This is a genomic window from Streptomyces sp. NBC_00654 (assembly GCF_026341775.1).
In the GTDB taxonomy this organism is placed as follows: domain Bacteria; phylum Actinomycetota; class Actinomycetes; order Streptomycetales; family Streptomycetaceae; genus Streptomyces.
Genome location: NZ_JAPEOB010000001.1, coordinates 3,156,717 through 3,387,402 on the forward strand (window position 1 = coordinate 3,156,717; position 230,686 = coordinate 3,387,402).

The following is a 230,686-nucleotide window of genomic DNA, read 5'->3' on the forward strand; positions in this document are numbered from 1 at the left end:
TCGGCCGAGAGATCGGCCAGTCGACCCTGGCCCGGGTGCGCAAGGAGGCGCCCCGGATCAAGCGGGGCGGGCTCTACCCCTTCATCCGGGCCTTCGCCACCGTCGTCGAACGCGATGTGGTGGTCTCCGCCGTCATCGGTGACATGTTCGCCGGACGCACCGCCGTCTACGCCGACCTCGTGGCCTACGACGAGGTCGCCCATCACTCCGGGCCGCACAGCCGCGACGCGGACAAGGTCCTCGCACGGCTCGACCGCTCCCTCGCCCTGATCACCAAGGTCGCCGAGCACACCCCGCGCACCTACCGGATCGTGCTGCTGTCCGACCACGGCCAGAGCCCGGGGGAGACCTTCGCCGGAATGTACGGGCTGACCCTCAAGGACCTGGTACGGGCGGGCTGCGGGCTGCCCGTACCGCGCCGGGCGCAGCGCACCCGCAGCGCCTCGGAGGCGCGCGACGCGGTCCGGATCGCGCTGCACCGCCCCGTGAAGGAGAAGGAGGCCGAACACCCGGCCAAGCTCTCCGACCCGATCGTGCTCGCCTCCGGAAACCTCGGCCTGCTCTCCTTCCCGGACATCCTCGGCCGCGCCTCGCGCGAACAGCTCGACCGCCGCCACCCCGCGCTGCTCAGCACGCTCGCCAACCACCCGGGGATCGGATTCCTCCTCGTCCGGAGTGAGGAACACGGCTCGGTGGTGCTGGGCCGGGGCGGGGCCGTGGTCCCGGTGCGGGAACTGAAGGACGGCACGGGCCCGCTGGCCGGGTTCGGCCCGGGTGCGGCGGACGCGGTGCGGCGCACCGACACCTTCCGGAACGTCGCGGACGTCATGGTCAACTCGATGTATGACCCCGACACCGGCTTCGTGCACGCCTTCGAGGAGCAGATCGGTTCGCACGGCGGGCTCGGGGGCGAGCAGTCGCGCCCCTTCCTGCTGTGGCCGCGCGCCCTGACGGACCCGTTCGACATCGTCGCCGCGGAGGGCGCGGAGGGTGGCAGCCGGGCGTCCGGGACCGAGTTGGCCGGAGCCGAGACCGTGCACCGGGTGCTGGCCCGCTGGCTGAGCGAACTCTCGGGGCCGCAGGTGCCGGTGAGCCCGGAGGGGTTCGCCGGAGCGGAGCGGGCGGACGAGCCGTTCCCCGCCGGCCCCGTACCGGACACCCCCGTACCGGACACCGATGAGGCGGTGCCGGGCAGTCCGGGCTGAGCTGTCCGCGGGGCGTTGTCAGTGGTGGGCGGCAGGATGGTGGTCATGACGAACTCAGCTGTTGTGCTCGCCGATGCCACCGCCTACGCCGCCGCCGTCGAACAGGCGTCGCAGGCCGCCGCCGCGTATTACGCCACGGGTGAGAGCCCGCTCGACGACGACGCGTACGACCGGCTGGCACGCGGGATCGCCGCATATGAGGATGCGCACCCGGAGGAGGCGCTGGCGGCCTCGCCGACGGGCAAGGTCGCGGGTGGCGCGGCCGTCGGGGACGTACCGCACACGGTCCCCATGCTGTCGCTGGACAACGTCTTCTCCGCCGAGCAGTTCGCCACCTGGACCGCCTCCCTGGAGCGGCGGATCGGCAGACCGGTGGCCGCCTGGAGCGTGGAGCCCAAGCTCGACGGCCTCGCCGTCGCCGCCCGTTACCAGCAGGGCAGGCTCGACCGGCTGATCACCCGGGGCGACGGCACCGCGGGCGAGGACGTGTCGCACGCCGTGGGTACGATCCTCGGCCTCCCCGAGCGGCTCGGCGAAGCGGTCACCATAGAGGTGCGCGGCGAGATCCTCATGACGGACGAGCAGTTCGAACAGGCCAACGCCACGCGTACGGAACACGGCGGTGCCCCCTTCGCCAATCCGCGCAACGGGGCGGCGGGCACCCTGCGCGCCAAGGACCGGCCCTACCGGGTCGAGATGACCTTCTTCGCCTACGGTGCGCTCGCGCTGCCCGATTCCGGGGAGCTGACCGAGACCCTGGCCGAACTGCCGCACAGCGAGGTCCTGTCGTACGTCGCCGGGCTCGGCGTGCACACGGCGGCGGACACGGACGTGGCGCCGCGCACGGTCACCACCGTCGAGGAGGTGCAGTCGCGAGTGGCCGGGATCGGCGCCCTGCGGGCCTCGTTGCCGTTCGGGATCGACGGCATCGTGATCAAGGCGGACCTCGCCGCCGACCAGCGCGAGGCCGGTTCCGGGACCAGGGCTCCGCGCTGGGCCATCGCGTACAAGCTCCCCGCCGTGGAGAAGGTCACCCGTCTGCTGGCCGTCGAGTGGAACGTGGGCCGCACCGGCATCATCGCGCCGCGCGCAGTGCTGGAACCGGTCGAGATCGACGGGTCGACCGTCAGCTACGCGACCCTGCACAACCCCGCCGACATCACCCGCCGCGACCTGCGCCTCGGGGACCAGGTGATGGTCTACAAGGCGGGCGACATCATTCCGCGCATCGAGGCGCCCGTCGCGCATCTGCGGACCGGCGACGAGCAGAAGATCGAATTCCCCGAGAGCTGCCCGCAGTGCGGTTCCGGGATCGACACGAGCGAGCAGCGCTGGCGCTGCACCCGGGGACGTGACTGCCGGCTGGTCGCCTCCGTGTCGTACGCCGCGGGCCGCGACCAGCTCGACATCGAGGGGCTGGGCGCCACCCGGGTCGTCCAACTCGTCGACGCGGGCCTCGTCAGCGACTTCGCGGACCTGTTCATGCTGGAGCGGGAGCAACTGCTGACCCTGGAGCGGATGGGCGAGACGTCCACCGACAATCTGCTGGCCGCCATCGAGACCGCCCGGAGCCGCCCGCTGTCCCGCGTCTTCTGCGCCCTGGGAGTACGGGGCACGGGGCGCTCCATGTCCCGCCGGATCGCCCGCCACTTCGCGACCATGGACCGGATCGTCGCCGCCGACACCGAGACGCTTCAGCTGGTCGACGGCATCGGCAAGGAGAAGGCCACCGGTGTGGTCGCGGAGCTGGCCGAGCTGGCCCCGCTGATCGACAAGCTGGTCAGGGCGGGGGTCAACATGACGGAGCCCGGCGCCACGCCGCCGCCGGAGCCCGGGGCGGAGCAGGACGCTGGAGCGGACGCGGAGCCGGGGACCCCGCCCGGTGACGGGCCCTCGGGCCTGCCCCTGGACGGGATGACAGTGGTGGTCACCGGTGCCATGACCGGCACCCTGGAGAAGCTGTCCCGCAACCAGATGAACGAGCTCATCGAGCGGGCCGGCGGCAAGTCCTCCTCCAGCGTCTCCAAGCGCACGAGCCTGCTGGTCGCCGGGGAGAAGGCCGGATCGAAGCGGAGCAAGGCGAAGGACCTGGGCGTCCGGATCGCGGCACCGGAGGAGTTCGCGGAACTGATCGCCGCGTTCCTGGAGCAGGAGGCCTGATCAGGGAACCTTTGATTGGGCAAGGAAGTGGCTTTCCTTGCCGCGGTATTGCATAGTGAGGGCTCGGTCATGCCTCGCTATCAGCGGGTCACATAGGTATGCGGACGGCTGTGGTGGCAGGCCGGGGGTGAGGAGCGATGCGTTCTCTGCGCGACGGACAGCGCTTCGTCCGGCCCGTCCACCGGGAAGGCCCGGCGATCCGGGCCCACCGGGAGCACCCCGGGTGCCCGGCACCCGGCGACCGGCCGCTCGCCCGGCGGGGCCTCGCGGTCGACCTCGGCAGCTCCCGGACCCGCGTCTGGGTTCCCGGACACGGCCTCGTGCCGGACCCGGTCCCGGACGACGCCTCCGGGCGGCCCGTCCGGCGCGGCCGCATCGTCGACCCCGAGTCCTGCGGCCGGCTGCTCGGCCGGATCGCCGACGCGGCCCTCGGCCCGGACCGCAGCGACAGCGTGATCGTCCTGAGCCATCCGGTCCTCGCCGGAGCCGGACACCGCACCGAGGCACACCGGCTGCTCGCCGCGCTCGGCCCGACGAGAGTCCTCGTGCTGAACAGCGCCCGCGCCGCCGCCGCGTACGCCGGACCGCAGGACAGCGGGCCGCTGCTCGTCGTCGACATGGGCGCCGAACTGACCGAGGTGACGCTGCTGGTGAACGGCATGGTCGCCGACGCCCGGCAGGCCGAGACCGGACTCAGCGACCTGGATCCGGCGACCCTGCCGGCGGCGCTCGTCCGCACCGTGCTGGACATGATCATGTCCATGTGGCGGCAGGACCGGCACGGCACCGTCCTCGGCGCCCTGCGCAAGGGACCGGTGCTGGCCGGCGGCGGCGCGCTGCGCCCTGACATCACCGACCGGCTCGCCCTCCGTCTCGGGGTACGGCTCCGTCTCGCCGACGACCCGTCGACCACGGTCGTACGGGGCGCCGGACTGATCCTCAGCTCGGTCCTCCGGCACGCCGCCACGCCGGCCGCCCTGCCCGGTCCCCCGAGGTGACCCCCCTCCCGGGGCCGCCCCGGGGCAGCGCACCCCCGCAGGGACGGCAGGACGCAACCGCACGCCGCGCGCGGCACACCCTGGCCCTGCTGCTCCTCGCCGTCCTCACCCTGATCGGCGGCGTGCCCGCGGCCGCCGGAGCGGCGCTCCCCGCCCGTGCCTTCTCCGGGCCGGCGCACGTCGCCGCCCACGCACCCGGCGCGTCCGCCCCCGCCCAGCACACCGACCGCACCGCGCATATCCGGCAGATCCACGACCTTCGCCGGGCCCGGCCGGCCGCGGCGCACGGACACGACGTCCGTACGGCGGTGGCCACCGGCCCGGACAGCCGCCGCACCCGCACCGCGGCGCTCACCGCCGACGACCGCCCCCGGGCAGCGGCCACAGCCGCCCCGCATCCCCGGGCGGGCGTCCTCCGGGCCCAGGCGCCCAGCCATTCGCCTCCGCCCTGCCACAGCGTTCTGCCACCGCACGCGCCGGTCCTGCCCGCTCCGGGCACCCGCACGGTGTGCTTCAGCCACGCCGCCTTCCGGCTACCCGACGGAAGTCCGGCCACGCTCCCCGGCGTACGGGGTCCTCCCGGGACGGCGGCCGGTCCGACGACCGGTCACCGGTCCTGTCCCACAGACCTGCCGTCCCGTCCTCGCTGAGGTGAGGGCGCAGGACGCCCCACCGGAGGATTACCCATGTCTCGCGCCACCGCGGTGCGAGCGGTACTGGCTGCCGCCGTACTGCTCGTCTCCGTGTTCATCACGCTGACCATGTCACCCAGACTCGGCCTCGATCTCCAGGGCGGCACCCGCATGGTGCTCCAGGCCAAGGACTCCGGCACCACCAAAGCGGACCGGGAGAGCACCGACCGCACCCTGGAAGTGCTGCGGCAGCGCATCGACTCCCTCGGCGTCTCCGAACCGACCCTGACCCGTTCCGGCGAGGACCGGATCATCGTCGAACTCCCCGACGTACAGGACCCGCGTCAGGCCGCCGAGGTGATCGGCAAGACCGCCCAGCTGACCTTCCACGCCGTACAGGGACCGGGCGCCGCACCGGCCGCGGAAGCCCCGGACACGGAAACCCCGGACGGGAAGGACACCCCCGACGGAGAACCCCTGACACTCTCCGACGAGCAGGGCCGTTCCCTGGCGCTGGGCCCCGAGCGGCTCTCCGGCGCGGGGGTCAAGGACGCCACCGCCGCCTTCGACGCCCAGGGCGGCGCCGGATGGACCGTGTCGCTCGACTTCGAGAAGGACGCGGGCCGGGACTGGACGCGGCTGACGGGCGAGGCCGCCTGCCACCCCGCCCAGGACGAGCGGCGCCGGGTCGCCATCGTCCTGGACCAGAAGGTGATCTCCTCGCCGCAGGTCGACCCGTCGGTCGGCTGCAACGTCGGGCTCCCGTCCGGGAACACACAGATCACGGGCTCCTTCAGCGCCGACGAGGCCCGTGACCTGGCCCTGCTCATCAAGGGCGGCGCTCTGCCCGTACCCGTCGAGATCGTCGAACAGCGGACCGTCGGCCCGACCCTCGGCGCCGCGGCCATCGAGGCGAGCGCCAAGGCGGCGCTGATCGGAGCCGCCGCCACCGCGCTGTTCATCACCTGCGTCTACCGGCTCTTCGGAGCCCTCGCCGCCGTGGCCCTCGCCGCCTACGGGGTGATCTCGTACGCCGCCCTGGTCGCGCTCGGCGTCACCCTCACCCTCCCCGGACTCGCCGGGTTCGTCCTCGCCATCGGGATGGCCGTCGACGCGAACGTCCTGGTCTTCGAACGCGCCCGGGAGGAGTGCGTGCTACGGCCGAACCGTTCCCTGCGGTCCGCGCTCACCGCCGGATTCCGCAACGCCTGGAGCGCGGTCGCCGATTCCAATGTGACCACGCTGATCGCCGCGGGGCTCCTCTTCTTCCTCGGCTCGGGCCCGGTCAAGGGTTTCGGCGTCACCCTGGCCATCGGGGTGCTCGCCTCGATGTTCTCCGCGCTCGTCATCGCCCGCGCGCTCACCGAGGTCGCGGCGGGTTCCCGGTTCGTCAGCGCCTACCGGGGAGTCAACGGCATCGCCCGCCCCGGCCGGGTACGGACCTGGCTGACCCGCCGTGATCCGCGGCTGTTCCGCTCGCCCCGCCGCTGGCTGCTGTTCTCGACGGCGCTGGTCGCCGTCGCCGTGCTCGGCATCACGGTGCGCGGCGTCAACCTCGGCGTCGAGTTCACCGGCGGCCGGCTCATCGAGTACTCCACCAGCCGTCCCGTCGACGTGGACACGGCCCGAGACACACTGGCCGCCGCGGGCTTCGGCGACGCCGAGGTCACCACCGCGGGCGCGGGCGACCTCTCCGTACGCACCGGGAAGCTCGACAACGACGGGGAACACGCGCTGCGCACCGCCCTGGCCGCCGAGGGCGGCGAGACCACCAAGGTGCGCGACGAACTGATCGGGCCCAGCCTCGGCGACGAGCTGCGGCGCAACGCCCTGATCGCCCTCGCCGTCGCCGTGTTCGTCCAACTCGCCTATCTGGCGGTCCGGTTCCGCTGGACGTTCGCCGTGGCCTCGGTCGGCGCGCTCGTCCACGATGTGATCGTGCTGGTCGGTGCCTTCGCCTGGCTGGGGCGTCCGGTCGACGGCATCTTCCTGGCCGCCCTGCTCACCGTCATCGGCTACTCGGTCAACGACTCGGTGGTGGTCTTCGACCGGGTGCGGGAGCTGTGGGCCAGAAGTCCGCGCGCACCGCTGGCCACCGTCGCAGAACGGGCGGTCCTGCAGACCGTTCCCCGAACCGTGAACACCGGTATGGGCGCCCTGTTCATCCTGGCCGCGCTCGCCGTACTGGGCGGCGACTCGCTCGCCGACTTCGCGCTCGCCCTCCTCATCGGCGTCTGCGTGGGGACGTACTCCTCGGTGCTCACCGCCGTGCCGGGCGCGATCCTGCTGGAGAGGAGCAGCAAGGCGCCGCCGCCGGTCCGGTCCAAGGGCGGCCGTCGGACCGCGCCGGCCAAGCGCCGCGACCCGCTGGACAACGGAGCCAGGGTCTGACCCCCGCGCCGCCCCCGCCGCAACGCGGGGGCGGCGCGCGTCAGTGGCCGTGAACCGTAGGTGCAACACGGCACAATCCGGACCACACCCAGTGATCGGAGCGTGCCCATGGCTGACGTCCTGCGCGAGGCGTGGTCCACCGTCGTGCCGGATCCGAACGGCCGGCACGGCCCCCTGCCGCCCCTGATGCTCGCCCTGACCTTCGTCACCGGGCTCGTCGACGCGGTCAGCTATCTCCTGCTGGGCCGGGTCTTCGTCGCCAACATGACCGGCAACGTGGTCTTCTCCGGCTTCGCCCTCGCCGGAGCCCCCGGCTTCTCCCTGGCCGCCTCCCTGGTGGCGCTGGCCGCCTTCGCCTCCGGGGCACTGGCCGGCGGCCTGACCGTCCACCGCACCGGCGCCCGCACCCACCGGGGCCGGATGCTCCAGTACACGCTGCTCACCGAGACCCTGTTCGTGACGGCCGCGCTGGTCGTCACCCTGATCTCCGGCACGCCGTACTCCGGAGGGGTCAGGTTCACGCTCATCGTGCTGCTCGGCCTCGGGCTCGGTGTGCAGAACGCGGCCTCCCGCGCCCTCGCCGTACCCGACCTCACCACCACCGTGCTGACACTCACCCTCACGGGCGTCGCCTCGGACAGCCGCCTGGCCGGGGGCGGCGGGAGCCGTGCCGGGCGGCGGGTCATGTCGGCCGCCGCGATGCTGCTCGGGGCGCTTGCCGGAGGCGTGGCCGTCCTGAACGGCCGGCCGGCGCTGCCGCTCCTGCTGGCGGTGGCTGTCCTGGCCGCCGCGAGCGCGGCCGCGTCTCTCCTGGCCCGCAGCGGAGCGCCCTGGACCGAGCCGTCCGGGAAGTGAGAGGTGCCGCGGTACAGCCTTCAGAGGCTCAGGGAGCGCAGATACTCGCCCGTCTCCCGGTCGGCGGGCAGGAACGTCTCGATGGCCAGCTCCGCCACGGTCACATCCATCGGCGTGTTGAACGTCGTGATGGAGGCGACGAACGACAGCACCCGCCCCTCGTGCGCGATCCGCAGTGTCAGCGCGAACGGTGCGGGTCCGTCCTGCGCCGGCCGGCCGCCGGGCCCGCCCATGCCCCGCTCGCCCGGCCGCGGCCCGCCGGCCGCCCGCTCGGGCGGGGGATACGCGGCGACCTCCTCGTACAGCGCGCGCAGCCGCGGCGAACGGGCCAGGGCGATCTGACGCTCCATCTGCGCCAGCAGATCCGCCCGCCACTCCGGGAGATTCAGGATGCGCGGGGCGAGACCCTCCGGATGCAGGGTGATCCGCATGGCGTTCAGCGGCGGAGCGAGCAGGTGCCCGGCCACCCCGGCCAGCAGCAGAGAGGAGCCCCGGTTGGCGGCCACCACGGTGTACGTACCGTCCACGACCAGCGCCGGAAACGGGTCGTAGCCCTGGAGCAATCGCTCCATGCCCTCGCGCAGCGCGTCCATCGACGGGTCCTCCAGCGGGGTCTCCCTGTACCGCGGCGCGTATCCGGCGACCACGAGCAGGGCATTGCGTTCCCGTACGGGAACGTCGAGGTGCTCGGCCAGCCGCAGGACCATCTCCTCGCTGGGCCGGGAGCGGCCCGTCTCGATGAACGAGATGTGCCGGGCCGAGGAGTCCGCACGCAGGGCAAGCTCCAGCTGGCTGATCCGCCGCCGCTCCCGCCAGCGGCGCAGCAGCGGCCCCACTTCCGTGTCACGTGCGGCAGTCGTCATACGCAGACCGTAACGTCACGGGAACCACTGGTCCGTCCATCGGTCCATCCGGTCACCGGTCGATCGGCTCCACAGGTCCACCGGCCCGTCCGATCCACTCCGTTACGCAGGGAGCCGTGCCATGTCCGCAGAACCGCTGTCGCCCTCCGAGATCGGGTCCAGACTGGGCGCGCTGCCCGGCTGGTCCCTGGAAGGGGACCGGATCACCCGTACCTACCGGCTGCCCTCGCACTTCGCCGCCGCGGCCCTGACCGTCCATGTCGCGCAGATCCAGGAGGAGCTGGGGCACCACTCGGATCTGACGCTCGGCTACAACACCGTCGCCCTGTCCGTGCACACCCATGACGCGGGCGGCGCGATCACGGAGAAGGACCTGGCGCTCGCCGCACGGGTGACGGCCGCCGCTCCGGCGCACGGCGCGGAATGACGCGCGTACGGCGCGGTCGGCGGCGTACGTCATCAGGCCGACGCCGCCGTGCTCATGAGGCGGACGGCGGCGCACATCACGCGCCCGGCGCGGCCGCCGCTCATGGGGTCACCACGCCGAACCGCGGATGCGCGGCGAGCCACGCCTCGTAACTGGGACTGCGCGACACCGCCTCGGCGTACGCCGAGCGGGTCAGCCCGCTCACCGCTCCCGCCGCGGCGTTCGCGGCGGGAGAGCGCGGATGCCAGCCCAGCAGATGGCGCCAGCTCAGCGGCGAACCGGCGATCGGCCGGGTCACCAGGCCGGGCGTCGGCGGGAACGTCGCCCGGCACAGCCCGACCGCCCGGCCCACCTGGACCAGATGGACGACCGAGGCAGTGTCCGTCTCGAACACCGACACGGGCGTGAAGCCCGTCCGGGCGCAGGCGGCGGCGAAGCAGTCCGCGAAACAGCCGTCGCCCGGCACATCGGCCCAGGACTCGTTCGCGAGCGCGGCCAGGTTCAGCTCCGGTTCGCCCGCCAGCGGGTGCTCCTCCGGCAGCATCACGAACACCGGGTCGACGCCGACGACCTGCCATACCAGCCGGTCCGCCATCGGCGGCGGGCTCTCGCCACACGCGCCGATCAGCGCGAAGTCCAGCCGCCCGTCGATCACGAGCGAGGAGATCTCCGTCACCGACCACGCGGTGTAGGTGGACACCGGCGCGGTGGGGTGCGCCGCGGCCAGCCGGTCGACGAGACCGCCGAGCAGGGGGCCGTGCGTCCCGCCGAGCCGGAACCGGTCCATGGCCCCCGTGGCGTTGGCGAACCGCACCGCCTCCGCCTGGAGCTCGCTGACCGCCGGCAGCACCACCCGGGCCCGTTCGAGCACCAGCTCCCCGAGGGGGGTCGGCCGGGCACCCGTGTGGTCCCGCTCGAACAGCGCGCCGCCGAGAGCCTTCTCGATCCGCCGCAGCTGAGCACTCAGGGCGGGCTGGGCAAGCCCGAGAGCGGCGGCGGCCTTGGTCAGGCTGCCGGTGTCGGCAATGGCACGTACGGTTCTCAGATGGCGCAACTCCAGCTCCATAACGGCAAGTTATGGGTCCGAGGGCCCACCGGCAATATGTGTGCCCACAACCGCCCGGAACCCGACCGGGGCCTACCGGGGGCGAATTGCCGAAACGGCAACACAATTGGCCCGATGGGCAATCCTTGGGGAAGCTGGCCCCCATGACCAATCACCTCGGGCACGGCCACCACGGGCAGTCGCACACGCCGCCGCACGCACACGGGCACGCGCAGGCACCGTCGTCATCCGGGCACACGCACGGCACGACCGACCTCGACTGGGACGCGATGGGCCCCAGGCTGGAGCGGGAGGCCGAGCTCAGCAGCCCGCAGTACGAGGAGGCGGCCCGCTGGATCGCCGGTCTGCCCGACGCGCCGGAGGTGCGCCGCGTCCTCGACATCGGCAGCGGCCCCGGAGTGGTGACCTGCCTGCTGGCCGAGGTGTTTCCCGGGGCGGAGGTGGTCGCCGTGGACGCGACCCCGGCCCTTCTGGAGCGGACGGCCGCCCGTGCCCGGCGCCTGGGACTCGGCGACCGCGTCCGTACCCTGGAGGCCGAACTCCCCGAAGGAATCTCCCGGTTGGGCGAGGCCGATCTGATCTGGGCGGGGAACTCCCTGCACCACATGGGTGACCAGCGCGCTGTTCTGGCGGGCTTCGCCGAGCACCTGCGCCCCGGCGGCACGGTCGCGCTCGTCGAGGGCGGACTGCCGACCCGCCGGCTGCCCCGTGACATCGGCATCGGGCGGCCCGGCCTGGAGGCCCGGCTGGACGCGGTCTCCTCCGCATGGTTCCAGACGATGCGGTCCGAGCTGCCGGCGGCCAAGCACGAGACCGAGGACTGGAACGCCCTGTTCAACGCGGCGGGACTGACTCCGCAGGGCACCCGCAGCTTCCTGCTCGACCTGACCGCCCCGCTCTCCGACACGGCCCGTGAATACGTCGTCGAGACCTTCGTCCGGGCCCGCGAGGCGTTCGCCGACCTGCTCGACGCCGACGACGTCGCCGTGCTCGACCGGCTGCTCGACCCCGAGGACCCGGCCGGTCTGCACCTGCGGCCCGATGTCTACCTGCTCACCGCCCGCACGGTGCAGCTGGCGCGCCGCGGCTGAACGCCCCAGCGCCCGTGGCCGTGGTGCCTCACGGCGCCACGGCCTCCAGACGCCACCACTGGGAGGGGGAGTCGGTGTCCTCCCACTGCTGGATCCGGCCCCCGGCCTGCGTCGAGCCGTCGGCGACCTCCAGGACGAGCCCGCTGATGAAACTGACCAGGGTGACCGTGCCCGGGGCCTCCAGATGCTGTTCGATCAGCCATTCCTGGGCGCCGAAGTTGTTGGCCTTCCACTGCTGGACGGTGGCGCCGTTCTCCGTGGAGGCGCCTGCGACGTCCAGCCGCTTGCCGCTGTGCGCGTTGACCAGGTGGCAGAGCGCGGCACCCTCGTGCACGGGCGACAGCTGCCAGTGCTGCGCCGCCGACCCGCTCTCCTCGCCCTGCCGTACCGGGGCGCCGCTTCCCTTGGCCGCGCCGTACACCTCCAGCAGCAGCCCGCTGCCGATGTTGCGCAGGCGGTACAGACCGGCTTCGACGACGGGCGCGCTGTCCCTGCTCATGCTCTGATCTCCTTCGGGCGGTGCTGCGGATGCGGGTGGCGGGGCGGGCGTGGGCGCGAGTTCGCGGGGAACCGGGATCGCGGGGAACCGGGATCGCGGGGAACAGCGGCGCCCCCACCGTCAGTGGCACGGTGGGGGCGACGGACAGGACTGCCGCGGTGGCGTGGTCCGGGAGCCGGGAGCCGGGAGCCGGGAGCCGGGAGCCGGGAGCCGGGAGCCGGGCGCCGGTGGAAGCGTGCGCGGCTCAGGCGCCGACGTTGAACTCCGCCGGGTTCGGGCCGAGACGCTTGCCCTCGTCCAGGGCGGCGAACGCGGCGAGGTCGTCCGCGTCCAGCTCGAAGCCGAACACGTCCAGGTTCTCCGCGATCCGCGACGGTGTCACGGACTTCGGGATCACCACGTTGCCCAGCTGGAGGTGCCAGCGGAGCACCGCCTGGGCGGGCGTACGGCCGTGCTTCTGCGCGACCGCGACGACCGTCGGGACGTCCAGGAGGCCCTTGCCCTGGCCCAGCGGCGACCACGCCTCGGTGGCGATGCCGTGCTTGGCGTGCAGTGCGCGGGACTCGCTCTGCTGGAGCTGCGGGTGGAGCTCGATCTGGTTGAGCACCGGGACCACGGAGGTCTCACCGAGCAGACGCTCAAGGTGCTCGGGCAGGAAGTTCGATACGCCGATCGACTTCGCGCGACCCTCGGCCAGGATCTTCTCCAGGGCCTTGTACGTGTCGACGTAACGGTCCGCGGCGGGCACCGGCCAGTGGATCAGATACAGGTCGACGTAGTCCAGGCCCAGCCTGTCGAGCGAGGCGTCGAACGCGCGCAGCGCCGCGTCGTGGCCCTGGTCGCCGTTCCACAGCTTCGTGGTGACGAAGAGCTCGTCGCGGGCGACCCCGGAGGCGGCGATGGCCCTGCCGGTACCCGCCTCGTTCTCGTAGATGGCGGCGGTGTCGATGCTCCGGTACCCGGACTCGATGGCCGTCGCGACCGCCTTCTCGGCCTCGTCGTCCGGCACCTGCCAGACACCGAAACCGAGCTGAGGCATTTCGAGGCCGTTGTTGAGGGTGATGGAGGGGACCTGGCTCACGAGCGGTCGATCCTTACGTCGTCGGTGCTTACTCCTGACAACAACGATCAGCGCGCCCGAACCATTCCCCGCGACTGCCCGGGACTGCCGGCGCTTCCCCGCCCCGGCCCGTGGTTCCCCCTCGGCGATCGCGGGGGAGAGGTCGTTGATCGCCGGGGAGAGCTTCGAGGCGAGGACCGCCGGGGGACCGTCAGTGGTACAGGGCGTCCACCTCGACCGCGTACGCCGTCTCGATCGCCTTGCGCTTCAGCTTCAGCGAGGGGGTCAGCAGCCCGTGCTCCTCGGTGAACGGGTGCGCCAGGATCCGGAACGTACGGATCGACTCCGCCTGGGACACCGCCGTGTTCGCGGCCACCACGGCCCGGCGCACCTCCATCTCCAGGTCCGGGTCCCGCACCAGATTGTTGCCGGTCAGCGGATTGCGGCCCTGCATGGCGAGCCAGTGGTCCACCGCCTCCTGGTCCACGGTCACCAGCGCCGCGATGTAGGGCCGGTCGTTGCCGACGACGATGCACTGCGCGACCAGCGGATGCGCCCGTACTCGCTCCTCCAGACCGGCCGGGGACACGCTCTTGCCGCCCGACGTCACCAGGATCTCCTTCTTCCGCCCGGTGATCGTCAGATAGCCGTCCGCGTCCAGCGCTCCGATGTCCCCGGTGGCGAGCCAGCCGTCGTTCAGCACGGCCCGGGAGGAGTCCGGATCGCTCAGATAGCCGGAGAAGACATGGGCACCGTGCAGCCACACCTCACCGTCCTCCGCGATGTGCACCGTGGTACCGGGAATGGGCTGTCCGACCGTGCCGTACCGGGTGCGCTCGGGCGGGTTGGCCGTCGCCGCCGCACTCGACTCGGTGAGCCCGTACCCCTCGAAGACCGTGACGCCCGCACCCTCGAAGAACAGCCCGAGCCTGCGCTCCATGCCCGAGCCGCCGGACATGGCGTGCCGCATCCGGCCGCCCAGCGCCTCGCGGACCTTCCTGTAGACGACCTTGTCGAAGAACTGGTGCTGCATCCGCAGCCCGGCGGACGGACCCGGTCCGGTCCCGAACGCCCGCTCCTCCATCGCCTCGGCGTACTTCACCGCGATCTCGACGGCCTTGTCGAACGGCCCGGTCCGGCCCTCCGCCTCCGCCCTGCGCCGGACACCGTGGAAGACCTTCTCGAAGATGTACGGCACGGCCAGGACGAACGTCGGCCGGAACGTCATCAGGTCCGGCATCAGCGCCCGCGCGGAGAGCTCCGGCTGATGGCCCAGCTTCACCCTGCCCCGGACCGCCGCGATCTCCACCATGCGGCCGAAGACATGGGCCAGCGGCAGGAAGAGGAGGGTGGAGGCCTCGTCGCCGGGCTTGGAGTGGAAGACCGGCTCCCAGCGGCCGACCATGGTGTCGGCCTCGAACATGAAGTTGGCGTGGGTGATCACGCACCCCTTGGGACGGCCCGTCGTGCCGGAGGTGTAGATCACGGTGGCCACGGACTCGGGCGTCACCGCTCTGCGGTGCCGGTGGACCACCTCGTCGTCGATCCCCGTGCCGGCCGCCGCCAGCTCGCTCACCGCGCCGGCGTCCAGCTGCCACAGCCGCTTGAGATGCGGCAGCCGGTCGATGACCGAACCGACCGTCATCGCGTGGTCCTCGTGCTCGACCATCACGGCCGCCACCTCGGCGTCATGGAGCATCCACAGGACCTGCTCGGCCGACGACGTGGGATAGACGGGCACGGACTGGGCGCCGATCGACCAGAGCGCGTAGTCGAACAGTGTCCACTCGTAGCGCGTACGGGACATCAGGGCGACCCGGTCGCCGAACCGGACGCCGTGGGCGATCAGCCCCTTGGCCAGCGCCAGCACCTCGTCGCGGAAGCCCGCGGAGGTGACATCGCGCCACTGTCCGGAGGCGTCCTTGCGGCCGAGGGCGACCCGGTGCGGGTCGTCCTCCGCGTATGCGAAGACCGCATCGGCGAGACCGCCGGCAAGAGGCGCCGCCGTCAGGGGTGGGACAGTGAACTCACGCAAATGACCTGCTCCTCAGCGCTCCGCACAGCGCCGCGACGCTACCCCAAGGAACGCGCCTGCGGGAGGGGCAGATGTCTCCGTAAAACATGCCATCTGTGCAGGCCGGTCGTCGAAATCCGGCCAGATGGGCAAGGCTCGGGCGTACTTCTGACCACGGAGTAAGTGACCGGCGCCGGAATCTCCACCGAATCTGAACGCGGCGATCACTCCCGCTCTACGCCGGTACGGGGAAGTTGCTCCGGGCCTGTCCGTGCCTGCCCGGCCCGCCGCTTCGGCTCCCCCGGGGGCCCTCCCACGCGTCCTCGGGCCCTCGCGCGCCCGGCAGGCCCCTCACCCGTCCTCGCGGCCGCCGATCCCGCGGTGGAGCCGGTCGCCGCCCGCCAGGATCGCCGCTGCCAGCGCGTCCGCCGCCTCCTGTGCGGCGTCCCGGCGGCGGCCGTGCAGGAGGACGAAGTCGACATCGCCCAGCTCCGGAAGACCCGCCCTGGCCGGCACCGGGACCAGCCCCGGAGGGATCAGTCCCCGGGTGTGGGCCATCACCCCGAGGCCGGCGCGGGCCGCCGCGATCAGCCCGCTCAGGCTCGTACTCGTGCACGCGATCCGCCAGGACCGGCCGTGCTCCTCCAGGACCTCCAGGGCGCGGGCCCGGGTGATGCCCGGCGGCGGGAAGACGATCAGCGGAATCGGGCGTTCCGGGTCGATCCGCAGCTGCGGGGCGCCGATCCAGGTCAGCGCGTCCTGCCAGACCAGCTCGCCGTGCGTGTCACCGGTGCGCCGCTTGGCCAGCACCAGATCCAGGCGCCCCGCCGCCAGCTGCCGGTGCAGCGTCCCGGACAGCTCCACGGTCAGTTCCAGTTCGACCTCCGGGTGCTCGCGGCGGAAGGACTCCAGGATCTCCGGCAGCCGGGTGAGGACGAAGTCCTCGGAGGCGCCGAAGCGCAGCCTGCCGCGCAGCCGGGTGCCGGTGAAGAACGCCGCGGCCCGCTCGTGCGCCTGAAGGATCGTCCGGGCGAAGCCGAGCATCGCCTCGCCGTCCTCGGTGAGATCGACCCGGTGGGTGTCGCGGGCGAACAGCTGACGCCCCGTCGCCTCCTCCAGACGCCGCACATGCTGGCTCACCGTGGACTGCCGCACGCCGAGCCTGCGGGCGGCCTGGGTGAAGCTCAGGGTCTGGGCGACGGCGAGGAACGTACGGAGCTGGGCGGGGTCGTACATGGGTGCCACGCTATCGCGAACCGTGATGACAGTAAGAGCGGTATACCGGATTCCCGATGGCGATGATCAAGAGCAGCATGGAGACGGCACGACCTGACCGAGAGACACGTGGAGCACATGAGCCGCCGCACCCTGAAGCTGCCGTCCTGGCTGCCGATCGACCTGTACATACTCGCGCTGATCGGCACGGTGGTGCTCGCGGCACTGCTGCCCGCGTCCGGCCGGGCCGCCGATGTGGCCGGCGGGGCCTCCACCGGAGCGGTGGCCCTGCTCTTCTTCCTCTACGGGGCCCGCCTCTCGACCGGGGAGGCGCTCGACGGCCTGCGGCACTGGCGGCTCCATCTCACCGTCCTGATCTGCACCTTCGTCGCCTTTCCGCTGCTGGGACTGGCGAGCAAGGGCCTGGTCCCGTATGTGCTGACCCCGCAGCTCCAGGCCGGATTCCTCTTCCTGTGCCTGGTGCCGTCCACCATCCAGTCCTCGATCGCCTTCACCTCGATGGCCAGGGGCAACGTGCCCGCGGCGATCTGCGCGGGCTCCTTCTCCAGCATCGCCGGGATCTTCCTCACCCCGCTGCTCGCCGCACTGCTGCTCGGGGGTACCGGAGGCGGATTCTCGGCCGACTCGCTGCTGAAGATCGTCCTTCAGCTGCTCGTGCCGTTCATCGCCGGACAGCTGACGCGCCGCTGGATCAGCGGCTTCCTCGTCCGGCACAAGAAGGTCCTCGGCCATGTCGACCGCGGCTCGATCCTGCTGGTCGTGTACACCGCGTTCAGCGAGGGCATGGTCGCCGGTGTCTGGCACCAGGTGACACCGGCCCGGCTCGGGGCGCTGCTGGCCGCCGAAGCGGTGCTGCTGGCCTTGATGCTCTCGCTGACCTGGTACGGGGCGAAGCGGCTCGGCTTCGACCGGGGGGACCGGATCGCCATCCAGTTCGCCGGGTCGAAGAAGAGCCTGGCCGCCGGGCTGCCGATGGCGAGCGTCCTGTTCGGGGCCCAGGCGAGTCTGGCCGTGCTGCCGCTGATGCTGTTCCACCAGATGCAGCTGATGGTCTGCGCGGTGATCGCGAAGCGCCGCTCGCAGGACGGCGAACCCGACCAGGACCGCGAACCGGGCCAGGACGGCGAACCCGACCAGGACCGCGAACCGGGCCAGGACCGGGACTGCGAGCCCGACGGGGACCAGGGTCGGGCTTCGGCGGATCAGCTGCCCTCGGCCGCCGGGCAGGGCTGACCTCCACCGGCCCCTCCGCCGTCCGGCCCGGCCCGCGCGCGGCGGACGGGCGCCTCAGTCCCGGGGGGCCGGCTCCTCCAGGATGATGCGGTGCTCACCCGCGTACACGTTCATGGAGGGACCCCGGAGAAAACCGACCAGGGTCAGTCCGCTCTCGGCTGCCAGGTCCACGGCCAGCGAGGACGGCGCGGACACGGCCGCGAGCATCGGGATCCCCGCCATCACCGCCTTCTGCACCAGTTCGAACGACGCCCGGCCCGACACCAGCAGGATGGCCCGGGAGAGCGGCAGCCGGCCGTCCGTCAGCGCCCGCCCCACCAGCTTGTCGACCGCGTTGTGCCGGCCCACGTCCTCGCGGATGTCGAGCAGGTCGCCCTCCTGCGAGAAGAGCGCCGCCGCGTGCAGACCGCCGGTCCGGTCGAAGACCCGCTGTGATGCGCGCAGCCGGCCGGGGAGTCCGGAGAGCAGTCCGGGGGTGACGCGGACCGGGGGAGCGTCGGCGACGGGGTGCCGGGTCGTGGTGCGTACCGCGTCCAGGCTCGCCTTGCCGCACAGGCCGCACGACGAGGTCGTGTAGACATGGCGTTCCAGGGTGATGTCGGGCACCACGACACCGGGCGCGAGCTGTACGTCGACCACGTTGTACGTGTTCACGCCGTCCGCCGTCGCCCCGGCGCAGTACACGATCGACCGGACCTCGGAACCCTCGCCGATCACGCCCTCGCTCACCAGGAAGCCCGCGGCGAGCGCGAAATCGTCGCCCGGGGTGCGCATCGTGATGGCGAGCGGCTTGCCGTTCAGCCGGATCTCCAGCGGTTCCTCCGCGACGAGCGTGTCGGGCCGGGTGGAGAGCACCCCGTCCCGGATGCGGATGGTGCGGCGGCGCTCGGTGGCCCGTCCCATAGCCGTAACCCGATTCTGTAGGTGGGGGAAGCCGAACCGGTCCTTGACGCGGAGGTCGCCGCGGGGCACCGGATCACCGCGCGGCGAGGCGGCTTCAGCGATCCCATTGTCCTGCACGCGTGGGGAGAGCCCGTATCCGACACCGGAGCGGCCTGTGCCGCCGGGGGCCCGGGGCGGTCGCCGTACCGGTCTGTGACGTTTCGTCAGGGTTCTGGCGACCTGGGCCGTGCACTGGCCGGACCGGACAAAGGATTCCCCGGAAGGTTGATCCAGGAATCCTTGCGTCCGGCGGATGCCGCGCGGGCCTCTTCCCCGCTCGCGGCCGGGCTCCCGGCCCGACCGGGGCCGCGGCGTGACCCGGATCCGGCGGCTCCACCGGTCCCACCAGCAGTGATGGCTGCGACTCTCACGGCTCTCCGCCCGGCGGGAGGACCGCGCGGGGGTGTCACGTCGACAGAATGCTGTCTACGATATCCCTTCCAGTGGGTCGAGGCTGTCGTCAAGGCTCCAACGCGCGGCCGATATTCCTGTGGGATCACGTGCCTCTGTACCGGGCGGTAGCGACCAAGACTGGATGGTTCCTGCCATATGTAGCGAGGGGAACCAGTAATGACCGGCTCACGTATCGTGGCGCTCGGCCACTATCAGCCCGCCAAGGTGCTCACGAACGACGATCTCGCAGCCATGGTCGACACCAGTGACGAGTGGATCACCAGCCGGGTCGGCATCAGGACCCGTCATGTGGGCGGCCCCGACGAGCCGGTGGACGAGATGGCCGCGCACGCGGGAGCGAAGGCGCTGGCGGCGGCCGGCCTGCAGCCCGCCGACATCGATCTGGTCCTCGTCGCCACCTCCACCGCCATCGACCGTTCCCCGAGCATGTCCGCCCGGGTCGCGGCCCGCCTCGGCATGGGCTCGCCCGCGGTGATGGACATCAACGTGGTCTGCTCCGGCTTCACCCACGCCCTGGCCACCGCCGACCACGCGATCCGGGCCGGTGCGGCCGCGCGGGCCCTCGTCATCGGCGCCGACAAGATGGCGGACATCGCGGACTGGACCGACCGCACCACCTGTGTCCTGCTCGGGGACGGTGCGGGCGCCGCGGTCGTCACCGCCGATCCGTCCGCCCCGGAGGGTGCGGCCGCCGGGATCGGTCCGGTGCTCTGGGGCTCGGTGCCGGAGATGGGCAACGCGGTACGGATCGAGGGGACCCCGCCGCGTTTCGCGCAGGAAGGTCAGTCCGTCTACCGCTGGGCCACCACGCAGCTGCCGCCGATCGCCCGCAAGGTGTGCGAAAAGGCAGGAATCGCCCCCGAGGACCTGGCCGCGGTGGTACTGCATCAGGCCAATCTGCGGATCATCGAACCCGTCGCCAGGAAGATCGGCGCGGTCAACGCGGTCATCGCCCGGGATGTGGTGGATTCCGGCAATACATCCGCCGCTTCGATCCCGATGGCCCTGTCCAAACTGGTGGAGCGGGGCGAGGTCGAGAGCGGCGCTCCGGTGCTGCTCTTCGGGTTTGGCGGGAATCTTTCGTACGCGGGTCAGGTGATCCGCTGTCCCTGACGGGCATTGTGCTCGGTAGACTGTAGACGATAAGCAATTGCTCGTCGCCCGGAGGGGGACCGCGATGTTGTCCACAGGACTGCCACAAGGGGCTGTGCCGAAGCTGGAACGGCCCGGTCCGCTGCGCGAGCGTGTCTACGAGGCGCTCCTCGAACTGATCACCACGCGCGCGCTCAGGCCGGGCCAGCACCTGGTCGAGAGCGAACTGGCCGGACACCTCGGCGTGTCCAGGCAGCCGGTGCGCGAGGCGCTCCAGCGGCTGAACACCGAGGGGTGGGTCGACCTGCGCCCCGCGCAGGGTGCCTTTGTGCACGAACCCACCGAGGAGGAGGCCGACCAGCTGCTCTCGGTCCGTACGCTGCTGGAGGCGGAGGCCGCCCGGCTGGCCGCCGCGAACTCCGGCACGACGGGCATCGCCGCACTCGAAGAGCTCTGCGCCAAGGGTGAGCGGGCCGTCGCCGACGACGACGTCGATCTGGCCGTCGCGACCAACGCGGCCTTCCACGCCAAGGTCATGGAGCTGGCCGGGAACGTCGTACTGGCGGAGCTGGCCGGACAGGTCGACCGCCGGGTCCGCTGGTACTACACGCCGGTGGCCCGGCAGCGCGGCACCCAGTCCTGGACCGAGCACCGTGCGCTGATCGCGGCGATCTCGTCGCGGGACGAGCGGCGGGCCACGGAGATCATGCGCTCGCACACGGAACACACCCGCCGGACCTACCACCAGCGCGAAAGCAACTGACCGGCGCACGCTGAGGAACAGGGCCGGGGCCGAGCGCCCCGGCCCTTCGTGCCGCGCCCGGCGCCCACCCCGTCCGCGCCCACCACAACCCCGTCCGCGCCCGGCGCCCACCCCGCCCGGCGCCCGCCGTGTCTGCCCCGGCGCTTACGTCAGGGTGCGCCCCGGCACCCACCCCGGCCCCACGCCGACGGCATCTTTGTCCTGGGTGTGGAGAAAGTTGGAGTGGATTCCTGCTCAACTTCTTCCCACTCCGGGAAAGCGCTGCTACGTTCCCCATCGAAAGCCCGACGGACTGGCCGATGTGGCGGGGAGGGACGAGTGAGACGCATGACGGCACGACCCGCGAACACCCATCAGGCCCGGCTGCTCAGGCTGTTGCGGGACGGTGGGCCCAACTCGCGTGCACAGCTGGGGGATCAGGTCGAACTCTCACGCTCCAAGCTCGCCGTCGAGGTCGACCGGCTGCTGGAGACCGGACTCGTGGTGGCCGACGGACTCGCCGCGTCCCGCGGCGGACGCCGCTCCCACAACATCCGGCTGGCCCCGGCGCTGCGGTTCCTCGGCGTCGACATCGGTGCCACCTCCATCGATGTGGCCGTCACCAACGCCGAGTTGGAGGTACTGGGACACCTCAACCACCCCATGGACGTACGGGAAGGCCCCGTCGCCATCTTCGAACAGGTGCTGGCGCTGGCGGCCAAGCTCCGGGCCTCCGGACTCGCCGAGGGTTTCGACGGCGCGGGCATCGGCGTACCGGGGCCCGTCCGCTTTCCCGAGGGTGTGCCGGTCGCGCCGCCGATCATGCCCGGCTGGGACGGCTTCCCGGTCCGCGAGGCGCTCAGCCAGGAGCTGGGCTGCCCCGTCATGGTCGACAACGACGTGAACCTCATGGCGATGGGGGAGCAGCACGCGGGCGTCGCACGCTCCGTGGGCGACTTCCTCTGCGTCAAGATCGGTACGGGCATCGGCTGCGGCATCGTCGTGGGCGGTGAGGTCTACCGCGGTACGACGGGCAGCGCCGGCGACATAGGGCACATCCAGGTGGAACCGGAGGGCCGCGCCTGCGCCTGCGGCAACCGGGGCTGTCTGGAGGCGCACTTCAGCGGTGCCGCGCTCGCCCGCGACGCCGAGGACGCCGCGCGTGCCGGGCGGTCGCCGGAGCTGGCCGCCCGGCTGGCGGAGACCGGGAGGCTCACCGCCGTCGACGTGGCCGCCGCCGCGGCGGCCGGGGACGCCGCCGCACTCGACCTGATCCGCGAGGGCGGCAACCGGGTCGGCCAGGTCATCGCCGGACTCGTCAGCTTCTTCAACCCCGGTCTGGTGGTGATCGGCGGCGGGGTCACCGGCCTCGGTCACAACCTCCTCGCCAGTGTCCGGACCCAGGTCTACCGGCAGTCCCTGCCGCTGGCCACCGGAAATCTCCCCATCGTGCTCGGTGAACTGGGACCCGCCGCCGGAGTGATCGGCGCGGCCCGGCTCATCAGCGACCATCTGTTCTCACCGGCCTGAAAGCCGTCTCTCCCGCGCCTTCGTCAGCAGCCGTTCGTGGTGCCGCCGACAGTACGGCACCGCCAGCCCTGCGCCCTGTCCGCTCACCGGCCGCACCCGCCGAGGGGATTTGCCATGGCCTCAGAACCACCCCTGCTCACCATGTCCGGCATCACCAAGTCGTTTCCCGGCGTGCGCGCCCTCGACGGCGTCGACCTGGAGGTCCTGGCCGGCGAGGTCCACTGCCTCCTCGGCCAGAACGGCGCCGGCAAGTCCACCCTCATCAAGGTGCTGGCCGGAGCCCACCAGCCCGACGGCGGCGAGATCACCTGGCACGGCGCGCCCGTCTCGCTCAAGTCGCCGATCGCCGCGATGCGCCTGGGCATCGCCACCATCTACCAGGAACTCGACCTGGTCGAGGGGCTCTCGGTCGCCGAGAACGTGTTCCTCGGCCATGAACCCACCACCGCGGGCTTCGTCGTCCGTACCCGCGAGGGCCGCACGGCGGCCGCCGCGCTTCTGAAGCGGCTGGGGCACCCGGAGATCGATCCCGCCCGCGAGGTCGGTGAACTCTCCGCCGCCCACCGGCAGATCGTCTCCATGGCACGCGCGCTCTCCCACGATGTACGGCTGATCGTGATGGACGAGCCGTCCGCCGCGCTGGACCCCGACGAGGTCGACAACCTCTTCCGCATCGTCGCCGACCTCACCGCGGACGGTGTCGCGGTCGTCTACATTTCCCACCGGCTGGAGGAGATCCGCCGGATCGGTGACCGGGTGACCGTCCTCAAGGACGGCCGGGCCGTCGCCGTCGGGCTGCCCGCCGAGTCCACACCGACACGCGACATCGTTGCCATGATGACCGGCCGCGATGTCGAGTACGTCTTCCCCCGGCGCCCCGGGGACACCGCCCCGGTCCAGGACCGGATCGCCGGGGAAGCGGCGGCGGCCCGCGCCGAGCCCGTGCTCAGGGTCGAAGGGCTGTCCAGGAAGGGCGAGTTCGCCCCGGTCGACCTGGAACTGCGGCCCGGCGAGATCGTCGGGCTCGCCGGACTCGTCGGCTCCGGCCGCTCCGAGATCCTGGAGACGATCTACGGCGCGCGCAGGCCGAGCACCGGACGCGTCACCGTGGCGGGCAGACCGCTCAGGACCGGCAGCGTCCGCGCGTCTGTCGCCGCCGGCATCGGGCTCGCCCCCGAGGAACGCAAGGCCCAGGCCCTGCTGATGACCGAATCGGTCACCCGCAATGTGTCGGTCTCCTCCCTCTCCCGCTTCGCCCGCGCCGGGTGGCTCGACCGGGGCGCCGAACGGCGGGCGGCCCAGGCGGCCACCCGCGAGCTGTCGCTGCGGCCCGACAACCCGGACACGCCCATCCGTACCCTGTCCGGCGGCAATCAGCAGAAGGCCGTGCTGGCCCGCTGGCTGCTGCGCGGCTGCCGGGTCCTGCTGCTCGACGAACCCACCCGGGGCGTCGACGTCGGTGCCCGCGCCGAGCTCTACGCCGTGATCCGCCGGCTGGCCGACGACGGCCTCGCCGTACTGCTCGTCTCCAGCGAAGTGCCCGAAGTGCTGGGCCTCGCCGACCGGGTGCTGGTGCTCCGCGAGGGCCGCGTCGTACACACGGCGGCCGCCGAGGAGCTCGATGAGCACCGCGTACTCGACCTCGTGATGGAAGGGAGCCCGACGCCATGACACAGTCCCTACCGTCGGCGCAGCACAACGGGCCGGACCGGGGGACCCTCGGCGGCCCCTCCACCGCGCCCCCCTCGAAGGCGGGCGGCGGCCCGCGCGGATTCGGCCCGCACCTCGACATCCGCAGTCTGTCCCTGCTCGGAGTCCTTGCCGTCCTCGTCGCCGTCGGGGGCCTCACGGAGCCCGACGCCTTCCTGGACACCGGGAACCTCCAGCTGATCCTGACCCAGGCATCCGTCATCGGTGTCGTCACCGTCGGCATGACCTTCGTCATCACCAGCGGCGGCATCGATCTGTCGGTCGGCGCGATGGTCGCCCTCGCCTCCGTCTGGGCGACGACCCTCGCCACCCAGGAGTTCGGCTTCGCGGGCATCCTGTTCACCGCCGTGATCGTCGGGCTCGCCGCCGGACTGGTCAACGGACTGCTCATCGCGTACGGCGGACTGGTCCCGTTCATCGCGACCCTGGCCATGCTCGCCTCCGCCCGCGGGCTCGCGCTCCAGATCACCGACGGCAAGACCCAGATCGTCACGGTCCCCTCGGTCCTGGACCTCGGTCTGCCCGACTCCTACATCCTCGGGATCCCGCCGCTGGTCCTGATGTTCGCCGCGGTCACCGTCGTCGGCTGGCTGGTCCTGAACCGGACCACCTTCGGACGCCGTACGGTCGCGGTCGGCGGCAACGCGGAAGCGGCCCGGCTCGCCGGGATCGACGTACGCCGCCAGCGCCTCTACCTGTATCTGCTCTCCGGGCTGTGCTGCGGCATCGCCGCCTTCATGCTGATCATCCTGTCCGGATCGGGGCAGAACACCAACGGCAACCTCTACGAACTCGACGCCATCGCCGCCGCGATCATCGGCGGCACCCTCCTCAGCGGTGGCCGCGGCACCATCGTCGGCTCGGTGCTCGGCGTCCTCGTCTTCACCACGATCACCAACATCTTCGCGCTCAACAACCTCCAGAGCGATGTCCAGCAGATCGCCAAGGGCGCCATCATCGTCGCCGCCGTCCTCGTCCAGCGCCGCACCCCGCGCGACGGAGGGACCTGAGACCGGCGCGAGAGTTCGCCACCCCCCGCTGTTCCGTATGCCACGCACCGGATGAAGGGTTTGACAGCCATGCCAGAAACCAGTCGCAGAGGACTGCTGTTCGGCACCGCGGCCGTGTCCGCGGGAGCGCTCCTCACCGCCTGCACCAGCAATGAACCGAAGAAGAGCGAAACCGTGGCGAGCGACCGGCCCGCCGCCGACGACAAGCCGGGCAAGCCCGTCACCATCGGCTACGCCGGTCCGCAGGCCGACCACGGCTGGCTCAACGCGATCAATGTGAACGCCAAGTCCCGTGCGGAGAAGTACTCGGAGGTGACGCTGGAGATCACCGAGGGCTCCAACGACACCGCCGCCCAGATCGGCCAGGTCAAGACCCTCATCAACAAGAAGGTCGACGTCCTGGTCATCCTCCCGGCCGACGGCAAGGCCCTCACCCAGGTCGGCCTGGAAGCGATGAAGGCCGGCATCCCCGTCGTCAACCTGGACCGCATCTTCGCCTCCCCGCAGGCGTACCGCTGCTGGGTCGGCGGCGACAACTACGGCATGGGCCTCAACGCCGGTCACTACATCGGCGAGCAGCTCAAGGACAAGCCGAACGCCAAGGTCGTCGAACTGGCGGGCATCGACAACCTGGAGCTCACCAAACAGCGCAGCCAGGGCTTCGCCGACGCCCTGAAGAACTACTCCAACATCAAGCTGGTGGCCCGTCAGGCCGCCGACTTCACCGTCGAGTCCGGCCAGGCCAAGATGGCCCAGCTGCTCCAGGCGCAGAAGCAGTTCGACGCACTGTGGAACCACGACGACGACCAGGGCGTCGGCGCGCTGCGCGCCATCGAGCAGGCGGGCCGCGACGAGTTCCTGATGGTCGGGGGCGCCGGGTCGAAGTCGGCGATGGACGCCATCAAGGCCGGCAACAGCGTACTGAAGGCCACCGTGCTGTATCCGCCGACGATGGCCGCGTCCGCGATCGACCTGGCGCGTGCGCTCGGCCAGGGCAAGGGCATCGGGGGGCTGGCCGAGATGGAGATCCCGACCTCCCTGACCCTCTACTCGGCCGTGGTCACCAAGGACAACGTCGACCAGTACCTGCCGACGGGCTTCAGCTGACCGGGCCCCACCGCCGACACCGAACGACCGACGAGGAGGAAGTCCGTATGGCCCGTAGGGAAGAGACGGAGCAGGAAGCCGCAGCGCCGCCGCAACAGCCGCCGACGCTCGGGGTCGGCATGGTCGGGTACGCGTTCATGGGCGCCGCCCACTCCCAGGGGTGGCGCACCGCAGGACACGTCTTCGACCTGCCGATGAGACCGGCTCTCGCCGCGATCTGCGGGCGCGACCGTACGGCGGTCGACGCCGCCGCGGCCCGGCACGGCTGGGCCGCGGCGGAGACCGACTGGCGGGCACTGATCGCCCGGGACGATGTGCAGCTGGTCGACATCTGCACGCCCGGCGACAGCCACGCGGAGATCGCCATCGCCGCCCTCGAAGCCGGCAAGCACGTGCTGTGCGAGAAGCCGCTCGCCAACACCGTCGCGGAGGCGGAGGCGATGGCGCACGCCGCGGAACTCGCCGCGGCCCGCGGCCAGGTGGCGATCGTGGGCTTCAACTACCGCAAGGTGCCCGCGATCTCCTACGCGCGCCGGCTGATCGCGGACGGCCGGCTCGGTGCCCTGCGGCACGTACGGGCCACCTATCTCCAGGACTGGCTGGTGGACCCGGGGTCGCCGTTGACCTGGCGGCTCAAGCGCGAGCACGCCGGGTCCGGGGCGCTGGGCGACCTCGGTGCGCACATCGTCGACCTCGCCCAGTACCTGGCGGGGGAGCCACTGGTCGGGGTGTCGGCCGTCACCGAGACCTTCGTACGGGAGCGGCCGTTGTCCGCCGGCGCTCCGGCGGGACTCCGGGCGGCCGCGGACACCACCGGGCGCGGGGCGGTGACCGTGGACGATGCCGCGCTGTTCACCGGCCGGCTCGCCTCCGGTGCGCTGGCCTCCTTCGAGGCGACCCGGATGGCGGCGGGCCGCAAGAACGCGCTGCGGCTGGAGATCAACGGGGAACTGGGCTCGCTCGCCTTCGATCTGGAGCGGCTCAACGAACTGTCCTTCCACGACCACACCGAGCCGGCCGTCACGGCGGGCTTCCGGCGCATCCTCGTCACCGAACCCCAGCACCCCTATCTGGAGGCGTGGTGGCCGCCCGGCCACGCCCTCGGCTACGAGCACACCTTCGTCCACCAGGCCCGTGATGTGGTCCGCACGATCGCGGACGGGTCGGCCCCCGTGCCCTCCTTCGCCGACGGGCTCCAGGTGCAGCGGGTGCTCGCGGCCGTGGAGGAGAGCGCCGAGAAGAACTCCGTACACACCCCGGTCCCGTTCTAGGAGGTTTCGCGCATGCCCCGCCCCTTCACCCTGTTCACCGGCCAGTGGGCCGACCTCCCGCTGGAGGAGGTCTGCCGGTACGCCCGGGACTTCGGTTACGACGGACTCGAACTCGCCTGCTGGGGAGACCACTTCGAGGTCGACCGGGCGCTGTCCGAGCCCGGCTACCTGGACGGGCGGCGGCAGCTGCTCGACACGTACGGGCTCTCCTGCTTCGCCGTCTCCAACCACTTGGTCGGACAGGCGGTCTGCGACAACCCGATCGACGAGCGGCACCAGGCCATCGTGCCCGCCCGCATCTGGGGCGACGGCGAACCCGAAGGCGTACGCCGCCGGGCCGCCGAGGAGATCAAGAACACCGCCCGCGCCGCGGCGGCGTTCGGGGTCCGGACGGTCGTCGGTTTCACCGGTTCCTCGATCTGGCACCTCGTCGCGATGTTCCCCCCGGTCCCGCCGCACATGATCGAGCGGGGCTACGACGACTTCGCGGAGCGCTGGAACCCGATCCTCGACGTCTTCGACGCGGAGGGCGTGCGCTTCGCCCACGAGGTGCACCCCGGCGAGATCGCGTACGACTACTGGACCACGCACCGCGCCCTGGAGGCCGTGGACCACCGGCCCGCGTTCGGACTGAACTTCGATCCCAGCCACTTCGTCTGGCAGGACCTCGACCCGGTCGGATTCCTGTACGACTTCCGGGACCGGATCTACCACGTGGACTGCAAGGAGGCCCGCAAGCGCCTCGACGGCCGCAACGGGCGCCTCGGCTCGCACCTGCCCTGGGGCGATCCCCGGCGCGGCTGGGACTTCGTCTCGGCCGGGCACGGCGACGTGCCGTGGGAGGACGTCTTCCGGATGCTCCGCTCCATCGGCTACGACGGGCCGGTCTCCGTCGAGTGGGAGGACGCCGGCATGGACCGGCTGACCGGCGCCCCGGAAGCGCTCGCCGCACTGAAGCGGTTCGACTTCGACCCGCCCTCGGCCTCCTTCGACGCGGCCTTCGGCGGCAACGGCTGACCTGTCCCCGAGGGCTCCGCCCCGCCGGCGACCAGCGGGCCAGGGGGGCGGAGCACTCGGGGGACCCGCCCCGTACAACCCGGCGGCACGCCCGCCACCGGGTGGGTCCGGGCTGCCCGGAACGCGCTTTGTCCTGTCGCGGGAAAAAGGCCGACTTCCCTCCCGCACAAGGGCTTTCCGTCCGGGAAGAACAGGTCTACCGTCCCCCACGTGTACACCACATGACTCGCGTCACCGGAGTCCCGCCGGATTCCGGATGACGAGCGCGCGGCAGTCCCCGCGCGGCACGGCATGGCACCACCCGCCCGTACAACCGGCACTCTCCGGAGGACATTCGTGCACCGAACCAGAAAGCGGCTCCGCGTACACAAAACCCTTGCCCTGTTCACCGGCGGACTCCTCGCCGCCGCGACCCTCACCCTGGGGTCCGCGCCCGGAGCCACCGCCGACCCCGGCGCGCAGGCCGCACCGGACGCCGCGGCGGAGGACTTCCAGCAGGTCACCCTCGCCAAGGGCGCCGCCGAGACCGGCGAGCCCATGTCGCTCGCGGTCCTGCCGGACCGCAGCGTGCTGCACACCTCGCGCAGCGGCGAGCTGCGGATCACCGACAGTGCGGGCAACACCCGGATATCCGGCACCCTTCCCGTGTACTCGCACGACGAGGAAGGGCTCCAGGGCGTCGGTGTCGACCCGGACTTCGCCGAGAACCGGGCCGTCTACCTCTTCTACGCACCCCCGATGAACACCCCCGCCGGCGACGCCCCGGAGAACGGGACCGCCGCGGACTTCGCCAGGTTCGACGGGGTGAACCGGCTCTCCCGGTTCGTCCTGAAGGCGGACGGCACCCTGGACACGGCCAGCGAGAAGAAGGTCCTGGACGTACCCACCTCGCGCGGCATGTGCTGCCACGTGGGCGGCGACATCGACTTCGACGCGCAGGGCAACCTGTACCTGTCGACGGGTGACGACTCCAACCCCTTCGCCTCCGACGGCTTCACGCCGATCGACGACCGGCCCGACCGCAACCCGGCGTTCGACGCGCGCCGCACCTCGGGCAACACCAATGACCTGCGGGGCAAGATCCTGCGCATCAAGGTCGCCGACGACGGGACGTACACGGTCCCCGAGGGCAACCTGTTCGCCCCGGGCACCGCGAAGACCCGCCCGGAGATCTACGCGATGGGCTTCCGCAACCCGTTCCGCTTCACCGTCGACAAGCCCACCGGCATCGTGTACGTCGGCGACTACGGCCCCGACGCGGGTGCCGCCGACCCCAAGCGCGGACCCTCCGGACAGGTCGAGTTCGCCCGGGTGACCAAGGCCGGGAACTTCGGCTGGCCCTACTGCGTCGGCGACAACAAGCCGTACGTCGACTACGACTTCGCGACGAAGACCTCGGGTGCGGCCTTCGACTGCGCCGCCCCGAGGAACGAGTCGGCGCACAACACCGGGCTCGTCGACCTTCCCCCGGCCCAGGCCGCCTGGATCCCGTACGACGGCGGCTCGGTCCCCGAGTTCGGCTCCGGCTCGGAGTCGCCGATGGGCGGCCCCGTCTACCGCTACGACGCGGCTCTCGACTCGCCGGTGAAGTTCCCCGAGGCGTACGACGGCGACTTCTTCGCCGGAGAGTTCGGCCGCAAGTGGATCAAGCGCATCGAGCAGGACGGCGAGGGCGCCGTCCAGTCCATCAACGACATCCCGTGGACCGGCACGCAGATCATGGACATGGCCTTCGGTCCGGACGGCGCGCTGTACGTCCTCGACTACGGACTCGCCTGGTTCGGCGGCGACGAGAACTCCGCGCTCTACCGCATCGAGAACGCCACCGGCGGCCGCTCACCCGTCGCCGAGGCCTCGGTGAACAAGACCTCGGGCACCGCCCCGCTGAAGGCGGCGTTCTCCTCGGCGGGCACCGCCGACGGCGACGGCGACGCGCTCACCTACGCCTGGGACTTCGGCGACGGCGGGAAGTCCACGGCCGCCAGCCCCTCGTACACGTACAAGAAGAACGGTACGTACACCGCCACCCTCACCGCGAAGGACCCCTCGGGCCGCACCGGTTCGGCCAGCGTCCATGTGACGGTCGGCAACACCGCGCCGAGCGTGGACATGGTGTTCCCCTCGGACGGCCAGCAGTTCGAGTTCGGTGACGAGGTGCCGTTCAAGGTGAACGTCACCGACCCCGAGGACGGGACCATCGACTGCACCAAGGTCGAGGTCAAGTTCACGCTCGGCCACGACAGCCACGGCCATGACATCACCACCGAGCACGGCTGCGAAGGCACCATCAAGACGGCCATGGAGGGCGGCCACGACCCCAACGCCAACATCTACGGCGGCATCTCGGCCTCCTACACCGACGGCGGAGGCGGTGGCCAGGCCGCTCTGACCGGACGTGACCAGGCGCAGCTCCAGCCCAAGCACCGTCAGGCCGAGCACTTCGGCGCCTCGTCGGGCGTCAAGACGTACGACAAGGCGAGCGCCCGGGGCGGCAAGACGGTCGGTGACATCCACAACGACGACTGGATCTCGTTCAAGCCGTACATCCTGGCCGGCACCACCAAGCTCACCGCGCGCATCTCCTCCGACGGCGCGGGCGGATTCCTGGAGGTCCGGGCCGGATCGGCGACCGGCAAGATCCTCGGCTCGGCACCGGTACCGGTGACCGGCGGCTGGGACACCTTCCAGGACATCGACGTACCCCTGCGCGGAGCACCGAAGAAGGCCACCGAACTCTTCCTGGTCTTCAAGGGCGGCGCCGGAGCGCTCTACGACGTCGACGACTTCGAGCTCTCCGACAGCGCCGTGGACAGGACCGCCAAGCGCGTCCTGGTCTTCTCCAGGACCGGCGGCTTCCGCCACGACTCGATCCCGGCCGGCATCACCGCCCTGAAGGAGCTGGGCAAGGACAGCAACATCACCGTCGACTCCACCGAGGCGGCGGGCCAGTTCACCACCGCCAACCTGGCGCGCTACGACTCCGTCGTCTTCCTCTCCACCACCGGTGACGTCCTCGACGCCGAACAGCAGAAGGCGTTCGAGAACTACGTGGCCACCGGAGGCGGCTACATGGGCGTCCACGCCGCCGCCGACACCGAGTACGACTGGGAGTTCTACGGCGGACTGGTCGGCGCCTACTTCTCCTCCCACCCCCAGATCCAGCCCGCCACCGTCCGGGCCGAGGACCACGACCACCCCGCCACCGCCCATCTGGACGAGGCCTGGGACCGTACCGACGAGTGGTACAACTACCGCACCAATCCCCGGGGCAAGGCCAAGGTGCTGGCCACCCTGGACGAGACCACCTACACCGGCGGCACGATGAAGGGCGATCACCCGATCTCCTGGTGCCAGACCTACCAGGGCGGCCGCTCCTTCTACACCGGGCTCGGCCACACCAAGGAGTCCTACGCCGAACCGGACTTCCGGCAGCACCTGCTGGGCGGACTGCGCTACGCCACCGGCCAGGTCAAGGCCGACTGCAAGCCCGACACCGGCTACCGCTCCCTCTTCAACGGCAGGACGCTCGAAGGCTGGAAGCAGGCGGGCCCCGGCACGTTCAGCGTCACCGACGGTGAACTGCGCTCCGAAGGGGGCATGGGCCTGCTGACCTACCGGGCCAAGGAGCTGAAGTCGTACTCCCTGAAGCTGGACTGGAAGATGGCGGGCGACGACAACTCCGGCATCTTCGTCGGCTTCCCGGAGTCCGACGACCCCTGGTCGGCGGTGAACAAGGGCTACGAGATCCAGATCGACGCCACGGACGCCGCCGACCGCACCACCGGCGCCGTCTACACCTTCAAGTCGGCGAACATCAAGGCCCGCGACCAGGTGCTGCGCCCGCCGGGCCAGTGGAACAGCTACGAGATCCGGGTCCAGGGCGAACGTCTCCAGGTCTTCCTCAACGGGGTCAAGATCAACGACTTCACCAACACCGACCCGGTGCGCAGCCTGAAGGACGGCTACATCGGCCTCCAGAACCACGGAGCCGACGACCAGGTGTCCTTCCGCGACATCCAGCTCAAGGAGCTGCCCTCGACGTAGGGCGGCCACCTCTGCCGACGACGGGCGGGGGAGGCTCACACACCTTCCCCCGCCCGTCGTCCTCCACCCCTCTTCATCCCCCCAGGGAGGCAGCCCCGTGACCGCACATGCCGTTCGTACCGGAGTCTGGTTCATCGGAGCACGCGGCTCCGTCGCCACCACCGCCACCACCGGCTGCGCCGCCATCGCGGCGGGGCTCCACCCGGCGACCGGCATGGTCACCGAGACACCACCCTTCGCGGACGCCGGACTGCCACCCCTGAACTCCCTCGTCTTCGGCGGCCACGACACCATCGACTGCCCACTGCCCAAGCGGGCCGAGGCACTGGCCGCCGGAGACGTCCTCCCGCACGGTCTGCCCTCCGCCGTACGCGCCGAACTCGCCACGGCCGACGCGGAGACAAGGATCGGCGGACCGCTCCCCGGCGACACCCGCACCGACGAGGAACTCATCACGGCGTTCACCGCCGACCTCACCGACTTCACCCGCCGCAACGAACTGGCGCGCACCGTCGTCATCAACGTCTCCTCGACGGAACCCGCCCCCGGCGCGGACGACCCCCGGCTCCCCGCCAGCACCCTCTACGCCGCCGCCGCGCTCCGGGCCGGCTGCCCGTACGTCAACTTCACCCCCTCCACCGGACTGCACAGTCCCGCTCTCCGGAGCGCCGTCGACACCTGTGCGCTCCCCTACGCGGGCCGCGACGGCAAGACCGGGCAGACGCTGCTCCGTTCCGTGCTCGCCCCGATGTTCCTGCAGCGCGCCCTGCCCGTACGGGCCTGGTCCGGCACGAACCTGCTCGGCGGCGGGGACGGGGCGGCGCTGGCCGACCCGGCCGCGGCCGCCGCCAAGAACGCGGGCAAGGAACGCGTCCTGGCCGACACCTTCGGAACGGCCCCGGAGGGCGAGGTCCACATCGACGACGTCCCCGCGATGGGGGACTGGAAGACGGCCTGGGACCACATCGCCTTCGACGGATTCCTCGGCTCCCGGATGATCCTGCAGACCATCTGGCAGGGCTGCGACTCCGCCCTGGCCGCACCGCTGGTCCTGGACCTGGCCCGGCTGCTGGCCCGCGCCCACGAGGCCGGGCTGACGGGACCGCGGCCGGAGCTGGGTTTCTACTTCAAGGACCCCGACGGCGGCTCCCCGGCCGCCCTGGCCGAGCAGTACGCGGCCCTGCTGGACTTCGCCGGACGGCTGCGGGGGCAGCGGTGAAGCGGCGACTGCGGGGAGCTCCGGCAGCCCTGCTGACCGCGGTGACCGGACTGCGGTCCGCCACTGCCGCCGGGGCCGCGACCGCTGCCGGGGCCGTGCGCGCGGGTGGGACCACCGCGCCCACAGACAGCCTGTCCGGTGCGGGCGGGACTGCGCCCGCGCCGGACAGGCGTACGACGCCACGCGTCGGCCGGGCCCGTGCGTGGGCGGAACTCCTCCGGGTGTCCGCACTGTTCACGGTGCCCGGCGACGCGCTGGCCGGCGCGGCGGCGGCCGGACTGCGCCCCGGCCGGGGCACCGCGCTCGCGGTGGGCGCCTCGCTGTGCCTGTACGAGGCGGGGATGGCCCTGAACGACTGGGCGGACCGCGACGAGGACGCCGTGGACCGCCCGCACCGCCCGATCCCCTCGGGCCGGATCGCCCCCGCCGCGGCGCTGGGCGCGGCCGGTGCGCTGCCGGCCGCCGGGCTGGCCCTGGCGGCCCGCGCGGGGCGCCCCGCGCTCCTGGTGGCATCGGGCCTCGCGGCCACGGTCTGGGCGTACGACCTGCGTCTGAAGCACACGAAGGCGGGTCCCGCGGCGATGGCCGCGGCGCGCGGGCTCGATCTGCTCCTGGGCGCGACCGCGAGCGCCGGAGCAGCCGACAACGTTGCCGGACGGGACCGGGACACCGGACCCCTCGCGGCGCCGGCGCACCCCGGTGCCGCCGCACCGCGTCCCCTCGCCGCCGCCCGCTCCGCGGCGCCCGCCGCCGCGCTGCTCGGGGCACACACCTACGCCGTCACCGCCGTATCCCGCAACGAGGCCCAGGGCGGATCCACCACGGCGCCGCTCGCCGCACTCGGCGCCACCGCGGCGTTCGGCCTCGCCGTGGCGGGCGGGCGCCACCGGGCCGGGGGGCCATCCCAGGCCCCCGGCCGGTCCGGTCCGGGGCACCACCCCGGCGGGCCGCCCCGCACCACCCCGGTCCCCGCCTCCGTACTCGTCCCGGACCGGCTGCTCGCCGCCGCCCTCGCCGCCGCCTACCTCCGTACCGCCGCGCCACCCCTCCTGCACGCCGCCCTCAACCCGTCCCCGGCCCTCACCCAGCGCGCGGTCGGCGGCGGCATCCGGGCCATGATCCCGCTCCAGGCCGCACTGGCCGCACGGGCCGGCGCACCGGCCGCCGCGCTCGCCGTCATGGGCCTCGTCCCCGTCGCCCGGAAGCTCGCACGGAAGGTGAGCCCCACATGACCCTCCACCTCGGTTACGGCACCAACGGGCTCACCGACCTCCGGCTCGACGACGCCCTCGCGCTCCTGGCCGACCTCGGATACGAGGGAGTCGGCCTGACGCTCGACCACATGCACCTCGACCCCCTCGCCCCGGACCTCGCCGCCCGCACCCGTCAGGTGCGACGCAGGCTGGACGCCCTGGGGCTGGGTGTCACCGTCGAGACCGGTGCCCGCTACGTCCTCGATCCCCGCCGCAAGCACGGCCCCTCCCTCCTCGACCCGGACCCCGACGCCCGCGCGGCCCGCACCCGGCTGCTCGTGCGGGCCGTCGACGTGGCCGCCGGCCTCGGCGCGCACGCCGTGCACTGCTTCAGCGGAATCACCCCACCGGACACGGGGGAGGACACCGCCTGGAAACGGCTCGCCGAGGCGCTCACCCCCGTCCTCGAAGCGGCCGGACGCGCGGGCGTCCCGCTCGCCGTCGAACCCGAACCCGGACACCTCCTCGCCACGCTCGCCGACTTCCACCACCTCCGTACGCTCCTCGGAGACCCCGCCCCCCTCGGACTGACCCTCGACATCGGCCACTGCCAGTGCCTGGAAACGGCCTCGCCCGTGGAGTGCGTCCGCGAGTCCGCCCCCTGGCTCCGCCATGTCCAGATCGAGGACATGCGACGCGGCGTCCATGAACATCTCCCCTTCGGCGACGGCGAGATCGACTTCCCGCCGGTGCTCGCCGCACTCGCCGAAGCGGACTACCGCGGCCTCACCGTCGTCGAACTGCCCCGCCACTCGCACGCGGGCCCCGAACTCGCCCGCACCTCCCTCGACTTCCTCCGCGAGGCCATGGCGAAGGGAGCCGCCCCGTGCTGAAGTCCCGCGAGGAACTGGAGGGCGTGCTGGGCGGAGCCGCCAGGGCCTGGCTCCACGAAGCGCTCGCCGAGGCCGCGCACGACGCCGCCGCCGGCCGGACCGGCGGGGCCCCGGACAGCGGCCGGTACGCCGCACCGCCCTGGGAACTGCGGTACGCCGCCGCGGGCCGGCACTGCGGACTCGAACACGCCGACTCCGTACGCTCCCTCCTCCTGACCGAGGCACGGGCCGGCCTTCCGTCCGTGACCCGGCTCTACGAGCAGGGCACCGCGGCGGAGCGGCGGGCCGTCCTGCTCACCCTGCACCGGCTGGCCCTCGGCGCCCTCGCCCTCCCGCTCGTCGAGGACGCCCTGCGCACCAACGACACCCGGCTGGTCGCCGCGGCCGTCGGCCCGTACGCCGCGGAACACCTCGACCCGCACGGCTGGCGGCACGCCGTCCTGAAATGCCTGTTCACCGAGGTCCCCGTCGACTCCGTCGCAGGACTCGGCCGCCGCGCCCGCGGTGACGCCGAACTCGCCCGCATGCTCGGCGACTTCGCCGCCGAACGCACCGCCGCGGGCCGCCCTGTTCCCGCAGATCTGCGCACCGTCCTCGCCCTCGCCCAGGCCACGGCCCCCGGGCCCTGTGCACCCGCCGCCCCCACGGAGGAGTCCTGATGCGCATCTTCGACCCCCACATCCACATGACGTCCCGGACCACCGACGACTACCAGGCGATGTACGACGCCGGGGTGCGCGCGCTCGTCGAACCCTCCTTCTGGCTCGGCCAGCCCCGCACCTCGCCCGCCAGCTTCTTCGACTACTTCGACGCCCTGCTCGGCTGGGAGCCCTTCCGCGCCGCCCAGTACGGCATCGCCCACCACTGCGCGCTCGCCCTCAACCCCAAGGAGGCGAACGACCCCCGCTGCAGCCCCGTCCTGGACGCCCTGCCCCGCTACCTCGTCAAGGACTCCGTCGTCGCGGTCGGCGAGATCGGCTACGACTCCATGACCCCCGCCGAGGACACCGCCCTCGCCGCCCAGCTCCAGCTCGCCGCGGACCACGGGCTGCCGGCCCTCGTGCACACCCCGCACCGCGACAAGCTCGCCGGTCTGCGCCGCACCATCGACGTCGTCCGCGAATCGCACCTCTCCCCGGAGCATGTGCTGCTCGACCATCTCAACGAGACCACCGTCAAGGCCGCCACCGACAGCGGCTGCTGGGCGGGTTTCTCCATCTACCCGGACACCAAGATGGACGAGGACCGGATGGTCACCATCCTCCGGAACCACGGCACCGAGAGGATCCTCGTCAACTCGGCCGCCGACTGGGGCCGCAGCGACCCGCTGAAGACCCGCAAGGTCGCCGACGCCATGCTGAAGGCCGGATTCACCGAGGACGACGTCGACCAGGTCCTCTGGCGCAACCCCGTCGCCTTCTACGGACAGAGCGGCCGGCTCCAGCTCGACGCCCCCGCCCCCGACCCGCTCCACGAAGGCAACTCCATCCTGCGCGGCGGGGAGTGAGGCGATGCGCTTCCGCCACCCCGACGGCTCCACCGTCCACCTCTCCTACTGCACCAACGTGCATCCCGCCGAAACGCTCGAAGGTGTCCGCGCCCAGCTGCGCGACCACAGCGAACCGGTACGCAGACGCCTGGGCCGCGACCGTCTGGGCATCGGCCTCTGGCTCGCCCGGGACGCCGCGCGGGCGCTGATCAACGACCCCGCCGAACTGCGCTCGCTGCGCGCGGAACTGGACCGCCGCGGCCTCGAAGTGGTCACCCTCAACGGCTTCCCGTACGAGGGCTTCGGCGCCGAGGAGGTCAAGTACCGCGTCTACGCACCGGACTGGACCGACCCCGAGCGGCTCGCCCACACCACGGACCTCGCCCGCCTCCTCGCCGCCCTGCTCCCCGACGATGTCACCGAAGGCACCATCTCCACCCTGCCGATCGCCTGGCGCACCCCGTACGACGGGGACACCGCCGCGCCCGCCGCCGCGCGCAAGGCCCTCACCACCCTGGCCCAGCGCCTGGACGTCCTCGCCGAACTGACCGGCAAGTCGGTCCGGATCGGGCTGGAACCGGAACCGGGCTGCACCGTGGAGACCACCGCCGACGCCATCACCCCGCTCACCGAGGTGGGCCACGACCGGATCGGCATCTGCGTCGACACCTGCCACCTCGCCACCTCCTTCGAGGACCCCGGCACCGCGCTGGAGGCCCTGGCCGCGGCCGGAGTGCCCGTCGTCAAGTCCCAGCTCTCCGCCGCCCTGCACGCGGAACACCCGCACCTGCCCGAAGTGCGCACGGCGCTCGCCGCCTTCGCCGAGCCCCGGTTCCTGCACCAGACCCGGACCCGTACCGCCACCGGGCTGCACGGCACCGACGACCTCGACGAGGCGCTGACCGGCCGGGCGCTCCCCGACAGCAGCCCGTGGCGCTCCCACTTCCACGTACCGCTGCACGCCCCGCCCGCGCCCCCGCTCACCTCCACCCTCCCCGTGCTCCGGGACACCCTCGCCCGGCTGGTCGGCGGCGCACAGCCCCTGACCCGGCACCTGGAGGTCGAGACATACACCTGGCAGGCACTGCCCGCCGAGCTGCGGCCCCGCAACCGCACCCAGCTCGCCGACGGCATCGCCGCCGAACTCACCCTCGCCCGCGACCTCCTGGTCGACCTCGGCCTCAAGGAGCTGCCATGAGCACCCCCGCGAAGGACAGCGCCCCCACCCCGCTCCTCGTCATCGACGTCGTGGGCCTCACCCCCCAGCTCCTCGCCCATATGCCCAACCTCAGGGCCATGGCCGCGTCCGGTGCCCAGGCGCCGCTGTCCACCGTCCTGCCCGCCGTCACCTGCGCCGCCCAGTCCACCTTCCTCACCGGGACCACCCCCGACGAGCACGGCATCGTCGCCAACGGCTGGTACTTCCGCGAACTCGGCGACGTCCTGCTCTGGCGCCAGCACAACGGCCTCGTCGAGGGCGACCGGCTCTGGGACGCCGCCCGCCGCGCCCACCCCGGCTACACCGTCGCCAACATCTGCTGGTGGTACGCGATGGGTGCCGACACCGACTACACGGTGACCCCGCGCCCCGTCTACTACGCCGACGGCCGCAAGGAACCCGACTGCTACACCCGGCCCCCGGCCCTCCACGACGAGCTCACCGACAAGCTCGGCACCTTCCCCCTCTTCCACTTCTGGGGCCCCGGAGCCGACCTCGTGTCCTCCCGGTGGATCATCGACGCCACCCGGCACATCCTCGCCACCCGCGCCCCCGATCTGGCCCTGTGCTACCTGCCCCACCTCGACTACGACCTCCAGCGCTACGGCCCCGACGACCCGCGCTCCCATCGTGCCGCCGCCGACCTCGACCGGGCCGTCGCCCCGCTGCTCGCCGACGCCCGCACCGAAGGCCGTACCGTCGTCGCGCTCTCCGAGTACGGCATCACCCGCGTCGACCGGCCCGTCGACATCAACCGGGCCCTGCGCCGGGCGGGTCTGCTGGAGGTCCACACCCAGGACGGCATGGAGTACCTCGACCCGATGGCCTCCCGCGCCTTCGCCGTGGCCGACCACCAGATCGCCCACATCTACGTACGCCGCCCCGAGGACCTCGAAGCGACCCGCGAAGCCCTCGCGGACCTGCCCGGCATCGAGCGGCTCCTGGACGACGAGGGCAAGAAGGCCCACCACCTGGACCACCCCCGCTCCGGCGAACTCGTCGCCGTCGCGGAGAAGGACGCCTGGTTCACGTACTACTACTGGCTCGACGACGCCCGCGCCCCCGACTTCGCACAGCTCGTCGAGATCCACCGCAAACCCGGCTACGACCCCGTCGAGCTCTTCATGGACCCCGAGGACCCCTATGTCCGGGTCAAGGCCGTCACCGCGGTCGCCCGCAAGAAGCTCGGCATGCGCTACCGCATGGCGGTCGTCCCGCTCGACCCCTCACCCATCCGGGGCAGCCACGGCCGCCTCCCCACGAGTGACGACGAAGGTCCGCTCATCCTCTGCTCCACCCCCCACGCCTTCCCCGGCCGGGTCCGGGCCACCGAAGTGAAGTCCCTGCTTCTCCGGCTCGCCGGACTGCACTGACGGCCCGGCCGGACCCGCTCATCCATCAGGTCTCATCAAGGGAGTCGCATGACCATGAGCCGCACCCCCAAGGACGTCGAACTCGCGAGCAGACTCAGCCGCCGCAACATCCTGGGCGTCGCCGCGGGAGCCACCGCGGCCACCATCGTCGGCGCCGCCGGCGCCTCGGCCGACAGCCGTGTCCCGTCCGACGCCGACGGCGCGAGCAAGGGCCACGGCCACGGAGACCACGGCAGGGGCCGGGCCGTCCTGCCCCCCGGCCGCCTCGGCATCCAGCTCTACAGCCTCCGCGACAAGATCTCGGCACTGGGCTTCGCCCCCGTCTTCGCCGAACTGGAGAGGTACGGGTACGACGAGATCGAGTTCGCCGGATACACCCAGGCCACGGGCGGTGCCCTCACCCTCGCCCAGCTGAGGAGGCTGGCCCGGGACCACGGTCTGAACCCCATCGGCAGCCACGTCGGCCACTCCGACGACAACAACCCGGGGGCGTACACCTTCGCCCAGAACCTCACCAAGGTCCTGGACGACGCCCAGGCACTCGGACTCAAGCACATAGGAACGCCCTCCGGCCCCTTCCGCTACGGGTCCACGGTGGACGGCTGGAAGCGCGTCGCCGAGGAGTTCAACACCTACGGCGCCGCCGCCCGCGAGCGCGGCATGAAGTTCTACCAGCACAACCACGCCGAGGAGTTCTCCTTCGCGACGGACAGGCCGGACGTACGCCTCTACGACGTCCTGCTCGCCGAGACCGATCCCGACCTGGTCTATCTGGAGATGGACATCTACTGGGCCTACTGCGCCCAGTTCCGGTTCTCCAGGAGGGCGGACGGCACCCCCGCCCCGCTGGATCCGCTGAAGTACGTCCTCAAGCACCCCGACCGATACCCCCTGTTCCACGTCAAGGACGGCGTCCGCGACGACACCGCGCGCGACGGCTACCGCATGTCGGACGTCGGAGACGGAGACATCGACTACCGGTCGTTCCTGTCAAAGGTCACCCATCGGACCCACCGGGGCCGCACCTACCACCACTGGCAGACCGAGCACGACAACCCGGCCGACTCGATGGCCTTCGCCCGCAAGTCCAGCGAGCACCTCCACTCGCTGCGCGAGGGACGCTGCGGGGACTGACGGGCCGGACGCACACACCGGCACCCGGGCCGGTCCTCCCCGTACGTACGGGGAGGACCGGCCCGCCGCGAACCGCTCAGCCGGACCGTCCGCCCGGCGGATTCGGCAGTCCCGGCCGCTTCAGGAACAGCGCGAGGAACGCGGAGGCCATCCCGACGGATCCCGCGACGACGAACGCGCCCCTGTAGTCCCAGGCCCCCACGACCACGGCGCCCATCCCGGAGCCCACGAGCCCCGAGATCAGCTTGGAGCTGTGGACGATGCCGTAGTTCGACGCGTTGTGGTTCTCCCCGAAGCAGTCCGCGGTCATCGCCGCGCGCGGCGGCGGCCCGGCCGGTCCGGACCCCGCCCGGCCGGGCGCCGGGCGGACTCCCTCAGCCGATTCCCTGATGGTCCGGGAGCAGCGCGAACGCCCGCTCCGCGGCCTCGGGCACCGAGCGCTCCACCGCCTGCGCCAGCAGCGCGCGGTGCCTGAGCAGTGGCTTCCTCCGGTCGGCGGGGGCGAGCAGCAGGAGATCGTCGATGCCGGCCAGCAGTCGTCGGGACACCTGCGGGGTGTCCGTCGAGCACCGCCGGATCTCCTCGAAAGCGAGGTCCACCAGATCCGTCCACTCCGGCACGTCCTGGACGAGCCGCACGCGCCCCGCGCCGTCCCGGTGGTGCACGGCACCGAGCGGAAGGCGGACCGCGGCCGCGAGGAACTGCACGACGCGGTCGAGACACTGCACGGCGGTGGTGGGGTCGTTCACGGCGGCCGACAGGGCCCGCAGCGCGATGTCCGAAAGCTGCCGCAGTCCGAACGCGAGGTCCTGGTGCGGGGTGCGCTCCACCCCGACCGACACCGTGTACGCCAGCGCGTGCCGGGGCGGCGCGGCCCCGCCGTGGACGGCCAGGACCGGAGTCCCCGGCACCACGAAATCCCCGATCCGCGGGATGAGCCGCAGGACGATGCCCTGCCGCCGCGCGGCCCGCACCAGCCGTGCCACGTTCACGTCCCGCAGGACCCCCGCCCGCCCCGTGTGCATCACCCGCGCGGTCTCCGGCGCGAGGGGTTCCCCGGACAGGGGTCCGCGGGGCATCCGCCGGATCACCCGCAACGCCTCGCGCGTGATCCGGTCGGTGACCGGACCCACCTGCATGAGCCGCAGGGTGGCCGACACATAGGCGATGAAGAGCAGCAGGCTCAGCCCGACCATCGCCAGTGTCAGCATGCTCTGCACCAGCGGCACGGAGGTCACCCGGCGGGGGTCGGCCTCACTCTCGTACGAGGTCAGGACCAGCAGGGAGAACAGGAACGTCGCCAGGAACACCGTCAGGGTGAGCTTGCTGATCCGGCTCCTGACGAAGATCCGCACCACCCGGGGCGTGAGCTGCCCGCTCGCCATCTGCACGGCCACCAGCGAGATGCTGAAGACGACACCGATGAAGGTCATCATCGCCGAGCTGATGGTGGTGACGATCGTCTTCGCGTCCTGCGCGAACGACATCAGGTCGCCGAGCTCGGTGTACGCCCGCTCGGCGCGGAGATGCGCGACGATCTCCGTGTCCAGCGAGGAGGCGGCCCACCACAGCACGAAGACGCACACGAGCCCCAGGGTCGGTGCGAACCAGAACGTGTCGCGCAGATGCTCGCGCAGGGGGGACAGTGCCAGGGGCCTTCGGTAGCCGCGATCACTCATGAACGCGAAGGTAACGGCGCCGGCCCCGCGCACGGCGGACATCGGCGGGCAACCGGCAAGCCGCGCGGCACACACGGCCGGTGTGACCTTGTGCGACCGAGTGGTGACGGAACGGCCGGAGCGTGTCCCGGACGCCCGCGGCACCGCACTGACCACCGGATATGCAGGTGAGAGGCGCGCCAAACCCCTGGTATTGTTTTCTTTGTCGCCGCGGGGAACACACCGCGAACGGCAGACACCTTGTCCGGGTGGCGGAATGGCAGACGCGCTAGCTTGAGGTGCTAGTGCCCTTTATCGGGCGTGGGGGTTCAAGTCCCCCCTCGGACACCAGCAGGAGACCCCAGTTCATCTGGGGTCTTTTCGCGTTCCGGGGCCACCCCGGGCGTCCCGGCGCTCGCGGGCGAGTTCGCCCACCCGGGCGCGGACGGCGAACCAGCCGCCGACCAGCGCGGCCGCGATCAGTGGCAGGAGCGTCACGGTGGTGCGGCCCACCCCGCCGCCCCACCACATCAGGAAGGCGACGCAGAGCAGGAAGAGCAGGGTGACGAGCTGGGTGTACGGGGCCCAGGGCAGCCGGTACGAGGGGCGTGTGACGCGGCCGTCCAGTGAGCGGTGCCAGAACAGCAGGGAGCAGAGCATGATCATGCCCCAGGTGCCGAGGATGCCGATCGACGCGAAGTTGAGGACGATCTCGAACGCCTGCCCAGGCATGACGTAGTTCAGCCCGACACCGAGGACACCGAAACCCGCGGTCAGCAGAATGCCGCCGTAGGGCACCCGGCCCTTGTTCATCCGGCCGGTGAACGCGGGCGCGGAGCCCGCCAGGGCCATGGACCGCAGGATGCGGCCCGTGGAGTACAGGCCGGAGTTCAGGCTGGACAGGGCCGCGGTCAGGACGACCAGGTTCATCACACCGGCCGCCCCAGGAACACCCAGTCCGTCCATGACCGTGACGAACGGACTCCGGTCGTCCGAGTACGAGGTGTAGGGCAGCAGCAGGGCGAGCAGTACCACCGAGCCGACGTAGAACAGACCGACGCGCCACATGATCGAGTTGATCGCCCCGGGCATGATCCTCCCGGGCTCGCGGGTCTCACCGGCCGCGACGCCGCACAGTTCGACGGAGGCGTACGCGAAGACGACCCCCTGGATCACCAGCAGCATCGGGAGCACGCCGACGGGGAAGAGCCCGCCGTTGCCGGAGACGGTGGCCAACCCCGGGGTGTGGCCGTCCACCGGGTGCTGGGTGACCACCAGGAAGATGCCGGTCAGCATGAAGGCGGCCAGGGCGGCGACCTTGACGATCGCGAACCAGAACTCCATCTCACCGAAGTACTTCACCGAGATGAGATTGGCGGCCAGGACGACGGTGAGGGCGATCAGGGCGAGTATCCACTGCGGGATGTCGCTGAACACGCCCCAGAAATGCGCGTAGGTGGCGGCCGCGGTGATATCGGCGACCGCTGTGGTCGACCAGTTCAGGAAGTACAGCCAGCCGGCCGCGAAGGCGCCCTTCTCACCCATGAACTCACGGGCGTACGAGACGAAGGCGCCGGAGGAGGGGCGGTACAGGACCAGTTCACCCAGCGCGCGGACGACGAAGAACGCGAAGACACCGCAGACCGCGTAGGCGAGGGCGAGGGAGGGACCCGCTCCGGCCAGCCGCCCGCCCGCGCCCAGGAACAGTCCCGTGCCGATCGCGCCGCCGATGGCGATCATGTTGATGTGGCGGGAGGTGAGGTCCTTGCTGTATCCGGCGTCGCCGGCGTCCACATGGGGGGAGCCGCCCGCCGCGGGTGGGGCGGCGGCGGGCGGACCGGCCGCTGCGGTGCGGTCATCCATGGACAGGATCCGCCTTCGTGAGGGGAGGGTCGGCGTTCCCGGCCGGGTCCGGCGTGGGGGTCGTCACCGGGGCGGGCCCGATGGAGTCGGGCCGGGGAACCCTGTGATTCTGGCAGTGCGCCCCGGCGTCGAGGAATCGATCCGAGGTACTGCTGAGGTTGTGCGGAGGTGAAGCAAGGCGATGGTCACACCGGGGTGCGCCGGAGTGCGGCTATGCCCCGGCGACCAGTTCGGCCAGTGCCGCAGCCAGTTCGCGCAGGCCCGGACCGGCGGCGCCGCCCGGCTCGGACATATACACATCGCGCCGGATCTCGATCATCAGCGCGCTGACCCGCGGGTCCTTCCCGTAGTGCTTCAGCGGTACGTAGGTACCGGGGAAGGGGCTGTCGAGCCCCGTCCCGCCGAATCCCGCGAACGCCGACTCGGCGCGGGCCAGCAGCTCCGGCGGGGTGTGGAAACCGTCGGTCCCCAGGCAGACCGGCGGACGCGGTCCGTCTCCGTGGAGCTCGTAGGGGAGCGGCGCGCTCGGGTAGGAGTGGACATCGATCACGACGGCGCGCCCCGCGTCGGCCAGGCGCGCGTCGACCGCCTCGGTCATCGCCTCCGCGTACGGGTGGAAGTAGCGGTCGATCAGAGGCTGGGGATCGATGTCGCGCGGGCGCAGCCGTTCGCGGTGCGTGGTGTGGGTGTAGACGGCGCCCATGCCCACGGCCAGCATCTCCTCCCGGTCGTCCGGGAACCGTTCCGGATCGACCACGAGCCGGGAGAGGCCGTTGACGAACCGCCACGGGGTGAGCGCGCAGGCCGCGGCGGCCCGCGCCGCCAGCTCCGCCGTGTGGGAGTCCGTGATGTGGTCGAGTTCCCGCTCCAGGGCGGCCCGGTCCAGGACGATTCCGTCCCGGACGCGCGGCGGCAGCTCCCGCGAGGAGTGCGGTACGTGCAGCAGCACGGGTGATCCGGCTGCTCCGGGGATCAGGTCGAACGGGTGGGGAGCGCCCATGGGGAGGTTCCTTCGGCGGGGACGGCATGCGGACAGCGGCGAGGAGCCCGCCCGTCCGGGCCGGTCCTCGCCGCTGTCCGATTGTCCTCCGGCGGGACTACCTGCCTGACGCGACCACCGGGTAGTGGTCGGAGAGGTCGGTGTACGTGTAGTCCTTGCCCCAGCTGGAGACGGTCCAGGGTGCGCTCCGCTCCTTGACCACCTCGTTCGTCCACCCGGAGGGCTTCGCGTGCCCGGCGCGGTGCAGGACGTGGTCGAGGTCCTCCCGGGGGTCGTCGGGGTAGCGCTCGGAGGCGATCGAGTTGTCCCTGGTGTCGAAGGAGTACGGGTGCCCGGTCCGTGCGTCGGCGGCGGTCAGCCCGGCGTCGGCGAGCAGCGAGGCGTACTCGGAGGAGTGGAAGTCGACGTTGAAGTCGCCCGCCACGACGACCTGTTCGGAGGCGGGGATCCGCTTGGCGTCAAGGAAGGCGTCGATCTCCTTGAACTGCCGGCTGCGCATCTGCGCCGCCTGGCCCGCCGTGCACCCGGGGTCCGTCGACTGGGCGTGGGTGCCGACGATGTGGACCGGGGTGCCGTTCACGTTCAGTTCGGCGTAGGCGAAGCCCTTGTTGGAGAACCAGTCGCCGCCGCAGGCGTCCTTGAACACGTACTGCTCCTTGCGGACGATCGGCCATGTGCTCAGCACGCTCACCCCGCCGTCCTCCGGTGTGGTGGCCGAGTACGATCCGCCGGTCGCGTCCCAGCCGCTCCTGCTCCGGCCCACCACCGGGGTCTGGTGCGGGTACTCGGCGGACGCGTTGCGCAGCAGGGCGTCGGAGGCCGAGTTGTCGAACGCCTCCTGGAGCACGACGACGTCGTTGCCCCGGAAGAACGAGGCCTTCGGTATCTCCGCCGCCCGGTGGTCCTGGCCCCAGTTGGGATAGAGGGTCTTGCTGAAGATGAAAGCATTGTAGGAGAGGACCCGCAGTGACGGCGTTTCGGCGGCCGCTGCCTGCGGGGTGCCGACGGCCAGTGTGACGGCGGTGAGCGCGGCGGACAGGGTCACGCCGGAGAGGCGGCGGAGCGCGGTGTGCGGCACGAGGTCTCCTGGTTCTGCTGAGGGGGGTGGGCCGGTGGCACCCATCAAAGCAGGGCTGGTTACTCGCCGGTAGACTCCGGATGCCGGCAATCCTTCCATCCGGCCGACATCCGGAGTCAGCGCGGATCGGCGTAGACGATCAGGTTGTCCACGGGATGCCCGGCCGCGTCGAAGTCGCCGTCACAGGTGATCAGACGCAACGTGCTGCCCTCGGTGGCTCCGTAGACCTTGTCCGTCGGGAAGGCCTTCTTGTCGACGGTCTCCGTACCGGTGACCGTGAAGTGGATGTTCTTTCCCGCCGTGTCGCGGACGACGACATCGGCGCCCTCGCGGATCTTCTTCAGATCATGGAAGACGGCCCGGCCGAACCGGGTGTCGTTGTGGCCTATCAGTACGGCGGCCCCGGGCTCCCCGGGAACGGCGCCACCGGTGTACCAGCCCACGGTCATGCCCTGCTCGGCGGGCGGGACCTCGACGGTGCCGTCCGCCTGGAGACCGAGCCGCATGACGGTGCTGTTCACACCGATGGAGGGGATGGAGACTCCGGCGGGATGCGCCTGCCCGGTCCTCTCCCCCCGCGGAGAGCCGCTGGACGGCTCGGACGCCGTGCCCGCGGAGCCGGTGGAACCGGAGGGCCCGGCGGAGCCCGCGGACCCGGCGGACGAGGACGCGGGCGCGGCCGGCGGCGCGGCGTCCGACGAGGCGGTGGAGCAGCCGGCCAGCGCGACGCAGACGGCGACGGCGGGCAGCAGTCCGGCAGTTCGCCGGAACGGGCGGTGCGTGGGGGGCGACGCGCGGTGCGTGGGGGAGGCCGGACGGCGCGTGGGGGAGAGCGGGTGGTGCGTACGGGACACGGGGACTCCAGTCGGCGGGACAACGGCCGACCGTGGCGCCGCCCGGTGAGGACGACGCCACGGTCACTGGTGAGAGGTGGGGCGGATCAGCCGTTGCGGTGGGCCGCGGACCGGCGGCGCAGCACGATGGTGCCCGCGCCCGCGAGCAGCACCGCGCCGGCGGCCGACCCGGCCAGAGCGGTGGTGCTGTCCCCGCCGCCGGCGGGGCGTTCACCGGCGGCCACGCCACCGCGGGGCGTGACGGCGGGCCGCGCGGTCTTCGGCTGCGCTTCCTGCTCGGGCCGCGCTTCCTTCACCGCCGGGGCGGGCCGGTCACCCGCGGCGACACCGCCACGGGGCTTGACCGACGGCCGCGGCGCGTCCTTGTCGTCCACGCCGGCCTTCGCACGGGCGGGCGACGGCGTCTCGACACGTGGGGAGGCGGGCTTGGGCGTGCTGTCCGCGAAGGCCGCGGCCGACGGCGCGAGCACCGCACCGGCCGCGACGGCGACGAGCACGGCGGCACGCAGGGAGAGACGAGCGGTCATACAGATGGCTCCATTCCAGCTCGGCCCCGTGACGTATCCGGACGGCGGTTCGCACCGGGTACGGGGCATGCGGCCAGGCTGGCGTGAAGTTATGAAGAAGCTGTCAGAGCGCTGTGGTCATCCCATCAGCCCCTCCGGCCGGCCTGCTCTCCTGCGCCCTTTCCGCCGGCCCCCGACATGCCCGCCTCCGACCCGCAGGTCCCTGCCGTGCCGGGGCCCGTCATGTCAGTCCCTGCCACGGGCAGCCGGAGCGTGAAGACCGAACCGGTGCCCTCGGTGCTCGCCGCGCTCGCCGTACCCCCGTGGGCCTCGGTGAGCTTGCGGACGATGGCCAGCCCGAGGCCGCTGCCGCCCGTGCGGCGGCTGCGGGACTTCTCGGCACGCCAGAAGCGGTCGAACACATGGGGAAGGTCCTCGGGCCCGATGCCGTTGCCCGTGTCCACGACCTCGACGACGAGGTGCTCCCCGGACTCGGAGCCGTACGAACGCAGCGTGACCCGCCCGCCCGCCGGGGTGTGGCGTACCGCGTTGGAGACGAGGTTGCCCACGGCCTGCCGCAGCCGGACGGGATCGGCGTCGGCGGTGAGGCCGGGGACGGCGTCCACCGTCAGCGTCACGCCCGCGGTCTCGGCCTGCACCTGGTGTGCGGCGGCCACCTGCCCCAGCAGCTCCGCGACGCGCAGCCGCTCGGGGTGCAGCCGCAGCACACCCGCGTCGGCCGCGGACAGGTCCTGGAGGTCGTCGATGATGTGCTGCAACTGCACCGCCTCCTCCAGGAGCGAGGAGACGAACGCCGGATCAGGATCGGCCAGACCGTCCTGGGCGGCCTCCAGCCAGCCCCGGATGTTGCTCAGCGGGGTGCGCAGCTCGTGCGCGACATCGCTGACCATGGCCTTGCGCTGCTCCTCCAGCCGCGCCCGGTGCGCGGACATGTCGTTGAAGGCGCTGGCCAGCCTGCCTATCTCGTTGTCCGCGGTGACGGGAACCGAGGCCGGTTCCTCGCCGTCGCGCATACGCTGCGCGGCGCCGGTCAGCGCGCGCAGCGGGCGTACGAGCCGGGCGCCCGCGAGCACCGAGGCGCCCACGGTGAGGGCGAGCACCAGTGCGGCGGCACCGGCGATCTTGGCGGTGTTCGCCGGGGAGAGGTCGAAGCCGGGAACGGTGGTGCCGCCCTCGTCGCCGATGAACAGCAGGGCGGGCGAGGCCACATAGGAGCTGAGCTGTTCGCGGCGCGCCGTCCCCACGCACGAGGCGACGGCCCGGTCGCCCTCACTCGTGTGTGCCGTCGGCCTCACGACAGGGGCGGGCAGTTTCACCTTGCCCGGCGAGGGCATGGGCCGGGGCGCGCCCGGCGCTTCGGAGTCCTGGGCCCAGGAGAGATCCTGATTCAGCCGCACAGCGGTCCGGCCCTGGCGTTTCAGGCAGGCGTCGGCCAGCTGGTTGAGGGCCCTGAGCGCCTGCTGTTCGGTGCGGGTGGGTTCCTCCAGCGTCCCCGGGTCGCATCTGGCGCCCCGCATCCGCTCGGGGTCGTTGCCCACGACCTGGATACGGGGCCGTCCGCTCGGTTCCACGACCACGTCCGAGGCGATCCCCGCCCGGCTCAGGCACGCCACCCCCCGGTCGGCGGTCCGCCGCAGCTCCGTACGCTCCGCCGCGGACAGCCGGAACGGGCCGACCGCACGCGCGTCGACCCGGTCGTCGGCCGCACCGGAGCGGCCGGCGTTCTCGGGTGCCAGCACCGTGTCCACGGACATCGGGTCGACGACCGCGGACGCCTGGGGAGGCAGCGCGGGCGGGGTCCGGCCGGTGGCGGAGTCGGCGAGGGGCTGCCGTCCCTGTGTGGTCAGCGCCACCCTGCGCCCGGACTGTTCGGCCAGCCGCTCCACGGTCGGCCCGACGCCGTCCCAGGTGGAGTTGAGGGCCGCGTATCCCAGCAGCGTGTCGTAGATCCGTGCGTCGGCGGTGAGGTTCTGTCCCTGTTCCTGCTTGATCGCCCCGGAGGTGGTCTGCACGGCCAGCCAGGCGGTCGCCGCCACCGAACAGGCCGCCACCAGCGCCGACACGCCGAGCAGCCGCCCGAACAGACTTCTGCGCAGCGGCAGCCGGTCCGGGCCCCGCCCGCTAGGCACGCCGGATTCCCTTTTCGGGGTCCGTCAGCTTGTACCCGACGCCGAAGACCGTGAGCAGTCTGACCGGCCGGCGCGGGGTGGGCTCGATCTTCTTCCGCAGGTTCATGATGTGCACATCGACGGTCCGGTCCCCGATGTACCGGTCGAAACCGTGCAGTTCCTCCAGGAGCCGCTGCCGGGTGAAGACCCGGTCGGGCTGGGCGGCCAGAGCCGCCAGGATGCGGAACTCACCGGGGGTGCACTCCACCCGCCCACCGCCGACCGTCACCTCGTGCCGGCCGGGATCGACCGCCAGCGCGCCCACCCTCAGCACCGGGTCCTCCGGAGCCGGGGCCGCCCCCGGCCGCCGGGTGCGGCGCAGCAGCGTACGGACCCGCGCCATCAGCTCGCGCGGACTGTACGGCTTGGTCATGTAGTCGTCCGCGCCCAGATCGAGCCCGAGCAGCAGGTCGTCCTCCGTGGTGCGGGCCGTCAGCATCAGCACGGGCAGCTCGCGGCACTCGGCACGCAGCACCCGCACCACGTCCAGACCGTCGGCCCGCGGCATCATGACATCGAGCACGAGCAGGTCCGGCTCCTGGTGCCGTACCTCGTCGAGCGCGGCGAGCCCGTCGCCCACCACCCGCACACAATGGCCCTCCCGTTCGAGGTAGCGGCGTACCAGTTCGGCCTGCTTCGCGTCGTCTTCGGCGACTATGACGTTTGCGCACACGCGATCGATCGTAGGTGAGTACGAAGCGCGGTCCGGAATCCGGGCGTCCGCACCACCCCTCCCGCCGTCACCTCCCGTACTCCGCCCCCTGCGCGGAAATCCGCCGCAGGAGCCCGGGGCACCGGCCAACTTTCCCCACGGTCCGACCGCTTGACGCTAACGTTGATCCGCACGGTGGCAGCGGCGGTGCGGGGGAGGTCGCACCGCGCGGAACACCGGGAACGGGGAGTGCGCGACATGCTGGATCCCATTTCGCTGACCGCCATCACGGCGGTGCTCGGCGCGGTCGGTCTGGGCACGGCCAACGAGGCCGGGAAATGGGTGTGGGAATCGGCCGGCGGCTTCGTCCGCAGAATCGTGGGCCGGGAGGTCCCGGCCCCGGCCGGCGCGGGCGAGATCGACGAGGTGGCGCGTCTGGTGTACGAACAGGTGCGCAGGGACCCCCGCAGCGCCGCTTCCTGGAGCGCTTTCGCGAGCCGGGTGAACACCGGCGCGCCGGAGGCCGCGGCCGGGCTCGGACAGCCTCGGCTGCCCGCCTCGATACGGTTCTTCACGGACCGCAAGGAAGCGCTGAAGAGCCTCGACCGCGAGGCCTCGCGCCCCGCCGACGGCCGGCCCAGGCTCGCTCTGGTGCACGGCCCGGACGGCATGGGCACGAGCACCCTGGCCGTGCACTGGGGATCGAAGCAGGCCCGCCTCTTCCCGGACGGCCAGCTCCACGCGGAACTCGGCGGCACCACCTCGGCTCCGCGCGACCCGGGCGCCGTCCTGCGCCTCATGCTCCGCCAACTCGGCGTACGGGAGGAGGAGATGCCGCCCGGTGGCCGGCAGCTCGGCGAGTTCTACCGCCGCTGCGTGGCGGACCGCCGGCTGCTCGTCGTGCTCGACCACGCCCACTCCGGCGCTCAGGTCCGGCCCCTTCTCACCTCCGCCCCCGGGGTGTTCACGATCATGGTGGCCCGCCACCCGTTCCCCGGCCTCGACGCCGTGCGTGTCCCCGTCGGACCGCTCACCGACAAGGACGCCGTGCGGCTGCTCACCGACATCGCGGGCAAACCCGCCGTCGCGGCGGCCCGTGCCGCGCTGCCTTCGGTCCTCGAACGCTGCGGAGGATCGCCGTACGCCCTGCGGGCCGCGGTGCCCCGGCTCTCCGTCCCCGCGTACCCCACCTCCCGGGAGGTTCCCGACGTGCACGGAAGCGACCCCGTACGGGCGGCGGCGGAGGACGCCTACCGCCTGCTGGACCCGCCGGCCGCCCGGCTCTACCGCCTGATGGCACTCCGCGACTGGCCCGCGTTCGACGCCGAGGCGGCCGCGTGGACCACCGGCATCGAGGCCGGGGACGCGGCCAGGGCGCTGGAGGCGCTCGCCGACAGCATGCTGCTGGAGCGCGACGCGGACGCGCACGACACCGGGCGCTACCACTACCGGCCCGCGGCCCGCGAGCACGCCGAGGCCGCCGCCGCGCGCGAGGACGGCATCGCCGCGTGCTCGGCCGCCCTCGCGCGCACCCTGCGCGGCTACGCGGCGCTGGCCGCGGCCGCCGCCCACCAGGCGCTGCCGGAGAGCTGGCGTGTCCCCGGGCCCGCCGCCGGCCCCGGCCCCGCGCCAGACCCCGCCGTCCGGCGGCGGATCCCCGTGTACGAGGACCGGGGCGCCGCGCTCGAAGCGCTCCTCGCGGAGTCCGGGAACCTGGTCCAGGCCGTGCGGTGCGCCGAGGAGTCCGGTGATCCGCGCACCGCCGTGGGCGTGTGCCGCTCCCTGTGGCCGCTCCAGCTCAAGGCGGGTCACCACGAGACGCTGCTGCCCGCCCTGCGTGCCGGGGCGCGCCTCGCCGACGCCCATTTCCCGGGTTCGGCCGACGCCGGGGCGCTGCACGCCCAGCTCGCGCACAGCCTGACCGAACTGCGCCTGTGGGACGAGGCCGAGACCGAGTCGCTGGCGGCCGCGCGCGCCGAGGAGACGGCCGGCCATGCGAGGGGCCATGCCTCGGCGGTGGAGTTCCTGGGGCTGCTGCGGCTGCGCCAGTGGCGGTACGAAGAGGCGTACGCGTGCTTCGAGCAGGCCGGAAGCATCCTGAGGACCCTGGGCGCGCAGGACGAGGGCGTCGCCGATCTGCCGCGCGCCAGGGCCCTGTTGGAGCGGCACCGGGGCCGGGCCCTGCGCGGCCTCGGACGGCGCGAGGAGGCCCGGACGAAGCTGGAGAGCGCGCTGCGGTACTTCCGGGCGGGCGGCGACACGTACAACGCGGCGCGGACACTCACGGATCTGGCCTGGACCTGGCTGGACGCGGAGGACACCGATGCCGCGCTGCCGCTGATCGATGAGGCGATCACGACGCTCGGCGGGCATCGTGCCGACTACCACCTGTCCCATCTCCGGGACATGCGCGAGCGCTGTGTGAACCCATGACGCCCACCCCGCCGGGACAGCCCGACGGGGGTCACCCCGCGGCGGTCACTGCGGCGGGGCCGGGGCGACGCGTACCGGATGCGAACGGGCACCCGTGCGCACCGTCATGCCGGCGCTCACCGCATGCGCGAGGCGCTCGGCGACGGCCGGGGCCTCCGGGCTCCCCGTCGCCAGCCAGGCGTGCAGCGCGGAGGCGTACGCCGCCGGGTCCGCACCGGACCCCGGACCCCCACCGGACCCGGTACCGGCCTCGGGCGCGGCCGTCAGCAGCAGAAGCTCTCCGCCGCGCACCCGGACCGCGCAGGCGGACGGTCCGGTCACATAGGCCGCCAGCGCGCAGTCGGGGTGGCGCCGGAGCACCTCCGCGGTCCAGTGGGACGGCGAGCCGAACCGCGGATCGTCGGGAGCCCCGTCCCGGTAGATGACGTCCGCCAGCTCCAGCCGGCCGGTCTCACGGGTGTCCTCGTGCACGGCGATGTGCAGGTCACCGCCCTCCTGATCCGCGGGCGGCCGGGACCCCGCCCAGCGGCTCACCGCGATCTCGCCGGGCCCGAGCACCCGGGTCAGCACCCGCAGGGGCACGGTGGGGACGGCGGATTCATGCGACGGGAGGGGCAACGGCGTCAGCGAAGCGGGCCATTCCGGTTCCGTCGCACCCATCAGCGAGTAGAACAGCGTCCGGAGCCGGACAGCCGCCTCGCCCGGAACGGAAGTGGTGAACTCGGCGGGCCCCGGCAGCGGCCGGTGGTGCTCGACGAGTGCGTCCAACTGCGGCCGCAGCGGGGCCTCGGGGCGGAGCGCCGGCGCCTCACGCAGAAATCCGGAGATCGGCGCGTCGGGGTCGAGGCAGTCCAGCGGCGCGGACCCCAGCAGTACGGGCGTGCCCAGCGCCGCCGCGTAGTACGTGACGGAGCCGTGGTCCCCGATGACGGCGTCGGCCGCCAGCAGCGCCTGCCGCCAACCCTCCAGCGGGTCGATGAGCGCCAGCCCGCCGCGCCGGGCCCGGTCGAGCCAGGCACGGATCTGACCGGGGCCGTGGCCGTGCCAGATGTTGGGGTGCAGGACGGCGGCGAAGCGGTACTCGTCCACGGGGAACTCGTCCGCGAACCGGGGGAGCAGGGAGGGCAGGAGGTCGCCCCCGGCACCGTCCGGACCGGCCGTACCCCCGTCGCCGAAGAGCGACTCGGGATTCCAGGTGGAGTTCAGGACGACCAGCCGCTGCCCCGGCCGTACCCCGAGCGCCCGGCGGAACCGCTCACGGTAGGGGCGGGCGGCCAGTATCCGGTCGAAGCAGGGATCACCGGCGAGGACGGCGGTCGGCGCCGCCTCGGGGCAGGCCAGGCGCAGCCGCTCGTACTGCTCGGGATGGGACAGGACGAGGGCGTCGGCGACGGGCGCGCCGTTCGCCAGCAGCCACTCCGGCGCGAGCCCGAACACGGGCGCGGCTCCCGCCCCCGTGCCCGGCCCCTGTCCGGTGTCCGGTGTCCGGTGTCCGGTGTCCGGTGTCCGGTGTCGCCAGCCTTTTAGTGTATCCAACACCGTGCGAGAGGACGGTCAACTTGCCCGCAAGCGCTTGGAGTCGGCCGCCGAAGCTGGCCGATACGGCCAGGTCGACCGGCGTCCCGACGGCCTGCTCCCACGGCAGGACCGGTACCCCGGTATCGGCCAGCAGTTCGGCCGTGCCCGCCGCGAAGGCGGAGGAGCCGGTGCAGGTGGCCAGGAGCTGGACGCGCAGATCGTCGTCGAACAGGGGCAGCACATCGAGCAGCCGGGTCGCGGAGGTCACATTGTGGACGACGATCAGTACCCGCAGACACTTCCCGCGCGTCGCCCATCGGGCCGCGTCGTCCCCGACCGGCACCCGCACCCATTCGGTCCCCGCCCGCCCCATCCGCGCCCCTCCTTCGCCCGGTCCACCCAGGGCCGCGGCCCGGCCCGTCCGTGCGTTCCGGTGTGGAGCACGTGACCGGCCACGATAACCAACCGGCGGCCGCGCGGGCGCGTACGGCGTGTCAGGCGGCCATCGTCACGGCCGACCTGCCGAGCGCGGAGGGCTTCGCCGCCGGCCGCTCGGCGAAGACCACGATCCGCAGCAGCGCGAACCGTCCGACCCCCGCCAGCGCCGACGCCGACAGGTAGACGGTCTGCTCCGCCGGCGCGGAGGGCGTGGAGTCGAGGGCGTACAGGGCGAACAGTGCCCCGGTGGTGAAGGCGTAGCTCACGGCGGCCGTCAGGCCGGACTGGAGATGGACGCCCCAGCCCCCGCGCCCGCTGCGGAAGGAGACACGGCGGTGCAGCTCGGTCGCCAGCACCGTGGAGACGACCGTGACCAGGGCGTTCGCCACCATCAGCGGCAGGTGTCCGTTGAGCAGGACGAGCACCCCGCTGGAGGCGACCCCGACCCCGCCGCCGCACACCACGAAGCGCACGAAGGCCGCCACGAGCGGGTGGGCCGAGAGCGGCTGCCGGTGCGGACGGTGCGAGGGGGCGGTCACGGGGTTCCTCCGGAGGGGATGGTGTGCGGTGCGTTGATTCCACCTCAGAATCTATGGACCGGGCGTCCACCGTGCGACCCGATTAGACCCCGACTTCACTGAGGGTTATCCCCCAGAGGGGCCTGGTAGCCAGCTACCCCCCTGTGCCGATCTTGTGGCCAATGATGCGCAGATGTCGCCCCCGCGTGATCGGAAGCGTTCGGGAAAGGCTCTGATAGGCACCCCGAAGCTTCACCTAACCTCCTTATAGTGGTGCCGCGTTGATCGCATGGCCGCAACGCGCGAAGCCGTCGCCACTGGAGTCCGTACGATGACGAACCCCTCACCCGCCGCGCCCGCTTCCCCGGCCGGCGGCTGTCCCGCGGGCGGCGCCCCGGGCGCGGTGCCGCTCGGCGGAGCCGATTCCGGCGTCGAGCCCCAAACCCTCTACCGCACCATGCGGCGCGAGCACGGACCGGTCGTTCCCGTCGAACTGCCCGGGGCGATACCCGCCTGGCTGGTCATCGGCTACCGCGAACTCCATCAGGTCACGAGTGACGGGGAACTGTTCCCCCGGGACGTCTCGCTGTGGAACCAGTGGGGCCGTGTCCCCGAGGACTGGCCGCTGCTGCCGATGGTCGGTCAGCCCATGCCGTCCATCTACTTCACCGCGGGGGCCGAGCACCGGCGGCACGCCGAGATGGTGGGTCCCGCGCTCGAAGGCGCGGATCCCTTCGAAATCCGTTCACACTGCGAACAGTTGGCCGACCGGCTCATCGACGGAATCTGCAGCCGGGGCACGGCCGATCTCATCGCCGAGTTCGCCGTACCGCTGCCCGTCCTCGTGCTCGCCCGGCTGGTCGGCTTCCCGGACGCGGAGGGCGCGGACATCGCCCGGGTGCTGGGGGACCTGGCCGACGGCGGAGCGGGGGCCCAGGAGGCGCACGCGCGTTTCGCCGAGCACATGCGGCGGCTGGTCGCGGCCAAACGGTCGGTGCCCGGGGAGGACGTGACCTCCCGGATGCTCGCGCACCCCGAGCGGTTCACCGACGAGGAGTACGCGCTCGACCTCATGGCCATCACGGCGGCGGGTCACCTGACCACCGCCGACTGGATCGGCAACTCCATGCGTCTGATGCTCACGGAGGACCAGTTCGCCGCCGCCCTGTCCGGCGGGCGCCACAGCGTCGCCGAGGCCATGAACGAGGTCCTGTGGGAGGACGGCCCGACCCAGATCCTCGCCGGGCGGTGGGCGGCCCGGGACACCCACCTGGGCGGGCGGAACATCCGCCGGGGCGACATGCTGCTCCTGGGGCTGGGCGCGGCCAACGCCGATCCGCACATCCGCCAGCAGTTCCCGTCGCCGGGAGGCAGGCCGGGGCAGGGCGGCAACAGCGCGCATCTCGCGTTCAGCCACGGTGAGTACCGCTGCCCGTTCCCCGCCCAGGAGATCGCCGAGACCATCGCCCGGACCGGCATCGAGATCCTGCTGGACCGGCTGCCCGACCTCGAACTGGCCGTCCCCGCGCAGGACCTGGTCCGCCGGCCCTCCGCGTTCCTGCGCGGGATGACCGCGCTGCCCGTCCGCTTCACTCCCGTACGTACGACAGGAGACCCGTCGTGAAATGCCCGCACGCCGCCGACCGCCAGGCCACTCCGGGCGGCGGGGCCGTCGTCATCGACCCGATGGTCCAGGACCTGGACGGGGAGACCGCCCGGCTCCGGGAGGCCGGCACGCTCGCCCGGATCGAACTGCTCGGCGTGCCCGCCTGGACCGTCACCCGGCACGCCGAGGCCCGCAGGCTCCTCGTCGACCCGAGGCTGGTCAAGGACATCGATGTCTGGGAGCTCTGGCGGAGCGGGGCGGTGACCCGGGACTGGCCGCTGATCGGAATGATCGACGCGGGGCGTTCGATGTTCACGGTGGACGGCGACGAGCACCGCCGGCTGCGGACCAAGACCTCCCAGGCCCTCACCCCGCGCCGGCTCGAAGCGCTGCGCCCCGACATCGAGCGGTTCACCGAGGAACTGCTCGACCACCTGGAGGAGCAGGGCAGGGACGGCGTCGTCGACCTGAAGTCCGTGTTCGCCCAGCCGCTGCCCATGCGGGTCGTCGGCATGCTGATGGGGGTGGACGAGGACCGGCATCCGATGCTGACGCAGCGGTACAAGGCCTTCTTCTCCATGCTCACCCCGCAGGAGGAACGCCTCGCGCTGCTGGACGAGTTGGATGTCTTCTACTACGCCCTGGTCCGGGAGCGGACCGCTCGGCCGGGCGACGACCTCACCAGTGCGCTGATCCTGGCCGAGGAGGGCGGGGATCCGCTCACCGAGGAAGAGGTGGTGGGCAACCTGAAGGCCATGGTGGCCGCCGGGCACGAGACGACCATCGGGCTCATCCTCAATGCCGTACGGGCGTTGCTCGCGCACCCCGACCAGCTGCGGATGGTGCTGGACGGGCGGATCGGCTGGGAGACGGTGATCGAGGAGACGCTGCGCTGGGACACCCCCACCACGCATCTGCTGATGCGGTTCGCCACCGAGGACATCCAGGTCGGTGACCAGGTGATCGAGCGGGGGGAGGGGGTCGTCATCTCCTACCGCGCCATCGGGCGGGACACCGAGCAGCACGGCGGCGACGCCGACGCCTTCGACATCACCCGGCCCACCCCCATCCGGCACATGACCTTCGGCCACGGCCCGCACATCTGCCCCGGCGCGGCCCTCTCCCGGGTGGAGGCGGGCATCGCGCTGCCCGCCCTGTTCGGGCGCTTCCCCGGGCTGAGGCTCGCCGTGCCGGACGAGGGGGTCCGCAAGCTGCCCGTGATGACGCAGAACGACATGGAGTCCTTCCCCGTGCTGCTGGGGTGAGCGGCGGACGTCCGCCGCCACGACCCACTCGTCCGGGTGAGAGGTTCGGCGGGCGGCACGTGTCGCGGCGTGCTGTATCTGCCCGGCGTAACCGGTCCGAAGGGGTGGAATGGTCCCAACGGGCCTGCGGCCGAACCTGGTTGCGTAAGATCCCGCGTGATAACTTCGCGATCGATCGTGGAAGGTTGACCGGCGCAACGGGGGATGGTCGGTGGTGGCACTCGCGCCGAAAGGACCGCGCGACATCGATCCGCGTCTGGTCGGTGCGCTGGTCGACGAGTTGTGCGCGCTGGACTGCGTGCGCGACCCGGAGCAGTGCATTCACTTCGTGGCGCTGGTGGCGTTCCAGCTCCGCGCGGACATCAACTACGCGCGCAAGACGCCGCGGGTCGACATGCTGTCGCTCGTCATGGACGTCCTCAAGCGTGACGGCGGGCTCGACGCCCTGATCTTCGGCGTCAGTGTCGCCTCCGGCCCCGAGGACTCCGCGCGGCTGGCCAGGCTGGTCGGCAGCTCCTACCCCGCCGAGACGACCGCGGATCTCGCCCCTGTCTTCAGCGACAGCGCCCTGCGGGAGATCGGGCGGCTGCTCGGCGAGGTGCGGGACGCCGACGACGGCCGTCTGCACGCGGTGCTCGGCCGTGAACTGGGGGTCGACGTGCCCTACGGGCTGTCCCCGATGCAGCGCTTCGACTATCTGCGCGAAGTCAATACGCAGGCCGACGGGCTGCCTCCGGCCCTGGTGCTGGTCGAGGTGATCGCCCATCAGTCCAAGCCGGTGGGCGACAAGTTACGGGAGTGGTCGGACCGGTGGGCCCGGGAGGCGGGTGCGGACGCCGTGGAGGCGCTGGCGGTACGACGGCAGGGGATCGCGAGCCCGTCCAGGGCGGACCCGGAGGTACCGCGCTGTCTCGTCGTGATGGTGGAGCCCGCCGACGACGGATCGGCGGACGTCTTCGTACGGCATTGGGTCAATCCGGCGCCCGGATACTGGGAGCCGGTGGCCGGTGACGTGGAGCGCGCGACCCTCGACACCCTCGCCGTCGCGGTGGACCGGGCGATCGGCAGCGGTGAGGCGTACTGGGCGGATGTGCCCGAGCTGGAGAACGAGCCTCCCGTGCAGGTGGAGTTCGTCCTTCCGTACCCGTTGCTCAATCACGACATGGCCCGCCTGGAACTGGGTACGGAGTCTTTCGACCCGCTGCCGATCGGCCTTCGGTACCACATCCACCTGCGGAGCCTCGAACGCATGAGGAACCGCGACCCCGCCCAGCTGAGGCGCTGGCGGGCCCGTTGGAAGCGGCTGAAAACAGCCGGAGCCGCCGAGCCCCACCGCTGGCGTTCCGGAGAGAACGCGCAACTCGACCGCTGGCGTGCCACGCTGGCATCCGAGCCGCGGCTGACCGCCGTCATACTCGACGTGCCCGCTCTGCCGGGGCACGGCCTGGAGGCGCTCACCGCCGCCATCGCGGAGGGAGTGGGTCTCGCCGCATGGGACCGGAGGTCGGACAGCCCGGCCCAGTCGGGTGAGGTGCTGACGGTGCTTCTTGGACACAATCCAGCCCAACTGCCGTCAAAAGTACGACAGTTGCGTAAAGGGGCTGAAGAATTGGATGGCGGAAGCCTGCTTCTGGGAAGACATATTGCGTTCTTCTGGGACGACCCCCACAGGCTGGTCGACTGCGAGGAGGAGTTGTCGGCATGACCGAGCAGGACACATCCGCACCACCCGCGCCGCCGCCCTCCTGGAGGGTGTTCCACGCCACCGGGAAGGCGCCCGCCGGGGATCCTCCCGGGCTGCCCGAGCCGCCGCCCTGGCGGGTGTTCGCCGGAAGCCCCCTGCAGCCGGAGCCACCCGGCGACGCCCAGGCCACCCGACGCCGCCTCGGCGTCGTGCAGGAGGGCCCCCAGCTGCGTGAGGAGGAGATCGACGCGGTCAACGCGGCACTCCTGCTGCGCCGTCCGCTGCTCGTCACGGGGCCGCCCGGGGTGGGCAAGTCGACCCTCGCCTATCTGATCGCCCATGAGCTGGGGCTCGGCCGGGTGCTCCCGTGGAGCATCGTCAGCCGTACGACGCTGCGCGGCGGTCTCTACGAGTACGACGCCATCGGCAGGGCCCAGGCGATCGCCGCCTGGCGGGCGGGCGGCGAGGCCGGAGCCGCCACGGACGGGGCCGGCGCACCCGACCTGGGGGACTTCGTCACCCTGGGGCCCCTGGGGACCGCGCTGCTCGCCCATGCCCGCCCACGCGTGCTGCTGGTCGACGAGCTGGACAAGAGCGACATCGACCTGCCGAACGACCTGCTCCACGTGCTGGAGAACGGCAGTTACGACATCCCCGAGCTGGTGCGCAGCAGCGTGGGGGAGGTGTCGGTCTTCACCGACGACCCCCAGCGCCGGGCGGTCATCGAGGCGGGCCGGGTCGAATGCGCCGAGTTCCCCGTGGTCGTGATCACGAGCAACGGTGAACGCGAGTTCCCGGCCGCGTTCCGGCGCCGCTGTCTGCCGCTGGAGATGCGCCCGCCCGGCCGGGAACAGCTGATCTCCATCGTCGTCAGTCATCTGCGCCGTCGGCCGGAAGGCGTCTCGGCGCTGGTGGACGAGTTCGAGCAGCGGCTGCACAGCGGCGGGACCCAGTCGGTCGACCAGCTGCTGAACGCCGTCCAACTCACCACGGCCGACGGATTCCAGGACGACGAGGACGGGCGTAAGCTGATTGAGATGCTGCTCCGCGACCTCTCGAAGGGCCGCTGATGAACGGCTTGCCCCGGGAGCGTGCTCCGGACGCGCCGTCCACAGCGGGTGGTGACGCCACCGCGCGTGACACAAGCGGTGACACGAGCGGCGACCTGGGCTGGCAGGACCTCGCCGACGCGGCCTGGCTGGCCGCGGCCTGGCGGTCGGCCGGACGCGGATCCCCGCGGGCGGCGGACGAACCGGCGCTCTTACCGGACGGGCCGGAGGCACTGCCCGACGCCGTTCTGCCTCCTTCGGGTGACATGGCGCCGGAAGTGCCGCCCGACGGGGTCACGTACGGCGAGGAGCCGCGCGAACTCGTCCTGAGCGCGGTCGAGGAGACCCGGACCGCCCGGCCGGACACGGCCGTCCCCACGGTGAAGCCTCCCGTGCGGCGCGTGGCGCCCCTGCGGCTGGCCCGGTCGCTGCGCGGGCTGGGGCGGCGTGTCCCCTCGCGGCACCGGAGCCGCCTCGACGAGGCACGCACCGCGGAGTGCGGGCTGAGCGACGGGCTGTGGATCCCCTACCTCAGGCCCGTGCGGGAGCGCGCCTTCGATCTGATGCTCCTCGTCGACAGCGCGCCCACCATGCCCGTGTGGGACAGCACGGTCCGCCGGCTCACCGACGAGGCCGTCCGCAGCGGAGCCTTCCGCGACGTCCGCACCGTCGAGGTCGCGCTTCCCGGGCAGGGGGCGCCGGTGCTGCGCTGGCCCGGTGACCGGCACGCGGACCCGGCGGAGCTGCTGGACGGACGCGGCTCGCGGCTGTTCCTCGTCGTCACCGACGGGCTGGCCCGGGGCTGGGCCGGCCGGGGCGCGGACGAACTGCTGGGCCGGCTCACCTCCGGCGGACCCACCGCGCTCGTCCATCTGCTGCCCCCCTACCTGCGGCACCGCTCCTCCCTGTACCCCTTCCGCGCCGAGCTGGACGCGGCCGGATTCGGGGCGCTCAACCGGCACTTCGGCTGCCGTCCGCCGCTCGGGGCGTGGGACCGCTCACGCGGGCTCGCCGACCCGGACGACGGTTCCGTACCGGTACCCGTACTGAGCCTGCGCGCCGGGTCGTTCCGCTCGTGGGCCGATCTGATCACCGGCGAGCGCGGTGTGCGGCGCACCCTTCCGGTGGTGCTGGCCGGAGCCATGACCAAGGGGGTCGCGGCGCCGGGGCTGCGCAGCCCCCGGATCGACGGACCGCGCGCGGCGGTGGCCGCCGTACGGAAGTTCGCCTCGCTGGCCAGTCCGCTCGCCCGGCAGCTGGCGGTGCTGCTGGCGGTCGCCCCGCTGAGGTTCGACGTCATCGAGGAACTGCGCGACCGGGCCTTTCCCGAGTCGGGCCCCGACCACCTGGCCGAGATCATGATGGGCGGGCTCATCGACTGGGAGCCCGAGGGCGAGGGCGGCCCGGACTTCGCCGAAGGGGTGCGTGAGGCGCTGCTGGCGACCGGCAACCGCACCCAGCTGGCCCGTGCGGTGGGGCTGCTGGCCGAGTCGCGCGCCGGGCAGGCGCAGGGCATCGGGCTCAGGGCGGCACTGCGGGACCCGGTGCGGGCCGCGCTCCCGGACGGCGGAGCCGGACCGGCCTGGCTCCGCATCGAACTGGCCGTACTGCGTGCTCTGGGCGGCCTGCCGTACAGACTCCGTGCGGCTCGCCTGGCCGACCGGCTGCTGCACGGCGCGGGATCTGCAGCGGAGGCGATCAGGGATGATAAAGAGGCATTTGATGTGAATGCTCCACCTCTCCGGTCGCATCCGGCCGCTTCACCAGGAGGATCTGTGTCGCCCACGACACCCGTAACAGCTGACAAGGATGTCCGGAGGGACGAGCAGAGCATGGACGGCACAGCACCGGAGCTACGATTCGTCCGCACCGGCCAGCCGAAGATCATGGGCAATGTGCCGCCGAAGAACCCCAACTTCACCGGTCGGGAGAGTCTTCTGGCAGCGGTGGAGCGGCAGTTGCAGGAGGACGAGACGACCGCCGTCCTTCCGCACGCGCTGCACGGCATGGGCGGCGTCGGCAAGTCCCAGATCGCCGTCGAGTATGTGTACCGGCACAGCGCCGAGTTCAACGTCATCTGGTGGATTCCGGCGGAGCAGGAGAACCTGATCCTCGGCGCGCTCGCCGATCTGGCCCGCAGCCTCGGCCTGGAGGTCGGGCCCCAGGCCAACGCCGCCGTACCGGCCGTGCGCGAAGCGCTGCGCACCGGCAAGCCGTTCGACAACTGGCTGCTGGTCTTCGACAACGCGGAGGACATCGAGGCCGTACGGTCGTACTTCCCCAACGGCGGCCCCGGCAAGATCATCGTCACCTCGCGCAACCGCGAGTGGGAACGGGTGGCCACCCCGCTCAGCGTCGACGTGTTCGACCGCGACGAGAGCATCACCCTGCTGCAGCGCCGGGCGCGCGGCATGAGCGCCGACGACGCCGACCGGCTCGCCGCCGCACTCGGTGACCTGCCGCTCGCCGTCGAGCAGGCGGGCGCCTGGCACGCCGCCACCGGCATGCCGGTGAACGAATACCTCGACCTGCTGGAACAGCGCCGTCCCGAGATCCTTGAGCTCGACCCGTCCCCCGACTACCCGCTGCCCGTCGCGGCGGTCTGGGACATCTCGCTCGGCCGGCTCTCGCAGGACAACCCGGCGGCACGCCAACTGCTGGAGATCTGCGCCTGCATGGCGCCGGAGCCGATCCCGCTGAACATGCTCAGGGGCGGCCGGAACGTCGAGATCACCCCGGAACTCGACCCGGTGCTGCGTGACCCGCTGCTGCTCGCACGCGCCACCCGCGACCTCAGCAAACTGTCCCTGGTACGGCTGGACCACAAGTCCGGCACCCTCCAGATGCACCGCCTGATGCAGAACGTCATCGTGGCCAGGCTGGATGAGGAGGAACGGGCGAAGATGACCCGGGCCGCCCACCTGCTCCTGACCACCGCCAAGCCCGGCGCCCCCGCCTCCCCCGACCAATGGCCCGCCTACCAGGCGATCCTGCCGCATGTGATCGCCTCCGGAGCGGTCGAGAGCTCCGACGCCTGGGTCCGTGACCTGGTCTACGACATGGTGTTCTTCCTCTACTACTGGGGAGCCCACGAATCGGGAGCGGCACAGGCCAGGCTCGCCTGGAACGCCTGGCGCGCCCAGTCCGGCGACGAGGACCTGCATGTCATCCGGGTCACCAAGCTGCTGGGCTTCTACCTCCGGCTGCTCGGCAAGTCCGAGGAGGCGGCCGCCCACAACGAACGGGCGCTCGCCATCTCGCGCGGGGCCCAGATCCCGGACGAGGAACTCATCGACTCCATGTGGCAGATGGCGGGAGCACTGCGCCAGCGCGGCGAGTTCCAGGCCGCCTGCGACCTCGACGAGGAGGCGTTCACCCGGGCCAGCGACCTGTTCGGCCCGGAGGACCCGGCCACGCTGAGCGCCGCGCACGACTACTGCGTCTCGCTGCGGGCCGGTGGGCGCTTCGTCGAGGCCAGGGAGATCGACGAGGAGACGGCACGCCAGCGCGAGCTGCTGTACGGACCGGCCAGCGGCCTCACCCTGAACACGCTGAACGGTCTGGCCATCGACATCCGCGAGAACGGCGACTACCTCGGCGCGCGCGCCCTCCAGGAGTCCAACTACCAGGCCTACCTCACCCACTTCGGGGAGAGCAACGCGGCCACCATCCGTTCCGCGCTGCTCCTCGCCGTGTGCCGGCGCAGGGCCGGTGTGGTCGAGGGCGGCGCCGCGTTCGCGGAGCAGAACCTCGAACGGTTCACCACCCGCTACGGCCTCAACAACCTGGACGCCCTGGCCGCCGCCATCCACACCATGGTCGAGCGACGGCTCAACGGCGACCTCGCGGGCTCCCGGGAACTGGGGGAGCAGGCGCTCGCCGGGCTGCGCACCGTGGTCGGCGCCCGGCACCCGCACACCCAGTTCGCCAAGGTCAATCTGGCGGCGACCCTGCGGGCGCAGGGCGACATCGACAAGGCCGAGGCCCTGGACATCCAGGCCTGGCAGCTGCTGGAGAGCACCCTCGGCGAGCGGCATGTCAATACGCTCACGGCGGCGATGAGCCGGGCCAACAACCACTACGCCCGGCTCGACTTCTCCCGGGCCAAGGAAGCCGACGCGGGCATCCTGGCCAGGCTCACCGAGAGCGTCGGCGCCGAACACCCGCTGACCCTCGTGTGCACCGCCAACCTGGCCCTGGACCAGCGGGGTCTGGGCCAGTCGGCGGAGGCCGACCGCCTGAACGCGGTCGCGATCGAGGGCTTCTCACGGGTGCTGGGGGACGACCACCCCTGGCAGACCGCGGCCCGGCTGCACCAGCGCATCGAATGCGACATCGCCGCGCTGCCGCTGTGACCGGGTAGCGACGTGATCGACCTGTCGTAGTGGAGTGACGTTCCCGGCCGGCCGGCCGCACGGTCGGCGGGCCGGTCCGGGGACCAGGGACCAACGGGGGCGGACCTATGACCACAGTGCTCTTCATCCACGGCACGGGAGTGCGCGAACCGCATCTCACCGGCCTGCTCGACCGGATCGCGCGGGGCCTGGGCACAGCGGCACCCGGTGTGCCCCTGGCCGCCTACCGCTGGGGCGAGCGGTACGGGGCCGCGCTCGCGGCGGGCGGCGCGAGCATCCCGTCCGGACCGGGCACCGGGACGCACCGGAGCGCCGGGGGCCCCGGAGACCCGGAGGACGGGACCGAGGCCTGGGCCCGGCTGTACGAGGACCCCACGGCCGAACTGGCCCTGGCCGCGGCGGGAGCCGCCGCACGCGTCACACCGCCCGGCGCGGCCTTCCCCGACGAGCGGCCCCGGGCCCTGCTCACCGGCCTGGCCGCACGCGGCGAGGACCGGGCCGGAAAGCTCGGGCCGGGGCTGGAGCGGGCCGCCGCCGAACTGGCCCGCAGCCACCTGCTCGCGCCCGCGGCCAGGGCCCTGGACGCCGGGGAACTGCCCTGGGTGCTGGCCCGCGCGCTGACCGCCACGGTCGTCGCCGCGGCCCTCGACGCCGGTGAACCGGTACTGGCGGACGGAGACACCAGGGACGCGGCGGTCGAGGCGCTCGCCGCGCGGCTCGGTGCCGTCCCGGCGGGAGCGGAGCGCGGCGCGGTCCTCGGCCTGGTCGCCGGGCCCTTCGTCCGCCTGGGCTCCCGCTACGCCGTCCGGCGGCGCCGGGCCCTGACGGACGCCGCCCACCCGGCGGCCGGGGACATCCTGAAGTACCTGGCGCGTGGCGAGGAGACGCGCAGGGGACTGCGCGACCTCGTCGCCGACACCGAACCCCCGGTGGTCCTGCTCGGCCACAGCCTGGGCGGAATCATCGCCCTGGACACCCTGATATCGGGTCCGCTGCCGGGTGTGGAACTGCTGGTGACCGTGGGGTCGCAGGGCCCGTTCCTGTACGAGACCGGCGCGCTGCCGGCGCTCGCCCACCCCGATCCGCTGCCCGCGCACGTCCCCCACTGGCTGAATCTCTACGACCGCCGGGACCTGCTCGGGTATGCCGCGGAGCCGCTCTTCCCGAACCGCGCCCAGGACATCGCGACCGACAGCCGGCAGCCCTTTCCCGTCGCGCACAGCGCGTACTGGAGCGATCCGGCCGTCTACCGCGCGATCGGGGAGCGGCTCCCGTGACCCGGGGACGGACCGCGCCGCACCGCGTGCTCGCCCTGGTGGTCGGGATCGAGCGGTACGCCGCCGGCGACGGCTGGAACCTGCCGGGCCCGGTCAGGGACGCCCTGCGGTTCCGTGACTGGCTGCTGGCACGCGGCGTACCGGAGACCAACATCCTGCTCCACCTCGCGCCGCTGGACGGCGAGGACCCGGGCGTCCCCTTCCGTCCGGCCGACCACAACTCCCTGCGCAGCGCCTTCGTCACCGGCATCCCCGCCCGCAGCGGCGACGCGCTGTGGGTGTGGTGGGGCGGGCACGGGGTGCTGGACAGGGACGAGCGCCTGCGGCTCTACTGCGCCGACGCGACCGTCACCGACCGGCGCAACATCGATGTCGAGTCGGCCCGCGACACCCTCAGGAGCGACACGCTCACCGGCTTCGCGCGGCAGACGTGGATGGTCGACGCGTGTCAGACGTTCGACGAACGCCACAACTTCCCGCACTCACTGCCGGACGAACGGCTCCCGGCGGGGCAGCGGGTCCAGGCCCATGAGCAGGTCCTGATGTTCGCGGCCACCAGGGGCCAGCGCGCGGCCAACGATCCCGAGCGCCGCACAGGGGTGTTCTCGGACATCGTGCTGCGGGAACTCCCCGCCGACCCGGTGCCCGACCCCGACGCCCTGTTCGAGGCGGTACGCGGCCGGCTGGACGTGCTCCGGGCGGCGGGCGGCACCGACCAGCTGCCGACCCTCCACCTGCACAGACCCGGCCGTACCGAGGCTTCTGTCTCCCCGCGGGGCCCGGCGGAGGCCCGTGCGACCGGGGCCCGGTCGACGGCCCGGCTCGTCGAAGCGCTGTTGGCCTACCCCCTGATGAACGACCGTGAGGAACGGCAGGCGCTCGTCCGTGAACTGCCCGCCGTCGTCGTCGGCCGGATGCCGAGGCACTCGATGCCGCGGACCGATGTCATCGGCATCGTACGGACTCTCGGGGCGCATCCGGACAGACTGGGAGAACTCTTCGACGCGGTCACCCTGTTCGACGTCGATCCGGAACGTGCTGCCGAACTCCAAGAGGCCATACAGGAGTTGATCGCTTCCCAGCGGGCAGGAAAATGATCGACTGGCGTGATCACACGGGTTTCCGGAAGGGGTCCCGTTCGTCATGATGGAGTAAACGGTGGCATCGTGTGCCACCGCTCGCGAAGGGGGAGCGCGCCTTGTACCAGCCGGTACCCGCCGACCGCACCACTGACCACGTCGAGAGCGACGTCATGGACCTGGCGGCCGTGAGCATCGCCGACCTGCGCCGCCTCCCGGCCCCCGACCCGGGCCCACGGCTGCTGGCGGAGATCCGGCGTGCCCGGGGCAACGCCATGGTCGGCGGCTCCGAACCCGGACGGGCCGAATAGCGGCGTCGCCGCAGGACCGCACGGCCGAACGGAGGACACCGGCAGGGAGCCCGCCGCCAACGACAGGGAGCGATGTGTACGCCCCGATCCGCATGCCCGGCCCGCTGTTCGACGAGATCGCCTCGGGCGGCGGCTCGCGCGAGGCCGTCGCGTTCCTGGTCGAGGGCGAGCGGACCCGCCGCCTCCTGCTGCTGCGCGAGCTCCTGGACCGGCTCGACGAACACCCCGGCATTCTCGGCCCGTTGGACGCGCCCACGATCTGGCCCGTGCTGGAGACCGCCGCCGCCCGCGCCCCGGACACCGTGGACGCGCTTCTGCTCAGCCCGCAGGTCGGCAGCTGGCTCGCCCACACCCTGCGCCGTCTGCACGGCACCACCTCGGGTCCGCCGCTGTGGGCGGACGCCGGACAGCTCGCCGCCGTCGCCGCGACGGCGGCCCTGCGTGCCGGGACGGACGCCGCACTGCTGCTGCCCGCGCGCTCCGCGACGCTCAGCCTCCCGGCACTGGGACTCATCGGACTGCCGCACCCCCCGGCGGACGCCTTCCACCCGGTGCACGCGGCGGTGTCCGGGGGAGCGATCACGGTCCGGTGCCGGGAGAGCGGCGGGGGATACGGCGATCCGGTCGTCGTGCGGCCCCTCACCGACCCGGAATCCGCCCACTGGCAGCCGGTGCACCGACTGCCCGTGGGCGAGGGGACGCGTCATGTCCAGCTGGACGACATCGATCCCTACCGGGACCTGGACGAACCGATCGCCCCCGCCCGACTGCTTCCCGGGGAGCTGGACGCGTGGCAGGCCCTGTTCCGGGACGCCCTGACGGTCCTGGGGCCCGGCGGCGCGGAAGCGGGCGCGCTGCGCGCCGAGGAGATCGGCCGGATCGTCCCCTGGCGCCCGCAGGGCGGCGGCCGGCGGTTCCCCGTACCGGCCGCCGGACTCAGCGCCTCCACCGGCGACGCGTTCGGCTCCATGGTGGTGGCCAGGCCCGGCGACGGGCTGGCGCTCGCCGAGACCCTCGTGCACGAGTTCCAGCACAGCAAGCTCGGCGCCCTGCTCCATCTCTTCCCGATGCTCGACGACGACCGCGAGGAGCGGCACTACGCGCCCTGGCGCTCCGACCCGCGCCATCTGCCGGGACTGCTCCACGGTGCGTACGCCTTCGTCGGCGTGGCCGGATTCTGGCGGGACCGGATCGGCGACAGGTCCGCCGACCCCGAGGGGCTGGCGCCCTTCCAGTTCGCCCTGCGCCGCGTCCAGACCCGTATGGTGCTGCGCACCCTCGCCACCCGGGCGCGGCTCACCGGCCCCGGGCGGCGCCTGGTCGCCCGGCTCTCGCACACCGTGGACGGCTGGCTGCGGGAGCCCGTGGACGCGGCGGCGGTGGCGCGGGCCAGGGCCGCCGCGACCAGCCACCGGGTCGAGTGGCGGCTGCGCAATCTGCGGTGCCCGGACGGCGAACGCGCCGCGCTGCTGGCCGCGTCGGGCTCCGGGTCCGCTCCCGTACCGCCCCGTCCGCCCCTGATCGTCCCGGAGGCGGGGGGACATACGTACTGGACGGACGGCCGCGGCGGCCTCTATCTGCGTCCCCCTCCGGCGTCCGCCCCCCGGCGCACGGCCGACGAACTGCTCGCCGCGGGCGACGCGCGGGCGGCCCGCGAGGGGTACGCGGACGGGGCGCGTACGCACCCGGCCGATCCGCACCTGATGGCGGGCTGGCTGCTCGCCCACGCGGAGATCCACGCCGGGCAACGGCGGCTGCTCGCCCGGCCCGAGCGGTTCGCCGCCGTGGCGCGGGAGCACGACCCCGGAGGCTGGGAGCGGGTCGCACGATGGCTGGCGCGGACGGGGCCGGAGGGCCGGGCCCCGGACTGAGACCGGGTGGGTTGCCCGACGTGAGGCATGTCACCCGGAGCGAGGATCCCGGCATACATTCCCCCTCACCGGGGAGGGGTCCAGGCCGCTGGTGCGACCGCGACCCCGGTCCGCCGCGCACAGGACGCTCCCGGCCGACCCGCGGGGAGCTTTTCGGGCACGGAAGGCAGAACACGACATGTCGGCGCTCAGTACCATCCACATCGACGGCACCTGGCGGGCCGCCGGATCCGGCGCGACGCGCGAGATCCTCGACCCCGCCGATGCCACCGTCCTGGCGGTCGTCGCCGAGGGCGGTGTCCCCGACACCGACGACGCGGTCGCGGCCGCGCGCCGCGCCTTCGACGACGGCCCGTGGCCGCACCGGCCCGTCGCCGAACGCGCCGGGCTGCTCCGCCGTGTCGCGGACCTGCTCCGGCGCGACCGCGAGGAGATCGCGCTCACCGAGAGCCGCGACACCGGCAAGACCCTCGAAGAGGGCCGCGTCGACGTCGACGACGTGATCCGTGCCTTCCGCTACTTCGCCGACCTCGTCATGAACGAGAGCGGCGGCCGGGTCGTCGACGCGGGCGACCCCGACGTACACAGCGTCGTCGTGCACGAGCCGGTGGGCGTCTGCGCACTGATCACCCCCTGGAACTACCCGCTGCTCCAGGCCAGCTGGAAGATCGCCCCGGCGCTCGCCGCGGGGAACACCTTCGTGCTCAAGCCCAGCGAGGTCACCCCGCTCTCCACCGTCCAGCTGATCCGGCTGCTCTCCGAGGCCGGACTGCCCGACGGCGCGGCCAACCTCGTCACCGGCGCGGGCGACCCGGTCGGGGCCCGGCTCTCCGAGCACCCGGACGTGGACCTCGTCTCGTTCACCGGCGGCCTCACCAGTGGTACGAAGGTGGCGCGGGCCGCCGCCCCCACCGTGAAGAAGGTCGCCCTGGAGCTCGGCGGCAAGAATCCCAATGTGGTGTTCGCCGACGCCTGCGCCACCGAGGAGGGCTTCGACACCGCGGTCGACCAGGCGCTGAACGCCGCGTTCTTCCACAGCGGCCAGGTCTGCTCGGCCGGGGCCCGGCTCATCCTGGAGGAGTCCGTCAGCGAACGCTTCGTCACCGAACTGGCCCGCCGGGCCGACGCGATCCGGCTCGGGCGCGGCACCGAGCCGGGCGTCGAGTGCGGCCCGCTCGTCTCCGCGCAGCAGCTCGCCAAGGTCGAGGCGTATGTCGCCTCCGCCCGCGAGGAGGGCGCGGTCGTCCGCTCCGGCGGCGCCCGCCCCGCACCCTCCGCCGTGCGGCCGGCGGGCGGCTACTACTACCGCCCCACCGTGCTGGACGGCTGCCACCGGGGGATGAGGGTGGTACGCGAGGAGACCTTCGGCCCGATCCTCACGGTGGAGACCTTCCGTACCGAGGAAGAGGCCGTCACGCTGGCCAACGACACGGACTACGGTCTCGCGGGCGCCGTCTGGACCACGGACGGGGGCCGCGCCCGGCGGGTGGCGGGGCGGCTGCGCCACGGCACCGTATGGATCAACGACTACCACCCGTACCTTCCGCAGGCCGAGTGGGGAGGCTTCGGCAAGTCCGGTACGGGGCGTGAACTGGGTCCCACCGGACTCGCGGAGTACCGCGAGTCCAAGCACATCTACCAGAACCTCAACCCGCGCCCGCAGCGCTGGTTCGCCGGCTGAACCGGTCCGGCCGATCGGGTCCCGCTGATCCGGTCCGGCTGCCCGGTCCTGCCGATCGGGCCTTCCGGCGGCCGGACAGGAACAGTGCCGCGCACACCCGTGCCCGCCCACCGGCCCGCGCGGTGCCCCCGCACGCACGTTCCCGACCCCACCCCGCCGCCGTCTCCGCGCCCCCACCCTCACATCACCGCCGTCGCATGAACTTCCCCTCTCGTACGCGCATTTCGCAGAAGGAGCAGTGAAGCCGATGCCCCCGTCCCCCCACAGCACCGCACTCCCCGAACCCGTCGACTACGTGATCGTCGGAGGCGGCACCGCCGGATCGGTCATCGCCTCCCGGCTCACCGAGGACCCCGAGGTCACCGTCACGCTGATCGAGGGCGGCCCCACCGACATCGACCGCGACGATGTGCTGACCCTGCGGCGCTGGCTCGGGCTGCTCGGCGGCGACCTCGACTACGACTACCCCACCACCGAACAGCCGCGCGGCAACTCCCACATCCGCCACAGCCGGGCCCGGGTGCTCGGCGGCTGCTCCTCCCACAACACGCTGATCAGCTTCAAGCCGCTGCCCGGCGACTGGGACGAGTGGGCCGAGGCGGGCGCCGAGGGCTGGGACGCGGCCGCCATGGACCCGTACTTCGCGCGGCTGCGCAACCACATCGTGCCCGTCGACGAGAAGGACCGGAACGCCATCGCCCGCGACTTCGTCGACGCGGCACGGAGGGCGGCCGGGGTGCCGCGGGTCGACAGCTTCAACAGCGAGCCGTTCCACGAGGGTGTGGGCTTCTTCGACCTCGCCTATCACCCCGAGAACAACAAGCGCTCCTCGGCCTCCGTGGCCTACCTCCATCCGCACATCGAGGCCGGTGACCGCCCGAACCTCTCGATCCTGCTGGAGACCTGGGCCTACCGCCTGGAGTTCGACGGCAACCGCGCCACGGGTGTGCACGTCCGCACGAAGGACGGTACGCGGACACTGCTGCGCGCCCGGCGCGAAGTCCTGGTCTGCGCGGGCGCGGTGGACACCCCGCGGCTGCTGCTGCACTCCGGGATCGGGCCCGCGAAGGACCTGGAGGAACTGGGCATTCCCGTCGTCCACGATCTGCCGGGGGTCGGCGAGAACCTGCTCGACCATCCCGAGTCGGTCATCGTCTGGGAGACCGACGGGCCCATCCCCGAGAACTCCGCGATGGACTCCGACGCCGGGCTCTTCGTCCGCCGCGACCCCGGGTCCCGGGGCCCGGACCTGATGTTCCACTTCTACCAGATCCCGTTCACCGACAACCCGGAGCGGCTCGGCTACGAGAAGCCCGAGCACGGGGTGTCGATGACCCCGAACATCCCCAAGCCGCGCAGCCGCGGCCGTCTCTACCTCACCAGCGCCGATCCCGAGGTCAAACCGGCCCTGGACTTCCGCTACTTCACCGACGAGGAGGACCACGACGGCCGCACCCTCGTCGACGGCATCCGGCTCGCCCGCGAGATAGCGAGGACCGAACCGCTCGCGCACTGGCTCAAGCGGGAGGTGTGCCCCGGCCCGGAGGTCACCTCGGACCAGGACCTCAGCGCCTATGCCCGCAGGGCCGCGCACACCGTCTACCACCCCGCGGGCACCTGCCGGATGGGTGCGCCCGAGGACCAGGGGGCCGTGGTCGACCCGCGGTTGCGCATCCGGGGGCTCGACGGCATCCGGATCGCCGACGCCTCCGTCTTTCCGACCCTGCCCGCCGTGAACCCGATGATCGGAGTCCTGATGGTCGGGGAGAAGTGCGCCGAACTGCTCGCGGCCGACGCCCGGACCGGGGGCGAGGGCCGATGACCGGAGCCGATACCCCCGTCTTCGCCGTCCGGGACCTGTGGAAGGTCTTCGGCCCCCGCGCCTCCCGCGTCCCCGGCAGCCGGTACGCCGCCCTGCCCGCCGCCGAACTGCGCGAGCGCACCGGATGCACCGTCGCCGTGCGCGAGGTGTCCTTCGACGTCCGCAAGGGCGAAGTGTTCGTCGTGATGGGCCTGTCGGGCTCCGGCAAGTCCACCCTCGTACGCTGTCTCACCCGGCTGATCGAGCCCACCGGCGGCACCATCGCCATCGACGGCGAGGACGTCCTCGCGATGGACCGCGCCCGGCTGCGCGAACTGCGCCGCCACCGTGCCGCGATGGTCTTCCAGCACTTCGGGCTGCTGCCGCACCGCAATGTCCTCGACAACGTCGCCTACGGCCTGGAGATCCAGGGCCTGGGCAGGGCCGAGCGCCGGGCCAGGGCAGCCGGACTCGTCGCCAAGGTCGGCCTGTCCGGCCTGGAGGACCGCCGTCCCGCAGAGCTCTCCGGAGGGCAGCAGCAGCGCGTCGGGCTGGCACGGGCCCTCGCCGTCGACCCGTCCGTCCTCCTCTTCGACGAACCGTTCAGCGCGCTCGACCCGCTGATCCGCCGGGAGATGCAGGACGAAGTGGTCAGACTCCACCGCGAGGAGGGCCGCACGATGGTGTTCATCACCCATGACCTCGGCGAGGCGCTGCGTCTGGGAACCCGGATCGCCCTGATGCGCGACGGCGGCATCGTGCAGCTCGGCACCCCCGAGGAGATCGTCGGATCGCCCGTGGACGACTACGTGCGCGCGTTCGTCCGGGACGTGCCGCGCGAACAGGTCCTCACCGTCTCCACCGCCATGCGGCCCCCGGCCGCCGGGGAGGGCGGACGCGGTCCGGCTCTGCGCCCCGACGCCACCGTCTCCGAGGCCATCGAAGCGGTGGCCCGCACCGGCGAGCCCGCCGCCCGGGTCATGGCCGGCGGAAGGCTGGTCGGCGTCGTCGACCACGCGTGCCTGCTCGCCGTCGTCGCGGGGACCGGGGCGCACGCGGAATCCTCCGACGGGATCCCCGCGCGCGACCGCCCCCGTGCCGCCCGTGAAGCGCCCTTCGACGGTACGGGCGGAGAAGCCCCGGACGGCGGCCACGAGGTGACCGCCTGATGGCCACCGTCCAGCCCTCACCCGTACCCGAGCCCCCGTCCGTCACCGTCACCGGCCCGGCACCCGGGAGCCCGCGCCGGGGGCCGGTGTCCGCGCCGCGCCGCCGGCCCGCACTCGCCGGACTCCTGCTGCTCGCCGCCGTCGCGGTGCCGTTCGCCCATGCCCGCTGGGGCGGGGGAGCCTGGCCCGGTGCGCTGACCGTGGACCTGTCGGCGCCGCTCGGCGACGTGACCGACTGGATCGTGGGAAACCGCGACAGCCACCCGCTGTTCCTCTACTTCTTCGGCCACATCAGCAACGCGGTCGTGGTCTGCGTACGCGCGGTCTACCTCTTCCTGCTGGCCCTCGGCTGGGCGGGTGTCACCGCGCTGGCCGCCGTCGTCGCGTGGCGCGCGTCCGGCGTCCGGCTCGCCCTCACGGCAGCGGTGTCGTTCCTCGTGTGCGGGCTGCTGGGCATGTGGGTGCCGACCCTGCAGACGCTCGCCCTGATGACCGTCGCGGTTCTCGCCTCCGTGGTGCTCGGCCTGCTCCTCGGGCTCGCGGCCGGGCTCTCCGACCGCGCCTTCCGGGTGCTGCGCCCCGTGCTCGACACCATGCAGGTGCTGCCGGCCTTCGCCTATCTGCTGCCCGTGGTGCTCGTCTTCGGCATCGGCGTGCCCGGGGCCGTCCTCGCCACCGTGGTCTACGCGGCTCCGCCGATGGCGCGGCTCACGGCCCTCGGCCTGCGCGGCGCCGACCGGGGGGTCATGGAGGCGGTGTCCTCGCTCGGCGCGACCGGCCGGCAGCGCCTGCTGACCGCCCGGCTGCCGCTGGCCCGCAAGGAACTCCTGCTGGGCCTCAACCAGACGATCATGATGGCGCTGTCCATGGCCGTCATCGCGTCCGTGATCGGTGCCGGGGGCCTCGGCGACCGCGTCTACCAGGCGCTGTCCTCGGTCGATGTCGGCGCCGCGCTCGCCGCGGGCATCCCGATCGTGCTCCTCGCCGTCGTCCTGGACCGTACGACGGAGGCGGCCGGACGGCGGACCGGCACCGCGTCCGCCGGCCCCGCCGCCCTGCGGGGCGCGCGCGGCTGGGCACTGGCCGCCGGGATCACGGCGGCCGCCGCCGCGGCGGGACGGCTCATGGACGGCCGGGTCTGGCCCGGGAGCCTGACCGTGGCCATCGCCCAGCCGGTCAACACCGCCAAGGAGTGGATGGTCGACCACCTCTACACCGGCGTGCCCGTCGTCGGCGGTACCGCCGACTGGGCCGCCCGCTTCACGGACTGGATCCTCAACCCGCTGCGCGGCGGACTGCAGGGTCTGCCCTGGTGGTCGGTGCTGCTGATCGTCGCGGCCCTCGCCCGGACCCTCGGTACCTGGCGGACCGCGGCCACCGCCGTCCTGGCCATGGCGGCCATCGGCGTCCTCGGCGTCTGGGAACCGTCCATGGACACACTCAGCCAGGTCATCGCCGCCGTCGCCGTCACCCTCGTCCTGGGCTTCACCGTCGCTGTCGCGGCGGCCCGCGGCGAACGTCTGGAAAGGCTGCTGCGGCCGGTGCTGGACATCTTCCAGACCATGCCGCAGTTCGTCTATCTGATCCCCGTCGTCGCCCTGTTCGGCGTCGGCCGCGCCCCCGCCGTCGCGGCGGCCGTCGTCTACGCGCTGCCCGCCGTCATCCGCATCACCACCCAGGGGCTGCGAAGCGTCGACCCGGCCGCCATGGAGTGCGCCCGCTCGCTGGGCGCCACGCGCGGCCAGCAGCTGCGTCAGGTCCAACTGCCCCTGGCCCGGCCCGCCCTGCTGCTCGCCGTCAACCAGGGAGTCGTCCTCGTCCTCGCGGTGGTCATCATCGGCGGACTCGTCGGATCCGGTGCGCTCGGCTACCAGGTGGTGCTCGGCCTCGGCCAGGGCGACCTGGCCACCGGACTCGTCGCCGGGGCCGCGATCGTCTGCCTCGGCCTGATGCTGGACCGGGTCACCCAGCCCACCGACCGCCGCCGGCACCAGGAGAGCTGACATGACGCGCACCCGAACCCGAACCCGTACTCGTACCCGTATCCGTACCCGTACCCGTGTCCGTACGTTCGCGGCCCTCTCGTCGGCCGCGGCGCTGCTGGCCGCCACCGGCTGCGGCGCGGCCGACATGACCCGGCAGACATCGCCCTTCGCCGCGCCCGCAGGGATCAGGACCGTCACCCTCTCCGTGCAGTCGTGGGTCGGCGCGCAGGCCAATGCGGCGGTCGCCCAGCGGCTCCTGGAGGACGAGCTCGGCTACCGCGTCGACCTCGTGCAGACGGACGAGGTCCCCGCCTGGGACGCGCTCAGCCAGGGCCGCGTCGACGCGATCCTGGAGGACTGGGGGCACCCGGACCAGGAGAAGCTGTACGTCGACGAGAAACGGACCATCGTGCGCGGCGGGGACCTCGGCGTCACCGGGCACATCGGCTGGTACGTACCGAAGTACTGGGCGGACGCGCACCCCGACGTCACCGACTGGAAGAACCTGAACGCGTACGCGGACGACCTGCGCACCGCGGAGAGCGGTGACAAGGGCCAGCTGATGGACGGTTCACCGTCGTACGTCACGAATGACACGGCGCTGGTGAAGAACCTCGGCCTCGACTACAAGGTGGTCTTCGCCGGGTCCGAGGCCGCGCAGATCACGCAGATCCAGCAGTTCGCCAAGGAGAAGAAGCCCTTCCTCAGTTACTGGTACCAGCCGCAGTGGCTGTTCAACGAGGTGCCGATGGTGGAGGTGGAACTCCCCGCGTACACCGACGCGTGCGGGGCGAAGGCGCCCGAGGACATCGACTGCGCGTACCCGAGGACGCCGCTCCAGAAGTACCTCAACGCGGACTTCGCACGGCGCGGCGGCGAGGCGGCCGCGTTCCTGAAGAAGTTCCGGTGGTCCGAGGACGCGCAGAACGAGGTGTCGGCGCTGATCGCCTCGGAGAAGCTCACCCCGAAGGAGGCCGCCGATCGGTGGATCACGGCCAACCCGGACGTGTGGCGACCGTGGCTGCCCCGGTGACCTGCCGGTCACCGGGGCAGCCATCAGCGCGCCCGCACCGTCGCCATGACGTCCCGGTCGGGCTGGAGCGTCAGGGTCGGTACCGGCCCGACCGTGCCGGGGTCCACGTCCAGTTCGAAGCGCCGGGCCAGCACGGCCAGGATCAGGACGGACTCGACCATCGCGAAGCGCGTACCGAGGCAGACCCTGGGTCCACCGCCGAACGGGAACCACGCGTACTCCGCGATCTCGTCGCCGTGCTCCGCGTCCCACCGCTCCGGCCGGAACTCCTCCGGCCCGGGGAACCACCGCGCGTCCCGCTGTGTGGACCACTGGCTGCTCCACACCCTGGTTCCCCGCGGCACCGGCACGCCACCGATCCGCGCGCCCTCCTTGGCCACGCCGGTGACCAGCCAGATCGTGGGGTACAGGCGCAGCGTCTCCTTCACCACCGACTGGGCGTACGTGAGGCGCGCGTAGTCGTCGAACCCGGGCTCGCGGTCGCCGAGCACCCGGTCCAGCTCCTCGGCGAGCGCGGTCCGCGCCCGGGGGTTGCGGGACAGGAGGTACCAGGCCCACACCAGGGTGGAGCTGGTCGTCTCATGGCCGCCGATGTACAGCGTGACCGTCTCGTCGCGGATCTCCTGGTCGGTGAGGCGCGCGCCCCTCTCGTCGACGGCGGTGAGGAGACGGCTCAGCAGGTCGGGGCGTTCCTCCTCGCCGTCGCGGTGCCGGGCCACGACCCGGCCCACCTCGGCGTCGATGACCGCGGCCGCCTTCTTGATCCTGGCCCGGCCGGGGGTCGGCACCCAGTCGGGGAGCAGCGCGCCGATCCCGCTGAACTCCTTGCCGATCTCGCGCTGGGCGACGTCCATCGCCCGGCCCATCGACTCGGCGTCCGCCGGGGTGTCGACGCCGAAGATGGTGCGGACCGCGATCTTCTGCGTCAGGGCGGCCATCTCCCTTTTGATGTCCACGCGTTGACCGTCCGACCAGGTGTCGGCGAGCTCCACCGTGCTGTCGGCCATCGTCGACGCGTACGACTTCACCTGCTTCGGCCGCACCGAGGGCTGCACCAGGGACCGCTTGCGCCGCCAGTCCGGACCCCGCGCCACCACCACGCCGTTGCCCATCACCGTACGGAAGGCGATGCCCAACGCGGGCTGGTCGAAGGAACGTTCCGTCTCGGTGAGCAGCTCGCCTATGCAGTCCGGGTGGGATATGAACAGGCAGCGGTTCCGGCCGAAACGCCAGCGCACCATGTCGCCGTACCCGCGCAGCCGCTCGAAGAACGCGAGCGGGTCCTTGGCGAACTGCGGCATGCTCCCGAGGAGCGGCAGTCCCTTCGGGCCCGGTACGGGTGCCGGGGTGCGGGAGGCGGCGTCGAGCGCCGTGCCGGTCTCCGTGGACATCAAAGGACTCCGCTCACTGGTGGCGCACCACTGCGGTGCGCGGTGACTCGTCCCCCATCGAACAGGACGGGGTCACGGCTCCACCAGGGCGCGGGACCGGCATGGCCGGTATCCGTCATCGGCCTTGTGGAGCACGTGAGTTGCCGAGGGTATCCGTAGTCCGTCCGATGTTCGAGCGAGCGTCGCGCGGGGGTGTCACGACGACCTGGTACGCGTCCTCGTACACGATCGTGCCGGGCTCGGAGGACTCGATCCGTTCGCACTCCACCCGGTGTTCGGCCAGCAGCGCGAGATAGCCGTCGACCCGCTCGATGAGCTCCACGGCCGTCACCTTGAACCAGGCCGCGGCGCCCGGGTTCACCGCGGGGTCGTAGACGGACGGATCGGTATCGGACGGGTTGGGGTAGTTGCTGTCGTACCAGTCGTTGCCGGCGCGCAGGAACCGGTACTGCTCCTCGCTCAGCCTGCCCTCCCCGGCCAGGCCGTTGGCGAGGGCGAACACCCCGGGAAAGTGCCCCCTCGGGCTGCGCACGGTGCTCTGGAACCTCACATACAGCGCCTCGCTCAACAGAACGCTCCCTCCGGGCCGGTGAGTGACGGGTCCCAGGGTAGGGGCGACGGCCATCACCCGGGCCGTGCGTACCGCCGGGGCCGGTGCGCCGCGCAACCGGGAGAAGGACGGGCGTCACAGACCGACGATCAGCTGAATGCAGACGATCTTGACCAGGATGGCGAGCGCGAACAGTGTCGAGTAGCCGTTGTTGATCCGGCTGTCGCTCGCCCGGCTGTTGGCGTACGCCACGATCGCCGGGTTGCCCACATAGCCGGACAGCAGGCCCATGGTCCGCTCCCGGCTCTGCCCCAGCACCTTGGCGACGAGCACCATCAGCGCGTAGCTGACCACCGCGCCGATCGCCAGGACCGCCGCCAGTTTCAGCCCGAACAGCGAGAAGGCGTTCTCCCGGAACGAGTAGCCGGAGGTGAGTCCGACGATCGCGAGGAACAGCAGCAGCCCGATCTGGCGCAGCGTCAGGTTGGCGCGGGTGGGCAGGGTCCACACGAGCGGTCCGGTGCGCCGTCGCCAGCCCAGGATCATGCCCATCACCAGCGGTCCGGCCCCCGTGCCCAGTGCCAGGGTGGTGCTTCCCAGGGTCAGTGACGGGATCCCGATCAGGAAGCCGAGGGACAGGCCGAGCCCCAGACTGACCGCGCTCACCTCGCTCACCTTCGCCTCCGTGTCGCCGAGGTACGCGGTGACCTCGCTCGTCCGTTCGCGCGGCATGACCACCCGGACCCGGTCGTCGAGCTGGAGCACGAGATCGTCGTGGGCGAGCATGTCGAAGTCGCCGCGCCGTACCCGGCTGACGGCCGCGCCGTACCGCTCGGCGAGACCGAGCCCGGCGACGGTGCGGCCGGCGAGGTCCGGGTTGGTCAGCAGGATCCGCCGGTAGTCCACGGCACTGCGGTCGTCCAGCAGGTGGAGCGGGGCCAGGGAGCCGAGGTCGCCGGTCGCGGCCCGCACGTCGTCCTCTCCGCCGACGAGCACGACGAGGTCGCCGGGGCGCAGCCGGTCCAGGTCCCCGGCCACCCGGGTACGGCCCCCGGCCGGCCGGTACTCGCTGGCCAGTACCCGGTGCTCGGCGACGCCCGGAACCTCGGCCCAGACACGGTCGTGGGCCACGTGGACCGTACGGGTGACGAGGGTGGACGGCAGACCCGAGTCCGGGTCGCGGCGGGCGGTCCAGCTGCGGCGGGCCGCGATCGCGGAGACGAACATGATGGTGATGACCACGGCGAGCGGGTAGCCGATGGCGTACCCCACGGCGGGCTCGGTGGGGTCCCGCGAGGCGTCCTGGGCGGCCGCCAGACCGGGAGTGGTGGTCCCGATGCCCGCGTATCCGCCCGCGAGGAACGGCCCGCTGATCCCGAACCCGCTGTGGCCGATGAAGCCGACGACGACGGCGGTGACGGCGAGCGCCACGACGGCTCCGGCCATCACCGGGAGCTGGCCGCGCAGTTCACGGAAGAACGCGGGGCCGGATTCCAGCCCGACCGTGTAGACGTACAGGGCGAGTCCCAGCGCGGAGACCCCGGCGGGCACGGAGGCGGCGATGTCCTCGTCGAGCGCTCCGACGAGCAGGCCGACGAAGAGGACTCCCGCGGCGCCGAGCTTCACCGGTCCGAACCGCACCATGCCGAGCAGCGCGCCGACCGTGATCACGGAGAAGACGGCCACCCACGGATTGTCCGCGAAGAACTGCCACATCGGTTGTTCCTCCCCGTCTCGAAGCGCCGGAGCCGCTGTCCGGGCCCAGGATCTTCGAGGTCGGCGCGGCCTGCCACTCGGCACAGGACGGCGCCCCGGCCCCCGGTGGGGGGACGGGGCGCCGTCATCCGTCGGCCGGACGGGTGGTCAGACGCCCGGGGGCACCCGGGACGGGCGGCCGCCGCCGCGTGTCAGGGAGTAGCCGAACACGGCCGCGAGCGCCGCGAGCACTCCGCCGCCCGCGGTCCACAGCCAGCGGTCCGTCCACCAGCCGGAGCTCCAGCCGTCGTCCGGTTCGCCGCCCGGCGACACCCGGGGCCCGGACGCGTCGCTGTCGGCCGAGGCGTCGTCGGAGGAGTCGTCCGAGGCCTGGCGGGCCGAGGACGCGCCCGGCACCAGCGGCTCGGAGAGCGTCCCGTCCACGTCGTGGGCGCCGCCCTTGTCGACCGAGGTGACCTTCATCTCGGCCCCGATCGGCAGACCGAGATCGGTGGCGGGCAGACCGAGGACGGTCAGCCGCACGTAGTAGCTGCCGGGCAGCGGGTCGTCCGCCCAGGGTTCGGACCAGGCCCGCACGGTGCGCAGCACACAGGACAGCTCGACCGACGCCGCGTCGGCCGCCGCCTTCCTGGTCTGGTGGCCGTACATACAGGCCTGACGGCGCCGCAGTCCGTCGTACACATCGATCTGCCAGGTCGACGCGCCGTGCCGGGTGGCACTCTCCGGCAGCGTGACCCTCGCCCTGACGGTGGCGCGCTGTCCGGCGTCGGCCGGGAAGACCCAGTACAGATAGTCGCCCGCGGAGGCGTCGGCGGTGCCGCGCTGCCCCTGCTGGAGCGAGGTGGCGGTACGGAAGGTGGTGCCCGCCTCGGTGGGTCCGGCCTTCTCGGTGCCGTCCTCGCCGGCGCTCGCCGTGGCCGACGGGCCGTCGGCCACGGCGGCCCCGGCCGAGGTGAGCAGGGTGAGCCCGGCGAGCAGCGCTCCGGCGAAGGCGCGCTTCACGCCGTTCACGCGGTTCGGGCCGCTCGCGCGGTGGTGGGTCCTACGCATCAGTTGGTCCTCCATACGGCGACGCGCCAGCGCGAGATCCAGCCGGTCAGCAGACCCGCGAGCAGACCGGTGAGAACCAGGAGGCCCAGCAGCCACCAGCCCCTGCCGAGTCCGAACGCGGCGGGGTCGGAGGCGTTGTCCGGGCCGTCCACCAGGTCCACCGTCAGTTCGACGGGCAGTCCGGGGGTGGTCTTCACGGAGGCGGAGGCAGCCGAGAAGGAGTGGGAGAGCTGGAGGCAGACGGCCTCGGCGGCCGGTTTCCCGTCATCGTCGTCCTCCAGTTCCGGCTTGGGGTAGCGCAGTCCGGAGGAGATCACATCCGTACGGCCGGTGCCGGACTCCGAGCCCCGTACGATCTCCCTGCCGTGCGTCGTCACCGCCCGGACCAGTACGCCGTAGTCGTTGCCGACGGCACGGTCCGCGGCCACGCTCACGGAAGCGCGCAGTTCCTGACCGGGCAGGACGTCCACCCGGTACCAGCGGTGCCGGCCGAACTCCTGGCGGTCGGTGTAGAGACCGGCCTTGAGCCGGGGTGCGGCGGAACAGCTGTCCGCGCCCTCGGTCGCCACCGGGGTGATGACGGGCTCGGCTGCCCGGTCCACCAACTGCGAGACGCGGTCGGAGAGTTCCTCGGTGTGCTGGACAGCGGTGTAGGTGCCGCCGGTGGCCTCGGCGATACAGGTCAGCTGCTGCCGGATCTTGGCGTTGGGCACCAGGCCCAGCGTGTCGATGACGAGGTGCACTCCGCGGGCGGCGATGTCCCGGGCGACCTCGCACGGGTCGAGCGGTCCGCAGGTGTCCTCGCCGTCGGTGATGAGCACGATCCTGCGGGTCGACTCACCCTCCCCGAGGTCGTCGGCCGCGCCCAGCAGGGCCGGGCCGATCGGGGTCCAGCCGGTGGGCGCCAGGGTGGCGACCGCGGTCTTCGCCTCGGTGCGGTCGAGCGGGCCGACCGGGTAGAGCTGCTTGGTGTCCTTGCAGCCGACCTTGCGGTCGTCGCCCGGGTAGTCGGCGCCCAGGGTCCGGATGCCGAGCTGAACCTCCTCGGGCACCCCGTCCAGGACGTCGTTGAACGCCTTCTTCGCCGCGGTCATGCGGGACTGGCCGTCGATGTCGCGGGTGCTCATGGAGCCGCTGACGTCGAGGACCAGTTCGACCTTGGGCGGTGCGGAGGCGCGGGGTTCGTCGGCGGCGGCCGGGAGCGCGGTGCCGAGCCCGGCGGTCAGAGTGGCAAGCGCTATGCACACCCCGGCCGTCAGCCGTTTTCTTGTGATCATCGCCGGATCTTATTGAAGATCAGTTCGCATCCCAAAACGGATGGTGCGCGGGGGGACGTCCCCCTCGCGCTCAGCCGCCGAGCAGTGGCTCCGAGGCCCGTTCCAGTACCGAGGTGACCCGCTGCCAGGTTTCCATATCCCTTGGTACGGGCGTGAGTTGACGGTCCGTGGTGGAAGGGGCCTGCGCGTTCCAGGAGGCGGACAGGGCCACCGGGTCGCCGCCTCGGGCCGCCGAGGCGGCGAGCGCGGCGGCGCCGCGGGCGACCAGTTCGCCGCTGCCGGGAACGACCAGGGGGCGGCCGGAGAGCCTGCGTACGGTCTCCACCCAGGTCCGCCCCCGGGTGCCGCCGCCGATCAGCCGCAGTGGCCGGGCGGCGATCTCGGGGGAGGCCGGGTCGAGACCGCAGGCCCGCAGCAGTTCGTCGAGCGCCCGCAGGACGGTGACGGCGGCCCCCTCGTAGGCGGCGCCGAGCAGTTGCCGCGCGGTGGTGTCGTGACGCAGGCCGGTGAGCAGTCCGGCGGCGGCGGGGAGGTCCGGAGTGCGTTCGCCGTCCAGGTAGGGGAGCAGCACCGTCCCGCCCCCGGGGGCGGCGTCCTCGCGGTCCAGGTTCAGCAGGGCGGCGACCTTGTCGACGGCGAGCGTGCAGTTCAGCGTGCAGGCCAGCGGGAGGTAGGTGCCGTCCGCCCCGGCGAAGCCGGAGAGGGACGGTGCGACGGGCCGGGTGCGGGTCGCGGCGAAGACCGTGCCGGAGGTGCCGAGGCTGAGGGCCGGGTGGTCGAGCAGACCGGCGCCGCCGAGGCCCAGGCCGACGGCCGCGCTCATGTTGTCGCCGGTCCCGGCCGCGACCGCGATCCCCTCGGGCAGCCCCAGCGCCCCGGCGGCGGCCGGGGTCAGGGAGCCGACGCGGGCCGCCCCGGTGGGGGCGACCTCGGGGAGCAGGGCGGCGTCCAGGCCGAGCAGGGCGAGGAGCTCCGGGTCGTAGGCGCCGGTGGCGGTGGAGTACCAGCCGGTGCCCGAGGCGTCCCCGGGGTCGGTGGCGGCGGTGCCCGCGAGCCGTTCGGTGAGGAAGTCGTGGGGGAGCCGCACCGCCGCCGCGGCGGCGGCGTTCGCCGGGTCCCGCTCGCGCAGCCACTGCCACTTCGACGCGGTGAGGGCGGCCACCGGCGCCGAACCGGTCCGCGCGGCCCAGGCGGCGGGGCCGCCGAGCGCGGCGGTGAGCGCGGTGGCCTGCGGCGCGGAACGGGTGTCGTTCCACAGAAGCGCGGTGCGCAGCGGCCGGCCGGACCGGTCCAGCACGACGAGCCCGTGCTGCTGCCCGGCCACCGCGATGCCGGTGACGGCGGTGGCGGGCACCCCGGACTCCTTCATCCCGGCGGCCACGGCCTCGCCCAGCGCCCGCCACCAGACCTCGGGGTCGCTCTCCCGCGCCCCGCCGTCCCCGCTGACCAGGTGCGGGGCACGGCCGACGGCGAGCGTTTCACCGGTCGCGGCGTCGATGACGGCCGCCTTGGTGGACTGCGTGGAGCTGTCCACGCCGATGACGACGGAACGCGACGGCATGGGCTACCTCATTCGCTGTACGGGTATTTGGTTGCGAGGGAAACAAATTACGCGAACGGGGCCCCCTCGAACAGGGGGCTCTCCGGCCTCGCGTGAAGCGAGGGGTTATGCCGGGAGGGGGATCCGTGCATGATTAGTCATGACAGTGAACAAATAAGGTCCGGCCGGTGCGGGCGCGGCGGACCGACGGCATCCGAAGGCGGCCAGACCATGACGGAACGCTTCACCCCCACTCCGGCGGACAGGTTCAGCTTCGGTCTGTGGACGGTGGGCTGGCAGGGCCGCGACCCCTTCGGCGACGCCACCCGGGCCCCGCTCGACCCGGTCGACTCCGTGCGGCGGCTCGCCGAGATCGGCGCCCACGGGGTGACGTTCCACGACGACGACCTGATCCCGTTCGGCTCGACGGACACCGAGCGCGAAGGGATCGTCAAGCGGTTCCGGCAGGCGCTGGACGCCACCGGCCTCGTCGTACCCATGGCGACGACGAACCTCTTCACGCACCCCGTGTTCAAGGACGGCGCGTTCACCGCCAACGACCGCGACGTACGCCGGTACGCACTGCGCAAGACGCTGCGCAACATCGACCTCGCCGTCGAACTCGGCGCCACCACCTATGTCGCGTGGGGCGGCCGGGAGGGCGCGGAGTCGGGCGCCGCCAAGGACGTCCCGGTCGCGCTGGACCGGATGAAGGAGGCGTTCGACCTGCTGGGCGACTACGTCACCGAGCAGGGCTACGACCTCCGGTTCGCCATCGAACCCAAACCGAACGAGCCGCGCGGCGACATCCTGCTGCCCACCATCGGCCATGCCCTCGCCTTCATCGAGCGCCTGGAGCGCCCCGAACTGGTCGGCGTCAACCCGGAGACCGGACACGAGCAGATGGCCGGGCTGAACTTCCCGCACGGCATCGCCCAGGCGATGTGGGCGGGCAAGCTCTTCCACATCGACCTCAACGGTCAGTCCGGCATCAAGTACGACCAGGACCTCCGCTTCGGCGCCGGTGATCTGCGCCAGGCGTTCTGGCTGGTCGACCTGTTGGAGCGGGGCGGCTACGAGGGCCCGCGCCACTTCGACTTCAAGCCGCCGAGGACCGAGGACCACGAAGGTGTCTGGGCCTCCGCCGCGGGCTGCATGCGCAACTACCTGATCCTCAGGGAGCGCGCGGCCGCCTTCCGGGCCGACCCCGCCGTACAGGAGGCACTGCGCGCCGCCCGCCTCGACGAACTGGCCCTGCGCACCGCGGAGGACGGCGTCGCCGGACTGCTCGCCGACCGCTCCGCGTACGAGGACTTCGACGTCACCGCCGCCGCCGAACGCGGGATGGCCTTCGAGGTGCTGGACCAGTTGGCGATGGACCATCTGCTCGGCGTCTAGGGCGTGTGTCGAAGGTCCCGCCCGGCTCGCGACGCCCGGCACGCACGCTCGGGCCTCTTGCGGGGGAGCGGGTGGGGGCCGGGTGCGCGTGCGGGGCAGCACTCCCGAGACCTCGGCCCCGTACGCGCGGGCTCGCGCGCCCCGTGCGACTGCCCGGGTGCGCACGCGCATCCGGTACCCGCCCCGCGCCCGTCGCCGGGGGCGGGTTCACCGGGCGTACGCCACCGGATCCGTCAGCACGTCCCGCACCACGAGCGCCGCCGCGCCCCGCGCCGCGTCACCGGCCACGGACGACGCCCGCAGCCGTCCGCCGTCCCGGGACCAGAGTCCGGACACGACCCGGCCGGTCAGCTCCTCGTCGGCGGGCGGCGACAGCCAGGGCATCAGGCCCCGGTATATCCCGCCGAGCACCACCGCGTCCGGGTCGAGCAGATTCACCGCGCCCGACAGCACCCGGCCCAGCATCCTGCCCGCGCCGTCGACCGCCGCCACCGCACGCGCGTCCCCGGCCCGTGCGCGCCGCTCCAGTTCCGCGACCCCGGCACCGCCGCCGGCCCCGTCGATCCCGGCCGCCCGCAACAGCGCCGCCTGCCCCGCGTACTGCTCCAGGCAGCCCCGCGATCCGCACCTGCACTCCGGGCCCGAGGGGTCCACCACCACATGCCCGATCTCCCCGGCGAAGCCGTGCGCACCGCGCAGCAGCTCCCCGTCGATCACCAGCGCGCCGCCGACCCCGATCTCACCGGTCAGGTACAGAAAGCTGCGGACCCTGTCGAGCCCGCCGAACCACAGTTCGGCCAGCGCCGCCAGATTGGCCTCGTTCTCCGAACGCACCGCGAGCACCGCCCGGCCGGGCCGCAGCCCGGCGAGGGCGTCCGCGAACAGTTCCTCGGCCGGTACCCGGTTCCAGCCCAGATTGGGCGCCTGGCGCACCGAACCGCCGGAGACGAGCCCCGGCAGCCCGAGCGCCGCACCGACGGGGTGCAGATCCTGCTCGCGCGCCGACTCCAGGGTCCGGGCCGCGATCCGGGCGGCCCGTGCCAGGACCTCCCCGGGCGGGGCGCTCCGGTTGTCGAGGTGCTCGGTCTGCCGGACCCGGCCGGTACCCGCCAGATCGACGACGCAGACCGACACATAGTCGATGTTGATCTCCACGCCGATCCCGGCGGGGCCGGTGCGCGCCACCTTCAGCGCCGTGCCGGGGCGTCCGGCCTGGCCGCTGAAGGTCTTGCCCGACTCGGTGAGGAAGCCGATGCCGAGCAGCTGCTCGACCAGCGAGGACACCGCTGCGCGGGTCAGCCCGACCCGGGCGGCCACCCCTGCCCGGGTCGCCTCCCCGGCCTCGCCCACATCCCGGACGGCGCGCAGGACGAGGCTCAGATTGTTCCGTCGGACGGTGTCCTTGTCGGCCTTGGGGCCCAACGGTGCGGGGGTGCTCTTCATATCGCCGCCGAGCCTATGTGATGCCGGGCGGGGCGGGCGGCGCGCCGGGACGGGGATCCGCCCCCGCCCGGCGTGCCGCCCGCCCCGGCAGGGCGGCGTACCGGCGCGCCCGGCTCAGGGCTTCGCGCCCCGTGCCTTCAGCATGTCCGCCATGAGCCCGATCTCCGACTGCTGGCCGCGCACCATGCCGGCCGCCAGATTCCTGATCGCGTCCGTGTCCGCGGAACCGGCTGCGGCCTGCGCCATGTCGGCGCCCGCACGGTGGTGGACGGTCATCAGCCGGAGGAACAGCACCTCCGCGTCCCGGCCCTCGGCCGCCCGCAGCTCCTCCAGTTCCGCGTCGGTGGCCATGCCCGGCATCAGCGAGCCGTCCCCCTTGGGCGTGACCGTGTGCCCCATCCAGGCCATCGGCGGTCCGGCAGCGCTCTTGGGCAGGCCCCACAGCTCCAGCCAGCCCAGCATCATGCCGCGCTGGTTGGCCTGGGTGTTGATGATGTCGTACGCGAGACGCCGTACGTCCTCGTCATCCGTACGGTCCCGGACGATGAACGACATCTCGACGGCCTGCTGATGGTGGATCGACATGTCCCGGGCGAAGCCCGCGTCGACCGAACTCCCGGCGGGCGCCGGCCCGGACGCCGGCCGCTGGTCCGACGGGGCGGCGGAGGACGGCCGTACGACCATCAGCGCCACCAGGCCCAGCGCCAGCAACAGCACCGCGGCTCCGGCCACGGCCATCCGGCGCGAGCCGCGCGGGTGCGGGGCACTCGTGTGCGGGGCGGCCGTCACTTGGCGAGCCCACCGGAGCACGCCGCGCCCGGCTCGGGAGTCTGCGGCCCCTGGACGTACTTGGTGAAGAACTGCGCGACGCGGGCGTCCGAGGCGCTCTTCACCGTGACCTGCTTGCCCCAGGCGCTGAGCATCAGGGGGGCGTCCTGGTCCTTGACGGGGCTCATCAGGGAGTACGGGGTGGAGGAGACGCGCTCGCCCAGCGCCTTGATGTCGGCGGGCTTCGCCTTCTCGTTGTACGTGACCCAGACGGCACCGTGCTCCAGGGAGTGGACGGCGTTCTCCTTCGGTATCGCCTCGGTGTAGACGTCGGCGTTGCAGTTCATCCACACCTGGTTGTGGTCGCCGCCGACGGGCGGGTTCATCGGGTAGCTGACCGGCTTGTCCACGTGGTTCTGGGCCAGCTTGTCCCAGCTGCGCTCACCCGTGACGGGGGAGGACTTGGCCTGTTCCTCGGCCTTGTCCTGCTCATCGGCCTGCGCCATGAGATACCCGCCCCCGGCGACGAGCGCGGCGACCACGGCCACGGAGGCGCTGATGGTGATGATGCGGGTGCGGCGCTCACGGGCCCGCTCCTTGCGGCGCGCCTCTTCGAGCTTGGCGCGGCGCGCGGCGGTGGCGCTGTTCTGGTTCCTGGGGGAAGACGTGTTCTTGGCGGAAGCCATGGAGGGTCCTCGGGTTCGAACGGGATGCATACGTGGCGATGCATGGAGGGAAGAGGGCATACGGACGGCCGTCCCCGCCGGTCCGGCACGTCGTGCGCGGAATTCGGTACGGGAACGGACCCGGGCCCTCTAGATCCGTTGGACCTGGAGACGCAGGTGATCGACGGCGCGCACACCGTCGTTGGCGGGGCCGCGGATGGCGGCCGCGCCGGTGAGCGGGGCGACGGGGACCACGGTCACGGCGGAGGGCAGCGCGACGGGAGCGGAGGGGCCCGGCAGGACCATGGCCTTCGAGTGGTCCGAGGTGCCGTGGCAGGACGTGCCCATGCCCCGGTCGCCCGGGGCGTCCGCGACCACGCGGGCGGCCGCCGCCTCGGGCGTCGGGGTGGTCATCGCGTGGGCGGCGGCCGAGCCGTGCGTGCCGGCCGGCGGCACCGCGGCGGCCGAGGTGGTCAGCGAGCAGCAGAAGAACATCGCCAGGAGGACGAACACCCAGCCGAGCGAGGCGGGCGTACGGATGCTGCCCCGTCGCCGGTCGGTCCGCACGCTCAGCCTGTTCATCGCCGCCATCGTAATAGGTATATGAAGGTTCAAGGAGTGTGGGGGCACAGGCCCGCGGGATAGTGTGCCCCGGTGACCACGCAATCGAACATACCTGCGGGATGGTTTTCGGACCCTCATGGCGCGCCTCAGCTGCTGCGTTACTGGGACGGCTCGCAGTGGACCGAACACACGCACCCGGCCGGCGGGCAGCAGACCGCAGCCCCCGCCCAGGCGCCGGTCCAGCAGGACCAACAAGCCCAGCAGGCCCAGCAGGCCCATGCGCCGCAGCCGGTTCAGCAGGCACACGCGCCTCAGCAGGCAGCGCCCGGTGTCCCTTCGCTGTTCACGCAGCAGGTCCTGGTGGTCAACCAGAAGGCCAAGCTGATCGAGGTGACGAACGAGTACAGCGTCTTCGACCAGCACGGCAGCACGATCGGCTCGGTCGTGCAGGTCGGTCAGAGCACCCTGCGCAAGGTGCTCCGGTTCGTCTCCAGCATCGACCAGTACCTGACGCACCGGCTGGAGATCCGCGATGCCCACGGAACGCCGCAGCTGCTGCTGACCCGCCCCGCGAAGTTCATCAAGTCCCGGATCATCGTCCAGCGCCCCGACGGCGGACCGGTCGGCGAGATCGTCCAGCAGAACGCCATCGGCAAGATCAATTTCGCGATCATGGCCGACGGCCGGCAGGTCGGTGCCATCAAGGCTGAGAACTGGCGTGCCTGGAACTTCGCGATCGTCGACCACAACGACGCCGAGATCGCCCGGATCACCAAGACCTGGGAAGGTCTCGCGAAGACCATGTTCACCACGGCCGACAACTATGTGCTGCAGATCCACTACCAGTTGCCCGAGCCGCTGCTGAGCCTCGTCGTCGCGACGGCGCTGACCGTGGACACCGCCCTCAAGCAGGACGCCCGCGGGTTCGGCTGACCGCCGGTGCCGCACAGGGATGTGCCCCCGGCGCCGGTACGGGCATCGGGGGCACACCGGGTCGCGTCACCGCGCGGTCAGACCGGGTCGCGGCGCTCCTGCGGCGGACCCAGGCGGCTGAACACCGCGGCCAGGACCACCGCTGCCAGCGCCCCGGCGGCGACCCCGCTGCCGAAGATCGTGCGGGCCCACACCGGCAGCCCCGCGTACATCTCGGGCACGAAGACCGGCAGCAGACCCACGCAGAGCGCCAGCGCCACCACGATCCCGTTGGTGCCGTGCGAGAGGTTCTCGCGGCTGAGCATGCCGAAGCCCATCGTCGCGATCACCGCGTAGATGATCAGGCCCGCCGCGCCGACCACCGGCTCGGGGATGGCGGCCAGCAGCCGGGTGAGCGGCGTGATCAGGCCGCACACGATCAGCAGCACCCCGGCGCCCGCCGTGACGAACCGGCTGCGCACCCGGGTCAGCTGCACGATGCCGATGTTCTCGGCGCTGGTCACCATCAGCGACGTACCGAAGACCCCGGCGCCCAGCGAGGTCACCGCGTCGGCGCGGGAGATGCGCGGCACATCGCGCGCCGCGTTCGGCGTGCGCCCCACGGCCTCGCTGTTCAGCACTGTCTGCCCCGTCGCCTCCGCCAGTGACGCGAGGGCGAAGACGAGCAGCGGGACCGTGGCCAGCAGGTCGAAGTGCGGAGTGCCGTACGGGAACGGGTCGGGGAGCGCGAACGTGCCGCCGTGCGCCACATGGAACGTCGTACCGCTCACCGCGGCGACGACCGTACCGCCGACCAGCCCGAACAGCACGGACATCTGGCGCCACACTCCGCGCATCAGCAGGAAGAACAGCGCGGTGATGCCCAGGGTGGCGAAGCCGAGGCCGGGCCCCGAGGCGATCATCGGCGAGGTGATCTTGATCATGTTGATCCCGATCAGGACCACGGTCGTCCCCATCACCAGGGGTGGGAAGTACCGCACGAGGCGCCCGTAGAACGGCAGCACGAGCAGCAGGAAGACCGAGGCGATCAGCACCGAGCCGGAGGCGGTGGCCGGCCCGTGCTCCTTGGCGACCTGGAGGAAGATCGCCACAGCCGCACCGCCCGGCAGCATCAGGAAGGGCAGCCGGGCGCCGATCCGCAGCGCCTTGACGCCCAGCGACTGGAGCAGCGCGCCCACGCCGCACAGCACCAGGGTCGCGCTGAGCAGTGACGCGGTCTGCGAGGCGGACAGCGACAGCGTGGTGGCGATCAGGATCACCGAGGAGACCGGGGCGGCGACCCCGGCGAGCAGATGCTGGAAGGCCAGCGGGGCCAGCTTCGGCAGGGGGAGCCGCTCGTCGACCGGGGCGACGGGGGAAGCGGCGGCCGGTGCCGGGGCGGCGGTGCCGACGTCGGGGACGGGAGAGACCATGGTCCGGGCTCAGCCCTTCGGGACGTCGAGCCAGGGGAGCTCCTGGGCCGAGTAGCGGTAGGACCGGAACACGGCGTTGGGCTCGGAGGGGAACAGCTTGCGCACTTCTTCTTCCTGGTAGCCGCCGAAGAACGGCACGATGTACTCCCAGCACAGATAGCCGTCCCGGGTCACCTCGAAGAGGCGGCCCGCGGGGGAGTCCGTGACGAGCGTGTTGCCGTTCGGCAGGCGCTGGGCGCTGCCCATGAACGGGGCGAAGAACGACTCGCGCGCCGGGTCGTGGTACTCCCAGACAATGGTGCCACCGGCCCGCTCGATCTCGATGACCCGGCTGAACGGCACATCCCACCGCGGCCGGAAGACGCCGTTGTCGAAGACCAGGAAGTTGCCGTTCTCCAGCTCCGTCGGGCAGTGCTGCTGCGATACGGTGCCGGGCTCGCTGCGCCAGATGATCTCGCCGGTCTCCCGGCTGATGACCACGACGGCCGAGACCGAGCGGAAGCTGGCCAGGATGTTGCCGTCGCTGGTCGGCAGCACGCTGTTGATCAGCGGGTAGTGCTCGCGGGAGTAGTCCGGGTGCAGCGGGAACGCCTCGCGGTCCAGGTGCTCGGAGACCTTCCACTCCCACACCGTGCTGCCCTCGGCGTCCACCTCGACGATGGTGTCCGCCCACACCGTGCCGTCGGGCTCGGAGCCGGTTACCCCGCCCCGGACCGCGGCGGCGGCCTCACCGGTCAGCGGTTCCAGGGCGCTGTAGAGCAGCCGGCCGTCGCCGTAGTGGTACGCGTCATGGTGCTGGTAGCGGTCCCGGTGCTCGCGGACCACGGTGCCGTCCGGGGTGATCTCCTGCATGATCCCGCCGCGGTACTTGTGCCACATCGGGAAGAGCGCCGGCTCGTCGGGCAGGACCCCGCTGTAGGCGAGATTGCCGTTGGGCAGGATGCGGGCGTGCCGGCCGGGCCGGTAGGGGAGGTTCCACTGATGGACCACCTCGCCGTGCAGGTCGATGAGGTACACCTCGCCGCTGCCGGTCAGCGGAGCGAAGAGGGTGTAGCCACCGGCGCTCGCCTCTTCGTCCAGGGCTATCAGCCCGGTGCCTCGGCGGCGACGCTGGTTCTGGTCCACGAGGGGCATGGATCGATCCTCCCGGTTAACTTTTTTAGGTGGTGCTTAAAAGATTAACCGGCCCGGTAGGCTGCTTCTCGCCCCGCCGGCTGTGGTGTGCGGCACGCGGGACACGGAGCGAGGGACATGAGCGAGGCGGAGACCCCCCAGGTCGGCCCCGGAATCAGGCGGCGCCGCCGCGCCCTGGAACTGACCCTCGCGGAGGTCGCCCGGCGGGCCGGGCTCTCGGTGCCCTTCCTCAGTCAGATCGAGAACGGCCGCTCCCGCCCGAGCATGGGGTCCCTGCAGCGGATCGCCGACGCGCTCGACACCACGGCGGTGCAGCTGCTGTCGACGGCCGAGGCGCCGCGCCCGGTCGATGTCGTACGCGGCGCCTCCGCCTCGGTGCGGGAGGCGGGTGCCGAGGGCGAGGCGGAGGGCCGGATGCGGCCGCTCGTCCGGGGCCATCAGCGCCTGCACGCGCTCGAGTTCACCGGTGCCCATGACTGGGGCCGGGAGTTCCGGCACCGCAACGACGAGATTCTGTACGTCGCCGACGGCTCGGCGGAGGTCGAGGCCGACGGCAGCTTCTACCGGCTGGAGCGGGGCGACACGCTCTACTGCGCGGGGGGACTCGTCCACCGCTGGCGCCCCATCGCCCCGGGCACCCGGGTCCTGGTGGTCGGTATCGCCGACCATGTGCAGGCGACCGACGAGCACGGCGGCTGACGGGCAGGGCTGTTGATGGGCTTGGCCACCCATGGGCTGGCCACCCATGGGCTGGGTGGGTTGCCGGGGGCTAATCGTTTACAGGTGTAATACCTGTTAATGTATTTGAGTGAGCGATACAACTACACGAACCCGGCAACCCTTCGTCCGCGGTCTTCCGCTGGCCGGCGCGCTCCGTCTCGCCCGCCCCTCGGACACCTGGTTCAAGCCCGCGCTGAGTGTGGTCGTCGCTTCCGCCGTACCGAATCTGCTGCTGTTCGCCGTCGGGCGGCTGGACCTCGTGATGTACACGATGGCCGGTTCGCTGTGCGCGCTGTACGGCCACAGCCTGCCGTACGCCCGGCGGGCGCGGGCCGTCGCGGGTGTGGTGCTCGGCATGCTCGCGGGACTCGCCGTATCACTCCTGACCGCCTCGCTCACCGGCTCGACCGCCGTCCTCGTCGCGGTCGCCGCGCTGCTCGCCGCCGCCCAGAAGACGCTCTGCGACGCGACCAGGATCGGCCCGCCCGGCCATGTGATCTTCACGTTCGTCACCTCCGCCGCGCTGTTCGCCCCGCAGCACCTCGGGCAGATCCCCGGCCACCTCGCCCTGACGCTCGCCGCGGGGGCCGTGTCCTGGCTGGTCACCGTCGTCGGGCCCGCGCTGATCCGCCGGGAGGGCCCCGAGCGCCGGGCCACCGCCCGCGCGCTCGACGCCGCGGCCGCCTGCTCCGCCGACCCCGGGCCCCGTACCCGGCACGCCGCGGCCGCCGCCGTGCACACGGCCTGGCAGTGCCTGCTCGCCTCCGGCAGGCCGACCCCCGTACGCCGCGCCCTGGAACGTCTCGTGGTGCACGCCGAAGCCGCGCTCGCCGGATCCGCGCTCACCGGGCACACCGCGCCCGCCGGCCCCGCGCGGCTGCGTGCCTGGGCCGCCGCCACCCGTGCCCGGGGCCCCGTTCCCACCCCGCCGCCCGTCCCCGGCACCGCGGACGAGCTCTTCGGCGTCGACGCCGAACGCGCCGAGCGGCGCACCGCGGGCGGCCGGCGGGACGCCCCTCGCACGCTGCTGCGCGGCCTCGCCCCCGGCTCCCCGCTGCTGCCCGTCGCGGCCCGCACCCTCATCGGCTGCGCGCTCGCCGGATATCTCTGCGCCGCACTCGGCGTCGGCCGCCCCTACTGGGCGATCGTCACCGCCGCCTCCCTCTACCAGGCCAATGTCACCCTTTCCTGGAACCGGACCCTCCAGCGCACCCTGGGCAACCTGCTCGGCGTCCTCGTCTTCGCCGCCGTCCTGCCCCTCACCCGGACCGGCCCCCTCGCCCTCATCGCCTGCGTCCTGTTCTTCAGCTTCGCCGCCGAGGCCCTGATCACCCGCAACTACTGGCTGGGCTCCGTCGCCGTGACCCCGATGGCGCTGCTGGTCCTGGAGTTCGGCGGCGCCGTGCATCCGGCCGGGGAACTCATCGGCGACCGGGTCCTGGACACCCTCGTCGGCGCGTTCGTGGGATTCCTCGCCGCGGTGCTCGTCACCAACCGGCGGGCCGCCGGACGCGTCGAGAAGGCGCTGGCCGCCACGGGCAGCGCCCGCGCCCACGCCCTGCGGATGCTCGCCGACCCCGCTACGGCGCCCGCCTGCCTGGACCGCGCGCGCCGCCGGCTGACCGGTTCCCTCGTGGAACTCCGGGAGGCCGGCGACACCGCCGCCGGGGAATGGTGGCAGCGCGCCCTGCCCGAGCGGGAGCTCCTCGCGGCCGAGCAGGCCGGACACCGTACGCTCGCCGCGACAGCACAACGGCAGGGGCTGATCGCCCTCGCCCCGGAGAACGGAGCGGTGTGACCGACGACATCGTTGCCTCGGTGGTACGGCAGTGGCAGGCCGTCAACCCCGGGCTCGACACCGGACCGATGGAACTCATCGGCCGTATCAACCGCTGCGCGGCGCTCCTCCAGCAGGCGGAGGACGCCCCGTTGCGCACCGCCGGGCTGACGCGCGCCGAGTTCGACCTTCTCGGTGCCGTGCGCCGCACCGCCCGCGAACTGACCCCCGGGGAGCTGGCCCGCGAGACCTTCTCCTCCGGTGCCGCGGTCACCAAACGCCTCCGGGCCCTCCAGGAGCGCGGCCTGATCGACCGCCGCGGCGACGCACGCGACCGCAGGGTCGCCCATGTCCGGCTCACCGAGGAGGGTCTCGGCCTGGTGGACCGGCTGCTTCCCGAGCAGCTCGCGTACGAACGGGCGGTACTCTCCGGCCTCGACGACCGGGCACGCCAGCTGCTCAGCGCCCAGCTCAGCGCATTGCTGGTGCAGTTGGAGGGCCGCCTCGGCGGGGGCCGGCGCTGACGGGGCGCGCCCCGGCCGTCAGAGGACGCGAACGGACTTCAGCAGCGCGGCCGACTGCCGTAGCTGCCCGGCCCGTTCGGCCAGGTCGGCGTCCCGGGAGCGGCCGGCGGGAGCCGACGCGGTCAGGGCGAGGCGGTCGCGCCAGCCCGCCCCGGCGAGCGGCACCGCCACGGCGTTCAGTCCCGGGACCGACTCACCCAGGCTGAGCGCGTGCCCGGCCGCGCGGATCCGGTCCAACTCGGCCAGCAGCGCGGCGCGGGAGGTGATCGTGCATGTGGTGACCCGCTCCAGTTCCTCGTACGGATACAGCGCGCACACCTGGTCCGGACTCATCCGGGAGAGCAGCATCTTGCCCCCCGCGGTGGCGTGTGCCGGCCGGGTGCCCCCTTCCAGCATCACCCGTACGGGATGGGAGGACTCCCTGCCGTCGGTGACGACGATCCGGTCGCCGATCAGCGCGGTGCTCTGCACCGTCTCGCCGGTCCGCCGTGCCGCGTCCTCCAGCACGGCCCCGAGCCGCTCGCGGACGGCGGAGCCGAAGCCCGCCGGGCGGCCGAGCCGCACGAGTTCGGGGCCCGCCGAGTAGCCGCGGCCGGAGCTCTCCCGGATCACGAACCCCCGGCCCTCCAGGGTGCTCAGCACCCGGTGGGCGGTGGACCGGCCGATGCCGAGCAGTCCGGCGGCCTCGGTGACGGTGAGGGTGTCATGGGTCAGGAACAGCTGCATCAGCCGGAGGCCGGTGTCCAGTGATTCGATGGTGTAACCGCGGGCCGCTGTCATACCGCGCCCGTCCTGGCGGGGTGCCGCCGCGGTGAGCGGGCGGGTCCGGGGTTCCGCGCGGCGTACGTGCGTTCATGGCTCCGCGCGGCGTACCTGCGTTCATGGCTCCGCACGGCGTACGTCGGTTCGCGACTGCGCACGGTGTGCGCGAGCCCGCGGCTCCGTGCGCCGGTGCCCCCGGGCGGCGGCGGGTCCACCCGTGCGCCCGCACGTACGCCCGTAGGGCCCGTCATCGGGGTGATTTTGCCGTCCACTCTTCCGGCGGTCATGAATCTGCTCCTTTCGATCCGGTTCGAGCACCTGTGCCCCTGTCCCGTTCTGCGGTACGGGATGGGCCGCTTGAGCCGGTGTCATCACTACTGTGCCTCGGCCGTCCCGCTCTGCGGTACGCGAGGGCACGACGCCGGCCGCATTCCCCGCATCGTCACTCCCCGCGCACGCCCGGAGGCGCTGAGTGCAAAAACTGGTGAGTGTATTACTGCCGGGGTGCTCGCGCAGGGGGTTGGGTGAATATGCCGAAGCACTGTTCTGATCTGGCTAAGCTCACGCGCAGTGAAGTCGAGTTGATATGAATTCGAGCACTTGTTCATGAGTATCCGCACCCGTACGCATACATCCCGGAATCAACCGCCAGAGGGTTTAGATGGTCCGTGTTGAACCACCGCCGACCGAACGAGAAATTCCCGTTGTCCGCGTAGTCCTGCTGCCCGTGGTGCTGCTCGCCGGTGCCACCGCCGCCGGTTCGGCGCTGGTGACCGAGGTCGCTCGGATACCAGTCGCCGTGTGCGGCGCGATCACCACGCTCGTGGTCTGCGCGCTCGCCGTCGCGCTGAACCGTCGCCGGCGCGCGATGCGCGTCCAGCGCATCGAGTACGAACAGCGCATCGCCTTCCTGGAACACCGCATCCTCTCGCACGACGCCGAGACGGTACGGCTCACCAAGGAGGTCATGCCCGCCGCGATCCGACAGCTGCGCGTGGGCAATTCGCCCGAAGAGGTGATGCGCGACGTCTTCGACGCGGACCCCGCCAACCACCATCTGCCCAGGGCGCTGCGCGAGCAGGTCTTCCAGGTCCTCGACATCATCGACGCCGAAGAGGCGCGGCGTGACTCCGCGCAGCGCGCCTTCGTCGCCGTCGCCCGGCGCGTCCAGGCGATCGTGAACCGGCAGGCGAGCGAGCTGCGGGAGATGGAGGACCACTACGGGCGCAACCCCGAGGTCTTCGACGACCTGCTCCGCCTCGACCACGGCACCGCGCTGATCGGCCGTCTCGCCGACTCCATCTCGGTGCTCGGCGGGGCCCGGCCCAGCCGCCAGTGGCCCAAGCCCGTACCCCTGTTCAGCGTGCTGCGCGGCGCGATGTCCCGCATCCTGGAGTACCCGCGGATCGAGCTGCACTCGATCTCCAAGATCGCCATCGTCGGCACCGCCGTCGAGCCGCTCATCCACGCCTGTGCCGAGCTCCTCGACAACGCGACGCGCTACTCGCCGCCGCAGACCAAGGTGCACGTCACCGCGGTCGAGGTGCAGACCGGCATCGCCATCGAGATCGAGGACGGCGGCGTCAGCCTCAGCGAGGAGGCCCGCGCCAGGGCCGAGAACATGCTCGCCCAGGCCCAGGCCGGCATCAACATGAACGACCTCGGGGAGTCCCCGCGGCTCGGCATGGCGGTCGTCGGCCGGCTCTCCCGCATGTACCAACTCCAGGTATCACTACGCCAGTCGGCATACGGCGGGGTCCGGGCCGTGCTCATCGTGCCGCGCGAAATGATCACCACCGGGCCCGCGCCCGGAATCGCGCACGGCATCGGCGCCACCTCACGGCCCAACAGCTCGCTGGACATGTCGCAGCTCCAGCACGTCGTGCCGCCCCCCGGCAAGCGCAAGCCCAAGCCGGCGTCCACCGGCCTGCCGCCCTCCGTGGTGGCCGGCCTCCCCGAAGGAGCCTCCGCCGGACCCTCGCCGCACCCGGTCCTTCCGGCGTCAGCCATGGACGACGACGTTCCGATCGTGACCGAGTGGACCGAGGGCGGTCTTCCGCAGCGCCGCAGCCGGGGCCGTGCCCCCCTCGGTTCGCACAACCTCCCCCAGCAGCCCCAGCTGCCCGCCGTCGACTCCGCCAACGGGGCGCACGACGGCCGGCGGGGCAGGGCGGGCGGTGAGGAGGGCGGACCCGCCAAGGGCGAGGAGAAGCCCCCCGGCCTCTGGCTGGAGGCCTTCACCAAGGCGGTCAACGGCGTGCCGCAGGAACCGAAGAACGGCGAGGACTCTGACGATGCGTGGGACAAGGGAGACCTGAAGTGATCCAGCAGCGCGGGCACATGGACTGGATGCTCAAGGAACTGGCCGACGATGTACCCAGCATCCATCAGATCGTGGTGCTGTCATCGGACGGGCTGCGCATCGCGATGCACGGCGGCGACCCCGATGTCGCCGACCGGCTCGCGGCGGCCTGCGCCGGACTGCAGAGCCTGGCCGCCGCCGTCGCCACCGAGATTCCCTACAGCGACGGTCTGATGAAGCTGGTCGTCATCGAAGTCACCGGCGGCTTCTTCTACTTGATGGCGGCCGGAACCGGTGCCTACCTCGCGGTGCTGGCGGGCGAGACCATCGACGCCGGGATGGTCGGCGCCCGCATGCGTGACCTGGTCGTCCGGATCGGTGCCCATCTGACCAGTCCGCCGCGCCACGACAGGCAGTCCGGATGAGTGCTCCCCGACGAGAACGCCGCAAGGCCGACCCGGCGCTCAGCGATCCGGAACGGCTCTATGTCATCACCGGCGAACTCGACGGCGGCGGGCGGGCTGCGCTCGACCTGGTCACCATGGTCGTCGCGCAGGCCGAGCCCACGCCGACGTGCCAGCCCGAGCAGGCCGCGATCCTGCGGCTCTGCCAGGCACCCCTGTCCGTCGCCGAGATCTCGGCCTACCTCGGCCTGCCGTTCAGCGTGGTCACGTCGCTCCTGACGGATCTGCTCGCGACCGAACTCATCGAATCGCGCGCACCCATCGTCCGCGCGACCCTCCCCGACAGGTCCCTTCTCGAAGCGGTGATGCATGGACTTCAGAAACTCTGACACGATCTCCGGGCCCCGCAGCGAGGACGTCCTGCCCACCACGGCCAACGCCGCGGTGAAGGTCGTGATCGTCGGCGGGTTCGGCGTCGGCAAGACGACCATGGTCGGCGCGGTGAGCGAGATCCGGCCGCTGACGACCGAAGAGACCATGACCGAGGCCGGCGTCGGTGTGGACAACAACACCGGTGTGGAGAGCAAGACCGCCACCACGGTCGCCATGGACTTCGGCCGGATCAGCCTCAGCGAGGAACTGATCCTCTATCTGTTCGGCACCCCCGGCCAGGAGCGCTTCTGGTTCCTGTGGAACGGACTCTTCGAAGGGGCCCTCGGCGCCGTCGTCCTCATCGACACCAGGCGGCTCCAGGTCAGTTTCGACGTGATCGGCCGGCTGGAGGAGCGGGGCGTCCCCTTCGTCGTCGCCGTGAACACCTTCCCCGACGCGCCGTACCACCCGGTCGAGGACCTGCGCAGAGCCCTCGACCTGCCGGACGAGATCCCGATGATCGACTGCGACGCCCGCACGCGGGTATCCAGCCGCGATGTGCTGATGACCCTGATGCGCTATCTGCACAGCCTGTCCCTCCCCGTGGCCTGAGGACAGAGCCGGAGGGCCATCTCCCCCTGGCACCGGCGCGCGTACGTCCCCTGCGCGCGCCCCTGTCCGTACGGCACCACCTGGCGCGCCCCCCTCGGGCAGGTGCGTCACCGTTTCCGCGCGCCCTCGCCCGAGCCCTGGAATCCCGAGCCCTGGAGCAACTGTGACAACCCCCTTCCACCAAGAGCCCGGAGCTCCCTCCGGGCCGGTCCCGCCTCCCGAGTGCCCCGCTCGTGGGCTCGGGATCGGTCCCGGCGGGCTGCGCCGGCTCTACGGGCCCGAGGCGGAGAAGGACCCCGCGGGTCTGTACGACAGACTGCGTGCCGAGCACGGCGCGGTCGCTCCGGTCCTGCTGCACGGAGACGTACCCGCCTGGCTCGTCCTCGGGCACAGCGAGAACCTGCACATGACCCGGACGCCCTCCCAGTTCTCCCGGGACTCCCGGCGCTGGCGGGCCCTGCAGGACGGCAGCGTAGCCGCGGACCACCCGCTGGCCCCGATCTTCACCTGGCAGCCGGTGTGTGTGTTCGCCGACGGCGCCACCCATGAGCGTCAGCGCGGCGCGGTCACCGACAGCATGGAGCGCATCGACGCCCGCGGTGTGCGCCGCCATATCAACCGCTTCAGCAACCGCCTCGTCAACGACTTCTGCGAGAAGGGCTCCGCGGACCTGGTCGGCCAGTTCGCCGAGCACCTGCCGATGATGGTGGTGTGCGCGATCTTCGGCATGCCCGAGGAGTACGACGACGCCCTGGTACAGGCTGCCCGGGACATGATCCGTGGCACCGAGACCGCCGTCGCGAGCAACGCCCATGTCGTGGCGGTGCTGACCCGGCTCGTCGAACAGCGCCGTGCGGAACCCGGACCCGACCTGGCCAGCTGGCTCCTCGAACACCCGGCCTCGCTGACGGACATCGAGGTCATCGAGCATCTGCGGCTGATCCTCATCGCCGCCTACGAGTCCACCGCCAACCTGATGGCCAATGTGCTGCGCATGGTCCTCACCGATCCCCGTTTCCGCGCCCGGCTCAGCGGCGGTCACATGACGGTGCCGGAGGCCGTGGAACAGACCCTGTGGGACGAGCCGCCCTTCACCGCGGTCTTCGGCCGCTGGGCGGTCGGCGACACCGAACTGGGCGGTCAGCAGATCAAGGCGGGCGACGGGCTGCTCGTCGGTATCGCCGCGGCCAACACCGACCCGAAGGTACGCCCGGACCTCGCCGCCGGCATGGAGGGCAACCGCGCGCACCTCGCGTTCAGCGGCGGACCCCACGAGTGCCCCGGCCAGGACATCGGCCGCGCCATCGCCGATGTCGGGGTGGACGCCCTGCTGATGCGCCTGCCGGACCTGGAGCTCGGGGTCGACGAGAGCGAGCTGAGCTGGGTGGGCAACTTCATGTCACGGCACCTGGTGGAGCTCCCCGCGACCTTCGCACCCAGCCCCCGGCAGGCGATCGACTCCGATCCGCTGTCGATGATGGCCCGGTCCAGGCCGGCCGTCGACTGGGAGGTCTCCTCCCCGTCCCGGCCCGTCCCCCTGCCCACGTCCACCGAGGTGGGGACCCAGCCCGCCCACGCGCCGGGCACGGTCCCGCACCAGGAACTGCCTGAGGCGCTGCCGGAAGAACTGCCGGAGGTGCTGCCTGTGGAGCCGGCCGCGGTACCGGAAGCCGGTCCGCCGGCCGGCCCGCCGCCGGCCGTTCCTCAGTCGGCCGTTCCCCAGCCTGCCGCTCCGGCCGAGGAGCCCGCCGTCGCCCCGGTCATTCCGCAGCAGCGCGGGCCGGCGGCCCCCACCCGGCTGTGGCGGGCGGTGTCGCGCTGGTGGAACGGCGGCTGACCCGCCGTTGACGAACGCCGCCGGCCGGCCCCGGACTCCGTGCGGTCCGGTGCCGCCCGACGGCGGACAGGCGTGGGGACGTACGCGCGGGCGCCGGCTCAGCGCCGGTCGCACCGCAGGTCGTCGGGGTCGACGACACGGCTCATGGCGTCCATGCCCGCGTCGTTCGGGTGCAGATGGTCACCGCTGTCGAAGGCGGGCAGCATCCGGGAGGGCGCCGAGGGGTCCCGGGTCTCCGTGTCGAAGTCGGCGACCGCGTCGAAGGAGCCGCTGTCCCGGATGAACGCGTTCACCTCCTGCCGGACCCGCTCGCCGTCCGCGTTCCAGTCGCGCCATCCCTCGTACGGCATGACGGTCGCGCCGACGACGCACACCCCCGCCGCGTGCGAGCGTCCGATGATCTCCCGGTACCCGGCGATCAGCTGCTCGGCGGTGGGGGCCGGGACGGACTTGATGTCGTTGACCCCCTCCAGCAGGATCACCGTCTCCAGCCCGCGCTGTGACAGGACATCGCGGTCGAGCCTCTTCAGCGCACTCTGCCCGGCGCCGTCGCTGAGCACCCTGTTGCCCGAGATGCCCTCGTTGGCGACGCCCTTGATCCGGGTGGTCCGGTCGGCGGCGAGCCGCCCCGCCAGCAGGTCGGGCCAGCGGCGGTTGGTGTTCTGCGTCGAACTGGCCCCGTCCGTGATCGAGTCCCCGAACGCGGCCACCGCGCCCGTGCCGTGGCGGGCTCCCACCACCACGGCGTCGAGATAGAACCACGACGGGATCCGCTGGGTGAACGGGGCGGCGGACTCCTGCGCGGTGTGATCACCGGCGGGCGCCACAAAAGAGGTCTGGAGCGCCATCCGGTGACCGGAGGCGGTCGCTCCGGCGCTCTGTACGTAGATGCTGACCGCGAGGTCCGACTGCGGCGGGACGGTACCGGGCAGCGCGTCGCTGTACACGGAACCTCCCGCCGGTACGGTGACGGACGGTGAACCCCCGAAGGAGAGCGCGCGGTTGGTGCCCGGCACCACCGCCGCGTCGGTGGCCCGCCGGCCGGCGTACGCACGGCCGAAGGTCACCGGCTGATCGCCGAAGGCGTTGGAGAGACGGATCCGCAGGCCCTTGCCGCCGGCGCTCGTGCGGACGACGAGACGGTAGGTCCGGTCCTGGGTGGGGGTGACCTGACGGTCGGCGCTCGCGGCCCAGGTGACCACCTGCGAAGTGGCACGAGGGGCACCGGCGGCAACGCCGCTCGCGCCGTTTCCGGCGGTGCCGGCCGCTTCGGCGGTGCCGGCCGAGGACACCGCGGCCGTGGTCAGTACGGCCGTGGTCAGTACGGCGGCCAGGGCGACGGCCGCGCCGAGTGCGGTGAGCGGCACGCGCCGTCGGCATCGGGGTCCGCTCAGTGGTCCGGTGATGTTCATGGGTGCTGGTTCCTCCCCTTGCGATGCGGGGCGCGTCCCGCCCCGGGAGCAAATTCCTCATGGACATGTCAGGCGCGTGCCGAAGGCATTGACCCTCCCGGTGGCAAGCGCTGTCTACGCGAGGGCGTCGAATGGCCCGCGCACGCCCATGATTCGGCCGAACCCTGTCGGCTGCGGCCCCACGACGCGCGGGAGTCACCACGGCAGCGGCCGGACACCGCGGTGCCGGGCCGTCACCCCCGTACCATCGAGCAGCGTGAAGCTGACAATTCTTGGCGGTGGCGGATTCCGGGTGCCCCTCGTGTACGGGGCCCTGCTCGGCGATCACGCCGAAGGCCGTGTGTCCCATGTGACCCTGTACGACACGGACGCCGACCGGCTCGCGGCCGTCGCCCGCGTCCTGGAGGAACAGTCCGGCGGTGTCCCGGACGCCCCCGCCGTCCTCGCCACCACCGACCTCGACGAAGCGCTGCGCGCGGCCGACTTCGTCTTCTCGGCGATCCGCGTCGGCGGACTCGAAGGGCGCGCGGCGGACGAACGGGTGGCCCTGGACGAAGGCGTGCTCGGCCAGGAGACCGTAGGAGCGGGCGGCATCGCGTACGGGCTGCGCACCGTCCCCGTGGCCGACGGCCTCGCCCGGCGCATCGCCCGCCTCGCCCCGGACGCCTGGGTCATCAACTTCACCAACCCGGCGGGACTGGTCACCGAGGCGATGTCCCGGCACCTGGGGGACCGGGTCATCGGAATCTGCGACTCCCCGGTCGGGCTGGGACGGCGGATCGCCCGGGTGCTCGGCGCCGACCCGGACCGGGCCTGGATCGACTACGCGGGACTCAACCACCTCGGCTGGGTCCGCGGACTGTACGTCGACGGCCGTGACGAACTGCCGCGGCTGCTGGCCGATCCTGCCCTGCTCGGTTCCTTCGAGGAGGGCAGACTCTTCGGGACCGATCTGCTGCGGTCACTGGGTTCCGTCCCCAACGAGTACCTGCACTACTACTACTTCAACCGTGAGGCGGTGCACGCGTACCAGAAGGCCGAACAGACCCGGGGCGCCTTCCTGCGCGAGCAGCAGCTGGGCTTCTACGCCCGGATGAAGGAGCCGGGCGCCCCGGCCCGGGCCACCTGGGACCGCACGCGCGCGGAACGCGAAGCCACCTATATGTCGGAGAACCGGGAGGTGGCGGGGGCCGGCGAGCGCGAGGAGAGCGACCTGGAGTCCGGCGGGTACGAGCAGGTCGCGCTCGCCCTGATGCGGGCCATCGCCCGCAACGAGCGGACCTCACTGATCCTCAACGTCCGCAACCGCACCACCCTGTCGGCCCTCGACACGGACGCCGTCGTCGAGGTGCCCTGCCTCGTCGACGCGAACGGTGCCCATCCGGTCGCCGTCGCGCCTCTCCCGTACCACGCGACGGGCCTCGTCACCGCCGTCAAGGCCGTCGAACGGACGGTGCTGGACGCCGCCGCGAGCGGTTCACGCGCCACGGCGGTGCAGGCCTTCGCCCTGCACCCGCTGGTCGACTCCGTCGCGGTGGCCCGTCGGCTGGTCGAGGGATACACCCGTGCCCACCCGGGCCTCGCCTACCTCGACAAGCCATGACCGGTCTCTGCCGGGGCAGGGGCGTCAGGGGGTTTCGGCGGCCCGGAGTTCGCTGCTGACCAGGAGATGGAGCTGGGCCTCCAGCCAGGCGGCGGACCTGGCATCCTCGTCGGAGCGCTCGGCGTCGCCGGTGCCGGTGCCGGCACCGGTGTTGAGGAAGGCGCGGAGCAGCTCCGCGGACCGGGACAGTCCGGTCCCGGCCAGCGCGGTGGCCGCCTCGTCGATCCGGGCGCGGGCCGGTTCCGGCAGATGGCGCAGACCACTGTGGGCCACCGCCGCCAGGGCGGCGAGTGCCTCCTCCAGCGCCGACGTCAGCGGATCGGACGCCTGCCGCTCCACCGCGGCCAGCGCCGTGGAGCCGTCGCCCGGAGCCAGGTCCGGCACGACGACCCCGGCCGGGGTCTGTACCGCGATCGGGTCGATCCGGATGCCGCCGCCCGTACGGTGCACGGCGCCGCTGATCCTGGTGGCACCGCCCGCCAGCGCGTCGGCCAGGGCGTCCAGCGAACCGGGACACTCCGGCCGGTAGCCGGAACACACCAGGGCCCGCGTGCCCGCGGTGTCCCGGACGACCGCTTCCAGCCGCTGCTCGGCAGGGTCGTAGCCGACGCTCTCCACATCCGACAGTGCGATGACCCGCACGGTCTCCGCCTCGATGCGCGGCCGGACCAGCCGGGGCGGTCTGCCGTCCCAGGCCGCGGTCAGGGCCGCCAGATCCCGTACGAGCAGGGGCTCCGCGAGATCCGCCCAGGAGGCACCGACCGGCGTGATACTGGTCGCGCCCAGCCGGCCCCGGGAGACCGTCAGGGCACGGCTCGCCGTGCGCCGCACGCTTTCGCTGATCAGGTTGCCGGTGGCCAGCGCGGCCAGCGTCGAACCGAGGACCCGCCGGGTGGCGAGCCGGTGCCCGGTGGTCCGCTGCCCCTCGGCCGCGGCCCACTCCTTGCGGAGGACGAGCACGGTGGCGGCGCCCGGGTGCGCGAAGTACACCTCGGCGACGGTGCCGTTCCCGGCGGTGCGTATCCGGCAGCCGAGAGAGGTGAGTGCGACCCGGCGCAGCGGGGTGTCACCCGCTTCCCGGGTGCCGAGAACGCCGGGAAGCGCCGCCGCCCGGCGTCGGGCATGGATCTCGGTGAGCAGCTCGGCGACCCGTTCGGGGCGGTAGTGGGCGCCGCGGGCGGCGTACGCCGAGAGCTGCTCGGTCAGTTCGGCGACGGCACCGGCCGGCCAGTGCAGAGAGGCCGAGGACAGCGCCTCGCCCGCGCGGGCCAGTGCGCCCCCGAGGACCGGGCTCGCATGCGCGGTGCCCGACAGGAGCAGCTCGTCGGCGAGACCGGCCGCCATGTCCAGCTGCGGCCGGGCCGTGGCGTGGGCCGTGGCGCCGCCGCCCACCTGGAGGATGGACTCCCCGGTCCGGTCCGCCTCGCGGAACGCCCAGACGGCGAGGGCCACCACCTCGCCCTTCAGTACGGTGGCCGCGTCCGTCAGCGCGTACGCGATCTCGCCGGGGACCGGGAAGCGCACGGTGCAGGTGGGGAGTTCGACCCAGGGTTCGGGGCGGTCCGCTGTGGGGCGGTGCACGCGGGCGGCGTACCCGCGCTCGAAGGCGCGGCGGGCGGAACCGAGCGCACGCGCACCGAAGGCGGCCGTCAGCGTCCCGTCGTCCGCGGAACCGGGAGACCAGTGCGTCGCGGGGCCGGAGCCGGGTTCCACGGACCGGTCCGCCCCCGCGCCTGTTCCCGGGGCCGTTCCCGCGTCCGTTGTCGAGCGCGTTCCCGCGTCCGGTTCCGCGCCGGTCCCTGTCTCCGGTGACGAGGCCGGGGGGCGTTCGGGCGACGGCGTGGCCGCGCGCTGGTAGGCCAGTACCAGGATGATGAGGTGCCGGCACACACCCGGGGCCGCACAACTGCAGGCACCGTTGTCCAGGCCCGCGCCGTGCGGCAGCGCCGTGGCCGTCCCGTCCTCGAAGCGGGCGCGCACGGTGGCATCCGGATCGGTGGTGACGGCGGGGACCGCGCCCGCGTCCAGCTCCTTCGTGGCGCGCTTGACCAGACCTCGGTTGGCGAGGGCGGCGAGCGTGTCCGGGGTGAGGGCCAGCAGGTCCCGGCGGGCGGCGGAGTCCACCGCGGCCGTCCCTGCGCCCGCGCCCGTGCCCGTGCCGGTGCCTGTGTTCGGGTTTGTGCCCGTGGCCGTGCCGGTCATCGGCCCAGCCTCTCGGCGACGAACTCGGCCAGCCGGGCCGGTGTCATGGCGCCGATGTGCGCCCCGGCCCCGGCCAGCCGCCCCGCCAGCTCACGGTCGTAGTCGGGGTTCGCATCCTCGTCCAGCGCGGCGAGCCCCAGCACGGTGGTGCCCTGTTCGGTGAGGGCACGCACCGAGCGAACCAGCCGGACGGGGTCGCCCCCCTCGTAGAAGTCGGTGATCAGGGCGACGATCGTCCGGCGCGGATTCTCCACCAGGCCTGCCCCGTACGCCATGGCGCGCGCGATGTCCGTCCCCCCGCCGAGCTGCACCCGCATCAGCAGCTCCACCGGATCGGTCACATCGGAGGTCAGGTCGACGACATTGCTGTCGAAGGCCACCAGATGGGTCTTGAGCCCGGGGAGCTCCCACAGACAGGCGGCCGTCACCGCGGAGTGGATCACTGAACCCGCCATCGAGCCGGACTGGTCCACCAGCAGGATCAGCTGCCACTGGGTCAGATGCCGCTGGGTACGGGAGTGGAAGTGGGCGCGGTCGATGAGAATGCGCCGCTCCTCGGGCCGATAGTGGGCGAGGTTGGCCCGCACCGTCCGCCGGAAGTCGAAGTCCCTCGCCAGCGGCACCCGGCTCGGCCTGCGGGAGCGGGTGCCGTGGAAGGCGCGGCGGATCTCCGGTCGCAGCCGGGCGAGGAGCTGTGTGACGACCGCGGCGACGATGCGCCGCGCGAGCGTCAGGACCTGTGGGTTCATCAGGTGTTTCGTGCGCAGCACGGCGCGCAGCAGGGTGGGGCTCGGCTCCACCCGCTCCAGCACCGTGGGGTCCGTGACGATCTCCTGGATGCCGTAGCGCTCCACGGCGTCGCGTTCCAGACGCTCGATGGTGTCCTTCGGGAAGAGCCGGTGGATGTCCTCCAGCCAGTCGATCGCGGTCACGGCGGAGGGGCCGTCACCTCCGGTGCGCCGCGCGGAACCGGAACGCCGGACACCACGCCGTTCGAGATCGGGGTCCCGGCCGTAGAGCCAGTCGAGCGCGGCGTCCTGCGCGGCGGCCCCCCGGCCCAGCGGCCCGGTACGGGCCTCGGCCGGGGACCCCAGCACCAGCCGCCAGCGCTCAAGTCCCGCGTCGGGGGCGGCCTCCGGAGCCATGGGCCCGGGTACGGCCAGGGGTTCGGGTGAGGTCATGGCGCGACTCCCAGTCCGTAGCGGGTCAGCAAACGGGACACGTCCCTCTCCAGAGCGGCGGCCCGGACGATCAGCAGCGGGTCGGCGGTGGTGCGCAGCAGCGAACGCGACGAGCCACGGAGTCCGCGCCGCTCCAGGAGCCGTGCCGCGATCCGCTCGCGCTCCCGGGGCGGGAAGTACGCGAACGCCTGGCGCAGCGCGGGCAGTCCTGACAGGAAGTCCTCGTCGGGCAGGGCGCCGAGGAAGTCGTCCAGCACCGCGATCAGTGACGCAGGACCGTCGGCCGCCGAGCCCGTCACCTCCTCGCGGGCCACCGCGAACAGCCCGGCCAGCCAGTCACCGACCGCGTCCGCACCGCCTGCCGCGACCGTGCGCACGGCTTCACCCGGATCCTCCGGGGAGCCGGAGCCCAGCGCGCGGTACAGGCCGAAGGCCGCGCCGCGCAGATCGAGCGGGGCGGAGCGGTCGTGGCTGACCCGCAGCGCGAGCCCGGTGACGGTCTCCCGGTCCACCGACAGCGGTCCGGGCGCGTGCAGTACCGCGTCCCGCAGGGCGGCCACCGCGCGCAGCCGGGGACCGTCCACGCCCGCCGCCCCGCGGGCCCCCTCGACCAGCCGGAGCAGCCGGACCGCTGCGCCGTCGATCACGGCCCCGAGCAGCGGGCCGCGGGCGACGCCGTACACCCGGTCGTGACGCCACAGGCCCAGCGCCGTGGCGAGCACTTCGCCGAGCGGCCCGGGTGTCCTCAACCCGCCCACCCGGTCCGCCAGTTCGGACAGGAGCGGTTCGGACAGGGCGCCCGCGCCGCAGAGCACGGCGTCGAACAGGGCCCCGGCCAGGGCGTCGGCCTCCGCACCGATCCCGTGCGTGCGCTCGGTGAGGGCACGCACGGCGGCATCGGCGAGCGTCGCCCCGTACGCCCCGGCCTCCACCAGCGCGGCCTCCCGCCCGGCCGCCGGGGCCGGCTCCCAGCGCTCGGCGAACACCGGGTCGACGCCGTGCTCGGGGCCCGCGGTCCGGGTGAGGCCGGGCACCGCGAGGACCCGCAGCCGGTGCAGGACCCGGCTGCGCTCCAGGTCCCCGGGATCCATGAGGTCGAGGCGGTACACGGTCTCCGGGGGGCCGTCCAGGCGCAGCCGGGCGAGCTGCGCCGCCACATCGTGCACCAGGGGCGGCGCCGGGGTGGCCGGGTGCAGCCGCCCCGTGCGGTCGCCGCTGCACGCCGCGACCATCTCGACGACGGCGGGATGGGTGCCCGCCGCCAGTGCGGACCGCGACGTCCAGGGAAGCGGCCCGTCCAGATCATCCGTGATCAGCGCGCCCGCCAGCCCGTCCAGGACGTCGATCCTCGCCGGGCGGGGATGGCCGCGCAGTGCCGTGAGGCCCTGGGACAGGCTCCGGGCGGCGATCAGGTCCGCGGTGGACACCGCGTACCGGCGGGCCCGCAGCCGCTCGATGACGACGCGCAGGAGTCCGTCCGCCGCGGCCTCGGGTCCCGACTCCCACATCTGCTGGTAATAGCCGGGCGAGGGCATGCCCGACTGATAGCCGGAGAAGGAGTCCAACTGGCGGAAGGAGTACGGAACCAGGAAGCTCCCGGCCGACGCGCCGGTCGGCGGTACGGGGACCTCCGGCCATCCGTCGGCACCGAGGGCCCATCCATCGGCACCGGCCGCCGACCCGTCCGCCACATCGGCCGGTGCCCCGGGACCGCCCTCTCCGGGACCGCCTTGTCCGGGACCGCTCGCTCCTGGACCACCCGCTCCGGGGGCATCGCCCACGAGCGCGCGCAGCGCCGGCTGATGGAAGCCCCCGGTCACCACCAGCACCGGCCGGTCCCCGGACATGGCGAGAGCCGACCGTACCCACGCCGCCATGTATGCCTCGCGCACCCGGTCGCGGCCATCGGCCTCCGCATCGCCGCGCACCAGGGAGAAGTAGGCGTCGAGCCGCTCCGCGAGACCGTCCTCCGGCTCGACCTCGAACAGCCGGTCCCACAGGGCGTCCGTCGAGTCGACCGCGAAGTGCCGGCACAGCCGCTCCGTCGCCTCCGCGTACCGGGCCTCCGCATCGGCGTACCGGTTGGTCCGGTCCGCGAACGCCGGGTGCCAGGCGGGCAGGTCGATGAAACGGACCTCGGCCCCGGCCGCCCGGCCGGCCCGCAGCGCGACCCACTCGGGGGAGTAGTCGCACAGCGGCGCCCATGAGGTGGCCGACCGGTCCTCGTCCCGGTAGTGACTGAACACCGCGACGGGCAGCTCGTGCCCGAGCAGCAGCTCGTCCAGCCGGCCGTTCATCTCGGCCGGCCCCTCCACCAGCACATGGGCGGGCCGCAGTTGCCCGATGGTCCGCTCGACGAGCCGGGCGCAGGCGGGGGAGTGGTGGCGCACTCCCAGATGGACGGCGGGCATCAGCCGGCCAGCAGATGACGTGCGTCGTACAGCGCCTGCCACTGCGGGCCGCGGCGACGGAGCACCTGCTGTTCGAGGTAGCGGCGCAGCCTGGCCAGGTCCTCCGGGCTGTCCTTCGCCGCCGTACCGGCCAGCGCGGCCACGACATCGGCGGCGCTGCCGGGCTCACCGCGCAGGAACCAGCCGCGCACTCCCACGGCGTGGGCGACGGACACCGCCTCGGCCGTGCTCATCACCGCCGAAGGCCGGTCCGGGCCCGCGCCGCCCTTCGTACCGGCACCCGCGCGCAGTTCCCGGAACGTGCCGACCAGGACCTCCAGCACATCCCGGTCCGGCGGCGGCTCCACCCCCGAACGCCGCAGCAGCGTGGTCACCTCCGCCTCGACCAGCGCCAGTTCGGTGTCCAGGTCGGGGATCGGGAAGACCGTCTCGAAGTTGAACCGGCGCTTGAGCGCCGCGCTCATCTCGTTGACACCCCGGTCCCTGGTGTTGGCGGTGGCGATGACATTGAACCCCTGACGGGCGAAGACCATGCCGTCGTCGCCCGGGAGTTCGGGAATCGCCACGACCCGCTCGGACAGCAGCGAGAGCAGCGAGTCCTGGACCTCCAGCGGGCAGCGGGTGATCTCCTCGAACCGTACGATCCGGCCCTCCGCCATGCCGCGCAGCATCGGGGCGGGGACCAGGGACCGGGGCGTGGGGCCCTCGGCGACCAGCAGGGCGTAGTTCCAGCCGTACTTGATCTGGTCCTCGGTGGTGGCCGCGCCGCCCTGCACCGTCAGTGTCGAGACCCCGCTGACCGCCGCCGCGATGAGCTCGGACAGCAAGGACTTCGCCGTGCCCGGCTCGCCCACGAGCATCAGCCCGCGGCTGGTCGCGAGCGTCACCAGAGCCCGGTCGACGAGGGACGGATTGCCGACGAACTTACGGCTGACGCCCGTGCTCCCGTCGCCGATGACGAACCGCCGGGCCGCCCGCAGGCTCAGCTCCCAGCCGGGCGGGCGAGGATCGCTGTCCCCGGCCCGCAGCGCCGCCAGTTCGTCCGCGTACCGCACCTCGGCCGGTGGCCGCTGCACCTCCGCCGGTCCGCTCTCCCCGACGGCGACGGCGACGGCGACGGCGTCACCCGGCATCGCGGACCCGCTGGTCCCCGCCCGTGTCCCCGCGCTCATGCCACGACTCCCTCGGTGAGCTCCGCCAGGTCTCCGAGCAGCTCGGAGACGACCACCGGATCGAGCGCGCCGAAACGCAGGTTGTACGTGCGCCTGTTCCAGTGGTCCGCGGGTTCGGTGTCGAGCCAGACCGTTTCGAGCTTCTGGTCGGGGAACATGTCGACGACGCCGACAGCGATGCCCTCGTACAGGGCGATCACGAGGTAGCAGTCGTCGCCGAGCCGCTTGGAGATCCAGCGCTCCACGCCCGCGTCCTGCGGGACTCCGCGCTGCCAGCCCCGCCGCTCCAGGCCGAGCACCTTGCCGATCGGCACCGTGAGGCCCTCGAACCGGGGCAGCCGGTAGCCTCCGGCCTCCTCCTCCGTCAGCGCGTGCACCGCACGGCCGAGCTGCGGGAACGGCTGAAGGATCTCGTAGTCCGCGAACACCTCGGACCAGACGGTCAGTTCGTCCCCGAGGTGCAGGGGGTGCGCCAGGCCCACCGTCGCCCCGTCGGGCAGGGCGAACCCGTCGTCCCCGGCATCGGCGAACGTACGGTCCTCCGCCACCCGGAAGGACACCCGCGCTCCGTCGTGGTCGCTCAGCCACACCAGCCGGCGCACCAGGTGCCACAGCAGGGGATGGCCGACGAACAGCTCGCGGAACTCCTGTGCCGTCCAGGTGCGGCCCGTCACCATGGCCGCCTCCAGCCGCCGGACCTGATCGGCCGCGATGGTCCGCACATCCTTCTTCAGGGCCATGAACCGCTTGCGCTCCGCCGGGGCCGCTTCGGCGTCGTCCCGGGCGCCGGGGGCCGGCAGGTCCTTGCGCCGCTTGCCGTCGGCGTCCAGGACGTAGGGCCTCAGCTGTTCGTCGAAGCCGACGGTGAAGGTCCGCGGGCCGTAGTCGATGACGGTCGAACCGTCGGCGTCCAGCCCGAAGTCCGGCACCAGCCGGTCCGCGAGCTGTTCCCCGGTCAGTCCCAGGCCCGACGCCACTTCGGCGATCTTCTCCTGGGCGCGGACCTTCAGCCCCTTGAACTTCACCCGCTGCGAGATCGCGTTGAGATGCAGCAGCGCGACATCGCTGCCGATGGAGGCGAGCACGTCGAGGCCCTCGACGGCCCGGTGGTGCGCGCCCTCCCCGGGCCAGGCCCGGATGACCGGAGTCAGCCTGCGGACGGTCCCGTCGTCGCCCAGCAGCCCCAGCGCGTGCAGGGCCCAGGACTCCGAGGCCGGCAGATTGGCCTGCTGCCACTGCTGGAACAGGGCCCAGGCGAACTCCGCGAGCGAGGCGGGCTCCGCGGTCTCCCGGAGCGCGGCGACGCCCGCGTACACATCCCCGGGCCGGGACAGCGCCAGCATCATCACGGCGTCGCGCACCGAGCGCTCGGGCAGCGCGCCGCCGGAGCGGACCAGTATCTGCGGGAGCAGCACGGGCTCCGCCCACCCCGGTACCTCCGGCATCCTCGCGGGCAGGACCCGCTCCAGGGGATCGGCGGCGAGCAGCCCCTCGACCGCCTCCATGGCCCGCTCGCCGTACGACGCGGCGGCCTCACGGACCACCCCGTCACCGTGGACCGAGGCGATCTGGAGCAGTGCGTGCTCGGCGGAGCGCCGGGCGGCACCGGCCTTGCCCACCGCGTCCGGGACCAGCAGCCCGGCGGCCTCGGCCCCGTGCCGCACGAACCAGGTACGGGCTGTCGCGGCCGTGGACTTGAGCCGCACGGCCCAGTCGGCCATGTGCCGTGCGACACGCACATCGACGAACGGGAGCAGCAGCGGCGCGAGCCGTCCGGGCTGCCGGGGCACGGCCCGCAGCAGCAACGGCAGGGCGGCGAGGCCGAAGCGGGCGGCGATGGGCTTGAGCGTGTCCTCACCGTCCCACAGATCGGTCGGGTCCCAGGTGGCGAGGTGCGGCGCGACCAGGTCCTCGGGCCCATGGACGTAGACCCAGGCGGGATGAAGGCCGTCGGAGTCCAGGGAGTGACGCAGGTGCGTGAACTCCTTGTCCCAGTCGCGGATGTCCTCCTTGCGGGTGTACCAGCTGGAGCATGCCGCCCAGCGCTCCCGCTCGTCGCGCTCCCAGCGGGCCGAGGGCTCGCCCACCGCCTCCAGACCGGTCACGACGACGGTCCTGACCTGCGTACGGGGCCTGGACCAGGGCGGGGACGTCAGCACGGCGGGCAGCGCGTGCGCGGGCGCGTCGGCGATCCGGTCCACGGGGTTGAGCAGCGGTTCGACGGTCTCCGCGAGCTCGGGGGAGAGGGCCGGGAGCAGGGACGCCACCAGTTCGCGGTGGGCTCCGATGTGGCCGAGGAGCAGCTTCCGCGATGTCTTGGACGTCGCTCCGGCGGAGTCCCGCACATCGGCACCGAGCAGCCGCAGCGCGCGCGCCGGATAGCGTCGCATCGCGTCCAGGAGGGCCGCGCGGGAGTGCTTCTTGTCCGAGTTGCGCAGCAGGGCGAGGAAGGCCTCGTCCGTCGGGATCTCGGTCAGCGCCTGGGCGACGAGCTTCTCCCCGTCCGCGTAGCAGTACCCGGTCAGGGCCTCCGCGAGCAGGGGGGCGACGGCCGTGCCGATGCCCTCGGCGACGGTCGCGATCAGGGCGACGCTGTGGCCGAAGCCGGGCTGCTCGCTGAACGCCCCGACCTGCTCGGCGGAGTCGAGCGAGGAGAACACCATGGCGAGGAGGGACTGATCGCGCTCGCCGGTCACCTCGGCGTCCGTGCACAGACCGGCGACCCAGGCGCTCTCGCTCGGTGCCAGATACGCCGCGATGATCCTCCGCTGCGCGGTGGTGCGGCAGTCGGCGAGCGCCGCGACCGTCGCGCGGTAGGTCTCCTCGTCGGCGGCCGCGATCAGGGCCCGGACGCGGTCGAGCGCGGGGCGGCGTTCGCTGGACCAGTAGGCGTGCCGGGCGCTGCTGAGCAGCTGGAGGATGGGCCGGGTCCGCTGGTGCCCGTTCCGGTTCCAGCGGGCGTTGATCTCCAGGAACTCCACCGCCGCGCACGCGGCGAACGGCAGCCCGTGGCGCGCGGCCCAGGTGTCCGCCCAGGCGGAGTGCGGCGCGGAGATCGTGACCATCGCGGCCAGTGCGGCCGCGCCGACGGGGGACGGATCACCGGCGAGGTGCGAACGCACCGTGGTGGCGAGGGCCGAATCGGTGCGTGGCGCGGTGAGGAACTCCTCGATCCACGCGGCATCCTCCGTCACCCGCGCCTCGACCGCCTCCAGCACCTGGCGACGGGCCTTGCCGGGCGCCCGCGGCACACCGCCCCTGCGGGGGTGGAGCACCCGCCGCCAGTTGGCCGGGAGTTCGAAGGTGTCCTCGTCGGGGAGGGGGGCCGCGGGAGCGTCCCCGGAGCCGTCCCCGGTCTCCGGCACGCCGCCGGACACGGCCGCTTCGGAAGAACCGGGGGAGTGCGGGGAGCCGGCGGAACCGGGAGCGCCTGCGGTATCGGCGGAAACGGAAGCGGCCGGGGAACCGGAGGAGCCGGCGGAAGCGGAAGCGGCCCGGGATCCGGGTGAGCCGGCGGAAGCGGAAGCGGCCGGACTCGACGCGGAACCCGCGCCCGCCGCACCCACCTCGCGGTACCCCTTGCGTTCCTTCTCCGCGATCGTCTTCAGCATCTGCGCCCCGGCCGCTTCCGCCGACGCGTACTCCTTCGTCTGTGTCCGCCCGTCGCTCCCGCACCGTCCGTACCGCACGGTGACCGTGAGACCGTCCGACCCGGTCTCCCAGAACTTCGAAGCAGTGCCCTCGACATACTCCCAGCGCCGCACAGGAACGCCCCCTTCACACCCCGGCAGCCCGCTCCGCCGCGGGCTTTTCGATCAGTGCTGCCACAGTAGGGCCGACCACTGACAACGCAGCGTGACGGGGGTGCCCGACCGTCTCCGGGCGCGGCCCCGCGGGGGTGCCGCGCCCGGGACGCCGTCAGGGCGCGGAGACCACGCTCGGGCGCCCGGCGGCGGCCCAGGACGGGGTCACCCCGGTCACCTGGCACACCATCAGGAAAAGCGGAATGGGCGGGGTGTACGGCGTGAGGCTGTCGGGGGCATGGATCAGCCGGGTCCGCGCCGCCGGTACGTATGCCCCGGTTTCGTAGGAGATCTGTTCCGGCCAGTCCAGATCGAGGTCCGAGCCTGCCGGAACGATCCACCACCATCGCTCGGCGTCCGCGAACACACATCCCGTGCGCGGCAGATGCGACATCAGCCGGAATCCGTACCGCGCGGGCACCCCCACGGCGTCGCAGCCGAGGCTGGCCGACAGCGAGGGCGGCAGCGGCAGTCGCACCCGGCCCCCGTGGGCCTCCCGCTGGTCGTGGGAGCGCTGCGCCGCGCGCAGACGGGACATGGCGTTTCTCAGCATGGCTGCTCCGTGCCGTGCGGCAGTTCGGCCCACACGATGCGGCCGGAGGCGTCCCCCGCGTCGTGGGACCCCCAGGCGCTGCTCATCGCGTCGACGAGCAGCAGGCCGCGTCCGTGCTCGTCGTCGGCCGCCCGGCGCAGTCGCGGGCCGCCCGGCTGGTGACCCTGGTCCTGTACGGCTATGCGCAGCCGCCTGCCGAGGCATCTCAGCTCGCACACCACACGTGCGCTCGCGGTGTGCACGACCGCGTTGGTGACCAGCTCCGAGACGATGAGGATCGCGGCGTCGTAGGTGTCGCCGTCGAGCTTCCAGGCGTCGAGCCGGGCCCGGGTCAGCTTCCGCGCACCGGCCACCGACTCCGGTTGCGCAGGCAGCGCGAAGCAGTAACGGAGCGCTTCCGTCCCGGGGCTGAGGTCCATGAGCCGGGGGATGAGCGCACTGCCAGGTGCCACGACCGATTCCTCACAGTGGGGGCTGCGTCACGCTTTGTTCCCTTGTGAAAAAGGGCGGGCATGACTACGCGAACTGGTTCACTCACCAACTCTCCCCCTGACATGAACACTTGGCAAGGGGCACTCTGAAAATTTCAGAGTGGCTGTGTCCTTGGTGGCGCGCACATGGCACACTGCTGCCAAACAGTGCATGGGGAGGTCTGAAGTGAGCGAACCGCGGTCCGCCCCGACCGTGGGACAGGTCGTTCTGGGCAAGCGCCTGCAGGATCTGCGGGAGCGCGTCGGCCTGAACCGTGACCAGGCCGCGAAGGTGCTCCGGGTCGCCCCCGCGACGATACGCAGGATGGAGACCGCCGAGGTCGGGCTGAAGATCCCTTATGTCCAGATGCTGCTGAAGGCGTACGGGATCGCCGACGACGAGACCGAGGCCTTCGTCGAGCTGGCCGAGGAGGCCAACAAGCCGGGCTGGTGGCAGCGCTTCCACGACGTGCTGCCCGACTGGTTCAGCATGTACGTCAGCCTGGAGGGCGCCGCGAGCCTGCTGCGCATGTACGAGCCGCACTTCGTCCCCGGGCTGCTCCAGACCGAGGACTACGCGCGCTCCGTGATGCGTACCGGCGCCGTCGGCCAGACCAGACCCGAGGACATCGAGCGCCATGTGGCGCTGCGGATGGAACGGCAGGCACTGCTGGCCAAGGGCGATGCGCCGAAGGTCTGGGTGATCATGGACGAGACCGTCCTGCGCCGCCCGGTCGGCAGCGTCGAAGCGATGCGCGGGCAGATCGACAAACTGCTCGAAGCGACCGAGATGCCCCATGTCACGCTTCAGATCGCGGAGTTCGCGACCGGTCATCACCCGGGTACCTACGGACCCTTCGTACTCTTCCGGTTCGCCGTGCCCGAACTGCCCGACATGGTCTACAGCGAGTACCTGACCGGCGCCGTCTACTTCGACGCGCGCCCCGAGGTGGCCTCCTACCTCGAAGTCATGGACCGCATGGCGGCTCAGGCCGCCACTGCACAACGCACGAAGGAACTCCTCCGGGACTTCCGCAAGGAGCTGTGATGAACCACATCTACAACGGCATGCCGGCCGCCGAACTCGGCTCCGAGGGCTGGTACAAGCCGTGGAGCGGAGGCAACGGAGGCAATTGCATCGAGGCCATGAAGCTGGCCGACGGCAGGGTCGCGGTACGCCAGTCCGCGGATCCCGACGGTCCGGCGCTGATCTACTCCAACGGTGAGATCGCCGCGTTCATCCAGGGGGCCAAGGCGGGGCAGGCGGATTTCCTTCTCACCTGACGCGTCGGCACATATCCTCGCCCCCACACCGCTTTGCTCTCTGTGATCGTCGGCGTACGGACTAATACTTACGGAGCGTGCCATGACCGGGAAGGACCCCCAGTCCATCGAGATCGACACCAGCAAGCCGCATCCCGCGCGGATGTACGACTGGTTTCTCGGTGGCAAGGACAACTATCCGGTCGACGAACAGATGGCCCGGCAACTGCTCTCCGTGGACGCCCGGGGCCGTGACATGGCACGCGTCAACCGGGCGTTCATGCACCGGGCCACCCGCTGGCTCGCCGAGAACGGGGTGCGCCAGTTCCTGGACATCGGCACCGGCATACCGACCGAACCCAACCTCCACCAGATCGCCCAGCGGGCGGCCCCCGACGCGCGCATCGTCTACTGCGACAACGACCCGATCGTGCTCGCGCACGCGGCGGCCCTGCTCCGCTCCACCCCGCAGGGCGCGACCGAGTACATCCAGGCCGACGCACGCGAGCCCGGGACGATCCTGGCCGAGGCGGGCAAGGTCCTCGACTTCGGCAGGCCGGTCGCGCTGTCCATGCTCGCGCTGCTGCACTTCCTGGACGACGAGGACGGTGCGCGCGAACTCGTCGACCGCCTCGTGGACCAGCTTCCCTCCGGCAGCTACCTCGTCCTCTCGCACACCACCGGTGACTTCAACCCGGAGGGCGCGGCGCAGGCACGTGCCATGTACAAGGCGCGCGGGATGACGCTGCGCCCGCGTACGCGCGCCGAACTCACCGCCTTCTTCGACGGGCTCGACCTCGTGGAGCCGGGTGTCTCGCTCTCCGCCGACTGGCACCCGGAACTCGGCGAGGTCATCGACGTCCCGGGTGACGAGCCGATCCCCGGCTACGCGGGAGTCGCCCGCAAGCCCTGACCCGTTGCCCGAGGGCCCTGATCCCTCCCCCCGGCCCGGCAGCTGTCGTGCCGCCCGGCCCCGGCCCGCCCGGGGGCGCCGTCACCGGTCACAATGGACCCATGTCACGACGCACCTCCCGACCCCGGCGGCCCGCCGCCGGGGCACAGACCCCGAAGGTCACCGCCGGCTCGCCGTGCCCCTGCGGCCTGCCCGCCACCTACGGGGACTGCTGCGGCCGTCTGCACAGCGGCAGCGCCGCCGCGCGGACCTGCGAGGCCCTGATGCGTTCCCGGTACACGGCCTTCGTCGTCCAGGACGCCGCGTATCTGCTGCGCACCTGGCATCCCGACACCCGCCCGCCCGCCGTCGAGTTCGACCCCGGGATGCGCTGGGTACGCCTGGAGATCCTGGACACCACGGAGGGCAGCGCGTTCCACACCACCGGGACCGTCACCTTCCGCGCCCACTACATGGACCACGGGCGGGCCGACTCCCTCCACGAGCACAGCCGGTTCGTCCGCCACCAGGGCGCCTGGGTCTACGCGACGGCCGTCTTCGTCGACTGAAAACCGGTTCCCGGCGCGCCCGCCCGGCCGTACGATCCGCACATGAGCGAGGATGCCGAGCAGCCGGAGACCGTACGCACACGCCCCTGGCGAGGCCGCACCGTCTCCCTCACCCCGATCGAGCCCGACGACGCCGAGCTGGTCCAGCACTGGCGCGCCGACCCGGTCGCCGCCCATGAGATCGGCATCTGGCCGGGTTCGCTGCACGAGCTCCGCGAGCGCATCGAACGCTGGACCGACGACCGGAGCCGCGACGACTTCCTCGTCCTCCTCCCGGACGGCACCCCGGCGGGCCATGTCGCGCTCTTCGACGAGGACATCGCGGACGGCACCGCGGCCGCGTACCTGCTGCTGGCCCCCGAACACCGGGGCCGGGGGCACGCCGTCGACGCCCTGGCCGCCCTGACCGACCTGGCCTTCGGCGAACTTCCGATGCAGCGCGTCGAGGCGGTCACCCACACCGACAACGACGCCGCGCTCGCCGTCCTCGCCGCCGCGGGCTTCGTCCAGGAGGGCGTCCGGCGCTCCGCCTGTCTGCACCGGGGACGGCGCTACGACTCCGCGCTCCTGTCGCTGCTCCGCGAGGAGTGGGAGGCCCAGACCCGGCCGCGGTCCTGGGAACACGTCTGACCTCAGGCCGGAGCGCCTGCCCGCGTCGAGCCGCCCGGCCGGGCGGCCGGGGACAGCTCCTGTGCCAGGTCCTCCGCCAGCAGCCGCTTGGCGATCACATCGACGGCGGCCCGCAGCTGACGGTCGTCGGGCCGGGCACCGTCCTCGGCCAGCCTGGCGTTCAGCCACTGGGCCCAGGCGCCGGAGATCGTCGCGGCCTCGCGCCGGCCCGCCGCCGTGTGGGTGAACAGCCGGCCGTCCCCGGTCAGATAGCCCTCCTCGATCATCCGGTCGAAGACCGGCACCAGCACCTCGGGCGGAATCCGGTGCCGGGCCGCGATCAGGCCGAGGCCCGCATGGCCGACCATCCGGGTGAACAGGTCGACCTGCATCACCGCCCAGGCCCCCGCCATGTCGAGCCGGGTGTCGGACTCCGCGACGATCCGCCGTGCCGTGTCCGGGCCCGCGCCGTGCAGGATCCCGGCCACGGCGAATTCGAGCAGCCTCGCGGAGTCCCCGGCACCGGGCTGGGCGAATCCCTCACCCATGTCCGTCGACCCGGCCCGTGCCGAGTCCCGCAGTTTCACCTGCTTCAGGAACAGGGCCACGACAAACCCGATCAGGGCCACCGGAACCGTCCACAGGAAGACCGTGTGCAGCGTGTCCGCGTACGCCTGCGCCAGCGGCGCCGACTGCGCGCCGGGCAGGCCGTGCAGGGCCTGCGGGTTCTGCGAGGCCTTGACCAGCTCGGCGGGATCGCCGCCCGCCCGTGCCGCCCCGGCCACCCCCTCGGCCAGATTGGGCTTGAGCGCGTTGGCGTAGATCGTGCCGAACACCGCCGTGCCGAAGGAACTGCCGAGCGTCCGGAAGAAGGTCACGCCCGACGTGGCCGTGCCCAGGTCCGCGTAGTCGACGGTGTTCTGCACGGCGATCGTCAGCACCTGCATGGACAGCCCGATGCCGAGCCCCAGCACCAGCATGTAGAACGATTCCCGCCACACACCGCTCTCCGGCCCCATCCGGGAGAGAAGGTACAGCCCGACCGCCATGACCGCTGAGCCGACGATGGGGAACAGCCGGTACTGACCGGTCTTGCTCACCACGTTGCCGCTGAAGATCGACGCGATCAGCAGACCGATGACCATCGGCAGCGTGCGCACCCCCGACACCGTGGCCGAGTCCCCGTCCACGTACTGGAGGTATGTCGGCAGGAAGATCATCGCGCCGAGCATCGCGAAACCCACGATGAAGCTGAGGATCGAGCAGACCGTGAAGACCGGATTGCGGAACAGCCGCATCGGCAGCATCGGCTCCTCGGCGCGGGTCTCCACCACGCAGAACAGCGCCAGGGCGACGAGCCCGCCGATGAACAGGGAGATGATGACCGGCGAGCCCCAGGCGTACTCGTTGCCGCCCCAGCTCGTCGCCAGGATCAGGGCGCTCGCACCCAGCGCGACCAGCGCGATGCCCAGGTAGTCGATCACCGGCCGCCCGGCCGCCTTCACCGAGGGAATGTTGCGGGCGGCCGCGATGACCACCACGATCGCGATCGGCACATTGACGTAGAACGCCCAGCGCCAGGTCAGATGGTCGGTGAACAGGCCGCCCAGCAGCGGCCCGATGACGGTGGAGATGCCGAAGACCGCCCCGATCGCGCCCTGGTACTTGCCGCGGTCCCGCAGCGGGATCACATCGGCGATCAGCGCCATCGACGTGACCATGAGCCCGCCCGCGCCGATGCCCTGCATGCCCCGCCAGATGATCAGCAGCAGCATGTTCGGCGCGAGGCCGCACAGGAACGAACCGGTGATGAAGATGACCGCCGAGACCTGGAACACCAGCTTCCGCCCGAACAGGTCGCCGAACTTCCCGACCAGCACCGTCGCCACCGTCTCGGCGAGCAGATACGCCGTGACCACCCAGGACATATGGGCGGCGCCCCCGAGGTCCGAGACGATCGTGGGCAGGGCCGTTCCCACGATCGTCTGGTCCAGCGCCGCCAGCAGCATCCCGAGCACGATCGTCGCGAAGACGATGTTGCGGCGGCGCGGGTCGAGCACGGGCGGCGCGGCGGCACTCTGCGCGGCGGGGGCGGTCTCGCTGGCAGTGGTCACGCTTGCACCCTCACACCGGCCCGCACCCGCCGCATGCGGGCCGCCGCCGGACGGGTCAGGCGGGAAGCTCCCGGAGCGACCTCTTCAGCCGGGCCACGAACGCCTCGCGGACCGGCTCCGCCACCCGGTCGAGCGAGAGATAGGGATTGAGGTCCTCCAGCTCGACGAGCAGCAGTTCACCCTCCGCCGTACGGCAGGCGTCGACCCGCTGGATGCCGTACGCGAGGCTGTTCCACGCGATGAACCGCCGGGCGAACTCCAGATCCGCCGCGCTCGGCGCATACGGCTCCAGCACCCATCGGCGCTCCGGGTCCGGGGCGTACAACGCGTACTGGAAGTCGTGGTCGACGAAGCAGAAGGACACCTCGTGGCGGAAGCCGATCCGCGGCTGGACCAGCAGCGTCCCGTCGGCGCCCGCCGGCAGCTCCGGCTCCCGCACGAACCGCAGCCCCACCGAGTCCGCCCCCAGCTTCGGCTTCACCACGTATTCGGCCGACTCCGGCAGCAGCCCCAGATCCGCCGCCCGGTCCACCGTCGGGATCACCGGATAGCCCGCGCGGCTCAGCTCGACGAGATACTGCTTGCCCGCCATGTCCCCACGCCCCCCGAGCGGGTTGTAGACCCGGCTCCCCAGCTCCCGCGCCCGCGCGCGGAACGCGCCGTACGCCTCCGGGTAGTGCAGCACCGGGCCGCTGTTGCGTATGAGGACCGTGTCGAAACCCGTCAACAGCGCCGCGGCGTCCAGCGGGTGGCACAGCGCGACATCGAACTCCTCGCGCAGCCGGGCGCCCAGGAAGATGTCCTCGTCGCAGTATCGGCGCCCGCGCGCCGCGTAGGCGAGATCGGTGACAAGCAGGACGGAAGTCCGCGGACCGGCGGGCATGGCGTTCCCCCAGGGGGTGTGTGGACCGATGGATGACCCATGGCCTCGGCGGCGCGGCACGTTCACGCCCCCGGAGCGTCCCGGCCTCCGCGCCGCGGGTGCCGGACGCATCGTATGCGTCGTCCCCGCCCGGCGTTCTCCCGCCCTTCGCCGGCGGCCCCCGGCGCCCACGCCGCTACGCGAAGCCGGATCCGGGGCGCACCGCCAGGCGGGGGTGGTGGGCGGCGAGCACCTTGTTGGCGCGGGCCAGTTCGGCGAGGGCCTGCTCGCGGTCGGCCTGGTCCTCGATGCCGAGGCGCGGCCCGCGGAAGCGGCGGACCTCACGGGCCGCGCAGTCGGCGTCGAACTCCGCCTGGAGGATGTGCGGCGGGATACAGGACCCGATCAGCGCGGCGACCCGGTCCGGGATCGGCACGGGGACGAGCAGGTGCGAGGCGGTCATGGGTGGTTCCCTCTCGGATGGTTGGCCAGGAGGCGGTACGTGAACGCGGCCGCCTGGTGGGCGGCCGGCTCCTCCATGTGTACGGGACGCGGTTCCGGGTTTCTCGTTGGATACGTCTCCGTGTCGCAACCGTTTGGGACTGACCGTCTATTTCCCCTTACGCGTGGGTAAGTTGACTTGCCGCCCTCGCGTATGCATGTGCTCAGGAGCGCTTGGTGTCGCTGCGGGCCCGGAGCGACAGGGCGCGCAGTACCGCCTCGGTGGAGAACCGGGCCTCCGGATCGACCAGTTGTTCGCCGAAGATGGTCTCCAGATTGCGCATGCGGTAGCGGACCGTCTGCGGATGCACATCGAGCAGCTCGCCCATCTGGGCCGCGGTGCCACGGGTGTCGAGCCAGATCCTCAGGGTCTCGATCAGCCGCTCGCGGCGGTTGGCGCTGATCTTGGCGACCGGGGCCAGCTCCCGCTGGGCGAGCTGGTCGAGGAGGGACGGGTCGGACAGCAGCCACAGGGTGATCAGATGGTCCTCGCACCGGACGAACGGCGTGTCGTCGATCACGCCCGCGTCGACGAGTTCGAGCACTCTGCGGGCCCAGCGGATCGAGTCCGAGGCCAGGGCCGTGGGGACGGTCAGCCCGATCGCGGCGTGGGCGGTGGGCAGGGCCTGCGCCAGCATCGATCTTCGCGCCTCGTCCACCGGCCCCGGGATCAGTAAGTGCGGCTGCGGATCGCTGAGATCGGCCAGGATGTCGCGGTCCGCGCAGAGCCGCTCCAGGCCCGCGGGGGCGCGCACGGCGACCAGGGTCACCTGCTCGGGCAGCACCCAGCCGGTCTGCTCGCACAGATCGGCGATGGCGCTGCGGGGTACGGGGCGTCCGGCGAGGATCAGATGGAGGAGGCGGCGGCGCATGGCCTCACCCTGCTCGCCGGACTGCGACTGCACCTCCAGGAACCCCTCGCGGGAAAGAGCTTCCAGTTCGTCGACATAGGTGAAGAGGGCGTCGGCGAAACTCAGCATGAGGGTGGGGGAGAGGTGATAGCTCCGGCCGACTTTCTTCGCCCGTCGCAGCGCGACCCGGGCGCCCAGGCGATAAGCCCCCTGCAGGGAGTCCATACTCCTTCCCTCGTAGGCCTCGAACCTTCCGAAACGACGGCACATGTCGTCGCGGAGCGTGGTGGAGGCGGAGGGCTCCGCCACCAGATCGACGAAGGACGAGAGGCTCTGTTCCACACCCACCCGGATGGCCAGCCCGTTCGGGCCGTCGAGCAGGCGGGCGTATTCCGGATACGCCCGGGTGACTTCTATGCCGATTTCCTTGATGAGGCTGGGCAGTTCGGGCCGCATCATCGCGGCGAATTCCTGGGGGAGGGGCCCCAGCGGGTCTTCGGTGTCCAACGGCTGTATGAGATGTGGCATGACGTATTCCCCTTGCTCTCGGCGCCCGGTGGTGGGGTGAGGCGGTGGGGGGAAGCGCTCCCACGAACCGACAGGTGCGTACCAAGTCCGCGATGAAGATAGACCAAGTCAGAGACGGTGCCCACCACTTGGACAAGATCGGAGTGCAAGGGGCACACATCGTCGGCGCGTTGTGGGTCTTCCGTGCAGGTGGGGAGGTAATACTCGCTTTCGGACAATGAATTTCGGCCGCGTGCTCGGATGGTGACAACAAACCCATCTCGCTCTCCGCGAAGGGCCGCCGGCGCGGAGGTGCGGGGCGCCGGCGGGGGTGTGGCCGTCGCTCCGGGTGCCCGGCGGGGAGGGGGCTCACCATGGGGTACGTGCGCGGGCCGGTTCTCGCCGGTGCCCCGCCCCGGTCCGCCGGGGGCGATGGCCGGTGCGCAGGCCAGGCGGTACGCGTCCGGGCTCCCGGGTCCGGCCGCCCGGGTCCGGGCCGTGTGTGCGAGGAGCGGGTTCCGTCGGCCGGAGCGCCCCGTTCCGCCTCCGTGGACGCACCCGGTTGCGCATCCCTTGATAAAAGGCGCCTGCGACGATACTCATTTCCGGATCAAAATCCGGGCGGCGAAAAAGATCTTAGACGGACGGATTGTGTCGCCCTGTTTCCCGCGAGTAACATCACGCCTCGGTCAATTCGGACGTGAAATCTGCCCGAAATTTGACGCTCGGAGCTCCCGCCTTCGGTCCACCCGGGGCACCACTGACAGGTCACCGTCGGCGATCGCCGTCCTCGGCGCGGCAGACGTTGCCACCGAACAACTTCGTGCACGAGGCCGCTGTTGTGGCGGCCGACAAGAGGGGACGACATGAGACCCGTTTCCACCAGAACCCGTGTGGGGATGCTTGCCGCATTCACGGCGTTCACCGCTCTGCTTTCCACCGGCTCGGCCACCGCCGCCACACAGCTCAACGGCGACTGGGCACCGTTCGACCGCTGCCCGGTGGATGCGCCCGCCATGCTGGCCGCGGACGGCATCACCGATGTCGCGACCTGCATCTCGTCGAGTTCCGCCACCGGATCGATCACGCTCGGCAAGTCCGTGGTGCCGACCGGCAACAGCGATCTGCAGCTCGGTGTGATCCAGCACAGCGACGGCACCACCTCACTGGTCGCACCGCCCGAAGGGGCGCTCGTCGCCGATTCTGCCGAAATTCCGGGAGGCCTGCTCGGGCTGATGTGCCCGAACGGAATTCCCGTGATCTCGGGAATCTGCCGACAGCTGACGGACAATGACCTCAACCGGGTGACGGCGACCATCGAACCGGCCGGCGCGCCCCGGGACTTCCAGATGACCGCGGCGTTCTCCACCGGTCAGCCCATTCTCACCATCCCGGTCCGCATTCACCTGAAGAACCCGTTCCTCGGTGACAAGTGCTACATCGGCACCACGGCCGACCCGGTGCTGCTCAAGCCGCAGAACCTGACCCAGCCCGCGCTCTCGCTCCAGCGGTTCGCGGCGAACGGGCCCCGCGACGACGCCGGCGAGATGGGCCGGTACACCTTCGACGGCGCCGACCAGGGGGATTCCACGTTCGCCGTCCCGGGTGCCAGCGGCTGCGGGGCCGGGCTCCTGGACTGGGCGGTGAACCTCAAGACCGGGCTCCCCTCGGCGTCGGGGAAGAACAGCGTGACCCTCAACAGCACTTCGACGTATTTCGCCAGCCCCTACACCCCGGCGAGCCTCGCGCCGAACGAGGGCAAGGAGCTCTCACGGTTCTGGCATTCGGCACAGCAGTAGCCGGAGTTCCGCCGGTGGCGCCCTCGGAAATGCGGAAAGCAGAACAGGGTTTCCGTTCAACCTCTTCTCAACTCCGAATTGGCGCAGTAAAGTACCGGTCAGTAGTCATTTGAGTCATCACATGGACCGGCTTCATTGCGGGAACCACATCGGAACGCCTGGCGCGAATGCAGCCCGGGAGAGCCGCCTCACAAGGTAATCGATTGGTTCACGCTCAGCTGCAGCCCGTTCGTCCGTGAACGGGAGTACTTCCCCCAGAAAACCGTGCCGGACAGAGCTGTGTCATTTCGGCGACGCAACCCTGACGGACCAATTCCCCAACGGGACAGGAGAAGTTCCATGCTCAAGAAGACGCGAATCATCACCGCCGTCGGTGCCGCCGCTGCCGCGGTCGCCCTGGCCACCCCGTCCGCGATCGCCGGCCCCAGCGCCGCCTGGAACATCACGCCGACCGGGAACTTCACCGGCACGGCCGGTGTGACGACCCTGACGGACAACGTCGGCAACGTGATCCAGTGCGCGACCGCCTCCGCCAACGGCAACGTGCCCTCCTCGTCCGTCGCCGGGCCGGTCCTGGCCAACATCACCTCCGCCTCGTTCAACGCGCCGTGCACCGGCCCGTTCGGCAGCACGTGGACCGTCACGGCCGCCACACCGTGGACCATCAACGGCAACACCCCGGGCGGGTACACCGCGGGCTCCGGCACCAACGGCACCGGAAAGACCACCGGCTGGGTCGGCGGCATCAGTGCCACGGTCACCGGCTCCAGCGTCCTCGGCCCGTGCACCTTCAAGGTGACCGGCACGGTGGACGGGGTCTACAACAACCCGAGCGCCGGAGGCTCCAACGGCACGCTGGCCGTGGCTCCGGCGGCCACCAGCCCCCGTGTGCTGACCATCGGCAGCAAGGTCGGAGGCGGCTGCGGCATCGTGGGCGCGACGGCGACCTTCAAGGGCACCTACAACGTGGTGTCCGCCGCCGGTGGCTCGCCGGTCATCACCTACAGCTGATCCGCACACGGTGACCGCTCGGGTCCTGTCGCATCACCCGAGTGCTCCGGCCCGGCCGCAGATCCTGCGGCCGGGCCGGGCCCGTCGGCGAGGGCGCCGGAAATACTCACGAACTGACAAGGCGCTCCGCGATTCTTGTCACTCGCTTCCTGTTCTCGCGCCACCCGGGAAGAGCAGGGCGTGAAGCGCTTCCCAAGCATCTCGGGCGCCGCGTACCGTACCCACCGGTAGAGGCTGTCAGCTGTGTGCGCCTGGTCAATTCCCGTACGGCGCAGCACATTTCCTCGATCCGGACGGCCGCGCGTTCAGGCGTCCCGGTGCACACGCGTACGGACGCCCGCTCCCGGGGCAGTCACACAATCGAGTCCGGAAGGCAGAGTCGCATGGCAGCCAATGCACGCTGGGCCCCCCGCCGCACGGCGCGGATGACCGCGGGCGGTCTCCTGGTCGTCGCCGCCACCTTTCTGCCGGGTGCCCAGTCGGCGGCCGACGGGCAGCGGTCCGAGACCGCCGTCGACTACGACTGTCAGTTCCCCTCCGGCAGCCGCGCGGTCACCGCTGTCGTCGCGGCCGGGTACCCGGCGAGCGGCAAGGTGGGCGACCCCGTGGCCGCCCGTGATGTGACGGTCGGCCTCGACCTGCCGAGGGGAGTGCTCGGCGACCTGGAGCAACTGGAGGCGACCGCGGTCTCCGCCCTCGCCCAGCTCGCGGTCCAGTACACCGCCGGGACGGACTCGGCCAAGGCCGACTGGTCCGGTCTGGCGGCTCCCGCACAGGACATCACCGGGCGCGAAAGCGTCAGACTGGAGGCGGCCGGGCCGGTCCCGACGGCCACGTTCGGATCTCCGGGCGAGGCCACGCTGACGGCCTCGGACCTGACGCTCACGCTGAGCCCGCTCAAGGCGGACGGCTCACCCGCCGCACCGGGCGGCATCGAGGTGACCTGTCGCCCGGTCGCGGGAGCGGACACCGTCCTCGCCACGCTGCCCATCAGCGGCACGCCGGCGGAGGAACCCGCCGGGCGGCCGCCGGCGGACCCCGACCGCGACGACGCGCTCCCACCCGGCCAACGCGAGAAGCTGGACGACGCGCGGCGGGAGGCCGACAGGAAGCAGGAGGAGGGCGAGGGCGATGTCGAGCCGTGCCCCTTCTCGATGGAACTCCCCACCCCTTCCGAGGCGTTCGTGACGGGGTTCACCAACGTCAAGAAGCTGAACGGCGCGGCGCTGCTGGGGCCCGCCCGCACGAACGTGACCATGATGATGAAGTACACCAACGACCCGTGCATGAAGACCGTACGGGTGCTGAGCGGCGCGGAGTTCGAGCACGAGGGCAAGCGGCAGCTGCCGCCGTCGCGGGGCACGTTCCTCTCGTTCGGCTTCATGCCGACCACGGCGACGATGATCCTGAGCCAGGTCGGCCCGACGGCCGGCATCGACTCCCTCACCATCAACGACCTCATCGTCGATCCGAGATACCCCGAATACACCACCATCACCGCCAAGTTCGAGCTGCGCGTCAAGGACGTCAAGGTCAACGGTGTGTCCCTCGACGTGGGGCCGAACTGCCGGGCCTCCAAGCCGATCGAGCAGACGCTCAGGGCATTCGGGACGACCTATCCGCGCGCCGGGTACACCGTTCAGTACGGCGGCACCATGGACGGAAACACCTATATTCCGGCCTTCGAGGGATGCGGTGTCGGAGAAGACCTGGATCCGCTGCTCACGGCCTCCATTTCAGGAGGCGGGAACTACATCAAGATGACCCAGGCACCCCTGTGCGTCTCCACGAACCCGGATGGTCCCGACTGCCCCCCGAAGGTTCCGAAGCCGGAGCGCTGACCTTCCCGAGATCCTTGCGTGACCCATTGATGAGCCCTTCCGGCGAAGCCTCGCCGGAAGGGCTCATCGGCGTGGCGGAGGGGTTACGGGACAGCCCTGAGGACCAGATGGAACCATCGTGACGGCGGGAAGGCGCCGGCCCGTGTTGCTTTCGGACTCCGCGATGATTCCTCACTTTCTCACAGGTTTCGCGCGCCGATTGCTCATATGCCGACAACTCATCGTGCCCGCTCAATCGCCTCGCAGAAATTTTCGTATCCGGTATTGCGTAGCCAGGTTACTCGGCCGTAGCGTCCCCAATGAGTGACCCGGACCCCTCGGCACCTGCTCGTTCGGTGTACGCGGGAGACCGGTTCGGGCGCCCCGCGCGCCGACTCCGCAGGCCAGGGCCCGGCTCGGCCGCCGGAGCACTTGCGCACATCGCGACAAAAGCAGGGGGCGGATTTGTCATCGAATGACAAGTGATCCACTTCCGGCACATCGTTCGTCGATTTCCGCTGTTCAACGGCTTGTCCTGGCGGTTTCGACGGACATAGCGTGCGCCTCCTGGTGCACGAGTGACGAGCCGCCATTGGATTTCTCAGAGCCGGAGCGCAGACAGATGACTACGTTCACGACCACTTCGAAGGAGGTCCGATGGGAATCGAAGTAGTCGTCGAGGGCCTGACGAAGTCCTTCGGCAAACAGAACATCTGGCAGGACGTCAGTCTCACGCTGCCGGCCGGTGAGGTGAGCGTGATGCTCGGCCCCTCCGGCACCGGAAAGACGGTCTTCCTGAAATCCATCATCGGACTGCTCAAGCCCGAGCAGGGAAGCGTCCTCATCAACGGCGTCGACATGGTGAACAGCCCCGAGCGCGAAATCATGGAGACCCGGAAGCTGTTCGGGCTCATGTTCCAGGACGGCGCCCTCTTCGGTTCGATGTCGCTCTTCGACAACATCGCCTTCCCGCTGCGTGAACACACCCGCAAGAAGGAATCCGAGATCCGCCGCATCGTCATGGAGCGGATCGACATCGTCGGACTTCTCGGCGCCGAGGGGAAGCTCCCGGGCGAGATATCCGGCGGCATGCGCAAGCGCGCCGGCCTCGCCCGCGCCCTCGTACTGGACCCGCAGATCATCCTCTGCGACGAGCCGGACTCCGGACTCGACCCGGTCCGTACCGCGTTCCTCTCCCAGCTCCTCATCGACCTCAACGCGCAGATCGACGCGACGATGCTCATCGTCACCCACAACCTCGACATCGCGGCGACCGTCCCCGACAACATGGGCATGCTGTTCTGCCGCAATCTCGTCACCTTCGGACCGCGCGAGGTGCTGCTCACCAGCGACACCCCGGTCGTCTCCCAGTTCCTCGCCGGACGCCGGGAAGGCCCCATCGGGATGTCCGAGGAGAAGGACGCCGCCACCCTCGCGGCCGAGCAGCGGGACGGCGGCGCCGGTTACGACACCGGGCCGCGCACCGTCGTACCGCAGCTGGAACCCTCTCCCGGCATGCCCGTACGCCAGGGTGCGCTGCGCCGCCGCGAGCGCGTCATGTCGATGATGGGCCAGCTGCCGGAGGCCGCCCGTACGGCCATCATGCAGAGCTACACGCCTGCCGCGGGGGGTGCGCGCCCGTGACGGCCCCCATGCCGGTGCGGCCCCCCGAGCCGCCCACGACCGGGGATTCCGCGCACCCGGCTCCCCGGAACGAGACGTCGGGGAACAAGGCTCCGACCCGGCTGCTCGCCCCGCTGCGGGAGACCGGGAAGCTCTTCGCGCTCGGCCTCGCGGTGGGCCGGGCCATCTTCCGCAGGCCCTTCCAACTGCGGGAGTTCATTGAGCAGTTCTGGTTCGTCGCCAGCGTCACGATCCTGCCCGCCGCACTCGTCTCCATCCCGTTCGGCGCGGTCATCGCCCTCCAGGTCGGCTCGCTCACCCAGCAGTTGGGGGCGCAGTCGTTCACCGGCGGCGCCAGCGTGCTGGCCGTCATCCAGCAGGCCAGCCCGATCATCGTGGCGCTGCTGATCTCCGGAGCGGCCGGATCGGCCATCTGCGCGGACCTGGGCTCCCGGAAGATCCGCGAGGAGCTCGACGCGATGGAGGTCATGGGCGTCTCGCCCATCCAGCGCCTGGTCGTCCCGCGGGTCCTGGCGACCATGCTCGTCGCCGTCCTGCTCAACGGGCTGATCTCCGTCGTCGGCACCCTCGGCGGCTACTTCTTCAACGTGATCATGCAGGGCGGCACCCCGGGCGCCTATCTGGCCAGCTTCTCCGCCCTGGCCCAGCTGCCCGACCTGTACATCAGCGAGTTCAAGGCGCTGATCTTCGGCTTCATCGCGGGGATCGTGGCCGCCTACCGCGGACTGAACCCCCGGGGCGGCCCCAAGGGGGTCGGTGACGCGGTCAACCAGTCCGTCGTCATCACCTTCATGCTCCTGTTCTTCGTGAACATGGTCCTCACGGCGATCTACCTCCAGATCGTCCCCGCGAAGGGGAGCTGACCGATGCCGATGCTCAGCTGGCTCGACAGATCGGGCGACCAGCTCACCTTCTACGTACGGGCGCTGGTCTGGATTCCGCGCACCCTGCGCCGCTACCTCAGGGAAGTGCAACGTCTGCTGGCCGAAGTGGCCTTCGGCAGCGGCGGACTCGGGGTCATCGGCGGCACCATCGGCGTGATGATCGCGATGACCCTCTTCACGGGTACGGTCGTCGGCCTCCAGGGGTACGCGGCACTCAACCAGATCGGCACCTCCGCCTTCACCGGCTTCATCTCCGCCTACTTCAACACCCGTGAGATCGCCCCGCTCGTCGCCGGTCTCGCCCTCTCCGCCACCGTCGGCGCGGGCTTCACCGCCCAGCTCGGGGCGATGCGGATCAACGAAGAGGTCGACGCGCTGGAAGCGATGGGTGTGCGGTCGATGCCGTATCTCGTCACGACGCGGATCATCGCCGGAGTCGTCGCGATCATCCCGCTGTACGCGATCGGGCTGCTCTCCTCGTACGTCGCCTCCCGCTACATCACGATCCTCTTCAACGGCCAGTCCGCGGGAACGTACGACCACTACTTCGATCTCTTCCTCTCCCCGGACGACGTGCTCCTGTCGGTGCTCAAGGTGCTGATCTTCAGCGTCCTGGTGATCCTCGCCCACTGCTACTACGGCTTCCACGCCACCGGCGGTCCCGCCGGGGTGGGGGTGGCCGTCGGGCGGTCGGTGCGGAACGCGATCGTGCTGATCAGCGTCACCGACTTCTTCCTCTCGCTCGCCATCTGGGGCGCCACGACGACCGTGAAGGTGGCCGGCTGATGATTCCCCGGAGCACACGGACGGTCTGCCGCAGGCTCGCCGGAGTCGCTTTCCTGCTCACGCCCGTCGTCCTGGTGTGGGTGTCGGTCTCGGTGTACGAGAAGGACTTCACCGACAACGCCACCGTGACCGTACGCACCGGATCCGTCGGCAACGAGATGCACGACAACGCCGACGTGAAGCTGCGCGGAGTCGTCATCGGCCAGGTGCGCGACATCGCCGCCGAGGACGACGGAGCCCGTCTCACGCTGGACATCGACCCTGGCAAGCTCGGGCAGATCCCCGCCGATGTCACGGCCCAGATGCTGCCCACCACCCTCTTCGGGGAACGGTTCGTGGCACTCGTGCCCCCGCCGGTCCCCTCCACCAGGACGCTGCGCGCCGGAGCGGTGATCCCGCAGGACCGCTCCAGCAACGCCATCGAACTGGAGCAGGTCCTCGACAACGTGCTGCCGCTGCTGACCGCGGTGAAGCCGGAGAAGCTCTCCGCCACTCTCAACGCCGTCTCCCAGGCGCTGGAAGGGCGCGGCGACAAGCTCGGCGACACCCTGGTCACGCTCGACGCCCACCTGAAGAAGTTCAACCCCCAACTCCCCACGCTCAACGCCGACATCAAGGAACTCGTCAAGGTGAGCACGGTGTACGGCGACGCCGCGCCCGATGTCCTGGACGCGCTGACCGACTTCACCACCACCAGCGGCACCATCGCCGAGCAGCAGGCCCGGCTCGCCGACCTGTACGGGGCCACCACCGCCTCCGCGCAGGACATCACCACCTTCCTCCGGGCGAACAAGGACAACCTCATCAGGCTCTCCGCCTCCAGCAGGCCGACGCTCGAAATCCTCGCCGAGTACGCGGACTCCTTCCCCTGCACCCTGCGCACCGTGGCCGGATTCGTGCCCGCCATGGACAAGGCCCTGGGCAAGGGGACCAACCAGCCGGGACTGCATGTGACCGTCAAATCGGTCCCCTCCAAGGGGAAGTACGTGGCGGGCAAGGACACCCCCGTCTACAACGCCACCGGCGGCCCGCACTGCTACTCGGTGCCCTACGTCGGCCGGCACGTGCCCACCGCCGACGCCCGGACGGCGCGGGCGGACCGCCCCGCCCGAGCCGCGTCGGGCACCTCGGCCGGCGCCGGCGCGAGCGGGTCCGCGGACACCGCCCTCGGCCTGCCCAACTCGCCGCAGGAGTCCCGGCTCGTCAACGAACTGGTCGCTCCCTCACTGAAAGTCCAGCCGCGGACCCTGCCCGACTGGAGCAGCGTGCTCATCGGTCCGGCCTTCCGCGGTGCGGAGGTGAAGCTCAAGTGAATCGCCGCTCCCTCGCGGGACCGCTCACGAAATCGATCGTCTTCATCCTGGTGACGGTCCTCGCCACCACCGTGCTGGCGCTCTCGATCGCCAACACGGGGGTCGGGGACACCACTTCGTACAAGGCGAGGTTCACCGACGCCACCGGGCTCGTCGAAGGGGACAGCGTCCGTATCGCCGGGGTCAAGGTCGGCCAGGTGGAGTCCATCGAGGTCGCCGACAAGCGGCTCGCCGAGGTCACCTTCGCCGTACGCAAGGGCCGCAAGCTGCCCGCGTCGGTGACCGCCTCCATCAAGTACCTCAACATGGTCGGTCAGCGCTATGTCGACCTCGACCAGGGCGCCGGCCCGGTCGGGGCCAGCTTCGCCGCCGGGGACACGATCCCGCTCGCCCGCACCACCCCGGCCCTCGACCTGACCCAGCTGTTCAACGGCTTCCAGCCGCTGTTCGAGGGGCTGTCGCCGCCGGACGTCAACCAGCTCGCCGGGTCGATCGTCCAGGTGCTCCAGGGCGAGGGCGGCACCGTCGACAGCATCCTCCAGCACGTCGGATCACTGACGAGCACCGTCGCCGCGAAGGACAAGGTGATCGGTGAGGTGATCGAGAACCTCAACACCGTGCTCAAGACGGTCAACGACCGGGAAGCGGGCTTCAACGACCTCGTCGTCACCCTGCAGAAGCTCGTCACGGGCTTCTCCGGCGACCGTAAACCGCTCGGTGAGGCGGTGACGGCGATGGGCGCCCTCACCACGGTCACCGCCGGACTCTTCGAGGACGGCCGCAAGCCGCTCAAGGAGGACATCAGGCAACTGGGGCGGCTCACCGACCAGTTGGGCAAGAACACGCCGAAGATCGAGAACTTCCTGGAGAAGACACCGGCCAAGATGGCGGCGATCAGCCGCCTCACCTCCTACGGCTCCTGGCTCAACCTCTATCTCTGCGAGGCCAAGGTCAGCGGGGTCACGACCGACGACGGCAGCGCGCCGCCCACCGGCATCGCGATCACCCAACCGAGGTGCCTGGCATGAGAATCACCCCCATCCGGGAACGCAACCCGGTCGCCGTCAGCATCGTCGGACTCCTCGTCCTGGCGCTCATCGGCCTCGCCGCCTACCGCGCGGACTCGCTGCCCTTCATCGGCGGCGGCACCACCTACAGCGCCGACTTCACCGAGTCGGCCGGACTCGCCGACGGCGACGAGGTGCGGATCGCCGGCGTGAAGGTCGGCGAGGTCACCGGGGTCTCCCTCGACGGGGCCAAGGTGAAGGTCGACTTCAGGGTGAAGGACGCCTGGATCGGCAACTCCTCCACCGTGGGCATCGCCATCAAGACGCTCCTGGGCGACAAGTACCTCGCCGTCGACCCGCTGGGCAACGCCCCGCAGGACCCGGACTCCCGCATCAGGGCGAGCCGCACCACCTCCCCGTACGACGTCACCCAGGCGTTCAACGGACTCGGCGAGACCATCGGGGAGATCGACACCGTCCAGCTCGCCAAGAGCTTCGAGGCGATCTCCGCCACGTTCAAGGACTCCCCGCCCGATGTGCGCAGCGCGGCGAACGGCCTCTCCGCGCTGTCGAGGACGGTCTCCGAACGGGACGCCCAGCTGGCCACCCTCCTCAAGGGCAGCAAGCAGCTCACCAGGGCCCTCGCCAACAAGAAGAGCAGCTTCGAGACCCTCCTGGAGGACGGCAACCTGCTGCTCGGCGAGATCCAGGCGCGCCGCGACTCCATCCACCTGCTGCTCACCGGCACCAGGAATCTCGGCACCCAGCTCACCGGGCTCGTCGCGGACAACGACAAGCAGCTCAAGCCGACCCTGGACTCGCTCGGCCGGGTCACCGCCGTACTGATCAAGAACCGCAAGAGCCTCGACAAGGTGCTGGCCATGACCGGTTCGTACAGCCGCCTCGTCGGCAACACCCTCGGCAGCGGACGCTGGTTCGACAACTACGTCTGCGGGGTCGTCCCGAAGAACTACCTGCCCGCCGGCACACCCCCGGCGACCGGATGCATGCCACCCGAGCAGCAAGGCGGCCGCTGACATGAGACTCACGCGCATCGTCGGCATCGGCGCCGGACTCGCGGTCGTCGCGGTCGCGGCCACCACCGGGGTGATGGCCCTGGACGAGGAGGGGAAGACCACCGTCACCGCCTACTTCGACCAGGCCACCGGCGTCTACGCCGGATCGGACCTGCGGATCCTCGGCGTACGGGTCGGCACGGTCGAATCCGTGAAGCCCCGGGGCGAGGAGGTCAAGGTCGTGCTGCGGCTCGACCGGGGCATCGCGGTCCCGAAGGGCGCGCACGCGGTCGTCGTCGCCCCCAGCCTTGTCGCCGACCGCTACATCCAGCTCGCGCCCGCCTACGACGGAGGGCCCCGGCTCGCCGACAACGCCGTACTGCCCGCCGCGGGCAACGCCACGCCCGTCGAGGTCGACCAGCTCTACGAGTCGATCACCGAGCTCTCCACGGCGCTGGGCCCCGACGGGGCGAACGCCGACGGAGCCCTGGCCGGTCTCCTGGACACCGGAGCGAAGAACCTCGACGGCAACGGCAAGGCCATCGGTGACTCCATCGAACAGTTCGGCAAGGCCACCAAGACCCTGGACAGGAGCAGCGGCGACCTCTTCGACACGCTCTCCTACCTCCAGACCTTCACCACCATGCTCAAGGACAACGACAGCAACGTCCGCACCGCCGAACAGCAGCTCAACTCGGTCACCGGCTTCCTCGCCGACGACAAGAAGAACCTCAGTGCGGCACTGAAGGAACTCGGCACCGCGCTCGGCCAGGTCAAGAGCTTCATCGAGAAGCACCGCGGATCCCTCAAGGAGAACGTGGACGCCCTGGTGCCGCTCACCCAGACCCTGGTCGACCAGCGTGCCTCGCTCGCCGAGGCCATGGACACCCTGCCCCTCGCCGCGGGCAACGTCCTGAACGCCTACGACCCGGCGAACCGGACGCTCAACGGGCGCACGAACCTCAACGAGCTGTCCATGGGAGGGCCGCTCGTCGAACCCGAGAGCCGCCCGGGGACCCCCTCCCTGACCGGGCTGGCCCCGGTGGACGCCACCCGCCGAAAGGCCCTCCCCGCCCTGCCGCTGCCGGAGATCGGCACCGTCTACGGCACGCCGGGGAAGAAACCCGCCAAGGACGAGGCACCGGACACCGCGCCGGACAGCAAGGGGGCCAACCGATGAGCCGTGCCCTGCGCGCACCCGGCCCCCGGACGGTCGGTGCGGCCGCCGCACTGGTCGCCGCCGCAGTCGGTGTCGCCCTCGTGGTGACCAGCGTCGACGCGCCGGTGTTCACCGGTATCGAACAGGTGCCGCTGCCCGGCGGCGCCGACCTCGGTGACCACCCCTACGAGATCACCGCGGAGTTCGGGGACGTGCTCAGCCTGGCCCCGCAGTCCTCGGTCAAGGTCAACGACGTCTCGGTCGGCCGCGTCACCAGGATCTCCCTCAGCCCCGACGGCTGGACCGCGAAGGTCACCATGCGCGTCAACGGGAAGATCGAACTCCCCGAGAACTCCTACGCGCACCTGGAACAGTCCAGCCTCCTCGGCGAGAAGTTCATCCAGCTCTCACCTCCGCCGGGCGGGAAGGGCCGGGGCTCCCTCGCCGACGGCGACCGCATCCCGCTCGTCCGCACCAACCGCAACCCGGAGGTCGAGGAGGTGTTCGGCGCCCTGTCCATGCTCCTCAACGGCGGCGGCGTCAACCAGCTGAAGACCATCACGACCGAGCTGAACAAGGCGCTCGCCGGACAGGAACCACAGGTCCGCTCGATGCTGAACCGGGTCGACACCCTCGTCACCAACCTGGACGGCCACAAGGAGGACATCACCCAGGCCCTCGACGGCGTCAACCGGCTGGCCACCACCCTCGCCACCCGCAAACAGGACGTCGGCACCGTTCTCACCGACCTCAGCCCCGGTATGAAGGTCCTGGAGAGACAGCGCGGCTCGCTCCTGACGATGCTGCGCTCCCTCGACACGCTCTCCACCGTGGCCGTCGACACGATCAACAAGAGCAAGGCCGACATGATCGCCGACCTCAAGGCCCTCGCCCCGACGCTGAAGGCCCTCGCCGACTCCGGCAACGATCTGCCCGACTCCCTCCAGGTGCTGCTCACCTACCCGTTCACCGACGAGGTGCTGCGCGGTGTGAAGGGCGACTACCTCAACGTCTATCTCGATGTGACGGCACTGCCCGGCACCCAGATCATCCCGGCACTCACCCCCGGCGACCCGGTGCCCCCGCAGCCCACCGCGGGCGGGGGCGGGACACCGGTCACGGAATCCCTCCCGCTCCCGCTGCCGTCAGTCCCCGAGACCTCGCAGGGGAGCACCCGATGATCACCCTCGCCATCCGGCTCAAGAACATCGCCTTCCTCATCATCGCGGTCCTCGTGCTCGGCTATCTGGGGGTGCGCTACGCCGACCTCGGTCACTACGTCGGACTGCGCAGCTACTACACCGTCACGGTTCAACTCCCGCAGACCGGCGGCCTGTACACCCACTCCAACGTCACCTACCGGGGTGTCTCCGTCGGCCGGGTCGGACCCATCGAGCTGACCGACGACGGTGTCGAGGCCGAACTGCGCATCGAGAACGACGCACCGCGCATTCCCGACAGCCTCAAGGCCGTCGTGGCGAACCTCTCCGCGGTCGGCGAGCAGTACGTCGACCTGCGCCCGACCCGCAGGGAAGGCCCCTTCCTGGGCAACGGTTCGGTGATCGACCAGGCCGACACCACCATCCCCGCGCCGCCCACCGACGTCCTCACCGGCGTCAACGACCTCGCGGCCTCCGTCGACCTGGAGAACCTGCGTACGGTTGTCGACGAGTTCGGCACCGCGTTCAGCGGCCGCGGCGACGACCTCCAGGTGCTGCTGGACACCAGCGGCGAGTTCATCGAGGCGGCGGACAGGTCGCTGCCCGTCACCACCAGGCTGATGGCCGACGGCGAGACCGTGCTGCGCACCCAGGCGGAACAGGGCGAGGCACTGAAGGGCTTCGCCTCCGGCGCCGAGGAACTGGCCGCCGAACTCAAGGGGTCCGACGCCGACCTGCGCCGGCTCATCGCGGCCGCTCCGGACGCGGCGGGACAGATCAGCGGACTGCTGCGCGACCTCGACCCGGGCTTCGGCATGGTCGTCGCCAACCTCCTCACCACCTCCGAGGTCGCCGTCACCCGCCAGCGCGGCCTGGAGGAACTCCTGGTGAAGCTGCCCGCCGTCGCCGCGGCGGGCGCGACAGCGGTGGACAAGGACGGCGCCCGGTTCGGGATGTCCGTCACCTTCTTCGAACCACTGCCCTGCACCGCCGGATACGGCGCGACGGTCTACCGCAACGGACTCGACACCTCGGCAGCGCCGCCGGTCAACACCAAGGCCCGCTGCACCTCGTCGCCCGGCACGGGCATCAACGTACGGGGCAGCGCGAACGCCCCCAAGGGCGGCCCCGTGCCGGAGCCGGCCACCGCGGGCCAGGTGTTCCGGGGCACGGACGCGGCCCACCGGCTGCCCGGAGCGCCGGGCGTCACGGCACGGAGCACGCCCCAGGCCGACGGCATGGCCGGACTGCTGGGACTGGGAGGGGACGAATGAAACGCGGCGCCACCGGCTGGGCCGTCCTGCTCGTCGCCGCACTCGTCTGCGGACTCGGCGGCTGGTCGTACGCGCGGGCGCGCGGCGACGACACCCTCGCGTACGCCAAGAGCCGCGACAGCGCGCTCTCCGAAGGGCGCCGGCACCTCGCCACGCTGAACAGCCTGGACGGCACGAGCGCCGGGAGCGTGAACACCGGGCTGCGCGCCTGGCTGGACTCCTCGGCCGGTCCGCTGCACGAGGAGCTGAAACGGACCCGGAAGACGGACGCGAGCGAGCTGACCGCGTCCGGGACCACGGCACGCGCCGAGGTCACCGACGCCGCGCTCACCGCACTCGACGACCGGACCGGCACGGCGCGGCTGATCGCGACCGTCGACATCGAGGTCACCCCGCGCACCGGCAGGGCGGGAACCCAGCGCAAACGTTTCGAGGCCACCCTCGACAGAACGGCGGACGGCTGGAAGGTCGGGGTACTCACGCCGATCGGGGTCGGGGGCGTCGGATGAGGCAGCGGGGAGGGACGGCGACGGTGAACAGCACGGGCACCAGGGACGGGCAGCGCGACGGCATCGAGGACAGTGCCGGGCAGGACGCCGAGGACGGCGGCGCGGAGCGGGACGGGGCGGCGGCTCAGGAGCCGAAGCAACCGCCGGGGGCCGGTGACCCGGCGCCCCGGGGCGGCCGCGGATGGCCCCGGGTCCTCGGCGCGGTCCTGGTGTGCGCGCTGCTCGCGGCTGGCGTCCTGCTCTTCGCCGGGGGACAGCGGCTGCGGGACACCCCCGCCACGTCCAACCGCGCCCTGACCGACTCCGCCGCCACCAGCCGGGTGGTGGGCGATGTCAGCAACGCGCTCGGCAAGGTCTTCTCGTACAGCCCGCGGGCCACCGCCGTCACCAAGGAGTCGGCGAAGGAGGTCCTGGCGGGAAAGGCGCTCCAGCAGTACGCGGCGCTGTTCGGCCAGGTCGAGAAGCAGGCCACCGACCAGAGACTCACACTCACCACGCATGTCGTACGCGCCGGAGTGACCCGGCTGACCGACAGCAGCGCCCATCTGCTCGTCCTCCTGGACCAGGTCTACGAGCGCGAGGGAAAGGCCGCCACCACGGCGGCCGCACAGCTCTCGGTGACCGCCGAACTCCGGGACGGACGCTGGCGAATCGTCGGGATCACCTCCAGATAGCGCACGCAGGCAACGCACACAGGATCGGATCGGCACAGCCGGCAGGGGAGAGGCACGCAATGGCACGGGTACGGACGACGGGGAATGTGCTGGTGACGGTGGCGATCGCGCTCACGGCCGTGGCGGCCGTCGCGGCGGGCTGGGGCGGCTGGTCCCGGTACGACGCCTCCCACGACGACTCGGCGGCGTACGCGCAGGCCCGCGACGACGCCCTGGCCGCGGGCGAACAGGCGGTACAGAACATGAACACCCTCGACCACCGGAAGCTGGAACAGGGGCTGGACAGCTGGGAGAGCTCCACCACCGGCGATCTGCACAAGCAACTCATCGACGGACGGGACGAGTTCGTGAAGCAGATCGAGGCGGCGAAGACGGTCAGCACCGCCAAGGTCCTCTCCGGCGCGGTCACCGAGCTCGACGACCGGGCCGGCCGGGCCGGAGTCATGGTGGCGGTCCGGGTCACCGTGACCGCGCCGAAGGGCGAGCCCGCGGTGAAGGAGAGCCGGATGCTCGGACAGCTCACCCGGACCTCGCAGGGATGGAAGCTCAGCGCCCTCGGCCAGGCGCCCGTCGGCAACACCGCCGGCTGACGACCCCCGCCCCCGACCGCCCCCGAGAGGATCCCGGACATGTCGACGACCCGTCACCTCGTCAACCGTCAGCGCCGGCTGGCCACCGCCGCCGCGGAACGCACCACCACACCCACCACCGCCACCGCGTCCGTCACTCCCACGCCGCCGGAACCGGACGGGACGGCCGGACCGCCGCCGGAGGAGACCGGGGCGGAGCCCGCGGCCGAGCCGGAGAGCCGGCCGAAGCGCCGGCCACCGCGCCTGCGGATCCGGCTGCCCGCCATCCTGTGCGCGGCGACCGTGCTCCTCGGCGCCTTCGCCGCCTGGGCGTTCACCTCCGCCGGGAGCCTGCGCGGGGAGCCGTCCCGGCAGAACACCGCGCTCACCGACATCGGCCGCACCAGCGAGGTGAAGGGCCAGATCACCGAGGCGGTCGGCGCCGTCTTCTCGTACGACTACGCCTCGCCCGCCAAGGCCGACCGCGCCGCGCGGACCTACCTCGTCGGCAAGGCGGTGGGACAGCACGAGAACATGCTCGCCGAGGTACGGGCGCAGGCGCCGAAGCAGAAGCTCGTCCTCACCACGACGGTCACCGAGAGCGGGGTGGAGGTCCTCGACGGCGACCGGGCCCGGCTGCTGATCTTCGCCGACCAGAGCAACACCCGTACCGGCAAGGCCGAGGAGACCACGTACGCGGCGGCCATGTTCGCCGTGGACGCCGTCCGGCGGGGCGACACCTGGCGGATCGCCGCCATCGACACCTTCACGCAGTGACCCGGGGGAGGGGAGCACACATGAGGTTCAACGGCACCGTACGCCGCGGACTCACCACGACGGCCACGGCCGTCGCCGCGATGGCCGCGCTCACCGCGTCCCAGGCGCCGGGATTCGCCGGCCCGGCGCAGCCCGAGAAGACCGCCGCCGCGGACGACGTGGTGTGGACCCAGGTGCCCAACGACGACTCCTACCACACCGAACTGCCGCCGCTGAAGACCCCGAAGCCGCCGGAGCCGGGGACGCGACGGAGTCCGGCGGTCACCACCTCATGGGCCGAGGCCGGTATCCCGGCCACCGTGCTGGCGGCCTACCGCAAGGCCGAGAGCGCCCTCGGCCGGAGCGACGCGGGCTGCGGACTGCCGTGGCAGCTGCTCGCGGCGATCGGCAAGGTCGAGTCGGGCCAGGCCCGCGGCGGCCGCGTCGACGCCCGCGGCACCACGCTCACCCCGATCCTGGGCCCCGTGCTCGACGGGGCGGGCTTCGCCATGATCCGGGACACCGACAACGGGGCGTACGACGGCGACAGCACCTACGACCGGGCGGTCGGCCCGATGCAGTTCATCCCCTCCACCTGGGCGCACTGGGGCAAGGACGGCAACGGCGACGGCCGGGAGGATCCGAACAACATCTTCGACGCGGCCCTCGCGGCCGGGCACTACCTCTGCGCCGGGACCCGCGATCTGTCCGTGCCGGGCGATCTGGACCGGGCGATCCTCAGCTACAACCACTCGGACACCTATCTGCGCACCGTGCTGTCGTGGCTGGAGTTCTACCGCAAGGGCACGCACCCGGTGGCCGACGGCAGGGGCGTGATCCCGAAGAGCCCCGGGGCGGGCGGACCGGCCGGGCCCAAGGCCCCCGTCGGCGGTCCCGGCAGTCCGGGCAAGGGCGGCGGCATCGTCATCGGACCGCAGCCCACCCGCACCCCCGGCCCCTCCGCCTCGCCCCGCCCCACGGACACCGGTTCACCGGGCCCGAGCCCCTCTCCGACCGGTACGGGTCCCACGGACCCCGGGCCCAGCCCCGACCCGAGCGGGACGGGCCCCACGGACCCCGGGCCCAGCCCCGATCCGACCGGCACGCCCACCGGCCCCGGACCCACCGACCCCGGCTGCCCCACGGACTCCCCGTCACCCGACCCGTCCGACCCCACGCCGGCGCCGGACCCCAGCGACACCGAGGACCCCTGCGCCACGCCGACGGGCGTGCCGGAGTCAGCCGCCTGACAGCACCTCGGCCAGGTCGTAGCGCACCACTTCCTCCAGCTGCCCGTATGTGCAGCCGGAGGGGGTGCGGTCCGGACGCCAGCGCCGGAACTGCGTGGTGTGCCGGAACCGGTCGCCCTCCATGTGGTCGTACGCCACCTCGCAGACCCGCTCCGGGCGCAGCGGCACCCAGGACTGGTCCTTCTTGCCCGACCAGCGGTTCTGCGTCCCGGGCAGCCGCGCGCCCTCGTGTGCCGCCGCGTCCGCCCAGGCGGCCCACGGATGGTCGGCGAAGGCGGTGCGCAGCGGTTCCAGTTCCCCGGCCAGCTCCGCGCGCCGTTTCATCGGGAACGCCGCGCAGACCCCGACGTGCTGGAGGAAGCCCTCGGAGTCGTACAGGCCGAGCAGCAGCGAGCCGACGACCGGACCGCTCTTGTGCGTCCGGTACCCAGCGACCACGCAGTCCGCCGTCCGCTCGTGCTTGATCTTGAACATCACCCGGGTGTCCGGCCGGTAGGGCAGATCGAGCGGTTTGGCCACGACACCGTCGAGCCCGGCGCCCTCGTACCGCTCGAACCACTGCCGGGCGACGTCGGGATCGGTGGTCGCCGGGGCGAGGTGCACGGGCGGCGCGGCATCGGCGAGCGCCGCCTCCAGCACGGACCGGCGGTCCGCCTGGGAGGTGCTGAGCAGCGAATCGTCGTTCACCGCGAGGATGTCGAAGGCGATCAGGCTGGCCGGGGTCTGCTCGGCCAGCATCCGTACCCGTGAATCCGCCGGATGGATGCGCTCGCTCAGCCGGTCGAAGTCCAGGCGCCCCTCATGGGCGACGACGATCTCCCCGTCGATCACACAACGGGGCGGCAGGCTGTCGCGGAACGCCGTGACCAGCTCGGGGAAGTAGCGGGTGAGCGGTTTGCCGGTGCGGCTGCCGATCACCACCTCGTCGCCGTCCCGGTGCACGATCGCGCGGTAGCCGTCCCACTTCGCCTCGTACTGCATGCCCGGCGGGATCGTGGAAACGGACTTGGCGAGCATCGGCTTCACGGGTGGCATCACCGGCAGGTCCATGGCCCGATTGTTGCCCACGCACCGCCCCCCGTCTCCCGATATGCGGCATATGTGCGACCGGCCTACGGTGGCCGTCATGGGAGCAGCGGTGGAACTGGACGCAGACGGACGAGCCGTACGGCTGTCCAACCCGGACAAGGTGTACTTCCCCGAGAAGGGCTACACCAAGAGGGACGTGGCCGAGTACTTCCTCGCCGTGGGGTCCGGCATCACCCGCGCCCTGCGCGACCGGCCGACCACGCTCCAGCGCTTCGTGGACGGTGTCGAAGGGGACTTCTTCTACCAGAAGCGCGCGCCGAAGAACCTCCCCGACTGGATTCCGACGGCCAGGATCGCCTTCCCCAGCGGGCGCCCCGCCGACGAGATCAGCCCGACCGGACTCGCCGCCGTGATCTGGGCGGCCAACCTCGGCACCCTCACCTTCCACCCCTGGCCGGTACGGAGCGCCGACACCGACCATCCCGACGAACTGCGCATCGACCTCGACCCGCAGCCCGGCACCGACTACGCCGACGCCGTCACCGCCGCCCATGAACTGCGCTCCGTCCTCGACGACCACGGGCTGCGCGGCTGGCCCAAGACCTCCGGCGGCCGCGGCATCCATGTGTTCGTGCCCATCGCGCCCGAGTGGAGCTTCACCGAGGTGCGGCGCGCGACCATCGCCGCCGGACGCGAACTGGAACGGCGTATGCCGGAGCGGGTGACGACCGCCTGGTGGAAGGAGGAGCGCGGCGAGCGGATCTTCGTCGACTTCAACCAGACGGCCCGCGACCGCACCATCGCCTCCGCCTACTCCGTACGGCCCTTCCCGCACGCCCCGGTCTCCGCCCCGTTGCGCTGGGAGGAGATCGACGAGGCCGAGCCCCGGGACTTCGACATCAGGACACTGCCGGTGCGCTACGCCGAACTCGGCGACGTCCACGCCGACATGGACGAGCACGCGTTCCGGCTGGACGCGCTGCTGGAGCTCGCGGAGCGCGACGAGAAGGAGCGCGGGCTGGGTGACATGCCCTACCCGCCGGAGTATCCGAAGATGCCCGGCGAACCGAAGCGCGTGCAGCCCAGCCGTGCCCGGCACGAGGACGGCGAGGGCGGTGCTCACGGGGACGGCGGCGACGGCGACGGCGACGGGGTATGAGCGGAACGGGCCGCGACCACACGCCGGAGCATGCGGCCGCGACCGGCTGAGGCTCTACAGCTCCTTGACCCGGATGTCGCGGTAGGAGATGACGTCCGAGGTGCCATGGACCTGGAGCCCGATGTAGCCGGCGGCGAACCGCCGTCCGTCCGTGCCCGGGTCGTCGCCCCGCGGCGGCTCGAAGAGCTGTCCGCCGTTGTTGTCGAACTCGTTCAGCAGGACACCGTTGCGGAGGATGGAGTAGTGCTGGCCGACCACACGGATCTCGTAGTCGTTCCAGGTGCCCTTGGGCGTGACGCCGGCGCCGCCGAGACCCACCCGGTCGAAGCCGTAGACCGAGCCCGTCTTGTACATGTCGCCGTCCGGCCGGTCGTTGATCTGGATCTCATGGCCGTACTTGATGGCCACCCACTCCGGCCGTGACTCCTCCGGGTTGTCGTGGACGTTCGGGAAGCGGACGAACACCCCGCCGTTGGCGTTGCCCGCGGCGGGCGCGTCGTCGCGCCACTGGAGCTTCAGCGAGAAGTCCCCGTAGCTCCGGGCCGGGAACCACAGCATGCCCATGCCGTCCACCGTCGTGGAGCTGGTGATCGAGCCCTCCTCCTCGTCGAGCCCGAACTTCCCGCCGCCCACGTGCTGCCACTTGGCGAGGGACGCGGCGGTGCCGTCGAAGAGCTTGGTGTAGCCCTCGACCTGCCCCGGCTTGCCGATGCCGGACTCTTTGGCCGCCCGGTAGATCTTCCGGTGCTCGCGGGTGTCGATCACCCCGTCGGTCAGGAGCTTGTCGAGGACCTTGTCCACGTGCTTGAGGAACAGGGCGTGCGAGGACCAGTCCTTCTCGTCCTCGATCAGCTCGTTGACCGTGCAGCGGTTGCGGGTGATCCGGTTGGGGACGCCGGTGTCGACGGTGCCGACGATGACGGTGAGCCGCTCGTCGAACTCCGGGCAGTTCGGCGACGGGACCCCGCCGCTCTGCGCCACGGTGAACGACATCCGTTTCGCCCCGGAGGTGTTGCCCGCCTTGTCCGTGGCCCGGTGGGCGAACGTGTGGTACCCGACCCGGTCCACGATCACGGCGGCGGTGTAGGCGAGATACGGTCCGCCGTCCAGGGAGTACTCGACCTTGTCCACGCCCGAGTCGTCGTCGGTCGCGGTGACGGTGGCCCTGGCGCTGGTGATGAACGCGCCGTCCGAGTTCTTGTCGCCCTCCACCGTCACCGAGGTCTCCGGCGCGGTCGTGTCCTGGGAGGGCGGCTCGACGACCGTGAAGTCGACGGCCTTCTCCGCCGCCGCGTTGCCCGACTTGTCGGTCGCCCGGTAGCGGACCTTGTGCGTGCCCACCTCGTGCACCATCACGGGAGCGGTGTACGCCTGCCAGGCGCCGTCCGCGCCGAGGGCGTACTCGATGGTGTTGACGCCGGAACCGGTGTCGGACGCGGTCACGGTGACCGTGGCCATGCCCAGGTACGCGCCCTGGCCGTCCTTCTCGCCCGACACGGTCGCCGAGGTCTCCGGCGGTGTCGTGTCGTCGGTCGGCGGCGCGGCCACGGCGAAGTCCACGGCCTTCTCCGCCGCCGTGTTGCCCGCCTTGTCGGTGGCCCGGTAGCGGACTGTGTGCGTCCCGACCTCGTCGACCACGACGGGCGCGGTGTACGGCTGCCAGGCGCCGTCCGCCCCGAGGGCGTACTCGGTCCTGTCGACGCCGGAGCCTTCGTCGGCCGCCGCCACGGTGACTGTGGCCTGGCCGATGTACGCGCCGTCGGCGTTCTTGTCGCCGTCCACCTTCGCGGAGGTCTCCGGGGCGGTGGTGTCCTCACCGCCACCGCCGTCCGTCACCGTGAGGATGCCCTGCATCGACCCGTGGCCCGGAATGGTGCAGTGGTAGAAGTACCGGCCGGGGGTGAGGGTGACCTCGACGCTGTGCTTGCCGCCCGCGCTGTCGCTCGGGTTGGCCAGGATGTTCAGCTGGACGTCGTTGTTGAACTCCGGGTCCGAGACGCTGAACGTCAGCGTGTGCGGCATCCCGGTCGTGTTCCCGGTCGCCGTGCTGTTCTCGAAGACGATGGTCGCCCTGCCGGCCACCGCGGTCTTCGGGGCCGACAGATAGTGGTCGATGGGGTCGCCGGCGGTCCAGGTGAGAACCTGGTCGGCCGCCGCCGCCGGGGACCGGTCGTCGCCTCGGCCGTACGCCGCCGTCGAACTCAGTCCGAGGACCATCAGGAACGATCCCAGCAGGGCGAGCCACAGCCGGGCGGGCCGGTATCGCCGTCGTGCGAGGAGCGAGGGGTGTCTCACTGGGCTGCCGCCTTCCTGGCCAGGTCGGCGGCGGCCGGGGTCGGACCGCCGCCCTTGTACGTCACACGCCACAGCGCGGACTTGGAGTCGGAGGTGAAGAAACCGCGCCCGTAGTCCAGGACGTACAGCGAACCGTCCGGAGCGAACTTCCAGTCCATCAGGTTCCGGATACCCTCCGCCCCGACCGGGATGATCTTCTTCAGGGACTCGGCGTGCGTGGGCAGACCGCCCTTGCCGACCGTCTTCGGGTCGGTGAGCACGGCGTGCCGCGGCTGGTCGGCGTCGTAGAAGTCACCGACGAACCACTTGCCGTCCCAGTACGCGGGCCACTTGTCGGCGCTCGTGCTCGCCGCGTCGTACCGGTAGACCGGGCCGTTCATCGTGGCCTGGCCGCCGCCCTTGAGCCAGGGCAGGAGCAGCTTCTGCTCCTCGGCCCGATAGCTCGGGACGCCGTCGGCGTCGCGCGGGTAGTCCACGCCGCCGCCCTGGGGCGAGTACCAGATGGTGTTGGAGGTGACCGGCGGCAGATTGACCAGACCGTCGTTGTTCGGCGACTCGTTCTTCGGGGCGTCGCAGTCGTACCAGCCCAGCGGCTTGCTCGGGTCGGGCAGATTGCGGTCCCGGTAGGGCTGCTTGTTGCCCATGCAGTACGGCCAGCCGTGGTTGCCCGGCTCGGTGATCGCGGCGAACGTGTCGTACTTGGCGGGGCCCCAGGTGGTGCTCGGTTCCCCCGCGTCCGGTCCGACCCAGCCCGCGTACAGCGTGTCGGTCGACTTGTCGATGGAGATCCTGGCCGGGTTGCGCACGCCCATCACATAGATCTCGCCGCGCGTCCTGCCGCCGCCCTCGTCCGGCTCCTTGCCGGTGAAGAGATTGCCCGCGGGCAGGGTGTAGGTGCCGTCGTCCTCGGGGTGGATCCGCAGGATCTTCCCGTTGAGGTTGTTGGTGTTGCCCGCGGTGCGCCGGGCATCGGCGAAGGACACGCCCTTGTAGTTCGGCTGGGGGTTGTTGCCCGAGTAACCGCCGCTGAAGCCGGAGGAGTTGTTGTCTCCGGTCGCGATGTAGAGGTTGTCCTGGGAGTCCCAGGCCATGCCTCCGCCCGCGTGGCAGCAGCTGTGGATCTGGACCGGCCAGCTCAGCAGCACCTTCTCGGAGGCGAGGTCCAGCTTGTTCGTGGCCGGATCGAAGGTGAAGCGGGAGACCTGACGTACCGCCGTCTGCTTGTCGCGGTCGATCTTCGCGTGCGGCGTGTAGTGCAGATACACCCAGCCGTTGGACGCGAAGTCCGGGTCCAGCTCGATGCCGAGCAGCCCTTCCTCGACCTTGACCAGCTCGTCGCCGCCGCCCTTGTTCCCGAACACGGTCAGCGCACCGGCGAGCGTGACCTTCCCGGTCTTCGGGTCGTAGACGTGGATCTCGCCCAGACCCTTGCCGATGTCCGGGTCCTTCCAGTCGATGACGACCGGCCGGCTGCTGTCGGCGCCGCCGCGTCCGATGTAGAAGACCCGCCCGTCGGCGGCGGTGACCAGCCCGTGCGGCTCACCGATCTGGTCGTTCTGACCCGGCTGGTTGGGCTGGGTGAGGCGCTCCGCCCTGTAGTTGCTGTTGATCGTGGCGGTGCAGTCGGCCCGGGAGAGCCGGGACGTCCAGGCCAGCGCGCCCCGCAGATGGTCGCGGAAGTCCGTCTCGGCGAAGCTGTCGGCGGTGCCGCCCATCGCGGTGTAGAAGGACCGGCCGCCGTCGTAGTCGCGGCACCAGGAGACCGGGTGGTCCCAGCCGTTGGCGCTCGCGCCGGGCTTGTAGGTGAGCTCGCGGACCCTGGCCACGGTGTGCACATCGCCGGACGGGTTCTTCGTCCAGTTCAGCCACTTGTCGGGACGCTTCCACTCCAGCGGCAGATCCTTGGTCGCCGGATGGCTCCGGTCCCCGGTCTCCACCGTCGCCCGCTGCACGGCGGTGGGGCTGTTCGCGGCCGGCCGGGCCCCGACCAGACCGGTGAACCAGTCCGAGTACGGTTCGGTACGCGCCGCGTCATGGATGCCGAGGAACCCTCCGCCCGCCTCCATGTACGCCTCGAGACCGGCCTCCTGCTCCGGGTCGAGGACATCGCCGCCGCCGGTGAGGAAGACGACCGCGTTGAACGTGCCGAGCCGCTTGGCGTTGGTGAACACCCCGGCGTCGTCCGTGGCGACGGTCCGGAAACGTCCGGCCTCCGGACCGCTCAGCCCGATCTTCTCGATCGCCGCGATACCGGCGTCCACGGTCGGCGACTCGTCGCCCGCCGATGCGTGGAACACCAGCACCTTGACGTTGGCCCCGCCAGGTGGTGACGGAAGGGACAACGTTGTCGGAAGCCTGTCCGCCGGCTCCGGATTGGGACTGGCGCCGGCGGCGTTGCCGCCCAGCAGGGACGCGGTCAGTGCGCCGGTCGCCAGGACCGCCGCGAAACCGCGTCGCGATCTGGACCGGTGGTGCGGTGTGCGCTGCATGTGGTCACCCACCCTCTTGGTCACTGCAACTCTTCGGTCACTGCAACAGCGCATGAAGCTAGACCTCTTTTCGTGGCACGCCAATAGCTATGGCGGCATTCGCACTAACTTTGTCCTGGGTGTGGATAAACGATGATCCCCCGGCTACGGTATGGGCCGTCCCGGGGGTCTCCCGTGCCCCACAGGACTCTGGGCCTCAGCAATTTCCTTCACGCATTGGGGAGTTCGGCATGGATCGAAGGACCTTCAGCCGGCGGATGCTGGTGGGCGGCGCGGCGGCGGCGGCGACCGGGGTGACATCGTTGTCGCTGGGCGCCGTCGAGGCGTCCTCGGCCGAGAACCCGCCGAGGACGGCCCCGGCCGGGGGTGTGGTGCGCCGGCTGAAGATGTACGCCGAGAAGCTGGCGGACGGCTCCCTCGGCTACGGCTTCGAGAAGGGGAAGGCGACGGTCCCCGGGCCGCTCATCGAGATCAACGAGGGCGACACCCTGCACATCGAGTTCGAGAACACCACGGACATCGACGCCAGTCTCCATGTCCACGGGGTCGACTACGACATCGCGAGCGACGGCACCCGGATGAACAAGAGCCATGTCGAGCCGGGCGGAACCCGCACCTACACCTGGCGCACCCACGCCCCGGGCCGCCGCAAGGACGGCACCTGGCGGCCGGGCAGCGCCGGCTACTGGCACTACCACGACCATGTCGTGGGTACGGACCACGGCACGGGCGGCATCCGCAAGGGGCTGTACGGGCCGCTGGTCGTGCGGCGGCAGGGCGACATCCTGCCGGACAGGACGATCACGATCGTCTTCAACGACATGACGATCAACAACAAGGCCGCCCACGAGAGCCCGAACTTCGAGGCCACGGTGGGGGACCGGGTCGAGGTCGTGATGATCACGCACGGCGAGTACTACCACACCTTCCACATCCACGGTCATCGCTGGGCGGACAACCGGACCGGGCTGCTCACCGGTCCGGACGACCCCAGCCGGGTGGTGGACACGAAGATCTGCGGTCCCGCCGACTCCTTCGGGTTCCAGATCCTCGCGGGCGAACACGTGGGTGCGGGCGCCTGGATGTACCACTGCCATGTCCAGAGCCACTCCGACATGGGCATGGCCGGACTGCTGCTGGTCGCCAAGCCGGACGGCACGATCCCGGGGTACGAACCGCATCACATGTCGAGCACGAAGAACCCCGCCGGCAAGGCGGACGGGACCGGCAAGGCGGACGGGACCGGCAAGGCGGACGGGACCGGCAAGGCGGACGGGACCGGCAAGGCGGACGGGACCGGCAAGGCGGACGCGGAGCCGCACCGGCACTGAGCCGGGCGAGGCGTCACTCCCCGGCCGGCCGCCGCTCGGCCGGGGACAGCAGCAGCACCTCCAGGGCACGCGCACACGACCGCGCCTGGGCCAGCAGCCAGTCGGTCCGCTCCGGGGTGATCACCGCGGGCGTGGCCCGTACGGCCAGGGCGAAGCGCGCGTGCCCCGCACCGTCCAGCACCGGAACCGCCAGCGTCCGTACCCCGTACGCCGACTCGCCGTCGTTGAGCGCGTACTCAGCGGCCCGGACGCGAGCCAACTCGTCGCGCAGCGCGGCGGGTTCGACGATCGTCCGGTCGGTGAAGGCGGGCAGCGGCGGCAGCGAGCCGGGGCCGCCCTCGCCGGGCCGCGCCCACGCCAGCAGCACCTTGCCCAGCGCCGTGGAGTGCAGCGGTCTGCGCAGCCCCACCTTCGGAGCGACCGAACCGCCCGCCACGATCACCGCGTGCGGGCCGCTGCGCAGCGCGAGATCGGCCGTGGCGCCCGTGCGTTCGGCCAGATCGGCCAGTTCGGGGGCGGCCAGGTGCAGCCCGCGCTGGTGGTACGAGAGCCGGCCCAGCTCGGTCACCGAGGGGCCGAGCCGGTACCGGGACGTGCGGGGGTCCTGCTCCAGGAATCCCGCGCCCAGCAGGGTACGGGCCAGCCGGTGGGCGGTGGACACCGAGAGCTCCAGGCGGCGGGCCAGATCGGAGGCGCTGAGGTCGGGACCGTTGTCGTGGAAACAGTGCAGGACGTCCAGCGCGCGCCGGACCGCCTGGGCTCCGCCCGGAACACGTACTGCCGCGGCCTCGGTCATCCCGGGTTCACTCTCCGCTCGCTCCTCGGATGGTGCTTGCCACATTACGGGAGTTGAGTGGCGGGCCGACAGTGCAGCGAAACACTCTGTTCATATGTAATCCCACATCATGGGAAGCGAGTTGTCGGCGCGCTCGCATCCGTGGCAGGCTTCAGCCACCACCACCGACGAGCCGGAAGGAGCAGCGCCATGGCCGGCCGACGTAGAGCGATACCCACCCCCGCCCCCGCCGCTCCGGTGCCGCTCGCTCTCACACTGCGCCGTCATATCGACCTGGCGCGTGTCTCCAGCGCGGCCTGTCGCTGACCTTCGGGGACCCTCCCGGATCGTCCTGGGCCCGCCCGGAAACTCCTGGCCCGCCCGGAAACTCCTGGCCCCGTCCGGGCTTTTCCCGCTCCGGGACGCGCCGGAGGCTCCCGGCTCTCCCGGGACCCCTGACCGCCCCGGACATCCGCCGATCCGCCGATCCGCCGCGCTCCCGCGACGGCCGTGGGCCCGTCCGCGGGTGATCCGGCCGCCCCGGGTCCCGGTGACCGGCCGCGGCGCCATGGGTGGTTCGCGCCCGTGCCCGCCCCTCCTGCCCGCCGCCGCTTCCTCCCGTGCCCCGCTCCTCCCCGCGTCCGCCGCGCAGCGCCCGACCGGTCCGGTCGGGCGCACCCGGCCCAGCTCCGACCCGCTACGACGACCCCTCCGGGATGACCCCATGACGCATGCCGCCGTCCGGCCCCAGACACTCTGGTTCACCCGCTGTCCCGTGCCCACCGCCACCGGAATCGCCGCCGATCTCCGCTGGCTCGGCGACGAGTTCGCCCCCGACGGCATCGAGGTGCGCTCCCTCCAGGACGCCGCCCCCGGGGCCGACCGCGCCGCCCACTTCACCCACGAGCACTCCGCGCTGTTCCGCGAGGGCGGCAATGTGCCCGCCCTGTGGGCACGTTCACGGGGTGAGCGGACCCGGCTGATCGGGCTCACCTGGATCGAGGAGCGCCAGAGCGTGCTCGTCGCGCCGGGATCCGGCATCCGGGGCGCCGAGGCGCTGCGCGGACTGCGGATCGCCGTGCCGAAGCACCGCATCGCCATCGACTTCTGGCGGGCCATGGCCCTGCGGGGCTTCGAGGGCGCGCTCGCCTCCGCCGGACTGGGCCTCGTGGACGCCGTACCCGTGGACATCCCGGCCGACGGGCACGAGGGGCAGTGGGCCGCCGAGCTCGCCGCACTGCGGCGCGGGGACGTCGACGCGGTGTACGTGAAGGGCGCACTCGCGGTCGAGGCGGCCCGGCGCTCCGGTGCGGAGGTCGCCGTCGAACTCGACGAACTGCCCGACCGCCGCTTCCGGGTCAACAACGGAACCCCCCGTCCGATCACCGTCCACCAGGACCTTCTGGACGAGCATCCCGGCCTCGTCGACCGCTTCCTCGCCGTTCTGCTCAGGGCGGCAGACTGGGCCACCGGCCGGCCGGACGAGGTCGCCCGGATCCTCGGCGCCGAGACCGGGGCCGGCGCCGACGGCATCGCGGGCGCCTACCGCCCCGGCACCCACCTCACCCTCCACCCCGATCTGTCACCGCAGCGCCTCGCCCTGCTCGCCCAGCAGGAGACCGCGCTGCACGCCCATGGATTCCTGCACGGGCGTGTCGACATCGCCGCCTGGGCCGACCCCGGACCGCTCCGCCGCGCCGCCGCCCTCAACAGCGGGCGGCCCGCCCCCACCGGTCCGGGCACCGACCCGGCCGGCACCCCCGACGCCAGCACCCCCGACGCCCCCACGCCTTCCGCATCCCGAGCCCCGAGGACTCCCGCCCCATGAACGTGACCCGACCACTCCGCAAGGCCGCACTCCCCGCCCTCCTCACGGCCACCGCGCTGCTCGCGCTCCCCGGATGCGGCACATCCGGGGACGACGGCGCCACCGGCTCCGGTGCGGGCAGCACGGTCACCGTGCGCATCCCCGACCCCGGGAACTCCGGAGTGCTCGCCCTCGGCAAGAAGGACGGCAGCCTCGACAAGGCGCTGGGCAAGGTGGGCGCCAAGGTGCGGTGGACCGGCAGCGCCGGTCCCTTCGCCCCGGCCGCCCAGGCGATGAACGCCGACCAGCTCGACATCGCCACCGGCTCCATCACCTCCGGCATCACCTCGCTCGCCCAGCGCCCCGGCTTCAAGTTCTTCACCGCCGTCGCCCCGGACGCGGCGGGCGAGGGCATCCTCGTCCGCGACGGCTCCGGCATCGAGTCCGTCGCCGACCTCGTCGGCCGGAAGGTCGCCGTCAACCAGGGCGGCACCGGCGAGTACCTGCTGCTCAAGGCCCTCGCCAAGGCGGGCATCCCGGCCGACCGGGTGGAGCGCGTCTATCTGCGCCCCGACCAGACCGCCGCCGTCTTCAACGCGGGCAAGGTCGACGCCTGGGCCGTCTGGGCCACCTACGCCGTCGCCGAGATCGGCAGCGGCAAGGCCCGCTTCGTCGCCGACGGCACCGCCATCGGCTCCGACAACTACAGCCTGAACGCCGTCCGTACGGACTTCGCCGAACAGCACCCCGAAGTCGTCAAGGCCCTCTACCGGTACCTCCACGAGGCCAGCGCCGAGGAGAAGCGGGACCCGGCCGCCTATCTGAACGTCTTCACCGACGTCGGCCCCACCGCCGTCACCGGCAGGGCCAAGGAGGTCCAGACCGGCTTCACCGCCCAGGGCGGCACCGTCGACCCGATCGGCCCCGAGGACATCACCCGCTTCAAGGGCGTCGCCGCCTTCTACGCCGAGCAGAAGGTCACCAGGACCGAGGTCGACGTCGCGGCCCATCTCCTCGACATCGAGAAGCTGACATGAGCGACACCGCGACCGCCCCGCTCGTCACCCCACGCCCGCAGGTGCGCCGACCCCGCGGCCGCACCTACTCCCTGACCGTCCGCGCACTGGGCCCCGTGGCCCTGCTCGCCCTGTGGTGGACGGCATCGGCGACCGGAGTCCTGACCGCGGACGTGCTGGCATCGCCCGCCGAGGTCATCCGCGCGGTGGGGGAGCTGTGGGGCGACGGACAGCTGCCCGACGCGCTCACCACCTCCCTGACCCGCTCGGGTCTGGGCCTGCTCATCGGACTGGCCGCCGGGCTCACCCTCGGCATCACCACCGGATTCACCCGGCTCGGCGACGAACTGCTCGACTCCTCGCTCCAGACCCTGCGCACCGTCCCGTTCCTCTCCCTGGTGCCGCTGTTCATGGTCTGGTTCGGCATCAACGAGACCGCCAAGATCCTGCTCATCGCCGTCGCCACCACCTTTCCGATGTACGTCTCGACATCGAGCGGCGTGCGCGACACCGACCCCAAACTCATCGAGGCGATGCGCAGCTTCGGCATGAGCCGCCTCGGCATCGTCCGCGAGGTCGTCCTGCCCGGCGCCCTGCCGTCCCTGCTCGCCGGACTGCGCCTGTCGATGACGCTCAGCGTCATCGCGCTCATCGCCGCCGAGGAGATCAACGCCACCGAGGGCATCGGCTATCTGATGTCCCAGGCCCAGAGCTACGCACGCACCGACATCCTCGCCGTCTGCATCCTCGTCTACGGCCTGCTGGGCCTGAGCGCCGACATCGCCGTACGGCTGCTGGAACGTGTCCTGATGCCCTGGCGTACCCCCCAGGGAGCCTCCCGATGACCGGCCACGGGACGACCGCGCCCGCCGTACGCGTACGAGGACTGCGCCGGGTCTTCGGCGCCCGCGCCGTGCTCGACGGCCTCGAACTGGACATCGCCCGGGGCGAGTTCGTCGCACTGCTCGGGGCGAGCGGCAGCGGGAAGACCACCCTGCTGCGCATCCTGGGGGCCCTGGACCGCGCGGACGGGGGAGAGGTGCTGGTCCCCGAGGCCCGCACCGTCGTCTTCCAGGAACCCCGCCTCGTACCGTCCAAGAAGGTCCTCGCCAATGTGACCGTCGCCCTGCCGCGCGGCCGCTCCACGGACGGCCTGCGGGCGCTGGCCGAAGTCGGCCTCGAACGGCACGCCGAGGCCTGGCCCGCCACCCTCTCCGGAGGCGAGGCCCAGCGCGTCGCGCTCGCCCGCGCCCTGGTCCGGGAGCCCGAACTGCTGCTGCTGGACGAGCCGTTCGCCGCGCTGGACGCGCTGACCCGGCTGAAGATGCAGGACCTGGTCGGTGAGCTGTGCCGCAGGCACCGCCCCGCCGTGCTCCTCGTCACCCATGACGTCGACGAGGCGGTACGGCTGGCCGACCGGGTCGCCGTCCTGCGCGACGGCCGGCTCGTCACGGACGAACCGGTCGCCGTCGGCCGGCCGCGCGAACCGGGCGACCCCGCGTTCGCCGGGCTGCGCAGACGCCTGCTCCACGACCTCGGGGTCGAAACGCCCCCGGCCAAGTCCCCGGCCCCGCCCTCCGCGCCCGCCGCCGGTCCCGCGCCGGCTCCCGAACATGCCGAAATCGGAGTGATCTGAATGACCGTCACCATCGGTGTCCACAGCAGCAACCCGTCCCTGTTCCACCTGTACCACCTCTCCCGGCTGGGCTTCGCCCAGGAGGAGCTGGCCCCGCTCGGGGAGAGCGTCGTCTTCCACCCGTACACCAACGGCGTCCGCACCGGCGAACTCCTCACCCGGGGCGTCATCGACTTCGGCGGCACCGGCTCCACCCCGCCCGTCACCGCCCAGGCGGCGGGCCACGACCTCGTCTACACCGCCGTCTCCGCCCCGCGCCCCGAGCACGGCGCGCTGCTCGTCCCCGAGGACAGCCCGGTCCGTACCGTCGCCGGCCTCAAGGGCGCGGTCGTCCACCTGGCGATCGGCTCCTGGCAGACCCACCTCATCGCCAAGGCGCTGGACGACGCCGGTCTCTCGTACGCCGACGACATCACCGCCCGACGGAGCTCGCCGGACAGCGAACAGCTCCTTCGCACCGGGGACATCGCCGCCTGGGTCGCCCAGGGCGCCGAGCTCGCCGCCGCGCGCCGCACCGGCGGGCTGCGCACCCTCGTGCGTACCGGCGACGTCATCACCGACCGGTCCGTGTTCTTCACCCGCCGCGACTTCGCGGAGAGCAGGCCCGAGGTCGTCGAGGCGCTCCACCGGGCCCTTCGGCGCGCGGACGACTGGGCCGCCGCCCACCCGCGCCGGGCCGCCGAGATCGCCGCCGCCGACCTGGGCGGCGAGGCCGACGACTGGGAGAGCGCGCTGCGTGCGCTGCCCTGGCGGATCGAGGCGGTGACGGAGGAATTCCTCGCCGAGCAGCAGGAGGCCGCCGACATCTTCCACCGCACCGGCTTCATCGAGCGGCCCGTGACCGTCGCCACGGCCGTCGCCCGCCCGTCCGGCGCCGCGACGAAGGCGGCCTGAGCGTCATGCCGACCGAAGTCCTCTGGTACATCATCCCGCGCGAGGGCGCCTACCCCTGGGAGCCCGCGGGGCGCCGGCCCGTCGACCTCGGCTATCTGAGCCGTCTCGCGGGTACGGTCGAACAGCTCGGCTACAGCGGTGCGCTGCTCGCCACCGACCTGTACGACGTCTGGCCGCTCGGCAGCGCGCTCGCCGCCTCCACCAGCACCCGGTTCAAGCCGCTGCTGGCCGTCCACCCGGGCCTGATCTCGCCGACCCTGCTGGCCAAGATGGCACTGAGCTTCGACACGCTGTTCGGCGGCAGGCTGCGCTTCAACGTGGTCAACGGCTCGACCAGGTCCCTCCAGGAGTACGGACTCCATGTGGAGCACGACGAGCGGTACGCACTGAGCGCCGAGTACTGGTCGATCGTGAAACGGCTGACCGCGGGCGAGGTCTTCGACCACCGGGGACGTTTCTACGACCTGAAGAACGCGGGCGCCTCCTTCCGTGAGCTGAGGCCCGTCCAGGACCCGCACATCCCGCTCTGGTTCGGCGGCTCCTCCGCGCCCGGCATCGAGATGGCGGCCGAACACGTCGATGTGTTCCTCACCTGGGGCGAACCTCCGCACCTGCTCAAGGAGAAGCTGGACCGGGTGCGCGCACGGGCCGCCGCGTACGGCCGCACGCTCCGCATCGGGCTGCGGCTCCACCTCATCGTCCGCGACACCGAGGACGAGGCCTGGGCGGCGGCCGACCGGCTCCTGGACGTCACCAGCGGGGCGACGTACGCACGGCAGCTCGGCGACCGGGCGGGGGAGGACGGCGTCGGCTGGCAGCGCCAGTTCCGCCAGCACGGCGGCAAGGTGCCCGCCAGGGCGCGGGAACTGGAGGTCCACCCCAACATGTGGCCGGGCATGAGCCTGTTCCGACCGGGTCCCGGCACCGCGGTGGTGGGGTCGACGGCCCAGGTCGTCGAACGGCTGCGGGAGTTCCAGGACCTCGGCGTCGACACCTTCATCCTCTCGGGCAACCCGCTGCTGGAGGAGGCCTACCGGGTCGCGGAGACGGTGCTCCCGGCCCTCGGCGTACGCCGCTGAGCCGAGGAGGAGGGCGACGCGCCGCCGCAATGCCTCGGCCGCCCCGGACGGCCGCGCCTACGCTGGCCGGCATGGCGTACACGCGGTCATCACCGGCTCGGGGCAGGACGGCCCGGCCCCGTCCGGCCCGTCCGGTCCGTCCGGACGGCCGGGACGGCCGGGACGCGGTCGTGACACCGGTCCGCGCGGGCGTGCGGGGGCAGCGCTTCACCCCTTCGGCCGAGCGCTTCCACGGTCGGCCGGAGGGCGCGGAACGCCCCTCCGCCCGGGGGCCCGTCCATCCCGCGCCGCCCGCCCGCCGCCCGGTCCGCGCCGTGCCCCCGGCCCCGCGCGGACTGCGGCTGTCCGTACCCGGTGCCAGACTCGGAGAGTCAGGAGAAAGACCGCGTATCAGGACGAGCGAGACAACGGGACTCGCTGAAGGAGCACATATGCTCAGCCCCAGCTTCGTCGACGGCGCTCCCAACTGGATCGACCTCGGCACGCCCGATCTCGACGGTGCCACCGCCTTCTACCGCGGCCTGTTCGGCTGGGACCTGCTCCCCGGGGGCCCGGAGACGGGCGGCTACGGGATGTACACGCTGGGCGGCCGCACGGCCGCCGGTGTGATGACGGTCCCCGACAGCGAGTCGAAGAGCGCGTGGTCGGTCTACTTCCAGACCTCCGACGCCTCCGCCACGGCCAGGAAGGTCGAGCAGGCGGGCGGCACCGTGCCGTTCGAGCCGATGGACGTCATGGAGTTCGGCCGCATGGCCGGCTTCAACGACAACGCCGGGGCGTATTTCGGTGTCTGGCAGCCGAAGGAGAATCCCGGGCTCGGCGTCATCCAGGACCCGGGCTCCTTCCTCTGGGCCGAGCTCTACACCCCGGACGTGCCCGCGGCCGCCGCGTTCTTCCGGAAGGTCTTCGGCTGGCGGACCGAGGAGATGCCGTTCGAGGGCAGCGACTACACGTACACCGTCCTGCGCACCGTCGGCACCGGACCCGACCTGGGCTTCGGTGGTCTCGTCCCCTTCGCGGACGCACCGGCCCAGGCGGCGCTGGGCCCGCACTGGCTGCCGTACTTCACGGTCGACGACGTCGATGCCACGGTGGCCGAGGCCGCACGGCTCGGCGGCAGGGAGACCCTGGCGGCCATGGACGTACCGGAGGTGGGCAGGATGGCGAATCTCGCCGACCCCTACGGTGCGGTCTTCGCGGTGATGAAGCCCGAGCCGAGACAGGCGGGCTGACCGGCCGTAGCACCGGGACACCGGGGCGGGCGCACACGCGACGTCCGTCCCGGGCCCGGTCCGCCCGTGCTGTCCCCCTGATTGATGAATCGTTGATCGGTCGTTTATCGCGACCGGGCACCGTGGGGCCCATGCTGATCAACACCGTGACCGACGACGCGCTCGCCTGGCAGGAGACCGCGCTGTGCGCGCAGGCCGGGCCCGAGTTCTTCTTCCCGGCCCCGGGCAGCTCGACGCGCGAGGCCAAGCAACTGTGCAACGCCTGCGAGGGACGGGTGGCCTGCCTGGAGTACGCACTCGCCAACGACGAGCGGTTCGGCGTCTGGGGCGGCCTCTCCGAGAAGGAGCGCGAGCACCTGCGCAGAGTCGGTCGCGACAGGGCCTGACGCGGGCCCCGTACGCACCCCCGTACGCACTCACGCACTCCCCTACGTATCCCTGTACATATTCATGAGGACGCGGCGGTAACTGTTCGTTAGTATCTGCCCTACGCCCGGATGTAGCGCAGAGGCAGGCGCACCGGTCTCCAGAACCGGACACATCGGTTCGAATCCGGTTGTCCGGGCGGACCGGCTCCCCTCGGGGCCCCGTAGCGCAGAGGCAGACGCGTCCGTATGGCATACGGAAGGACGCCGGTTCGAATCCGGCGGGGGTCACGGGGGGAGCAGGACGATGGATCCGCACGCGGCGGCAGGGGACCGTGACCGCACGGACGGGGGCGGCGCTCGCGCGACCGGGCACCGGGACGCGGACGAGGCCGGGCACCGCCGTCCGGTCACCGGCACGCGGGTCACCGATCAGGAGCTGGCGGACTTCAGCCGGCTCGTCGGGCGGCTCCGCGCGCTTCGGGCCGATGACCCGGTCCGGCTCCGTGCCGAGCAGGTCGCCGCCTCGTTCACCCGCGACGGCCGGGTCAAACGCCGCAAGGCGCTCGGCGACCGGAGCGCCGACGCGGACGCCGCCGTCGTCTCGGCCACCGCGACGGGCGCCCTCGGACGGCGTGAGGACGCGCCCCTGGCCACGCCGCCCGACGACTCCGCTCCCGCGGGTGTGCTGAACCGCTCGCACCGCTGCTACGTCTGCAAGTCGCCCTACCGGCAGGTCGATTCCTTCTACCACCGCCTCTGCCCGGACTGTTCGGCGCGGAACCGGGCCCGCCGGCGGCTCTCCACCGACCTGTCCGGACGCCGGGCCCTGCTCACCGGAGGCCGTGTCAAGATCGGCTTCCAGCTGGCGCTGATGATGCTCAGGGACGGTGCCGAACTCCTCGTCACCACCCGCTTCCCGCACGACCTGCTGCGCCGGTTCCGGGCCGTGGACGACAGCCCGGAATGGTTCGGCCGGCTGACCGTGCTCGCTGTGGACCTCCGCGACCCGCGCCAGGTCCTCGGGCTCTGCGAGCGTCTCAGGGCAGCCGGTGAACCCCTCGACATCCTGGTCAACAACGCGGCGCAGACCGTACGGCGGCCACCCGGGGCCTACGCCCTGCTCACCGCGGGAGAGCGGGGGGCGTTGCCGCCCGGGGTGATCGGCGCGCCCGGCTACGCGCCGATGGCCGCCGTCGAGGGCCCGTCCGCCCGCGGCGCCCTCGCCCTCCTGCTGCCCGACGCCGACGAGGCGGGGCTGCTGCCGGACACCGCACCCGTCAACTCCTGGTCCGCGCGCATCGGTTCGATCGATCCCGCCGAACTCCTGGAGACCCAGCTGGTCAACGCGCTGGCGCCCGCGCTGCTCTGCGACCGGCTGCTGCCGCTTCTGCTGGCCGCGCCGGCGCCGCGCCGCTACATCATCAATGTGACGGCGGTGGAAGGGCGGTTCGCGGTGCGCAACAAGACGGGCGGACATCCGCACACCAACATGGCCAAGGCCGCGCTGAACATGCTCACCCGCACCAGCGGTGCCGAACTCGCCGCGCAGGGCGTGCACATGTGCGCCGTGGACACCGGTTGGATCACGGACGAGAACCCGGCGCCGAAGAAGCACAGGCTCGCCGCCGGAGGCTTCCGTACCCCGTTGGACATCGTCGACGGAGCGGCCCGCGTCTACGACCCGATCGTGCGGGGCGAGGCCGGATCGCCCCTGTCCGGCGTCTTCCTCAAGGACTACGAGGTGGCGGCGTGGTGACCCCCGGGACGCCGCCCCCATGGACGGGGCAGCTCGTGGATACGGTGCGTAAACCTCTGGGGTGATCCTGTCCGGCACGGCAGAATCACCCCATGACCGAAGCTCAGCCCCTCGTCCTGGCCTGCACCCTCCTCGACGCCCTGGAGCCCCTGCCCTACCCGCTGCGCATGCGGGAACTCGCCGTGCGCGCACGGCGCCTGGCCGCCGACGGGGTGCTGCGGCCGGTCCTGGAGGAGCTGGAGGGCGGCGATCCGTACGAGCGTCATCTCGCCGTCGTCGCGGCCGCCGTGGGCGGCGACGCCGGGTGGATCGGGGCGAGGATCGCCGACGGGGACTCACGGGTCCGGGGCGTGGCGCTGCGGGTGGCGCGCAGTCTCGCCGTACCGGACACCGCCTACGAGGCGGCGCTCGACGACGCGCCGGCCGCCGTACGCCGTCATCTGATCCGGGCGATCGTCGCCGACCGCCGCACCGGCCTCGCCGACCGGCTGATAGACCCCCTGCGGGAGACCTGGGGCGACGCCGAGGCCTCCCGGCTGCTGCCCGGCTGTTCGGCCGGCGTGGTGGACCGCCTGCTGCCCGGACTGTTCCGCTCCGTGAGCGGCTGGAGCTCGCTCGGCGCCCGCCACCCCCGCCCGTTCCTCGACGCAGCCGAACGCGACCTGGCGGCGCGGCCCGGGACACGGCGCGACGACTGGTGGCAGTGGTACGGCCACGACCGCGGGGTCACCGCCGCCGCGGCGCACCTCCCGCACCGGGTCCTCGACCTCCTGGAGCGCCATGGGCCCTCCGCGCTTCCGGTGCGCCGAGGGCTCGGCGAACTCCTCGCCGCCGACCCGGTCCGCTTCGTACGGCTGTTCCTCGGACCCGACGGGTTCGCGCTGCCACCGAGCGGAGTGTTCAGCGGGGTGCTGCTGCGCCGCCTCGCCCGGACGGTCCCCGAGGCGCTCCTCGTCGAACTCGGCCGGACCGCGGCGGACTCCGGGGATCTGCTCGCCCGGCTGACCCTGGCCCTGCCGCCGGGCCGCCGCGGCCCCTTCTGCGAAGCGGTCCTCGACAACCGGAGCGAGGGCACGGCCCGCACCGTCGACACCACCCTGCTGGACGTGCTGCCCCGGAGCCATGTGGCGGCCGTGGCCCGCCGGATGGCCGCGCGGGCCCGGGACCGGGGCGCCGACCGGAACACGGTGCTGCTCGCCGAGTCGTATCTGCCGGTCGCGGAGGTACGCGAACGGCTGCTGGACGCGACACGCGCGCCCGCCGCCGACGACCGCGCCGAAGGCTGGTCGCTGCTCATCCGCAACGCGGGCCGCTCCGCCGACCCGGCCGCCGTCGCCACCGTCCTCGACGACATGCTCCGGCTGCGCAACGAACAGGACCCGGTCCGTTCCGCCGCGCTGCGCGCCCTGCTCACCACCTCGCCCGCGCTCTGCACGGACGCCGTGGAACCCCTGCTGGACCGGATCGCCGCCGACGCGGTGGAGGCCCGTGACTCCTCGGCGACGACCCGGTCGGCGCTCAGCGCGTTCGCCGTGGCCGTCCTGCGCGAGCACGCGGTCACCGGGCAGCGTGCCCTGCTCAACTGGGCCCTGCGCACCCTCGTCCGGATCACTGGGAACAGCGGCAGCGCGGATCTCGGCCGGCTCGACAGGACCCTGCGCCGAGGCCAGGAGCACACCGTGTTCGAGGCCCTGCGGCCCTGGCTGGAAGCGGGGGCCGAACGGTCGGACTACGGGCTCGTCCTCGCCCTCACCCGGGCCGTCGGACGCCGCGCCGCCGCCATGCCCGGCCTTCAGGAACTGCTCCGGCAGGCCGTCCTCTACGGTGACGACTCCGGCGCCCGCGCCGCCATCGGGCTGTGGCTGGAGCCGTCCGCGCACCAGGACGAGCGCGTCGAGCGCGTCCTGGACCGCGACCCCTCGGCGGCGGCCCTGCCCGCGGTGCGGCGGGTGCTCACCGGACGCCGTACCGATCTGCTCGACCGCTTCCTCGGGGAATCACCGCCCTGGGGACGGTTCCTCGGTCGCGCCACCCCGTGGACCGTTCCCGTGGGGGCCGACGCGGTCCGCTGGGTGCCGCGTCAGCACCGGGCGGCCGCGCGGGACCTGGAACGGACCGCCCGGGACGAGGGACTGCCGCTGCGGTTCCGGGCGGCGGCCATCGGGCAACTGGCCGGTCTGCCGGGGATCGGCGCCGATGCCCTGCGCCCCTGGACCGGTTCGCCCACCGTCGTGCTGGCCGAGGCGGCGCTCGCCGCCCTCGCCCGTACCGACAGCCCGGCCGAGGTGCTGCCCGACCTGCTGGCACACACCGGGGACGACCGAGCCCGCGTCGCGGTCCACGCGGCGGGCCGGGCCTCCCTCCTCGTACGGCCGTCCCTGCTGGAGGAGTTGCTGGCCGCGCGCACCGCGCCCGGCACCGGCAAGGTGACCAGCCGCAAGGAGGTGGTGCGGCTGGCGGCGGTCCGGCTGCCCACCGCGCGCGCGGCGGCGCTGCTCGCCCACGCGTACGGGCTTCCCGGCCAGCACCCCGATGTACGGGCCGCCTGTGTGGCGTTCGGCACGGCACTGCTCGACGACGAGCGCATGTGGGACGTGATGACCGACGCGGCGGGGGGCGACCGCGCGCTGCGCTCCGCCGTACTGCGCGCGCACCCGGCGGAGCTGGCCGCCGGGCACCGGCAGCGGTACGCCCGGCTGGTCCAGCGGGTCTGCGACACCGACGACGAGGAACTCGCCGCCAGGGGCCACCACGCGCTCGCCCGCTGGCTGCCGTGGGCGCCCGAGGCGTGCGACGTCCTGGTGGACGCGATCACCTTCCTGGACCGGCGCGGGACCTGGCGGTCCGCGGCCGACGCGCTGATCGCCGCCGCCGGGGCGGCCCCGGAGGCGGCGGACGCGCTGAACCGGGTACTGACGGCACTGGCCACCGACGACACGGCCGATGAGGCGGGCGCGGAGCGGGACAGGCCCGCCCGGCAGCGGGTGGTGTACCTGGCCGAGGCGCTCGGCCGGCGGACCGCGGCCCGGCGCGGGCGGACGCGGCCGGTGCTCAGCGCCGCCGGGGAGGTCCTCGCCGGATACCGGGACCTCGTGCCGCAGGCCGCCGATCTGCTCGCGCACGCCGTGGACCTGGACGCGGAGGCGGAGGCGGTGCACTCCGCACTGGTCCGGCTCGCCGCGCTGCACCGCGGACGTCCGGTGCTCGCCGCCCGTACCGCGCGCACCCTCGGCCGGCGGACGGCCGCTCCGGACACGGCGCCGGCCGGCGACCTCGACACCCTGCTCGTCGTCGCCGCGCGCCTCACGGAAGGCGGTGATCCCGCCGAGGGGCTGTTCGCCGCGGAACTGACGGTGGCCGGCGGCCGGCGCACCGGCTGGACGGGCCCCTGGCGCACCCGGCTGCGCATGCTGCGCCAGCACCCGTCCGCCGATGTACGGGACGTGGCGTACGCGGAGGTGACCGCACCGGAGTGACGGGCCGGGGGAGAACGGCGCGAGCGCCGGACGGCCCGTGGTGGGGCTGTCCGGCGCTCGGTGGAGCGGGACCGGTCCTGGAGCGGTCAGGACCGGCCGGGAGTGGTCAGGACCGGCCGCGCGCGGCCATCCGCGCCTTGCGGGCGGCGAGCTTCTCGTCGAACTTCGACGCCTCGCCGTCCAGGCCGCCCATGTACAGGCCCAGTTCCTCCTGCGCCTTCAGCCCCTCCGGGCCGAGCCCGTCGATGTTGAGGACCTTCAGGAAGCGCAGGACCGGCTGGATCACGTCGTCGTGGTGGATGCGCATGTTGTAGATCTCGCCGATCGCCATCTGCGCGGCGGCCCGCTCGAAGCCGGGCATGCCGTGTCCGGGCATCCGGAAGTTCACGACGACATCGCGCACGGCCTGCATGGTCAGGTCCGGGGCGAGCTCGAAGGCGGCGCCCAGGAGGTTGCGGTAGAAGACCATGTGAAGGTTCTCGTCGGTCGCGATCCGGGCCAGCATCCGGTCGCAGACCGGGTCGCCCGACTGGTGGCCGGTGTTGCGGTGCGAGACCCGGGTCGCCAGCTCCTGGAAGGCCACGTACGCGACGGAGTGCAGCATCGAGTGACGGTTGTCCGACTCGAAGCCCTCCGCCATGTGCGCCATGCGGAACTGCTCCAGCTTGTCCGGGTCGACGGCGCGCGAGGTGAGCAGGTAGTCACGCATCACGATGCCGTGCCGGCCCTCCTCCGCCGTCCAGCGGTGCACCCAGGTGCCCCAGGCGCCGTCGCGGCCGAAGAGGGAGGCGATCTCGTGGTGGTAGCTGGGGAGGTTGTCCTCGGTGAGGAGGTTCACCACCAACGCGATCTTGCCGATGTCGGTCACCTTGGACTGGTCCGGCGCCCACGGGTCGCCGTCCTCGAAGACGCCGGGGAAGTTCCGGCCGTCCGAGAACGGGACGTACTCGTGGGGCATCCAGTCCTTGGCCACCTTGAGATGGCGGTTGAGTTCCTTCTCCACCACCTCTTCCAGCGCGTACAGCAGCTGGGCGTCGGTCCACGCCTTCGAACTGCCGAGGTGGGGAGAGGTGATCGTCACGGGGAGCTCCTGGGGACGGGAGAATTACCTACGGCTTCGTAGGTTACGTGACCGTAGGTTAAAGCGGCGGTAAGGCCGAAGCCAAGCCCGTCCCTGCGGATGCCCGGTTGCGTACCGTTATGTGTGCAGGTCACGGGCGTGCGCGAGCCCGGTTCCGCTGTTCCCGGCCGACTGTTCGTGGCCCGCTTCTCTGCCCGTGTCCCGGCGCAGACAGGCCGCCGTGAACGAGGCGGGGTGTGCGGAGAGCGCCGCCGGGGTGCCTTCGAAGACCAGCTCGCCGCCGTTCCGGCCGCCGTCTGGGCCGAGGTCGATCACCCAGTCCGCCCGCTTGACCACATCCATGTTGTGCTCGACGCAGATCACGGTGTTGCCCGCGTCGACCAGCCGGTCCAGCAGGTCCACCAGGGTGCCGGTGTCCGCCATGTGCAGACCGGTGGTCGGCTCGTCCAGGACGTACACGCTGCCGGTGCGGTGCAGCCGGGTCGCCAGCTTGATGCGCTGGCGCTCGCCGCCCGAGAGCGAACCGAGGGGCCGGCCCAGGGTGAGGTAGGTGAGTCCGACCTCGTCGAGCGCCCGCAGTTTCCGCAGCAGCGCCGGATCCTCGAACAGCTCCACCGCCTGGGACGCCGTCATGTCCAGTACGTCGACGATGGACCTGCCGCCGACCCGGTGCCCGAGCACGTCGTCGTGGAAACGGCGTCCCTGGCAGGCTCCGCAGGTCGTGGTGACCGGGTCCATGAACGCGAGGTCGGTGAAGATCAGGCCGCGACCGGCACACTCGGCGCAGGCCCCGGAGGAGTTGAAGCTGAACAGTCCCGGATCCACGCCGTTCTCCCTGGCGAAGACCTTGCGGATGGCGTCCAGCGCGCCGATGTACGAGGCCGGGGTGGAGCGGGACGAGGCGGTGATGGCGGTCTGGTCGATGACCACCGCTTCCGGGTACGCCGCCGTGAACACCTCGGAGACCAGAGTGGACTTGCCGGAACCCGCCACCCCGGTCACCGCCGTCAGCACGCCCGTGGGGAACGACACGTCCAGGCCCTTGAGGTTGTGCAGGGCGGCGCCGGACACCGGGAGCCACCCGACGGGGGAGCGGACGGTCTCCTTGAGCGGCGTGCGGCGGCGCAGGCACCGGCCGGTGAGGGTGTCGGCCTCACGCAGCCGCTCGAAGGTCCCCTCGAAGACGACGTGCCCGCCCTCCGCCCCGGCCGCCGGACCCATGTCCACGACATGGTCGGCGACGGCCATCACATCCGGGTCGTGCTCGACGACCAGCACGGTGTTGCCCTTGTCGCGGAGCCGTACCAGCAGATCGTTGAGCCGCCCGACATCGCGAGGGTGCAGACCGATGCTCGGTTCGTCGAAGATGAACGTCAGGCCGGTGAGAGAACTCCCCAGATGGCGCACCATCTTGAGGCGCTGCCCCTCGCCGCCCGACAGTGTGGTGGTCTCCCGGTCCAGGCTGAGATAGCCGAGCCCGATTCCGGCCAGCCGCTCCAGGCGCTCGCGGGCGGCACGGGCGATCGGTGCCGCCACCGGGTCGTCGATCCTCGCCAGTACGCCGATGAGGTCGGCCACCTCCATCCGCCCGTAGTCGGCCGGGGAGAGACCGCCGATGCGGGTGGCGAGCGCGGCCGCGTTGAGCCGGGCGCCGCCGCAGGAGGCGCACACCGCCTCGACGGTGAAGCGGCGCGCGGCCTCGCGCCGCTTCTCGGAGAGCGACCCGGTGTCCCGGTTCAGGTGGAGCCGGTTGAAGCGGTCCACGACGCCCTCGAAGCGCATGTCCGCCGAGGTCGTCCGCAGATCCAGGCGGACCTTGAACCCGGCTCCGTGGAAGAGGAGCCGGCGTTCCTCCTCGGTGTACTCCCCGAGCGGCCGGTCGTTGTCGAAACGCCCCGATCCGGCGTACAGATTCCATTCCCAGCTGCCGACCGAGAGTCCGGGCAGCAGCAGGGCCCCCTCGTTCAGCGACTTCGACGGGTCCACGGCGCGGTCGAGGTCCAGGCGGACCGTGCGCCCCACCCCGTCGCATTCCGGGCACATCCCGCTGGGATCGTTGAAGGAGTACGCGGTCGCCTCGCCGGCGCTCGGGGTGCCGTGCCGGGAGAACAGCACCCGGATGACCGACCAGATGTCGGTCATCGTGCCGACGGTGGAGCGCACATTGCCGCCCAGCGGCTTCTGGTCGACGACGATGGCCGCCGACAGGTTCTCGACGGACTCGACGTGCGGCCGTTCGTACTTCGGCAGCCGGTTCCTGATGAACCAGGTGAAGGTCTCGTTCAGCTGCCGCTGCGATTCGACGGCGACCGTGTCGAAGACGACGGAGGACTTGCCCGAGCCGGAGACCCCGGTGAAGACGGTGATGCGGCCCTTGGGGAGGGCGAGGGAGACATCGCGGAGATTGTTCTCACGCGCGCCGGTGATCGTGATGTGCCGGTCCGCTTTCTGTGCCATGCCCGCGAAGCTAACGGGGATACCGGACAACTCCTGTCGGGATTCATCAGGGCGCCGGCCGGCACCCGCGGGCCCCGGGCGGTGGGCCGCTCAGAGCTGTCGGCGTACTCGGAGCGGTGTCGCACGGGGGCACGGGGCGTTCGCGGTGGTGAGTGGTGAGTGGTGGGGGGCGAGGTGGGGCGAGGTCAGAGCAGATGGTCCGCGGCGCCGGATTTCACCGCGGCGATCAGGGCGTGCATCGCCTCCATGGAGTCGCTGATGTACGTACCGGTGTCGGTGGTGGACCCGATGTAGGCCCTTCCCTGGTCGTCCCGGCCGAAGCGGAAGCAGTTCGCGCCCTCGCTGCAGAAGGCTTCGTCCCAGCTGATTTCGGTCATGATCTCTCTCCTCAGAGGTCCTGGGCTATGCGTCTGATGAAGTCACGTGACTCCTGGACGGGCAGAGCGAGCGAGCGCAGCCGATCCAACAGGCCCCGGTAGCGGCGCAGTTGCATATCGGAGTCCAGCAGCATCGAACCGTGCGAGGAATCGAGCTGCACGGTGTCGAGGTGTGCGACCGCGGCGCCGACGTAGGTGAAGGACTGCCCGGCCCCGGGGAAGCCGCCGGCCGTGAAGGGGATCACCCGGACCGTGATCCCGTCCCGCTCGGACTGGTCCAGGATGTGCGCCAGTTGGGCGCCGCTCACCTTGGGACCCCCGAACTGCATGCGCAGCGCCGCTTCGTGGATCACCGCCTCGTACAGCGGGGGACGGTCCCGCACCAGCACCTCCTGTCGGCGCAGCCGGAGCGACAGCCGGGCGAGCAGGTCCGGTCCCGGCAGCTGGGGATCGGCGGTGTCGAACACCGCCCGCGCGTGATCCTCGGTCTGCAGGAGGCCGGGGATGTGGGTTGTGGTCGATGTGCTCAACTCCACTGCATGGTATTCGAGTTCGGCGATATCGAGGAGGCTCGGAAGGAGCAGTCCGCGGTGCTCCTCCCACCACCCCCCGGCCCGTTCCTGCGCCATCTCGGCGAGCAGGTCGACCAGTCCGGAGTCCGGACAGCCGTAGTTGAAGGCCAGGGTCCGTACCCGTTCGGCACTTATGCCGAAGCGCCCCGACTCGATGTTCGGGATGCGGGTGCGGTCGACTCCCAGCAGGGCGGCGGCCTGTTGGACCGACATGCCGGACTGTTCCCTCAGCTTGCGCAGCTCGTGGCCGAGGCGTTGCTGTCTGGCTGTCGGGGTGCTCCTGGGCGGCACGGTGAGGTCCTTCCGGGTGAGGGATCGGCGAAATGACCGGAACCACACAAGTAGTAGCACTGTGCTCCGGTGTGAGCTACGGTCGGTAGCGCAAGTCTCACACGGGGCGACCGTGCCTGTGTGTGATCGCCCCCCACATGTACGAGAAATGTGAGTATCTGGATGAAGGGCGCACTCCGTGGCCTCCCGGCCTCCCTTCCCGAGGGACCCCGCCCACCGGTGCCGGACAATCTCAGCTATTCCTTCGCCCTGCCGGGCGGCGCGTACTGCGCGGGGCTGGCCCGCGGCGCGGTGCGTGAGCTGCTGGAGAGACACGGGCTCGCCGACCTGTGCGAGACGGCGGTCCTGGCGGCGTCCGAACTGGTCGCGGCGGCCTACCGGTTCACGCCCGACCGCGAGATGCTGCTGAAGGTCCACTGGCAGTTCGACGCGTTGCGCATCACCCTCTACGACCAGCATCCGGCACACGGCGCGGCCGAACGCCACGAGGCATGCCGGCAGCGCCGCAGCGAGAGCATGTGGCTGCTGGCGGCGGCGGTGGACGAGCGCGGCGGGGACTGGGGGCTGGCGCCCGCGATGACTCCCTCGGGCGGCTCCAAGACCTGGGCGTTACTGCACCGTTAGCGTCCCGCGGCGGAGAACGGTCACCCGCTGTGACGGAGGTGCGGGCGCCCGTCGGGTGTCAGCAGGTGTCGCCCAGCAGATCGGTGAGGCTGCGGTCGAGGTCCAGGAACCGGTGCTCGTCGCCGACCGGCACCATGTCCTGGGCCCGCTTCAGGAAGCGCCGGAGCTCGGCCGTACGCACATGCACCATGGCGATGCCCTCGACGGCATGGAACTCCAGCACCGTCCGCTCGTAACCGAACGGCCGCACGCGTACATCACCGACACCGGCCGGTGCGTCCACGCCCGTGGCGAGCAGTTCACGGGAGAACTCCCACGACACCTCCGTACCCCCCAGGGTCGCCGGGGCCGGGAAGGCCATGCGTACGGCGAACGGGTCCTTGCGGTCGTACTGCAAGGTGGCGGGCAGGGTCTCCATCTGCGGAGCGGATGCGACCATGCGGGCCTGCACGGACTGCTCGATAACGCTGGACAAGACCTGCTCCCTCTCGCTGCTGGGTGAACGGTTCCCGGCATGGGAGTAGACGACGGAACGCCGGGATCCGTGCACTGGCGGGTGGCGTGAGCTGCGTCACCGAACACGACGCCGCCGTCCGGACGCCCGGTTCCGGGTGCCCCACCCTGGACTGACCGCCGTCCGTGGGTTAACTTCCAGCGCCATGAGGGCCATGGGGAAGACGAGACGGCTGATGTCGCTGGCGATGTGCGGGGCGGCAGTGACCGCCGCACTGGCCGCGCCGACAGCGCAGGCGGCACCGACAGCACAGGCGGTGCCCGCGGCGCCAACAGCCCACGCGGCACTGGCATCACCACAGGCACCGGCATCACCACAGGCGCAGGCGGCGCGAGCGGAACGGGGCTGGCGGCTCACGAGCACCGGAACCGACGCACGCTTCCGCGGGCTGGCCGCCGTCAGCCGCGACACCGCCTGGGTCGCGGGAACGAAGGGTACGGTCCTGCGGACGGCCGACGGCGGCCGGAACTGGCGCACGGTGTCGCCGCCCGGCGCGGCGGACCTCGAATTCCGCGACATCGAGGCCTTCGACAGCCGCCGCGCGGTGGTGCTGGCCATCGGTGAGGGCGAGGCGTCCCGGGTCCTGCGCACCGATGACGGCGGAGCCACCTGGACGGAGTCGTTCCGTAACGCCGACCCCCGCGCCTTCTACGACTGCATGACGTTCTTCGACAGCCGCCACGGACTGGCGATGAGCGACCCGGTGGACGGGAAGTTCCGCATCCTGTCCACGGCGGACGGCGGCCGGAACTGGAAGGTCCTGCCCTCCACCGGGATGCCCGCGGCCCAGCCCGGCGAGGCGGGCTTCGCCGCGAGCGGCCAGTGCCTGGTCAGCTCGGGTCCGAAGGACGTCTGGCTGACCACCGGCGGCGCGGCCACCGCACGGGTGCTGCACTCCGGGGACCGCGGCCGGACCTGGACGGCGACCGAGTCCACCGTCCCGGCGGGGGACCCGGCGCGAGGCGTCTTCGGCGTCGCCTTCCGCGACCGGAAGCACGGCATCGCGGTCGGCGGCGACTACCGTCCTGACCAGGCGTCACCGAACGCCTCGGCGGTGACCGCCGACGGCGGCCGCCACTGGCGCAGGTCGGCGACCCCGCCCGCCGCCTACCGCTCCGGTGTCACCTGGCTGCCGCACAGCAGGTCCGCCGCGCTGGCCGTCGGCCCGACCGGCACCGACCTCACACGCGACGGCGGCCGTACCTGGCGCACGGTCGACACGGGTTCGTACGACACCGTCGACTGCACCCCCGACTTCGGCTGCTGGGCCGCCGGGGAGCGCGGCAGGGTGGCCCGGCTCGGTTTCTGAGGCTGCCCGGCCGCACGGCTATCGGACGGGCAACTGCTGCTTGTACGGGGTCAGTTCGGGCGAGGTCTTCGTCGCGATGAACTCGGTGATCCGGTAAGCGCACACCTGGTGTGCCGCGAAGGGGTCGGCCGCCACGATCTTCTCGATCTGCCGGCGGTCGTCCCCGACCGCCATGATCACCCCGCCGTCCCGGGGATTCTTGCGGCCCGAGGCGATGAACACGCCCGCCGCGTACTGCTCGTCCAGCCAGCTGACGTGGTCCCGCATCAGCGCGTCGACGCGCTCGACCGGAGCGGTGTAGGTCAATTCGAGTACGAACATGATCGTCAGGCTACGGGATCCCGGCCACCCGCCGGGTCCGCCCGGCGGCCGTGCGCGGGAGCCCCCGGCCCGCCGGCCCGCCGCGTCCGTACGCGCGCCCGCCAGGGACTGCGGGACAGCCCTTAAGCTGGGCCGCACTATGACGAATCTCCCCATGCCGGCCGACGGGCTGCCCGCCGTCGAGACGCCCGCCGACGAGGCCGAGGCACGAGCGATCCAGGACGCCCTGCGTTCGCGGGTGGTGCTCGACGAGGCCGGGCCGGAACCCGGAGCCGGCCTGGTGACCGGGGTGGATGTCGCCTACGACGAAGAGCGGGACATCGTCGTCGCGGCGGCCGTCGTCCTGGACGCCGCGACCCTGGACGTGGTCGACGAGGCCACCGCCGTCGGCCGCGTCACCTTCCCGTACATCCCCGGTCTCCTCGCCTTCCGGGAGATGCCCACCGTGCTGGCGGCCCTGGAGTCGCTGACCGTCGACCCCGGCGTCGTCATCTGCGACGGCTACGGGCTGGCCCACCCGCGCCGCTTCGGGCTGGCCAGCCACCTGGGCGTCCTCACCGGCCTGCCGGTCATCGGCGTCGGCAAGAACCCGTTCACCTTTTCGTACGAAGCCCCCGGGCCCCTGCGCGGCGACACCTCACCGCTGCTCGACGGCGACGAGGTGGTGGGCCGGGCCCTGCGTACCCAGAACGGCACGAAGCCGGTCTTCGTCTCCGTCGGCCACCGGATCGGCCTGGACAACGCCTGCGCCCACACGCTGCGGCTGGCCCGCCGCTTCCGGCAGCCGGAGACGACCCGCATGGCCGACGCGCTGTGCCGGCAGGTGCTGCGCGAGGAGACCGCCCGGGTGTCCGCCCCGGACGACGGCGCCGGCGGCGCGGACGGCGACAGCGGCGACGGTCCTGAGCGGCGTTCCTGAGTACGCGTACGGATAGCGCCTGCCGATCTTGATCGGCAGGCTGGTACGTATGAACACTTCTCGTACAGCCATCCGCACGGCACCGCTGCACCCCGCCCAGCGCCGGATCGCGGTGGGCATGCTGCTCGGCGGTGCCGTGGGGCTCGTCTGGCTGGGGGCGATCCTCTACACCCTGGTGGCCTGGCTCCTGTGACGGCCGCGACCCCCGAAGGGCCGTTTCAGCGAACCGCCGCGACCCGGAAGCCCAGCCCGGCCGACCTCAGCCGTTCCAGCAGTGCGTCCCCCATCGCCACCGCCGTCGTGACCTGCCCGGAGCTCGCCGGCAACTCGTCCAGGGCCAGGCAGAGCGCCGACTCGGCGAGCATCTTGGCCGTCTCGTCGTAGCCCGGGTCGCCGCCCGACACCTCCGTGAACACCCGGCGGCCACCGCCCTCGCCGACGAAGCGGACCGTGAACCAGCTGCGCTTCCTGCGCTGTGCGTCGGGGCCGTCCCCCGGTTCGTAACGGCTCATCAGCCACTCGCGCACGGACGCGATCTGGGCCGCCCCCAGCAGGGTGCCGAGTGCCGCCGTCCCGCCGACGGCCACCGGCAGGTGCTTCACCGAGGCGAAGTGGCGATAGCGGAAATCTGGGCCGTAGCGCTCCAGTGCGCGGGCCGAGCGTCCGATGATCTGCGGGTCCACCGTCGGCAGCGGAAGCGCCCAGGTGCCGGTCTGCGGACTGAAGTGCGGGGTGCCCAGAGGGGCCCGGACCCGCCGGCCGACGAGCCGGGGCTCGTGCAGACGCCGCTCCCCGGCCGCCCGGAGCATCTGCGGGCCGCGCCCCATCGCGGTCAGCGCGGAGGCGAACGTACCGCCGGAGAAGACCGCGTTGCTGCGGACGAAGCCGTCGACGGTGATCGGTACGTCGCGGGGCAGCTGCTGGACCGTGAAGTACACGCCCAGGTCGTGCGGCACCGAGTCGAAGCCGCAGGCGTGCACGAGGCGCGCTCCCGTCTCGCGGGCCCGCGCGTCGTGCGCCAGATACATCCGGTCGATGAACTCCGCCTCGCCGGTGAGGTCCACGTAGTCCGTCCCGGCCTCGGCACAGGCGGCGAGGAGCTTCTCGCCGTACCAGACGTAGGGGCCCACCGTGGTGGCCACCACCCGGGCGGACTCGGCGAGTTCGCCCAGCGCGGCGGCGTCGTCCGCGTCCGCCTCCAGCAGCGGCAGTCCGGCGCAGCCCGGCTCGATCGCGGTGAGGCGCTCGCGCAGCCGCTCCAGCCTGGTCCGGTCGCGGCCCGCCAGCGCCCAGCGGAGACCGGCCGGGGCGTGCGCGGCCAGATATTCGGCGGTGAGCACGCCCACGAACCCGGTGGCACCGAAAAGGACGACGTCATAAGGGCGTTTCGCCCCGTTCTGCCTGTTCACTCATACCTCCGCAGGGGCCGGTGCCGATGTGGCAGGCAGAGGGTAGCGGAGCCGGAGGCGGTGGCGCGTGGCCGGGCGGGGGAGTGATGGGGCAGGATCGAGGGGAGCAAACCAAGCGCTTGCTCTGCTCCCGGGGCCGTCCGCGCGGACGGCCCGGACCACGGCCCGGCCCGTGGCGCCGGCCGGATGCCGGTGTGCGGGCCGGGCGCGACCCCGAACGGGCGGCCGCAGGGGTTGTGCGGAGCGGGGCACGTTCTTAGCATCATCGATGTTACATCGGTTGTGTCACACCAGAGAGGCCCTGGATGACAAGGACAGAGCACAGTCCGCGAGGCCCGCTCACCGGGGTGCGTGTCGTCGAGCTGGCGGGGATCGGGCCCGGCCCGTTCGCCGCGATGCTGCTGGCCGACCTCGGGGCCGATGTGGTGCGGGTCGACCGCCCCGGCGGCTCGGGCCTGGGCATCGATCCCGCGTACGACCTCACCAACCGCAACAAGCGCTCGGTCCTCGTCGACCTCAAGGACGGGGGCGGATCCGCCGCGGTCCTCGACCTCGTGGCGCGCGCCGACATCCTGATCGAGGGATTCCGGCCGGGCGTCGCCGAACGGCTCGGGGTCGGGCCCGAAGCCTGTCTGGCCCGCAACCCCCGGCTCGTCTACGGCCGGATGACCGGCTGGGGCCAGGACGGGCCGCTCGCGGAGCGGGCCGGGCACGACATCGCGTACATCGCGCTCACCGGCACCCTGTCGATGATCGGCAAGCCCGGCGAGCCGCCCACCGTGCCCGCCAACCTGGTCGGCGACTACGCGGGCGGCTCGCTCTACCTCGTCGTCGGGGTCCTCGCCGCACTCCAGCACGCCCGCACGCCCGGCGGGGCGGGCCAGGTCGTGGACGCGGCCATCGTCGACGGCGCCGCACACCTCGCGACGATGATCCACGGCATGCTGGCGGCCGGCGGCTGGCAGGACCGGCGCGGCTCGAACCTCCTCGACGGCGGCTGCCCCTTCTACGGTTCCTACGAGACGTCCGACGGGCAGTACATGGCGGTGGGACCGCTGGAGCAGCGGTTCTACGACGAGTTCGTCACCCTGCTCGGTATCGCGGACCGGGCCCCGGACCGCAAGGACTTCACCCGCTGGGGCGACCTGCGCGCCGCTGTCGCCGAGCGGTTCCTGACCCGGACGCGCGAGGAATGGACGGCGGTGTTCGAGGGGACGGACGCCTGTGTGGCCCCCGTCCTCTCGCTCCGCGAGGCTCCGCACCACCCGCACCTCGCGGCCCGCTCCACCTTCGTCGAGCACGGCGGCCTCACCCAGCCCGCGCCCGCTCCCCGGTTCTCCGCGACGCCCGTATCCGTACGTCGCGGGCCCGCGAGGCCCGGCGCGGACACCGAGGCCGTCGCCGCCGACTGGGGCGTACCGAGCATCCGGACCACGGCCGCGGACCCCGGAAAGGACGGCGGCGCCTGATGGAGCACGCACCACCCCGCGGGGCGGGCCTCGCCCCGCTCGACGTCACCCCACGCGACACCCTGCCGCACGGCCCGACGCCGCCCGGCCGGACTCCACCGTCAACAACCGGCTCCAGGGGGCCCCGTGCAGCGGCAGATCTTCACTGAGGAGCACGACGCGTTCCGCGAGACGGTCCGCACCTTCCTCACCAAGGAAGTCCTCCCGTACTACGAACAGTGGGAGAAGGACGGCATCGTCTCGCGCGACGCCTGGCTCGCGGCCGGGCGGCAGGGCCTCCTCGGCCTCGCCGTCCCCGAGGAGTACGGGGGCGGCGGCAACGCCGACTTCCGCTACAGCGCGGTGCTCGCCGAGGAGTTCACCCGGGCCGGCGCCGCCGGACTGGCCGTCGGCCTGCACAACGACATCATCGGCCCCTACCTCACCGGCCTGGCCACCGAGGAGCAGAAGCGCCGCTGGCTGCCCGGTTTCTGCGCCGGCGAGACCATCACCGCCATCGCGATGACCGAACCGGGCGCGGGCTCGGACCTCCAGGGCATACGCACCACGGCCGAGGACAGGGGCGACCACTGGCTGCTCAACGGCTCGAAGACCTTCATCTCCAACGGCATCCTCGCCGACCTGGTGATCGTCGTCGCGAGGACCACTCCGGAAGGCGGCGCGAAGGGCCTGTCCCTGATCGTCGTGGAGCGCGGGGCGGAGGGCTTCGAGCGGGGCCGCAACCTCGACAAGATCGGCCAGAAGTCCCAGGACACCGCCGAACTGTTCTTCCACGACGTCCGGGTCCCCAAGGAGAACCTCCTGGGTGAGCGGGACGGCGCCTTCATCCATCTGATGACCAATCTCGCCCAGGAGCGGATGGGCATCGCGGTCGCCGCCATCGCCGGTGCCGAGCACCTCCTGGAGATCACCACCCGGTACGTCAAGGAGCGTGAGGCCTTCGGGTGCCCGCTCTCCAAGCTCCAGCACATCCGGTTCGAGATCGCCGAGATGGCCACCGAGTGCGCGGTCACCCGCACGTTCCTCGACCGGTGCGTCGTCGACCACTCGGAGGGCGTACTCGACGCGGTCCACGCCTCGATGGCCAAGTGGTGGGCCACCGAACTGCAGAAGCGCGTCGCCGACCGCTGCCTCCAACTGCACGGCGGCTACGGCTATATGGCGGAGTACCCGGTCGCCAGGGCGTTCACCGACGGCCGTATCCAGACCATCTACGGCGGCACGACCGAGATCATGAAGGAGATCATCGGCCGCTCGCTGCTGGCCTGACCCCGTTCGGCCCGCCACCGCCACCCGCGCCGCCCGACCACCGCCCCACCGCCCGACCCCTGTCGCCGAACCACCCCGAAAGGCAGCTGTCTTGAGTACCGAAGCATTCGTCTACGACGCGATCCGCACCCCGCGCGGCCGCGGCAAGGCCAATGGCGCCCTGCACGGCACCAAGCCGATCGACCTGGTCGTCGGCCTCATCCATGAGATCCGGGACCGCTTCCCGGACCTCGACCCGGCCGCCATCGACGACATCGTCCTCGGCGTGGTCAGCCCGCTCGGGGACCAGGGCTCCGACATCGCGAGGATCGCCGCCATCGCGGCCGGGCTGCCCGACTCCGTCGCCGGGGTCCAGGAGAACCGCTTCTGTGCCTCCGGTCTCGAAGCGGTCAACCTGGCCGCCGCCAAGGTCCGTTCGGGCTGGGAGGACCTCGTCCTGGCCGGTGGGGTCGAGTCGATGTCCCGGGTCCCGATGGGCTCGGACGGCGGAGCCTGGGCGATGGACCCGATGACCAGCTTCCAGACCGGTTTCGCCCCGCAGGGCATCGGCGCCGACCTCATCGCCACCATCGAGGGCTTCTCCCGCCGCGATGTCGACGAGTACGCCGCCCTGTCCCAGGAGCGCGCGGCCGAGGCCTGGAAGGACGGGCGGTTCGCCCGTTCCGTCGTCCCCGTCCGGGACCGCAACGGCCTGGTCGTCCTCGACCGCGACGAGCACCTGCGGCCCGGCACCACCGCCGACTCGCTCGCCGCGCTGAAGCCGTCCTTCGCGGGGATCGGCGAGATGGGCGGCTTCGACGCGGTCGCGCTGCAGAAGTACCACTGGGTCGAGAAGATCGACCACGTCCACCACGCGGGCAACTCTTCGGGCATCGTGGACGGTGCGGCACTCGTCGCCATCGGCTCCCAGCAGGCCGGCGAGCGATACGGTCTCACCCCGCGGGCCCGGATCGTCTCCGCCGCGGTCTCCGGATCCGAGCCGACCATCATGCTGACCGGCCCTGCCCCCGCCACCCGCAAGGCGCTGGCCAAGGCCGGGCTGACCATCGACGACATCGACCTCGTCGAGATCAACGAGGCCTTCGCCGGGGTCGTCCTGCGCTTCGTCAGGGACATGGGTCTCTCCCTGGACAAGGTCAACGTCAACGGCGGAGCCATCGCGCTCGGCCACCCGCTCGGCGCGACCGGCGCGATGATCCTCGGCACGCTCATCGACGAACTGGAGCGGCGCGACCAGCGGTACGGCCTGGTCACCCTCTGCGTCGGCGGCGGCATGGGCGTCGCCACCGTCATCGAACGACTCTGACCGTCCCGGCCACCCCTGCTTACGGAGAAGAAGAGCAATGACCGAGAGCACGACCATCCGCTGGGAACAGGACGAGACCGGCGTCGTCACCCTCGTACTGGACGACCCGGGCCAGTCCGCCAACACGATGAACCAGGCGTTCAAGGACTCCATCGCCGCGGTCGCGGAACGCGCCGAAGCCGAGAAGGACTCCATCCGCGGCATCATCTACACCTCCGCGAAGAAGACCTTCTTCGCGGGCGGCGACCTCAAGGACATGATCAAGGCCGGCCCCGAGGACGCCCAGGCCGTCTTCGACACCGGTATGGCCATCAAGAGGTCGCTGCGCCGTATCGAGACGCTCGGCAGGCCCGTCGTCGCCGCCATCAACGGCGCGGCCCTCGGCGGCGGTTACGAGATCGCGCTCGCCGCCCACCACCGCGTCGCCCTCGACGCGCCCGGCTCACGCATCGGCCTGCCCGAGGTCACCCTCGGCCTGCTGCCCGCGGGCGGCGGGGTCACCCGCACCGTACGCCTCATGGGCATCGCCGACGCGCTGCTGAAGGTGCTGCTCCAGGGCACCCAGTACACACCGCGTCGCGCCCTGGAGAACGGTCTGGTCCATGAGGTCGCCGCCGGCCGGGAGGAGATGCTCGCCAAGGCCCGTGCCTTCATCGACGCGAACCCCGAGTCGCGGCAGCCCTGGGACGTCAAGGGCTACAGGATCCCCGGCGGCACCCCGTCCAACCCGCGCTTCGCCGCCAATCTGCCGGCCTTCCCGGCCAACCTGAAGAAGCAGATCGCGGGCGCCCCCATGCCCGCGCCCCGCAACATCCTGGCCGCCGCGGTCGAGGGGTCGCAGGTCGACTTCGAGACCGCGCTCACCATCGAGGCCCGCTACTTCACCGAGCTGGTCACCGGCCAGGTCGCCAAGAACATGATCCAGGCGTTCTTCTTCGACCTCCAGGCGGTCAACTCGGGAGCCAACCGCCCCCAGGGCGTCCCGGAGCGTCCGGTCCGCAGGGTGGCCGTCCTCGGCGCCGGAATGATGGGCGCCGGAATCGCGTACTCCTGCGCGCGGGCGGGCATCGACGTCGTCCTCAAGGACGTCTCCGCGGAGGCGGCGGCCAAGGGCAAGGCGTACAGCGAGAAGCTCCTCGCCAAGGCGCTCTCCCGGGGGCGTACGACCGAGGCGAAGCGCGACGAGCTGCTGGCCCGCATCACCCCGACCGGCGACCCGGCCGATCTGGCGGGCTGCGACGCGGTGATCGAGGCGGTCTTCGAGGACACCTCGCTCAAGCACAAGGTGTTCCAGGAGATCCAGGACGTCATCGAGCCCGACGCGCTGCTCTGCTCCAACACCTCCACGCTGCCGATCACGGTCCTGGCCGAAGGGGTGTCGCGGCCGGCCGACTTCATCGGCCTCCACTTCTTCTCGCCCGTCGACAAGATGCCGCTCGTCGAGATCATCAAGGGCGAACGGACCGGCGACGAGGCACTGGCCCGCGCCTTCGACCTGGTCCGCCGGATCAGGAAGACGCCGATCGTCGTCAACGACTCACGCGGCTTCTTCACCTCGCGCGTCATCGGCCAGTTCATCAACGAGGGCGTCGCCATGGTCGGCGAGGGCGTCGAGCCCGCGTCGGTCGAGCAGGCGGCGGCCCAGTCCGGCTACCCGGCCAAGGTGCTCTCCCTGATGGACGAGCTGACCCTCACCCTGCCGCGCAGGATCCGCGACGAGACCAGGCGGGCGGTCGAGGAAGCGGGCGGCACCTGGGCCGGGCACCCCTCCGACGAGGTCATCGACCGCATGGTCGACGAGTTCGGGCGCCCCGGACGCAGCGGAGGCGCGGGCTTCTACGAGTACGACGAGGCCGGCGGGCGGGCGGGTCTGTGGCCGGGGCTGCGGGAGCACTTCGCGAAGCCGGACGCCGAGGTGCCCTTCATCGACATGAAGGAGCGGATGCTGTTCTCCGAGGCGCTGGACAGTGTCCGCTGCCTGGAGGAGAACGTCCTCGTCTCCGTCGCCGACGCCAACATCGGCTCCATCATGGGCATCGGCTTCCCGCCGTGGACCGGTGGTGTGTTCCAGTACATCAACGGGTACGAGGGCGGCCTGCCCGGCTTCGTGGCACGCGCCCGCGAACTCGCCGAGCGGTACGGCGACCGGTTCCTGCCCCCCGCACTGCTGGTGGAGAAGGCGGGGAAGGGCGAGACCTTCCACGACTGACCCCGGGCGGCACGGGCCGCGTCCACGGCGCACTCACCGCGCCGTGAACGCGGCCCGCAGCTCCTGCTTCAGCGACCGCTGGAACGCGGTCACCAGCGCCTGCACCACCATCGGCTGCATATGGGCCGACAGCGACTTCATCGCCGCGACATGCTCCGGGTCCGACTCGCGCTCCCGGTAGGGATTCCACACCTCGTCCCGGAACAGCCGGGTCAGCTCCTGCGCGGCCGCCCGGGTGTGCTCCACCAGGAGCGTGCGCGCCGCCAGGATCGTCTCGTGCGCGATCGGCACGTCCAGCAGCTCCACTCCGAGCCGCAGCAGCCCCGGATCCACCCGGTAGCTCCCCCCGGCCTCCTCGGGCCGCTCCAGCACCTCCATCGCCGCCAGCCGGTCCACGTCCGCCTCGGTGAGCGCCCGCCCGGCCCGCCGCTCCAGCTCCGCCCTGGTCGTGTGCTCCGCCTTGTCCGGCGCCCAGGACGCCACGAGCGCCCGGTGGATCGCCAGATCGTGCGCGCTCAGATCCGGCGGCAGCTGCTCCAGATACCGCTCGATGGCGGCCAGCGTCATGCCCTGGTGCTGGAGCTCCTCGATCAGGGCGAGACGGGACAGATGCTCGCGTCCGTAGTGCCCGACCCGGCGCGGACCGATGACCGGGGGCGGCAGCAGACCGCGGGTGCTGTAGAAACGCACCGTACGCACGGTGACTCCGGCGCGCGCCGCCAGCTCGTCGACGGTGAGCGTCGGCTCGTCGGTCCCGGTCACCATGTCTGCTCCTCGCTTCCCGCGGCCGTGCCCGTGTCCGTGTCCGTGCACCCGTCCGGTTCATCAGTATTGCTGTCTCACCACTGTTGTGAAAGTGGTGGGCGGCGACGGGGCGTGATTGTCAGTGGTGGTTCGTAGGGTGGGGGAATGCCGGAGATCACTTATGTACGGGGAGACGCCACGGCCCCGCAGGGCAAGGGCGTCAAGCTCATCGCCCATGTCTGCAACGATCTGGGCGGCTGGGGCAAGGGCTTCGTGCTCGCCCTCTCGCGCCGCTGGCCCGAGCCGGAGAAGGAGTACCGCCGCTGGTACCGGGAGCGGGCGGGCAACGACTTCGCCCTGGGGGCCGTGCAGTTCGTCCAGGTCGCTCCGTACACCTGGGTGGCGAACATGATCGGGCAGCGGGGGACGCGGACGGGCAGCAAGGGGGTGCCCGTGCGGTACGAGGCGGTGGACGCGGCTCTGGGCGCGGTGGCCGGACGGGCCGCGGAGCTGGGGGCCTCGGTCCATATGCCGCGGATCGGCTGCGGGCTGGCGGGCGGCAAGTGGTCCAGGATCGAGCCGCTGATCGGACAGCGCCTCGTCGCCGAGGGCATACCCGTGACCGTGTACGACTACGGCTCGGACTGACCTCGCGGTGGGAGCCGTCCCGGGCCACGCCCTGCCGGAACGATGCCCGAACGGCGGGGAGTTACGGGGTGAGGGAGCGCGTCGCCCCGTCCCGGCATGGCTATGGTGGAGTCGGACCGCAGGGACGGGGGAGGGCTCATGCCGGCGCTGAGTACCAACGAGGCACTGCTCGCGAGGGCGCTCACGGAGATTCCGCCGTCGGACGCGCTCAGCGAGCAGATCCTCGACGCGGCGCGTGAGCAGTTCATCACCTTCGGGCTGCGCCGGTCGACCGTGGACGACGTCGCCAAGCGGGCGCGGGTCTCGCGCGTGACCGTCTACCGGCGGATCGGGAACAAGGACAGCCTCGTCTCGGCCTGTCTGCTGCGTGAGTACCGCCGGTTCGTGGTGGAGGTCGACGACGCGGTCGCCGCGCTGCCCACCATCGAGGACCGGCTCGTCGAGGGCTTCACCGCCGTCCTCAAGCACATACGGGAACACCCGCTCGTCGGCGGTCTGCTGCGGCTCGAACCGGAGATCATGCTGCCCTTCCTCACCCTGGAGAGCGGGCCCGCCTTCCTCGCCATGCGCGGATATGTGGCCGGCCGGCTGCGCCAGGTGCGGCGGGCCGAGGGCCGGCCGGAGAGCGACCCGACACCCGTCGCCGAACTGATGGTGCGGATCACCGTCTCGTTCCTGCTCAACCCGGTCAGCTGTTTCGAGCTGGACGACGACGAGCAGGTCCGCGCCTTCGCGCGCCGCTATCTCGTCCCGCTGCTCGCCGCCGGCTGAGGCCTCACGGGCGGCCGGGCTGCATGGCCGGCCGGCGGGGCTCCGCCCGGGGCGGGTGCTCAGGAGGGCTTCCGCGCCGTGGGCGCCGCGGCGGCGGCCCGGACCTCGTCGGGCAGGGGCTCCAGCGGGCGGCTCCGCGCCCAGTGCGGGCCGAGATCATCCAGTCGCCAGCCGAACGGGTACGAGCGTGGCTGCGGGCGCGACGGCAGCCACCCGGGCCGGGCCGGCAGTAACCGCACCAGCCGCGACCGCGCCCGCAGGGCACCCGACGCGGCCGCCCTGACCGGGCGCGGCTGCACCCGGAAGCCCAGCGCCCGCAGCAGTGGCTCGTCCAGCAGCGCGAGCGAGAAGCGTGCGGCCAGCGGGCGCACCGGGCGCGGATACCGGCTCGCCATCGTCCGGAACGTGGCGTTCGCGACCCGCCGGTTGGCCGGGTCGTACGCGAACATCCGCTCCTCGTAGGAGTCGAGGAGCCGCTCGAAGCCCTCGTACGTCACGGGAGCGCCCTCGATGCCCATCACGGCCGCCGTCTTCCGCCCGACCTGGGTGAGTGCCTCGATCTCCTGGGCGCACAGCGGACGCCAGCCGAACCGGTCGATCCACCGCTTCGGCCCCACGACGGTCGTGGCCAGCACATAGAGGAAGTCCTCGTTGGGAATGCGGTACCTGCCGTGGATCCGGTTGAGGTGACGGGCCGCGGCCCGGCCGCGCGCCGAGTCGAAGCCGTCCCTGGCCATCTCGTACCCGATCAGGACGGTGTCGTCGTACCGCTTCTGTCCGGCCCGCTCGAACTCCTGGGTGCGGTCGAGGAGTACGGAGATCCGGGGGACCCCGAAGTCGCGGAGGAACGCGATGCTCACGCCCTGGCGGTAGTCCCAGGGGAACTCGTACTGCGTGATCAGCCGGAGGATTTCGGCGTAGTCGCGGGTGGGATCCATCCGTCGGACCTCTCGGAGACGGCTGTAGCGGCCCATGGTGCACCCTCCTGGAACGCGTGGTGACGGCAGCGGGGTGCTTCAACTCCCTTGAGATCACTGCTGTCTGACGATCCATAGGATTCAGGGAGTCAAAGTTACAAATACTATCGACTTGTTTCACGAGCGGCGTCAACACTGCTGACACGGATTCCAGGAAGGGGGAGCGAGGGCGGCGGCACTCGCATCCCCGCGAGGGCGCGGCAGAGGGCGCGGCAGAGGGCGCGCGAGGGCGAGGCGAAGGCCCGGGAGGGCGCGGTGAGGGTGAGGGAGACGGTGGGGAGCGGCGGGCCGGGGTGAGGGTGCGGGAGGCGGTGGGGAGCGGCGGGCCGCGGTCAGGCCGAGGCGCGGAGGACCAGTTCGGTCGGGGTGATGACGGACGCGGTCGCCTCGTCCCCGGTTCCGTTCAGCCGCCGCATCAGCAGCCGGACCATCAGCCGGCCCATGCCCTCGACATCCTGCCGGACCGTCGTCAGCGGCGGCTCGGTGACCTCCGCGACGGACGCCATGTCGTCGAAGCCGACCACGGCCACGTCCTCGGGAACCCGGCGGCCGCGCTCCCGCAGCACCCGCAGGGCACCCGAGGCCATCAGGTCGTTGGAGACGAAGACGGCGTCCACGCCGGGGTGGCTGTCCAGCAGACGGGCCATGGCCCGCGCGCCTCCCTCGGCGGTGAAGTCGCTGTCCACCACGAGGCCGGGATCGCCTGCGGGCAGGGCGTCGTGGTAGCCGTCGACCCGGTCCAGGGCCGAGGTCTGGTCGCGCGGTCCGGCGATGTGCGCTATCCGCCGCCGCCCCAGCGCGACCAGATGGCGTACGGCCTCGCGGGCGCCACCGCGGTTGTCGCAGTCGACGTAGGGAACCGCCGGCCCGGAGCCGGACCCGGGGCGTCCGCCGTACACCGTCGGTACCCGGAACCGGCTGATGATCGCGGGCAGTTCGTCGTCCGTGTGCAGGGAGAACGCCAGCACGCCGTCGACATGGCCGCCCGCGAGATAGCGCGTGACCCGGTCGAAGTCGCCGCTCCCCTCCACCAGGAGGAGGACCAACTGGGCGTCGTGCAGAATCAGTTCGCGGCTGATGCCGCGGATCTGCCGGGAGAAGAACGGGTCGGAGAAGATCCGGAACTCGGGCTCGTCGATGATCACGGCGACCGCGCCGTTGCGCCGGGTGACCAGCGTGCGCGCGGCGTGGTTCGGTATGTAGCCGAGCTCCTCGACGGCCTTGCGCACCTGATCCACCAGCGGCTGCCGCACCCCGGCGCCCCCGTTCACCACCCGGGAGGCCGTCGCCCGGGAGACGCCCGCGCGGGCCGCCACCGCCTCCAGGGTGGGCCGGGCGTCACGGAGGGAGTCGGGGCTCGGACGGGACAAGGGACGCTCCTCGTACGCACGGGAATCCGGCCGTCGCGGGCCGGGACTGGCGGGAACTGCTCGCACGCCCGCCAGCCTATCCGCCGCCCCCGCGGGCAGACCGGGCGCCGCCGCTCCGCGGGGGAGCGACGGCGCCCGGGACGTACCGCCGGGGGTCAGCGGTGGTCGTGCACCGTGTTCGTCGCGGCGATCTTCTTCCAGGACGCGGGCCGCTCGGGCCCGGCCGCCTCACGTACCGCCCGGCGCGCGCTCTCACGCGCGGCCGGTGCCTCGGTCCGCCCGCCCGCGGCGGTGGCGCCCGCCGCCGGGAGCTCCGGGCGCGAGGGCCGGTACAGCCAGGTGTCGAAGAGCCCGGCGAGCGGCTTGCCCGAGACCCGCTCCGCGTACCGTACGAAGTCGCCCACGTTCGCGTTGCCGTACGCGTGCTCGGCCGGCCAGCCCTTCAGCAGCGCGAAGAACGTGTCGTCGCCGACCTCGTTGCGCAGCACCTGGAGTGCCAGCGCGCCCCGGTCGTAGACGGCCCCGGCGAACTGGTTGTCCGGGCCCGGGTCGCCCGGCTTCACCGTCCAGAAGGCGTCGTCGGCGGGGTGCTGGGCGTAGGTGTAGTCGGCCAGTTCCTGCGCCGTGCCCTCGCCCTCCTTCTCCGACCACAGCCACTGGCTGTACCGGGCGAAGCCCTCGTTGATCCAGATGTCCTTCCAGCCCTCGACCGACACGCTGTCGCCGTACCACTGGTGCGCCAGCTCGTGCACGACGACCGAGACGTTGGCGCCGTTGGCGAACTGCCTCGGGCTGTAGAACGGCCTCGTCTGGGTCTCCAGGGCGAAGCCGCTGGTCACATTGGGTACATAGCCGCCCAGGGCGTTGAACGGGTACGGGCCGAACACCTCGGTCAGCCACTCGGCGACCTCGCCCGTGCGCTCGATGCTGGCGCGCGCGGCCCCGTCGTTGCCGCCGAGGTCCTTGCTGTACGCGTTCAGGACCGGCAGGCCGTCCGCCGTCTTGTCGGTCGTGATGTCGAACTTGCCGATCGCCAGCGTCGTCAGATACGTCGCCTGCGGCTTGTCCGAACGCCAGTTGAACCTGGTCCACCCCAGCTTCGAACTCTGCGACTGGAGGACGCCGTTGCTGATCGCCTGGGTGCCGTCCGGCACGGAGACCGACACGTCGTACGTCGCCTTGTCCAGCGGGTGGTCATTGCTCGGGAACCACCACACGGCCGAGTCCGGCTCCTGCGCGGCGACGCCGCCGTCCGGGGTGCGGGCCCACGCGGTCCAGCCGTTGACCTTCAGCTCGGAGGGCTTTCCGGCGTAGCGGACGACCACCGAGACCGGCTTGCCCTTCGTGAGGGCGGCCGCCGGGGTGATCTCCAGCTCCTGCTCCCCGGACTTCGCGAAGCCGGCCTTCCTGCCGTTCACGCGTACCTCGGAGACGGCGAGGCCGAAGTCGAGATTGAAGCGGGTCAGCTGCTGGGTGGGGGTGGCCAGCAGCGTCGCCGTGCCTTCCAGCAGATCGGTCGCGGGCTGGTACTTCAGCCGCAGGTCGTAGTGGGACACGTCGTAGCCACCGTTGCCGCTGGCCGGGTAGTAGGGGTCGCCGATACCCGGGGCGCCCACGGTGCCTCCGGCGGCCGATGCCGGGATCGCCAGCACGAGGGTGGCCGCGAGTGCGCTGGGGACGATGAGTCTGCGGTGCACGAATGCTCCAAGTCGTCGGGGCGGATGATCTTCCGACCGGTCGTGGCGACACTAGCCAGACGAGAGCGTTTTTGACCGGCTCATGGCTATTTCTGTCACACGATCGCCATCCGGCCGTCATGGCGCGAGTGATCGCCCCCTGTCGCACAGGAGTTGACCGGGGTACCTTCCGCACACGCCGACAGGCCGGCGGGTACCCCCGTGCCCGTCCCCCGCACCCGGGAGGCAGCCGCTGATGACCCCTCGCATCGCCCGTGCACTCCGATTCCTCGCCCCTCGCCCGTCCCTCCGGCCGGACGCCGTGCGAACGCCGCGGCGGACGGGTGCTCCGCACGACCGTCGAACGGCCGTGCGCACGATGGTGCTGGCGGCGTTGGCCGCCGCGCTCGCCGTACCGTTCGCCACGGTTCCCGCCGAGGCCGCGCACCGCCCGCCGCGCACCGGTTTCGAGCTCAGCGACGGGGCCCGCTGGACGGGGCAGCCGGAGGAACAGTCCTTCCTCGCCGCCGTGGACCGGGGGAGCGACCGGGTCTCCGTCGACCGGATCGGCACGACCGAGGAGGGCCGGCCGCTCCAGCTGGTCCGCATCGGCGGGCACCGGCCCACGTCGAACACGATGCTGCTGATCTGCAGTCAGCACGGCAACGAGCCCTCCGGCCGCGAGGCGTGTCTGTCGACCGTCCGCGATCTCGCCTTCGCCGAGGACCGCGCGACCCGCGACTTCCTGTCCCGTACCCGGGTGCTGGTCCTGCCGACGGCCAACCCCGACGGGCGCGCCGCCAACACCCGGGGCAACGCGGACGGTGTCGACATCAACCGCGACCACATCGCCCTGGAGACCGCCGAGGGCCGGGCCATGGCGGCGGTGATCCGCGACCGACGTCCCGATGTCATCTACGACTTGCACGAGTACGGGGCGACACCCCCGTACTACGACAAGGACCTCTTCGTCCTGTGGCCGCGCAACCCCAATGTCTCCGACCGGGTGCACGAGGCCTCGCAGACCCTGTCCGACCGCTATGTGAGGACCGCCGCGACGGCGGCCGGCTTCAGCAGCGGCCTGTACGGCATCTGGACCGATCCGGTGACCGGCGACCCCATCAAGCAGACGGCGGGCGACGGCCAGGAACGGATCCTGCGCAACACCTCGGGCATCAAGCACGCGGTCGGTCTGCTCATCGAATCCCGGGTCGACGCGCTCACCGACGAGGAGAAGGCGGACCACGCGCTGAACCAGCGGCGCAGGGTCCGGTCCCAGCAGGCGGCGCTCGACGGTCTGTTCGCCTTCACCGGGCAGCAGCGCGGCCGGATCGAGGCCGCCACCACCGCCTCGCGGCTCGCGGGGTTCGCGGACCGGGGGCCCGTCCATCTGGGCGGCGCGGACAACGACCCGGCCGAGCCGGACGAGATCCTGCAGGACCCGCCGTGCGGCTACCGGCTGGACGCGGCCCAGTACGCCGATGTGCGGGACGAACTGGCCCTGCACGGCGTCACCTCCCGGCGGGAGGGCGACGGAGCGTACGTACCGCTGCGGCAGTCGGCCCGCGCCCTGATTCCCCTCCTGCTCGACGAACGCGCGACATATCACCTCACAAACGGTCAAGCCGATACCGCTTGTTGATCCCCTGAGATGCGCGTCCTGTGTGGTACTGCCTACGGAGAGCGATTTTCGGACTCCGTGAAAGGTGCCATTCGTGTCGCAGGACGATCAGAGAACGGGTGGACGGGGAGATCTGCCGGTCACGGCCGATCTCCCCGCCGAGGCGCCCCACGGCAGGAGCCCCACGACCGACCGGGTGGTGTTCGGAGTCACGGCGGTCCTCACCCTCGCCTTCGTGCTCTGGGGCTCGGTCGCCACCGACTCGCTGGAAAGGGTCTCCAGCAGACTGCTCAACGGGCTCATCCACAACGGTGGCTGGGCCTTCATGCTCGCGGCGTCCGGCTTCGTGGTCTTCGCGCTGTGGCTCTCGATCAGCCGCTACGGGAAGATCTCTCTCGGCCAGGAGGGCGAGGAGCCGGAATTCCGGACCGTCTCGTGGGTCGCGATGATGTTCAGCGCCGGCATGGGCATCGGCCTGATGTTCTACGGGGTGAGTGAGCCGCTCGCCCACTTCATCGATCCGCCTCCGGGCACCCATCCCGCCGACGCGGCCGAGGCCATGCAGACGGCCATGGCCACCACCCTCTTCCACTGGACGCTGCACCCCTGGGCGATCTACGCGGTGGTCGGGCTGGCCATCGCCTACAGCACCTACCGCCGACGCCGGCGGCAGACGATCAGCGCGGTCTTCGAGCCGCTGATCGGCGCACGGCACGCCCACGGAGGCATCGGCCGCTTCATCGACATCCTCGCCATCTTCGCGACCCTCTTCGGATCGGCCGCCTCCCTGGGCCTGGGCGCCCTCCAGATCGGCAGCGGATTCCACGAGCTGAACTGGAAGGAGAAGACGGGCACGGGACTGCTGGTCGCCATCATCGGGGTCCTGACCATCGCCTTCGTCGCCTCCGCCGTCTCCGGCGTGGAGAAGGGCATCCAGTGGCTGTCCAACACCAACATGGTGCTCGCCCTGATCCTGGTCGTGTTCGTCTTCATCGCCGGTCCCACCATCATTGTGCTGGACCTGCTGCCCACGTCGATCGCCGCGTACTTCGGCGACCTCGCCCAGCTCGCCGGACGGACCGAGGCGACCGGCAAGGACAAGGTGGCCGAGTGGCTCGGCAGCTGGACGGTCTTCTACTGGGCCTGGTGGATCTCCTGGACGCCCTTCGTCGGCATGTTCATCGCGAGGATCAGCCGGGGCCGGACGATCCGCCAGTTCGTCGGCGGCGTCATCCTGGTCCCCAGCGCCGTCAGCCTGGTCTGGTTCGCCGTGTTCGGCGGCTCGGCGATCAAGCTCCAGGAAGCCGGGAGGCTCGGCGACGCCGACACCCCGGAGGCCCAGCTCTTCGGTGTCCTCCAGGAGTTCCCCATCCCCACCGTGATGAGCGTCCTGGTGATGGTGCTCGTCGGCATCTTCTTCGTCTCCGGCGCGGACGCCGCCTCCATCGTCATGGGCACGCTCTCCCAGAAGGGCGTCCTCGAACCGGCCAAGTGGGTCGTGATCTTCTGGGGAGTCGTCACCGGCGCCGTCGCCGCCGTCATGCTGCTCATCGGCGACGGCAAGGGAGACGCGCTGGCCGGGCTCCAGAACCTCACCATCCTGGTGGCCGCGCCCTTCACCATCGTGATGATCGGGATGTGTGTGGCCCTGATGCGGGACCTGCGCCAGGACCCGCAGATCGTCCGGCAGGAGTTCGGGGTGGAAGCCGTCGAATCCGCCGTGATCGAGGGCCACGCCAGGTACGACGGCGACTTCGAGATCCGGATCGGCCCGGGGACCGCACAGATCACCACGGACCGGCGCCACAAGTCCGACCCCTCCGACTGAGGGCACTCCCCGGGAGCCCCGCGCGGCGGGGCCGCCTCCCAGGCGCGCCCCGGCCGCCGGCTCGGCCGCCCCGGTGCGTCCCGCGGCCGATTAGTATCGACACCCTGATGACTGCCACCCTCGTCGCCAAGGACCTCGCCGCCGGACACGGCGACCGCACACTCTTCGCCGGACTCGACCTCGTCGTCGCGCCCGGTGATGTGATCGGTCTCGTCGGAGTCAACGGCGCCGGAAAATCGTCCCTGCTCCGTCTCTTCGCCGGGCTGGACCTGCCGGAGGAGGGGGAGCTGCGGCTCTCCCCGCCCACCGCCACCGTCGGGCACCTCCCGCAGGAGCCCGAGCGGCGCCCGGAGGAGACCGTGCGGGAGTTCCTGGCCCGCCGCACCGGGGTCGCCGACGCCCAGCGCGCGATGGACGCCGCGACCCAGGACCTGGTCGACGGGGCGCAGGGCGCGGACGACGCGTACTCCGAGAGCCTGGAGCGCTGGCTCGCACTCGGCGGCGCCGACCTGGACGAGCGGGCCGAGGAGGTCGCCGCCGACCTGGGGCTGACCATCGGCCTCGACCTCCCCATGACGGCGCTCTCCGGCGGCCAGGCGGCCCGCGCCGGTCTCGCCTCGCTCCTGCTGTCCCGCTACGACATCTTCCTGCTCGACGAGCCGACCAACGACCTCGACCTGGACGGCCTGGAGCGCCTCGAACGCTTCGTGTCGGGACTGCGCGCGGGCACCGTCGTCATCAGCCACGACCGCGAATTCCTGCTGCGCACGGTCACCAAGGTCCTCGAACTGGACCTCGCCCAGCAGCAGATCAACCTCTACGGCGGTGGCTACGCGGCCTACCTGGAGGAGCGCGAGACCGCCCGCCGGCACGCCCGCGAGGGGTACGAGGAGTACGCCGGCAAGCGCGCGGCCCTCGAAGCCCGCGGCCATATGCAGCGCTCCTGGATGGACAAGGGCGTCAAGAACGCCCGGCGCAAGGCCACCGACGGCGACAAGCTCGGCCGCAACGCGCGCAGCGAGGCGAGCGAGAAGCAGGCCGCGAAGGCCCGGCAGACACAGCGCATGATCGAGCGGCTCGACGTGGTCGACGAGCCGCGCAAGGAGTGGGAACTGCGGATGGAGATCGCCACCGCCCCCCGCTCCGGATCGGTCGTCGCCACCCTTCGCGACGCACAGGTCGTGCGCGGCGACTTCACGTTCGGGCCGGCATCGCTCCAGATCGACTGGGCGGACCGGGTCGCCATCACCGGAGCCAACGGCGCGGGCAAGTCCACCCTGCTCGCCGCCCTGCTGGGCAGGCTCCCGCTGGACTCGGGGCACGCCACGCTCGGCTCGGGCGTGGTGGTCGGCGAGGTCGACCAGGCGCGGAAGCTGTTCCTGGGCGCGGAGTCGCTGCTGGAGGCGTTCTGCGCGGCGGTCCCCGACACCGAGCCCGCCGAGGTCCGCACCCTGCTCGCCAAGTTCGGTCTGCGCGCCGACCATGTGATGCGCCCCGCGACGACCCTCTCCCCGGGCGAGCGCACCCGGTCGGCCCTCGCTCTCCTCCAGGGCCGGGGCGTCAACCTCCTCGTCCTGGACGAGCCGACCAACCACCTGGACCTGCCCGCGATCGAGCAGCTGGAGTCGGCGCTGGAGTCGTACACGGGGACGCTGCTGCTGGTCACGCACGACCGGCGGATGCTGGAGGCCGTTCGGACGACGCGGCGGGTCGAGGTCGCGGCCGGCGGGATCAAGGAACTCTGACAGCACCGGGTGCGGGGGCAGCGCCCCCGCACCCGCCCGGACTCAGCGCTTCCGGCCGCCGCCCTGCTGCGGATCCGTCAGCCCGGCCCGGCGCAACGCGTCCGCCATCGCGCTGTTGGCCGGAGCCGGGGCTCCCGCCCCGCCGCGGGAGGCGCCGCCGCCACGGGCCGCACCGCCCCCGCCGCCGCGCCGGTCCTGGCCGCCCTGGCCCCGCTGACCTCGGTCCGCCCGGCCGTCGCCCTGACCCTGTCGCTGCTTCGGCGGACGGCCGCCCCGGCCACCGCCCTGCCCGCCACCGGCCGGCGCGCCCGGCTCGTCGTCCAGCCGCAGCGTCAACGAGATCCGCTTGCGCGGAATGTCGACGTCCATGACCTTGACCTTCACGATGTCCCCGGGCTTCACGACATCCCGCGGATCCTTCACGAACGTCTTCGACAGCGCCGAGACATGCACCAGACCGTCCTGATGGACGCCGATGTCGACGAACGCGCCGAACGCGGCGACGTTCGTGACGACCCCCTCCAGCACCATTCCCTGAGCCAGGTCGCCGAGCTTCTCGACGCCCTCCTTGAACGTGGCCGTCCGGAAGGCCGGACGCGGGTCGCGGCCCGGCTTCTCCAGTTCCCGCAGAATGTCCGTCACGGTCGGCAGCCCGAACGTGTCGTCCACGAAGTCGGCCGCCCGCAGCGACCTCAGCGCGCCCGCGTTCCCGATCAGGGAGGCGACCTCGCTGCCCGTCGTCCTCACCATCCGCCGCACCACGGGGTACGCCTCGGGGTGCACGCTCGACCTGTCCAGCGGGTCGTCGCCGTCCCGGATGCGCAGGAAGCCCGCGCACTGCTCGTACGCCTTCGGGCCGAGCCGCGCCACGTCCTTGAGCGCCCTGCGGGACCGGAAGGGGCCGTTGCTGTCCCGGTGGGCGACGATGTTCTCGGCGAGCCCGGAGCTGATCCCGGAGACCCGTGAAAGAAGGGGCGCCGAGGCGGTGTTGACGTCGACACCGACACCATTCACACAGTCCTCGACCACCGCGTCCAGCGAGCGTGACAGCTTCACCTCGGACAGGTCGTGCTGGTACTGGCCGACCCCGATCGACTTGGGGTCGATCTTCACCAGTTCGGCCAGCGGGTCCTGGAGCCGCCGGGCGATCGACACGGCACCGCGCAACGACACATCCATGTCGGGCAGTTCCTGCGAGGCGAACGCCGACGCCGAGTACACGGAGGCGCCCGCCTCCGACACCATCACCTTGGTGAGCTTCAACTCGGGGTGCTTGTCGATGAGTTCACCGGCCAGCTTGTCCGTCTCGCGGGACGCCGTGCCATTGCCGATCGCGATCAGATCGACGTGGTGCGCCTTCGCCAGCTGCTCCAGCTTCGCCAGTGACTGGTCCCACCTGTTCGCCGGGACATGCGGGTGGATGACATCGGTGGCCACCACCTTGCCGGTCGCGTCGACGACGGCGACCTTGACGCCCGTACGGAATCCGGGGTCGAGACCGAGCGTGGCGCGCGTCCCGGCCGGGGCGGCGAGCAGCAGATCACGCAGGTTCGACGCGAAGACGCGTACCGCCTCGTCCTCCGCGGCCGTACGCAGCCGCAGCCGCACATCGATGCCGAGGTGCACCAGAATCCGGGTCCGCCACGCCCAGCGCACCGTGTCGCCGAGCCACTTGTCGCCGGGACGGCCGCGGTCGGCGACGCCGAAGCGGCGGGCGACCATGCTCTCGTAGACGGAGGGGCCCGGCCGGTCCGCCTCCTCGGGCGCCTCGGGCTCCAGGACCAGGTCGAGCATCTCCTCCTTCTCGCCCCGCAGCATCGCGAGCACCCGGTGCGAGGGCAGCGCGGTGAACGGCTCCGCGAAGTCGAAGTAGTCCGCGAACTTCGCGCCCGCCTCCTCCTTGCCCTCCCGGACCTTCGCCGCGAGCCGCCCGCGCGACCACATGCGCTCACGCAGCTCGCCGGTCAGATCGGCGTCCTCGGAGAAGCGCTCGGTGAGGATGGCACGCGCGCCCTCCAGCGCCGCCGCCCCGTCCGCGACGCCCCTGTCCGCGTCGACGAACGCGGCGGCCGCCGCGAGCGGATCCACCGACGGGTCGCCGAGCAGTCCGTCGGCCAGCGGTTCGAGCCCCGCCTCCCGGGCGATCTGCGCCTTCGTGCGCCGCTTCGGCTTGAACGGCAGATAGATGTCCTCAAGACGCGCCTTGGTGTCGGCGGCCCGGATCCGCGCCTCCAGCGCCTCGTCGAGCTTGCCCTGTTCACGTACGGAATCGAGGATCGACGTACGCCGGTCCTCCAGCTCCCGCAGATACCGCAGCCGCTCCTCCAACGTGCGCAGCTGCGCATCGTCGAGCATCTCGGTCGCTTCCTTGCGGTAGCGCGCGATGAACGGCACGGTCGACCCGCCGTCGAGCAGCTCGACGGCCGCCTTCACCTGACGCTCACGTACGCCGAGCTCCTCGGCGATCCTGCCTTCGATGGACGTCGTCACGGTTTTCCCGACTCGCCTTCTCGTACTGGCTGTGCTGGCCGTGCAAAGAGCTTGCCGCGACTGCCGCTGCACGCTCTTGCGGGGGTGGTCCCCTTCGCCTGCATTGTGCCGGGTGGCCGGGGGCCGTGTCGCGCGCCCTCCACGAACACGGCCGGACACCACCGGGACGCGGTCAGCCCTTGCCGGTCAGCTCGCCGGGGAACGCGCCCGCCGAGGCCGCCGTGAACAGGAAGCCGCGCCCCAGCTCCGTGAGCCGCTCCACACCGGACGCGCCCAGGTGCTCGTACGGCGCGGAGTCCATCTCGTCCGTGGCCTCCTCCACCTCCGCCCGCAGCGCCGTGCCGGACTCCGTCAACCCGCCCTCGGCGTTCATCAGGCCGCGGCCGCGCAGCCGCCCGGCCGCGGCCTCCCAGTCGTCACGGCTCCAGCCCCGGGTGGCGAGGATCCAGCCCGGAGCCATGCCCTTGCCCGTGGCGGTGTGGCTCACCAGGGCCTCGACCGGGTCGAGACCGGCGGTGAGCAGGGCGGCGAGATGGGCGTCGCCGCGGTGCTCGCGCAGCAGCGTCGCGGCATGCCAGTACGCCAGGTGCGGCTGCTCGGGCACCGGCAGATCCGCGTGGGCGGCGTACAGCGGCCGGGCGTGTCGGGTGCAGGCCTCGGTGGCGCGCAGCGCGAGTCCGGCCGCCTCGGCCAGCTCGGCGGAGGCGAGGGTCTCCTCCCCGAGCACCCGGCGCAGGGTCGAGTCGACCGCGCGCAGCCGAGCGCCGAGGACCGCCCCGGGAGCGGCGACGGACCAGACGGCGGGCACATGGCGGGCCACCAGCTCATGGCTGAAGTTGTAGAAGGCCGCGGTGACCGTGCCGGCTCCCACCGCGCCCAGCGCGGCGCTCCGGGCGGCGAGGTAGACGGCGTGCGCGTCGTCGATACCGAGCTCCCCGAGCTCCTTGCCGAGGTCGGGGGAGAAGTAGACGGTGGAGTGGAACGGGTTGAGGGCGTTGTGACAGCGGCGTCCGGCGCGGGGCGGCAGAGTAGTCATGCCCGCACGTTACCGACTGGTCGGTACGTTCCGTAACCCCCGGTGCCGCCGGAATGCGGGACCGTCGCCGTGGCAGGAAAGGTGGGGAACTCGTCATTGCGGCCATCGGGGCCCGCCGCCCAGGATGGCACCCATGAAGCAGCGATCCGTACTCGTCGTCCTCTTCGACGGCGTCCAGAGCCTCGATGTGAGCGGGCCGATGGAGGTCTTCGCCGGAGCCTCCCGCTTCCCCGGGGTCTCGTACGAACTGCGCACCGCCTCACTGGACGGCGGCCCGGTCCGCTGCGGCAGCGGGCTCACGCTGCTCCCCGACAGCAGCCTCGCCGACGCCGCCGCACCGCACACGCTGCTGGTGCCCGGCGGGCACGGCACGCGCACCGCCGACCCGGCCCTCACCGCCTGGCTGCGTGCTGCGGCCCCGCACGCGGAGCAGCTGGTCTCCGTGTGCACGGGCGCCCTGCTGCTGGCGGAGGCGGGGCTGCTGGACGGTCACCGGGTGACGACGCACTGGAACTACTGCGAACAGCTCGCCCGCGATTTCCCGGCCGTCGAGGTGGACCCCGACCCGATCTTCGTACGCGACGGGAGGCTGGCCACCTCGGCGGGTGTTACCGCGGGCATCGATCTCGCGCTGGCCCTGGTCGAGGAGGACCACGGGCGGGAGATCGCGCTCACCGTCGCCCGGCATCTCGTGGTGTTCCTGCGACGGCCGGGCAACCAGGCCCAGTTCAGTGCCCAGCTCACCGCCCAGACGGCCAGGCGCGAGCCGCTGCGGGACGTCCAGCACTGGATCAGCGAGCACCCCGGCGGGGATCTCTGCGTGGAGGCGCTGGCGCGGCGGGCCAGTCTCTCCCCCCGTCACTTCGCCCGCGCCTTCCAGGCGGAGACCGGTCTGACGCCGGGCCGGTACGTCGACCGGGTGCGCCTGGAACATGCGCGCAGGCTTCTGGAGGACACCTCCGACGGCGTGGTCGGCGTCGCGCGCGCCAGCGGTTACGGCACCCCGGAAGCCATGCGCCGCGCCTTCGTCAAAGCCCTCGGAACGGCGCCGTCCGAATACCGCCGCCGCTTCCGGACCACGGACCTGACCGACCGGCCCGGGGAATGACCGGCAGGCCCGGGCCATGACCGAGCGGCCGGGCGGCAACGACCGACCCCCGCAACGACCGACCGAGACAACGACCGACCGAGACAACGAGAGGCCACTCCTGTGCAGATCGCCATCCTGCTCTTCGACCGCTTCACCGCCCTGGACGCGGTGGGCCCGTACGAGATCCTCAGCCGCACGCCCGGTGCCGAGACGGTGTTCGTCGCCGAACGCACCGGCCCCGTGCGCAACGACAGCGGGAGCCTCGAACTGGTCGCCGCCAGGACCCTTACCGAGGTGCCCGCACCCGATGTCGTCATCGTGCCCGGCGGCCCCGGCCAGAGCGACCAGATGGAGAACGAGGCGCTGCTCGGCTGGCTGCGCGCGGTCGATGCCACCAGCACCTGGACGACCTCCGTGTGCACCGGCTCGCTGCTGCTGGCGGCGGCCGGTCTGCTGTCGGACCGCCGGGCCACCTCGCACTGGCTGGCGCTGGAGACCCTGAAGGAGTACGGAGTGGAGCCGACCGGCGAACGTGTCGTCCTCGACGGCAAGTACGTCACCGCCGCGGGGGTTTCGTCCGGCATCGACATGGGGCTCACCCTGCTCGGCCGGATCGCGGGGGACGAGCACGCCCAGGCCGTGCAGCTGCTCACCGAGTACGACCCGCAGCCGCCGTACGACGCCGGATCGCCCGACAAGGCGCCCGCCGCACTCGTCGCGGAGTTCCGCGGTACGAGCCGCTTCACCCTCCGGTAGCCGCGCCCCCGGCGCTCCCGGCATCCCCCGCGGCCGCGGCGTCCCCGGTCGTCCAGGTGAAGCGGGGCGCGCGGCGCTCCAGGAAGGCGGCGACCCCCTCCGCGGTGTCGCCGCTGCCGCGCGCCTGCTCCTTCCAGTACGCGTCCCGGTCCTCGCGTCCCGCCGCGAACTCCTTCGCCGCCGCCTGCGTCAGCAGGGAGCGGGACGCCAGGACGCGGGTGTACTCCTCGACGCGCTCGTCCAGCCCGCCGGCCGGCAGCACCTCGTCGGCCAGCCCGGTGCGCAGGGCCCGCCGGGCGTCGATCAGCTCGCCGGAGAACAGCAGGTGCTTCGCGGCCGACGGGCCGGTCAGCGCGACCAGCCGCCGCGTCGACGACGCGGGGTACACGATCCCGAGCTTGGCCGGAGTGACCCCGAACGACGCGCCCTCCTCGGCGAACCTCAGGTCGCAGGCGGCCGCGAGCTGGCTGCCGCCGCCCACGCAGTACCCGCGCACGGCGGCGAGCGTCGGCAGCGGGAAGGCGGCCAGCGCCTCTTCGGCCGCCACGGCGAGGGCCTGCGGATCTTCGGCCGGGTCGCGGAGCGAGGAGATGTCCGCGCCGGCGCAGAAGGTGTCCCCGGCCCCGGTGAGCACCAGGACCCGCACGGCGGGATCGGCCGCCAGCCGCTCCAGGAGGCCCGGCAGCGACCGCCACATGGCGGCCGTCATCGCGTTGCGTTTCGCGGGGTTGCTGATGACGACGGTGGCGATGCCGCCGTCGACGGCGTGCTCCAGCCGCGCGTGTGGACGCTCTCCGCCGGCTCCGTGCTCCACAGGGTCGCTACGCTCCATGCGCCGGATGCTATCCGTACTGTTCGAACCTATGATCAAGAAGGGGTCATGATCCGGGCACGCACCGTAGGGAGCTGTCGATGGCCGATCCCAGAGTCGAAGGCAGGAAACTCAGCCGCAGTTTCGGCGGGCTGGCCCTGCTCGGCGGCCTGCTCGTCGTCGCGGGGCTCGTCGGTCTCGTCTACACGGGCGTCGCCACCCTGACCTCGATGCTGCTCTTCGGCTGGCTGCTGCTCGTCGGCGGGCTGGTCGGACTGCTGCACGCGGTCCAGTCCCGCGGTACCAACTACTTCTGGCTGGCCGTCGTGGTCGCCGCGCTGAACATCGCGGCCGGGGTCGTCGTGATCCGCCACCCGCACGGTACCGCCGAGGCGCTGACCATGTTCGCCGCGCTGCTCTTCCTGACCGGCGGGGTGTTCCGGCTGGTCGGCAGTGTCGTGGTGCGCGGTCCGCAGTTCGGCTGGACGCTGCTGCAGGGGGCCTTCGGGCTGCTGCTGGGTGTGCTGGTCCTGGTCGACTGGCCGCACAGCAGCCTGTACGTACTGGGCTGTTTCTTCTCGCTCGCCCTGCTGTTCGACGGGCTCGGTCTGATCGCCATCGGGGTGGGCGGCCGGCGCATCGTGGGGCTGATGTCGGACCGGCTCGCGCCGGAGGGGGACCGGGGCGAGCCGCGCCCGACGTCAGAAGAAGAGCAGAAGTAGTCTCCCGGCTGGCATCGCCGAACCCGCTCGATCGTATAGGGCCGATAGATGCCCATTTCCGGTCAGTTGCACGGACCGGAGCGAGCGGTTCCCAACACTCTTTACTCGACGGTCAGTGATGTGCGAGTCGAGAGCGGGTGCCGGTCCATGGAGAGCCGCGGGAGTTGCCCGGCCCATCCCGCGTCGTACGAAGGGGTGTGGCGTTTCACCGCCCCCGCCGTCGACGTATCCGTGCCGCGGGCGCGGCATGCCGTGCGTGATCTGCTCGACCGGCAGGGTGTGCCGGTCCAGGACGACATCCTCCAGGGACTGCTGCTCATCGTCTCGGAACTCGTCACCAACGCGGTCAGGCACGCCGCCCTGCTCTCGCCCGAACTGGCGGTGGAGGTGGCCATCGACGCCGAGTGGGTCAGGGTGTCGGTGGAGGACAGCCATCCCTACCGCCCGACCGCGCTGGAGACCGACCACGCCCGGACGGGAGGCCGCGGGCTGCTGCTGGTCAGGGAGATCACCGCGCAGGCGGGCGGGAGCTGCGACGTGGAGCACACCGCGGGCGGAGGGAAGGTCGTCTGGGCGGCGCTGCCGTTGAAGACGCAGCTCTGACCGCCCCCGTCGCCCGTAGGGTCACCAGCCCGCGGCCGGGCCCGTCAGCTCCCTGATCGCGGGGCGCGCGGCGTCGAGCACCGTCATGAACCAGGCCGAGAACGGCGCCCGGTCGTGCCGCTCGGCCAGTTCGCCCGCGGTCACGAAGGCCGTCTCGCCGACCTCCTCCGGATCGGGCTTCGGCTGCTCCTGCGCCATCCCCACGAAGAGGTGGTTGAACTCCTGCTCCACCAGGCCCGACGCCGGGTCGGGGTGGTTGTAGCGGACGGTGCCCGCCTCGGCGAGCAGCGAGGGCGAGATGCCCAGCTCCTCGTAGGTGCGCCGGGCCGCCGCGGCGAACGGCGCTTCGCCCGGGTACGGATGGCCGCAGCAGGTGTTCGACCAGACGCCGGGGGAGTGGTACTTGCCGAGCGCGCGGCGCTGGAGGAGCAGCCGCCCCTGCTCGTCGAAGAGGAACACGGAGAACGCGCGGTGCAGCTGGCCGGGAGCCTGGTGGGCGGCGAGCTTCTCCGCGGTGCCGATGGTGTTGCCGTTCTCGTCGACCAGTTCGAGCATGATCGCTTCTGCTGTTCCGTTCGACGAGCTGTGCGTCGCGGTGGCTGGTGTGGTCGGCATACCCATCCTTCGCTTTGGTTCCCGGCCTCGTGCGCCGGACCCCTGGAGTCCGGTCAAGTCTGCCGCACAAAAGGCGCCGGTCCGCACTGCGGGTCCCGTATGTCCGCCCCGCCGCGCCGTCCGGGCGTGGCGGGGCGGACATCCGTGTCAGACGCCGAAGGCCGCCGGATACCGGATCGTGCCCGCAGGCACGGACGCCGCTTCGTCCAGGACCAGGGCCATCATCGCCTCGTCGGGCACCTCGAAGCCCGGCCGGATTCCGTAACGCGACGCCGGTACGAAACCGAACCGCGGGTAGTACTCGGGATGGCCCAGCACCAGGACCAGCGCCTCGCCCCGCACCCGGGCCGCGTCGAGCGCCGCCCGCACCGCGGCCCCGCCCGCGCCCCGACGCCGGCAGGCGGGAGCGGCCGCGACCGGTGCCAGCGCGAGCGCCGGGGTGTCGCCGACCCGGCACCGGGTCAGCAGGGCGTGCGCGGCGAGGGAACCGTCCGGCCCCTCCACGACGTAGGACAGCCCCGGCAGCCAGGCTTCGGCGTCGGCCCGCAGGGCGTCCACCAGATCGGCCTCGGCCCGGGTGCCGAACGCCGCCGTGTGCAACGCGTGCACCGCCTCGCGGTCCGCCGCCGTCTCGGGGCGGGCCGGCCAGCGCGGATCGGCGGGGCGCAGCACATAGGCGGCGTAGCCGTACTCCGTGCCGTGCTCGCGCCGCATGTCCAGCTCCTCACGCGTGGCCGCGAGCGCCCATTCCATGCCGGGACTCTGGGGATCGGCGGCGGCCACCCGCTCGGCGAGCGGGACGTAGTACTCGTCCCAGTCGCTCTCGGGCTGGAGGAGGACCGCCAGGACATGGCAGCCCGCGGCGACGGCCGCCGCTGTGGTCTCCGCGACGGGGCGCGGCGCGCCGTGCCGCGCCCAGAAGTCACGGGCCGGCGCGGTCGGGGCGCCGGTGGTCCAGACGCATTCGGAGACCACCAGGGAGCCGCCCGGTGCGAGCAGCCGCTGCCAGTCGCGTACGGCGGTGTCGAAACCGATGCAGTACGCCGAGCCCTCGGCCCAGACCAGGTCGAACGACCCGGCCGGGAACCGGGGGCCGGTGAGGTCGCCCATGTCGGCCTTGACGGTGTGGACGCGGTCGCCGAGACCGCGGGCCTCGGCGGACGCGCGCAGCTCGTCGAGGAAGGGCTGGTGCAGATCCACCGCGGTCACCTCGGCGCCCGCCTCGGCGGCGAGCAGCAGGGTGGCACGGCCGGGGCCGCATCCCAGGTCGAGCACGCGCGGGCGGCTCGGCAGAGGTCCGGCGAGGGCGAGCAGCCGACGCGTCGTGGCGTCGGAGCCGGGGCTCTGCCGGGGAAGGCCGTGGTGCAGGGTGAAGAACGCCTCGGTACGTGAGTCGTCGTGCGAGGTGTCTGAGGTGTCGGTCAACGGAGGAACCCTTGGTGTGAGGGCTCCGGCCGACGGGGCGACGCGGAAGACGCCGTGAGTCAGCCGAGAACCCGGGAGATGAGGAGGGACCGGTTGCTGCGCCGGGCAGCCGTCGTCGCGACAGTCATCAACCTCAGCTCCTCTCGGGAAGGGTCTCGCACCATGATGAGACTCGAACGTCTCAGCGAAGAAATCCTAGCATCGCCGCGCGCACCGTACCCCGGGGTACTCAGTGGCAGAGCTTCGCCTCGTGCTCCGCATGACCGCTCGGCTCCAGCTGGAAGGTGCAGTGCTCCACGTCGAAGTGATCCCCGAGGCAGCCCTGCAGTTCGTGCAGCAGCTTCTCGTGCCCGATCGAGTCCAGCATCTCCTGGTGCACCACCACATGGGCGGAGAGCACCGGCATCCCTGAAGTGATCGTCCAGGCGTGCAGGTCATGGACGCCCAGTACCCCGGGCAGCGCCGTGATGTGGGCCCGTACCTCGCCCATGTCCACGCCCTTGGGGGCCGACTCCAGCAGGACGTTCAGGGTCTCGCGCAGCAGTTTGACCGTCCGGGGAACGATCATCAGGCCGATCACCAGCGAGGCGATCGGGTCGGCCGCCTGCCAGCCGGTGGCCATGATGATGCCGGCGGACACCAGCACCGTGACCGAGCCGAGGGTGTCGGCCAGGACCTCCAGATAGGCGCCCCGCACATTGAGGCTCTCCTGCTGTCCGCGCATCAGCAGGGACAGGGACACCATGTTGGCCACCAGGCCCACCGCGGCGAAGGCGATCGCCAGGCCGCCCTTGGTCTCGGCCGGGGTGATGAACCGGTCGACCGCCTCGAAGACCAGGAATCCGCCGACGCCCAGCAGCAGCAGACAGTTGGCCAGCGCCGCCAGGATCTCGGCACGGGCGTAGCCGAAGGTGCGGTTGAGGCCGGCCGGTTTGTTGGCGAAGTGGATGGCGAGCAGCGCCATGCCGAGTCCCAGCGCGTCGGTCGCCATATGGGCCGCGTCGGCGATCAGGGCGAGCGAGTCGGAGAGCAGCCCGCCGACGATCTCCATGACCATCACGCTCAGGGTGATCCCCAGGGCGATCCGCAGCCGGCCCCGGTACGCGGCAGCCGCCGTACCCGTCGGAGGCGGTCCGCCGTGTGTGTGCCCGTGGTCGTGGCCAGCCCCCATGAAAACGCCTCCAGGTTCGTGCGACAGCTCGGACGCCAACCGCCCGACGAAGCCCAGTGAACTACGGGTGGGGGGTATCCGGCAACACGGGACTGAACACCGTTGTCATATGCTCTGACCTGCGCAAACGTATCCCAGGTCAGAGCCTTGACGTGATCGTTCAGGGCCTATTCGGCGCGGGCCTCGGGGTGCCGCAGGCACCAGCCCTCCCAGGCCGACTCGACCATCTCGCGGACCCCCCGGCGCGCGGTCCATCCCGTCTCCGCGGTCATCCGGGCGGCCGAGGCCACGGCCCGTGCGGCATCGCCGGGCCGGCGCGGCTCGACCACCGGCTCCACCCGGTGACCGGTCACCTCGGCGATCTCATCGGCCAGCTCCCGCACCGAGACGCCCTCGCCCCGGCCGACGTTCAGGGTCAGGTCGCCGCCGTCGTGCCGCCCCCCGCCCGCGTGCTGCCCGCCCAGGCGCCGCGCGATGGCGAGGTGGGCCTCCGCCAGGTCCGCGACATGGATGTAGTCACGGATACAGGTGCCGTCCGGGGTCGGATAGTCGTCACCGAAGATCCGGGGTGCCTCGCCGCGCGTCAGCCGGTCGAAGATCATCGGGATGACGTTGAACACCCCGGTGTCCGAGAGCTCCGGCGCCGCCGCCCCCGCCACGTTGAAGTACCGCAGACAGGCGGTCGAGACCGAGTGGGCCCGCCCCGTCGCCCGGACCAGCCACTCCCCGGCGAGCTTGGTCTCCCCGTACGGATTGATGGGGAGGCAGGGGGTCTCCTCGGTGATCAGATCCACATCCGGTACGCCGTAGACGGCGGCCGAGGAGGAGAAGAGGAAGCGCCGCACACCGGCCGCGACCACGGCCTCCAGCAGGACGGTCAGCCCGGCGACGTTCTCCCGGTAGTAGAGCAGCGGCTTCTCGACGGACTCGCCGACCTGCTTCTGCGCCGCGAGATGCACCACACCGGTCACCGCGTGCTCCGCGAACACCCGGTCCAGCAGTGCCCGGTCCGAGAACGAGCCGCGCACCAGGGGGATCTCCGCGGGCAGCCGCCCCGCGATGCCCGTCGAGACGTCGTCGAGGGCGACGACCCGTTCCCCCGCCGAGGCCATGGCCTTCGCCACATGTGCCCCGATATACCCCGCTCCGCCTGTGATCAGCCATGTCATGACCGCCAGCCTATGCGCTGGTCCCGGCGCGGTTTGTGGGGCGAGGTGCTGATCGACAATGATGATCGCGAACGGCGCCGCACAGCGCGGGTCCGCCCCGAACGGAGCACAAACGGGCGGTGAACTCGGCCTTCCGTTCATCCGATAGCCTCAGCCGACGCGCCGCCGGCCCGTATCCGGGCCGCACTGCCGCGCGCCGTCCACGCCAGCGCCAAGGAGTGAGTTCGTCTGTCGACCGCCATCCTCACCGGTGCGCCGGTACCCGGATCGTCGCTCGAGGACGATCTGCGGTCACTGGGTTTCGAGGTACAAACCGCCACTGACGCCACGGACGCCGCCCGGCTGCTCGCGGCAGTCCCCCCGAGCCGCCGCGTCGCGCTCGTCGACCCGCGCTTCGTGGGGCACGCGCACGCCCTGCGGCTGGGCCTGACCGATCCCCGCTTCCCCGCCGCCACCGTCCCCGGCGCGCTCACCGCGCAGCCCGAGGCCCGCGCCGCGCTCGTACGGGCCCTGCACCGGACCGTCGCGGCGGTCGGCGCGGGCAGCCCCGTGGGCGGCCCCGAGGAGCGTCCGGCCGTCGAGGACCGCAGCGTGCCCGGCCGCCTCGCCGTCGCGCTCGACGCCGAGGGCGTCGCCGTGCAGCGGCCCGAACTCGGCTCGCTCACCGCCGCCGTCCCCACCGGGGACGAGGAGCGCGCGGCCGCCGCGGCCGCCGTCGCCGCGGTGGACGACGAGGCGGTACGGCTGCGCAGCGCGGTGAAGGCCCACGACGGTTTCTTCACCACCTTCTTCATCAGCCCGTACTCCCGCTACATCGCCCGCTGGTGCGCACGCCGCGGCCTCACCCCGAACCAGGTCACCACCGCCTCGCTGATCACCGCGCTCATCGCGGCGGGCAGCGCGGCGACCGGTACCAGGGGCGGCTATGTCGCCGCCGGGGTGCTCCTCCTCCTCTCCTTCGTCCTGGACTGCACCGACGGGCAGCTCGCCCGCTACTCGCTCCAGTACTCGACGATGGGCGCCTGGCTGGACGCCACCTTCGACCGGGCCAAGGAGTACGCGTACTACGCGGGCCTCGCCCTCGGGGCTGCCCGGGGCGGCGATGACGTCTGGGTACTGGCGCTCGGCGCGATGGTGCTCCAGGCCTGCCGTCATGTCGTCGACTTCTCGTTCAACGAGGCCAACCACGACGCGGTTTCCAACACGAGCCCGACCGCCGCCCTGTCCGACCGGCTCGACAGCGTCGGCTGGACCGTCTGGCTGCGCCGGATGATAGTGCTGCCGATCGGTGAGCGATGGGCGATGATCGCCGTCCTCACCGCCGTCACCACCCCCCGGGTCGTCTTCTGCGCCCTGCTCATCGGCTGCGCCCTGGCCGCCTGCTACACCACGGCCGGCCGGCTGCTGCGCTCGCTGACCCGCAAGGCGCACCGCACCGACCGAGCCGCCCGCGCCCTCGCGGACCTGGCCGACTCCGGCCCCCTGGCACAGGCCGTCGCCGCCGCGGGGCCCAAGCCGCGCGGCACCTTCACCGCCCCGGCGCTCGCCCTTCTCGGCGCGCTGGTGATGGTCGCCGGAGCCCTGTTCCTCCCGTTCGGCGGCTGGCTGACGGTCGCCGCCGCCGGGGTGTACGCGGTGCTCTCCGGCCTCGCTGTCGCCCGCCCGCTCAAGGGCGTACTGGACTGGCTCGTCCCGCCGGTCTTCCGGGCCGCGGAGTACTGCACGATCCTGGTCCTGGCGGCCCGCAGTGATGTGCCGCACGCCGTTCCCGCGGCCTTCGGACTGGTTTCGGCCATCGCCTACCATCACTACGACACGGTGTACCGCATCCGCGGCGGCACCGGCGCGCCGCCCCAGTGGCTGGTGCGGACGATCGGTGGGCACGAGGGCCGGACCGTTGTGGTGGCCGTGCTCGCCGCCGTACTGACTCAGCATTCAGGTTTCACCACGGCTCTCACCGCGTTCGCGGTGGCCGTGGCTCTGGTGGTGCTCGTGGAGTCCATCCGCTTCTGGGTGTCCTCCTCGGCCCCCGCCGTACACGACGAAGGAGAACTCGCATGATCGGCCTCGTACTGGCAGCCGGTGCAGGACGACGTCTGCGCCCCTACACGGACACCCTGCCCAAGGCACTGGTGCCCGTCGACGGTGAGCGGACGGTCCTCGACCTCACGCTGGCCAACTTCGCCGAGGTCGGACTCACCGAGGTCGCGATCGTGGTCGGCTACCGCAAGGAGGCGGTCTACGACCGCAAGGCCGAGCTCGAGGCGAAGTACGGCGTCACGCTCACCCTCATCGACAACGACAAGGCCGAGGAGTGGAACAACGCCTACTCCCTGTGGTGCGCCCGTGAGGTCCTGAAGCAGGGCGTCATCCTCGCCAACGGCGACACCGTGCACCCGGTCTCCGTCGAGAAGACCCTCCTGGACGCCCGCGGCAAGGGCCAGAAGATCATCCTCGCCCTCGACACGGTGAAGAGCCTCGCCGACGAGGAGATGAAGGTCATCACCGAGGGCGACAAGGGTGTGCGGCGGATCACCAAGCTGATGGACCCGGCCACCGCGACCGGCGAGTACATCGGTGTCACGCTGATCGAGCCCGAGGCCGCCGAGGAGCTCGCCGACGCGCTGCGGACCACCTTCGAGCGCGACCCCGACCTCTACTACGAGGACGGCTACCAGGAACTCGTCAACCGCGGCTTCACCGTCGACGTGGCCCCCATCGGCGAAGTGACGTGGGTCGAGATCGACAACCACGACGACCTCGCGAAGGGCCGTGAGATCGCGTGCCAGTACTGACCCGGCTCATTCCGTCCCCGGTCGTCGTCGACATCAGCCGCGGCGCCATGGACGATCTGGCGGGCCTCCTGGCCGACCAGCGGATCTCCTCCTCGGGCAAGCTCGCCATCGCGATCAGCGAAGGCTCCGGGCGCGCCCTGCGCGAGAGGCTCGCACCGGTCCTGCCGGGTGCCGACTGGTACCCGGTGTCCGACGGCACGATCGACTCGGCGGTGAAGCTCGCCGACGGCATCAAGGGCAACCGGTACGACGCCGTGGTCGGCCTCGGCGGCGGCAAGATCATCGACGTGGCCAAGTACGCCGCGGCGCGGGTCGGCCTGCCGCTGGTCGCCGTCGCGACGAACCTCTCGCACGACGGCCTCTGCTCGCCGGTGGCGACCCTGGACAACGACAACGGGCGGGGCTCCTACGGGGTGCCCACCCCGATCGCCGTGGTCATCGACCTCGACATCATCCGTGAGGCGCCCTCCCGCTACGTACGCTCCGGCATCGGCGACGCAGTCTCGAACATCTCCTGCGTCGCCGACTGGGAGCTGGCGCACGAGGTCAACGGCGAGGAGATAGACGGTCTCGCGGCCGCCATGGCGCGGCAGGCCGGCGAGGCCGTGCTGCGCCACCCGGGCGGGGTCGGCGACGACGCCTTCCTGAAGGTGCTGGCCGAAGGGCTGGTGCTGACCGGCATCTCGATGTCGGTCGCGGGGGACTCCCGGCCCGCCTCCGGCGCCTGCCACGAGATCAACCACGCCTTCGACCTGCTGTACCCCCAGCGTGCGGCCAGCCACGGCGAGCAGGTCGGCCTCGGCGCGTGCTTCGCCATGCATCTGCGCGGCGCCCGTCAGGAAGCGCTGCTGATGTCCTCGGTACTGCGGCGCCACGGCCTGCCGGTCAGGCCCGAGGAGATCGGCTTCACCGCCGACGAGTTCGTGACCGCCGTCGAGTACGCCCCGCAGACCCGTCCGGGACGCTTCACCATCCTGGAACACCTCAATCTGTCCACCGACCAGATCAAGGACGCTTACGCAGACTATGCAAAAGCCATCGGTAGCTGAGCTTCGACCGGTCGTGCACCCCCCGGGTGTGAAGGACCGGCGGAGCGGCGAGCACTGGGCCGGCCGGCTCTACATGCGCGAGGTCTCCCTGCGCATCGACCGGCATCTGGTGAACACCCGGGTCACGCCCAACCAGCTGACCTACGTGATGACGGTCGCCGGTGCCCTCGCCGCCCCGGCGCTGCTCGTACCGGGCATCGCGGGCGCGGTGCTCGGCGTTCTGATGGTCCAGCTCTATCTGCTGCTCGACTGCGTGGACGGCGAGATCGCCCGCTGGAAGAAGCAGTACTCGCTCGCCGGGGTCTACCTGGACCGGGTCGCCGCCTATCTGTGCGACGCCGCGGTCCTGGTCGGCTTCGGTCTGCGCGCCGCCGACCTCTGGGGCGAGGGGCGCATCGACTGGCTGTGGGCCTTCCTGGGCACGCTGGCCGCGCTCGGCGCGATCCTGATCAAGGCCGAGACCGACCTCGTCGGCGTCGCCCGTCACCAGGGCGGGATGCCGCCCGTGAAGGAGGCGGCGTCCGAGCCGCGCTCGTCCGGCATGGCGCTGGCCCGCAGGGCCGCCGCGGCGCTGAAGTTCCACCGGCTGGTCCTCGGCGTCGAGGCGTCCCTGCTGATCCTCGCCGCGGCCATCGCGGACAGCGTCCGCGACGACCTGTTCTTCTCGCGTCTGGGCGTCGCCGTCCTGGCCGGGATCGCGCTCCTGCAGACGTTGCTCCACCTCGTGTCCGTGCTCGCTTCCAGCAGGCTGAAGTGAGCTCTCCCATGAAACTCGGCGCGGTCATCATCACCATGGGCAACCGCCCGGACGAGCTGCGCGCCCTCCTGGATTCGGTCACCGCGCAGGACGGTGACCGGATCGAGGTGGTGGTCGTCGGCAACGGGGCCCCGGTCCCGGACGTCCCCGCCGGTGTACGCACGGTGGAGCTGCCCGAGAATCTGGGCATCCCCGGTGGCCGCAATGTCGGCATCGAGGCGTTCGGCCCGTCCGGTGCCGATGTGGACGGGCTGCTCTTCCTCGACGACGACGGACTGCTGCCGAACACCGACACCGCGGAGCTGTGCCGGCAGGCGTTCGACACGGACCCGAAGCTGGGCATCATCACCTTCCGGATCGCCGACCCGGACACCGGGGTCACCCAGCGCCGGCACGTGCCCCGGCTGCGTGCCTCCGACCCGATGCGCTCCTCGCGGGTGACGACCTTCCTGGGCGGCGCCAACGCCGTACGCACCCGGGTCATCGCCGAGGTGGGAGCCCTGCCGGACGACTTCTTCTACGCCCACGAGGAGACCGATCTGGCCTGGCGGGCGCTGGACGCCGGGTGGATGATCGACTACCGCGCGGACATGGTGCTCAACCACCCGACCACCGCCCCCTCCCGGCACGCGGTCTACCACCGCATGGTCGCCCGCAACCGGGTCTGGCTCGCCCGCCGGAACCTGCCCGCACCGCTGGTGCCCGTCTATGTGGGGGTCTGGCTGCTGCTGACCCTGTTGCGCAGGCCTTCGCGGCCCGCGCTCAGGGCATGGTTCGGCGGATTCCGGGAAGGCTGGGCGAAGCCCTGCGGGCCGAGGCGCCCCATGAAGTGGCGTACGGTGTGGCGGCTGACGAGACTGGGCCGACCTCCTGTGATCTGAGAGGCTTTCCTCTGAGAGCATGAGGCGTATTTCTTCTTTCCGGGACCTGTCCGCCTGAGCCGCGCGCCTGGCTGCGCATCTTGAAGACGAGAGTTTCAACTTGTGAGTGACACAACCCACGACGGTGGGGTAGCCCTCGGCACCCTGTCGTCCGCCGACGAGGGGCTGAGCGCGGCCCAGACGGCCGCGAAGTACGGCCTGACCGTGAGCGGCGCCCGGCCTGGGCTGTTCGAATACATCCGGCAGCTCTGGGGCCGCCGCCACTTCATCCTGGCCTTCTCCAGGGCGAAGCTGACGGCGCAGTACAGCCAGGCCAAGCTCGGCCAGCTGTGGCAGGTGGCGACCCCCCTGCTGAACGCCCTGGTCTACTTCCTGATCTTCGGCCTGATCCTGGGTACCAGGAAGGGGATGAGCCAGGAGGTCTTCATCCCCTTCCTGGTGACCGGCGTCTTCGTCTTCACCTTCACCCAGAGCTCGGTGATGGCGGGGGTGCGGTCCATCTCCGGGAACCTCGGGCTCGTCCGGGCCCTGCACTTCCCCCGCGCCTCGCTGCCCATCTCGTTCTCGCTGCAGCAGCTCCAGCAGCTGCTGTACTCGATGATCGTGCTGGTGCTCGTGGCGGTGGGCTTCGGCAGCTATCCCTCGCTCTCGTGGCTGCTGGTCGTTCCCGCGCTGGCCATGCAGTTCTTCTTCAACACCGGTCTGGCGCTCGCGATGGCCAGGCTCGGCAGCAAGACCCCCGACCTCGCGCAGCTGATGCCCTTCGTCATGCGGACATGGATGTACGCCTCGGGCGTCATGTTCTCCATCCCCGTGATGCTGGCGGACAAGCCGCAGTGGATCGCGGACGTGCTCCAGTACAACCCGGCGGCCATCTACATGGACCTGGTCCGCTTCGCGCTGATCGACGGGTACGGCTCCGAGAACCTCCCGCAGCACGTCTGGGCCGTCGGCCTCGGCTGGGCGCTCCTCGCGGGCGTCGCGGGCTTCGTGTACTTCTGGAAGGCAGAGGAACGGTACGGCCGTGGCTGAGGACAACACGCAGGGACGGAACGTTCCCACCGTCATCGCCGACGACGTCCACATCGTGTACCGCGTCAACGGTGCGGGCGGCGGCAGGGGCAGCGCCACCGCCGCGCTCAGCCGCATGGTGCGCCGCGGCAAGGGCGAGTCGCGGGGGGTGCGGAAGGTCCACGCCGTACGGGGTGTCACCTTCACCGCCTACCGGGGCCAGGCCATCGGCCTCATCGGCACCAACGGCTCGGGCAAGTCGACGCTGCTGCGGGCCATCGCGGGACTGCTGCCGACCGAGTCCGGCAAGGTGTACACGGACGGTCAGCCCTCGCTGCTCGGTGTGAACGCGGCGCTGATGAGCGACCTGACCGGTGAGCGCAACGTGGTGCTCGGCGGCCTGGCCATGGGCATGAGCCGGGAGGAGATCCGCGAGCGCTACACGGGCATCGTGGACTTCTCCGGGATCAATGAGAAGGGCGACTTCATCACCCTGCCGATGCGGACGTACTCCTCCGGCATGGCCGCGCGCCTGCGCTTCTCCATCGCCGCCGCGAAGAACCACGACGTCCTCATGATCGACGAGGCGTTGGCCACGGGTGACCGCAAGTTCCGGATCCGTTCCGAGCAGCGGATCCGCGAGCTCCGCAAGGAGGCGGGCACCGTCTTCCTGGTCAGCCACAACAACAAGTCGATCAGGGACACCTGCGACCGGGTGCTGTGGCTGGAGAAGGGCGAGCTCCTGATGGACGGCCCCACCGAGGAAGTCCTCAAGGCGTACGAGCGCGAGACCGGAAAGTAGCCCTCCGTACCGCCGTGGCCTCCGCCGGAACGCTCCGGCGGAGGCCACGGCGGTGTGCGGCGCGATGTCCGGGCGCGGGGGAGACCCTGCGCAGTACGGCCCCGGGGGCGATCTCCTCCCGTCGGATGAGGTCAATTCCCCCGGGTGCGGGGAAGGTTGACGGGCGGGGCGGCGCACGCGTCACGCGCGCCACACCCCGGCGGGGCTCTGTGAGCTGTACAACGTAAGCTGTACCGGTGCTGATTCGTGGCAAGTGGGGCGATACCCCCTCGGGACGGCACCCGCAATGCGCCCGCGCACTCGGAAGAGCCAGCGGCGTGTCCGAAAAGGGATGTTTTGGGTCGGCAGTGTAGAACGGGAGATGTGACGGCAATGACGGAAGATCTCCAGCTCCGACGTGGTTCGGCCGTCCCCGCGCCGGGCGGTACGCAGTGACGCGGACCCAGCAGGCGCGCCCCGACGCCGCCTCCACGACGCTCGACAAGGCCGCGGACGAGAACTTCCCCGTCGCCCCCTTCTTCCTGCCGCGCGCCTGGCGCGACGACCTGATGGCGGTCTACGGATACGCCCGGCTCGTCGACGACATCGGCGACGGCGATCTCGACCCCGGCGGCGCCGACGCGCGCCACCTCGGCCTGGAGACCGCGCAGAGCGACGACCGGGTCGCCATGCTCGACGCCTTCGAGGCAGATCTGCACCGGGTCTTCGCCACCACGGGCGACGGACCGCACCACCCGCTGCTGCGCGCCCTGCGCCCCACCGTGCGGCGCCGCGCGCTCACCCCCGAGCCCTTCCTCGGTCTCATCGAGGCCAACCGGCAGGACCAGAGGATCCGCCGCTACGGGACGTACGAGGAGCTCAGCGCCTACTGCGAACTCTCGGCCAACCCCGTCGGCCGCCTGGTCCTGGCGATCACCGGCACCGCCAGCCCCGAACGGATCCGCCGCTCCGACGCGATCTGCACCGCCCTGCAGATCGTCGAGCACCTCCAGGACGTCGCCGAGGACCTCGGCCGCGACCGGATCTATCTGCCCGCCGAGGACATGGCCCGGTTCCATGTCAGCGAATCCGACCTGGCCGCACCTTCCGCGGGCGCGTCCGTGCGCGCCCTGGTCGCATACGAGGCGGAACGCGCACAGGACCTGCTGAATGACGGCGCCCCCCTGGTGGGTAGCGTGCACGGCAGGCTCAGGCTGCTCCTCGCCGGATTCGTCGCCGGGGGGCGTTCCGCCCTCACGGCGATCTCGGCCGCCGGGTTCGATGTACTGCCCGGACCGCCCAGACCCACCAAGCCCAGCCTGCTGCGCGAAGTGGGAGTCGTCTTGCGAAGAGCGCGTGGAAAGGGATGAGCCGGACCGTGGAGGGACAGGCGACGTACATGTCGGCACCGGTACAGGCCGCATACAGTTACTGCGAGGCCGTCACCGGACAGCAGGCGCGTAACTTCGCGTACGGGATCAGGCTGCTGCCCCACGAGAAGCGGCAGGCCATGTCGGCGCTGTACGCCTTCTCCCGCCGGGTCGACGACATCGGCGACGGTGAGCTGGACCCGGAGACCAAGCGCACCCGGCTGGAGGGGACCCGCGAGGTGCTCGGCCGGATCCGGGACGGCGCCGTCGACGAGGACGACACCGACCCGGTGGCCGTCGCGCTCGCCGACGCCGCCCGACGCTTCCCGCTGCCGCTCGGCGGGCTCGACGAGCTGATCGACGGCGTGCTGATGGACGTGCGCGGCGCGACCTACGAGACCTGGGACGACCTGAGGGTCTACTGCCGCTGCGTCGCCGGTGCCATCGGGCGGCTCAGCCTGGGCGTCTTCGGCACGGAACCGGGTGCGCCCGGCGTCGAACGCGCCTCGGAGTACGCCGACACCCTCGGCCTCGCCCTGCAGCTCACCAACATCCTGCGCGACGTCCGCGAGGACGCCGGCAACGGGCGCACCTACCTGCCCGCCGACGACCTCGCCAAGTTCGGCTGCTCCGCCGGATTCCACACGGCGACCCCGCCGCCCGGCTCGGACTTCGCGGGACTGGTCCACTTCGAGGTCCGCCGGGCCCGCGCCCTGTTCGCCGAGGGCTACCGGCTGCTGCCGATGCTGGACCGCCGCAGCGGAGCGTGCGTGGCCGCCATGGCCGGGATCTACCGCCGCCTCCTCGACCGCATCGAACGCGACCCGGAGGCCGTGCTCCGCGGCCGGGTGTCGCTGCCGGGCCATGAGAAGGCCTATGTCGCGGTGCGCGGGCTCTCGGGCCTCGACGCCCGTCACGTCTCGCGGCTCACGGCCAGGGGGCGAGCCTGATGGACCGCACCCGGCCCGCCCGCCGGGCAACCCTCCGGTGGCCCGGCGCGTCCCTGACTGCGACGATCCAGATGGCGACGCCCCTGGTGGCGACCGCTCCACGAGAGGGGGAGGCATGAGCGACGAGAGCCCGCGCTCCCGTGCGGTGGTCGTCGGCGGCGGTCTCGCCGGCGTCACGGCGGCCCTCCGTCTGGCCGACGCCGGACTTGACGTGACCCTGCTCGAAGGGCGGCCCCGGCTCGGCGGCCTCGCCTTCTCCTTCCAGCGCGGCGACCTGACCGTCGACAACGGCCAGCACGTCTATCTGCGCTGCTGCACCGGATACCGCTGGTTCCTGGACCGGATCGGCGGAGCCCGCCTGGCCCCGCTCCAGGACCGCCTCGACGTGCCCGTGCTCGACGTCGGCCGGGCCGCCGGCCCCCGACTGGGACGGCTGCGCCGCAACAACCTCCCCGTACCGCTGCATCTGGCCGCCGGACTCGCGGCCTACCCGCATCTCTCGCTCGCCGAGAAGGCGAGCGTCGGCCGGGCCGCACTCGCGCTCAAGCGCCTCGACCCCGCCGACCCCGCGCTCGACCGGATCGACTTCGCCACCTGGCTGCGCCGGCACGGCCAGTCGCAGCGGACCATCGAAGCCCTCTGGGACCTCGTCGGTGTCGCCACCCTCAACGCGACCGCGCCGAACGCCTCCATGGCGCTCGCCGCGATGGTCTTCAAGACCGGCCTGCTCTCCGAGCCGGGCGCCGCCGACATCGGCTGGGCCACCGTGCCGCTCGGTGAGCTGCACGACACCCTCGCCCGCAAGGCGCTCGACGCCGCGGGAGTGCGGACCGAGCTGCGCGCCAGGGTGGGCTCCCTGAGCCGCGGCGAGGACGGCGGCTGGAGCGTCGGCACGGGCGGCGAACGGATCGCGGCGGACACCGTCGTCCTGGCCGTGCCGCAGACCGAGACACACGGCCTGCTGCCCGAGGGCGCCCTGGACGAGCCCGGCCTGCTGCTCGACATCGACACCGCGCCGATCCTGAACGTGCACGTCGTCTACGACCGCAAGGTGCTGCGCAGACCGTTCTTCGCCGCGCTCGGCTCCCCGGTCCAGTGGGTCTTCGACCGCACCGAATCCTCCGGCCTGACCGGCGGCGGACAGTATCTGGCGGTCTCCCAGTCCGCGGTCCAGGACGAGATCGACCTGCCCGTCGCCGAACTGCGCGCGCGCTACCTCCCCGAGCTGGAACGGCTCCTGCCGGCCGCCCGCGGCGCCGGTATCCGCGACTTCTTCGTCACCCGGGAACGCACCGCGACCTTCGCGCCCGCCCCGGGCGTCGGCCGGCTGCGCCCCGGACCCCGTACCCGTGCGCCCGGTCTGCACCTGGCGGGCGCGTGGACCGCCACCGGCTGGCCCGCGACGATGGAGGGCGCCGTGCGCAGTGGCTTCAGCGCCGCCGACGCCGCGCTCGCCGACCTCGGCCGCACCCATGGACATCCGCTGCAGGAGGCGGCATGAGCAGTACCACCGGAACAAGAGGAGAGTCAGTGACCCCGGCGAATCCGGCTTTCGACACCGTGGCAGACACCGCGGACGTCACCGCGCTTCTGGAGCGCGGACGGGCCCTGTCAGCGCCGGTGCTGCGGGCTGCCGTGGACCGGCTCGCGCCGCCCATGGACACCGTCGCGGCCTATCACTTCGGCTGGATCGACGCCCAGGGACGGCCCGCCGACGGCGACGGCGGCAAGGCCGTGCGCCCCGCGCTCGCCCTGCTGTCCGCGGAAGCCGCGGGCGCCCCGGCCGAGGCCGGAATCCCCGGCGCGGTGGCCGTCGAACTCGTGCACAACTTCTCGCTGCTGCACGACGACCTGATGGACGGCGACGAGCAGCGCCGCCACCGCGACACCGTCTGGAAGGTGCACGGCCCCGCGCAGGCGATCCTGGTCGGCGACGCGCTCTTCGCGCTCGCCAACGAGGTCCTGCTGGAGCTCGGCACGGTCGAGGCCGGCCGGGCGGCCCGCAGGCTGACCACCGCCACCCGCAAGCTGATCGACGGCCAGGCCCAGGACATCTCCTACGAGCACCGCGAGCGGGTCACCGTCGAGGAGTGCCTGGAGATGGAGGGCAACAAGACCGGTGCCCTGCTCGCCTGCGCCGTCTCCATCGGCGCGGTGCTCGGCGGCGCGGACGACCGCACCGCGGACATCCTGGAGGCATACGGCTACCACCTCGGCCTCGCCTTCCAGGCCGTCGACGATCTGCTCGGCATCTGGGGCGACCCGGAGGCCACCGGCAAGCAGACCTGGAGCGATCTGCGCCAGCGCAAGAAGTCCCTGCCGGTCGTCGCCGCGCTCGCGGCGGGCGGCCCGGCCTCCGAGCGTCTGGGCGAACTGCTCGCCGCCGACGCCAAGAGCAGCGACTTCGACAGCTTCTCCGAAGAGGAGTTCGCCGCCCGCGCGGCGCTCATCGAGGAGGCGGGCGGCCGCGAGTGGACCGCCCAGGAGGCCCGCCGTCAGCATGCGGTCGCCATCGAGGCGCTGCACGGTGTCGACATGCCGCAGCACGTACGGGCGCAGCTCACCGCGCTCGCCGACTTCGTCGTCGTACGAAAGAGATGATCACCATTCGCATATGACTCGCAGTCGCCGGCCGGTGCCCTTACGGGCACCGGCCGACGGAGACCCCAGCACAGCAGAGACACACTGCACGAAGGGGAAGCCATGACAGCGACGACCGACGGAAGCACCGGAGCCGCGAACCCTCGCGCAGCCTCGGCAGGCGATCCGACCGAATCAACCATCGCCGCGGACGACGTGCTCGCCGCCGCGCGGCGGGCCGCGGAACGCTCGGTGGAGCACCTCCTCGGCAGGCAGGACCAGCAGGGCTGGTGGAAGGGCGACCTCGCCACCAATGTGACCATGGACGCCGAGGACCTGCTGCTCCGTCAGTTCCTCGGGATCCAGGACCCGGCCACGGTGCGGGCGGCAGCCCGGTTCATCCGGGGCGAACAGCACGGTGACGGCACCTGGGCCACGTTCTACGGCGGGCCCGGCGACCTCTCCGCCACCATCGAGGCCTATGTGGCGCTGAGGCTGGCGGGGGACCGGCCGGAAGAGCCGCACATGACGCGTGCGGCCGGGTGGGTCAGGGAACAGGGCGGGATCGCGGCCGCCCGGGTCTTCACCAGGATCTGGCTGGCCCTCTTCGGCTGGTGGAAGTGGGAGGACCTGCCGGAGCTGCCGCCCGAGCTGATGTTCTTCCCCAAGTGGCTGCCGCTCAACATCTATGACTTCGGCTGCTGGGCCCGGCAGACCATCGTTCCGCTGACCGTCGTCTCCGCGAAGCGGCCGGTACGGCCCGCCCCGTTCACCCTGGACGAGCTGCACACCGATCCGGCGGCCCCGAACCCGCCCAGGAACATGGCTCCGGCGGCCAGTTGGGACGGCCTCTTCCAGCGGCTCGACAAGGCGATGCACCTTTACCACAAGGTCGCCCCCCGCCGGCTGCGCCGCATCGCGATGAACGCGGCGGCCCGCTGGATCATCGAGCGCCAGGAGAACGACGGCTGCTGGGGAGGCATCCAGCCGCCCGCGGTCTACTCCGTCATCGCCCTCCATCTGCTCGGCTACGACCTCGACCATCCGGTGATGCGCGCCGGGCTGGCCTCGCTGGACCGGTTCGCCGTGTGGCGCGAGGACGGCGCCCGCATGATCGAGGCCTGCCAGTCGCCCGTCTGGGACACCTGCCTGGCCACCATCGCGCTCGCCGACGCGGGGCTCCGCCCCGACCATCCGGCGCTGGTGAGGGCCGCCGACTGGATGCTCGGCGAGGAGATCGGCCGGCCGGGGGACTGGTCGGTGCGCAAGCCCGGACTCGCCCCGGGCGGCTGGGCGTTCGAGTTCCACAACGACAACTACCCGGACATCGACGACACCGCCGAAGTCGTCCTGGCACTGCGCCGGGTCGACCATCCCGACCGCGACCGGCTCGAAGCCGCGATCGAGCGCGGGGTGCGCTGGAACCTGGGGATGCAGTCCCGCAACGGAGCCTGGGGCGCCTTCGACGCCGACAACACCAGCCCGTTCCCCAACCGCCTGCCGTTCTGCGACTTCGGGGAGGTCATCGACCCGCCGTCGGCGGACGTCACCGGCCATGTCGTGGAGATGCTCGCCGTCGAGGGCCGGTCCCGCCACCCCCGTACCCGACGGGGAATCGAGTGGCTGCTCGCCGAACAGGAGGCGTGCGGCGCCTGGTTCGGCCGCTGGGGCGTCAACTACGTATACGGAACAGGGTCGGTGGTGCCCGCACTGATCGCCGCCGGGATCCCGGCCGGCCACCCGTCGGTCCGCCGGGCCGTGAGCTGGCTGAAGTCCGTCCAGAACGACGACGGCGGCTGGGGCGAGGACCTGCGCTCCTACCAGGAGGAGAAGTGGATCGGGCACGGTGAGTCGACCGCGTCCCAGACCGCCTGGGCGCTGCTGGCACTCCTCGCCGCGGGCGAGCGCGACAGCCGCTCCGCGACCCGCGGTGTCACCTGGCTGGCCGAGACCCAGCAGGCCGACGGCTCCTGGGACGAGCCGCACTTCACCGGGACCGGATTCCCCTGGGACTTCTCCATCAACTACCACCTCTACCGCCAGGTCTTCCCGCTCACCGCGCTGGGCCGCTTCGTGTACGGCGATCCGTTCGCCGGCCGCGCGGCCACCGGCGTGGAGGCCTGATGGACGACGTACCGGGGCCGCCCGCCCCCGCCGCACCCCTGCTGATCGCCTGCGCCCTCGGCATCGAACAGCTCGCCCTGCGCAGCGGCCGGGGCAACGGGGCCCCGGCCGGAGTGAGCGTCGTACGCACCGGGATGGGCCCCAGGGCCGCCGAGGCGGCCATGGGGCGTGTGCTGGGCCGGCCCGGGGCGCGGGACGCCGCGGTGATCGCCTCCGGTTTCTGTGCCGGCCTGGCCCCCGGAATGCACCCCGGCGATCTGGTGGTCGCCGAGGAGACCCGGGACACGGACGGCTCCACCGCCTGTGCCGGCACGGGCCTGCTCGTCGACGCCCTCGCCAGGACCGTGCCCGGACGCACCGTCCACACCGGCCCGCTGACCGGCTCCGGCCATGTCGTACGCGGGCCCGAACGGGCCGGGCTGAGGGCCACCGGCGCCATCGCGGTCGACATGGAGTCCGCCGCCACACTGCGCACCGCCCTGCGCCACGGCCCACGCCCGGTTGCGGCCGTACGGGTGGTCGTGGACGCTCCAGAGCATGAGCTCGTCCGCATCGGCACGGTCCGCGGTGGAATATCAGCCTTCCGCGTTCTTCGTGCCGTCCTGCCGGCTTTCTATGAATGGCACCGATCTTTGCTGCTCCCCAGGAGGTGAGCTAGATGGCCATGCCGCTCCGTCAGTCCATCAAGGTTGCGACGTACCTCATTGAACAGAAGCTCCGAAAGCGCGAGAAGTTCCCGCTCATCGTCGAGCTGGAGCCCTTGTTCGCGTGCAATCTGGCCTGCGAGGGATGCGGGAAGATCCAGCATCCGGCCGGGGTCCTGAAACAGCGTATGCCGGTCGCGCAGGCCGTCGGCGCGGTGCTCGAATCGGGTGCCCCCATGGTGTCCATCGCGGGCGGTGAACCGCTGATGCACCCACAGATCGATGAAATCGTGCGGCAGCTCGTCGCGAAGAAGAAGTATGTCTTCCTGTGCACCAACGCGATGCTCATGCGGAAGAAGCTCGACAAATTCACGCCGTCGCCGTACTTCGCGTTCGCCGTGCACATCGACGGGCTGCGCGAGCGGCACGACGAATCGGTTGCCAAGGAAGGCGTCTTCGACGAGGCGGTCGAGGCGATGAAGGAGGCGAAGCGGCGCGGCTTCCGCGTCACCACGAACTCCACCTTCTTCAACACCGACACCCCGCAGACCATCATCGAGGTCCTCAACTACCTCAATGACGACCTGAAGGTCGACGAGATGATGATCTCGCCCGCCTACGCCTACGAGAAGGCACCCGACCAGGAGCACTTCCTCGGCGTCGAGCAGACCCGCGAACTGTTCAAGAAGGCCTTCGCGGGCGGCAACCGGGGGCGCTGGCGCCTGAACCACTCGCCCCTCTTCCTGGACTTCCTGGAAGGCAAGGCGGACTTCCCCTGCACCGCGTGGGCGATCCCGAACTACTCGCTCTTCGGCTGGCAGCGCCCGTGCTACCTGATGAGCGACGGCTACGTCCCGACGTACCGCCAGCTCATCGAGGAGACCGACTGGGAGAAGTACGGCCGGGGCAAGGACCCGCGCTGCGCCAACTGCATGGCGCACTGCGGATACGAGCCCACGGCGGTGCTGGCCACCATGGGGTCGCTGAAGGAATCACTGCGCGCCGCGCGGGAGACGGTCACCGGCAACAGGTGACGAACCGAGCGGCGGAGAACCGGTTCTGCCGGTTCTCCGCCGCCACCGCCCCGGCCGCCCGTGCTGTGCCGCTCCGTCAGGCGCGTCCGGTCCGGGCCGGTGGCGGCCGTGTACCCGCCGCGCGGCGGACGGTGGCCCGGCAGGACGTGCCGAAGGAGAGGAACGGGCGATGAAGGACGGCGGACCCACGGGCTTCGACCTGGCGCGGCTCCTCGCGGAACGCGGCGCCGAACGATACGAACTCCATGCGCGGCATCTCAACCACCAGCTTCCGCGCATGCTGCACACCATCGGCTTCGACAAGGTCTACGAGCGGGCCGAGGGCGCGTACTTCTGGGACTCCGAGGGCAACGACTACCTCGACATGCTCGCCGGATTCGGGGTCATGGGCCTCGGCCGGCACCATCCCGTCGTCCGCAAGGCGCTGCACGACGTGCTGGACGCGTCGCTGGCCGACCTCACCCGCTTCGACTGTCAGCCGCTGCCGGGCCTCCTCGCCGAGAAGCTGCTCACCCACAGCCCGCACCTGGACCGCGTCTTCTTCGGCAACAGCGGTACGGAAGCGATCGAGACGGCGCTGAAGTTCGCCCGCTACGCCACCGGCAGGCCCAGGGTGCTCTACTGCACCCACGCCTTCCACGGCCTCACCACCGGTTCGCTCTCGGTCAACGGCGAGAACGGCTTCCGGGACGGCTTCGCCCCCCTGCTTCCCGACACCGCGATCGAGCTCGGCGACCTCGACGCCCTGCGGCGCGAGCTGAGGCGCGGCGATGTGGCGGCGCTGATCGTGGAGCCCGTCCAGGGCAAGGGCGTGCACGCCGCGCCGCCGGGCTTTCTGCGGGCCGCACAGGAACTGCTGCACAAGCACAAGGCGCTCCTCATCGCCGACGAGGTGCAGACCGGGCTCGGCAGGACCGGCGACTTCTACGCGTACCAGCACGAGGAGGGCGTCGAACCCGATCTCATCTGTGTCGCCAAGGCGCTCTCCGGCGGCTATGTGCCGGTCGGGGCGACCCTCGGCAAGGACTGGATCTTCAAGCGCGTCTACTCGTCGATGGACCGGGTCCTCGTCCACTCCGCGAGCTTCGGCTCCAACGCCCAGGCGATGGCGGCGGGACTGGCCGTGCTCGCGGTGATGGAGGACGAGGAGACGGTCGCGAACGCCCGGCGTACCGGTGACCTGCTGCGGGAGCGGCTGGCCGCCCTCGTCGACCGCTACGAGCTGCTGCACGAGGTGCGCGGGCGCGGGCTGATGATCGGCATCGAGTTCGGCCGTCCGTCCTCGCTGAAGCTCCGCAGCCGCTGGACCATGCTCCAGGCGGCCCGCAAAGGGCTCTTCGCGCAGATGGTGGTGGTGCCGCTGCTGCGCAAGCACCGCATCCTCACCCAGGTCTCCGGCGACCATCTGGAAGTGATCAAGCTGATTCCGCCGCTGGTCGTCGGGGAGCCGGAGGTGGAGCGCTTCGTGACCGCGTTCACCGACGTCATGGACGACGCGCACAGCGGCGGGGGGCTGATGTGGGACTTCGGGCGGACCCTGGTGAAGCAGGCCGTCGCCAACCGTTGACCAGCCGCTGACCAGCCGTTGAGCGGGCACTGGACGGGTGGCGTCAGGGCCCCCGGGGATGTTTTGCCTCGGAGGTAAGAAATTTGCCTCCGAGGAAAGATCCTGGCCCAATGGAGGCATGAATCCTCCTGACGGAGGGGTGGCCGACGAGCTCCCCGGCGTCGCACCCCGCCTGCGCGAACTGCGCCGCGGACGCGGTCTCACCCTGGAGACCGCCGCCCAGCGGGCCGGGCTTTCCCCGGCCCATCTGTCCCGGCTCGAAACCGGCCGCAGGCAGCCCTCGCTGCCCATGCTGCTCGGGCTCGCCCGTATCTACGGTACGACGGTTTCCGAGCTGCTCGGCGAGACACCCCCCGAACGTGACGCGATCGTCCGCGGCGGCCGCTTCGAGGGCGCCGAGGCCGACGGCTGGATGTACCGGCAGGCGGGCGGCTCCGGCCGGGCCATGCAGGCGCTGCGCGTCAGGGTCCCCTACGGCGCGCAGAGCGATCTCGTGCGGGTCCACCCCGGTGAGGAATGGCTGTACGTCCTCGACGGAACGCTGCGGGTGATCCTGGGGGAGACGGTGCACGACCTCGCCCCCGGCGACAGCGCGCACTTCGATTCGCTCACCCCGCACCGGATCGCGGCGCTCGACCGCGGCGGCGCGGAGCTGCTCTTCGTTCACTCGCTGATGCAGAGCCCCGCCGCCGAACTGTGTCTCGGCAGCGGGATCCACCGGCGCTGACCGGGCCCCGCCCGGTCACCGCGCCCCCGTCGAACCCTTCGCTTCACCGGCCGTGCGGCCGGCAGAGAGGACTGTCATGTCCGATTCCGAGAACTACGACCCCCTGACCCCGCAGCGGCCCAAGAACTACGACCCGCAGGAGCGGAAGATGCCGCGCGGGGTCGTGATCCGGCTTTTCGCCTACCTGGTGGCAGGACACGTCATCGCCGGCTTCCTGTACCTGCTGTTCGCCGTGGCGGGCGGCAACAAGTGACCAGCCTTTAGGCTTCGTCCAGCAGCCGCTCGCGCAGCCGCTCCCGTGTCTCCGGGGCAAGGCCCAGTCCCTCGGTGAGGTAGCGGTCCGTGGTTCCCCAGATCTCCTCGATGGTGCTGAAGGCCGCGGCGAGGTATGCGGCGTGCGCGCCGAAGAGCGGGTTCAGCAGTTCGAGGACCTCCGGGGACATCCCGGTCTCCGAGGTGTCCGAGCGCCGCACCCGGTAGCGGCGGTGCGCGTCGTTGGACTTGAGGTAGTCGGCCTCGATGGCCTCCCGTTCCACTCCCACGGCGAGCAGCGACACGGCTATCGAGAGACCGGCCCGGTCCTTGCCCGCGGCGCAGTGCATCAGGGCGGGGACGCTGTCCTCGGCCAGGGCGTGCAGTACCCGGCTGTGCTCGGCGGTGCGGTCCCGGATGATCGACCGGTACGAGGTGATCATCCGGTCCGTGCCCTTGCTGCCCGAGAGGATCGAGCGCAGCTGGGCGATGTCGCCGTCCCGGACCAGCCGCCAGAACTCGGCGCCGTCGGCCGGGTCGGAGAGGGGGATGCTGACATTGCGCACCCCCGCCAGCTCCACGTCGTGGCCGTCGAGCTTCCGGTCGGCGTCGTTGCGGAAGTCGAAGACCGTGTGCAGGCCGAGCCTGCCGAGGACCGCCGTGTCCTGCTCCGTGGCGTGTGCCAGGTGGCCGCTGCGGTAGAGCCGCCCGAACGCCACGCGGCGTCCGTCCGTGGTGGGGAGCCCTCCCACATCACGGAAATTACGGACTCCGGTCAGCTCGGATTCTGTCGGCGGGACCTGCGGCACCTGCTGAGTCACGGCGGCTCCTGGGGTGTCTGGCGTCGGCGCTGCTCGCCGACGAGGGCACGCTCGTGACGATACGACATCGATTCCTCAGGCAATCATCTCGGACGAGGCGCACAGCTCGCCACACAAACCCGCACGGGCATTGCCCCGCACCGTCACCGTGGTCGATGATGTGCGGAACTGTTCGAACGTGAGGGAAATGATGATCGAGACTGGTGACACGGGCCGTACCTGGGTGCTCAGTGGCGCGACCGGCAGCTACGCGCTCCACCTCACCGACCGCGATGAGCTGCTGCACCTGCACTGGGGGCCGCGCCTCACGATGGCCGCGGCCGAGGCGCTGGCCGCCGAGCCCTTCCCGCCCTGCCCCGGCTTCGATTCTCCGCTCGACGGCCATGAGGAGTACCCGGTCGAGGGCGGTCCCCGGTTCGTCCGCCCGGCGCTCTCCGTACGGACCGACGAGGTCAGGGGGACCGAGTGGGCGTTCGGGGGCGCCGAGACGGACGGTGACGAACTCCGGCTGGGCTTCACGGACGCCGTGCACCGCCTCGCGCTGACCCTGCACTACCGGATGCGCGACGACTCCGATGTGATCGAGCGCTGGACCACCGTCGCCCACGCCGGCCCGGACGGCCCGCCCCTGGAGCTGCTGCGCGCCGACGCGGCGACCTGGACGCTGCCGGCCCGGGAGAACTGGCGGCTGAGCCAGCTGCACGGCAGCTGGGCGGCGGAGTCCCGGCTGGTGCGGTCGGAACTCACGTACGGCGAGAAGATCCTCTCCAGCCGCCGCGGGCACACCGGACACCAGCATCTGCCATGGGTGGCCCTGGACGCGGACGGTGCCGCGACCGAGGAACACGGAGAGGTGTACGGCTGCGCCCTGGGCTGGTCCGGTTCCTGGCGGATCGCCGTGCATCAGCTGCCCGACGGTCTCGTGCAGATCAACGGGGGCGCGGGCTACGACGAGTCCGGCCTGCTGCGGCTCGCGCCGGGGGAGTCCTACACCACACCCGTCTTCGCCGGCCTGTGGAGCCCGGACGGCTTCGGCGGGGCGAGCCGGGCCTGGCACGCCTGGCAGCTGGCCCATGTGATCCCGGACGCCGGCACGCCGCGGCCGGTGCTCTACAACTCCTGGGAGGCGACCGGCTTCGACATCTCCATGGAACAGCAGCGTGCGCTCGCCGTGCGCGCGGCGGAGATGGGTGTCGAGCTGTTCGTGGTGGACGACGCCTGGTTCGGGCAGCGCACCAGCGACCGGGCCGGGCTCGGTGACTGGACACCGAACCCCGACCGCTTCCCCGGCGGGCTGCGGCCGCTCGCCGACGAGGTGCGCGGACTCGGCATGCGGTTCGGGATCTGGGTCGAGCCGGAGATGGTCAACCCCGACAGCGATCTCTACCGGGCCCACCCGGACTGGGTGCAGCACGTCCCCGGCCGTACGCGGACCGAGTTCCGCCATCAGCTGGTGCTCAACCTCGCCCGGCCGGACGTACAGGAATACCTGTGGGAGCAGCTCGACGCGCTGCTCTCCAGTGCTCCGATCGACTATGTGAAGTGGGACTTCAACCGCTGCTTCACCGAGGCGGGCTGGCCGGGCGAGGAGTACCCGCAGAAGCTCTGGATCGCGCACGTGGACGCGCTGTACGCGCTGCTCGACCGGCTGCGCGCCGCGCACCCGGGCGTGGCCTTCGAGTCCTGCTCGGGGGGCGGGGGCCGGGTCGACCTGGGCGTGCTCTCCCGGACCGATCAGGTGTGGACCTCCGACAACACCGACCCGCTGGACCGGCTCGCCATCCAGGAGGGCTTCGGGCAGATCCATCCGGCGCGGGTGATGGCGGCCTGGGTCACCGACAGCCCGAACGTCCAGCTGAACAACCGGATGAGTTCGCTGCGGTTCCGCTTCGTCAGCGCGATGGCCGGGGTGCTCGGGGTCGGCGGCGACCTCACCGAGTGGAGCCCGGAGGAGCTGGCCGAGGCGCGGGACTGGGTGTCCCTCTACAAGGAGATCCGCCCGGTGGTGCAGCACGGGGCCCTCCACCGGCTCGCGGCGCCGCGCGGCGGGCTGAGCGCGGTGAGCTACGTCCTGGGCGAGGAGGCCGTGGTGCTGATGTGGCTGGAGGCACAGCGGTTCGGCCAGCGGCCGCCGGCCCTGCGGCTGCGCGGCCTGGACGCCTCGGCGACGTACGTCTGTCAGGACACCGGAGCGGAATACCAGGGATCGGTGCTGCTGCATCACGGGCTGCACACCGGGCTGAGCGGCGACCTGGACGCCCGGGTGCTGAGGTTGCGTCAGAAGCGGTGACCATGACATGTCCGGAATGGGGCATTTGAGGGAACGTGCCCTGTTTGTGGGGGAGATGGTGGCCCGCTGGTGAGCGGGATCATATCCGTGACGGTGTGTGGTGGCGGCGCCCGGAGGTGATCCGGGCGCCGCGCGGAATGCCAAGATCCGTAATCCACGGAGTGTGACGGGAATTCCGGACCGAAATTGAATCGGGGATTCCGGCAGGCAACCGATGGCTTGTTCCTGTCGTCCTGACTCGTTTACGGTCACCGTCAATCCGGACGGATCGCCTAATCCTGCCGCCGCCCGGAATTCGTACCCACCCACACTCGTGTGGCAGGAGCGGGGGACCCAGGTAAGCCGCCGGCCCGGAGAGATCCGGACCGGCTCGGGGTGAAGTCGCCGAGAGCGACCGGGCATCTCCAGCCCGAACCCGACAGCTCACCTCGTAGGCGCCGGAGAGGAATTCCCCCATGCCCGCAATGGGTAAGCACCGTCGTACGAAGACCGGCCCGATCGCCCGCGGTGTCCTCGCCGCAGGGACCGGCGGCGCCGTCCTCGCCCTCCCGCTGATCGGTGCCACCGGAGCGCACGCCGCGGAGAAGGCCGCGCCCGCGGCCAAGCCCGCCGCCGCCTCGGTCGCCGCCGCGCACACCGCCCCGGGTGCCGCGGCCGCGGCCCCCGGCGCCTCGAAGACCTACTCCGTCGTCTCCGGCGACTACCTCTCGAAGATCGCCGCCGAGCACAAGCTCAAGGGCGGCTGGCAGAAGCTGTACCAGGACAACCGCGAGGTCGTCGGCGAGAACCCGAGCCTGATCTTCCCCGGCATGAAGCTGACCCTCGGCGCCAAGGCGTCCGGTCCCGCCGACGCCGCGCAGTCCGCGCCGGCCCCGTCGAAGGCGGAGCCGGAGAAGGCCGCTCCGAAGGCCGCCCCGGCCGCCCCGAAGGCGCAGCCGGCCCCGAAGACCGCCTCGTCCGCGGACTCCTCGGCCCCGTCCTCCGGGGCCGGAAAGTCCACCACCTCCACGAACACCAGCGCCTCCCAGAGCAACAGCTCCGGCTGGACGACCCCGGTGGCCAACGCCAACGTCACCACCCAGTACCGCGCCTCCGGCGCCAGCTGGTCCAGCGGTTACCACACCGGCTCGGACTTCCAGGCCGCGTCGGGCACCGTCGTCCGCGCCATCGGCCCGGGCACCGTGGTCTCGGCCGGCTGGAGCGGTTCGTACGGCAACGAGGTCGTCATCAAGCACGCCGACGGCATGTACTCCCAGTACGCCCACCAGTCCTCGCTCAGCGTCTCCGTGGGCCAGGCCGTCACCGGCGGCCAGCAGATCGGCCTCTCCGGCTCCACCGGCAACTCGACCGGCCCGCACCTCCACTTCGAGGTCCGCACCGGCCCGAGCTACGGCTCGGACGTCGACCCGGTCGCGTACCTGCGCCAGCACGGCGTCTCCATCTGATGGAGCGGTGACGACCGGACATGATCAGGGACGGTGCGCTTCGGCGCACCGTCCCTGTTCTTATTCCGGCTTTACCAAAAACTGACCGGGTGGTCTATCTCACCACCCGTCAACCCCGTATTACGGTCGCGTAGGTCACATTCGACGGTGCAGGATATGCGCTTGTGGCAGACGATTCGAGAAACAATCAACCAGGCATCATCGGGTCGTACGCGGCGATTGGCGACAGTTTCACCGAAGGAGTCGGAGACCCCGGCCCCGACGGGACCTTCGTCGGCTGGGCGGACCGGTTCGCGGTCCTGCTGGCGGACCGGCTCCCGGTCCCCGACACCGCGACGAGCCCGGAGGAATCCGCGCACGGGAATTTCCGGTACGCCAATCTCGCCGTACGCGGACGCCTCCTCGACCAGATAGTCGAGGAACAGGTCCCCCGCGCCAAGGAGCTGGCCCCCGAGCTGGTCAGCTTCTGTGCGGGCGGCAACGACATCATCAGGCCGGGCACCGACCCCGACGATCTGGCCGAGCGCTTCGAGCGCGCGGTCGCCGATCTGAGCAACGCGGTCGGCACCGTCATGATCACCACCGGGTTCGACACCCGCGGCGTGCCGGTGCTGCGGCACATGCGCGGGAAGATCGCGACGTACAACGTCCATCTGCGGTCCATCGCCGACCGCTACCACTGCCCCGTCCTGGACCTGTGGTCGCTCCGCTCGGTGCAGGACAGGCGCGCCTGGGACGACGACCGGCTGCACCTGTCGCCCGAGGGCCACACCCGCGTCGCACTGCGCGCGGCACAGGTGCTCGGTGTGGACGTGCCCGCCGATCCGGATCAGGCCTGGCCGCCGCAGGCACAGCGCGGCACCTTCGAGGAACGGCGCGACGACATCCACTGGGCGCGCGAATACCTGGTCCCGTGGATCGGGCGGCGGCTGCGCGGCGAGTCCTCCGGCGACCACGCCGAGGCCAAGCGCCCCGATCTGCTTCCCCTCTGACGGGACCGTCCTCAGGGCGCGTCGCGCAGGACCGTCAGGGGAAGAGCACGCCGGGCCGGGCTCGGCACCACGAGCCCGGCCGGCGGCGTGGCCAGGTCGCCCGGAGCCGGTATCCGCTCC

At 71.8% G+C, this 230,686-nt stretch carries 189 protein-coding genes, 3 tRNA genes, 1 pseudogene and 1 riboswitch (2 of these 194 only partly in view); of the genes and pseudogenes, 126 read left to right on the forward strand and 67 right to left on the reverse strand.

What is annotated here, in order from left to right:
* The 6 genes from OHA98_RS13525 to OHA98_RS13550 all read left to right on the forward strand — a co-directional run.
* Positions 1-1,205, forward strand: partial view of a phage holin family protein gene (locus OHA98_RS13525; RefSeq protein WP_266927909.1) — the 3' portion only. It extends 958 nt beyond the left edge of the window; only the last 1,205 of its 2,163 coding nucleotides appear in the window; the start codon falls outside the window, past its left edge; it ends in the stop codon at positions 1,203-1,205.
* Between the two features lie 36 nt (positions 1,206-1,241).
* Positions 1,242-3,365 carry an NAD-dependent DNA ligase LigA gene (ligA, locus tag OHA98_RS13530; protein WP_266925552.1) on the forward strand — a complete coding sequence of 708 codons (2,124 nt, stop codon included), beginning with the start codon at positions 1,242-1,244 and terminating at the stop codon, positions 3,363-3,365.
* Positions 3,366-3,502: 137 nt separating this feature from the next.
* A complete protein-coding gene (locus tag OHA98_RS13535) occupies positions 3,503-4,363 on the forward strand; it encodes a rod shape-determining protein (protein ID WP_266925554.1) in 861 nt (286 codons plus the stop codon).
* Positions 4,360-5,013, forward strand: coding sequence for a hypothetical protein (locus OHA98_RS13540; RefSeq protein ID WP_266925556.1), 654 nt, complete (start codon positions 4,360-4,362; stop codon positions 5,011-5,013). The genes OHA98_RS13535 and OHA98_RS13540 overlap by 4 nt, the downstream gene beginning before the upstream one ends.
* A 36-nt stretch (positions 5,014-5,049) precedes the next feature.
* A complete protein-coding gene (gene secD / locus OHA98_RS13545; protein ID WP_266925558.1) occupies positions 5,050-7,386 on the forward strand; it encodes a protein translocase subunit SecD in 2,337 nt (778 codons plus the stop codon).
* Positions 7,387-7,494: 108 nt separating this feature from the next.
* Positions 7,495-8,241 carry a YoaK family protein gene (locus OHA98_RS13550; protein ID WP_266925560.1) on the forward strand — a complete coding sequence of 249 codons (747 nt, stop codon included), beginning with the start codon at positions 7,495-7,497 and terminating at the stop codon, positions 8,239-8,241.
* Positions 8,242-8,261: 20 nt separating this feature from the next.
* On the opposite strand, the gene OHA98_RS13555 is transcribed toward OHA98_RS13550, so the two are convergent.
* Positions 8,262-9,104, reverse strand: coding sequence for a helix-turn-helix domain-containing protein (locus OHA98_RS13555; RefSeq protein ID WP_266925562.1), 843 nt, complete (start codon positions 9,102-9,104; stop codon positions 8,262-8,264).
* 121 nt (positions 9,105-9,225) lie between these two features.
* On the opposite strand from OHA98_RS13555, the gene OHA98_RS13560 reads away from it, so the two are divergent.
* Entirely contained in the window at positions 9,226-9,531 is a 306-nt protein-coding gene (locus OHA98_RS13560) for a 4a-hydroxytetrahydrobiopterin dehydratase (protein WP_266925564.1), read from the forward strand.
* 100 nt (positions 9,532-9,631) lie between these two features.
* Here the strand turns inward: OHA98_RS13560 and OHA98_RS13565 are convergent, their stop codons facing one another.
* Positions 9,632-10,597, reverse strand: coding sequence for a LysR family transcriptional regulator (locus OHA98_RS13565; RefSeq protein ID WP_266925566.1), 966 nt, complete (start codon positions 10,595-10,597; stop codon positions 9,632-9,634).
* A 143-nt stretch (positions 10,598-10,740) separates the two neighbouring features.
* Here OHA98_RS13565 and OHA98_RS13570 point away from each other — a divergent pair, with 143 nt between their 5' ends.
* Entirely contained in the window at positions 10,741-11,688 is a 948-nt protein-coding gene (locus tag OHA98_RS13570; protein WP_266925568.1) for a trans-aconitate 2-methyltransferase, read from the forward strand.
* A 28-nt stretch (positions 11,689-11,716) separates the two neighbouring features.
* Here OHA98_RS13570 and OHA98_RS13575 read toward each other — a convergent pair whose 3' ends face one another.
* The 4 genes from OHA98_RS13575 to OHA98_RS13590 form a co-directional block, all read right to left on the reverse strand.
* Positions 11,717-12,187 carry an RICIN domain-containing protein gene (locus tag OHA98_RS13575; RefSeq protein WP_266925570.1) on the reverse strand — a complete coding sequence of 157 codons (471 nt, stop codon included), beginning with the start codon at positions 12,185-12,187 and terminating at the stop codon, positions 11,717-11,719.
* A 244-nt stretch (positions 12,188-12,431) separates the two neighbouring features.
* Complete coding sequence (locus OHA98_RS13580; protein WP_266925573.1) at positions 12,432-13,268, reverse strand: aldo/keto reductase; 837 nt, start codon at positions 13,266-13,268, stop codon at positions 12,432-12,434.
* A 190-nt stretch (positions 13,269-13,458) separates the two neighbouring features.
* The gene (locus OHA98_RS13585) at positions 13,459-15,282 is read right to left on the reverse strand and encodes a long-chain fatty acid--CoA ligase (protein WP_266925575.1); all 1,824 of its coding nucleotides are present in this window, start codon (positions 15,280-15,282) and stop codon (positions 13,459-13,461) included.
* A 330-nt stretch (positions 15,283-15,612) separates the two neighbouring features.
* Positions 15,613-16,506 carry a LysR substrate-binding domain-containing protein gene (locus OHA98_RS13590; RefSeq protein ID WP_266925577.1) on the reverse strand — a complete coding sequence of 298 codons (894 nt, stop codon included), beginning with the start codon at positions 16,504-16,506 and terminating at the stop codon, positions 15,613-15,615.
* A gap of 108 nt (positions 16,507-16,614) precedes the next feature.
* Between OHA98_RS13590 and OHA98_RS13595 the strand changes: the two genes are divergently transcribed.
* Complete coding sequence (locus OHA98_RS13595; RefSeq protein ID WP_266925579.1) at positions 16,615-17,730, forward strand: bile acid:sodium symporter family protein; 1,116 nt, start codon at positions 16,615-16,617, stop codon at positions 17,728-17,730.
* A gap of 54 nt (positions 17,731-17,784) precedes the next feature.
* Here OHA98_RS13595 and fdhD read toward each other — a convergent pair whose 3' ends face one another.
* A complete protein-coding gene (gene fdhD, locus OHA98_RS13600; RefSeq protein WP_266925580.1) occupies positions 17,785-18,633 on the reverse strand; it encodes a formate dehydrogenase accessory sulfurtransferase FdhD in 849 nt (282 codons plus the stop codon).
* A gap of 609 nt (positions 18,634-19,242) precedes the next feature.
* Here fdhD and OHA98_RS13605 point away from each other — a divergent pair.
* The 17 genes from OHA98_RS13605 to OHA98_RS13685 all read left to right on the forward strand — a co-directional run bounded on the left by OHA98_RS13605 (position 19,243) and on the right by OHA98_RS13685 (position 41,129).
* On the forward strand, positions 19,243-20,199 hold the full coding sequence (locus OHA98_RS13605; protein WP_266925582.1) for a beta-ketoacyl-ACP synthase III: 957 nt from the start codon (positions 19,243-19,245) through the stop codon (positions 20,197-20,199).
* Between the two features lie 64 nt (positions 20,200-20,263).
* The gene (locus OHA98_RS13610; RefSeq protein ID WP_266925584.1) at positions 20,264-20,941 is read left to right on the forward strand and encodes a GntR family transcriptional regulator; all 678 of its coding nucleotides are present in this window, start codon (positions 20,264-20,266) and stop codon (positions 20,939-20,941) included.
* 327 nt (positions 20,942-21,268) lie between these two features.
* Entirely contained in the window at positions 21,269-22,450 is a 1,182-nt protein-coding gene (locus tag OHA98_RS13615) for an ROK family transcriptional regulator (protein ID WP_266925586.1), read from the forward strand.
* Positions 22,451-22,564: 114 nt separating this feature from the next.
* Complete coding sequence (locus tag OHA98_RS13620) at positions 22,565-24,121, forward strand: sugar ABC transporter ATP-binding protein (protein ID WP_266925588.1); 1,557 nt, start codon at positions 22,565-22,567, stop codon at positions 24,119-24,121.
* Entirely contained in the window at positions 24,118-25,170 is a 1,053-nt protein-coding gene (locus OHA98_RS13625; RefSeq protein ID WP_266925590.1) for an ABC transporter permease, read from the forward strand. Before OHA98_RS13620 ends, OHA98_RS13625 begins: the two co-directional genes overlap by 4 nt.
* Positions 25,171-25,239: 69 nt before the next feature.
* Positions 25,240-26,277 carry a substrate-binding domain-containing protein gene (locus OHA98_RS13630; RefSeq protein WP_266925592.1) on the forward strand — a complete coding sequence of 346 codons (1,038 nt, stop codon included), beginning with the start codon at positions 25,240-25,242 and terminating at the stop codon, positions 26,275-26,277.
* Positions 26,278-26,324: 47 nt separating this feature from the next.
* Positions 26,325-27,548 (forward strand): Gfo/Idh/MocA family protein, encoded by a 1,224-nt coding sequence (locus tag OHA98_RS13635; protein WP_266925593.1) that lies wholly within the window; start codon positions 26,325-26,327, stop codon positions 27,546-27,548.
* A 12-nt stretch (positions 27,549-27,560) separates the two neighbouring features.
* Positions 27,561-28,565, forward strand: a complete 1,005-nt coding sequence (locus OHA98_RS13640) for a sugar phosphate isomerase/epimerase (RefSeq protein ID WP_266925595.1) — start codon at positions 27,561-27,563, stop codon at positions 28,563-28,565.
* Positions 28,566-28,901: 336 nt separating this feature from the next.
* Positions 28,902-32,609 carry a ThuA domain-containing protein gene (locus OHA98_RS13645; RefSeq protein WP_266925597.1) on the forward strand — a complete coding sequence of 1,236 codons (3,708 nt, stop codon included), beginning with the start codon at positions 28,902-28,904 and terminating at the stop codon, positions 32,607-32,609.
* Between the two features lie 97 nt (positions 32,610-32,706).
* Entirely contained in the window at positions 32,707-33,828 is a 1,122-nt protein-coding gene (locus OHA98_RS13650) for an inositol-3-phosphate synthase (RefSeq protein ID WP_266925598.1), read from the forward strand.
* Positions 33,829-33,923: 95 nt separating this feature from the next.
* Complete coding sequence (locus tag OHA98_RS13655; RefSeq protein WP_266927910.1) at positions 33,924-35,060, forward strand: SCO3242 family prenyltransferase; 1,137 nt, start codon at positions 33,924-33,926, stop codon at positions 35,058-35,060.
* A complete protein-coding gene (locus tag OHA98_RS13660; protein ID WP_266925599.1) occupies positions 35,057-35,914 on the forward strand; it encodes a sugar phosphate isomerase/epimerase in 858 nt (285 codons plus the stop codon). The genes OHA98_RS13655 and OHA98_RS13660 overlap by 4 nt, the downstream gene beginning before the upstream one ends.
* Entirely contained in the window at positions 35,908-36,573 is a 666-nt protein-coding gene (locus OHA98_RS13665; RefSeq protein WP_266925601.1) for an EboA domain-containing protein, read from the forward strand. The genes OHA98_RS13660 and OHA98_RS13665 overlap by 7 nt, the downstream gene beginning before the upstream one ends.
* Positions 36,573-37,421 carry a TatD family hydrolase gene (locus OHA98_RS13670; RefSeq protein WP_266925603.1) on the forward strand — a complete coding sequence of 283 codons (849 nt, stop codon included), beginning with the start codon at positions 36,573-36,575 and terminating at the stop codon, positions 37,419-37,421. The genes OHA98_RS13665 and OHA98_RS13670 overlap by 1 nt, the downstream gene beginning before the upstream one ends.
* Positions 37,422-37,425: 4 nt before the next feature.
* Positions 37,426-38,601: a metabolite traffic protein EboE gene (eboE, locus tag OHA98_RS13675; RefSeq protein ID WP_266925605.1), complete on the forward strand. Its 1,176-nt coding sequence runs from the start codon at positions 37,426-37,428 to the stop codon at positions 38,599-38,601.
* Positions 38,598-39,995: an alkaline phosphatase family protein gene (locus OHA98_RS13680; RefSeq protein ID WP_266925607.1), complete on the forward strand. Its 1,398-nt coding sequence runs from the start codon at positions 38,598-38,600 to the stop codon at positions 39,993-39,995. The genes eboE and OHA98_RS13680 overlap by 4 nt, the downstream gene beginning before the upstream one ends.
* 54 nt (positions 39,996-40,049) lie before the next feature.
* Complete coding sequence (locus tag OHA98_RS13685; RefSeq protein WP_266925609.1) at positions 40,050-41,129, forward strand: sugar phosphate isomerase/epimerase; 1,080 nt, start codon at positions 40,050-40,052, stop codon at positions 41,127-41,129.
* Between the two features lie 76 nt (positions 41,130-41,205).
* Here OHA98_RS13685 and OHA98_RS13690 read toward each other — a convergent pair.
* A pseudogene (locus OHA98_RS13690) lies at positions 41,206-41,445 on the reverse strand (MFS transporter); the annotation flags it as partial.
* Between the two features lie 58 nt (positions 41,446-41,503).
* A complete protein-coding gene (locus tag OHA98_RS13695; protein WP_266925610.1) occupies positions 41,504-42,808 on the reverse strand; it encodes a DUF2254 domain-containing protein in 1,305 nt (434 codons plus the stop codon).
* 242 nt (positions 42,809-43,050) lie between these two features.
* Between OHA98_RS13695 and OHA98_RS13700 the strand changes: the two genes are divergently transcribed.
* A tRNA-Leu gene (locus OHA98_RS13700) sits at positions 43,051-43,138 on the forward strand.
* Between the two features lie 15 nt (positions 43,139-43,153).
* Here OHA98_RS13700 and OHA98_RS13705 read toward each other — a convergent pair.
* From OHA98_RS13705 to OHA98_RS13735, 7 genes are all read right to left on the reverse strand, one after another.
* Positions 43,154-44,650 (reverse strand): amino acid permease, encoded by a 1,497-nt coding sequence (locus OHA98_RS13705; RefSeq protein WP_266925612.1) that lies wholly within the window; start codon positions 44,648-44,650, stop codon positions 43,154-43,156.
* A 211-nt stretch (positions 44,651-44,861) separates the two neighbouring features.
* Positions 44,862-45,650, reverse strand: a complete 789-nt coding sequence (locus tag OHA98_RS13710) for an N-formylglutamate amidohydrolase (protein WP_266925614.1) — start codon at positions 45,648-45,650, stop codon at positions 44,862-44,864.
* A gap of 97 nt (positions 45,651-45,747) precedes the next feature.
* Positions 45,748-46,728: a sphingomyelin phosphodiesterase gene (gene sph / locus OHA98_RS13715; RefSeq protein WP_266925616.1), complete on the reverse strand. Its 981-nt coding sequence runs from the start codon at positions 46,726-46,728 to the stop codon at positions 45,748-45,750.
* 116 nt (positions 46,729-46,844) lie between these two features.
* Positions 46,845-47,480: a class F sortase gene (locus OHA98_RS13720; RefSeq protein ID WP_266927911.1), complete on the reverse strand. Its 636-nt coding sequence runs from the start codon at positions 47,478-47,480 to the stop codon at positions 46,845-46,847.
* Positions 47,481-47,668: 188 nt separating this feature from the next.
* Complete coding sequence (locus OHA98_RS13725) at positions 47,669-48,109, reverse strand: hypothetical protein (RefSeq protein WP_266925617.1); 441 nt, start codon at positions 48,107-48,109, stop codon at positions 47,669-47,671.
* Positions 48,110-48,234: 125 nt separating this feature from the next.
* Complete coding sequence (locus OHA98_RS13730) at positions 48,235-50,238, reverse strand: HAMP domain-containing sensor histidine kinase (RefSeq protein WP_266925619.1); 2,004 nt, start codon at positions 50,236-50,238, stop codon at positions 48,235-48,237.
* Complete coding sequence (locus tag OHA98_RS13735) at positions 50,231-50,950, reverse strand: response regulator transcription factor (protein WP_266925621.1); 720 nt, start codon at positions 50,948-50,950, stop codon at positions 50,231-50,233. Before OHA98_RS13735 ends, OHA98_RS13730 begins: the two co-directional genes overlap by 8 nt.
* Before the next feature lie 237 nt (positions 50,951-51,187).
* Between OHA98_RS13735 and OHA98_RS13740 the strand changes: the two genes are divergently transcribed.
* Positions 51,188-53,362, forward strand: coding sequence for a tetratricopeptide repeat protein (locus OHA98_RS13740; RefSeq protein WP_266925622.1), 2,175 nt, complete (start codon positions 51,188-51,190; stop codon positions 53,360-53,362).
* 45 nt (positions 53,363-53,407) lie between these two features.
* Here the strand turns inward: OHA98_RS13740 and OHA98_RS13745 are convergent, their stop codons facing one another.
* Both OHA98_RS13745 and OHA98_RS13750 read right to left on the reverse strand, forming a co-directional pair.
* A complete protein-coding gene (locus OHA98_RS13745; protein ID WP_266925624.1) occupies positions 53,408-54,799 on the reverse strand; it encodes a hypothetical protein in 1,392 nt (463 codons plus the stop codon).
* 575 nt (positions 54,800-55,374) lie between these two features.
* Positions 55,375-55,857, reverse strand: coding sequence for a GtrA family protein (locus tag OHA98_RS13750; protein WP_266925626.1), 483 nt, complete (start codon positions 55,855-55,857; stop codon positions 55,375-55,377).
* A 310-nt stretch (positions 55,858-56,167) separates the two neighbouring features.
* On the opposite strand from OHA98_RS13750, the gene OHA98_RS13755 reads away from it, so the two are divergent.
* The 14 genes from OHA98_RS13755 to OHA98_RS13820 all read left to right on the forward strand — a co-directional run bounded on the left by OHA98_RS13755 (position 56,168) and on the right by OHA98_RS13820 (position 78,002).
* Positions 56,168-57,460, forward strand: coding sequence for a cytochrome P450 (locus tag OHA98_RS13755; protein ID WP_266925627.1), 1,293 nt, complete (start codon positions 56,168-56,170; stop codon positions 57,458-57,460).
* A 62-nt stretch (positions 57,461-57,522) separates the two neighbouring features.
* Positions 57,523-58,707: a cytochrome P450 gene (locus OHA98_RS13760; protein WP_266927912.1), complete on the forward strand. Its 1,185-nt coding sequence runs from the start codon at positions 57,523-57,525 to the stop codon at positions 58,705-58,707.
* Between the two features lie 214 nt (positions 58,708-58,921).
* Positions 58,922-60,412, forward strand: a complete 1,491-nt coding sequence (locus tag OHA98_RS13765; protein ID WP_266925629.1) for a hypothetical protein — start codon at positions 58,922-58,924, stop codon at positions 60,410-60,412.
* The gene (locus tag OHA98_RS13770) at positions 60,409-61,461 is read left to right on the forward strand and encodes an AAA family ATPase (RefSeq protein ID WP_266925631.1); all 1,053 of its coding nucleotides are present in this window, start codon (positions 60,409-60,411) and stop codon (positions 61,459-61,461) included. The genes OHA98_RS13765 and OHA98_RS13770 overlap by 4 nt, the downstream gene beginning before the upstream one ends.
* Positions 61,461-65,795, forward strand: a complete 4,335-nt coding sequence (gene fxsT, locus OHA98_RS13775) for an FxSxx-COOH system tetratricopeptide repeat protein (protein WP_266925633.1) — start codon at positions 61,461-61,463, stop codon at positions 65,793-65,795. The genes OHA98_RS13770 and fxsT overlap by 1 nt, the downstream gene beginning before the upstream one ends.
* Before the next feature lie 107 nt (positions 65,796-65,902).
* Positions 65,903-67,072 carry a hypothetical protein gene (locus OHA98_RS13780; RefSeq protein ID WP_266925635.1) on the forward strand — a complete coding sequence of 390 codons (1,170 nt, stop codon included), beginning with the start codon at positions 65,903-65,905 and terminating at the stop codon, positions 67,070-67,072.
* Positions 67,069-68,169, forward strand: a complete 1,101-nt coding sequence (locus tag OHA98_RS13785) for a caspase family protein (RefSeq protein ID WP_266925637.1) — start codon at positions 67,069-67,071, stop codon at positions 68,167-68,169. Before OHA98_RS13780 ends, OHA98_RS13785 begins: the two co-directional genes overlap by 4 nt.
* Positions 68,170-68,270: 101 nt before the next feature.
* Positions 68,271-68,462 (forward strand): aldo/keto reductase, encoded by a 192-nt coding sequence (locus OHA98_RS13790; RefSeq protein WP_266925638.1) that lies wholly within the window; start codon positions 68,271-68,273, stop codon positions 68,460-68,462.
* Between the two features lie 74 nt (positions 68,463-68,536).
* Positions 68,537-70,333, forward strand: coding sequence for an HEXXH motif domain-containing protein (locus tag OHA98_RS13795; RefSeq protein WP_266925640.1), 1,797 nt, complete (start codon positions 68,537-68,539; stop codon positions 70,331-70,333).
* Positions 70,334-70,511: 178 nt separating this feature from the next.
* Entirely contained in the window at positions 70,512-72,014 is a 1,503-nt protein-coding gene (locus OHA98_RS13800; protein WP_266925642.1) for an aldehyde dehydrogenase family protein, read from the forward strand.
* A gap of 247 nt (positions 72,015-72,261) precedes the next feature.
* Positions 72,262-73,836, forward strand: a complete 1,575-nt coding sequence (locus tag OHA98_RS13805; protein WP_266925644.1) for a GMC family oxidoreductase — start codon at positions 72,262-72,264, stop codon at positions 73,834-73,836.
* A complete protein-coding gene (locus OHA98_RS13810; RefSeq protein WP_266925646.1) occupies positions 73,833-74,984 on the forward strand; it encodes a glycine betaine/L-proline ABC transporter ATP-binding protein in 1,152 nt (383 codons plus the stop codon). Before OHA98_RS13805 ends, OHA98_RS13810 begins: the two co-directional genes overlap by 4 nt.
* Entirely contained in the window at positions 74,984-76,987 is a 2,004-nt protein-coding gene (locus OHA98_RS13815; RefSeq protein WP_266925648.1) for a proline/glycine betaine ABC transporter permease, read from the forward strand. Before OHA98_RS13810 ends, OHA98_RS13815 begins: the two co-directional genes overlap by 1 nt.
* Before the next feature lies 1 nt (position 76,988).
* Positions 76,989-78,002 carry an ABC transporter substrate-binding protein gene (locus tag OHA98_RS13820; RefSeq protein WP_266925650.1) on the forward strand — a complete coding sequence of 338 codons (1,014 nt, stop codon included), beginning with the start codon at positions 76,989-76,991 and terminating at the stop codon, positions 78,000-78,002.
* Positions 78,003-78,025: 23 nt separating this feature from the next.
* On the opposite strand, the gene OHA98_RS13825 is transcribed toward OHA98_RS13820, so the two are convergent.
* From OHA98_RS13825 to xylB, 6 genes are all read right to left on the reverse strand, one after another.
* Positions 78,026-79,393, reverse strand: coding sequence for a cytochrome P450 (locus tag OHA98_RS13825; RefSeq protein WP_266925652.1), 1,368 nt, complete (start codon positions 79,391-79,393; stop codon positions 78,026-78,028).
* 115 nt (positions 79,394-79,508) lie between these two features.
* On the reverse strand, positions 79,509-79,961 hold the full coding sequence (locus OHA98_RS13830) for a hypothetical protein (protein ID WP_266925654.1): 453 nt from the start codon (positions 79,959-79,961) through the stop codon (positions 79,509-79,511).
* A 117-nt stretch (positions 79,962-80,078) separates the two neighbouring features.
* The gene (locus OHA98_RS13835; RefSeq protein ID WP_266925656.1) at positions 80,079-81,659 is read right to left on the reverse strand and encodes an aspartate:alanine exchanger family transporter; all 1,581 of its coding nucleotides are present in this window, start codon (positions 81,657-81,659) and stop codon (positions 80,079-80,081) included.
* Positions 81,660-81,806: 147 nt separating this feature from the next.
* Complete coding sequence (locus OHA98_RS13840) at positions 81,807-82,709, reverse strand: hypothetical protein (protein WP_266925658.1); 903 nt, start codon at positions 82,707-82,709, stop codon at positions 81,807-81,809.
* Positions 82,709-83,986, reverse strand: a complete 1,278-nt coding sequence (locus OHA98_RS13845) for a VWA domain-containing protein (protein ID WP_266925660.1) — start codon at positions 83,984-83,986, stop codon at positions 82,709-82,711. The genes OHA98_RS13840 and OHA98_RS13845 overlap by 1 nt, the downstream gene beginning before the upstream one ends.
* 70 nt (positions 83,987-84,056) lie before the next feature.
* Positions 84,057-85,547 (reverse strand): xylulokinase, encoded by a 1,491-nt coding sequence (xylB, locus tag OHA98_RS13850; protein WP_266925662.1) that lies wholly within the window; start codon positions 85,545-85,547, stop codon positions 84,057-84,059.
* Between the two features lie 210 nt (positions 85,548-85,757).
* Here xylB and xylA point away from each other — a divergent pair, with 210 nt between their 5' ends.
* A complete protein-coding gene (xylA, locus tag OHA98_RS13855; protein ID WP_266925664.1) occupies positions 85,758-86,924 on the forward strand; it encodes a xylose isomerase in 1,167 nt (388 codons plus the stop codon).
* 207 nt (positions 86,925-87,131) lie between these two features.
* On the opposite strand, the gene OHA98_RS13860 is transcribed toward xylA, so the two are convergent.
* The 4 genes from OHA98_RS13860 to OHA98_RS13875 all read right to left on the reverse strand — a co-directional run bounded on the left by OHA98_RS13860 (position 87,132) and on the right by OHA98_RS13875 (position 90,382).
* Positions 87,132-88,367: an ROK family protein gene (locus tag OHA98_RS13860; protein WP_266925666.1), complete on the reverse strand. Its 1,236-nt coding sequence runs from the start codon at positions 88,365-88,367 to the stop codon at positions 87,132-87,134.
* A 114-nt stretch (positions 88,368-88,481) separates the two neighbouring features.
* On the reverse strand, positions 88,482-89,105 hold the full coding sequence (locus OHA98_RS13865) for a DUF305 domain-containing protein (RefSeq protein WP_266927913.1): 624 nt from the start codon (positions 89,103-89,105) through the stop codon (positions 88,482-88,484).
* A gap of 47 nt (positions 89,106-89,152) precedes the next feature.
* Positions 89,153-89,821: a DUF3105 domain-containing protein gene (locus OHA98_RS13870; protein ID WP_266925668.1), complete on the reverse strand. Its 669-nt coding sequence runs from the start codon at positions 89,819-89,821 to the stop codon at positions 89,153-89,155.
* A gap of 129 nt (positions 89,822-89,950) precedes the next feature.
* Positions 89,951-90,382: a hypothetical protein gene (locus OHA98_RS13875; protein WP_266925670.1), complete on the reverse strand. Its 432-nt coding sequence runs from the start codon at positions 90,380-90,382 to the stop codon at positions 89,951-89,953.
* A 72-nt stretch (positions 90,383-90,454) separates the two neighbouring features.
* Here OHA98_RS13875 and OHA98_RS13880 point away from each other — a divergent pair, with 72 nt between their 5' ends.
* Positions 90,455-91,297, forward strand: a complete 843-nt coding sequence (locus OHA98_RS13880; RefSeq protein WP_266925672.1) for a phospholipid scramblase-related protein — start codon at positions 90,455-90,457, stop codon at positions 91,295-91,297.
* 77 nt (positions 91,298-91,374) lie between these two features.
* Here the strand turns inward: OHA98_RS13880 and OHA98_RS13885 are convergent, their stop codons facing one another.
* Complete coding sequence (locus tag OHA98_RS13885; RefSeq protein ID WP_266925674.1) at positions 91,375-92,709, reverse strand: uracil-xanthine permease family protein; 1,335 nt, start codon at positions 92,707-92,709, stop codon at positions 91,375-91,377.
* A 9-nt stretch (positions 92,710-92,718) separates the two neighbouring features.
* Positions 92,719-93,843, reverse strand: coding sequence for an aryl-sulfate sulfotransferase (locus tag OHA98_RS13890; RefSeq protein ID WP_266925676.1), 1,125 nt, complete (start codon positions 93,841-93,843; stop codon positions 92,719-92,721).
* A 117-nt stretch (positions 93,844-93,960) separates the two neighbouring features.
* On the opposite strand from OHA98_RS13890, the gene OHA98_RS13895 reads away from it, so the two are divergent.
* The 3 genes from OHA98_RS13895 to OHA98_RS13905 all read left to right on the forward strand — a co-directional run bounded on the left by OHA98_RS13895 (position 93,961) and on the right by OHA98_RS13905 (position 96,864).
* A complete protein-coding gene (locus OHA98_RS13895; protein WP_266925678.1) occupies positions 93,961-94,542 on the forward strand; it encodes a helix-turn-helix domain-containing protein in 582 nt (193 codons plus the stop codon).
* Between the two features lie 109 nt (positions 94,543-94,651).
* Entirely contained in the window at positions 94,652-96,361 is a 1,710-nt protein-coding gene (locus tag OHA98_RS13900) for an FUSC family protein (RefSeq protein ID WP_266925680.1), read from the forward strand.
* Complete coding sequence (locus tag OHA98_RS13905; protein ID WP_266925682.1) at positions 96,358-96,864, forward strand: MarR family winged helix-turn-helix transcriptional regulator; 507 nt, start codon at positions 96,358-96,360, stop codon at positions 96,862-96,864. Before OHA98_RS13900 ends, OHA98_RS13905 begins: the two co-directional genes overlap by 4 nt.
* Positions 96,865-96,882: 18 nt before the next feature.
* Here the strand turns inward: OHA98_RS13905 and OHA98_RS13910 are convergent, their stop codons facing one another.
* Positions 96,883-97,644 carry an IclR family transcriptional regulator gene (locus OHA98_RS13910; RefSeq protein ID WP_266925684.1) on the reverse strand — a complete coding sequence of 254 codons (762 nt, stop codon included), beginning with the start codon at positions 97,642-97,644 and terminating at the stop codon, positions 96,883-96,885.
* A gap of 643 nt (positions 97,645-98,287) precedes the next feature.
* Between OHA98_RS13910 and OHA98_RS13915 the strand changes: the two genes are divergently transcribed.
* The 5 genes from OHA98_RS13915 to OHA98_RS13935 all read left to right on the forward strand — a co-directional run bounded on the left by OHA98_RS13915 (position 98,288) and on the right by OHA98_RS13935 (position 103,153).
* Positions 98,288-99,949, forward strand: a complete 1,662-nt coding sequence (locus OHA98_RS13915; RefSeq protein ID WP_266925686.1) for a sensor histidine kinase KdpD — start codon at positions 98,288-98,290, stop codon at positions 99,947-99,949.
* Positions 99,946-100,353, forward strand: a complete 408-nt coding sequence (locus OHA98_RS13920) for a roadblock/LC7 domain-containing protein (RefSeq protein ID WP_266925688.1) — start codon at positions 99,946-99,948, stop codon at positions 100,351-100,353. The genes OHA98_RS13915 and OHA98_RS13920 overlap by 4 nt, the downstream gene beginning before the upstream one ends.
* On the forward strand, positions 100,350-100,721 hold the full coding sequence (locus OHA98_RS13925; RefSeq protein WP_266925690.1) for a DUF742 domain-containing protein: 372 nt from the start codon (positions 100,350-100,352) through the stop codon (positions 100,719-100,721). Before OHA98_RS13920 ends, OHA98_RS13925 begins: the two co-directional genes overlap by 4 nt.
* On the forward strand, positions 100,702-101,316 hold the full coding sequence (locus OHA98_RS13930; RefSeq protein WP_266925692.1) for an ATP/GTP-binding protein: 615 nt from the start codon (positions 100,702-100,704) through the stop codon (positions 101,314-101,316). The genes OHA98_RS13925 and OHA98_RS13930 overlap by 20 nt, the downstream gene beginning before the upstream one ends.
* Positions 101,317-101,479: 163 nt before the next feature.
* Positions 101,480-103,153: a cytochrome P450 gene (locus OHA98_RS13935; RefSeq protein WP_266925694.1), complete on the forward strand. Its 1,674-nt coding sequence runs from the start codon at positions 101,480-101,482 to the stop codon at positions 103,151-103,153.
* 98 nt (positions 103,154-103,251) lie between these two features.
* Here the strand turns inward: OHA98_RS13935 and OHA98_RS13940 are convergent, their stop codons facing one another.
* Positions 103,252-104,565, reverse strand: a complete 1,314-nt coding sequence (locus OHA98_RS13940) for an SGNH/GDSL hydrolase family protein (RefSeq protein ID WP_266925696.1) — start codon at positions 104,563-104,565, stop codon at positions 103,252-103,254.
* A gap of 256 nt (positions 104,566-104,821) precedes the next feature.
* On the opposite strand from OHA98_RS13940, the gene OHA98_RS13945 reads away from it, so the two are divergent.
* Positions 104,822-106,168 (forward strand): 6-phospho-beta-glucosidase, encoded by a 1,347-nt coding sequence (locus tag OHA98_RS13945; RefSeq protein ID WP_266925698.1) that lies wholly within the window; start codon positions 104,822-104,824, stop codon positions 106,166-106,168.
* 24 nt (positions 106,169-106,192) lie between these two features.
* On the opposite strand, the gene OHA98_RS13950 is transcribed toward OHA98_RS13945, so the two are convergent.
* From OHA98_RS13950 to OHA98_RS13980, 7 genes are all read right to left on the reverse strand, one after another.
* On the reverse strand, positions 106,193-108,370 hold the full coding sequence (locus tag OHA98_RS13950; RefSeq protein ID WP_266925700.1) for a hypothetical protein: 2,178 nt from the start codon (positions 108,368-108,370) through the stop codon (positions 106,193-106,195).
* On the reverse strand, positions 108,367-109,551 hold the full coding sequence (locus OHA98_RS13955; protein ID WP_266925702.1) for a VWA domain-containing protein: 1,185 nt from the start codon (positions 109,549-109,551) through the stop codon (positions 108,367-108,369). Before OHA98_RS13955 ends, OHA98_RS13950 begins: the two co-directional genes overlap by 4 nt.
* Positions 109,548-111,962, reverse strand: a complete 2,415-nt coding sequence (locus OHA98_RS13960) for a DUF5682 family protein (RefSeq protein WP_266925704.1) — start codon at positions 111,960-111,962, stop codon at positions 109,548-109,550. The genes OHA98_RS13955 and OHA98_RS13960 overlap by 4 nt, the downstream gene beginning before the upstream one ends.
* Positions 111,962-113,134, reverse strand: a complete 1,173-nt coding sequence (locus OHA98_RS13965; RefSeq protein ID WP_266925706.1) for an AAA family ATPase — start codon at positions 113,132-113,134, stop codon at positions 111,962-111,964. The genes OHA98_RS13960 and OHA98_RS13965 overlap by 1 nt, the downstream gene beginning before the upstream one ends.
* Entirely contained in the window at positions 113,131-116,898 is a 3,768-nt protein-coding gene (locus OHA98_RS13970; protein ID WP_266925707.1) for a WGR and DUF4132 domain-containing protein, read from the reverse strand. The genes OHA98_RS13965 and OHA98_RS13970 overlap by 4 nt, the downstream gene beginning before the upstream one ends.
* 154 nt (positions 116,899-117,052) lie before the next feature.
* Positions 117,053-117,490 carry a hypothetical protein gene (locus OHA98_RS13975; RefSeq protein WP_266925708.1) on the reverse strand — a complete coding sequence of 146 codons (438 nt, stop codon included), beginning with the start codon at positions 117,488-117,490 and terminating at the stop codon, positions 117,053-117,055.
* Entirely contained in the window at positions 117,484-117,942 is a 459-nt protein-coding gene (locus OHA98_RS13980; RefSeq protein WP_266925709.1) for an anti-sigma regulatory factor, read from the reverse strand. Before OHA98_RS13980 ends, OHA98_RS13975 begins: the two co-directional genes overlap by 7 nt.
* 205 nt (positions 117,943-118,147) lie before the next feature.
* Between OHA98_RS13980 and OHA98_RS13985 the strand changes: the two genes are divergently transcribed.
* From OHA98_RS13985 to OHA98_RS14005, 5 genes are all read left to right on the forward strand, one after another.
* Positions 118,148-119,008, forward strand: coding sequence for a helix-turn-helix transcriptional regulator (locus tag OHA98_RS13985; protein ID WP_266925711.1), 861 nt, complete (start codon positions 118,148-118,150; stop codon positions 119,006-119,008).
* On the forward strand, positions 119,008-119,244 hold the full coding sequence (locus OHA98_RS13990; RefSeq protein ID WP_266925713.1) for a DUF397 domain-containing protein: 237 nt from the start codon (positions 119,008-119,010) through the stop codon (positions 119,242-119,244). The genes OHA98_RS13985 and OHA98_RS13990 overlap by 1 nt, the downstream gene beginning before the upstream one ends.
* An 82-nt stretch (positions 119,245-119,326) precedes the next feature.
* Positions 119,327-120,136 carry an SAM-dependent methyltransferase gene (locus OHA98_RS13995; protein WP_266925715.1) on the forward strand — a complete coding sequence of 270 codons (810 nt, stop codon included), beginning with the start codon at positions 119,327-119,329 and terminating at the stop codon, positions 120,134-120,136.
* Positions 120,137-120,237: 101 nt separating this feature from the next.
* On the forward strand, positions 120,238-120,684 hold the full coding sequence (locus OHA98_RS14000) for a YchJ family protein (protein ID WP_266925716.1): 447 nt from the start codon (positions 120,238-120,240) through the stop codon (positions 120,682-120,684).
* 42 nt (positions 120,685-120,726) lie between these two features.
* Complete coding sequence (locus OHA98_RS14005) at positions 120,727-121,314, forward strand: GNAT family N-acetyltransferase (protein ID WP_266925718.1); 588 nt, start codon at positions 120,727-120,729, stop codon at positions 121,312-121,314.
* A gap of 2 nt (positions 121,315-121,316) precedes the next feature.
* Here OHA98_RS14005 and OHA98_RS14010 read toward each other — a convergent pair whose 3' ends face one another.
* The 4 genes from OHA98_RS14010 to OHA98_RS14025 all read right to left on the reverse strand — a co-directional run bounded on the left by OHA98_RS14010 (position 121,317) and on the right by OHA98_RS14025 (position 126,149).
* Entirely contained in the window at positions 121,317-123,407 is a 2,091-nt protein-coding gene (locus OHA98_RS14010; RefSeq protein WP_266925719.1) for an MDR family MFS transporter, read from the reverse strand.
* Between the two features lie 55 nt (positions 123,408-123,462).
* Entirely contained in the window at positions 123,463-124,290 is an 828-nt protein-coding gene (locus OHA98_RS14015) for a hypothetical protein (protein ID WP_266925721.1), read from the reverse strand.
* A 175-nt stretch (positions 124,291-124,465) separates the two neighbouring features.
* Entirely contained in the window at positions 124,466-124,732 is a 267-nt protein-coding gene (locus OHA98_RS14020; protein ID WP_266925722.1) for a hypothetical protein, read from the reverse strand.
* 202 nt (positions 124,733-124,934) lie between these two features.
* Entirely contained in the window at positions 124,935-126,149 is a 1,215-nt protein-coding gene (locus OHA98_RS14025) for a helix-turn-helix domain-containing protein (RefSeq protein ID WP_266925724.1), read from the reverse strand.
* An 845-nt stretch (positions 126,150-126,994) separates the two neighbouring features.
* Here OHA98_RS14025 and OHA98_RS14030 point away from each other — a divergent pair.
* The 17 genes from OHA98_RS14030 (at position 126,995) to OHA98_RS14110 (ending at position 144,759) form a co-directional block, all read left to right on the forward strand.
* Positions 126,995-127,927 (forward strand): hypothetical protein, encoded by a 933-nt coding sequence (locus OHA98_RS14030; protein ID WP_266925726.1) that lies wholly within the window; start codon positions 126,995-126,997, stop codon positions 127,925-127,927.
* A 339-nt stretch (positions 127,928-128,266) separates the two neighbouring features.
* The gene (locus OHA98_RS14035) at positions 128,267-128,938 is read left to right on the forward strand and encodes a hypothetical protein (protein WP_266925728.1); all 672 of its coding nucleotides are present in this window, start codon (positions 128,267-128,269) and stop codon (positions 128,936-128,938) included.
* A gap of 383 nt (positions 128,939-129,321) precedes the next feature.
* Positions 129,322-130,779: a DUF6801 domain-containing protein gene (locus OHA98_RS14040; RefSeq protein WP_266925730.1), complete on the forward strand. Its 1,458-nt coding sequence runs from the start codon at positions 129,322-129,324 to the stop codon at positions 130,777-130,779.
* Positions 130,780-131,415: 636 nt separating this feature from the next.
* Entirely contained in the window at positions 131,416-132,402 is a 987-nt protein-coding gene (locus tag OHA98_RS14045) for an ABC transporter ATP-binding protein (RefSeq protein WP_266925732.1), read from the forward strand.
* Positions 132,399-133,265 (forward strand): ABC transporter permease, encoded by an 867-nt coding sequence (locus tag OHA98_RS14050; protein ID WP_266925734.1) that lies wholly within the window; start codon positions 132,399-132,401, stop codon positions 133,263-133,265. Before OHA98_RS14045 ends, OHA98_RS14050 begins: the two co-directional genes overlap by 4 nt.
* A gap of 3 nt (positions 133,266-133,268) precedes the next feature.
* Complete coding sequence (locus OHA98_RS14055) at positions 133,269-134,072, forward strand: ABC transporter permease (protein ID WP_266925736.1); 804 nt, start codon at positions 133,269-133,271, stop codon at positions 134,070-134,072.
* Positions 134,072-135,385, forward strand: a complete 1,314-nt coding sequence (locus tag OHA98_RS14060; protein ID WP_266925738.1) for an MCE family protein — start codon at positions 134,072-134,074, stop codon at positions 135,383-135,385. Before OHA98_RS14055 ends, OHA98_RS14060 begins: the two co-directional genes overlap by 1 nt.
* Positions 135,382-136,413 (forward strand): MCE family protein, encoded by a 1,032-nt coding sequence (locus OHA98_RS14065; RefSeq protein ID WP_266925740.1) that lies wholly within the window; start codon positions 135,382-135,384, stop codon positions 136,411-136,413. The genes OHA98_RS14060 and OHA98_RS14065 overlap by 4 nt, the downstream gene beginning before the upstream one ends.
* Positions 136,410-137,429: an MCE family protein gene (locus OHA98_RS14070; protein ID WP_266925742.1), complete on the forward strand. Its 1,020-nt coding sequence runs from the start codon at positions 136,410-136,412 to the stop codon at positions 137,427-137,429. The genes OHA98_RS14065 and OHA98_RS14070 overlap by 4 nt, the downstream gene beginning before the upstream one ends.
* A 1-nt stretch (position 137,430) precedes the next feature.
* Positions 137,431-138,588, forward strand: a complete 1,158-nt coding sequence (locus OHA98_RS14075; RefSeq protein ID WP_266925744.1) for an MCE family protein — start codon at positions 137,431-137,433, stop codon at positions 138,586-138,588.
* Positions 138,585-139,748: an MCE family protein gene (locus OHA98_RS14080; RefSeq protein WP_266925746.1), complete on the forward strand. Its 1,164-nt coding sequence runs from the start codon at positions 138,585-138,587 to the stop codon at positions 139,746-139,748. The genes OHA98_RS14075 and OHA98_RS14080 overlap by 4 nt, the downstream gene beginning before the upstream one ends.
* A complete protein-coding gene (locus OHA98_RS14085) occupies positions 139,745-141,001 on the forward strand; it encodes an MCE family protein (RefSeq protein ID WP_266925748.1) in 1,257 nt (418 codons plus the stop codon). The genes OHA98_RS14080 and OHA98_RS14085 overlap by 4 nt, the downstream gene beginning before the upstream one ends.
* Complete coding sequence (locus OHA98_RS14090; protein WP_266925750.1) at positions 140,998-141,510, forward strand: hypothetical protein; 513 nt, start codon at positions 140,998-141,000, stop codon at positions 141,508-141,510. Before OHA98_RS14085 ends, OHA98_RS14090 begins: the two co-directional genes overlap by 4 nt.
* Before the next feature lie 23 nt (positions 141,511-141,533).
* Entirely contained in the window at positions 141,534-142,184 is a 651-nt protein-coding gene (locus OHA98_RS14095; RefSeq protein WP_266925752.1) for a hypothetical protein, read from the forward strand.
* Between the two features lie 59 nt (positions 142,185-142,243).
* Positions 142,244-142,774 (forward strand): hypothetical protein, encoded by a 531-nt coding sequence (locus tag OHA98_RS14100; RefSeq protein ID WP_266925754.1) that lies wholly within the window; start codon positions 142,244-142,246, stop codon positions 142,772-142,774.
* Between the two features lie 39 nt (positions 142,775-142,813).
* Complete coding sequence (locus tag OHA98_RS14105) at positions 142,814-143,530, forward strand: hypothetical protein (RefSeq protein WP_266925756.1); 717 nt, start codon at positions 142,814-142,816, stop codon at positions 143,528-143,530.
* 20 nt (positions 143,531-143,550) lie between these two features.
* A complete protein-coding gene (locus tag OHA98_RS14110; protein WP_266925758.1) occupies positions 143,551-144,759 on the forward strand; it encodes a lytic murein transglycosylase in 1,209 nt (402 codons plus the stop codon).
* On the opposite strand, the gene OHA98_RS14115 is transcribed toward OHA98_RS14110, so the two are convergent.
* A complete protein-coding gene (locus OHA98_RS14115) occupies positions 144,748-145,809 on the reverse strand; it encodes an ATP-dependent DNA ligase (protein WP_266925760.1) in 1,062 nt (353 codons plus the stop codon). The genes OHA98_RS14110 and OHA98_RS14115 overlap by 12 nt on opposite strands.
* A gap of 76 nt (positions 145,810-145,885) precedes the next feature.
* Between OHA98_RS14115 and ligD the strand changes: the two genes are divergently transcribed.
* On the forward strand, positions 145,886-146,947 hold the full coding sequence (ligD, locus tag OHA98_RS14120) for a non-homologous end-joining DNA ligase (RefSeq protein ID WP_266925762.1): 1,062 nt from the start codon (positions 145,886-145,888) through the stop codon (positions 146,945-146,947).
* A 54-nt stretch (positions 146,948-147,001) separates the two neighbouring features.
* Here ligD and OHA98_RS14125 read toward each other — a convergent pair whose 3' ends face one another.
* Positions 147,002-149,242 carry a family 16 glycoside hydrolase gene (locus OHA98_RS14125; protein ID WP_266925764.1) on the reverse strand — a complete coding sequence of 747 codons (2,241 nt, stop codon included), beginning with the start codon at positions 149,240-149,242 and terminating at the stop codon, positions 147,002-147,004.
* Positions 149,239-151,731 carry a ThuA domain-containing protein gene (locus OHA98_RS14130; protein ID WP_266925766.1) on the reverse strand — a complete coding sequence of 831 codons (2,493 nt, stop codon included), beginning with the start codon at positions 151,729-151,731 and terminating at the stop codon, positions 149,239-149,241. The genes OHA98_RS14125 and OHA98_RS14130 overlap by 4 nt, the downstream gene beginning before the upstream one ends.
* A gap of 230 nt (positions 151,732-151,961) precedes the next feature.
* Between OHA98_RS14130 and OHA98_RS14135 the strand changes: the two genes are divergently transcribed.
* Complete coding sequence (locus tag OHA98_RS14135; protein ID WP_266925767.1) at positions 151,962-153,062, forward strand: multicopper oxidase domain-containing protein; 1,101 nt, start codon at positions 151,962-151,964, stop codon at positions 153,060-153,062.
* Positions 153,063-153,075: 13 nt separating this feature from the next.
* Here the strand turns inward: OHA98_RS14135 and OHA98_RS14140 are convergent, their stop codons facing one another.
* The gene (locus OHA98_RS14140) at positions 153,076-153,858 is read right to left on the reverse strand and encodes an IclR family transcriptional regulator (RefSeq protein ID WP_266925769.1); all 783 of its coding nucleotides are present in this window, start codon (positions 153,856-153,858) and stop codon (positions 153,076-153,078) included.
* A gap of 703 nt (positions 153,859-154,561) precedes the next feature.
* Here OHA98_RS14140 and OHA98_RS14145 point away from each other — a divergent pair.
* The 12 genes from OHA98_RS14145 (at position 154,562) to OHA98_RS14200 (ending at position 167,101) form a co-directional block, all read left to right on the forward strand.
* Positions 154,562-155,665, forward strand: a complete 1,104-nt coding sequence (locus tag OHA98_RS14145) for an ABC transporter substrate-binding protein (protein ID WP_266925771.1) — start codon at positions 154,562-154,564, stop codon at positions 155,663-155,665.
* Positions 155,662-156,681, forward strand: a complete 1,020-nt coding sequence (locus OHA98_RS14150) for an NrtA/SsuA/CpmA family ABC transporter substrate-binding protein (RefSeq protein WP_266925772.1) — start codon at positions 155,662-155,664, stop codon at positions 156,679-156,681. Before OHA98_RS14145 ends, OHA98_RS14150 begins: the two co-directional genes overlap by 4 nt.
* A complete protein-coding gene (locus tag OHA98_RS14155; RefSeq protein ID WP_266925774.1) occupies positions 156,678-157,505 on the forward strand; it encodes an ABC transporter permease in 828 nt (275 codons plus the stop codon). Before OHA98_RS14150 ends, OHA98_RS14155 begins: the two co-directional genes overlap by 4 nt.
* Positions 157,502-158,296 carry an ABC transporter ATP-binding protein gene (locus OHA98_RS14160; protein ID WP_266925776.1) on the forward strand — a complete coding sequence of 265 codons (795 nt, stop codon included), beginning with the start codon at positions 157,502-157,504 and terminating at the stop codon, positions 158,294-158,296. The genes OHA98_RS14155 and OHA98_RS14160 overlap by 4 nt, the downstream gene beginning before the upstream one ends.
* Entirely contained in the window at positions 158,297-159,190 is an 894-nt protein-coding gene (locus OHA98_RS14165) for an ABC transporter substrate-binding protein (protein WP_266925778.1), read from the forward strand.
* Positions 159,191-159,195: 5 nt separating this feature from the next.
* On the forward strand, positions 159,196-160,269 hold the full coding sequence (locus tag OHA98_RS14170) for an LLM class flavin-dependent oxidoreductase (protein WP_266925780.1): 1,074 nt from the start codon (positions 159,196-159,198) through the stop codon (positions 160,267-160,269).
* Positions 160,270-160,700: 431 nt separating this feature from the next.
* A complete protein-coding gene (locus tag OHA98_RS14175; RefSeq protein ID WP_266925782.1) occupies positions 160,701-161,501 on the forward strand; it encodes a VOC family protein in 801 nt (266 codons plus the stop codon).
* Positions 161,502-161,632: 131 nt separating this feature from the next.
* Positions 161,633-161,887, forward strand: coding sequence for a WhiB family transcriptional regulator (locus OHA98_RS14180; protein ID WP_266925784.1), 255 nt, complete (start codon positions 161,633-161,635; stop codon positions 161,885-161,887).
* A 107-nt stretch (positions 161,888-161,994) separates the two neighbouring features.
* Positions 161,995-162,066: transfer RNA gene (locus OHA98_RS14185), tRNA-Trp, on the forward strand.
* A gap of 18 nt (positions 162,067-162,084) precedes the next feature.
* A tRNA-Ala gene (locus OHA98_RS14190) sits at positions 162,085-162,157 on the forward strand.
* Between the two features lie 16 nt (positions 162,158-162,173).
* Positions 162,174-163,625, forward strand: a complete 1,452-nt coding sequence (locus tag OHA98_RS14195; RefSeq protein WP_266925786.1) for an SDR family NAD(P)-dependent oxidoreductase — start codon at positions 162,174-162,176, stop codon at positions 163,623-163,625.
* 92 nt (positions 163,626-163,717) lie between these two features.
* Positions 163,718-167,101, forward strand: coding sequence for a hypothetical protein (locus OHA98_RS14200; protein WP_266925787.1), 3,384 nt, complete (start codon positions 163,718-163,720; stop codon positions 167,099-167,101).
* A 106-nt stretch (positions 167,102-167,207) separates the two neighbouring features.
* On the opposite strand, the gene OHA98_RS14205 is transcribed toward OHA98_RS14200, so the two are convergent.
* The 4 genes from OHA98_RS14205 to OHA98_RS14220 all read right to left on the reverse strand — a co-directional run bounded on the left by OHA98_RS14205 (position 167,208) and on the right by OHA98_RS14220 (position 171,879).
* Positions 167,208-168,182 (reverse strand): acyl-ACP desaturase, encoded by a 975-nt coding sequence (locus tag OHA98_RS14205; protein ID WP_266925789.1) that lies wholly within the window; start codon positions 168,180-168,182, stop codon positions 167,208-167,210.
* A gap of 117 nt (positions 168,183-168,299) precedes the next feature.
* Positions 168,300-170,639: an excinuclease ABC subunit UvrA gene (locus OHA98_RS14210; RefSeq protein ID WP_266925790.1), complete on the reverse strand. Its 2,340-nt coding sequence runs from the start codon at positions 170,637-170,639 to the stop codon at positions 168,300-168,302.
* A 185-nt stretch (positions 170,640-170,824) separates the two neighbouring features.
* Entirely contained in the window at positions 170,825-171,016 is a 192-nt protein-coding gene (locus tag OHA98_RS14215) for a hypothetical protein (protein ID WP_266925791.1), read from the reverse strand.
* Between the two features lie 11 nt (positions 171,017-171,027).
* Positions 171,028-171,879, reverse strand: coding sequence for a helix-turn-helix transcriptional regulator (locus OHA98_RS14220; protein ID WP_266925793.1), 852 nt, complete (start codon positions 171,877-171,879; stop codon positions 171,028-171,030).
* A 219-nt stretch (positions 171,880-172,098) separates the two neighbouring features.
* Here OHA98_RS14220 and OHA98_RS14225 point away from each other — a divergent pair, with 219 nt between their 5' ends.
* Positions 172,099-172,503 (forward strand): ATP-binding protein, encoded by a 405-nt coding sequence (locus tag OHA98_RS14225; RefSeq protein WP_266925794.1) that lies wholly within the window; start codon positions 172,099-172,101, stop codon positions 172,501-172,503.
* A gap of 58 nt (positions 172,504-172,561) precedes the next feature.
* On the opposite strand, the gene OHA98_RS14230 is transcribed toward OHA98_RS14225, so the two are convergent.
* Positions 172,562-172,978: an SsgA family sporulation/cell division regulator gene (locus OHA98_RS14230; RefSeq protein WP_266925796.1), complete on the reverse strand. Its 417-nt coding sequence runs from the start codon at positions 172,976-172,978 to the stop codon at positions 172,562-172,564.
* A 184-nt stretch (positions 172,979-173,162) separates the two neighbouring features.
* Here OHA98_RS14230 and OHA98_RS14235 point away from each other — a divergent pair, with 184 nt between their 5' ends.
* Positions 173,163-174,326: a YCF48-related protein gene (locus OHA98_RS14235; RefSeq protein ID WP_266925797.1), complete on the forward strand. Its 1,164-nt coding sequence runs from the start codon at positions 173,163-173,165 to the stop codon at positions 174,324-174,326.
* Positions 174,327-174,344: 18 nt separating this feature from the next.
* Here OHA98_RS14235 and OHA98_RS14240 read toward each other — a convergent pair whose 3' ends face one another.
* The gene (locus tag OHA98_RS14240) at positions 174,345-174,647 is read right to left on the reverse strand and encodes a YciI family protein (RefSeq protein ID WP_266925798.1); all 303 of its coding nucleotides are present in this window, start codon (positions 174,645-174,647) and stop codon (positions 174,345-174,347) included.
* Between the two features lie 139 nt (positions 174,648-174,786).
* Between OHA98_RS14240 and OHA98_RS14245 the strand changes: the two genes are divergently transcribed.
* Both OHA98_RS14245 and mmpA read left to right on the forward strand, forming a co-directional pair.
* Positions 174,787-175,566 carry an endonuclease V gene (locus OHA98_RS14245; protein ID WP_266925800.1) on the forward strand — a complete coding sequence of 260 codons (780 nt, stop codon included), beginning with the start codon at positions 174,787-174,789 and terminating at the stop codon, positions 175,564-175,566.
* A gap of 49 nt (positions 175,567-175,615) precedes the next feature.
* Positions 175,616-175,759 carry a morphogenic membrane protein MmpA gene (mmpA, locus tag OHA98_RS14250; protein ID WP_266925802.1) on the forward strand — a complete coding sequence of 48 codons (144 nt, stop codon included), beginning with the start codon at positions 175,616-175,618 and terminating at the stop codon, positions 175,757-175,759.
* A gap of 25 nt (positions 175,760-175,784) precedes the next feature.
* Here the strand turns inward: mmpA and OHA98_RS14255 are convergent, their stop codons facing one another.
* On the reverse strand, positions 175,785-176,975 hold the full coding sequence (locus tag OHA98_RS14255; RefSeq protein WP_266925804.1) for a trans-acting enoyl reductase family protein: 1,191 nt from the start codon (positions 176,973-176,975) through the stop codon (positions 175,785-175,787).
* Between the two features lie 305 nt (positions 176,976-177,280).
* On the opposite strand from OHA98_RS14255, the gene OHA98_RS14260 reads away from it, so the two are divergent.
* From OHA98_RS14260 to OHA98_RS14275, 4 genes are all read left to right on the forward strand, one after another.
* The gene (locus tag OHA98_RS14260) at positions 177,281-178,444 is read left to right on the forward strand and encodes a CaiB/BaiF CoA-transferase family protein (RefSeq protein WP_266925806.1); all 1,164 of its coding nucleotides are present in this window, start codon (positions 177,281-177,283) and stop codon (positions 178,442-178,444) included.
* Between the two features lie 126 nt (positions 178,445-178,570).
* A complete protein-coding gene (locus OHA98_RS14265; protein ID WP_266925808.1) occupies positions 178,571-179,713 on the forward strand; it encodes an acyl-CoA dehydrogenase family protein in 1,143 nt (380 codons plus the stop codon).
* 91 nt (positions 179,714-179,804) lie between these two features.
* Positions 179,805-181,019, forward strand: a complete 1,215-nt coding sequence (locus tag OHA98_RS14270) for an acetyl-CoA C-acetyltransferase (protein WP_266925810.1) — start codon at positions 179,805-179,807, stop codon at positions 181,017-181,019.
* A 37-nt stretch (positions 181,020-181,056) separates the two neighbouring features.
* A complete protein-coding gene (locus OHA98_RS14275) occupies positions 181,057-183,228 on the forward strand; it encodes a 3-hydroxyacyl-CoA dehydrogenase NAD-binding domain-containing protein (protein ID WP_266925811.1) in 2,172 nt (723 codons plus the stop codon).
* A gap of 33 nt (positions 183,229-183,261) precedes the next feature.
* Here OHA98_RS14275 and OHA98_RS14280 read toward each other — a convergent pair whose 3' ends face one another.
* Positions 183,262-183,993 (reverse strand): MerR family transcriptional regulator, encoded by a 732-nt coding sequence (locus tag OHA98_RS14280; protein WP_266925813.1) that lies wholly within the window; start codon positions 183,991-183,993, stop codon positions 183,262-183,264.
* A gap of 144 nt (positions 183,994-184,137) precedes the next feature.
* On the opposite strand from OHA98_RS14280, the gene OHA98_RS14285 reads away from it, so the two are divergent.
* Together OHA98_RS14285 and OHA98_RS14290 are read left to right on the forward strand one after the other, a co-directional pair.
* Positions 184,138-184,620: a macro domain-containing protein gene (locus OHA98_RS14285; protein WP_266925814.1), complete on the forward strand. Its 483-nt coding sequence runs from the start codon at positions 184,138-184,140 to the stop codon at positions 184,618-184,620.
* A gap of 138 nt (positions 184,621-184,758) precedes the next feature.
* Positions 184,759-185,391, forward strand: a complete 633-nt coding sequence (locus OHA98_RS14290; RefSeq protein WP_266925815.1) for a TetR/AcrR family transcriptional regulator — start codon at positions 184,759-184,761, stop codon at positions 185,389-185,391.
* Between the two features lie 59 nt (positions 185,392-185,450).
* Here OHA98_RS14290 and OHA98_RS14295 read toward each other — a convergent pair whose 3' ends face one another.
* The 3 genes from OHA98_RS14295 to OHA98_RS14305 all read right to left on the reverse strand — a co-directional run bounded on the left by OHA98_RS14295 (position 185,451) and on the right by OHA98_RS14305 (position 189,435).
* The gene (locus OHA98_RS14295) at positions 185,451-186,365 is read right to left on the reverse strand and encodes an oxygenase MpaB family protein (RefSeq protein ID WP_266925816.1); all 915 of its coding nucleotides are present in this window, start codon (positions 186,363-186,365) and stop codon (positions 185,451-185,453) included.
* Positions 186,366-186,700: 335 nt separating this feature from the next.
* Positions 186,701-187,738, reverse strand: coding sequence for a LacI family DNA-binding transcriptional regulator (locus OHA98_RS14300; protein ID WP_266925818.1), 1,038 nt, complete (start codon positions 187,736-187,738; stop codon positions 186,701-186,703).
* 155 nt (positions 187,739-187,893) lie between these two features.
* A complete protein-coding gene (locus OHA98_RS14305) occupies positions 187,894-189,435 on the reverse strand; it encodes a M1 family metallopeptidase (protein WP_266925820.1) in 1,542 nt (513 codons plus the stop codon).
* Positions 189,436-189,670: 235 nt separating this feature from the next.
* On the opposite strand from OHA98_RS14305, the gene OHA98_RS14310 reads away from it, so the two are divergent.
* The 3 genes from OHA98_RS14310 (at position 189,671) to OHA98_RS14320 (ending at position 194,608) form a co-directional block, all read left to right on the forward strand.
* Positions 189,671-191,056: a M14 family metallocarboxypeptidase gene (locus OHA98_RS14310; protein ID WP_266925821.1), complete on the forward strand. Its 1,386-nt coding sequence runs from the start codon at positions 189,671-189,673 to the stop codon at positions 191,054-191,056.
* 73 nt (positions 191,057-191,129) lie between these two features.
* Complete coding sequence (locus OHA98_RS14315; RefSeq protein ID WP_266925822.1) at positions 191,130-192,863, forward strand: BCCT family transporter; 1,734 nt, start codon at positions 191,130-191,132, stop codon at positions 192,861-192,863.
* 107 nt (positions 192,864-192,970) lie between these two features.
* Positions 192,971-194,608, forward strand: coding sequence for an ABC-F family ATP-binding cassette domain-containing protein (locus OHA98_RS14320; RefSeq protein WP_266925823.1), 1,638 nt, complete (start codon positions 192,971-192,973; stop codon positions 194,606-194,608).
* A gap of 42 nt (positions 194,609-194,650) precedes the next feature.
* On the opposite strand, the gene OHA98_RS14325 is transcribed toward OHA98_RS14320, so the two are convergent.
* Together OHA98_RS14325 and OHA98_RS14330 are read right to left on the reverse strand one after the other, a co-directional pair.
* Positions 194,651-197,098, reverse strand: a complete 2,448-nt coding sequence (locus OHA98_RS14325) for a Tex family protein (RefSeq protein ID WP_266925824.1) — start codon at positions 197,096-197,098, stop codon at positions 194,651-194,653.
* A 172-nt stretch (positions 197,099-197,270) separates the two neighbouring features.
* Positions 197,271-198,134: a hypothetical protein gene (locus tag OHA98_RS14330; RefSeq protein WP_266925826.1), complete on the reverse strand. Its 864-nt coding sequence runs from the start codon at positions 198,132-198,134 to the stop codon at positions 197,271-197,273.
* 133 nt (positions 198,135-198,267) lie between these two features.
* Between OHA98_RS14330 and OHA98_RS14335 the strand changes: the two genes are divergently transcribed.
* Positions 198,268-199,242, forward strand: coding sequence for a GlxA family transcriptional regulator (locus tag OHA98_RS14335; RefSeq protein WP_266925828.1), 975 nt, complete (start codon positions 198,268-198,270; stop codon positions 199,240-199,242).
* Between the two features lie 102 nt (positions 199,243-199,344).
* Positions 199,345-199,980, forward strand: coding sequence for a DJ-1/PfpI family protein (locus tag OHA98_RS14340; RefSeq protein ID WP_266925830.1), 636 nt, complete (start codon positions 199,345-199,347; stop codon positions 199,978-199,980).
* On the opposite strand, the gene OHA98_RS14345 is transcribed toward OHA98_RS14340, so the two are convergent.
* The gene (locus OHA98_RS14345) at positions 199,967-200,812 is read right to left on the reverse strand and encodes an enoyl-CoA hydratase/isomerase family protein (RefSeq protein ID WP_266925832.1); all 846 of its coding nucleotides are present in this window, start codon (positions 200,810-200,812) and stop codon (positions 199,967-199,969) included. The two genes, OHA98_RS14340 and OHA98_RS14345, sit on opposite strands and share 14 nt — an antisense overlap.
* 80 nt (positions 200,813-200,892) lie before the next feature.
* On the opposite strand from OHA98_RS14345, the gene OHA98_RS14350 reads away from it, so the two are divergent.
* Together OHA98_RS14350 and OHA98_RS14355 are read left to right on the forward strand one after the other, a co-directional pair.
* Entirely contained in the window at positions 200,893-201,513 is a 621-nt protein-coding gene (locus OHA98_RS14350; RefSeq protein ID WP_266925834.1) for an HdeD family acid-resistance protein, read from the forward strand.
* A 147-nt stretch (positions 201,514-201,660) separates the two neighbouring features.
* Complete coding sequence (locus OHA98_RS14355; protein WP_266925836.1) at positions 201,661-202,116, forward strand: ATP-binding protein; 456 nt, start codon at positions 201,661-201,663, stop codon at positions 202,114-202,116.
* Between the two features lie 21 nt (positions 202,117-202,137).
* Here the strand turns inward: OHA98_RS14355 and idi are convergent, their stop codons facing one another.
* From idi to galE, 4 genes are all read right to left on the reverse strand, one after another.
* Positions 202,138-202,731 (reverse strand): isopentenyl-diphosphate Delta-isomerase, encoded by a 594-nt coding sequence (gene idi / locus OHA98_RS14360; RefSeq protein WP_266925837.1) that lies wholly within the window; start codon positions 202,729-202,731, stop codon positions 202,138-202,140.
* Positions 202,732-202,878: 147 nt separating this feature from the next.
* Entirely contained in the window at positions 202,879-204,156 is a 1,278-nt protein-coding gene (locus tag OHA98_RS14365; RefSeq protein ID WP_266925839.1) for a bifunctional class I SAM-dependent methyltransferase/N-acetyltransferase, read from the reverse strand.
* Between the two features lie 229 nt (positions 204,157-204,385).
* Entirely contained in the window at positions 204,386-205,327 is a 942-nt protein-coding gene (locus OHA98_RS14370; RefSeq protein WP_266925841.1) for a cation diffusion facilitator family transporter, read from the reverse strand.
* 167 nt (positions 205,328-205,494) lie between these two features.
* A complete protein-coding gene (gene galE / locus OHA98_RS14375; RefSeq protein WP_266925842.1) occupies positions 205,495-206,496 on the reverse strand; it encodes a UDP-glucose 4-epimerase GalE in 1,002 nt (333 codons plus the stop codon).
* 285 nt (positions 206,497-206,781) lie between these two features.
* On the opposite strand from galE, the gene OHA98_RS14380 reads away from it, so the two are divergent.
* From OHA98_RS14380 to OHA98_RS14460, 17 genes are all read left to right on the forward strand, one after another.
* Complete coding sequence (locus OHA98_RS14380) at positions 206,782-208,557, forward strand: DUF5941 domain-containing protein (protein ID WP_266927914.1); 1,776 nt, start codon at positions 206,782-206,784, stop codon at positions 208,555-208,557.
* A complete protein-coding gene (locus OHA98_RS14385) occupies positions 208,554-209,291 on the forward strand; it encodes a phosphocholine cytidylyltransferase family protein (protein WP_266925844.1) in 738 nt (245 codons plus the stop codon). The genes OHA98_RS14380 and OHA98_RS14385 overlap by 4 nt, the downstream gene beginning before the upstream one ends.
* A complete protein-coding gene (locus OHA98_RS14390; protein ID WP_266925845.1) occupies positions 209,279-210,340 on the forward strand; it encodes an iron-containing alcohol dehydrogenase family protein in 1,062 nt (353 codons plus the stop codon). Before OHA98_RS14385 ends, OHA98_RS14390 begins: the two co-directional genes overlap by 13 nt.
* Positions 210,318-211,097, forward strand: a complete 780-nt coding sequence (locus tag OHA98_RS14395; RefSeq protein ID WP_266925847.1) for a CDP-alcohol phosphatidyltransferase family protein — start codon at positions 210,318-210,320, stop codon at positions 211,095-211,097. The genes OHA98_RS14390 and OHA98_RS14395 overlap by 23 nt, the downstream gene beginning before the upstream one ends.
* Before the next feature lie 8 nt (positions 211,098-211,105).
* Positions 211,106-211,978: a glycosyltransferase family 2 protein gene (locus tag OHA98_RS14400; RefSeq protein ID WP_266925849.1), complete on the forward strand. Its 873-nt coding sequence runs from the start codon at positions 211,106-211,108 to the stop codon at positions 211,976-211,978.
* Positions 211,979-212,080: 102 nt separating this feature from the next.
* Entirely contained in the window at positions 212,081-213,010 is a 930-nt protein-coding gene (locus OHA98_RS14405; protein WP_266925851.1) for an ABC transporter permease, read from the forward strand.
* Complete coding sequence (locus tag OHA98_RS14410) at positions 213,003-213,791, forward strand: ABC transporter ATP-binding protein (protein WP_266925853.1); 789 nt, start codon at positions 213,003-213,005, stop codon at positions 213,789-213,791. Before OHA98_RS14405 ends, OHA98_RS14410 begins: the two co-directional genes overlap by 8 nt.
* Before the next feature lie 431 nt (positions 213,792-214,222).
* Positions 214,223-215,140, forward strand: a complete 918-nt coding sequence (hpnC, locus tag OHA98_RS14415; protein WP_266925854.1) for a squalene synthase HpnC — start codon at positions 214,223-214,225, stop codon at positions 215,138-215,140.
* Complete coding sequence (gene hpnD, locus OHA98_RS14420) at positions 215,137-216,090, forward strand: presqualene diphosphate synthase HpnD (protein ID WP_266925856.1); 954 nt, start codon at positions 215,137-215,139, stop codon at positions 216,088-216,090. The genes hpnC and hpnD overlap by 4 nt, the downstream gene beginning before the upstream one ends.
* Positions 216,091-216,205: 115 nt before the next feature.
* Positions 216,206-217,591, forward strand: a complete 1,386-nt coding sequence (gene hpnE, locus OHA98_RS14425) for a hydroxysqualene dehydroxylase HpnE (protein WP_266925858.1) — start codon at positions 216,206-216,208, stop codon at positions 217,589-217,591.
* Positions 217,588-218,691, forward strand: a complete 1,104-nt coding sequence (locus OHA98_RS14430; protein WP_266925859.1) for a polyprenyl synthetase family protein — start codon at positions 217,588-217,590, stop codon at positions 218,689-218,691. Before hpnE ends, OHA98_RS14430 begins: the two co-directional genes overlap by 4 nt.
* A gap of 102 nt (positions 218,692-218,793) precedes the next feature.
* Positions 218,794-220,794: a squalene--hopene cyclase gene (gene shc / locus OHA98_RS14435; RefSeq protein WP_266925860.1), complete on the forward strand. Its 2,001-nt coding sequence runs from the start codon at positions 218,794-218,796 to the stop codon at positions 220,792-220,794.
* Complete coding sequence (locus tag OHA98_RS14440) at positions 220,794-221,447, forward strand: 1-hydroxy-2-methyl-2-butenyl 4-diphosphate reductase (protein WP_266925862.1); 654 nt, start codon at positions 220,794-220,796, stop codon at positions 221,445-221,447. The genes shc and OHA98_RS14440 overlap by 1 nt, the downstream gene beginning before the upstream one ends.
* A gap of 5 nt (positions 221,448-221,452) precedes the next feature.
* Positions 221,453-222,472, forward strand: coding sequence for an adenosyl-hopene transferase HpnH (gene hpnH, locus OHA98_RS14445; RefSeq protein WP_266925864.1), 1,020 nt, complete (start codon positions 221,453-221,455; stop codon positions 222,470-222,472).
* Between the two features lie 169 nt (positions 222,473-222,641).
* Positions 222,642-224,039, forward strand: a complete 1,398-nt coding sequence (locus OHA98_RS14450; RefSeq protein WP_266925866.1) for an aspartate aminotransferase family protein — start codon at positions 222,642-222,644, stop codon at positions 224,037-224,039.
* Between the two features lie 118 nt (positions 224,040-224,157).
* Positions 224,158-224,766 carry a helix-turn-helix domain-containing protein gene (locus OHA98_RS14455; protein WP_266925867.1) on the forward strand — a complete coding sequence of 203 codons (609 nt, stop codon included), beginning with the start codon at positions 224,158-224,160 and terminating at the stop codon, positions 224,764-224,766.
* 76 nt (positions 224,767-224,842) lie between these two features.
* The gene (locus OHA98_RS14460) at positions 224,843-225,019 is read left to right on the forward strand and encodes a DUF6126 family protein (RefSeq protein WP_266925869.1); all 177 of its coding nucleotides are present in this window, start codon (positions 224,843-224,845) and stop codon (positions 225,017-225,019) included.
* A 7-nt stretch (positions 225,020-225,026) separates the two neighbouring features.
* On the opposite strand, the gene OHA98_RS14465 is transcribed toward OHA98_RS14460, so the two are convergent.
* Positions 225,027-225,839 carry a tyrosine-protein phosphatase gene (locus tag OHA98_RS14465; protein ID WP_266925871.1) on the reverse strand — a complete coding sequence of 271 codons (813 nt, stop codon included), beginning with the start codon at positions 225,837-225,839 and terminating at the stop codon, positions 225,027-225,029.
* Between the two features lie 190 nt (positions 225,840-226,029).
* Here OHA98_RS14465 and OHA98_RS14470 point away from each other — a divergent pair, with 190 nt between their 5' ends.
* The 3 genes from OHA98_RS14470 (at position 226,030) to OHA98_RS14480 (ending at position 230,566) form a co-directional block, all read left to right on the forward strand.
* The gene (locus OHA98_RS14470) at positions 226,030-228,129 is read left to right on the forward strand and encodes an alpha-galactosidase (protein ID WP_266927915.1); all 2,100 of its coding nucleotides are present in this window, start codon (positions 226,030-226,032) and stop codon (positions 228,127-228,129) included.
* Positions 228,130-228,421: 292 nt separating this feature from the next.
* Positions 228,422-228,579, forward strand: a riboswitch (cyclic di-AMP (ydaO/yuaA leader).
* A gap of 5 nt (positions 228,580-228,584) precedes the next feature.
* Complete coding sequence (locus OHA98_RS14475; RefSeq protein WP_266925873.1) at positions 228,585-229,574, forward strand: LysM peptidoglycan-binding domain-containing M23 family metallopeptidase; 990 nt, start codon at positions 228,585-228,587, stop codon at positions 229,572-229,574.
* A 164-nt stretch (positions 229,575-229,738) separates the two neighbouring features.
* The gene (locus OHA98_RS14480; RefSeq protein WP_266925875.1) at positions 229,739-230,566 is read left to right on the forward strand and encodes an SGNH/GDSL hydrolase family protein; all 828 of its coding nucleotides are present in this window, start codon (positions 229,739-229,741) and stop codon (positions 230,564-230,566) included.
* A gap of 11 nt (positions 230,567-230,577) precedes the next feature.
* Here the strand turns inward: OHA98_RS14480 and OHA98_RS14485 are convergent, their stop codons facing one another.
* Positions 230,578-230,686, reverse strand: the end of a protein-coding gene (locus OHA98_RS14485; protein ID WP_266925876.1) for an STM4011 family radical SAM protein. It continues 821 nt past the right edge of the window; the window shows 109 of its 930 coding nt (coding positions 822-930); its start codon lies beyond the right edge, outside the window — the gene reads right to left on this strand; it ends in the stop codon at positions 230,578-230,580.

Coding starts and splice junctions, on each gene's coding strand:
- ligA (WP_266925552.1), top strand. CDS start 1,242: ATGGTGGTCATGACGAACTCAGCTGTTGTGCTCGCCGATGCCACCGCC.
- OHA98_RS13535 (WP_266925554.1), top strand. CDS start 3,503: ATGCGTTCTCTGCGCGACGGACAGCGCTTCGTCCGGCCCGTCCACCGG.
- secD (WP_266925558.1), top strand. CDS start 5,050: ATGTCTCGCGCCACCGCGGTGCGAGCGGTACTGGCTGCCGCCGTACTG.
- OHA98_RS13550 (WP_266925560.1), top strand. CDS start 7,495: ATGGCTGACGTCCTGCGCGAGGCGTGGTCCACCGTCGTGCCGGATCCG.
- OHA98_RS13555 (WP_266925562.1), bottom strand. CDS start 9,104: ATGACGACTGCCGCACGTGACACGGAAGTGGGGCCGCTGCTGCGCCGC.
- OHA98_RS13560 (WP_266925564.1), top strand. CDS start 9,226: ATGTCCGCAGAACCGCTGTCGCCCTCCGAGATCGGGTCCAGACTGGGC.
- OHA98_RS13565 (WP_266925566.1), bottom strand. CDS start 10,597: ATGGAGCTGGAGTTGCGCCATCTGAGAACCGTACGTGCCATTGCCGAC.
- OHA98_RS13570 (WP_266925568.1), top strand. CDS start 10,741: ATGACCAATCACCTCGGGCACGGCCACCACGGGCAGTCGCACACGCCG.
- OHA98_RS13575 (WP_266925570.1), bottom strand. CDS start 12,187: ATGAGCAGGGACAGCGCGCCCGTCGTCGAAGCCGGTCTGTACCGCCTG.
- OHA98_RS13595 (WP_266925579.1), top strand. CDS start 16,615: ATGAGCCGCCGCACCCTGAAGCTGCCGTCCTGGCTGCCGATCGACCTG.
- fdhD (WP_266925580.1), bottom strand. CDS start 18,633: ATGGGACGGGCCACCGAGCGCCGCCGCACCATCCGCATCCGGGACGGG.
- OHA98_RS13605 (WP_266925582.1), top strand. CDS start 19,243: ATGACCGGCTCACGTATCGTGGCGCTCGGCCACTATCAGCCCGCCAAG.
- OHA98_RS13610 (WP_266925584.1), top strand. CDS start 20,264: ATGTTGTCCACAGGACTGCCACAAGGGGCTGTGCCGAAGCTGGAACGG.
- OHA98_RS13615 (WP_266925586.1), top strand. CDS start 21,269: ATGACGGCACGACCCGCGAACACCCATCAGGCCCGGCTGCTCAGGCTG.
- OHA98_RS13620 (WP_266925588.1), top strand. CDS start 22,565: ATGGCCTCAGAACCACCCCTGCTCACCATGTCCGGCATCACCAAGTCG.
- OHA98_RS13625 (WP_266925590.1), top strand. CDS start 24,118: ATGACACAGTCCCTACCGTCGGCGCAGCACAACGGGCCGGACCGGGGG.
- OHA98_RS13630 (WP_266925592.1), top strand. CDS start 25,240: ATGCCAGAAACCAGTCGCAGAGGACTGCTGTTCGGCACCGCGGCCGTG.
- OHA98_RS13635 (WP_266925593.1), top strand. CDS start 26,325: ATGGCCCGTAGGGAAGAGACGGAGCAGGAAGCCGCAGCGCCGCCGCAA.
- OHA98_RS13640 (WP_266925595.1), top strand. CDS start 27,561: ATGCCCCGCCCCTTCACCCTGTTCACCGGCCAGTGGGCCGACCTCCCG.
- OHA98_RS13660 (WP_266925599.1), top strand. CDS start 35,057: ATGACCCTCCACCTCGGTTACGGCACCAACGGGCTCACCGACCTCCGG.
- OHA98_RS13670 (WP_266925603.1), top strand. CDS start 36,573: ATGCGCATCTTCGACCCCCACATCCACATGACGTCCCGGACCACCGAC.
- eboE (WP_266925605.1), top strand. CDS start 37,426: ATGCGCTTCCGCCACCCCGACGGCTCCACCGTCCACCTCTCCTACTGC.
- OHA98_RS13680 (WP_266925607.1), top strand. CDS start 38,598: ATGAGCACCCCCGCGAAGGACAGCGCCCCCACCCCGCTCCTCGTCATC.
- OHA98_RS13685 (WP_266925609.1), top strand. CDS start 40,050: ATGAGCCGCACCCCCAAGGACGTCGAACTCGCGAGCAGACTCAGCCGC.
- OHA98_RS13695 (WP_266925610.1), bottom strand. CDS start 42,808: ATGAGTGATCGCGGCTACCGAAGGCCCCTGGCACTGTCCCCCCTGCGC.
- OHA98_RS13705 (WP_266925612.1), bottom strand. CDS start 44,650: ATGGATGACCGCACCGCAGCGGCCGGTCCGCCCGCCGCCGCCCCACCC.
- OHA98_RS13710 (WP_266925614.1), bottom strand. CDS start 45,650: ATGGGCGCTCCCCACCCGTTCGACCTGATCCCCGGAGCAGCCGGATCA.
- OHA98_RS13725 (WP_266925617.1), bottom strand. CDS start 48,109: ATGACCGCTCGTCTCTCCCTGCGTGCCGCCGTGCTCGTCGCCGTCGCG.
- OHA98_RS13740 (WP_266925622.1), top strand. CDS start 51,188: ATGCTGGATCCCATTTCGCTGACCGCCATCACGGCGGTGCTCGGCGCG.
- OHA98_RS13755 (WP_266925627.1), top strand. CDS start 56,168: ATGACGAACCCCTCACCCGCCGCGCCCGCTTCCCCGGCCGGCGGCTGT.
- OHA98_RS13760 (WP_266927912.1), top strand. CDS start 57,523: ATGGTCCAGGACCTGGACGGGGAGACCGCCCGGCTCCGGGAGGCCGGC.
- OHA98_RS13770 (WP_266925631.1), top strand. CDS start 60,409: ATGACCGAGCAGGACACATCCGCACCACCCGCGCCGCCGCCCTCCTGG.
- fxsT (WP_266925633.1), top strand. CDS start 61,461: ATGAACGGCTTGCCCCGGGAGCGTGCTCCGGACGCGCCGTCCACAGCG.
- OHA98_RS13780 (WP_266925635.1), top strand. CDS start 65,903: ATGACCACAGTGCTCTTCATCCACGGCACGGGAGTGCGCGAACCGCAT.
- OHA98_RS13800 (WP_266925642.1), top strand. CDS start 70,512: ATGTCGGCGCTCAGTACCATCCACATCGACGGCACCTGGCGGGCCGCC.
- OHA98_RS13805 (WP_266925644.1), top strand. CDS start 72,262: ATGCCCCCGTCCCCCCACAGCACCGCACTCCCCGAACCCGTCGACTAC.
- OHA98_RS13810 (WP_266925646.1), top strand. CDS start 73,833: ATGACCGGAGCCGATACCCCCGTCTTCGCCGTCCGGGACCTGTGGAAG.
- OHA98_RS13815 (WP_266925648.1), top strand. CDS start 74,984: ATGGCCACCGTCCAGCCCTCACCCGTACCCGAGCCCCCGTCCGTCACC.
- OHA98_RS13820 (WP_266925650.1), top strand. CDS start 76,989: ATGACGCGCACCCGAACCCGAACCCGTACTCGTACCCGTATCCGTACC.
- OHA98_RS13825 (WP_266925652.1), bottom strand. CDS start 79,393: ATGTCCACGGAGACCGGCACGGCGCTCGACGCCGCCTCCCGCACCCCG.
- OHA98_RS13835 (WP_266925656.1), bottom strand. CDS start 81,659: ATGTGGCAGTTCTTCGCGGACAATCCGTGGGTGGCCGTCTTCTCCGTG.
- OHA98_RS13840 (WP_266925658.1), bottom strand. CDS start 82,709: ATGCGTAGGACCCACCACCGCGCGAGCGGCCCGAACCGCGTGAACGGC.
- OHA98_RS13845 (WP_266925660.1), bottom strand. CDS start 83,986: ATGATCACAAGAAAACGGCTGACGGCCGGGGTGTGCATAGCGCTTGCC.
- xylB (WP_266925662.1), bottom strand. CDS start 85,547: ATGCCGTCGCGTTCCGTCGTCATCGGCGTGGACAGCTCCACGCAGTCC.
- xylA (WP_266925664.1), top strand. CDS start 85,758: ATGACGGAACGCTTCACCCCCACTCCGGCGGACAGGTTCAGCTTCGGT.
- OHA98_RS13860 (WP_266925666.1), bottom strand. CDS start 88,367: ATGAAGAGCACCCCCGCACCGTTGGGCCCCAAGGCCGACAAGGACACC.
- OHA98_RS13865 (WP_266927913.1), bottom strand. CDS start 89,105: ATGGCCGTGGCCGGAGCCGCGGTGCTGTTGCTGGCGCTGGGCCTGGTG.
- OHA98_RS13870 (WP_266925668.1), bottom strand. CDS start 89,821: ATGGCTTCCGCCAAGAACACGTCTTCCCCCAGGAACCAGAACAGCGCC.
- OHA98_RS13875 (WP_266925670.1), bottom strand. CDS start 90,382: ATGAACAGGCTGAGCGTGCGGACCGACCGGCGACGGGGCAGCATCCGT.
- OHA98_RS13885 (WP_266925674.1), bottom strand. CDS start 92,709: ATGGTCTCTCCCGTCCCCGACGTCGGCACCGCCGCCCCGGCACCGGCC.
- OHA98_RS13890 (WP_266925676.1), bottom strand. CDS start 93,843: ATGCCCCTCGTGGACCAGAACCAGCGTCGCCGCCGAGGCACCGGGCTG.
- OHA98_RS13895 (WP_266925678.1), top strand. CDS start 93,961: ATGAGCGAGGCGGAGACCCCCCAGGTCGGCCCCGGAATCAGGCGGCGC.
- OHA98_RS13910 (WP_266925684.1), bottom strand. CDS start 97,644: ATGACAGCGGCCCGCGGTTACACCATCGAATCACTGGACACCGGCCTC.
- OHA98_RS13915 (WP_266925686.1), top strand. CDS start 98,288: ATGGTCCGTGTTGAACCACCGCCGACCGAACGAGAAATTCCCGTTGTC.
- OHA98_RS13925 (WP_266925690.1), top strand. CDS start 100,350: ATGAGTGCTCCCCGACGAGAACGCCGCAAGGCCGACCCGGCGCTCAGC.
- OHA98_RS13930 (WP_266925692.1), top strand. CDS start 100,702: ATGGACTTCAGAAACTCTGACACGATCTCCGGGCCCCGCAGCGAGGAC.
- OHA98_RS13940 (WP_266925696.1), bottom strand. CDS start 104,565: ATGAACATCACCGGACCACTGAGCGGACCCCGATGCCGACGGCGCGTG.
- OHA98_RS13950 (WP_266925700.1), bottom strand. CDS start 108,370: ATGACCGGCACGGCCACGGGCACAAACCCGAACACAGGCACCGGCACG.
- OHA98_RS13955 (WP_266925702.1), bottom strand. CDS start 109,551: ATGACCTCACCCGAACCCCTGGCCGTACCCGGGCCCATGGCTCCGGAG.
- OHA98_RS13960 (WP_266925704.1), bottom strand. CDS start 111,962: ATGCCCGCCGTCCATCTGGGAGTGCGCCACCACTCCCCCGCCTGCGCC.
- OHA98_RS13965 (WP_266925706.1), bottom strand. CDS start 113,134: ATGAGCGCGGGGACACGGGCGGGGACCAGCGGGTCCGCGATGCCGGGT.
- OHA98_RS13975 (WP_266925708.1), bottom strand. CDS start 117,490: ATGCTGAGAAACGCCATGTCCCGTCTGCGCGCGGCGCAGCGCTCCCAC.
- OHA98_RS13990 (WP_266925713.1), top strand. CDS start 119,008: ATGAACCACATCTACAACGGCATGCCGGCCGCCGAACTCGGCTCCGAG.
- OHA98_RS13995 (WP_266925715.1), top strand. CDS start 119,327: ATGACCGGGAAGGACCCCCAGTCCATCGAGATCGACACCAGCAAGCCG.
- OHA98_RS14000 (WP_266925716.1), top strand. CDS start 120,238: ATGTCACGACGCACCTCCCGACCCCGGCGGCCCGCCGCCGGGGCACAG.
- OHA98_RS14005 (WP_266925718.1), top strand. CDS start 120,727: ATGAGCGAGGATGCCGAGCAGCCGGAGACCGTACGCACACGCCCCTGG.
- OHA98_RS14015 (WP_266925721.1), bottom strand. CDS start 124,290: ATGCCCGCCGGTCCGCGGACTTCCGTCCTGCTTGTCACCGATCTCGCC.
- OHA98_RS14020 (WP_266925722.1), bottom strand. CDS start 124,732: ATGACCGCCTCGCACCTGCTCGTCCCCGTGCCGATCCCGGACCGGGTC.
- OHA98_RS14025 (WP_266925724.1), bottom strand. CDS start 126,149: ATGCCACATCTCATACAGCCGTTGGACACCGAAGACCCGCTGGGGCCC.
- OHA98_RS14030 (WP_266925726.1), top strand. CDS start 126,995: ATGAGACCCGTTTCCACCAGAACCCGTGTGGGGATGCTTGCCGCATTC.
- OHA98_RS14035 (WP_266925728.1), top strand. CDS start 128,267: ATGCTCAAGAAGACGCGAATCATCACCGCCGTCGGTGCCGCCGCTGCC.
- OHA98_RS14040 (WP_266925730.1), top strand. CDS start 129,322: ATGGCAGCCAATGCACGCTGGGCCCCCCGCCGCACGGCGCGGATGACC.
- OHA98_RS14045 (WP_266925732.1), top strand. CDS start 131,416: ATGGGAATCGAAGTAGTCGTCGAGGGCCTGACGAAGTCCTTCGGCAAA.
- OHA98_RS14055 (WP_266925736.1), top strand. CDS start 133,269: ATGCCGATGCTCAGCTGGCTCGACAGATCGGGCGACCAGCTCACCTTC.
- OHA98_RS14060 (WP_266925738.1), top strand. CDS start 134,072: ATGATTCCCCGGAGCACACGGACGGTCTGCCGCAGGCTCGCCGGAGTC.
- OHA98_RS14070 (WP_266925742.1), top strand. CDS start 136,410: ATGAGAATCACCCCCATCCGGGAACGCAACCCGGTCGCCGTCAGCATC.
- OHA98_RS14075 (WP_266925744.1), top strand. CDS start 137,431: ATGAGACTCACGCGCATCGTCGGCATCGGCGCCGGACTCGCGGTCGTC.
- OHA98_RS14080 (WP_266925746.1), top strand. CDS start 138,585: ATGAGCCGTGCCCTGCGCGCACCCGGCCCCCGGACGGTCGGTGCGGCC.
- OHA98_RS14085 (WP_266925748.1), top strand. CDS start 139,745: ATGATCACCCTCGCCATCCGGCTCAAGAACATCGCCTTCCTCATCATC.
- OHA98_RS14090 (WP_266925750.1), top strand. CDS start 140,998: ATGAAACGCGGCGCCACCGGCTGGGCCGTCCTGCTCGTCGCCGCACTC.
- OHA98_RS14100 (WP_266925754.1), top strand. CDS start 142,244: ATGGCACGGGTACGGACGACGGGGAATGTGCTGGTGACGGTGGCGATC.
- OHA98_RS14105 (WP_266925756.1), top strand. CDS start 142,814: ATGTCGACGACCCGTCACCTCGTCAACCGTCAGCGCCGGCTGGCCACC.
- OHA98_RS14110 (WP_266925758.1), top strand. CDS start 143,551: ATGAGGTTCAACGGCACCGTACGCCGCGGACTCACCACGACGGCCACG.
- OHA98_RS14115 (WP_266925760.1), bottom strand. CDS start 145,809: ATGGACCTGCCGGTGATGCCACCCGTGAAGCCGATGCTCGCCAAGTCC.
- ligD (WP_266925762.1), top strand. CDS start 145,886: ATGGGAGCAGCGGTGGAACTGGACGCAGACGGACGAGCCGTACGGCTG.
- OHA98_RS14130 (WP_266925766.1), bottom strand. CDS start 151,731: ATGCAGCGCACACCGCACCACCGGTCCAGATCGCGACGCGGTTTCGCG.
- OHA98_RS14135 (WP_266925767.1), top strand. CDS start 151,962: ATGGATCGAAGGACCTTCAGCCGGCGGATGCTGGTGGGCGGCGCGGCG.
- OHA98_RS14140 (WP_266925769.1), bottom strand. CDS start 153,858: ATGACCGAGGCCGCGGCAGTACGTGTTCCGGGCGGAGCCCAGGCGGTC.
- OHA98_RS14145 (WP_266925771.1), top strand. CDS start 154,562: ATGACGCATGCCGCCGTCCGGCCCCAGACACTCTGGTTCACCCGCTGT.
- OHA98_RS14150 (WP_266925772.1), top strand. CDS start 155,662: ATGAACGTGACCCGACCACTCCGCAAGGCCGCACTCCCCGCCCTCCTC.
- OHA98_RS14155 (WP_266925774.1), top strand. CDS start 156,678: ATGAGCGACACCGCGACCGCCCCGCTCGTCACCCCACGCCCGCAGGTG.
- OHA98_RS14160 (WP_266925776.1), top strand. CDS start 157,502: ATGACCGGCCACGGGACGACCGCGCCCGCCGTACGCGTACGAGGACTG.
- OHA98_RS14165 (WP_266925778.1), top strand. CDS start 158,297: ATGACCGTCACCATCGGTGTCCACAGCAGCAACCCGTCCCTGTTCCAC.
- OHA98_RS14170 (WP_266925780.1), top strand. CDS start 159,196: ATGCCGACCGAAGTCCTCTGGTACATCATCCCGCGCGAGGGCGCCTAC.
- OHA98_RS14175 (WP_266925782.1), top strand. CDS start 160,701: ATGCTCAGCCCCAGCTTCGTCGACGGCGCTCCCAACTGGATCGACCTC.
- OHA98_RS14180 (WP_266925784.1), top strand. CDS start 161,633: ATGCTGATCAACACCGTGACCGACGACGCGCTCGCCTGGCAGGAGACC.
- OHA98_RS14195 (WP_266925786.1), top strand. CDS start 162,174: ATGGATCCGCACGCGGCGGCAGGGGACCGTGACCGCACGGACGGGGGC.
- OHA98_RS14200 (WP_266925787.1), top strand. CDS start 163,718: ATGACCGAAGCTCAGCCCCTCGTCCTGGCCTGCACCCTCCTCGACGCC.
- OHA98_RS14210 (WP_266925790.1), bottom strand. CDS start 170,639: ATGGCACAGAAAGCGGACCGGCACATCACGATCACCGGCGCGCGTGAG.
- OHA98_RS14215 (WP_266925791.1), bottom strand. CDS start 171,016: ATGACCGAAATCAGCTGGGACGAAGCCTTCTGCAGCGAGGGCGCGAAC.
- OHA98_RS14235 (WP_266925797.1), top strand. CDS start 173,163: ATGAGGGCCATGGGGAAGACGAGACGGCTGATGTCGCTGGCGATGTGC.
- OHA98_RS14240 (WP_266925798.1), bottom strand. CDS start 174,647: ATGTTCGTACTCGAATTGACCTACACCGCTCCGGTCGAGCGCGTCGAC.
- OHA98_RS14245 (WP_266925800.1), top strand. CDS start 174,787: ATGACGAATCTCCCCATGCCGGCCGACGGGCTGCCCGCCGTCGAGACG.
- mmpA (WP_266925802.1), top strand. CDS start 175,616: ATGAACACTTCTCGTACAGCCATCCGCACGGCACCGCTGCACCCCGCC.
- OHA98_RS14260 (WP_266925806.1), top strand. CDS start 177,281: ATGACAAGGACAGAGCACAGTCCGCGAGGCCCGCTCACCGGGGTGCGT.
- OHA98_RS14275 (WP_266925811.1), top strand. CDS start 181,057: ATGACCGAGAGCACGACCATCCGCTGGGAACAGGACGAGACCGGCGTC.
- OHA98_RS14280 (WP_266925813.1), bottom strand. CDS start 183,993: ATGGTGACCGGGACCGACGAGCCGACGCTCACCGTCGACGAGCTGGCG.
- OHA98_RS14285 (WP_266925814.1), top strand. CDS start 184,138: ATGCCGGAGATCACTTATGTACGGGGAGACGCCACGGCCCCGCAGGGC.
- OHA98_RS14290 (WP_266925815.1), top strand. CDS start 184,759: ATGCCGGCGCTGAGTACCAACGAGGCACTGCTCGCGAGGGCGCTCACG.
- OHA98_RS14295 (WP_266925816.1), bottom strand. CDS start 186,365: ATGGGCCGCTACAGCCGTCTCCGAGAGGTCCGACGGATGGATCCCACC.
- OHA98_RS14310 (WP_266925821.1), top strand. CDS start 189,671: ATGACCCCTCGCATCGCCCGTGCACTCCGATTCCTCGCCCCTCGCCCG.
- OHA98_RS14320 (WP_266925823.1), top strand. CDS start 192,971: ATGACTGCCACCCTCGTCGCCAAGGACCTCGCCGCCGGACACGGCGAC.
- OHA98_RS14330 (WP_266925826.1), bottom strand. CDS start 198,134: ATGACTACTCTGCCGCCCCGCGCCGGACGCCGCTGTCACAACGCCCTC.
- OHA98_RS14335 (WP_266925828.1), top strand. CDS start 198,268: ATGAAGCAGCGATCCGTACTCGTCGTCCTCTTCGACGGCGTCCAGAGC.
- OHA98_RS14345 (WP_266925832.1), bottom strand. CDS start 200,812: ATGGAGCGTAGCGACCCTGTGGAGCACGGAGCCGGCGGAGAGCGTCCA.
- OHA98_RS14350 (WP_266925834.1), top strand. CDS start 200,893: ATGGCCGATCCCAGAGTCGAAGGCAGGAAACTCAGCCGCAGTTTCGGC.
- OHA98_RS14355 (WP_266925836.1), top strand. CDS start 201,661: ATGGAGAGCCGCGGGAGTTGCCCGGCCCATCCCGCGTCGTACGAAGGG.
- idi (WP_266925837.1), bottom strand. CDS start 202,731: ATGCCGACCACACCAGCCACCGCGACGCACAGCTCGTCGAACGGAACA.
- OHA98_RS14370 (WP_266925841.1), bottom strand. CDS start 205,327: ATGGGGGCTGGCCACGACCACGGGCACACACACGGCGGACCGCCTCCG.
- galE (WP_266925842.1), bottom strand. CDS start 206,496: ATGACATGGCTGATCACAGGCGGAGCGGGGTATATCGGGGCACATGTG.
- OHA98_RS14385 (WP_266925844.1), top strand. CDS start 208,554: ATGATCGGCCTCGTACTGGCAGCCGGTGCAGGACGACGTCTGCGCCCC.
- OHA98_RS14395 (WP_266925847.1), top strand. CDS start 210,318: ATGCAAAAGCCATCGGTAGCTGAGCTTCGACCGGTCGTGCACCCCCCG.
- OHA98_RS14400 (WP_266925849.1), top strand. CDS start 211,106: ATGAAACTCGGCGCGGTCATCATCACCATGGGCAACCGCCCGGACGAG.
- hpnD (WP_266925856.1), top strand. CDS start 215,137: ATGAGCCGGACCGTGGAGGGACAGGCGACGTACATGTCGGCACCGGTA.
- hpnE (WP_266925858.1), top strand. CDS start 216,206: ATGAGCGACGAGAGCCCGCGCTCCCGTGCGGTGGTCGTCGGCGGCGGT.
- OHA98_RS14430 (WP_266925859.1), top strand. CDS start 217,588: ATGAGCAGTACCACCGGAACAAGAGGAGAGTCAGTGACCCCGGCGAAT.
- shc (WP_266925860.1), top strand. CDS start 218,794: ATGACAGCGACGACCGACGGAAGCACCGGAGCCGCGAACCCTCGCGCA.
- OHA98_RS14440 (WP_266925862.1), top strand. CDS start 220,794: ATGGACGACGTACCGGGGCCGCCCGCCCCCGCCGCACCCCTGCTGATC.
- hpnH (WP_266925864.1), top strand. CDS start 221,453: ATGGCCATGCCGCTCCGTCAGTCCATCAAGGTTGCGACGTACCTCATT.
- OHA98_RS14450 (WP_266925866.1), top strand. CDS start 222,642: ATGAAGGACGGCGGACCCACGGGCTTCGACCTGGCGCGGCTCCTCGCG.
- OHA98_RS14455 (WP_266925867.1), top strand. CDS start 224,158: ATGAATCCTCCTGACGGAGGGGTGGCCGACGAGCTCCCCGGCGTCGCA.
- OHA98_RS14460 (WP_266925869.1), top strand. CDS start 224,843: ATGTCCGATTCCGAGAACTACGACCCCCTGACCCCGCAGCGGCCCAAG.
- OHA98_RS14470 (WP_266927915.1), top strand. CDS start 226,030: ATGATCGAGACTGGTGACACGGGCCGTACCTGGGTGCTCAGTGGCGCG.
- OHA98_RS14475 (WP_266925873.1), top strand. CDS start 228,585: ATGCCCGCAATGGGTAAGCACCGTCGTACGAAGACCGGCCCGATCGCC.